Source organism: Microbacterium sp. NPDC090003, assembly GCF_044748385.1.
Taxonomy (GTDB): domain Bacteria; phylum Actinomycetota; class Actinomycetes; order Actinomycetales; family Microbacteriaceae; genus Microbacterium.
Genome location: NZ_JBIVFW010000001.1, coordinates 114140 through 338216 on the forward strand (window position 1 = coordinate 114140; position 224077 = coordinate 338216).

Here is a 224077-nt window from a genome sequence, read left to right on the forward strand (position 1 = left end):
TTTGGCCCGGATCGGTCGATCTCGTGTGCCGTCATCGGCGCTCCGCACAGTGGACACGCGCGCTCGGCGCGCTCCGCAGCGCTCGGCGGGGGAGTCTTCTCGTACGGGCCGACGGACGCCGGACCGGCGAAGCGGATGAGGTTGGTGTTCACCCAGGCGTACAGCCCTCCCGCCTCGCGAATGCGCGTGCGCAGGGGGGTCCGATCCGGATCATGTGCCATGTTGATTAGTGTACTAATGATTAGGGCAGTTGTATAGTTGGCCGGGTGAACGCATCCGACGAACTCCTCCGGCTCGACAACCAGCTCTGCTTCGCGCTGGTGACCGCGGCGCGCAACGTCGTCGCGATCTATCGACCCATCCTCGAGCCGCTGGGGCTGACCCACCCGCAGTACCTGGTGATGCTGGCGCTCTGGGAGCGATCGCCTCGCACCCTGAACGATCTCGCCGCCGATCTCGCGATGGAGCCGGCGACGGCATCGCCGCTGGTCAAGCGGCTGGAGGCCGACGGGCTCGTCGCGCGGGAGCGCAGTGCGGAGGATGAACGACGTCTCGATATCACCCTCACCGATGCGGGACGCGCTCTGCGCGAGCGGGCGCTGGAGGTGCCGGCGCAGGTGATGGGCGCAGTCGGGATGGACGTGCACGAAGTGTCGGCGCTCCGTGACGGGCTGGGGCCGTTCGCGGGGCGGCGCCTCGGAGGCGCCTGAGCATCCAGGCCCTGCGGAGCCAATGTCGGTGGCCCCTCGTAGACTTGTCCGGTGCCTATCGTCCCCGTCGCCACTCCCGGAAAACTCAGTGTTCGCGGTTCCCGCGTGCACAATCTCAAGAACGTCGACATCGACATTCCCCGCGACTCGCTCGTCGTGTTCACCGGCCTGTCGGGCTCCGGGAAGTCAAGTCTCGCGTTCGACACGATCTTCGCGGAGGGGCAGCGTCGTTACGTCGAGTCGCTGAGCGCCTACGCACGTCAGTTCCTCGGCCAGGTCGACAGGCCCGACGTCGATTTCATCGAGGGGCTGAGCCCGGCGGTGTCGATCGACCAGAAGTCGACCAACCGGAATCCGCGCTCGACGGTCGGCACGATCACCGAGATCTACGACTACATGCGACTGCTCTGGGCGCGCATCGGCATTCCTCACTGCCCCGAGTGCGGCGAGAAGATCCAACGGCAGACCGTGCAGCAGATCGCCGACCAACTGATGGAGCTGCCCGAGCGCACGCGTTACCAGATCGTCGCTCCGATCGTGTCGCAGAAGAAGGGCGAATTCGTCGACCTCTTCCGCGAGCTCGGAGCCAAGGGATACTCCCGTGCGATCGTCGACGGCGATCTCATCCAGCTGGCCGAGCCGCCCACCCTCAAGAAGAGCTACAAGCACGACATCGCCGTGGTCGTCGACCGCCTGGTCGCGTCGGACGACATCCTCGGACGCGTGACGGATTCCGTCGAGACGGCTCTGGGTCTCGCCGGAGGCGTCGTCCAGGTCAACTTCGTCGACGAAGAGGGCGACGACGCGTGGCAGTCCTTCTCCGAGAAACTCGCCTGCCCGAACGGGCACCCGCTCAGCCTGACCGAGATCGAGCCCCGCACCTTCTCGTTCAACGCACCGTTCGGGGCATGCCCCGCATGCTCCGGTCTGGGCACGCGCATGTCCGTCGATGTCGACCTGATGCTCGGCGACGAGGACCTCTCGATCCGCGAGGGAGTCATCATCCCCTGGACGACACAGGGTAAGGGTCTCTTCCAGTACTACGAGCGCCTGCTCGAGGGCCTGTCCCGCGATCTCGACTTCTCGCTCGACACGCCCTGGCGTGAGCTCCACTCCGACATCCAGGACGCCGTGCTGCGCGGCGAGAACTACAAGGTCACCGTCAAGTGGAAGAACCGGTACGGGCGGGAGATGCGGTACGCCTCCGGATTCGAGGGAGTAGTCCCTTACATCGAGCGGCAGTATCTGCAGGCCGAGTCCGACACGCAGCGCGGTCGCTGGGGCGAGTACCTCCGCGAGGTGCCGTGCCCCGTCTGCGACGGCGATCGTCTGAAGCCCGAGGTTCTCGCGGTTCAGGTGCAGGGACACTCCATCGCAGAGGTCTCGCATCTCAGCCTGAGCGATGCGCAGGCCTTCATGCAGACGCTGACCCTGACAGAGCGAGAGGCGAAGATCGCCGCTCAGGTCCTGCGCGAGATCCGTCTGCGTCTCGACTTCCTGCTGCAGGTGGGCCTCTCGTACCTCAACCTGAGCAGATCCGCCGGCTCTCTCTCCGGCGGTGAGGCGCAGCGCATCCGACTCGCGACGCAGATCGGATCAGGCCTGACCGGTGTGCTCTACGTCCTCGACGAGCCGTCCATCGGTCTCCACCAGCGCGACAACCGACGTCTGATCAACACGCTGCTGAAGCTGCGCGACCTGGGCAACACGCTCATCGTGGTGGAGCACGATGAAGAGACGATCGAGGCGGCCGACTGGGTGGTCGACATCGGCCCCGGCGCCGGAGTCAACGGCGGCGAGGTCGTGCACTCGGGCCCCTATGAGTCTCTGCTCGACGACCGAACGTCGATGACGGGGGAGTACCTCTCCGGCCGTCGTGAGATCCCGACACCGACCAAGCGCCGCAAGCTCGACCGCAAGCGCATGCTCAACGTGATCGGCGCCCGCGAGAACAACCTCAAGAACGTGGATGCAGGCTTCCCGCTCGGCGTGCTCACGGCCGTCACCGGCGTCAGCGGCTCGGGCAAGTCGTCCCTCGTCAACGACATCCTCTACCAGGTGCTCGCGTCCCGTCTGAACGGTGCCCGCACCGTCCCCGGCAAGCACACCCGCGTGACCGGTCTCGACAATCTCGACAAGGTGGTGCACGTCGACCAGGCGCCGATCGGCCGCACGCCGCGCTCGAACCCCGCGACCTACACCGGTGTCTTCGACCGTATCCGTTCACTCTTCAGCGAGACCCCCGAGGCCAAGGTGCGCGGCTATCAGCCGGGTCGCTTCAGCTTCAATGTCAAGGGCGGTCGCTGCGAGGCGTGCTCGGGCGACGGCACGATCAAGATCGAGATGAACTTCCTCCCCGACGTCTACGTCGACTGCGAGGTCTGCCACGGTAAGCGGTACAACCGCGACACCCTCGCGGTGCATTACAAGGGGAAGAACATCGCCGAGGTCCTCGAGATGCCGATCGAAGAGGCCGCCGAGTTCTTCGAACCCATCCAGGCGATTCACCGCTACATGAAGACCTTGGTCGACGTCGGGCTCGGGTACGTGCGCCTCGGTCAGTCCGCGACGACGCTCTCGGGCGGCGAGGCGCAGCGCGTGAAACTCGCCACCGAGCTCCAGCGCCGCAGCAACGGTCGAAGCATCTATGTGCTCGACGAGCCGACCACCGGTCTGCACTTCGAAGACGTGCGCAAGCTCCTCGAAGTACTGAACGGACTCGTCGACAAGGGCAACACCGTGATCGTCATCGAGCACAACCTCGACGTCATCAAGTCCGCCGACTGGGTCATCGACCTCGGTCCCGAGGGCGGTTCCGGCGGTGGTGAGATCCTCGCGACGGGCACCCCGGAGCAGATCGCCCGGGTCGAGGAGAGCCACACGGGGCAGTTCCTCGCCGAGATCCTCGGGGAAGGGCGCGCCGCGCGCAAGGCCAGCTGATGGCCGACGTGCTTCCGTACAAGCCGCGGCCGGGAGAGATCCCGACCGATCCCGGTGTGTACCGTTTCCGTGACGCCGATGGGCGGGTGCTCTACGTCGGGAAGGCGAAGAACCTCCGCCAGCGGCTGTCGAACTACTTCGCCCCGTTGCGCACGCTCCACGAGCGCACGCGGCGCATGGTCACGACCGCTTCCTCTGTCGAATGGACCGTCGTCTCGACCGACGTCGACTCACTGCAACTCGAGTACATGTGGATCAAGGAGTTCGATCCGCCCTTCAACGTCAGGTACAAGGACGACAAGTCCTACCCGTTCATGGCGGTGACGCTCGGCGACGAGGCGCCTCGTGTGCTGGTCACCCGCAACCGCAGGATTCCGGGTGCGAGGTACTTCGGCCCGTATCCCAAGGTCTGGGCGGTGCACGAGACCATCGACCTGATGATCAAAGCGTTCCCGATCCGCACCTGCAGCGACGCGAGTTACAAACGAGCCATGCAGACGGGACGCCCCTGTTTCCCCGGACAGATCGGCAAGTGCGGCGGGCCGTGCTCGATGACGGTGACCATCGAGGAGCACCGCGCGATGGTGAACGACTTCGTGGCGTTCATGGCCGGAGGTGACGAGCGATTCACTCGTGACCTCCGCAAGCGGATGCTCGATGCATCCGCGGCCATGGACTACGAGGCGGCGGCCAAGTATCGCGACAAGCTTTCCGCGATCGAGGCCGTGCTCGGGAAGAGCGCCCTCGTGCTGGCGTCCGACGAGGACGCCGACCTCTTCGGCATCGCCGAGGACGAGCTCGCCGCGGCGGTTCAGCACTTCGTCATCCGAGGAGGTCGTGTGCGCGGTGTCCGGGCGATGACGATCGAGAAGGAGATCGACATCTCGGGGGCCGAGTTGGTGGATCAGGTGCTCCAGCGTGCGTACGGCGATGCCGCCGACGTGCCGCGCCGGATTCTGGTGCCCTCGCTGCCGGACGACGCTCCCGAGATGGAGGAATGGCTCCGCGAGCGTCGCGGCAAGAAGGTCGAGATCGCCGTCGCTCAGCGTGGCCAGCGCGCGGATCTCATGCGCACCGCCACCCTGAACGCGCAGCAGGCCCTCATCCGTTACAAGACGCGGCGCACCAGCGACTACGTGGCCCGAACGCAGGCGCTCACCGACCTGCAGGAAGCGCTCGGAATGGACGAGGCTCCGTTGCGCATCGAGTGCTTCGACATTTCACATCTCGGCGGCACGAACGTGGTCGCCTCGATGGTGGTCTTCGAAGACGGCCTCCCGCGCAAGGACCAGTACCGCTCCTTCGGTATCGCCGAGACCACCGACGACACCGATTCGATGTACCAGGTCCTGCGCCGTCGGCTCGCGTATCTGGACCGCCCGGAACCGGTCGTCGTCAGCGACCCGCTGCTCGACGGGGTCGAGGGAGAGGTCGAGGGCGAGACCGGCCGCAAGAAGCCGCGCTTCGCGTATCGACCCCAGCTACTCCTCGTCGACGGCGGCAAGCCTCAGGTCGAAGCGGCCGCGCGTGCCCTGCGTGACGCGGGGCACCCTGAGATCAGCGTGTGCGGCATCGCGAAGCGTCTCGAGGAGGTCTGGCTTCCCGGCGAGGATTTCCCGGTGATCCTCCCACGCACGAGCGAAGCGCTCTACCTGCTCCAGCGCCTGCGCGACGAGGCGCATCGCTTCGCGATCGTCCATCAGCGCAAGAAGCGCCGCAACGACATCACCACCGTGCTCGCCGAGGTCCCCGGCCTCGGCGCAGCTCGCATCAAAGTGCTGCTCAAGCACTTCGGATCCGTGACGGCCCTGCGGGCGGCCGAGCCGGGGCAGATCGAAGAGGTGCAGGGCATCGGGCCCGTGCTGGCGCAGAACATCCACACGCACCTCGCCACTCGATAGGCTGGTGTCCCAGGCGAAAGGGATGAGCGAGAGATGACCGAGTCCGAGAAGGGCGAGTTCCTCATCGTCACAGGTATGTCCGGCGCAGGCCGGACGACGGTGGCGAACGCCCTCGAAGACCTCGGCTGGTATGTGGTCGACAACCTCCCGCCGCAGATCCTCCGACCGCTGATCGACCTCACCGACATGGGTGGGGATGCCCTGCCCAAGGTCGCAGCCGTCGTGGACGTACGCGGACGCAGCCTCTTCGACGACTTCCCGGAGGTCGCGCGTCTGCTCCGCTCGCGCGGCTCCGTACGGGTGCTTTTCCTCGAAGCGTCCGACGACGTGCTCGTCCGGCGATTCGAAGCCGTCCGCCGACCGCACCCGCTCCAGGACGACGGCACGCTCCTCGACGGCATCCGGCGCGAACGCGCCCGACTTGCGCCGATCCACGAGTCCGCCGACATGGTGATCGATACCTCGACGCTGAACATCCACCAGCTGGCGACACAGGTCTCCGAGTTGTTCTCCGAAGAGGGGCAGGCGCGCCATCGCGTGACGCTGCTCAGCTTCGGGTTCAAGTACGGTCTGCCGACCGATGTCGATCTCGTGGCCGACATGCGATTCCTGCCGAACCCGTTCTGGAACGAGGAGTTGCGCGGTCTCACCGGGCAGGACGAACCCGTGCGCGAGTACGTGTTGTCCCGTGAGGGGGCGGGCGAGTTCCTCGAGGCCTACGCCGCGGCCCTCACTCCGGTGCTCGAGGGGTATCAGCGCGAGAACAAGAGCCACTCCACCGTCGCGATCGGCTGCACCGGAGGCAAGCACCGCTCCGTCGCCATGTCGGAGGAGCTCGCTCGGCGTCTCGCAGCGATCCCCGGAGTGGCCGTCAACGTCCGTCATCGCGACCTCGGGCGCGAGTAGGGGAGCGCCCAGCCGGTAAGCTGGACGTTTGCGTCGCGACCCGGCGCGTGAACGTAGAAGGAGTCCCGTGGCACTCACCACCGACGTCAAGGCCGAGCTGGTCAGCATCCGAAATGCACCCCCGACGGTGCGAGTCGCGGAGGTGACCGCCATCCTGCGGTTCGCCGGTGGCTTGCACTCGATCGCCGGCCGGGTGGCCGTCGAAGCGGAAGTGGATGCCGAGACCCTCGCGCGTCGCGTGGCCCGGGATCTCGCCGAGATCTACGGTGTTCGTCCCGAGATCGCCCAGGTGCAGTCCAGCACCGCCAATGAAGGTGCGCGATGGGCCGTGCGCGTCATCGACTCGGGGGAGACCCTCGCCCGACAGACCGGTCTCCTGGATCAGCGTCGTCGTCCGGTACGCGGACTCCCGAACCGGCTGACCACCGGTTCGCGCTCCGAGCTCGCCGGTCTCTGGCGCGGTGCGTTCCTCGCCGCCGGCTCGCTCAGCGAACCCGGTCGCTCCGCCATGCTCGAAGTCGTCTGCCCGTCGTCGGAGGCCGCGATGGCGCTCGTCGGTGCCGCACACCGCCTGGGGGTCGCCGCGAAGGCGCGTGAAGTCCGCGGCATGCCGCGCGTGGTCGTGCGCGAGGGCGAGGCGATCCGCGCCATCCTCAGCGAGATGGGTGCCCACCGCACCGCCGTGGCCTGGGAGGAACTGCGCCAGCGCCGCGAGGTGCGCGCCGGCGTCAACCGACTCGTCAACTTCGACGACGCGAACCTGCGTCGTTCGGCGCAGGCAGCTGTCGCCGCCTGCGCACGCGTCGAGCGCGCGCTCCAGATCCTCGCCGACGAGGTTCCCGACCACCTGCGCGTGGCGGGGGAGCTGCGTCTCGCGCACCGCGACGCGAGTCTCGACGAACTCGGACACCACGCCGATCCGCCGCTCACGAAGGATGCCGTCGCCGGTCGCATCCGTCGTCTCCTGGCGATGGCCGACAAGAAAGCGCAGCACGACGGCATCCCCGGGACCGAGGCGGCGGTGCCCGCGGGGCTGGACGTCTGATCGCCACCCTTCGCGCAGAGGAGAGCCGGCCCTGTCAAGGGTCGGCTCTCTTCGTCATTCAACGGAAGGATCCGGTGCCGTGGGGCGTTGGCGTCAGTAGGATGAGTTACGTCCGCTCCTCGCCGCATCTCGGCGGCGCGGAGGATCGGCAAGCGCCGCGGCGCGGCGCGGATTGGATGAAAGCGATATGGCGACCTACACGCTCCCCGACCTCCCCTACGACTTCGCAGCTCTCGAGCCGCACATCAGCGGAAAGATCATGGAGCTGCACCATGACAAGCACCACCAGGCGTATGTGACCGGTGCGAACACCGCTCTCGAGCAGCTCGCGGAGGCCCGCGACAGCGGAAATCTCGCGAACGTCAACAAGCTCGAGAAGGACCTCGCGTTCAACCTCGGTGGACACGTCAACCACTCGATCTTCTGGACCAACCTCTCGCCGAACGGCGGCGGCCAGCCCGAGGGCGAGCTGAAGGCGGCCATCGACGAGTACTTCGGTTCCTTCGAGAAGTTCCAGGCGCACTTCACGGCGGCGGCCACCGGAATCCAGGGTTCCGGATGGGCCGTGCTGAGCTGGGACCCGATCGGCGCCCGCCTGATCATCCAGCAGATGTTCGACCAGCAGGCGAACACCGCGCAGGGCACTGTGCCGCTGTTCCAGCTCGACATGTGGGAGCACGCCTTCTACCTCGACTACCTCAACGTGAAGGCCGACTACGTCAAGGCTGCGTGGAACATCGCCAACTGGGAGAACGTCGCCCAGCGCTTCGAGGTGGCCCGCGAGAAGACCGCTGGCCTGCTGGTACTGTCGTAAACAAGACGGGCGTCCCGACGGACGATTCGCCCGTCGGGACGCCGTTGTCCACGCTTCTCTAGTAGAAACCGCGCGCAAGCGCACGAGAAATCAGGAGACCTGAGTGTCTGTCAAGATCGGTATCAACGGCTTCGGCCGTATCGGACGCAACTACTTCCGCGCGGCTCTCGCGCAGGGAGCAGACATCGAAATCGTCGCGGTCAACGACCTCACCGACAACAAGACCCTGGCGCACCTGCTGAAGTACGACTCGATCACCGGTCGCCTCGACGCCGAGGTGAGCTACGACGAGAACAGCATCACCGTCAACGGCAACGTCATCAAGGCATTCGCCGAGCGCGACCCCGCCAACCTCCCGTGGGGCGAGCTGGGTGTCGACATCGTCATCGAGTCGACCGGCTTCTTCACGAAGGCGGAGCTGGCCAAGAAGCACATCGACGCCGGTGCCAAGAAGGTTCTCATCTCGGCTCCCGCCACGGGTGACGACGCGACCATCGTGATGGGCGTGAACGAGGACACCTACAACCCGGCGACCGACCACATCATCTCGAACGCCTCCTGCACCACGAACTGCCTCGCGCCGCTCGCCAAGGTGTTCAACGATGCGTTCGGCATCGAGACCGGCCTGATGACGACGGTCCACGCCTACACGGCCGACCAGAACCTGCAGGACGGCCCGCACAGCGACCTGCGTCGTGCTCGGGCCGCAGCGATCAACATCGTCCCGACCTCCACGGGTGCGGCGAAGGCCATCGGCCTGGTCCTCCCGGAGCTCAAGGGCAAGCTCGACGGCTTCGCGCTGCGCGTGCCGGTGCCCACCGGCTCGATCACCGACCTCACGATCACGACCAAGACCCCGGTCACGGTCGATGAGATCAAGGCCGCGTACAAGGCTGCCGCCGAGGGCCCCCTCAAGGGCATCCTCAAGTACACCGAGGACGAGATCGTCTCGAGCGACATCGTCACCGACCCGCACTCGTCGATCTTCGACGCCGGTCTGCTCCGCGTCATCGGCAACCAGGTCAAGCTCTCCAGCTGGTACGACAACGAGTGGGGCTACTCCAACCGTCTCGTCGACCTGACCGAGTACGTGGCAGAGCGTCTCTGAGCACCCCCTCATGACTCTGCGCACCCTGGACTCACTGGGTTCGCTCGAGGGCAAGCGTGTCATCGTCCGTTGTGACCTGAACGTCCCCCTGCGGGACGGGGTCATAACGGACGATGGTCGTGTACGCGCCTCGTTGCCGACCCTCAACGCACTCATCAACGCGGGCGCCCGCGTCGTCGTGTGCTCGCACCTCGGACGCCCCGACGGCGCGCCCGACCCCCAGTACAGCCTCGAGCCGGTCGCCCAGCGCCTGTCCGAGCTGCTCGGCAAGCCCGTCGCGTTCGCGCGCGACACGGTCGGCGAGTCGGCGAAGGATGCCGTGGAGTCGCTCGGGAACGGCGACGTCGTCGTGATCGAGAACCTGCGCTTCAACCCGGGGGAGACCTCGAAGGACGACGCGACCCGTGCGGCATTCGCGGCCGAGCTGGCGGAGCTGGGCGACGTCCTCGTCTCAGACGGCTTCGGTGTTGTGCACCGCAAGCAGGCGAGCGTCTACGACCTCGCCGAGATCCTGCCCTCGGCAGCCGGTCTGCTGATCGCGGCCGAGCTCGACGTCCTCGATCGCCTCACCGAGAACCCCGAGCGCCCGTACGCGGTCGTGCTCGGCGGCTCGAAGGTCAGCGACAAGCTGGGCGTCATCTCCCACCTGCTGCCGCGCGTCGATCGGATCCTCGTCGGCGGCGGCATGCTGTTCACCTTCCTGAAGGCTCAGGGGCACGACGTGGCTTCGAGCCTCCTGGAAGAGGATCAGCTCGACACCGTGCGGGGGTACATCGCCGAGGCCGAGAAGCGCGGGGTGGAACTCGTGCTGCCGACCGACGTGGTCGTCGCCGCCTCGTTCTCCGCCGATGCGGCGCACGAGGTCACCGCGGCCGATGCGATCGAGTCGACGGCGTTCGGCTCGTCGGGTATCGGTCTCGACATCGGCCCCGAGACGGCTGCGCGATTCGCCGAGGTCATCCGGGGATCGAAGACGGTGTTCTGGAACGGTCCGATGGGCGTGTTCGAGTTCCCCGCCTTCGCGAACGGCACGAAGACCGTCGCGCAGGCGTTGACCGAGGTCGACGGACTCAGCGTGGTCGGCGGAGGAGACTCCGCCGCCGCCGTTCGTCAGCTGGGATTCGCCGATGACCGCTTCGGCCACATCTCGACCGGCGGCGGCGCCAGCCTCGAGTTCCTCGAGGGAAAGAAACTACCCGGCCTGGAGGTGCTCGGATGGGCCTGAACGCCCGTACCCCGCTGATCGCGGGAAACTGGAAGATGAACCTCGACCACCTGCAGGCGGTCGCGTTCGTGCAGAAGCTGCACTGGACGCTGAAGGATGCCAAGCACGAGGACGGCTCCGTGGAGGTCGCGGTGTTCCCGCCCTTCACCGACATCCGCAGCGTGCAGACGCTGATCGACGCCGACAAGATCCCGTTCGCCCTGGGTGCGCAGGACGTCTCGGCGCACGACTCGGGTGCGTACACCGGGGAGATCTCCGGTGCGTTCCTCGCCAAGCTGGATGCGAAGTACGTCATCCTCGGGCACTCGGAGCGTCGCGAATACCACGCCGAGTCCGACGAGGTCGTCGCCGCCAAGGTGCAGGCGACGATCAAGCACGGTCTCGTGCCGGTGATCTGCGTCGGCGAAACCGCGGAGGATCTCGAGAAGTTCGGGGCCAGCGCGGTCCCGGCCGGTCAGCTCGAGGTCGCGTTGCAGAACGTGCCGGCATCCGCCGACATCGTCGTGGCATACGAGCCCGTCTGGGCCATCGGTTCGGGACAGGCGGCGACACCGCAGCAGGCGCAGGATGTCTGTGCCGCGCTGCGCGGTGTCGTCGCGAAGGTCCTCGGCGAGGATGCGGCCGCCCGCACCCGCATCCTCTACGGCGGTTCGGTGAAGTCCGCGAACATCGCGAGCTTCATGCGCGAGCCCGACGTCGATGGTGCACTGGTGGGCGGCGCGAGCCTCGTCGTGGACGAGTTCGCTGCGATCATCCGCTTCGAGAAGCACGTCGGCGTGTGAGTGCAGCGGGGCTTCGGCCCCGCTGCACCGTATACTTGACCGTTACGGGGGCACTCCTGCCCCAGCGAAAGGCTCTTCCTCGTGGCAATTCTCGAGTTCGTCCTGCAGGTCGTGCTGGGCATCACCAGCGTTCTGCTGACCCTTCTCATCCTTCTTCACAAGGGTCGCGGTGGCGGCCTCTCCGACATGTTCGGTGGAGGAATGTCGTCGGCGGTCGGTTCGTCCGGTCTCGCCGAGCGCAACCTGAACCGCTTCACCGTCGTTCTGGCACTGGCCTGGTTCGTGGCGATCGTCGCGCTGGGACTCATCACGAAGTTCGAGGTGATCTGATGGCTACCGGTGGCAACGCCATCCGCGGTACCCGTGTCGGCTCCGGCCCCATGGGGGAGCAGGACCACGGTTACCACGCCGACCGCATCGCGGTCTCGTACTGGGACGGTCTCGGCAACGAGACGGTCCGCTACTTCGCGGCCGGCCTGCCTGAAGAGGAGATCCCCGACACGATCGATCACCCGCAGTCCGGTCTTCCGGCCGGTCGCGATCGGGAGAACCCGCCTGCGCTGGCGAAGACCGAGCCGTACAAGACGCACCTCGCCTACGTGAAGGAGCGGCGCACCGATGAGGAGGCCGTCCAGCTCCTCGACGATGCGCTCACCCAGTTGCGCGAGCGTCGCGGGCAGTAGTCCCGCAGACAGACATCACGAAGCCCTCGCGATCGAATCGCGGGGGCTTCGTCGTGTCCCGGCCCGGACCGGAGCGTCAGCGGCAACCGGCGGCCGCGGCGATGTAGCTCTCCGGCGGGTAGCCGTAGGCCCAGACGCCGTTCGCATCATCGGAGAAGCCCATACTGATCGCCCACGCGGTCGCCCACTTCTCGATGCTGTCCTGGGTGGAGGAGTCGTACATGTCTTCGCACTTCACGCTGATCGCGTGGCCGACCTCATGGGCGACGAGCGCCTTGCTCCGGTCGGCGGGCCACTGCTCGGCGACGGAGTTCGACAGCAGGATCACGGATCGGTCGGGCTCGTCCCACCACCAGGTCGTGTAGCCGCCCATGCTTCCGTTGTCGCCCGCCCCGTTGACGATCGGGGCCCAGTCGAACTCGAGCAGGACGCCCGGGGCGAGCGAACGGGCGAACGCCTCGATCTCCAGCCGGGCGCCGAGCAGCGGGCCGGCCTTCTCCGCCATCTCCGCATCCTGAGAGACGACGACCTGGGCGGCGGATGCCTGGAGGGCGGTGAAGCGAGCCACGGCGTCCTCGTCGAGCACCGTGAGGGGAGCGACGTCTTCCGCGGCCGTGCGCATGGCGATGATGTCGAGGTTCTTGGCCGAGAGGTGCGCTGTCTCGAATGCGGGAACCGCGGCGGCGGCACCGGTCACGATCGTGCTGGCGGCGTCGATCACCACGGCGTCGGCCTGCTCGACCACGGGGAGCTGCGTGTCGAGGTCAGCTCGGAGCGCGTCGGCGTCGTCGGCCTGCGTATCGAGACGATCGGCGGCGCCGAACAGTTCCCAGAACCAGCCCGGCTTCTCACCGGGTCGCGGCGGATCCTGGGCCGTCAACTCCTGTGCGCTCGCGGCCGCCTCCTTCGCGTCGGCGACCGCCGTGGTGAGATCGTCGAGCGGGATGCCGTCCATCAGCAGTCCGGTGTCGGCGGCGAGCAGGTGATCGGCGGAGCTGGTGGTCGCGGTGAGCGTCTCGACACCCGTGTCGAGCGCCGTGCGGGCGGAGACCGTGTCGGTGCGAATCTCCTGGTAGGCATCGGCCGCATCATCGAACCGGAGGTTGGCGCCGATGTGCACGGCCGTGAACGCTCCGACCACGAGCACCGCTCCGAGGAGCCCGAAGACGAGGCCCTTCGGCGCGGAGCGACGGCGGGGGACGACCGCCCTCGTTCCGCCGGAGAACCGGGGCGGCAGATGGTGGTGGCCGCTCAGGGGGACGAGCCCGTTCGGCGGTCGATTCCCGTCGCTCACCGCATCCCCCTCGTCGTGGCACCACGTGGATATGCCCTCGAGTCTAGGAGATGCCTCGGACGACGAAGGCCCTCGTCTCGTGACGAGGGCCTTCGTGATGTGGAGGGGCTGACGGGAATCGAACCCGCATCATTAGTTTGGAAGACTAAGGCTTTACCACTAAGCTACAGCCCCGGAAAACGAGCCCGGAAGCTCGGTTGCCGACTCATCGACTATACCGGACTCTGAGGCATGCTCCTGTCCGTTAGACTCGGTGGGGCTGAATCTGCGTGCGGATTCCCCGGGGCGTAGCTCAGTTTGGTAGAGCGCCCGCTTTGGGAGCGGGAGGTCGCAGGTTCAACTCCTGTCGCCCCGACACGGCCCCCAAGGCTCACGGCCGCGGTGCACCGCGGAAATCACAAGGAGACACACAAGCATGGCGAACAGCACCGTCGAGAAGCTGACCCCGACCCGGGTCAAGCTCACCATCACGGTCACCCCGGACGACCTCAAGCCGAGCATCGCTCACGCCTACGAGCACATCGCTCAGGACGTCCAGATCCCCGGCTTCCGCAAGGGCAAGGTCCCTGCTCCCATCATCGACCAGCGCGTCGGCCGCGGTGCCGTCATCGAGCACGCGGTCAACGAGGGCCTCGACAAGTTCTTCCGCGAGGCGAGCGCCGAGCACAAGCTGCGCATCGTCGGTCGTCCGTCGGCCGACATCACCCAGTGGCCGAGCGAGAAGGATTTCTCCGGCGACCTGCTCGTCGACGTCGAGGTCGACGTGCGCCCCGAGATCGAGCTCCCGTCCTACGAGGGCATCACCCTGACGGTCGACGCGGTCGAGGCGGATGACGCCGCCCTCGACGCCGAGCTCGAGAACATGCGCGCTCGCTTCGGCACGCTGGTCCCCGTGGACCGTCCCGCAGCGAAGGGCGACTTCGTCGAGCTCGACCTGGTCGCGACCATCGATGGCGCCGAGATCGACCGCGCCGAGGGCGTGTCCTACGAGGTCGGCTCGGGCGAACTGCTCGAGGGCATCGACGACGCGATCGAATCGCTCACCGCCGGTGAGGACACCACCTTCCGTTCGGCCCTCGTGGGCGGCGACCACGCCGGTTCCGAGGCAGAGGTCGCCGTGACCGTCAAGGCCGTCAAGGAGCGCGAGCTCCCCGAAGCCGACGACGACTTCGCGCAGATCGCGAGCGAGTTCGACACGATCGCCGAGCTGCGTGCCAGCCTCGCCGAGCGCGTGTCGCAGCAGGGCGTCTTCACGCAGGGCTCTGCCGCGCGCGACAAGCTCGTCGAGACGCTGCTCGAGCAGATCGAGATCCCGGTTCCGCCGCAGCTCATCGAGGACGAGGTGCACAACCACCTCGAGGGCGAGAACCGCCTCGAGGACGACGTCCACCGCGCCGAGGTCACCGAGGCGAGCGAGAAGCAGTTCCGCACCCAGGTGCTGCTCGACACGATCGCCGAGCAGGCCGACGTGCAGGTCTCGCAGGAGGAGCTCAGCCAGTACCTCGTGCAGTCCGCTGCGCAGTACGGCATGGCGCCGCAGGAGTTCGTCGAGGCTCTGCAGTCGTCGAACCAGCTCCCCGCCCTCGTCGGAGAGGTCGCGCGCAACAAGGCGCTGGCCGTCGCCCTGGGCAAGGTCAAGGTCGTCGACACCAACGGCAAGCCGGTCGATCTGTCCGATTTCATCGTGACCGACGACGAGGCCGAGGCAGCGGAGGCCGAGGAGGCTCCCGCCGAGAAGAAGGCTCCCGCCAAGAAGGCTCCGGCGAAGAAGGCTCCCGCCAAGAAGGCGGCGGACGCCGACGCCGACGAGAAGCCGGCTGCGAAGAAGCCCGCCGCCAAGAAGGCTCCGGCCAAGAAGGCGGCCGACAAGGCCGAGTGATCTCACGATCACGACGAAAGGGGCGGATGCTGCGGCATCCGCCCCTTTCTCATCAGCGAAGGAGTATCCGATGGATGACTGGGACGCGCGGATCGGCGCCGTGTGGGCGGACGACGCTCTGGCCGATACGGAGCGCATCGTGCGCATCGACGCCCTCGCGGCGGAGCGGGGCGACGACGATGCCCGCGCGCTGTTCGAGCGGGCCGGGGCTCGAGACTCGGCCGGTATCGAGGTGGAGGCCGAGGGGCTCTACCGTCGTGCTCTCGACGAAGGGCTCGACGAGGAGCATCGGCCGCAGGCCGTGATCCAACTGGCGAGCACTCTGCGGAACCTCGGCCGCACCGACGAGGCGCTGGAGATGCTCCGAGTCGAGCGGGAGCGCGGCGGCGCTTTCGGCGACGCGGCGTCGGCCTTCTACGCCCTCGCACTGGTGTCGAGCGGCGATCCCGTGCGCGGCGCCGCGATCGCGCTGGAGGCGCTCGCACCGCACCTGCCGCGGTACACGCGCTCGGTCACCGGATACGCCCGAGAACTGGTCGATCCGCCACGCTGATATGCCGACGGCGAACAACGGCCTGGGGGCCGCGCGGTCGCCGGTAGATTCGAAGCACGAACACGGAAACAGGAGCTGAAATGGCTGCAGAACCCCTTGTCGCGACGAGCGTCTTCGACAGGCTGCTGAAGGATCGCATCATCTGGCTGGGCTCAGAGGTGCGTGACCAGAACGCCAACGAGATCTGCGCGAAGATCCTTCTTCTCGCCGCAGAGGACTCGGAAAAGGACATCTACCTCTACATCAACTCGCCCGGTGGTTCGATCACCGCGGGAATGGCGATCTACGACACGATGCAGTTCGTGCCGAACGACATCGTCACCGTCGGCATCGGAATGGCCGCTTCGATGGGACAGCTGCTGCTCACCAGCGGCACCAAGGGCAAGCGCTACATCACCCCGAACGCGCGTGTGCTGCTGCACCAGCCGCACGGCGGCTTCGGTGGAACGTCGAGCGACATCCAGACCCAGGCGCAGCTCATCCTCTCGATGAAGAAGCGTCTCGCCGAGATCACCGCCGGCCAGACGGGCAAGTCCGTCGAGCAGATCAACGCCGATGGCGACCGCGACCGCTGGTTCACGGCCGAGGAGGCGCTCGAGTACGGCTTCGTCGACCACATCCGCGAGCACGCCAGCGACGTCACCGGTGGCGGCGGCACGGCCGACGACGCCGCGTAATCCGGATTCGAAAGGACACCATGTACACGCCCACTTTCCAATCCGCAGGCAACCTGCCCTCCAGCCGTTACGTGCTCCCGCAGTTCGAGGAGCGCACGGCCTACGGCTTCAAGCGCCAGGACCCGTACAACAAGCTGTTCGAGGATCGTGTGATCTTCCTCGGCGTGCAGGTCGACGACGCCTCCGCCGATGATGTGATGGCCCAGCTCCTCGTGCTCGAGAGCCAGGACTCCGAGCGCGACATCACGATGTACATCAACTCGCCCGGTGGCTCGTTCACCGCGATGACGGCGATCTACGACACGATGCAGTACGTCGCGCCGCAGATCCAGACCGTCGTCCTGGGCCAGGCGGCTTCCGCGGCATCCGTGCTGCTCGCCGCCGGCGCGCCGGGCAAGCGTCTCGCGCTGCCGAACGCTCGCGTTCTGATCCACCAGCCCGCCATGGGCGAGGCCGGCCAGGGGCAGGCATCCGACATCGAGATCCAGGCGGCGGAGATCCTCCGCATGCGCACCTGGCTCGAAGAGACCATGGCGAAGCACACCGGCAAGCCGGTCGAGCAGATCAACCGCGACATCGATCGCGACAACATCCTCTCGGCCGAGCAGGCTCGCGAGTACGGGATCGTCGATCAGGTACTCACCTCGCGCAAGCGCGCCTGAGTCGCTCTCTTCGAAGGGGCGCCGGTCATCTGACCGGCACCCCTTCGTCGTGCCCGGCAGATGTGCGAACGGATGTCGATCGTTGCTCATATGAGCATCAGCGTGCACCAACGCGGGAAGCGTCGTACGCTGGACGACGGAAGGAGGATGCCGTGGAAGACGAACTGCTCATGGTCCGGGTCGCCGAGTTGTACTACGACGAGGACAAGACGCAAGACGAGATCGGCGGACTCCTCAAGATCTCGCGCTGGAAGGTCGGCCGTCTGCTGACCCAGGCGCGTGAGCGCGGCATCGTCCGCATCGAGATCATCCACCCGCGCGCCCGCCGCCTCGGTCTGGAGCGCGAGCTGGTCGAGCGCTTCGGATTGAGCGACGCGGTCGTGGTGCCCGCCCCCGACGGCGACGACGGCACGCTGGAACGCGTCGCCCAGGCCGCGGCGGACTTCCTCACCGCGCTCCGTCCCGTGCCCCGCACGCTCGGGGTGAGCTGGGGGCGCACACTCCGCGCGGTGGCCGAGGCCCTTCCCGACGGGTGGGCGAACGGCGTCACCGTCGTCCAGCTCAACGGGGGAGTGAGCCTGAACCGCCGCTCGGGCGGTGCCGCAGGGCTCGCCGTGACGATCGCGCAACGCGCGAACGGGCAGGTGTCATTGTTGCCCAGCCCGGCGATCCTCGAGCGCGTCGAGACCAAGCAGGCGATCGAATCCGATCGCACCGTCGCCGGCATCCTCGAGGAGGCCGCCGACGCGCAGGCCTTCCTGTTCACGGCCGGTCCGTGCGACGCCTCGTCGGCGCATGTCGAGAACGGCTACCTCAGTGCCGAGGATGTCGATGAGCTCGCCCGACGTGGCGCCGTCGGAGACGTGCTCGGCCGCTACGTCGACGCCGAGGGCAACATCGTCGACGCGCAGCTCGATGCCCGCACGGTCGGCGTGAGCCTCGACCGCCTCCGCGGTGCGAAGAAGGCGATTTTCGTCACTGCCGGCACAGCGAAGCATGACATCGCCCGCACCGTGGTCACCAGCGGACTGTGCGGGGTACTGGTGACAGATGAGACCACAGCACGAGCATTGTTGGAGGAACGATGACGACCAATGAACTTACCCGCAGAACGGCGGTGGACGTGCTCGGCGGAGATCCCGACGACGCGACGCTCCGCCGCTTCCTGCACGGCCTCCCCGGCGTCGACGCCGTCGGCCTCGAGCAGCGCGCCGCGGGCCTGGGCACGCGATCGATCAAGACGACGTCGAAGGCCTGGGCTCTCGACACCATCATCACGCTGATCGACCTCACCACGCTCGAGGGGGCCGACACTCCCGGCAAGGTGCGGTCGCTGGTCGCCAAGGCCAAGAACCCGGATGCGTCGGACCCCACGAGTCCGAAGGTCGCCGCCGTGTGCGTGTACGGCGACATGGTCGGTGACGCGGTGGCCGCACTCGGTGCGATGCACGGCGATCCCGACGAGGGGCTGATCTCGGTCGCCGCCGTCGCGACGGCGTTCCCTAGCGGCCGTTCGTCGCTCGAGATCAAGCTCGCCGACACGGCCGAGGCCGTCGCGGCCGGAGCCGACGAGATCGACATGGTCATCGACCGCGGCGCGTTCCTCTCCGGGCGCTACGGGCTCGTGTTCGACCAGATCGCTCGCGTCAAGGAAGCCTGCCGCCGTGAGGACGGCAGTTACGCCTCGCTCAAGGTGATCCTCGAGACGGGTGAGCTGAACACCTACGACAACATCAAGCGGGCGTCGTGGCTCGGCATCCTCGCCGGAGGAGACTTCATCAAGACGTCGACCGGAAAGGTGCAGCCCGCGGCGACTCTGCCGACGACGCTCCTCATGCTCGAGACCGTGCGCGACTGGCACCGCGCGACCGGCGAGAAGATCGGGGTGAAACCGGCCGGCGGCATCCGTTCGTCCAAGGACGCGATCAAGTATCTCGTCACCGTCGCCGAGACCGTGGGCGAGGAGTGGCTCCAGCCGCACCTGTTCCGCTTCGGCGCCTCGAGCCTGCTCAACGACGTGCTCCTGCAGCGTCAGAAGCTCACCACCGGCCACTACTCCGGCCCCGACTACGTCACGATCGACTGACTGGGATACGCAAAATGTCATTTCTGGAATACGCCCCCGCGCCGGAATCCACGGCGCTGCTGAACCTCAAGGACAGCTACGGCCTCTTCATCGACGGCGAGTTCGTCGATGGGTCCGGCGACGGCTTCACCACCATCTCGCCCGCGACCGAGCAGCGCATCGCCGAGATCGCGACCGCGAGCGACGACGACGTCGACCGTGCCGTCGCCGCTGCGCGCCGTGCCTACGAGAAGACGTGGTCGCGGATGAGCGGTCGCGACCGCGGCAAGTACCTCTTCCGAATCGCCCGCCTCGTGCAGGAGCGCGCCCGTGAGCTCGCCGTGGCCGAGAGCCTCGACAACGGCAAGCCGATCAAGGAGAGCCGCGACGTCGACGTGCCTCTGGTCGCCGCCTGGTTCTTCTACTACGCCGGGTGGGCCGACAAGCTCGATCACGCCGGACTCGGTGCGAACCCGCGTGCGCTCGGCGTGGCCGGACAGGTCATCCCGTGGAACTTCCCGCTGCTGATGCTCGCGTGGAAGCTCGCCCCTGCGCTTGCAGCCGGCAACACGGTCGTGCTGAAGCCCGCCGAGACGACGCCGCTCACCGCGCTGATCTTCGCGGAGATCCTGCAGCAGGCGGATCTGCCCGCCGGTGTCGTCAACATCATCACGGGAGCAGGGTCCACGGGCGCGGCTCTCGTGCGTCACCCCGACGTCGACAAGGTCGCCTTCACCGGTTCGACCGGCGTCGGCCGCGACATCGCGAAGGCTGTGGCCGGCACGAACAAGAAGCTCACGCTCGAGCTCGGCGGCAAGGCCGCGAACATCGTGTTCGACGATGCGCCGATCGACCAGGCGGTCGAGGGGATCGTCAACGGCATCTTCTTCAACCAGGGGCACGTGTGCTGCGCCGGGAGCCGGCTGCTCGTGCAGGAGTCGATCCACGACGAGGTCATCGATCGGCTCAAGACGCGCCTGTCGACGCTGCGTCTGGGGGACCCGCTCGACAAGAACACCGACATCGGCGCCATCAACTCCGCAGCCCAGCTGGCACGCATCCGAGAGCTCAGCGACATCGGCGAGGCGGAGGGCGCTGAGCGTTGGACCGCGGACTGCGCGATCCCCGAGAAGGGCTTCTGGTTCGCCCCGACGATCTTCACCGGCGTCGAGGCCTCGCACCGCATCGCCCGTGACGAGGTGTTCGGACCGGTGCTCTCGGTGCTGACCTTCCGCACGCCGGCCGAGGCCATCGCCAAGGCCAACAACACCCCCTACGGCCTCTCCGCGGGCATCTGGTCGGACAAGGGGTCGCGCATCCTCGCCGTCGCCGACCGTTTGCGCGCGGGCGTGGTGTGGGCGAACACCTTCAACCGTTTCGACCCGTCGAGCCCGTTCGGCGGATACAAGGAGTCCGGTTACGGCCGCGAGGGCGGCCGCCAGGGTCTCACCGCCTACCTGAAGGGATCGGCAGCATGAGCAAGCGACTGACCGTGCCGAAGACGTACAAGCTCGCGATCGGCGGAGCGTTCCCGCGCAGCGAGTCGGGCCGGACCTATGAGGTCGTCTCGCCCAAGGGCGCCTTCCTCGCGAACGCGGCGCAGGGTTCGCGCAAGGATGCCAGGGATGCCGTCGTCGCGGCGCGCTCGGCGGTGAAGGGCTGGTCGGGCGCCACCGCGTACAACCGCGGCCAGGTGCTTTACCGCGTCGCCGAGGTGCTCGAGGGTCGCCGCGCGCAGTTCATCGACGAGATCGTCGCTCAGGAGGGGGCGTCGGCATCGGCCGCGGCCTCGCAGGTCGACGAAGCGATCGACCTCTGGGTCTGGTACGCGGGATGGTGCGACAAGTACGCGCAGGTCGCCGGCAATGCGAACCCCGTGGCGGGTCCGTACTTCAACATCACGGTTCCCGAGCCCACCGGCGTCGTCGCGATCGTCGCGCCGCAGGACTCGGCTCTGATCGGTCTCGTCTCGGTCGTGGCACCCGCGCTCGTCGCGGGCAACACGGTCGTCGTGATCGCGAGTGAGCGGCATCCGCTGTCGGCCATCAGCCTCGCCGAGGTGCTCGCGACCAGCGACGTGCCCGGGGGCGTGGTCAACGTGCTGACCGGATCGCCGGCCGAGATCGCACCGTGGCTCGCCTCGCATCAGGACGTGAACGCGCTCGATCTCGCCGGTGCCGGTGCGCTCGAGTGGGTCGATCTTCAGATCGCCGCGGCCGACACGCTCAAGCGTGTGATCGCACCGGGTGAGGTCGTCGCCTCTCCCGAGCGCATCGCGGCGTTCACCGAGGTCAAGACGGTGTGGCACACCAAGAGCATGATCTGATCCGATGGCTCATCGAAGGGCCGGTTCGCAGGATGCTGCGGGCCGGCCCTTCGTCGTGTCGATCGCTCCGAACCGAGGCTCTCTGACACGGACCCGCGCCAATGCGTCCCGGTGTCCGATGCAGAGGTTAGGCTCGGATGACGATCTCTGGATCCCCCATAGGAGGACGCGCATGGCCCGTATCGGTGAAAGCGCTGACCTGTTCAAGTGCTCGTTCTGCGGAAAGAGCCAGAAGCAGGTGCAGCAGCTCATCGCTGGCCCCGGTGTGTACATCTGCGACGAGTGCGTCGAGCTGTGCAACGAGATCATCGAGGAGCGGATGGCGGAGTCCTCCGCCGAGGGCGTGACGGACTTCGATCTGCCCAAGCCCCGCGAGATCTTCTCGTTCCTCGAGGAGTACGTCGTCGGCCAGGAGCCCGCCAAGAAGGCGCTCGCGGTCGCCGTGTACAACCACTACAAGCGCACGCGCGCGCACAGCACCCTGCAGCCTGCCGAGCAGAAGGCCGACGAGGTCGAGATCGCGAAGAGCAACATCATGCTCATCGGACCGACCGGTTGCGGCAAGACATATCTCGCGCAGACCCTCGCCAAACGACTCAACGTGCCGTTCGCCGTCGCGGACGCGACCGCGCTCACCGAGGCAGGTTACGTCGGTGAGGACGTCGAGAACATCCTGCTCAAGCTGATCCAGGCCGCCGATTACGACGTCAAGCGCGCCGAGCAGGGCATCATCTACATCGACGAGATCGACAAGGTCGCTCGCAAGGCCGAGAACCCGTCCATCACCCGCGACGTCTCGGGCGAGGGCGTGCAGCAGGCGCTGCTCAAGATCCTCGAGGGCACGGTCGCCTCGGTACCGCCGCAGGGCGGGCGTAAGCATCCGCATCAGGAGTTCCTGCAGATCGACACCACCAACGTGCTGTTCATCGTGGCGGGGGCGTTCGCGGGCCTCGAAGACATCGTCTCGGCGCGCGTCGGCAAGCACGGCATCGGCTTCGGCGCCCCGCTCCATGACAAGGGCAAGGAACTCGACCTCTTCAGCGAGGTGCTGCCTGACGACCTGCACAAGTTCGGCCTGATCCCCGAGTTCATCGGGCGCCTGCCCGTGATCGCCTCCGTGTCTCCGCTCGACCAGGACGCACTGATCGACATCCTCACCGGCCCGCGCAACGCGCTCGTCAAGCAGTACCAGCGCATGTTCGAGCTCGACGGCGTGCAGCTCGAGTTCGAAGACGACGCGCTCCGCTCGATCGCCGACCTCGCCGTCGAGCGCAAGACCGGCGCCCGAGGCCTGCGCGCGATCCTCGAAGACGTGCTGGGGCCGATCATGTTCGAGATCCCCTCGGCCGAAGATGTTGCCAAGGTGATCGTGACCCGCGCCGCCGTCGACGAAGGTGCGCCTCCCACGATCGTGATGGAGCGCAAGCGCAAGAGCGCGTGACCTCGGAGTTCGTCACGCGACCGGCGGGATGACATCTGTGCGCGGATGCCTGCACCGAGGCGCCGGTGGTGGTGATCAGCGGATCGGTCGACGCCGTGGCGACGGGGAAACCGAGTTCCAGATCGAACCCGCGGGCACGAGCGTCCCGTGGTGGAAGCACGCGGCGATCGCGCCGTAGCCGGTGCCGACGCCGTCGCGCAGATCTGCGATGGCGAAATCGCAAGAGGTCCCTCCGCCCGTAAGTGGAGGGACCTCTCACGATGACGGCGGAGCGTCAGTCCTCGAACGGGCGCGCGATGATCTCACCCGTCGCGGACTGCAGAACCTCCCAGCCGGCGTCGAGTTCGGCGATCGCGCGCCCCTCGAGCCAGGTGAGGGTCCAATGACCGCTGAGGCCGCGGGATTCGACCTCGGCGATCGCGGGACGCAGAGCGGCGGGAACCGATGCGGGAGCCTCGGATCCGCTCGCCCAGCGCGTGCCCAGCTGCATCAGGAGGCCTCGGTCGGTGCGAGCTCGATAGCGGTGACGGCGAAAGCATCCGCCTCCACGAACTCCAGCTCGGCGATCCGGCCCACGGCCCGCAGGTCGTCGGCGGCGGCTTCGAGAGCGACGAGCTTCGCGGCGGGTGCGGCGATCACCGCCCGTGACACCGGAGTCTTCTGCGAGGCCTTGGCCTCGGTCTTCGCGCGGCGGATACCGATCAGCGCCTCACTCGCCGCCGACAGCACGGCGGTGTCGCCCTCGATGCCGAGTGCCTCCGGCCAGGCGGCGGTGTGCACCGAGCCCTCCTCGAACCACGACCACGCCTCTTCGGTCGCGAACGACAGCACGGGGGCGAGCAGGCGCAGCAGTGTCGACAGCGCGAGGCGCAGCGCCAGGGCAGCGGATGCCTGACCCACATCGTTCTGGTTGTAGGCGCGCTCCTTCACCAGCTCGAGGTAGTCATCGCAGAACGTCCAGAAGAACGCTTCGGTGATCTCGAGCGCGCGGGCCTGGTCGTAGTTCTCGAACGCGGCGGTGGCCTCGGCGATCACTCCGTCGAGCGCGCTGAGCATCGAGGCGTCGAGGGCGTGCGTGACCTGGGCGCCCTCGGGAACCGGGAACGACAGCACGAACTTCGCCGCGTTCAGCACCTTGATCGCGAGACGACGGCCGATCTTCACCTGCGTCGGGCTCTGGGGATCGAAGGCGGCATCGGCGCCGAGGCGGCTCGACGCGGCCCAGTAGCGGACGGCATCCGAGCCGTGCGTCTCGAGGATGTCGGCGGGAGTGACCACATTGCCCTTGGACTTCGACATCTTCTTGCGGTCGGGGTCGACGATGAAACCGCTGATGGCGGCGTTGCGCCACGGCGAGCGGCCGTCTTCGAGGACGGATCGCAGCATGGTCGAGAAGAGCCAGGTGCGGATGATGTCCTGACCCTGCGGGCGCAGATCGAACGGGGCCGTGAGGTTCCACAGCTCCTCGTCGCGCTGCCAGCCTCCGGCGAGCTGCGGGGTGAGCGAGGAGGTCGCCCAGGTGTCGAAGATGTCGGCCTCGGCGTCGAAGCCGCCCGCGACGCCGCGCTGGTCCTCGGTGTATCCGTCGGGCACGTCGGTTGTTGGGTCGATCGGAAGCGACGCGGCATCCGGCACGATCACGCGGTCGTAGTCGCGTTCGCCGTTCTCGTCGAGTCCGTACCAGAGCGGGATCGGCACGCCGAAGAAGCGCTGACGCGACACGAGCCAGTCGCCGGTGAGCCCGCCGACCCAGTTCTCGTACCGCACGCGCATGAAGTCCGGGTACCAGTTCAGTTCGGTGCCGTGCGAGAGCAGCTGCTCGCGCAGGTCGCCGTCGCGGGCACCGTTGCGGATGTACCACTGGCGCGTCGACACGATCTCGAGCGGGCGGTCGCCCTTCTCGAAGAACTTCACCGCGTGACTGAACGGCTTGCCGACCGCGGTCATGTCGCCGGTCTCCTGCAGCTTCTCGACGATCGCCTTGCGGGCGCTGAACACCGTCTTGCCCGCGACCTCTTCGGCGTACCAGGCGCGTGCGTCGGCGTCGGCGACGGTCGTCGGCGCATCCGGCAGGAAGCGGCCGTCCAGACCGATGGTCGTCATGTTCGGCAGCGACTCACCGGCGGCGGTGCGCAGTTCGCGCCACCAGATGATGTCGGTCACGTCGCCGAAGGTGCAGACCATCGCCGCTCCGGTGCCCTTGTCGGGCTGGGCGAGGTGGTGACCGTGGATCTCGATCTCGGCGCCGAAGAAGGGCGTGCGCACCTTCGTGCCGATCAGATGCTTGTGCGGCCCCTCGGGGTGCGTCACGAGCGCGATGCACGCGGGGAGCAGTTCCGGGCGGGTGGTGTCGATCGCGATCGACCCCGAGCCGTCCGCGAAGGGGAACTCGATCGTGTGATAGGCGGCCTGCTGCTCGCGGTCCTCGAGCTCGGCCTGCGCGATCGCGGATCGGAAGTCGATGTCCCAGAGCGTCGGGGCGAGGGCCTGGTATGCCTCGCCGCGCTCGATGTTGCGCAGGAAGGCGAGCTGGCTCTGGCGGATCGTGTCGTCGGAGATCGTGCGATACGTCTGCGTCCAGTCCACGCTCAGGCCGAGCTGACGGAACAGCGCCTCGAACTGCTTCTCGTCCTCGAGGGTGAGGCGTTCGCACAGCTCGATGAAGTTGCGGCGGCTGATCGGCAGCTGGTCGGCGGCGCGGCTGGACTTGTTGTCGCCGCCCTCGAACGGGGGAGTGAAGTCAGGGGTGTAGGGCAGCGACGGGTCGCAGCGCACTCCGTAGTAGTTCTGCACGCGGCGCTCGGTCGGGAGGCCGTTGTCATCCCAGCCCATCGGGTAGAACACGGTCTTGCCGCGCATGCGCTCGAAGCGTGCCTTCACGTCTGTGTGGGTGTAGGAGAACACGTGACCGATGTGCAGGCTGCCGGATGCCGTCGGCGGCGGGGTGTCGATCGAGTACACGCCTTCGCGACCGGACTGCGCGGCGCGCAGGCGATCGAAGAGGTAGGTGCCCTGCTCCGCCCAGGCGGTGTCCCACTTCGCTTCGAGACCTTCGAGTGCGGGCTTGTCGGGAATCTGGTTCTGCACGATTTCGGAAGCAGGCATGACGGGTCTCCTCGAGCGATGTATGCGGCACTGTGTGAGCGTGCCTGAGTGTGGGTGTGCCCACCAGTCTAGCGAGGGCGCGGAGGAGCGGATGCCGTCGCAGATCGACCCAGTCCAAGAATCGGTCCTAGACTGATATCACCCCCGTTTTCGTTCTGAGGAATCGTCATGCCCGCAGCATCCGTGCGCCGTCTTCTCCCTGTCGCGGCGATCGTCGCCGTGACCGCCCTCGCGCTCAGCGCCTGCGCCGCCCCCGGTGGGCAGGACGGAGACGGCGAGGTGGTGTGGTCGATCGAGGGCGCGAACCTCTCCGCCGGTCACATGGACCCACAGGTCAGCCAGCTCGACGTGTCGGGCACGGTGCAGCGCGCGGTGCTCGACTCGCTCGTCTTCCAGGAGGAGGACGGCACGTTCTCGCCGTGGCTCGCGACCGACTGGACCGTGTCGGACGACAGCACGGAGTACACCTTCACGCTGCGCGACGACGTCACCTTCACCGACGGCGAGCCCTTCGACGCGGCCGCGGTCAAGGCGAACTTCGACCGCATCGTCGACCCGGAGACCGCATCCGCGCAGGCGGCGAGCATGCTCGGTGCCGACTTCTACGCGGGCACCGAGGTCGTCGACGACCACACGGTCACGGTGAGCTTCACCCAGCCCTACGCCCCGTTCCTGCAGGCGGCCAGCACGCCTCAGCTCGGGTTCTACTCGCCGGCGGTCCTCGCCGACTCCGCCGATCAGCTCAAGGCCGGCGGCCCGGGGATCACGGTCGGCACCGGGCCGTTCGAGCTCACCGAGTACACGCCCGACCAGGAGCTCGTGTACACCCGCAACGACGACTACGCCTGGGGTCCGCACGGCGAGGGAGCCCCGAAGTTCGAGACCCTGCGCGTCGAGATCCAGCCCGAGGCATCCGTCCGTGCGGGCGTCGTGACCAGTGGCGAGGCCGACCTCGCCAGCAACATCCCGCCGAATCTCGCCGGGGATCTCGGTGACGGTGTACGCGTCGACTCGATCGAGTACCCCGGTCTGCCGTACTCGCTCTACCTCAACGAGAAGTACGGTGTGTTCGCCGATGAGAAGGTGCGCCAGGCCTTCGCCCGCGGCATCGACATCGACCCCGCGGTCGAGGAGATCTTCTTCGGCCAGTTCCCCCGCGCCTGGAGCGTGCTGAGCTCGACGACGCCGGGCTACGACGCCGCACTCGAGGGCACATGGGCATTCGACCCCGACGAGGCGAACCGACTCCTCGACGAAGCCGGTTGGACCGAGCGCGACACCGACGGCATCCGCATGAAGGACGGCGCGCGCCTCTCCGCACGCTGGATCGCCTGGACGCCGGTGCCCGACGACCGTGCGGCCCTTGCGAACGCGATCCAGTCCGATCTGAAGAAGATCGGCTTCGAGGTCGAGCGCGAGGTCCTCGAGCCGGGCGCCTACAACGAGCAGTACGGACCCAAGACCTTCGACCTCACCGACTGGGGCTTCTCGGGCGTCGACCCCGACTTCCTGCGCTCGCATCTGCACACCGACGGATTCCAGAACGCCTCGCAGGTCACCGACGCCGAGGTCGACGGGCTTCTCGAGCAGGCCGTGGCCACCAGCGACCAGACCCAGCGCAATGCGATCTACACGCAGCTGCAGGAATGGAACGCGACCTACACGGCGATCGTGCCGCTCTACAGCCCCTCGGCGATCACCGCGGTCGGCGAACGCGTCGACGGACTCGCCTACGACCTCTACGGCCGGCCGCTGTTCTACGATGTGACGGTCGGCTGACCCGGGTCGACGCACGGCGCTGAGAGGAGAGCGGTGAAGGCTGCGCTCGCGAAGATCGCCGGTCTCGTCGCATCCGTGGTCGTCGTTCTGTGGGGCGCCGCCACGGTGGCGTTCCTGGCCTTCCGCGTGATCCCCGGTGATCCGGTCTCGGTGATGCTCGGCCCTCAGGCGCAGGTCAGCGAGGCGGTCAAGGACGGCATCCGAGAAGACCTCGGGCTGAACCGCCCACCCGTCGAGCAGTACGTCGACTATCTCGCTCGGCTGGTGCGCGGAGACCTGGGCGAGTCGTATCAGTTGCGGATGCCGGTGGCGGAGGTCATCGGCAGGCAGCTCGGCGCGACCCTGCAGCTCTCGGCGCTCGCGTTGCTCATCGCCGTCGTGCTCGCCCTCTCCGTCGCGCTTCTCGTGCGCGGCGAGACTGCGCGCGCCGTCGCGACGGGCATCGAGCTGGTCGTGCTCTCGTCGCCGGTGTTCTGGATCGGGCTGGTGCTGTTGAGCGTGTTCGCGTTCGGGCTGGGCTGGTTCCCCGTCTCGGGCGCGCGCAACCCCGCCACCATCGTGCTTCCGGCGATCACACTCGCCCTGCCCGTCGCCGCCCTGCTCGGCCAGGTGCTGCGTGATGGCCTCGTGCAGGCCGAGCGGATGCCGTTCGCCGAGACCGTGCGCGCGCGGGGCGCGAGCGCGGGATGGTTCACGCTGCGGCACGGTCTGCGTCACGGTGCGGCGGGCGCCGTGACGCTCACCGCCTATCTCGCCGGATCCGTGCTCGGCGGGGCGGTGCTGGTCGAGACCGTCTTCGCGCGGCCGGGACTCGGCCGGGTGACACTCGCCGCGATCAGCGACCGCGATCTCCCCGTGATCTCGGGCATCATCCTGCTCAGCGCGCTCGTGTTCGTGATCGTGAACGTCATCGTGGAGCTCGTGCACCCGCTCATCGACCCGCGCGTGCGCGCGGTCGGACGCGAGGCGAGCCGATGAGCCGCGCGCAGCGGGTGCTGCTGTGGGCAGGCGTCGGGGTGCTGTGCGTCATCGCATTCGCCGCCGCCTTCCCGGGAGTCCTCGCGACGCACGACCCCGTACTGACCGATGTGAGGGGAGCCTTGCTCCCGCCGAGTGCCGACCACCTCTTCGGCACGGACCAGAGCGGCCGCGACGTGTACTCCCGGGTCGTGTACGGCGCCGCGCGTTCGGTCGGTATCGGGCTCCTCGCCACGGCGATCGCGCTCGTCACCGGCCTCGCGATCGGAGCGATCGCGGGTTTCGCACCTCGGTGGGTCGACGTGTCGCTCATGCGCGTGAACGACGTGCTCATGGCATTCCCGGAGTTCCTCGTCGCCCTCGTCGTGATCGCCGTGCTCGGGCCCGGGCCGGTGAACGTGGCGATCGCCGTGACACTCGCCGCTGTCCCCGTGTACATCCGGCTCGCCCGCGTGCAGACGCGGACGCTTCGCGTCGCCGAGCACGTGGAGGCCGCGCGCATCCTGGGGGTGCCGCGTCTGCTGGCGTTCTGGCGCCATGTCCTCCCCGGGGTACTGGGATCGTTGAGCGTGCTGGCGACGATCGGCATCGGCTCGAGCATCCTCGCCGCTTCCGGACTCAGCTTCCTCGGATTGGGGCCGGCGGAGCCGACACCGGAGTGGGGTCTCATGCTCGCGGGAGGACGGAACGTGCTCGGCCAGGCCTGGTGGATCTCGGTGTTCCCCGGTATCGCCATCACCGTCACGGTGATCGCGGCGACGATCGTCGGACGCGTGCTGCGGACGCGTGCGGAGGGGAGCGGGCGATGAGCGAGAACATCGTGCCGGTGGTCGAGGTGCAGGGCCTGCACATCACGATCGAGGGCGTCCCCGTCGTGGACGGAGTATCGCTCACCGTGGCACCCGGCGAGTGCGTCGCGATCGTGGGGGAATCCGGAGCGGGGAAGTCCCTCACCGCCCGGGCGCTCCTCGGTCTCGCTCCCCGCCGGGCCACCGTCGCCTCCGGCGCGATGCGCATCGACGGCACCGACGTGCGGGGCCTCGACGAGCGCGCGTGGCGACGCATACGCGGGGCGCGCGTGGCGCTGGTGGCGCAGGACGCTCTCGTGGCTCTCGACCCGCTGCAGCGGATCGGATCGGAGATCGCCGAGCCGCTGCGCCTGCATGCGCGGGCCGGAGGCGCGCTGAGGGAGCGGGTGCTCGCGCTGCTGCGCCGGGTCTGGATGCCGGAGCCCGAGCGTCGCATGCGCCAGTATCCGCACGAGCTCTCGGGTGGCCTGCGGCAGAGGGCGCTCATCGCCTCGGCGCTCGCTGCCGGACCCGCCGCACTCATCGCCGATGAGCCGACCACAGCACTCGATGCCACCGTGCAGGCGAAGATCCTCGATCTGCTGAGGGAGATCACGGATGCCGGCACCGCCGTCCTCTTCATCAGCCACGACTTCGCCGCCGTGCGACTGCTCGCCGACCGGGTGCTGGTGATGCGCGACGGAGCGATCGTGGAGGAGGGCGCCGTCGCCGAGGTGCTCGAAGCTCCGCAGCATCCGTACACGCGGCAACTCATCGCCGCGACACTGCACGAGCCCCGTGAGGCGGCAGACGCCGGCGGTGAACCGGTGGCCTCGGTCGAGCGGGTCTCGGTAGCGTTCGCGGGAGTTCCCGCCGTCGTCGATGCCTCGTTCGACGTGTGCCAGGGCACGACGCTCGGGATCGTGGGGGAATCCGGATCGGGCAAGACCACGCTCGCACGGGTGCTGCTGGGAGTGCAGGCGCCGGATACCGGGAGCATCCGCTGGAACGGGGCGCACCGGGTGCAGTTCGTGCACCAGAATCCGCTCGGCGCCTTCGACCCGCGGTGGAGCGTCGGACGTTCACTGCACGAGGCGCTCGCCGCCGGTGGTGTTCCGCGTGCCGAACGTCGTAAGCGCGTGTCGGCTCTTCTCGCCGAGGTCGATCTCGATCCGTCCCTCGCTCGGCGTCGGCCGTCGGAACTCTCCGGCGGGCAGCGGCAGCGCGCGGCGATCGCCCGCGCGCTCGCCGCGGACCCGGACGTGCTCGTGCTCGACGAGCCGGTCTCGGCACTCGATCCCTCGGTGCGGGAGCGCGTGCTGCGTCTGCTCGACCGCCTGCAGCGCGAAAGGCGGTTGACGATGGTCTTCGTCTCCCACGACCTCGACGTCGTGGGCGCGATCGCCGACGACGTGCTGGTGATGCAGGGGGGTCGGATCGTGGAGCGGGGAGCGGTCGCCGAGGTGTTCGCCGCGCCGCAGCATCCGTTCACTCGGGAGCTGCTCGCTGCGAGCGGCGTCCGCCGGCCCTGATCGGGTCGGTCAGCCGGTGACGTGGATGCCGAGTCCCGCCGCGAACACCGGAGCGAGTTGCTGCACCTGGAACGACGTGAGCGTCGTGCCTCGCAGGCTGTTCGCATCGAGGAAGGCGAGCGCGTCGAGTCCGCGCAGATCCACATCGCTCGCCCGCATGCCCCGGGTGTCGACCTCGTCGCTCGCCGAATCGGTGAAACGTACGCGCGTGAGCTCGGCCTGGGGCATGTCCAGAGCGCGGATGCGGCATCCGATCACGTCGACGTCTTCGACGCGGGCCGCTCCCAGGTTCAGGTAGTCGATGCGGAGGTCGCGGAGTTCGAGTTCGGAGACCCGAGTGGTGCTGAGGTCGAGCGTGCCGATGCGGCCGCCGGTCACCCGCAGGCGGCGGATGCCGGCACCGCGGAGCTTGACCGAGGAGGCCCGTATGCCGGTGAGATCGACATCGAGCAGGGTCGCCCCGGTGAGGTCGACCGTGTCGGCATCCACAGTCACGACGCACTGCTCGAGCGACGCGTAGGCGAGGTCGGCGTCGCCCGCGAGCTCGACACGCGCGGCGATGAGGTCGGCGTTGCGCGCGGCGACCGCGGCGTCGAGGTGGTCGGGAAGGTCGGGAGGCGAGACGCGAGGTGCGACGGGAGTCTCGGGGGAGCGGGCCATTCCTTGAGCGTAGGGCGGGCCGCCGACACCCGCGCGGCTGTCCTTGCTACCTCGCAGATCTGCACGACCTCGCAGACATTCAGCCGTTTGAGTGCGAGATCCTGCAGAACTGCGACGTTTCACTGATTCTGCACACTCGCTCCCGGGGCGGACTTGCGCCCAATTGCAGCGAAATGAGTCAGCACGCGGCGTCCGCGCTCGCATAGTCGACGGATGACCCGACCTGCGCGCCCTGTGACCGAACACCTCTCCCGCCTCGGCGGCGTCGGACGGACCGCCACCCTGCAGGCGCGGGGAGTCAGCCGATACCGAATCGATCGTGCGATCAGGAGTGGGGCGGTTCTTCGCGTCAGGCAGGGGTGGGTCGCCCTCCCTGGAGCGGCCCCGGAACTGATCGCGGCGGCCGAGCAGGGCGTGGTGATCAGCTGCGTGACCGAGGCGCGCAGGCTCGGGCTCTGGGTTCACGAACGATCTCGATCCGTCCACGTCGGTGCCAGTCCCGGCAGCGCTGCTCGAAAGCGAAGGGGAGTTCATCTGCACTGGGCGAAGCCGCTCGTGCCGCGGCATCCGGATGCGCTCGCCGATCCCATCGAGAACGTGCTCGCCCTCGTCGCAGACTGCGAGCCCTACGAACAGGCTCTCGCTACCTGGGACTCTGCGCTCAACCGTGGACTCGTCGAGCGCGCGGCGCTGGAGAGATTGCCGTTGAAGGCGGTTGCCCGGCGGCTGCTGGAAGACGCCTGGCCGTTCGCCGACGCGGGGCTCGAGACGTATCTCCGCCCTCGGCTGCGGTGGTTGCGACTGCCGTTGTACTTCCAGATATGGCTGGCAGGGCACCGGGTCGACGCGCTCATCGGACAGCGTCTCGTTCTGCAGATCGACGGCGCCACCCACGTTGGAGCGCAAAGAGATGAAGACATCCGTCACGATGCGGTGTTGAAGCTGCTCGGGTACCACGTCATCCGCGTGGGGTACCGGCAGATCATGGATCACTGGCACGTCGTACAGGACCAGATCATGCGAGCCGTCGCTCAAGGTCTGCATCGAGATGCGCAGTAAAACGCAGATCTGCACTATCTCGCAGGCTTCGCGCGGGAGGGGTGCGAGATCGTGCAGATCTGCGAGATCCTGCAGGCCTGCGGGGCGCGTACACTGGAGATACGAGCATCGATCCGGCATCACCGGGGAGCTCTCGGAAGAACGGCCCGGAGACGGGCTCACTAGAACCGAGCGGGGCAGGCCCGTCACAGCCGCAGTGAGAGTGGCGCGAACGCACCGACAGGGGTGGGAGCGCACGCGAGGTGGTACCGCGGCCCGGCAGGGTCGTCCTCGCAGGAGCATCCGCCACGACGACCACTGCGAGACACGATGACCTACCCGCGTTCCTCCTTCGGCCCCGCCGCCGACGCTTCGACGAGCTCAGCGACCCAGGGTGCTGTCGCGCCCAGCCCCCGCTTCCCGCAGATCGAGGAGGAGGTGCTCGAGTTCTGGAAGACCGACGACACCTTCCGGGCCTCGATCGAGCAGCGCGAGGGCTCGCCCGAGTGGGTGTTCTACGACGGCCCTCCGTTCGCCAACGGACTGCCGCACTACGGCCACCTGCTCACCGGCTACGCCAAGGACGTGTTCCCGCGCTTCCAGACGATGACCGGGCACAAGGTCGACCGGGTGTTCGGCTGGGACACGCACGGCCTCCCGGCCGAACTCGAGGCGATGAAGCAGCTCGGGATCACCGAGAAGAGCGAGATCGAGTCCATGGGCATCGACGTCTTCAACGACAAGGCGAAGAACTCGGTGCTCGTCTACACCCGCGAGTGGCAGGACTACGTCACCCGTCAGGCGCGGTGGGTCGACTTCGACCGCGGATACAAGACGCTCGACCTCGGCTACATGGAGAGTGTGCTGTGGGCGTTCAAGACCCTGTACGACAAGGGCCTCGCCTATGAGGGCTACCGCGTGCTGCCGTACTGCTGGCGCGATGAGACCCCGCTCAGCGCCCACGAGCTGCGCATGGACGACGACGTGTACCAGATGCGTCAGGACCCCTCGGTGACCGTCACGTTCCCGCTCACGGGCGCGAAAGCCGAGGCACTCGGCCTCACCGCCGTGCGCGCCCTCGCCTGGACGACCACGCCCTGGACCCTCCCGACCAACCTCGCGCTCGCCGTGGGCCCCGACATCGAGTACGTCGTCGTGCCCGCCGGACCGAACGGTGCGGCCGACGTGCACCAGGCCGCGGGCTCCGAGGATGCCGCGGTCGAAGCCTCCGCCCACCGCTACCTTCTCGCCCGCGAGCTGCTCGGCGGCTACGCGAAGGACCTCGGCTACGAGAGCGCCGAGGAGGCGCTCGCCGCGGTCGAGGCATCCGTCCGCGGATCCGAGCTGCAGGACGTCACGTACGACCGGCTCTTCGACTACTACGCGGACGCCGAGGTCTGGGGCACAGAGAACTGCTGGCGCATCCTCGTCGACGACTACGTGACGATCAGCGACGGCACCGGCATCGTCCACCAGGCTCCGGCCTACGGTGAGGACGACCAGCGGGTCGCCGGTGCCGCCGGCATCCCCACGATCCTGTCGCTCACCGACGGCGGGCGCTTCCTCCCCAACGTGACCGATGTCGCCGGTGAACTCTGGATGGACGCGAACACCCCGCTCGTGCGTCTGATCCGCGAGAACGGCCGCCTCGTGCGCCTGCAGAGCTACGAGCACTCGTACCCGCACTGCTGGCGCTGCCGCAATCCCCTCATCTACAAGGCCGTGTCGAGCTGGTTCATCCGCGTGACGGATATCAAGGACGACATGCTCGCGAACAACGAGCAGATCACCTGGGTGCCCGAGAACGTCAAGCACGGCCAGTTCGGCAAGTGGCTCGAGGGAGCGCGCGACTGGTCGATCAGCCGCAACCGCTACTGGGGGTCGCCGATCCCGATCTGGAAGAGCGACGACCCCGAGTACCCGCGCGTCGATGCCTACGGTTCGCTCGAGGATCTCGAGCGCGATTTCGGTACGCTGCCGCGCAACCCCGAGGGCGAGATCGACCTGCACCGCCCGTACATCGACGACCTGACGCGCCCGAACCCGGACGACCCCACCGGCAAGAGCACGATGCGCCGCATCGAGGATGTGTTCGACGTGTGGTTCGACTCGGGCTCGATGCCGTACGCCCAGGTGCACTACCCGTTCGAGAACCAGGAGTGGTTCGACTCGCACGCGCCCGCCGACTTCATCGTCGAGTACATCGGGCAGACCCGCGGGTGGTTCTACGTGATGCACGTGCTGTCGACCGCCCTGTTCGACCGCCCGGCCTTCACGGGCGTCAGCTGCCACGGCATCGTGCTCGGCAGCGACGGCTACAAGATGTCGAAGTCGCTGCGCAACTACCCCGACGTGTCGGAGGTGCTCGACCGCGACGGCTCCGACGCGATGCGCTGGTTCCTCATGTCGAGCTCGGTGCTGCGCGGTGGCAACCTCGCGGTGACGGAGGAGGGCATCCGCTCGGGCGTGCGGGAGTTCCTGCTGCCGCTGTGGAACTCCTGGTATTTCTTCGCCACCTACGCGAATGCGTCGGGCGACGGATACGAGGCATCGTGGCGCACCGATTCGACCGACGTGCTCGACCGGTACATCCTCGCGCGCCTCGGAGACCTGGTGCGCGAGGTGCGCGCCGACCTCGAAGGACTCGACTCGACCACCGCCGCCGGTCGCCTGCGCGACTTCGCCGAGGTGCTGACGAACTGGTACATCCGCCGCTCGCGCGTCCGCTTCTGGGTGGGGGTGAGCGAGGACCCGAAGAGCCGCGAGGCCTTCGACACGCTCTATACCGTGCTCGAGACGCTCACCCGCGTCGCCGCACCCCTCGTGCCGCTCATCAGCGAGCGTGTATGGCAGGGGCTCACCGGCGGGCGCAGCGTGCATCTGCAGGACTGGCCGGACTCCGCGACGTTCCCCGCCGCCGATGAGATCCGGGACGCGATGGACGCCGTGCGCGAGCTCTCGAGCGTCGGCAATGCTCTGCGCAAGAAGGAGAAGCTGCGCGTGCGTCTTCCGCTCGCGCGCCTCACCGTGGTGTCGCCGCTCGCCTCGACGCTGGGGCAGTTCGAGGACATCCTGCGCGAGGAGCTGAATGTGAAGTCGGTCGAGCTGGTGCCGCTCGCCGACACCACAGCGCACGACTACGGAATCGACCACCGCCTCAGCGTGAACGCGCGGGCGGCCGGACCGCGCCTCGGCAAAGAGGTGCAGAAGGCCATCCAGGCCGCGAGATCCGGCGACTGGTCGGAGGTCGACGGTGTGGTCACGGCCGGAGGCATCGCCCTGGAACCGGCGGAGTACGAGCTGGTGCTCGAGACGACGGGTCGCCCCGATGGCGAGGCCCTCGCGATCGTTCCCACCGGGGGCTTCGTGCTGCTCGACACGCAGACGACCCCGGAGCTCGAGGCCGAGGGGCTGGCGCGCGACGTGATCCGTGCCGTGCAGGAGACGCGCAAGAACGCCGGCTTCGACGTGAGCGACCGCATCCGTCTGGATCTGCGGTTCGCGAGCGAGGAGGACGCGGATGCCGTCGCCTCCGCGTTCGAGATCGCCGATGTGGCGGGGGAGACCCTGGCCGTCGAGCACTCGCTGCACCGCGAGGATCGCCCCGTGACGGGAGCGGAGTTCATCGCCGACATCGCGAAGGGCACATACGCGAACCGCGCGGCCTTCACGATCGCCGTCTCGCGGATCGGAGGTGTCGCGTGAGCGCGCGCGAACGGGCGGATGCCGTCTACGAGACCCTTCTGGGGCGGGCGGGGGAGCGTTGGGTGCAGCCGCGCAAGGAGCGCACCGCGCGCATCCTCGCCTTCCTCGACGACCCGCAGCGCACGTACCGCGTGGTGCACATCACCGGGACGAACGGCAAGACGTCGACCGCGCGGATGATCGAGAGTCTGCTGCGTGCGCACGGTCTGCGCACGGGACTCTTCACGAGTCCGCATCTGGAGCGGTTCACCGAGCGCATCATGATCGACGGCGAGCCGATCGACGACGCGGCCGTGGCCGACGCCTGGGACGAGATCGCCCCGTTCGTCGAGATCGTCGACGCCGAACTCGACGCCGCGGGTGACGCGCCGTTGACGTTCTTCGAGCTGCTCACCGTGCTCGCCTTCGTCGCCGTGGCGGATGCTCCGGTCGACGTGCTCGTGCTCGAGGTGGGCATGGGCGGCGAGTGGGACTCGACCAACACGGCCGATGGCGACGTCGCCGTGTTCTCGCCCATCGACATCGATCACGCCGACCGCCTCGGCGACACGATCGCCAAGATCGCCGAGGTCAAGGCCGGCATCATCAAGGACGGCGCGGCCGTCGTCTCGGCGCAGCAGCCCGCCGAGGCGGCCGAAGTGCTGCGCCGCGTCGCCGCCGAGCGGGGAGCGACGATCGCGTTCGACGGTGACGACTTCGGTCTCGCCGAGCAGAAGCTGGCGGTCGGTGGGCAGCTGCTCACGATCCGCGGCCTGGCCGGCGACTACGTCGAGGAGTACCTGCCGATCTACGGCGCGCATCAGGGGCACAACGCCGCCCTCGCCGTCGCGGCGGTGGAGTCGCTCATCGGCGGAGCGGCGCAGCGCATCGCCGACGACATCATGTCGGAAGGTCTGCAGGGCGCGACGTCGCCCGGCCGACTGCAGTTGCTGGGCGTGGCCCCGACCGTCGTCGTCGACGCCGCCCACAACCCGCACGGTGCGAAGGCACTCGTGCAGGCGCTGGACGACAGCTTCGATTTCGACGAGTGGGGCGTGGTGCTCGGGGTGCTGGCCGACAAGGATGCCGCGGGCATCGTCGCGCAGCTCGCTCCCGCGGCGGCGCACGTCTTCGCCACGGCACCCGACTCCGACCGCGCATCGGACGCCGATGCGGTCGCCGACCTCGTCGAGCAGACCGGACAGCGCGCCACCGTGCATCCGACCCTCGCCGATGCGGCCGACGCCGCGCGCGAGTGGGCCGCGTCCGACGACCGTCGCGCGGTCGTGATCGCCGGATCGGTCGTGCTCGCGGGCGAGGCGATCGCCCTCGCCGAGGATGAGGACTGGAAGTCCGGGTGGCGCGCATGAGTGCGGACGCCGCCGGCGCGCACACCCCGCGTCAGCCGCGCACGCTGGTGCAGAAGCTCGCATCGGTCGTGCTCGGCTTCGAGTCGATCGTCGTGTTCCTCGTCGGACTCACGATCTTCGGCCTGCGGTCGCTCCCGCCGGTCATCCCTCAGTGGTGGGGGATCGTGGGTGGCGTCGTGATGGCGCTGGTCTGCATCGCCATCGCCGGAATGATCACCCGGCCCTGGGCCATCACCGCCGGCTGGATCGTGCAGGTCATCATCGCCCTGTCCGCGATCCTGGTTCCGGCCATCCTGTTCGTCGTCCTGATTTTCGGCGGCATGTGGGCGTATGCGACCATCAAGGGGGCGCGGGTGGATGCACAACGCCCGACCGAGCCCTCGACCGAGACTCAGACAGAGAGTGAATGACATGGCCACCGAAGAAACCCTCGTCCTCGTCAAGCCCGACGGCGTCGCGCGCGGCCTCACCGGCGCGATCCTCGCCCGCATCGAGGCGAAGGGCTACGCGCTCGTCGACATCCGTCTCGTCGAGCCCGACCGCGACCTGCTCGCCGCGCACTACGCCGAGCACGAGGGAAAGCCGTTCTACGAGCCGCTCCTCGAGTTCATGCTGTCGGGGCCGTCGGTCGCGATCCGCCTCGCCGGCAACCGCGTGATCGAGGGATTCCGCTCGCTCGCCGGGACGACCGACCCGACGACCGCCGCGCCGGGCACGATCCGCGGCGACTTCGGTCGTGACTGGGGCCTCAAGGTCCAGCAGAACCTCGTGCACGGCTCGGACAGCCCCGAGAGCGCCGCACGCGAGCTCGGTATCTGGTTCGACTGAGTCGCACTCAAGAGAAAGGCCCGTCCGCTCGAAAGCGGACGGGCCTTTCTCGTGCTCGGATCAGCCTCCGGTGATGATGCGCACCATCTCGCCGAGGAAGTCGATGCCCTTGGTCTGGGCCATCAGCACGATGATCGCGTAGGCGACGACCGTGGCCAGCGGAACCCACGCCATGAGCTTGTCGGCCCGCTGCTGCACGCCCTCGTGGCGGGTGAAGGTGCCGTTGCGGGTGAGATGCAGCATGGTGGCGAAGAACGTCGGGATCGTCACGGCCCATGTGACCATGCACCACGGGCACAGGACGATGAGGTCGTAGATGCTCTGCGAGATGAGCCAGCACACGAAGCCGAAGGCGAAGGTGATACCGACGCCGAAGAGCGCCCAGAACCAGCGCGGGAAGCGAGCACCGGCGAGGATCGCGACGCCGATGACGAGCGGGGCGATCCAGCCGCTGAGACCGAGGATGGGGTTCGGGAAGCCGAACACCGAGCCCTGCCAGGACTCGAGGTTCTTGCCGCACTGGATGAAGGCACTCAGATCGCACGACAGCGCGGCGTCCGGATCGGCGAGGAGGGTGAACTTCTCGACCGTGAGCTGGAAGGCGGCGAACCAGCCGATCACGCTCGCGATGATCAGCCAGACGGCGAAGATGACGGGGCGGGTGCGCTGCTCGCTCATCTGAGGATTATCTCAGCGACGGCTATGGATGGGGCGAGAACGGGGCCGGAGAAAATCTCCGGACGTGCACGGATGCCGCATTCTGCGGAACTTGGTGCGATAATGGCCTGTGACGCGATGAGCGGCCCAGCCGTGACACGTGTCGACGCAGACTTCGGGGCCCATGCCCCACGCGACCAGAGCTACGAGCCGGTCGCAGATCGAGTGAGTTCGCGGCACCCGCGGGTGCTGCATGAGTTTCGCGGAACACTCCGGTGATCCGCGCAGGGAGTAAGCCAGAGATGGCCGATGAGAACAATGACAACAACGCCCCTACCCTCGATGTCCCGGCTGACGCCGCGGAAGAGCTGACGGAGTCCCCGACTCCCGAGGGCGAGACCCCGGAAGACGCGGTTGCAGCCGAGTCGGATGCTCCCGCAGATGTCGCTGTTCCCGCAGAGGTCGCGCAGGTCGAGGAGACCGTCGCGGCCGAGGAAGAGCCTGCGGTAGGGGAGCCCGTCGCCGAGGCTCCCTCGGCCGAGGTGCCCTCCAGCGAGGTGCCCTCCGGCGAGGACAAGCAGGTCGCCGAGGAGCCTGCTGCTCCCGAGGAGCCTGCTGCGGTCACCGCCGTGTCGCTGGGGCTGCTGCCCGAGGTGTTCGTCTCGCAGGTCTCCACCCAGCTTCACTTCTACGCCCCGGAGATCGTGCCGCTGCCGGCCCGTCCGGGGCGCGGACCCGCCCCCGAGCGCGAGCTCGACGACACCGACGGCGGTCGTCGCGGACGCCGCCGTCGTGGCGGATCCGAGGGCGACGACCAGCGCGACGCTCCGCGTCAGCGCCAGCGCGTCGTCGAGTACATCACCGAGCCGAAGGCGATCAAGGGCTCCACTCGTCTCGAGGCGAAGAAGCAGCGCCGCCGTGACGGACGTGACGCCGGTCGTCGTCGTCCGGTCGTCACCGAGGCCGAGTTCCTCGCGCGCCGCGAGTCCGTCGATCGCAAGATGGTCGTCCGCTCCAAGAACGGCCGCACGCAGATCGGCGTTCTCGAGGACGGCGTTCTCGTCGAGCACTACGTCGCTCGCAACCAGGACGCGTCCCTCATCGGCAACGTCTACCTCGGTCGTGTGCAGAACGTGCTCCCGAGCATGGAGGCCGCCTTCGTCGACATCGGTCGAGGCCGCAACGCGGTGCTCTACTCCGGCGAGGTCGACTGGGACGGTGTCGAGACCGGCAACCAGCCGCGCCGCATCGAGCTCGCACTCAAGCCGGGCGACCGCGTGCTCGTCCAGGTCACGAAGGACCCGGTCGGCCACAAGGGCGCCCGCCTGACCAGCCAGATCTCGCTCCCCGGCCGCTACCTCGTGTACGTCCCCGGCGGCTCGATGAACGGCATCAGCCGCAAGCTGCCCGACAACGAGCGCGCGCGCCTCAAGCGCATCCTCAAGGAGGTGCTGCCGGAGTCGTCCGGCGTCATCGTGCGCACGGCGGCGGAGGGCGCGACGGAGGACCAGCTCACGCGCGATGTGCAGCGTCTGACCTCGCAGTGGGAGCACATCCAGAAGCAGGTCGAGAGCCAGCAGGCTCCCGCGCTGCTGCACGCCGAGCCCGACCTGCTCGTCAAGATCGTCCGTGACGTCTTCAACGAGGACTTCACGAAGATGCTCATCCAGGGCGAGGAGTCGCAGCGCACGATCCGCTCCTACCTCGAGAGCGTCGCCCCCGACCTCCTCGAGCGTGTGGAGTCGTACGAAGATGCTGCCGACCCCTTCGATGCGTTCCGGATCACGGAGCAGATCGAGAAGGCGCTCGACCGCAAGGTCTGGCTGCCGTCGGGCGGTTCGCTCGTGATCGACCGCACCGAGGCCATGACCGTGGTCGACGTCAACACCGGGAAGTTCGTCGGCTCCGGCGGCAACCTCGAGGAGACGGTCACCAAGAACAACCTCGAGGCCGCCGAGGAGATCGTTCGCCAGTTGCGCCTGCGCGACATCGGCGGCATCATCGTGGTCGACTTCATCGACATGGTGCTCGAGTCCAACCGCGACCTCGTGCTGCGCCGCCTCATCGAGTGCCTCAGCCGCGACCGCACCAAGCACCAGGTCGCCGAGGTCACCTCGCTCGGGCTCGTGCAGATGACCCGTAAGAAACTCGGCCTCGGCCTCCTCGAGACCTTCAGCGAGGCGTGCGAGGTCTGCGCCGGCCGCGGTGTGATCGTGCACCACGACCCCGTCGTCAAGCACCGCTCCAACGGAAACGGTGGGAACGGCAACGGGGGCAACGGCAACAATCAGAGCGGCCGCCGTCAGCGCGGTGGCAACGGTGGCGGACAGAGCCAGAGCGCTCCGCCCGCTGCGAACGTGACGCACAGCATCCCCGAGGGCGCGAAGTCGGCCCTCGCGCAGATCGCGGCATCCACGAAGGCTCCCGCCGAGGGCGCCGTCGACGCGGTCGTCGTCGACGAGGCGTCGGTCGAGGCGCCGGAGCGCGCGAAGAAGGCCCGCAAGAAGCGTGGGGTGGACCGCAAGCCCGCGCCGCGCAGCCAGGCCGAGCAGCTGCTCGACTCGGTGCTCGACGCCCTCCCGGAGCCGAAGGCGCCGGGGCAGGGTCGGGGACGCCGTCGTGTCAGCACCGCGGCGCTCACCGGCACCCCGGTATCGGTGAACGGCGAGGCGTCAGTGCCGGTCGCGAGCGGGGATCCGGAGGCCTGAGGCGATCAGTCGTCGGACGAGCTCCTTGCCGCCGACGCGCTGGGCGCCGCCGGCGACGAGCCGGGGGATGCTGTCCTCCGGCACGTCGTAGTGGTCCAGGTCGAAGGCGCGCGGGGGGAGATCATGGCGGCGCGCGAACGCGTGCAGCTCTGCGAGGCTCTCGTCGCTGACGAGGTGCGCCCACAGGCGTCCGTGCGCGGGCCAGAGCGGGTCGTCGACGAGAACGGTCATCCCGCAAGCCTATGACCGGACACACCCCTCGGCTCACTTTGCGAGTGGCTCCGGCATCCGGTAAAGTAGTCCCTTGGTGCGTATGCCGCGTCTTCCTCGTCGGTCGAAGCGGAGAGTCTTGCATTCGCACCCGCCGCCCCGCGGCGCATGCAAGCAACAGTCTTCCCGTGAGATTCTCGGAGCCCCGAGCTCCCCAACGAAACAGGTATGAAGTGGTTTACGCAGTAGTGCGCGCCGGTGGGCGGCAGGAGAAGGTCGAGGTCGGCACGATCGTTCAGCTCGACCGTGTGCAGGCTGCCCAGGGCGAGAAGATCGAGCTTGCCGCTGTGCTGCTCGTCGACGGCGCTACGGTGACCACCGACGCCGACAAGCTGGCGAAGGTCAAGGTCACCGCCGAGGTCATCGGCAACCTCCGCGGCCCGAAGATCATCATCCAGAAGTACAAGAACAAGACCGGCTACAAGAAGCGTCAGGGCCACCGCCAGGAGCTCACGCGCGTCAAGATCACCGGCATCAAGTAAGACCGAGGAGACCAGGACATGGCACACAAAAAGGGCGCAAGCTCCACCCGTAACGGTCGTGATTCCAACGCTCAGCGCCTCGGCGTCAAGCGCTTCGGCGGCCAGCAGGTCAACGCCGGCGAGATCATCGTCCGTCAGCGCGGCACCCACTTCCACCCCGGCGTGAACGTCGGCCGTGGCGGCGACGACACGCTGTTCGCGCTGTCCGCCGGTGCGGTGCAGTTCGGCGCGAAGGGCGGCCGCAAGGTCGTCAACATCGTCGCTGCAGGCGAGTAATCGCCGCACAGCAACAGACATCCGGTTCGGGGCGGGCTTCGGCTCGCCCCGTCCGTGTATCTGCCCATCGATTCCGGTGGGCAACAGCTACCACCTGAGGAGACCGACACATGGTCACGTTCGTCGATACCGTGACGCTGCACCTGCGCGCGGGTAAGGGCGGCAACGGCTGTGTCTCGGTGCACCGCGAGAAGTTCAAGCCGCTCGGCGGCCCGGACGGCGGCAACGGCGGAGACGGCGGCGACATCGTGCTCGTCGCCGACCCGCAGACCGGCACGCTGCTCTCGTACCATCACTCCCCGCACCGCTCATCGCCCAACGGCGGGTTCGGCATGGGCGATCACCGCGCCGGGTTCATGGGCGAGGATCTCGAGCTCCCGGTGCCCGTCGGAACCGTCGTGAAGAACACCGACGGCGACGTGCTGATCGACATGATCATCCCGGGCGAGCGGTTCGTCGTGGCGAAGGGCGGCCTGGGCGGCCTGGGCAACGCTGCTCTGTCGTCGCCCAAGCGCAAAGCCCCGGGCTTCGCGCTGCTCGGCACACCGGGGTACGAGGGCGATGTCGTCCTCGAACTCAAGACCGTCGCCGACGTGGCGCTCGTGGGATACCCCTCGGCCGGCAAATCGAGCCTGATCGGCGCGATCTCGGCCGCACGACCGAAGATCGCCGACTACCCGTTCACGACGCTGCACCCGAATCTCGGTGTCGTGCAGGCCGGCGACGCGCGCTACACCGTAGCCGATGTGCCTGGGCTGATCGAGGGTGCCAGCGAGGGGCGCGGTCTCGGGCTGGAGTTCCTGCGCCACGTCGAGCGATGCTCCGCTCTGCTGCACGTGCTCGATTGCGCCACGCTCGAGCCGGGACGCGACCCGCTCTCGGACCTCGACGTCATCCTCGCCGAGCTGGCCGCGTACGAGGTGCCCGAGGGGCAGACCCCTCTGCTGGAGCGCCCGCAGTTCGTCGCCCTGAACAAGATCGACGTGCCCGAGGCTCGTGATCTCGCCGAGCTCGTTCGCCCCGATCTCGAGGAGCGCGGATTCCGTGTCTTCGAGATCTCGACCGTCTCGCACGAGGGTCTGCGTCCGCTGACCTTCGCACTCGGTGAGCTCGTCGAGAAGGTGCGCGCCGAGCAGGCCGCCGTCGAGGTGCCCCGTGAGCGCGTCGTCATCCGTCCGCGCGGCTCCAAGAAGGAATTCACGATCCGGGTCGAGGGCGGCACCTACGGCAACGTCTACCGCATCATCGGCGAGAAGCCCGTGCGGTGGGTGCAGCAGACCGACTTCCAGAACGAAGAGGCCGTCGGCTATCTCGCGGACCGGCTCGAGAAGCTGGGCGTCGAGGACGAGCTCTTCCGCCTCGGCGCGGTGCAGGGATCGACCGTCGTCATCGGTGAGGGCGACAGCATCGTCTTCGACTGGGAGCCGACGATGACCTCGGCTGCAGAACTGATGACCGCCCCGCGAGGGACCGACCCGCGTCTCGCGCCGAACGCCCGACGGACCACGTCGGAGCGTCGCGAGAACTACTACGAGCGAATGGATGCCAAGGCCGCGGCGCGCGCGGAGGTCGAGGCCCAGCGCCTCGCCGCCTATCGCGAAGAGGGCGAGTGACCGCACGCTCGCGTGCAGACCTCGCCACGGCTGCGCGCATCGTCGTCAAGGTCGGATCGTCGTCGATCAGCGGTGAGGCGTCCTGGCGCATCCCGGTGCTCGTCGAGGCCCTCGCGGCCGCGCACGGGCGGGGCACCGAGGTCGTGCTCGTGTCGTCCGGCGCGATCGCGTCCGGCATCCCGTTCCTGCGTCTCGACGCACGGCCCACAGATCTCGCGACCCAGCAGGCGGCCGCGGCCGTCGGCCAGAACATCCTCGTCTACCGCTACCAGGAGGCGCTGCGCCCGTTCGACATCGTCGCTGGCCAGGTGCTCCTGACGACCGGTGATCTCGAGAACCCGACGTCGCGCTCCAACGCCCGTCGGGCGATGGAGCGCCTTCTCGGGCTGCGCGTGCTCCCGATCGTCAACGAGAACGACACGGTGGCGACCCAGGAGATCCGCTTCGGTGACAACGACCGCCTGGGCGCCCTCGTCGCCCAGTTGGTCGAAGCGGACGCCCTCGTGCTGCTCAGCGACATCGAGTCGCTCTACACGCGCCCGCCCTCCGATCCCGGCGCCGAGCCGATCGACGTGATCGCTGCGGATGCCGACCTGAGCGGACTCGAGTTCGGGGCGACCGTCGTGAACAGCGTCGGCACCGGGGGAGCGGCCACCAAGGTCTCCGCCGCCCGCCTCGCGGCCGCCTCGGGGATCGGCGTGCTCGTGACGAGTGCCGATCTGGTGGATCGGGCACTCTCGGGCGCCGAGGTCGGCACCTGGTTCGAGCCCGCCGTCTGAGCGGGATCGGAGCGCCCTAGACTGGGCGGATGACCGATCAGACCCCGCAGGTGCGCCTCGAGCGCGCGAAGGAGGCGTCGCGCGCGACGGCCGCTCTGACCAGTGGCGACAAAGAGCGCGTTCTCGAGGAGATCGCCCTCGGACTCGAGCGCGATGCCGAGCGCATCATCGCCGCCAACGGGCTCGACATCGCGCGCGGACTCGAGAACGGGATCGGAGACTCGCTGATCGACCGTCTGCGCCTCGACGAGAAGCGCGTCGCGGCTCTCGCCGCCGCCGTTCGCCAGGTCGCCGCGCTCCCGGACCCGGTGGGTCGCGTGGTGGGCGGGCATCGGATGCCGAACGGTGTGGCCCTCGAGCAGGTCCGAGTGCCCTTCGGCGTGGTCGGCGCGATCTACGAAGCGCGGCCGAACGTCACGGTCGACATCGCCGCGCTCGCGCTGCGTTCGGGAAACGCGGCCGTTCTCCGTGGCGGTAGCGCCGCGCGCGAGTCGAACACCGTTCTCGTCGAGGTGATGCGGGAGGCGCTGGTGCGGTCCGGGGTCACCGCCGAGGCGATCCAGACCGTCGACGACTTCGGGCGGGACGGAGCCGCGGCGCTCATGCACGGACGCGGCTACGTCGACGTGCTCGTTCCGCGCGGGAGTGCAGGACTCATCGAGACCGTGGTCACGGAATCGACCGTGCCCGTCATCGAGACGGGGGCCGGGAACGTGCACATCGTTCTCGACGAATCGGCTCCGGACGACTGGGCGCGCGACATCGTGGTCAATGCGAAGGTGCAGCGGCCGAGCGTCTGCAACGCGGTGGAGACCGTTCTCGTGCATCGTCAGGCCGCGCCGCGTCTCGTGCCCCTCGTGGCCAGCGCGCTGCAGAGCGAGGGGGTGGCGATCCACGGCGACGACATCGTCGCCGGCCTCGTGTCGGGCGTGATCCCGGCGACGGAGGAGGACTGGGCGACCGAGTACCTCAGCCTCGACATCGCGATCAAGGTGGTCGACGACCTCGATGAGGCCCTCGCGCACATCCGCCGCTACAGCACCGGGCATACCGAGTCGATCATCACGACCGACACCCGCAACGCCGAGCGTTTCCTCGCCGAGGTCGACTCCGCGGTCGTGATGGTCAACACGTCGACGCGCTTCACCGACGGCGGCGAGTTCGGTTTCGGCGCCGAGGTGGGCATCTCGACCCAGAAACTGCATGCCCGGGGGCCGATGGGCCTCGCCGAGCTCACGAGCACCAAATGGCTGGCGCGTGGGGCGGGGCAGACGCGCGGCTGAGGGCTAGACTGGATGGCGCTGCACTGACTCAGGTCACGAAACGGAGAAACGATGAACCTCATCGCACAGGTCGCGATGGCCGCTGCGGAAACCGAGCACCACGGCAACGTTGCTCTCGAGACCGTGATCTTCGGTGTGATCGCCGCGATCGTCTTCGCCTTCCTCGGTCTCGTGACGCTGTCGTACCGCAATGTCGCCAACCGACACTCGGCCAAGGCCGAGGCCTGGGCGGCGAAGCACGGCAAGGACGGCCACGGGGCAGGGCACGGCCACTAAGGCACTATGAAGACCGTGACCTCGCGCGCTCCGCGCATCGGTGTGATGGGTGGAACGTTCGACCCGATCCACCACGGTCACCTCGTCGCCGCCAGTGAGGTCGCGCACTCCTTCGATCTCGATGAAGTGGTCTTCGTCCCGACCGGGCGCCCCTGGCAGAAGTCGGATGTCACCCCGAGCGAGCACCGATACCTGATGACCGTGATCGCGACGGCATCCAACCCGCAGTTCACCGTCAGCCGCGTCGACGTCGATCGCGAGGGGCCGACGTACACGATCGACACCCTGCGGGATTTGAAGCGCGACCGACCGGATGCCGAGCTGTTCTTCATCTCGGGTGCGGATGCCGTGGCGCAAATTCTCAGTTGGAGGGACCATGATGAGTTGTGGGAGTTGGCCCACTTCGTCGCGGTCTCCCGGCCAGGACACGTCCTGAGCACGGATGGCCTCCCGAGCGACAACGTCAGTCAGCTGGAGGTGCCGGCCCTGTCGATCTCGTCGACCGCCTGCCGAGAGCGGGTCCGGGATGACCAGCCGGTCTGGTATCTCGTTCCCGACGGGGTCGTCCAGTACATCGCGAAGCATCATCTGTATCGGAGCAAGTCATGACTACATCGGATCAGCACGGCCAGGGTCCGCTGACACGAAAGCAGTTGCGTGAGATCCGACTGACCGGATCGACGCCCGTCATCACCGACGAGGAGGCGGCCGCCGCGTCCGCGCCGGCCCCGGAACCCGCCGCCGCCGTCGAGGAGCCTGCTGCACAGGAGCCTGCCGCACAGGAGCCCGCTGCACAGGAGCCCGCCGTCGAGGAGCCTGCTGCACAGGAGCCCGCGCGGGCGCCGGAGGCTCCCGTTGGTGCCGAACCCGCTCCCGTCGCCGAAGAGGCAGTCGCTCCCGCGTCCACGGCGGCCCCGCTCACTCGCCGCCAGGCGCGTGACCAGGAGCGTGTGCGCACGGCATCCGTCCCCGTGGTCGAGCCGCAGGACGCCGCACCCCTCGCGCCGGTGGAGCCGCCGACGCCGGCCGCGCAGGCGCCGGCACCGGTCGAGCAGGCACCGGTCGACCAGGCCCCGGTGGAGCAGGCGCCGATCGTCTCCGCCGTGCCGGACCTCTCGGCACCGGCCGCCCCGTCCGTCGACGACATCGACGACGACATCGACGACGACGATGCAGAGGTCGCCATCGCGCCCGTGAGCGCCGCCGGAGCGAGCGCATCCGTGGGCGAGGTGCCGATCGACACGGCAGCCGAAGGGCCGCGGGCGGACGTCGACGATGTCGATGTCGTTCTGGGCCTCGACCAGGAACCCGCTCCCTCGGAAACGGATGACGTGCTCGCCGATGTCGGAGACGACGACGACGAGGTCATCGCCGCCGATGAGCGCCCCACGGTGAACCCGGCCTTCGGGGCGTCCGTGATCGACAAGGCGCAGAAGCCGTTCGCGCCGTCGTTCGACGAGCTGCTCTCGGTCGGCGATTCGAGCGGCTCTCAGCACACGTCTCCCAGCGCTCTGATCTTCACCCCCTCGCCGGGCGAGGGGTCGCTCTCCGGGCCGGTCGCATCGACCGGCGAGATCCTCGTCACCGGCTCCTACGAGCTCCCGCGCGGCATCGGCTCCCAGGGCCACGCCCACGGCGTCGCCGACGGTAAGGACGTCGATGCCGTCCTCATCGACGGCGAACTGCCGCCCGCCTCTTCTCCCACGCCGATCGCCGCCAGCTCGGCTGTCAGCACCATCAAGCCCGCCGGCGAGGTCATCCGACCGCCCGCCCCCGAAAAGGGCAACAAACTCATGCTCATCCTTGCGATCGTTGCGGGTGGTCTCGCCCTCGCACTGGGCGTGGTCCTCGTCGTCGCCTTCACCACGAATGTGTTCTGATGCAATCACCTGAAACCGCTGAAGCCATGCTGCAGATCGCTGCGGCAGCCGCCGTCTCGAAGGGCGGTGAAGACCTCGTCGCGCTCAACGTCTCGGAGCCGCTCCCGCTCGTCGACATCTTCCTGCTCGTCACGGGAAACAGTGAGCGCAACGTCGCCGCGATCGCCGACGAGATCGAGGATCGTCTCATCGCGGAGGGGCACAAGCGTGTCCGCCGCGAGGGTCGCGCCGAGTCGCGCTGGGTCCTCATGGACTTCGGCGACCTGATCGTCCACGTCTTCCACCAGGAGGAGCGCGTGTACTACGGGCTCGAGCGCCTGTGGAAGGACTGCCCCGTCGTGCCGATCGACCTTCCGGAGCCCGTCGCGGGGGAGTGACCCCTCGCGCCCGAGAGAGCCGGGCGCGGCATCCTGCATGGATTCTGTCAAGGGTCTTCCCCGGCGGTATACCGGCGCGCACACTCTTTTCCAAGGGGAGAGAGTCTTGGAGGGCCGACATGACAGAGGATCCGGAACCGCGCTACGTGCTGAGACGGATCACCCCGACGGAATGGGTGATCAACGACCAGCGCTTCCCTGCGAACGACCCGCGACACATCGTCGCATGCGTCTACGAGTACGCCGAGACCGAGGTCGAGGTGGTGTGGGTGCGTGATCTCCCTCTCGCTATGCGCTACTCGAACGCCTTCGAGGTGCTCGCCGATGTGGAGCGCATGCACGGATCGAGCCGAGCCACCCGCCCGGTGCAGATTCCTCATCTCCCGCCGTTACTGGCCAACTGAGCCGGCACAGCGAAACGGGCGGACGCGATCGCTCGCGCCCGCCCGTCGGAGGTCTCGTTCACTCGCCTTCTGCGGCGATCCGATCGGCCTCGGCGCTGTCGACCTGCGCGCCGTCGATATCGGGATCGACCTCTTCCGTACCGTCGACCTCGTGCGTGGGCACTCCGTCGCGATCATCGTCCGACTCGTCTCCGAGCGACGGGATCGGGGGGATCGGTGGGGGATTGGACATCGCATGCTCCTCTCGTCGGTGAGGTGATCCAGCCTAGGATTCGGCGGTCGCAGAGAAGAGGCGGTTGACGGGTACGGCATCGGGCGGTAGGCGGCATCGATCCCGATCGCGGAGGAATTCTCGCGTGTCGGCGTAATGAACCGGTACTCGCGGCGTCTTCCTAGTGGGTCCGGAGAGTGTGCATTCCTCCGGCTCGCACGATCACGAAGGAGTTCCATGTCCCCCGCTGGAGTCGTCCCCCTGCCATCCGCCGCACCTGCTCGCACCGGCATGGTCCGCGTCTCGCTCGTCGTCCGCGACGAGCGAGGGTTCACCCACTATTACGAAGAGGTCGAGACCACGGCCGACGCCGTGCGCGATGCCTACGATCTCATGGCGCGCCGGTCGCCCGCCGTCCCCGGCTGACCGACTCGATCCGCAGCGTCAGGCGGTCTCACGTTCCTCGGTCGCGCTCGCGTACCAGAGGCGCAGTGCGCTGCGGGAGTTGACGCCCGTCTTCGCGTAGAGGTGGCGGATGTGCGAGACCACGGTGTGCGGCGACATGAACAGCGCGTCGGCGATCTGCTGCGTCGTGGCCCCGAGCGCAACGCGTTCGATGACCTGGCGTTCGCGTGTCGAGAGCAGTTCGGGCGCTCCACGCCGGGCCGGCCGGCGGCGGACACCCAGCGTGCGCAGCGCACGCAGCACACGACTCGCGTCGCGCACGGCTCCGAGGGACTCGTAGATCTCCAACGCTTCGTCGAGAGCTCGTCGTGCCTGCTGTTCGTCACCGCCCACGAGGGGGCGCAGCTCCAGCACGCGGGCCAGCACCAGCGGACGCGACAGTCCGCGCAGGGCGGATGCTGCGGCGTCGAGTGCGGCGGCATCCGCGCGAGTGCGGCCCACGACGGCATCGTGCACAGCGCGGGAGAAGACGCTCTCGGGGTTGAGCACGCAGCGGCGACTCGTGCGCTTCAGCACCGCAGCGATGGTCTCGTCGTCGTTCGTGCGCACGGCGAGGTCGGCGAGCACGATGTCGTCGGAGAAGTCCGACGGGGTCGTCATGGGAGGCACGGGAGCATCGAGCCCCGCCCGAGCGAGATCGCTCGCGGAGACCGCATCGTCGAGTCGCCCCTCGTCGATGGCCTCGACGGCGAGGAGCCAGCGGCCCGCCTTCGTCACAGCCGTGCTCGTGGCGAGCCCCTCGACGATCGGCTTGGCCTGCGCGCGGATCTGCGCATCGCCGGTGTGGAGGGAGATTCGGAAGAGTACGACCCCGGCCGTGGCGTTCGCGAAGTCTCCCAGCCCGAGCTCGGCCGACAGGGCGAGCACGGCCTCGGCCAGTACCCGGGCCTCGTCGATCCGGCCGCCGTCGTAGAGCACCCGGGTGCGCACCATCATCCAGAACGCCTCGGCCACCGCGCTGCCCGCTGCGCGTGCCTCGGACAGTCCGAGGTCGGCCAGTCGCAGGGCGTGGTCGGGGTCGCCCATCGAGTTGTGCAGGAACGCGGGCCAGAGCCCTTCGGGTAGCCAGCGGGACGTGACGAGACCGGCCTCCTCGGCGCGACGGAGTGCGGTCTCGATGAGCTCCACCGCTCGATCGTGATGGCCGCTGTTGAACTGATACACCGAATCGGTCGCATCGATGGTCGCCAGGGCGAGATGATCGGTCTCCGGATCGGCGACCTCCCGCGCGAGAGCGAGCGTCTGCTCCAGGCCGGCGAAGTCGGCGCGGTTCGCAGTATTGAGCGCGCGGACGGCGAGGAGCTCGGCCCGTGTGCTGCGTGCGATCCCGCGGATGCCGAGGGCCTCGTCGCAGGTCGCGATCGCTCGATCGAACGAGAACTCGGTCTGGCGTCGGGCGACGGCCAGCAGAGCGCGGGCGCGAAGATCGGCGGAGAGGTAGGGGGTGAGGGCGGTCGTGACCGCCTGGGCCTCGTCGTGGCGGCCATCGGTCCACACCAGCGGGAGGAGTTCGGCGGCGCGAATGACAAGTCGCGGAACGTGCAGTGCGAGGCGGATCGCCGCGGCGGCCAGATCGGCGGCGAACGCGGAGTCGGTCGCCGAGATATCCCGAGCCGCCTCGGCGACCAGGAGGAAGGAGTCCTCGTCGCCGGGCTCCGCCGCCTCGATCAGGGCGGGAGCGACAGCCGATGCCGGTTCGCCCGACGACAGGCGCACCCGGACGACCTCTCGGAGCAGCGCGGGGCGGATGGGCGGCGCGATCGAGGCGTCGGCTGCTTCCCGCAGCGTGTCGTGGGTGAACGCGAGAGCCGCGCCGTCTCCGACGAGGATCGACTCCGCGAGGAGCTCGTCGACCGATGGCGCGACGGCCGCGGCCGACAGGTCCAGCACGCGGAGCGCGTCGCGGAGGCGAAATCTGCGCCCGAACAGACTCGCCACCTGTGCGAACCGCCGCGCTTCCGGGGAGATCGAGGAGAGTCGTTCTCGTGCGGCGGTACCGAACCTCGCCGGCACGGCGGCATCCACCGCGTCGACGGACCCCGCGTGTCGGGCCAGGAGGTGTTCCTCGCGGAGCCCCCGCACGAGTTCGACGACGAGGAGGGGAACGTTGGCCGTCTGGTCGAGTGCCGCGCGCAGGACAGGGCCGGGCGTGCCACCGGCGATGTCGGCGGCGATCTCCACCGAGGCGGAGGAGTCGAGCGGTGCGAGGTCGATGACGAGACCCTCCGCGGCGATGAGCGCCGCGGCACGAGCGTGCGCGGCGCGGAGGATGCCGTCGCGTGCGGCGACGAGCCAGGCGACCGGCTGGTCGGCGAGTCCGCGCACGAGCGCGATGAGCGTGGTCACGGATGCGGTGTCGAGCCACTGCAGGTCGTCGATGACGATCAGGAGGGGGTGTACGGCCGCGGCCTGCTCGAGACGGTCGAGGAGCAGGCGGGTGATCCAGTACTGGTGTTCACCGCCCGAGAGCACCGGTTGCAGATCGGCGGGTGTCAGCAGCGGGGAGGTTCCGCGCAGTGACGCCTCGAGGAGGGCGGCGAGAGGCACGGTCGATTCGTCGACGTCCGGCGCGATGACCAGCGTGCGCCAATCGGCCGTCGAGGCGCGGGAGAGGACCTCGGCGAGCAATCGGGTCTTGCCGATCCCCGGCATGCCGCGCACCAGGATCGGACCACCGGCGCCGTCGCGCACCGAGGCGACCATGTCGAGGATGCCCGCCAAGGCATCGTCGCGACCGCGGAGGGGAGCCGCGTGCGCCGCAGGGGAGCCGGCGAGGAGAGCGCGGTCGGATCCGACGGCTCCGCCATCGGATGTATCGTGCATGATCCGATTATCGCGGATGCATCGGGCAAAGCTGAGCACCCCTGTGGAACGGGGGTGGAGTCGTTCTCCGAGTGACGGTCAGTCGTCCCCGAGAGCGGCGAGAACCTCCGGCCGCGGGGCGAAGAACACGGAGCCGGTGACGGCGGTGGAGAAATCGAGGAGGCGGTCGTGCAGTCCGGGCGGATCGCCGAGGAACATGCGCTCGAGCATCCGTTGGATGACGCTCAGATCGCGGGAGCATCCGAGGAAGTACGTGCCGAACTCATCATGGCCCGGGCGGCCGAAGGGCATGTTGTCGCGCTGGATGTCGTGCTCGACGCCCTGTTCGTCGACGATGGTGGCGAGAGACTTGTGCGACTGCTGACCCGACGGCGCATCGTCGAGCTCGACGTTCTCGAGCTTCGTGCGCCCGATGATCGCCTCCTGGGTCTCGGTCGGCAGGGCGCGCCAGGCGGCGAGCGGGTGCAGGTACTTCTGCGTGACGATGTACGAACCACCGCGGTGCGCGGGGTCCTCGTCTCCGATCAGCACCGCTGCGTCGAGTTCGGCACCGATCGGATTCGCCGTCCCGTCGACGAATCCCAGGAGGTCGCGCCGGTCGAAGGAGCGGAACCCCACGGTCTCGTCGACGACGCGGACCGCGTCGCCGAGCGACTCGAGCAGACGGCGTTCGAACTCGAAGCAGACATCGGCACGCTCGGCCCGGATGTGGAAGAGCAGGTCACCGGGGGTCGACGGCGCGGTGTGGTGCGCCCCGAGCACGGGCGTGAACGCTCGCAACTGAGCCGGACGGGGGAGTGCCGTGAGCTCGTCCCAGATCGCACTTCCGATCCCGACCGTGCAGGTGAGCGCGGAATCGGAGTAGGGGAAGGCGAGGGACTTGATCGATCCGGCGAGATCGGCGAGGAGGCCGCGCACCCGATCGGCCGCGCCGGGCGCGACGTCGACGACGAGGAAGACGGCGTTCGCCGTGAGAGGAGACCCGACGGCCTGCACCGCCGCCCGGGGGTCCTGGTCCGTCATTCGCGCCGATCCTTCCCTCGTGGACTCTGGGAGTGTCAGTTTCGCGGAACTCGGTGTGCGGTGCATCCGACAGATGACGAGGGACCGCGCGACAGCAGGGAGGGGATGTGCGCCCGCGGGGCAGGTGATGTGCGCCCCGTCTCGCCCGCGTAGCGTCGCAGACGCCCCCACACGCCCTCGACGAGCGGAGCCCGCCCTGTGGACGATTCATCGACCTCTCTCGGAGAGTACCTCCGCGCCCGCCGCGCCGTCACCCAGCCCGAGGACGTGGGGATCGTTCCCACCCCCGGACGGCGGGTCACGGGGCTCCGGCGCGACGAGGTCGCCGCCCTGGCGGGGATCAGCAGGGAGTACTACCTGCGCTTGGAGCAGGGCCGCGGGGCCCGACCCTCCGACCAGGTGCTCCTGTCCCTCTGCCGGGTGCTCAGGCTCGACCATGAGGCGACCGCCTACGCCTTCCGCCTCGTCTCCGGGCGGCTGCAGACCCCCGCCCCCGTTCCCCGGGACTCGGCAGATCGCATCGTGCGCGCACTGTCCGCCTGGACGCACACCCCGGCGTACGTCACCGATCCTCACCGCGACATCGTCGCCGCGAACCCTCTCGCGACCGTGTTCGGGCACGGCGGTCTGTCTGCAGGCGGGAACCAGCTGCGTCATCTGTTCGTGCCCCGCATGAAGGAGACGCTCGTGGAATGGGAGGCGATGAGCCGTGCAGCCGTCGCCACGCTGAGACGCGATGCCGCCCCGCACTCGCCCCGGCTGCGGGAGATCGTGGCCGAGCTGTCGTCGGATCCCGACTTCGTGCGCATGTGGGCGCGGCACGATGTGTCCGGTCCCGAGGATGCCACGTTCCACATCCTCGTCGAGGGGGCGGGGGAGATCCCGGTGGACGCCCAGAACTTCGCGGTGCGCAGCATGCCCGGGCATCAGCTCACCGTGCTCTCGGCACCCCCGGGTGCCGTCACCGCCGCCGTGTTCGCACGGCTCGCCGATCAACTGCCCGGCGGTATCGGAGCCGATGCGGTGGAGGCGGCGCGATGACCGTGAGCGGTGGGTGGGACAACGCGGGCCTCCCCGCGCTCGCCCTCGCTCCCGTAGCGTCGGGCGCGAGGCCCGACGACGAGGGCCGGGAGGAGCAGCATGACCATCACCCCGCGGCATCCGGAGGCGACCTCCTCACCGTGCGCGGGCGCGTGGCGGGCATGAACCTGCAGGACCTCGTCGACGAGCTCGCCGAGACACTCGACCGTTCCATCGTCATCAACGACCCCGCATTCCGACCCATCGTCGCCAGCGCGCAGGGCGACGAGATCGACGAGCTCCGCGCACGTGCACTCCTGCGTCGGGTCACGCCACCGCGGGAACGGGCGTATGTCGAGAGCCTGCAGCTGACGCAGTCCCGGAGGCCGCGGACCGTGGATCTCGCGGAGTTCGGCGCCCACGAGCGACTCGCGATTCCGATCTGGTCGGACGACACACTCCTGGGAATCCTGTGGCTCATCACCGGTGGACTGCCTCCGCTGCGCGAGGAGCAGTTCCGCGCCCTGGACGCCGCCGTCGACGTCGTGCGCACCGTCCTCGCCGCCCAGACCGAGAGCACCGCGCTCACCGCCCGTGACGGAGTGATGCGCTCGCTGCTGGCGGCCGACCCCGTCGCCCGTCGTGATGCTCTGAGCATGGCGGTGCGCGCGCATGGCGTCACCCGCGACGCCGACACCCTCGTGCGGGCCGTCGCGATCGGCCACGACACCGGCGTCGTCCAGCGCGCCGCACTCGGTCGCGCCGTCGAGAGCGCCACTCGGTCGGCGCTCGTGCTGATCGGCGAGATCGGCGCGGCTCTGCTGTTCCTCGGCCGTCGCGGCGAGACCGACCGCCTCGACGCCGCCGTCATCGCCGAAGCGGAACGCGCAGGGGTGCTGCTGCGCGCCATCGGCGCCGCCGGGCTCTCAGACGCCGACAACGACCTGCATCCCGTCGCCGAGCGGGCGATCGCCACCGCCACCGTCGCAGAGCTCCTTCCCGAACTCGGCAGGAGCCTGCACGCCGACGACGTCGGGCCCTGGTTGCTGATCTCCGACGTGCTCACCGACCCCCGCCGGCTCTCGTGGTATTCGCCCGCCGCTTTCGCCCTCGTGCACGACGCCGACCCGCTGCGCCGGCAGACCGTCGAGGCGCTCCTCGACAACGCCGGGCACGTACGACAGGTGTGCGAGGTGCTCCACATCCACCGCACGACGCTGTACTACCGGCTCGAGAACATGCCCCAGGTGGTGCGCGACGCCCTCGACGACGGCATGCAGCGCAGTGCCCTGCACCTCGGGCTCAAGCTCGCCGCTTACTGGGAGAACGCGGGTCACATCCGATGAGCGCTCGCCGCGTCGAGGTGACCACGAGCGACGGGGTCGTGCTCCGCGCCAGGGACACCGGAGGAGACGGTGTCCCACTGCTGCTCCTGCACGGCTGGTCGCAATCGCAGGAGATGTTCCGTCACCAGCTCACCGGCTTCGGCGCTCGCCGCGTGATCAGTTTCGACATGCGCGGGCACGGAGCTTCCGAGGCGCCGACCCACGGCTACCGCATCGCCCGCCTCGCCGCCGACCTGCGCGATGTGCTGACGACGCTCGCCGTCGATCGCGTCGATCTGCTCGGGTGGTCGATGGGGGCATCCGTCGCCTGGTCGCACCTCGAACTCTTCGGCGACGCGCGCGTGCGATCCCTCGTCGTCGTCGACCAGCCCGCGGCGGTCATCGCGCAGTCCTGGATGAGCGAGGAGGAACGGGTGCGGGCGGGGAGCATCCTTCCCGTCGACGGCCTCGTGGCTCTGGCCGATGCGGTCGCCGGTCCGGAGGGCGAGAGCGCAGTGCGCGCGTTCGTGCGCGGCATGTTCTCCGGCTCCGTGGACGAGGAGCTCTGGTCGTTCGTCATGAGTGAGGTCGCCCGCACACCGCCGCATGCCGCGGTGCCGCTGCTCATCGATCACGGCACCCAGGACTGGCGCGACGTGGTGCGCGGCATCCGCGTGCCCACGCTCGTGATCGGATGCGAGGGCAGCCACGTGCCGCCGGAGTCCCAGCGATGGTTGGCGGAGCGCATCCCCGGCGCTCGCGTGCATGTCTTCCCGCGCGACATCGCCTCCTCGCACTTCCCGTTCCTCGAGAATCCCGAGGCGTTCAACACGGTCGTCGGTGCGTTCCTTCGCGATATCGAGCACGGCGCACTCGACAGTCGTCCAATGCACTGACGACAAGCGGTCGGAAAGGCCCGCCCCTCCTCTGCCGTAGCGTCAAGGGCGAGAGCCGGGGACCCGGCGCAAGGGAGTGTGAGATGGCCATCAAGCCCACGGTCGTGCTGGTGCACGGAGCGTTCTCCGACGGGGCGAGCTGGTCGCCGGTTGCGATGCGGCTCCTCGGCGAGGGCCTCGAGGTCCGGGTGCCGGCGATCTCGAATCGGAGCCTCGCTGCGGATGCCGCGTACGTGCGCTCCTTCGTCGAACGGATCGACGGCCCGGTGCTGCTGGTCGGGCACTCGTACGGTGCCACGGTCGCGGGTGTCGCCGGCGATGCGGCGAACGTCCGCGGCATCGTCTTCATCGAGGGGTACGTGCTCGAGGTGGGGGAGAGTGCGCAGGACGTGCACCGCCGCTTCCCGGACCCGGAGGCGATGCCCTACTTCGACGAGGCGGCCTATCCCGTGCGGGGACAGGCGGATGCCGCGGAGATCTCGGTGCGGATCGAGGAGTTCCCCTTCCTCACGGCCCTCGGCATACCCGCCGATGAGGCCGCCGTGCTCGCCGTCACCCAGCGCCCGCTCGACGCGGAGGTACTGGCGGAGCCAGCCACGGTCGCCGCCTGGCATGAACGACCGTCGTGGGGCATCGTGGCGACCGCCGACCGCCTCATCAACCCCGATGCGGTGCGCTTCGGGCTCGAAAGGGCGGGGGTGCGCGACCTGAGGGAACTGCCCGGTCCGCATCTCGTGCTGCACACGCACCCCGGCGACGTCGCCCGGCTGATCGTCGACGCCGCCTATGCCGTGCGCTGACAGAATGAATGCACTGTGAGACATATCGAAACCCCCACCGGGCGCGCGACCGGGTTCTGGGTCGTCGCCCTCGCCTTCCTCCTGGTGATGGCCTACTCGACGGTGCCCACGCCGCTGTACCCGCTGTATCAGCAGCTCGACGGGTTCCCGGTGTCGGTGGTCACGGTCGTCTTCGCCGCCTACGCGGTCGGAGTGGTAGCGAGCCTGTTCCTGCTCGGCCACGTGAGCGACTGGATGGGGCGCCGGCGGATGCTGGTGATCGCGATCCTCGTCTCGGCGCTCTCCGCGGTGCTGTTCATGGTCTTCACCGATGTCGCCGGTCTCCTCGTCGCCCGCGTCGTGAACGGCGTGAGCATCGGCATCCTCACGGCGACCGCCACCGCGCACCTCGGCGAGCTGCGCGCTCGGGCCCGACCCGACGAGAACGCGATCGTCGCGGCGTCGGTGGCCGGCGGGGCCAATCTCGGGGGACTCGCGCTGGGACCGCTCATCGGAGGTGTGTTCGCGGACTACCTCCCCGATCCGCTGCATCTGCCGCACACCGTGTTCGCGATCGTGCTGATCTGTCTGGCCATCGCCGTGGCGCTCGTGCCCGAGACGGTCGCGCCGCAGCACCGGCAGTACCGGCCGCAGCGGATCGCGGTTCCCGCGTCGTCGCGCGGAGCATTCGTGGCGGCGGGGTTCGCGGCCTTCGCCGGGTTCGCCCTCTTCGGCCTGTTCACCTCGCTCGCCCCGACACTGCTCGTCGGCACCTTCGGCGAGACCCGTCACCTCGTCGCCGGTGTCACGGTCTTCCTCGTCTTCGGCTCCGCGGCCGCCGCCCAGGTGCTCCTCGCCCGGGTGTCACGGCGCTCGCAACTGCTCTTCGCCGCACTCGCCTGCGGGATCGGTCTCGCGGCGATCGCGCTCGGCGCCGTGCTGCCGTCGTTCGCCCTGTTCCTGGTCGGCGGCGTGGTCGCCGGTGCGGGCGTGGGGGCGCTGTTCAAGTGCGCCCTGGCCACGGCATCCGAGGTTGCCGAGCCGGGTCACCGGGGCGAGACGCTCGCCGCGATCTTCCTGGTCGCCTACTGCGGACTCGCCGTCCCGGTGCTGGCTATCGGCGCCGCCCTCACGGTGGTGCCGCAACTCGTCGTGCTGTTGGTCTTCGTCGTGCTCGTGGCGGTCGTCACGGTGGTGGCGGCGCTGCGGATGCGACGCATCGCGCGCTGAGCGCACTGCGCGGTGCGCGCCGCGCGTGTCGCGACACCACGAACGCCTCGAGACGTCACGTGTGCCGTGGCGTCTCGAGGCGGAGATGGTGTCTCGACGCTCAGGACGCGCGCTGCACCGCCGTGCGCAGGGCGTCCGGCAGCTCGGCCGTGCCGCCGTCGAGCCGCTCGCCGTTCAGGAAGAACGTGGGCGTGCCGTTTACGCCGCTGCGGATGCCGCCCTCCTCGTCCGCGCGGATGCGCGCCAGGTAACGCTGCTCCTGTACCGCCGCGCGCAGATCGGCGACGGGGAGGGCGAGCTTCGCGCAGATCTCGGCGTAGAGCGGCGATCCGAGTCGGGACTGGTTCTCGTACAGCAGGTCGTGAACCTCCCAGAAGGCGCCGTGCGATGCGGCGAACTCCGCCACGAATGCCGCATCGACCGCTTCGGGATGCATCTCGGCGAGCGGGAAGTTGCGGAACACGAAGCGCACGCGGTCGCCCAGTTCGGCGAGGAGCTTCTTGACGACCGGGTACGCCTCGCCGCAGTAGGGGCACTGGTAGTCGCCGTATTCGACGAGCACGACGGAGGCGTCGTCCGGTCCGGTGCTGTGGTCGTCGGTCGAGACGGGAATGCGGAGCGAGGACATCATCCTCTCCTTTCATCGGGGGTGAGAGCGTCGAGCGCGTCCAGCACGCCGTCGACGCCGGGGTTGAGGGCGACGGGGGAGAGATAGCTCCAGGCGATCACGCCCGCCGCGTCGATCACGAAGAGGGCCCGACGGCTCTCACCGGTGCTGTCGTCGTAGGCGCCGTAGAGGCGGGAGACCGCGCCCTTCGGTTCGAAGTCGCTGAGGAGCGGGAAGTGCAGCCCGTGCGCGGAGGAGAACGCCTCGTGCGACCACACATTGTCGACCGATACGGCGACGACCTGTGCGTGGCGCTCGTGGAGCATCGGCAGCGCGGCGTTGATGACGGAGAGTTCATCCCCGCACACCGGACTCCAGTCGGCGGGGTAGAAGGCGAGGACCACTGGCGCACCGCGCAGTTCGCCGAGTCGCAGCGACTGATCGGCGGTGACGCGCAGCGTGAAGTCCGGCGCTATGGTCCCGGCGGTGAGGAGCCGTCCGCGGCCCGCGGTCTCAGGGGTGTCTGTCATGGCTCCACTCTCCCTGCCGCCGCTGGCCGCCGGTTAGGGCGTGCGTCCGGACTCGTCCAGACAGGTGTCGAGGAGGGGATGTCCCCATGCGAGCGCCGCGCCGGGTCGGCCCCGTCCGACGAGAGTCGAAACCCGATTCGTCACGGGGGTGTGTACCGGCGGCGGACGAGCGAGCAGAGTCCTCGGTATCGTCCGGAACCATCATGAAGGAGCACCGCATGGACACGTCCGCGAACGCCGAGCTGGGGCATGAGGTCCCGACACTCGGGAACCCCGACCTGCCGCAGGAGGGCGAGGCGAACATCACCGACCGTCCGCAGAGCAACACCATGGGCGGGCCGCAGAACGAGGTCGTCGAGTCGCAGTTCCCGAATCAGATGCACGCGCCGGCGACCGACATCAGCACGCAACCGTTCTTCTGGTCGTCGTTCAACATCTCCCCGCGGCGTGTGCAGCGCGGCGGGTGGGCGCGGGAGCTCACGAAGCAGGACTTCCACATCTCCGACGAGATCGCCGGGGTGAACATGTACCTGGAGCCCGGCGGCATCCGCGAGCTGCACTGGCACCAGACCGCGGAGTGGGCCGTGATGACGCGGGGTAAGGCGCGTGTCACGACGCTGAGCCGTTCGGGGCTTCCCGCCGTCGAGGACGTGGAGGAGGGCGACCTGTGGTTCTTCCCGGCCGGCACCCCGCACTCCCTGCAGGGACTCGGCCCGCACGGCGCGGAGTTCGTGCTCGCCTTCGACGACGGCGACCAGTCCGAGTCGAACACGCTGCTGCTGACCGACTGGTTCGCGCACACCCCGCCCGAGGTGCTCGCCAAGAACTTCGGTGTCGCGCAGGAGGTGTTCTCCGACATCCCACTGCACAACCTCTGGATCTTCCCCGGTGACGAGCCGCCGGCGCTCGAGGTCGATCAGGCCGCCGCGGGCGTCGAGTGGGGGATGGAGCCGGTGATCTTCCGGCTTTCGCGGTCGAAGCCGCTCTACGAGAACTCGGGCGGGTCGATCCGGATCGCGGACTCCACCAACTACCGCTACTCGTCGACGGTCGCCGCGGCGCTCGTGACGGTCGAACCCGGTTCGATGCGTGAACTGCACTGGCATCCGAACGCAGACGAATGGCAGTACTACCTCCGCGGTTCCGCCCGCATGACCGTGTTCAACACGGGGCCGCACGCGAACACGAGCGACTTCCGCGCGGGCGATGTGGGCGTCGTGCGCAAGAACTTCGGTCACTACATCGAGAACACCGGTGATGACGTGCTGCAGTTCCTCGAGGTTTTCCGCACCGACAAGTACGAGGAGATCTCGCTCGCGAACTGGCTCTCGCACGTTCCGCCGCAGCTCGTCTCGGCGCATCTCAACATCGACCCGGCGGTCCTCGCGACGTTCCCGCGCGGAGCGCAGGGAATCACTCCGCTGCGCTGAGCGGGACGGAACGGGGCGGTGCGACCGACGGGTCACGCCGCCCCCGTTCGTACCGATTCCAGCAGGCGGTCGCGGTCGCCGCCCGTGATCGTGCCGCGGTGGACGTCGGCATCCTTCTGGAGGATGCCGAGCACCGCGAGCAGCACCCAGGCCGCGTGGTGCAGCCCGAGCGTTGCGCTGATCAGCAGGGCGAGCAGGATCCCGATCGTGAGCCGTACGAGGACGCGCGCTGACTCCGGCGTGAACGCGAACGCCCAGCGGTGATCCCCCCGAACGAGGGCATCGCGTCGCCGCACCGCCGCGGGGACGAGCAGCGCAACGACGACCGTGGTCTAACCGGTGAGCTCACGGAGCGTCCGGGAAGCTCCGCTCACGAGGAGGCGGAGTGCGGCGGTGACTGGTGCGCAGCGCCCGCACGGTGTGCGCTGCGGGAAGCACCGGCATCCGCCGTCTCGACCAGATGCTCGACCTCCACCGAGTTCGCCAGCGCGCCCGCCGTCTCGATCACCGTCTGGTCGTAGCGGGTGAGTCGCGCCCGGTGCTGCTGCAGGTGCTCGTCCCAGCTGCCGACGCCGAAGGCCTCGACCCAGCCGCCGTCCTCGCGGCTCTGGTAGAGCGCCCAGGTGCGGGCCCCCGTGCGCCGACGGCTGTGCTCGACGAGGCGCATCTGCGCACGGAAGGCGTCGACGTTCTCGAGTGCGACGTCGTAGCGCACGAGAACGAGGGTGGGGCTCGCGCCGTCGACGTCCACGGACGCTTCGGCGAGAGGGAGGGCGAACGTCTCGCGCTTCTTGTCGGCGGTCTCGAGGAGCGGCCAGAAGAGCTGCGTCGCCGCGACGAGGAGCGTGGCAACGCCCGCGGCGGAGGTCACCGCTGTAGCGCCGACCCAGCCTGCGACGACGCCGCTGAGAAGCCCACCCGCTGCCATCGAGCCGTAGAGCACCATCTGGTACACCGAGAGCCCTCGCGCCCGCACCCAGACCGGCAGGAACGACTGTACCGCTCCGTTCAGCGTGGCGACGACGCCGATCCACGCGGCACCGGCGAGGGCGAGAAGGGGCAGAGCGAGCACGAGTGTCGGCGAGAGGGCGACGCCGACCGTTGCCGCACCGAACAGGACGGATGCTGCGAGCACCGTGCGGTTGGCTCCCCACGAACGGAACACGGGCATGAGGAAGGCGGCGCCGATCGAACCGACGCCGATCCCCGCCAGCAGAAGGCCGTAGCCTGCGGAGTCGAGCCCTAGCCGCTCGGTCGCGATGAGGGGCAGGAGGGCGTAGAGAACGCTGCCGGGCACGACGAAGGCGCCGAGCCGCACGTACATGCGCCGCACGACGGCGGCGCGGGTGACGTAGCGGACTCCCGCCCGTGCCGCGTCGACGAAACGCTCGGCCTGTCGCGCATCCGGACGGTAGGTGCGCCAGGTGACGAGCACGACGAGGAACGCGGCGAACGAGAGGAGGTTCATTCCGAACACGAAGGCGACGCCGAAACCCGACAGCAGCACTCCGGCGATCGCGGGGCCGATCGCGCGGGCGATGTTGACCGAGACGGCGCTCAGCGACGCCGCCATCGGCACCAACCTCACCGGCACGATCTCGGTCGCAAGAGCCTGATATGCCGGCAACTGCACCGCGGTCGCCGCGCCGAGGAGCAGGGTGATGATCAGCAGGAGGTATGGCGTCATCTCGCCGGTCGCGGTGAGCATCACCAGAGCGGCGCTCAGAAGGACCTGCAGGGTCTGCATCCAGATGAGCAGCGATCGGCGGTTCAGGAACTCCCCGAGCACCCCCGCGGGGATGCCGAGCAGCAGCACGGGCGCGGCGGATGCCGTCTGAATGAGGGCGATGAGCAGCGGATGCGTGTGCTGCTCGACCATGAACCACTGCGCGCCGACGGTCTGCATCCAGGTGCCGATGTTGCTGACGAGCGCGGTGATCCAGAGTGCGCGGAAGATCGGGACGGCGAGCGGCGCCCAGATGCGCTCGCGGGCGGAGGAATCCGATGCGGCGTGGTCTCCCGTTGCGGGCTTCGGTTCGGTCGGGCGGTCCATGCGCGTGCCGTCAGAGTCGCTCGGCGGTCGCGTCCAGCACGACCTTGCCGACGGTCGTCCCGCTCTCCAGCAGCGCATGAGCACGGCCGGCCTCGGCGAGCGGGAAGACGGCATCCACGGCGCCGCGGATCGCACCACTGTCGACGAGCGGGAGGACGTCGCGGATGACGCCGGCGACGATCGCGGCCTTCTGCGCCGCCGGCCGCGCACGCAGGAGCGTGGCCGAGACGCTCGCCCGGCGCGACATCAGTTCCCACAGGTCGAGCGTCGTCGGCCCGGTCGTCCCGCCGATGATCACGAGGTGTCCGTCGAGGGCGAGGCTCTCGATGTTGCGCTCGAGGTACGGGGCACCGACGATGTCGAGGATGGCGTCGGCGCCGCGCCCGTCCGTGGCGGCCAGGGTGGCTGCGGCGAAGTCCTCATCGCGGTAGTTGATGGCCACGTCTGCGCCGAAGGCGCGGGCCGCTGCCGCCTTCGCGTCGCTACCCGCCGTCGCGATGACCCGTGCGCCGATCGCCCTCGCCCACTGCACCGCGAACGAGCCGATGCCTCCCGCCCCGCCGTGCACGAGCACCGTCTGCCCAGCGGTGAGACCTGCGATCATGCCGAGGTTGGAATACACCGTGCAGGCGACCTCGGGCAGACCCGCTGCCTCGACCATCGTGAGGGAGCGGGGCTTCGGCATGACCTGCGTCGCCGGCACGACGACCGCCTCGGCGTAGCCGCCCCCGGCGAGCAGGGCGCACACCTCGTCGCCGATGCTCCAGCCGTCGACTTCCGAACCCACCGCATCGATCACGCCGGCGCACTCGAGGCCGGGGCCTTCCGGCGCCCCTGGAGGCACCGGATAGTGGCCCCGACGCTCGAGCAGGTCGGCGTTGTTGATCCCCGCCGCATGCACGCGGATGCGTACCTCGTGGGCGTCGGGTTCGGGTCGCGCGACCGGGACCAGACGCAACACATCGGGCGGGCCCGGGTGCGTGAAACGGACGGCAGAGATCATGGGATGCCTTCTCTCGGATCGGGTGCGAGCGGGGAACGCTCAGGCGGCGGCCGTGGCCGGGTTGCTCTTCGCGTACGCGATGATGCTCTGCGCATAGTGCGGGGTCTCGAGCTCGCAGTGCTGGCCGGAGGCCTTCTGGCGTGCGGCCGCGGCCTCTTCGAACGTCGCACCGCTGGCCGTGATGAATTCGAGGAACTCCTCGGTCGGGTGCGAGGTGACGGTGTTGACGTAGCGCAGCTGGTCTCCGTCGAGCTGCTCCATGCCCAGCTCCCAGATCACCTGCGTGGTGGTCCATCCGGTCGGGGTGAGGATGTCGGAGATCGAGACCATCTTGCAATAGTGCTTGCTCGCGACCTCGTAGCGGTACTGCTGGATCACGAGGCCGGTGCCGATGACCTCGACGTTGATCGACATGGGCGTGCCGTCGTCGTCGACCGTGTAGCCGGCCGCCTTGTGGTCGCCGGGTGCGCAGCGCTGGTACTCGTGGGTGGGCAGGTTCTTGAGCCAGGACTCGATGTCGACGTCGTCGAAGTTGCCGGTCACATCGGAGGTGACGACGGCGTGGGAGAGCACCAGGTCGGAGCGGACGGTGACAGCCATGAGGGGATCCTTCGTTCGTGCCGGGTGGAGGGGAGAGCCACGCAGGATTCCCGGTGTCGTCCTCGCGTTCCTCCATCTCCCCATATCGCCCGGCACGGGGCATCCGACGAAGGACGGGGAGTGCTTCGTCGGCTGTCGAGGCCCGGCGTCAGACGGTCTCGGACCGTTTCTTGCGGAAGGGGCGAGCCGGGGTGTGCGGTCCGTCCCACACGGTGATGATTCCCCAGGCCACCGCGGCGAGCGGTACCGAGAGCACGGCGCCGACGATGCCGCCGAGGATCGTGCCCGCGGTCAGTGCGAGCAGGATGACGAGGGCATGCAGCTTGAGCGACCGCGCCATGACGACCGGCTGCAGGAAGTTGCCTTCGAGCTGGTTGACGAGCACCACGATGCCGACCACGATCAGCGCCGCCACCGGACCGTGCGTCACGAGGGCCACGAGCGCGGCGAGGATGCCGGCGGCCGTCGCGCCGACGAGGGGGATGAAGGCGGTGAGGAAGACGATCACGGCGAGCGGGACCGCGAGCGGGATCTGCAGGATCGCGAGACCGATGCCGATCCCCAGCGCGTCGGCCGCGGCGACGATCGACGTGCCACGGATATAGCCGCCGAAGACGTCGACGGTCTTGTCGCCGATCCGGCGCGCACGCTCGTAGCTCTCGCCGGTGAAGGGGCGCAGCAGGAACTCCCAGATGCGGGGGCCGTCCTTGAGGAAGAAGAACAGCACGACGATCATCAGTGCGAGTCCGGTGAAGAAGCTCGCGGTGGCCGAGACGCCGGCCAGAGCACCCTGACCGAACGAGGCGCTCGTGAGGAAGTCCTGCGCGCTCGCCCAGACGTCGTCGAGGTCGATGGCCCCGACGTCGAACGGCAGGGTGCCGAGCCAGTCGGTGACCTGCGCGATGCCGTCGGTGGCGGAGTCGACGAGGTCGTCCCACTGCGAGCGCACGGTGAGCACGATGATCCAGACGACACCGCCGAGCACCGCGAGGATGCCGATCAGCGCGATCCAGGTGGCGAGGATCGACGGCATCCCGCGTCGGCGCATCAGGGCGACGAGCGGATGGATCGCGCTCGCGAGGATGAGTGCGATCGTCACGGGGATGAAGACGAGGGAGAGCTGCGTGATCACGAACACGCCGACGGCGACGAGCGCGAGCACGATCAGGGTCTGCAGGCTGCGAGTCGCGACGAATCCGAACCCTCGCGACCAGAGCCCCGGTTCTGCGGGCGTCGGCATCTCCGGTCGTCGGAACAGTCCCATCGGGTTCCTCCCCATTCTGCGGCGCGTTCACGCCGTGAGTGACCAACCTAGCAACCGTCCCTGACGGGTGTGGCAGGTTGGGGGGATGGACACGTTCTCCGCTCACGAGACGAGGCCGGTTCGACGCACCCTGCTCGTCGGATTCGGCAAGCTCGGCGCTCGTCTGGCCCCCTCGTTGATCGCGACCGGGAGCGAGGTGTTCGCGCTTCGTCGCTCGGCATCCGACCTGCCCGCCGACGTGATCGGGCTCGAGGCAGACGTCGCGTCGCCGTTGCCCGTCGCGCTCCCGTCGGTCGATTCGCTGGTCATCACCCTTCCCCCGGGAGAGGGAGTCGACGCGTACCGCGTGGCGCTCGGCCACCTCGCCCGTGCCCTGCCGGCGATCCCGGAGCGCACGGTGTTCGTGTCCTCGACGGGCGTCTTCGCGGGGGAGGGTCCTGACCGAGTCCTGACGGAGCGCACGGCGCCGCACCCGCAGACCGAGCGCGCGCAGGCGATCCGCGATGGCGAACTCGCCGCACAGGAGCTGTTGTCCGCCGTCGTGCTCCGCCCTGCGGGTATCTACGCCCCGGGCAGGGACTTTCTGATCCGCCGCGTGCGCGAGCATGCCGAAGTGGACTACCGGCGCTGGACCAACCGCATCCACGAGAGCGACCTGGTGCGCACGATCGAGACGCTTCTGCGCATGGCATCTCCGCCTGCGCTTGTGCACGCCGTCGATGAAGAGCCGGTCAGGCTCGGCGAGGTCGTGACCTACATCGCCGAACTGCTGGGTGTGGAGCCGCCGCCGGATGCCGGGGCTGAACGCGATTCCGGCCATGTGCTGGACGGCGCACTTCTGCGCAGGCTCGTCGGGCCGCTCGAGTTCCCGTCGTTCCGATCCGGCTACGACGCTATGCCCCGGTGACGGAGGGGACTGACCGCACGCGGAACCACAGCGTCAGCTCGGCCAGGGCACGCCGAGCGGTCTCGGCGTCCGCACCCTCGTCGAGGTCGTCGAAAGAGTCCCGATAGCCCGCGGGGACGCCGTCCGAGAAATCGCGGAGCGGGCGGTACCCCATGGTCCAGTCGCTGAAGCGGCGCTCCGCGATACCGTCGCGCAAGAGGACCCGGAGGTCGTGGTGGCGGCGGTCGCCACGGATCGTCTCGACGAGTCGATCGACCACGTCAGGCGCCCCCTCGAGGATCTGGATGAACCGCCCGTCGCGGTACAGGAGCATGCCGGTGACACTTCTCTGCGCGTTCAACCGCCGGCACGTCGCGAGAAGGTCTTCGAGAGCGGAGCCGCGGAACGGCTGCGACGCGGTGCTCGTATATACGACGGAGATCAGGTCAGCGCTCATCGGTCACCTCCGACGAGTTCGTCGCCCGCGGTCGACAGCGGTGCGCTGGGCGTCGACGAGGCGGTGACGGCATCGGTCGCCTCGTGGAGCGACGCGAAGGTGCCGATCTCCCGCGATCGCGCATCGAAGGCGGCGTACAGCCCTCCCGCGCGCCGGTCCACGTAACCGAGGAAGTCCCCACCGCGACTGCCGACATGGAATCCGTCTTCGACGCACGCCCAGAGGACGTCGTCGGGGTGCTGATCAGGATCGTTCACAGCGTGAACGTTAGGGGGTGCCGCCGACATCGTCTTCCCCCTTGCGCTCAGCCCGCCCTGTGCGGCAGGGAAGCGGATGCTCTCCTACGCGTTGTCGTCGGCGTCCGTCTCCTCGTCCGAGGCGGTGATTCCGGCAGAGTCGGTGAGGAAGTCCGCGTCGGTGATGTTCCCTGCGGCGATGTCGGAATCCGGCCCGTCGTAGGTGTGCGGGTCGTTCGTCTCCGAGGAATCGGGGGTGCTCATCTGATCTCCTGTCTCGAGTGCGAGAGAACATCGTCCCGCCCGGCGGCGCGGCCGTCGAGGTCGTTGACTTCGAGTCGTCGTCCGTGCTCGCGGTGCGCGGCATCGCGAGCACGGAAGAGCAGCGTCAGCGCTCGAACGACCCGGTGGATGCCTGCAGATCGGCGACGGTCGTCGCACTCATCCGTCGCCCGCGGGTCTCGCCGCCGACGAAGACCGCGACCGCGCCGACGACGCACGCCGCGACGATGAAGAGCGAGACCGCCCACGTCGCGCCGCCGGTCGCCGCGACGAGGGCCACGGCGATCAGCGGGGTCGTTCCCGCGCTGACCGCACCGGCGAGCTCGCGCGAGAACGCGAGACCCGTGAATCGTGCGCCCCCGGTGAAGAGCTCGGCGAAGTAGGCCGCTTGGGGACCGAACATCGCGCCCACCCCGAGGCCCAGGCTCAGCACGATCGCCACGACGACGAGTGCCGGTGCCTCACCGCCGCCGATGAGCCAGAAGTACGGGAATGCGAAGACCCCCGAGAAGACGATGCCGAACAGGATCACCGGGCGTCGCCCGATCCGGTCGGAGAGCGCTCCGAATACGGGCAGCAGCACCATCGTCACGGCCGTGCCGATGGTGGTGGCGACGGGGCCGACGGATGCCGACAGCTGAAGATTGCCGACCAGATACGCGGTGATGAAGGCGAGATTGATCGACGACACGACGTTCTGGGGCAGCTGAGCGAGGAAGAGGGTGAGCATGCCCGTCTTCTCCAACGCGAAGACCGTCTTCACAGGGGAGACGGGAGCGTGCTCCTCGGACTGCATGGCGACGAATGCCGGGCTCTCGGCGAGGCGGAGACGGATGATCAGCGCCACGATCACGACGACGGCGCTGAGAAGGAACGGGATGCGCCAACCCCAGGCGAGGAACTGCTCGTCGGGCAGCTGGGTGACGACGGCGAACACGCCCGAGGCCATCAGGAGCCCGAGGTAGACGCCGGCCGACGGCCAGGCGCCGTGCAGGCCGCGGCGTCGCGGGTCGGCGTGCTCGACCGAGAAGATGGCCGCCCCGCCGAACTCCGCTCCGGCACCGATGCCCTGCACGAGGCGGAGGACGATCAGCATGATCGGTGCCCAGATGCCGATCTGCTCGTAGGAGGGGGTGAGCCCCATCAGGAACGTCGCGACGCCCATGATCAGAAGGGTCAGCACGAGCACGCGCTTACGGCCGAGGGTGTCGCCCATGCGACCGAAGATGAGCCCGCCCAGGGGGCGGATCAGGTAACCGACGGCGAAGGTCGCGAAGGCGGCGAGCGTGGCCACGACGGGGTCGGAGTTGACGAAGATGATCCGGTTGAAGACCAGCGCTGCGGCCGTGCCGTACAGGTAGAAGTCGTACCACTCGAGGGCCGAGCCGACGAGGGCTGCGGCACCGACGCCGAGCATCGAGTTCTTCTTCGTGGGGGTGGTGGGGGCGGTGTTCATGAGGGCTCCTGCGTCGTTGCGAGGGTCATGGTCGCAAGAATCCTACAGGAAACAGGATAGACGGAGGCCTATTTGCGTACGCAACATTCTCGACTTTGACTGACCCATTCCATACGCCGGATGGCACCGACAAACGCCAGCTCGTGATCCCTTCTGTCGGCTGGCGGTGCCTCGATTCGGTACGTCGTCGCGGCGGCGATCAGGTTGAGCTCTTGCCGAGCGCCGTCTGCGCGAGCAACGCCACGCCATAGGCTGCGCTGGCATATCCGTTGAGCCAGTCCATGGCGTACTTCTCGTACAAGGCTGCCCCTACCTCGTCCTTCGTCTGCATCGCCATCCGCGCTGTCGCCGAGTCGTGCAACGCCCCGGAGTACGCGAGGTCTTCGTAGACGGAGTAGATGCCCTTTGGGTGATGCCTGGTTTCCGGGGCCTGCATCCCAAGGAGGGCACGCGTCATCACATCCGGATGTGTATTCTTCAGCCGAAGGCATGCCGCCCGCCAGCGGCGCAGCTCCTCGACTGCCCGCAGGTCCCCGTCCTGCTGCGCGGCAGTGTCGGCGAGAGCGAGGAGCGTTCCTAGGGCGTTCAAGGCTGAGTATGGAGCCTCGCGACGTTGGAGTATTGCACGAAGGGAAGCCAAGTACGCTGTTCGTTGCTCCGGCGTGAGTTCTACGATCTCCCACCTTGCATCCTCCCCGGCCTTCTGGGAGAAGCTGATCCGGGCGCCGCTGGAACGCGCGCTATACGCATGGAGTTGGGTGGCCTTCTCAACGAAAACCCTGAGCCCCGCGACCTGGTCCTCGGTGGCCACTGACGCCAACTCCCGAAGCTGACCGCGAGGGTCGCTAAGCGGGAGTGGGATTCCGTAGAGGGATGCAGTCGCGACTTTCTGCCAGTGGAAGCGGTCGGCTTTCGAGAGCGTCTGAATGAACTCGGGCAACGGCGAACTGTACACCGTGTCTTCGTGGAGCAGGCGTCCGAGAGCGTTCTCGTCAGGGAATTTCATCATCGAGTATGACTGTGCCACACATCGCGGGCCGCTAAGCCACGTATGTGGCAGGTGCGATTCGAAGCACTTCCCGGCGCTAATCCGTTCCGGACTGAGCGGCGGAATCGGGCTGAACCGCTCGAGTCTGTCGAGTTGAAAGTCGAGCCATGAGCGAACCAACAACGTGAATGGTCAACCACGTATACAACTTAGTAGCGATTCCGGCGCTTATGTGGTGAGCGTTGCCCGGTGTGGAGCGGTCAGCGTTGACCTAGTCGACCAGGGGCTTGAGTAATCCGCGGTCTACCTAGCCTGGGCCGAAGCTGTCGAACGTCAGTTGAAGTCTCACCTCTCATCTCGTCGAGTCGACGTGCATCCGAATCGCTAAGTGAGAGGCGCCTCGGTCGCTGCGCCGGGGGGCAGATCCAGAAGCCGGGACAGCAGGGGTGCGCACCCCGCATCGCTGTCTTCAGCTGACCGCAAGGCACTTACAGCGCTTTTGCGCAAGCGCCCGGCGGCGCTGGCGGCGGCTTCTACGTGCGTCTTCAGACCCGCTACTTCGGCTCCGTTCCGCTCGAGAGCCCTTTGCACGGCAAGAAGCTCCTTTGTCAATGTGCTGGCCCTCGCGACGAGCTCCTCAAGGTTCATTCGTTTGATCACTTCGGTGAGCCGGTTAATCTCGGCAGCTTCAAACTCGCTGGGTTCAGTCATATCAGTTCCTTGCTCGTGCCTGGACGAGCAATTCTCGCCTCCACATTTCTATACGCCTCAGCAAGGCCATGGATCAATCATCCGACGAGATTTCTGGAAGAGCGCAAGCGCATTCGTGGTCCTGAGAGCACGGCTCGGCGCGTTCCAGGCGGCTGACAGCAGCTTTTCGATCGCTGGTGGATGCTGACGCTGACGTGGCGAACCTGGCAATAGCTGCTCAGGCAAACAGAGATGTTCTCCGAGACTGGACATCATTGTCGCGGACTCGACGTGTCTTGGTGGGTAAGAACTTTGTTTCGAACGCGCACAAGCCCCGCGGCCCAAGTGGGGCAGTTGATGCAGAGGATTGTGGGTGGTCGCCAGCCCTCCGAGTGGTAGCGGCGTTAATGTCATGAGCCGGTTCGGGTCAAACGCGGGGGAGCATGAGGAGGCTCAGTCGAAACTCCTCCCGCGGCGGGGGCTGCATATTCGTCGCGAGGGAGGATGGTAAATCCCGTGCGGGCACCATGTATGCGGTGCGTTCGGGCATCTCCCGCATTTGGCGACAAAGAGCACTTGAATCTACTTCAAGGAAGTGCGACAGGATGTCGATCTCGTCGTGAGCAAATCCACTTCCGCGGGCGAAAAGGAGTTCCCTGTACTCCAGGTATTCGAAGAGTTCTGCGTCGTCGCGCATAGTCGAAGTCACCACGGCTAAGTCGGCGATTGTCATTAGGTTGGCACCACGCTGCTCGCCGAGCACCTCTGGTCGCCAGATTAGCCCCGCGTAGTCGTGTAGCGTCACCCCGAGCCCAACGAAAGAAGCGTCTGGCGAAAGTGCTACTCGCTCGCCGCGACCGGTGACATGCGCCCCGCCAAGGAAGAGTCGTCGACGTTCGGCGAGTTGAGAAAGGGAGCCTCGAAATCCAGCCTTGTAGAGCTTCGGGGTGGTCGGAATGTTGCGATCTTCGTAGTGAGCCTTGACTTCCGCGTCTAGAAAGTGGCGCTGCTGCCGGCCTGCGGCGAAGACATCCACCTCGGCAGTCTCGTCGGTGGTGTTCGAATGAAGGTAGACCTCACCCACTTTGGTGTTCAGTCCCGGGCACTGCGACAGCACGCGAGCGCACACTTGTTCCATCAACCTTGCTGACTCGTTTGACGAGCGTCTCGAGCGCGCAACATCAAGAATGGCCACGTGGATGTCTGATGTTGCTCCTTCGAGGTTCGCCGGTACAACAACCCCGTCGAAACGCACGAAAGGCTTCAGCGATGCAGTGCGCGCTGCGTTAAGCGCGCTGAACTGAGCAGACGCGAGCGAGCCGGCGTCGACCGACATCTGTTCTGCGAGAGATCGCGCCGCCTCCGGCATGTACTCAAGATTGCCGTTCATCCAACCGGGGTCTGATGACACACGGTCGACGTAGCCGAGGAGCTCTCGCAGGCTCCGAGGCGGAACTGTTCCCTCCGACAGTTCAGCGATGTGCGTGGCGACCTGCGCAGCTCCCCAACCAATATGTGTACGAGCGCCGAGCAAGAGTCCTTGGTCCATTGCCGTGAGGTCTTCCACGCCCCACACGTCGCTGGGCGAGAGGAAGCTTTGTACAAGCGATAGGTTACGCCAGTCCAGTGCAGCCTGGATGAACTGGTGCAACCCGCTGCCAGGGCGGCCTCCTCCTCCGCCAGCCGCACCGACAATCCATATCCATCGCCTCATCGTCACGTCGTGAGGCGCCGGTGTGCCCCGTAAGCGAGAGAGTGCCGCCGCGAAGAAGGCTAGATTCAGGGCGCTCCGAGGGCTTACAGATTTCAATGCTGCGGTCGCCTGCGCGTCATATTTTGCGGTCCAACGTGCGAGTTGCTCACCAAGGGGTGCGAGCCGCTCGCTACTGAGTTCGATAGGCAGCGGGCGTCGGTGCGCCGTCGGGTCTGAGGCAACGGCGCTCTTGATTTGTATCGCGCTCAGGGCCTCACGAGCTTCCGCGCTGGTGATGAAACTCGGTGACAAATCCCCAACTACCCCCGCAGCCTGCCATCCATACTCAGCAGCGGACCCGTCGAGACTGTGACGAACAGTGCTCACGGGTCAACGCGCGCAGTGTTGGGCGCGTGACTGTAACTGTTCATGTGTCGGCACTACCGTCGACGTCGAATGATTGGTGGGAGGAAAGCACCATTTCATCGTGAGTTCTGCGGGGGCCCCTCTGACCTCATCAGTAAGCGCTACTGAGCTTCCGGCGTGCTCCTCGGAGCCCGTTGCGCCGATGGTCCCGAAAGCAAGCGCTGCCTCGGCCGGTGCCTCGTCGACGAACTGTGGCCAACGCAACTTTGCATCGTCGACACGTCGCGCAGGTGCTGCGTTCAGTTCACGATGTTCGTCGGGCGAAAGGCGGTCGTGCGAGCCATCGTCATTCATGGCGTCTCCGGTGGGGTAGTGGGTAGTGCGGCGCGTGTCTCTGCGAACGGCATTCTGCGAGGCTCCACTCTAGCCACCCGTTCATGTTCACGCGGTTGGACGTGACGATCGGTGGAAATCCTGCCGACAGAACCGGCCGGAAGAGTGGCTTACTCGCGAATGGGGAGACCTAAGCGGCTCGTGCGGGTTGCGCTTCAAGATCCTGCGCTTCTGGGCCCGGCGGACATCGAAGTCTGCCGCATTCTGGTCGTTATCGCGGCGAACGATGCGGTGACCACCGCGATTGGTGTCGGTGACTGGTGATTGGCCGTTTTCACCACCACATCGAGAGTTCTACCACGTAAGCTCTGGAGACCTTGGGTGACTGCATACGAAAAAGCCCCGCGATCTCTCGCGGGGCTTTTCATCTTCGGTGGACCTGAGGGGACTCGAACCCCTGACCCCCTGCATGCCATGCAGGTGCGCTACCAGCTGCGCCACAGGCCCAGAATCGCTCCGGATCAACCGGGGCAACTCGAAAAGCGTACTACAGGTCGCGAGGTCAACACCAATCGGCGCGAGCCGCCCGGGCGCGTCGTGATGCCGAATCGTGGGCGAGCCCTGAGGGAACAACGGCGGGTGCGAGCCTGTTCATGTCAGCGTGAGCATCCTCGACAGCATCGTGATCGGTGCGGGCCAGGCCGGGCTGTCGGCCTCGTATCATCTGACACGGCTCGGTGTCTCGCACGTGGTGCTCGACTCCGATGCAGCGCCTGGCGGCGCCTGGCAGCACCGGTGGGATGCCCTGACGATGCGAGATGTGCACGGCGTCGCAGAACTCCCGGGAGATACGCCGCCGCCGCGCGACGGCCAGCGCGCGAACGTCGTCGTGCCCGCCTATTTCGCCTCCTACGAGCGCACCCACGTGCTTCCGGTGATCCGTCCCGTCACGGTCGACCGCGTGGTCGACGAGGACGGCATCCTGGTGACGCGTGCAGGGGAGCGGGAGTGGCGCTCGCGCACCCTCGTGAACGCGACGGGCACGTGGACGCATCCGTTCCTGCCCCATTACCCGGGAATGGAGACGTTCCTCGGCGAGCAGCTGCACACGATCGATTACCCCGGTCCCGAGCACTTCCGGGGCAAGCGCGTTCTCGTGGTCGGCGGCGGGGCATCCGCCGTGCAGTTCCTCGGTGCGCTCGCCCCGATCACCGATACCCTCTGGGTGACGCGGCGCGAGCCGGTGTGGCGCACCGACGACTTCACGCCCGAGGCAGGCGCCGCGGCGGTCGCTCTCGTCGAGCAGCGCGTCGCGCAGGGGCTGCCGCCGCAGAGCGTCGTGAGCGTCACCGGGCTCATGCTCCGCGAGCAGGAGCGTGAGGCCGAGCGCCGGGGGGTGTACGCGGCGCGACGGCCGATGTTCGCGCGCATCGAGCCGGACGGCGTGCGCTGGGCCGACGGATCTTTCGAGCGCGTCGACGTGATCCTGTGGGCGACGGGCTTCCGGCCCGCGATCGGTCACCTCGCTCCGCTGCACCTGCGCAGCGCCGCCGGGGGCATCCAGCTCGATCGCGGTGGACGCGGCACCACGGCCGTCGCCGACCCCCGTATCCAGCTCGTCGGCTACGGGCCTTCGGCGAGCACGATCGGGGCGAACCGTGCAGGGCGCTCTGCCGCGACCGGAGTGCGGCGGGCGCTGGCGAACATTCCCTCGATACGCTGAAGGGATGCTGCGCGTCGCTCTCCTGATCGTCTGGTTGCTGCTCACCGCCTGGCTCATCGTCTGGACGGGAGAGGGGCTCTTCGGGATCGATCAGCGACAGTCGGTGCTGCCGTTCGGTGGCGATGGCCTCAGTGCCCCGATCATGATCGGCGTGGCCTGGGGGCTTCTCCTGACCTTCGGGGGAGTGATGCTCGGCCCGCCTCGTCGGCGGCTCGCACGCACGGGTGACGCCCGGATCGGCATCGGACGCATCGTCGAGGTCGAGACCACCGGAACCACCGTCAACGACGTGCCCCAGTACGACATCTTCCTCCGCGTCACCCCGACCGACGGCGACGACTTCGTGGCGCAGGTGCGCACCCTCGTGCCGCTCGCCGACGTGGCGGCGCTGCAGGTCGGCCAACCGCTCGCCGTGCGGTACCGGCCCGGAGACCCCGATGCCCTCGAACTCGTGGATCCGTCCGATCCTGCGGTGAGCGAGGCGCTGCTGCAGTGGCGCATCGACCGCGGACTGATCGACCCGAGTCAGGTGCGGGCGCGCACGACCGGTACGCAGGTTCCGGCATCCGTCCTCGAGATCCGGCCCACGGGTCGGCGTCGCGAAGGTCAGTCCGAGCTCGCGCTGCGGGTGTTGCTCGCGCCCGAGGGCGGGGAGACCTGGGAGGCCGACACCACGGTGTTCGTCTACCCGCAGGCGATCCCGCATCTGCAGGTCGGCGCCCCGATCTGGGCGTTCTACCGCCGGGAGGATCCGCAGACCGTGGCCGTGACGATCGAGAAGGAGGTCGGACGATGAACCCCCTCGACACGCTGTTCTGGCTCCTGAACTTCCCCGCCTCCCACGCCTACGCGATGGTCTTCATCGCCGGCTTCTCGATCCTCGGCCTGTTCGCGGTCTCGGCGAAGCGCGGCAGTCCGGGGGCGGCGCTGCGTCGAGTGCGCGAGCGCGAAGGTCTCCTCCCCGAGGGCCGCGCGCCGCGTCGCGACATCGGCGGAACGATCATGCGCGTGCTCTTCCGCGTCCTCGCCTTCGTGATGCTCGCGAACCTCGTCATCGGCATCCTGAGTCTGACCGGTGTCCCGGTCACCCGTGCCTACATCTACGACAACGGTCGCCCGACCACGGCGACGCTCGACGGCGACTGGGTCACCTTCACCACGGGCGACGGGGTGGAGTACACGCTCGAGAGCAACTTCTTCAGCCCGGCCGTCTTCCCCGACCGTGACGCGTACATACCGGGCGGTCAGGGTGTGGTCGTACGCTACCTTCCGAGCCATCCGCAAGCTTTCGTGATCGACAGCTCTCAGCTGCCGGAGTGAGGAGAATCGCAATGTCCCGCATCATCGTCTTCGGAGGGCACGGCCGTATCGCCCTGCTGCTCGCCCCGCTTCTGGTCGCCCGCGGCGACGAGGTGACCGCCGTCATCCGCAACCCCCAGCACATCGCCGATGTCGAGGCCACGGGTGCGCGTCCGCTCGTCGCCGACATCGAGTCGCTCGACGTCGCGGGTATCGCCGATCTGGTCCGCGATCACGACGCGGTCGTCTGGTCGGCCGGCGCCGGTGGGGGAGACGCGCAGCGCACCTACGCGGTCGATCGCGATGCCGCGATCCGCTCGATGGACGCGGCCGAGGCCGCGGGAGTCCGCCGCTACGTGATGGTCTCGTGGATCGGTTCGACCGCCGACCACGGCGTGCCCGAGAGCGACGGCTTCTTCGCCTACGCCGATGCGAAGTGGGCGGCCGACGAGCACCTGCGCTCCACCGATCTCGACGGCACGATCCTCGGCCCCGGCACCCTCACGTTCGACGACCCGACCGGCCGCATCGTCGTCGACCCCGAGGGCAAGGGAGAGGTGTCGCGTGCGGATGTCGCCGCGGTCATCGCGGCCACCCTCGTCGAGCCGTCGACGTTCGGGCGCACGATCCGGTTCGGCAACGGGCCGGCCGACTCCGCGGTGCCCATCGCCGAGGCGCTGAGCTGATCGGATGAGAACGCTGCGCCGTCGGATGCTCGCGACCGTCGCCGCCCTCGCGGTGGCGGCGGTCGCGGCACCCGCGGCGGCGCAGACGCCGTCGGAGAAACCGAGGACGACCGCCCTTCGGGTGCAGACGGACGCCGCGATCCCGAGCGTCTCGGGTCCCGGTGCGCGCGCGGAGGCGGAGGTGCGCGGCATGAGCGTCGCGGAGCAGGCGGCGAGCGTCGTGATGGGACATGTCCCGGTGACGGATGCCGCGGCGCTCCGCGCCTACATGCAGCAGGGACTCGGCGGCTTCATCCTGATGGGGTCGAACATCCCCGCCACCGAATCGGAGCTGCAGGCGCTCACCTCGGCGTTGACGGTCGATGAGTCGCTCCCTCCGCTGATCGCGATCGACCAGGAGGGCGGGATCGTCTCGCGTCTGCCGTCCGACACGTTCGCGGCATCGACGAGCCTGAAGTCCGCGCCGGTGGCCGAGACGACGGATGCCTTCACGGCACGCGCGTCACTGGTCGCCCGCGCCGGGGTCAATGTCAACTTCGGCACGGTCGCCGACGTCACCTCCGACTCCGCGTCCTTCATCTACGGGCGGGCTCTCGGCACCGACCCGTCGTCGGCCTCGGAGCGCGTCGCGGCGGCGACGACGGCGCAGGAGGAACTCCTCGCTTCGACCCTCAAGCACTTCCCGGGACACGGGGCGGCGGCGGGGGATTCGCATCACGCGATTCCGACGACGCCGATGTCGAAGGAGGAGTGGCGCACGGCCGACGCGCCCCCGTTCGACGCCGGGATCGATGCCGGTGCCTCACTGTTGATGTTCGGACACCTCGCGTACACCGCCGTCGATCCCGCTCCCGCGTCGATGTCGGCGGAGTGGCATCGGATCGCCCGCGAGGAGCTCGGTTTCGAGGGCGTCATGGTGACCGACGATCTGGGCATGCTGCTCTCGTCGGGCGACCCCGCCTTTGCGGATCCGGTGGCGAACGGCGTCGCCGCAATCGCGGCGGGCAACGACCTCGTGCTCATGATCGCGGGTTCGAGTCCCGAGACCGCAGGTCAGATGGTCGCGGGACTGGTCGCCGCGGTGGAGTCCGGCGACCTGCCGGCCGAGCGACTCGCAGACGCGGCGACCCGCGTCAGGGAACTGCGTCTCGAGCTGGCCGCCGACACCGCCGACTGGTCGGTGTGCGAGAGCTGCACCCCCGCCCGCTGATCGGGCGTCAGGCGGCGACGGTCGCAGATTCTCCCCGCCAGGCGTCGAGCAGCGCGGCACGCAACACCGCACCGCGGTCGGCGAAGACGCGCTGGCGGCGAACGTACTCCGCCTTGCCTTCGCTCGTCTCGATCGGCACGGGCTCGACGCTCCAGGCCGAGAGGTCGTAGGGGGCGGCCTGCATGTCGAGCAGGCGGATGTCACGCGCGAGCTCGAACGCGTCGAGCAGCAGCTCGCCGGGCACGAGTGGCCCCAGCTTCGTCGCCCACTTATAGAGGTCCATGCCCGCGTGCAGGCAGCCCGGCTGCTCGAACAGGGGCTGCTCCTCGCGCGAGAGCGGGGAGCGGTTGCGGGGCACGGCCTCGGGGGTGAAGAAGCGGAACGCATCGAAGTGCGTGCAGCGCAGATCGTGCGCCTCGACCACGGCGTCGGTGCCCTCTCGCCCGAGGCGCAGCGGCACGGGATGGCGGTGCTCGTCCGCCTGGTAGACCATGGCCCACTCGTGCAGACCGAAGCAGCCGAACTGTCCGGGCCGCGAGGCGGTGCGGCGCAGCATCCGTTCGACGAGTCCCGCGAGTTCGGGCTTCTCGTGGTCGAATGCCGGAGCATCGGGCACGACGCCGCCGGGAGTCGTTCCCGCGGCGTACCAACGCCAGGCCGCGCGCTCCGGTGCGTCGGTGAGCTCGACGCCCGCGCCCGGATGCCAGCGGCGCAACTGCGCGGGCTTGTACGAGTAGTAGGTGAAGAGGAAATCCCACACGGGGTGCTTCTCCCCGGCGGCGGCGCGGGATCGGTGCTCGGCGGTCAGGGCGTCGGCGCGCTCCTGGTGGGCCTGCTCCCGCGCGCGCCAGTCGACCGCTTCGAGGGGGAGGCGCATGTCAGTCCAGGATGCCGGCGTCGCCGAGCCGGTCGCGGAGCCCGGCGCCGTCCTCGGCGCTGACCCAGGGCACGTCCTCGTCGCCGTGCGGCTCGGCATCCGTGCGCCCACCGGCGAGAACGGCCTCGGCAGGGAGCAGACGACGGATCGCCACACCGGCGACGGACTCGGGGTGCTCCTCGAGGAAGGTCGAGTAGATGGCTTCGTCGTGCTGCCCGTCGTCGCCGATCAGGAGCCAGCGCACGTGCGGGAACTCGGCGGCGAGGCGGCGCAGGTTGGTGAGTTTGTGCTCGCGACCGCTGCGGAACCAGCGGTCGTGGGTGGGTCCCCAGTCGGTGAGGAGCATGGATCCCGCGGGGAAGAGGTGGCGGCTCAGGAAGCGACGGAGCGTCGGTGCGATGTTCCACGCGCCGGTGGACAGGTACACCATCGGCGCGCCGGGATGCTGGCGCAGCAGCTGGTCGAGGAGCACGCTCATGCCGGGCACGGGGATGCGGGCGTGCTCGTCGAGCACGAAGGAGTTCCAGAACGCGATGAACGGACGCGGGAGAGCGGTCACCATGACCGTGTCGTCGACATCGGACACGATCCCGAACGTCGTGGACGCGCCGACGACGAAGGCGGTCGCCTCGACCGGCTCCTGCTCTTCCGTCGACACGCGGAACGTCTGCCACCCGGCATCGAGATCCGCGTGGATCACGGCATCCACGACCCCGCCGCGGTCGGCGACGACCTGGTGCACCGTGTCGCCGACGTGCACCGAGACCTTCGCGAAGCTCACCGGGATCCCGACGAAGCTGCGCCAGCCACGGATGCTCGCGAGCTCCCCGTCCTTGCCGCGTCGCTGGGGCGGCACGATCAGCACGCGCCCGACGACGCGCACCCAGCCGGGTCCGCCATAGCCCGGGAACGGCACGACCGTCGCGGTGCGTCCCCGCTTGCGCGCACGGACTTCACGCCACACGTGGAAGCGGTGTTCGAGTCGGGCGAACCAGTGGATCCGGGGCGCCGGGGGTGCGGAAGCCATTGGCTCAGTCTTTCACGTCCGCCTCGGGTTCCGCGTCGTGGGCTTCGAGGTGACGACGCTCCGAGCGCTCGAGGAGTTTCTTGCCGAGGTAGACGACGACGAGGAAGACGACGATGATCCCGACGAAGACGTATCCGGCGTAGTGCACGCGATCGACCATCTCGTCGAAGGTCAGCGCGGCGAGCGAGGTGACGCTGACGTACGCGACCGCCCAGATCACGCAGGCGGGTGCCGTCCACGCCAGGAAGCGACGGTAGGAGTAGGCGCTCATTCCGACCGTGAGGGGCACGAGGGAGTGCAGCACGGGCAGGAAGCGCGAGAGGAAGATCGCGATCCCGCCGCGTCGTTGCAGATAGCGCTCGGCCCGCACCCAGTTCTTCTCGCCGATGCGGCGACCGAGCCACGACGTGCGGATGCGGGGGCCGAGCCAACGCCCCAGGGCGAAGCCGATGCTCTCGCCGATCAGCGCTCCGACGACGACGGCGATCACCATCGCGGTCGCCTCGACCGGTCCGCGGACGCCGATCGAGGCCATGATCACGACGGTGTCGCCGGGCACGATGAGTCCGATGAGAACGCTCGTCTCGAGCATGACGGCGATGCCGGCGATGAGAGTGCGGGTGACGGGGTCGATCGAACGGATGAATTCGAACAGCCAGGTCAAGAGGTCATCCACAGCACGAGAATACGGGAGCGGCCAGGTTCTAGGCTGACAAGGTGCCCCATCGTCCGACCGCTCGTCCCGTTTCCGTCTGGGTCGAGCCCGTCGACGTCTTCCGTGTCATCGAAGCCTCGTCCCCGGAGGTGTTCTGGCTCGACGCGGGTCCCGATACCGCGAACGGGTGGAGCTTCGTCGGCGTCGGCGAGCCGTCGGCGCTGCCCGGTGACGTGGCGCTCGGCGAGGACAGCGGGGTTCCCGCCGACGGGGGAGCGGTGGAGGACGCACGGCCGCCGTTCCGCGGCGGATGGGTCGGCTGGCACGACTACGAGACAGGGGCGGCCGCGGCCGGTGCTCCGACCGACGGCACCGGTGCGGATGACCGGACGTCGTGGATGCGCGTGCAGCGTTTCGCGGCTTTCGACCACGCGCGTCGGCGGGTATGGGTGCAGGCCGACGACGACCTCGGGGAGTGGGAGTCCGTCATCGAGCGGGCAGCGGTCGCGGCATCCGCTCTCCCCGACCTGCCGAACGCGCCGGTCGCCGGTGTCGTGGCCGAGGCCCGCCACGAACCGGCGGAGTACGCGGCCCTCATCGAGCGCTGCCGCGACCTGATCCGGCGGGGGATCGCGTATCAGCTCTGCCTCACCACGCGCTTCTCGGCTTCCGGTGTGGGCGACCCGGTCGCCGTCTACGCCCGTCTGCGCGCCGCGACGCCCGCGCACCACGGAGGTTTCGTGCGGATCCAGGGGCGCACGCTGCTGAGCGCGAGCCCCGAGCAGTTCCTCCTCGCCTCGGACGGCGTCATCCGCACCCGGCCCATCAAGGGCACGCGACCGCGATCACTGGACCCTATCGACGACGCCGCTCTCGCGGCCGAGCTCGCCGTCGACCCCAAAGAGCGTGCCGAGAACGTCATGATCGTCGATCTCATGCGCAACGATCTCTCCCGCGTCTGCGTCGCCGGGTCGATCCGGGTGGAGGGACTGTGGGTCGTCGAGAGCTATCCCGCGGTGCACCAGCTGGTGAGCACGGTCAGCGGCACGGCCGAGCCCGGAGCGACCGTCGGCGATCTCTTCGACGCCGCGTTCCCGGCGGGAAGCATGACCGGGGCTCCGAAGCTGTCGGCCATGACGCACCTGCACGCGCTCGAGGGCGGTCCGCGGGGGATCTACGCCGGATGCTTCGGCTACATCGGAGTCGACGGCGCCGTCGACCTCGCGATGGTCATCCGCAGCATCGTGTTCGACGGCGACAAGGCGACCGTCGGTGCCGGCGGCGGGATCACCTGGGGATCGGATGCCTCGGCCGAGGTCGCCGAGGTCGCGACCAAAGCACGCGCGCCGTTGGCAGCACTGGGCGCTGTCCTGCCCGGGGCCTGGGGTTCCGATATCCTGAACTGATCCCGATTTTCCTTCCAGATTGGTCGTGCGTTCGTTGTCTGAGAACCTGTCCACCGCTCCCGTTGAGGACGAGACGTCGTCGGCTCATGCCATCCAGGCCAAGTGGCAGAAGTACTGGGCGGAGAACGAGACGTTCCTCACGGGCGGCGATGACGACACGCGCCCCCGGCGCTACGTGCTCGCGATGTTCCCGTACCCGTCCGGCGACCTGCACATGGGGCACGCCGAGAACTACCTGTACTCCGACATCGTGGCGCGCTTCTGGCGTCACCGCGGGCACAACGTCCTGAACCCGATCGGGTGGGACTCCTTCGGGCTGCCCGCCGAGAACGCGGCGATCCGTCAGGGCGCCGACCCGCGCGAGTGGACCTACCAGAACATCGCGCAGCAGAAGGTCGGATTCCAGGCGTACGGTGTCTCGTTCGACTGGTCGCGCGTGCTGCACACGTCCGACCCCGAGTACTACCGCTGGAACCAGTGGCTGTTCCTGAAGATGCACGAGCGCGGTCTCGCCTACCGCAAGAAGAGTGCCGTCAACTGGTGCCCCAACGACCAGACGGTGCTGGCGAACGAGCAGGTCGTCGACGGTCGCTGCGACCGCTGCGGCTACGAGGTCGTCAAGAAGAAGCTGACGCAGTGGTACTTCCGCATCACCGACTACGCGGACCGGCTGCTCGACGACCTCAACCAGCTCGAGGGATTCTGGCCGCACAAGGTGCTGCAGATGCAGCGCAACTGGATCGGCCGCTCGGTCGGCGCCGACGTCGACTTCCGCATCGAGGGCCGCGACGAGCCGGTCACCGTGTTCTCGACGCGCCCGGACACGCTGCACGGTGCCACCTTCTTCGTCGTCGCGCCCGATTCCGACCTGGCCGCGGAGCTCGCGGCGGATGCTCCGGCCGAGGTGCGCGAGCGCTTCGAGACCTACCTCGAGGGGGTGCAGAAGGAGACCGACATCGCCCGCCAGGCGACGGATCGCCCCAAGACCGGTGTCTTCCTCGAGCGCTACGCGATCAACCCGGTCAACGGCGAGAAGCTGCCGATCTGGGCTGCCGACTACGTGCTGGCCGACTACGGTCACGGCGCCGTCATGGCGGTTCCCGCGCACGACCAGCGCGACCTCGACTTCGCCCGCGCGTTCGATCTGCCGGTCAAGGTCGTCGTCGACACGACGGCGCCCATCACGGGAGCGATGCCGGTCATCGAGGTCGACGACGAGGGCGTGCCGATCGACACCGGCGCACTCGACGACCAGAACCCCGCGTCCACGGGCGTCGCGCTGACCGGTGAGGGGCGTCTGATCAACTCGGGCGACCTGAACGGTCTGTCGAAGCGCAACGCGATCGCCCGCGCGATCGAGCACCTCGAGGCATCGGGCACCGGTCGTGCCGCGAAGAACTACCGCCTGCGCGACTGGCTGATCTCGCGCCAGCGTTTCTGGGGCACGCCGATCCCGATGCTGCACGCCGAGGACGGCAGCATCATCCCGGTCGCGGAAGACAAGCTGCCCGTACGTCTGCCGAGCATCGAAGGCCTCGATCTCAAGCCGAAGGGCACCTCGCCCCTGGGCGGTGCCGAGGGCTGGGTACGCACGGTCGACCCGGCCACCGGCGAGCCCGTGCTGCGCGACCCCGACACGATGGACACCTTCGTCGACAGCTCGTGGTACTTCCTGCGCTTCCTGTCGCCGAACAGCGATCAGGTGGCCTTCGACCCGGCCCAGGCCGCACGATGGGCTCCGGTCGACTCCTACATCGGGGGTGTCGAGCACGCGATCCTGCACCTCCTGTACGCGCGCTTCATCACGAAGGTGCTGTTCGACATGGGGCTGATCGACTTCACCGAGCCGTTCTCGAACCTGATCAACCAGGGCATGGTGCTGCTGGACGGCCAGAAGATGTCGAAGAGCAAGGGCAATCTCGTGCTCTTCCAGGAGGAGCTCGACGCGCACGGCGCCGACGCGCTGCGCGTGGGTCTGGCGTTCGCGGGGCCCGTGGAGGACGACAAGGACTGGGCCGACGTCTCGACGACGGGTGCTCAGAAGTTCCTGTCGCGCGCACTGCGGATCGCGCGCGAGGTCTCGAGCCCGGTCGACGTCGTCTTCGACGGAGGGGATGCAACGCTGCGTCGCACGACGCACAAGCTGCTCTCCGAGGCGCCGGCGCTCGTCGAGCAGACCAAGTTCAATGTGCTCGTCGCCCGTCTGATGGAGCTGGTGAACACCATCCGCAAGACGATCGACAACGGTACGAACGGCGCCGCCGATCCGGCCGTGCGCGAGGCCACCGAGACCGTCGCCGTGATGCTCGACCTCATCGCCCCGCACACGGCGGAGGAGATGTGGGAGATCCTCGGTCACGAGCCCTCCGTGGGTCTCGTGACGTGGCGTTCGGCGAACCCGGCGCTGCTGGTCGAAGACACCATCACCGCCGTCGCGCAGGTCAACGGCAAGGTGCGTGCTCAGCTCGAGGTCTCCGCACGCATCGGCGAGACCGAGCTCGAGGCTCTCGCTCGCGGCGACGAGCGCGTGATCCGGGCGATCGGTGACAAGGAGATCGTCAAGGTCATCGTGCGCGCGCCCAAGATCGTGAGCTTCGTCGTCAAGGGCTGATCTGCTCTCTCGATCGAGACCGCCGTCCGGATGCCGGGCGGCGGTCTCGGCGTTCCGGCGGGTGTGGTTCTGCACGGCGCGTGATCGCCGGGAGTTGTCCACTGCGCTCGGCACGCGGGTCGGGGCAACGGAATCGGGAAGTCTAGCGTGGGCGGATGCCGTCGACCGATGACCTCTCCCTTGACCGTTCGCCCGTCGAGGTTCCGTCGGCGGATCCTCCTTCTCCGCCCCGGCGCCTGCGCCTGAGCATCGGAGCGGCGGTCGTTCTCGCTCTCGTCGTGCTTTCGGCCGCGGTCGGGCTCGGGATCCTCCGCGGACAGGCCGCGCCCGTCGAGACGGTCTCGATCGGTGACACGCCGACCGGGGCGACGGATGCCGGAGGCACCACCGCTCCGGGCGGCGAGCTCTACGTGCACGTGCTCGGCGCCGTCGAGAGGCCCGGACTCTACGTGCTCGCGATCAATGCGCGGATCGTCGACGCCCTCGCCGCGGCCGGCGGCACGACGGAGGAGGCCGACCTCGCCGCGATCAACCTCGCCCGCATCGTGACGGATGGTGAGCAGGTGGTCGTGCCCATCGTCGGCGCGACCGTGCTCGGACCGGGTTCCGGGGCGACTCCCGGCGCGGGGACGGCAGCACCCGGCGACGATCGGATCGACCTCAACTCGGCAGATCAGGCGGCGCTCGAGACCCTACCTCGTATCGGCCCTGCGCTGGCTGAGCGGATCATCTCGTGGCGCGACGAGAACGGGCGGTTTCAGACCGTCGACGACCTTCTTGCCGTGCCGGGCATCGGTGAGAAGCTGCTCGAGGGTCTGCGTGACGGCGTGCGCGTGTGAGGCGACGCGATCTCCGGCTGTTGCCGATCGCCGCGGGTGCGTGGGCCACGGGGCTGCTGTGCGTGTTCCTCCCGCAGATCGCGGGCGCAGCGGCTGCGGCGTGCGTGGTCGCGGCCATCGTCGCCGGGATGGTCGTGCGGCGTTCCCGTGCGCATGGTGCGGAGTGCGGGGGACTCGTGATCGTGGTGTTCGCGGCGGCGGCAGCGGTGGCGACGACGGCCTGTCTCGCGATGCCGGCGCGCGAGGCGCTCCGTGAGCGCGAGGCGTATGCGGTCGATCTGGTCGCGGATGTCTCGTCATCGGCATCGGTCGGGAAGGACGGGCGTCTCTGGTTCGAGGCGCAGTCGACCTCCGTCGGGTCGTCGGCGGGGAAGGTGGCGGTCTCGGCGCCGGCACGCGTCGGCATCGAGCCGGCCGAGGGGTTCGATCTCGGCGCGACCATCCGGGTGAGGGGGCAGATGGAGGCGACGGATCCGGGGGAGCGAGCAGCGGTCGTCGTGTTCGCGACCGAGGCGGAGATCGTGCGCCCGGCGGCGGGGGTGTTCGCGGTCGCGGCCGGTGCGCGGAGCGCGTTCATCGAGCGAGCGACCCGCCTGCCCGAGCCGGGCGCCGGCCTCCTGCCCGGACTCGCCGTCGGTGACACCCGCGCGGTCTCCGACGCCCTCAACGACGACATGCGCGCGAGCGGCCTCAGCCACCTCACGGCCGTGAGCGGCGCCAACTGCGCGATCGTGGTCGCCGCGGCGTTCTGGCTCATCGCCCTGTGCGGAGGCGGGCGTCGCCTGCGCGTGGTCGTCGCCGCTCTCGCATTAGCCGGTTTCGTGGTGCTGGTGACCCCCGAACCCAGCGTGATCCGCGCGGCGGTGATGGCCGGGGTCGCGATGCTCACGGTGCTCCTCGGACGTCCGAGCGCGGGAGCGGGAATGCTCGCCCTGTGCGCGACCGGAATCCTCATCGCCGATCCCTGGCTGGCCGCGACGGCCGGGTTCGCGCTGTCGGTCGCGGCGTCGGGGGCGCTCATCCTGCTGGCGCCTCCGCTCGCGCGCGGACTCGTGCGGTGGATGCCGCAGCCGCTCGCTCTTGCGATCTCGGTGCCCCTCGCCGCTCAGCTGGCGTGCGGTCCGATCATCGCGCTGTTCGCCGAGCAGCAGTCCCTGGTGGGTATCGCCGCGAACCTGCTCGCCGCTCCCGCGGCGCCGATCGCAACCGTGATCGGTCTTCTCGCCTGCCTCGCCGCACCGATCCCGATGCTCGCCGATGTTCTCGCGGCGTCCGCCTGGTTGCCGGCCGCATGGATCTCGGCGACCGCGACGGTGAGCGCGCGATTGCCGCTCGCGCAGGCATCCCTGGTTCCAGGCATCGGCAGCGCCGTGCTCGTGGCGGTGCTCAGCGCTGCCCTGGCGGTCATCGTGCGCGGACGGCGAGAAGCAAGCGGCGTCGGTGGCCGTCCGGTTCGGTGGTTCTCCTGGACGCACCGCCTCGCGGCGGTGGTGCTCATCGTGGCGCTCTCCCTCGGCGGGGCGCATGTCGCTCTGCAGGGGCCGCTCGCGGCGATGTCGGCGCCGTCCGGCTGGTCGATCGCCGCCTGCGACGTGGGGCAGGGAGACGCAGTTCTCGTGCGCTCGGAGGACCGGGTCGCGCTGATCGACACCGGTCCGGAACCGGGCCCGCTCGATGACTGCCTGCGGTCGCTCGGCATCGACCACATCGACCTCCTCGTGCTGACGCACTTCGACCTCGACCATGTCGGGGGAGTGGACACCGTGCGCGGGCGGGTCGGCACGGTGCTCCACGGGCCGGTCGTCGAGGCTGAGGAACAGCGGCTCCTCGACGGGCTGGGTGCCGGTGGCGCGACCGTGACCGAGGCGACGACGGGGCTGCGCGGCACGCTCGGCGCATCGACCTGGCGGGTGCTCTGGCCGCTCCGCGAGTCGGCGGTGTTTCCCTCCGGCAACGATGCGAGTGTCGTGATCGAGGTCTCCGGCGGTGGGGTACCGCGCTCGCTCTACCTCGGCGATCTGTCGGCCGAGGCGCAACGGATGCTCGCGCGCAACACCCGTCTGACCGGACCGTACGACGTGGTCAAGGTGGCCCATCACGGCAGCGCCGATCAGGATCCCGCGATCTACGAGACGATCCGCCCGGCGATCGCGATCTTCAGCGCGGGTATCGACAACGACTACGGTCACCCGCGAGAGGAGACGCTCGACCTGCTCACGTCGGTCGGGGCGCACGTCCTGCGCACCGATCGGCAGGGACGCATCCTGCTGGGGATCGACGACGGCCGGATCGCGGTCTGGACGGAGTCCGACGTCGGCGCCCCCGAGTAGGCTGGATCCATGGCAGCTCCGCGATCCTCGTCCCGCAGCGCCGCCAAGCCGTCGAAGATCCCCCAGGTCTCCTGGCGCGAACCGCGTCCCGCCGCGCTCGTGCTGGTCGCAGGTCCCGAGGAGATCTGCGCCGAGCGTGCGATCGCCGGCATCCGCGACTACCTGCGTGCCGAGGATCCGGCCCTCGAGGTCAGCGACATCAGGGCCGACGACTATGCGCCGGGCACCCTGCTCTCCCTGACGTCGCCGTCGCTCTTCGGTGAGCCGCGGCTCGTGCGGGTCTCGGGCGTCGAGCGCTGCTCCGACGCCTTCCTGCAGGAGGCCGTGTCGTACCTCGACCAGCCGCAGGACGGCGCCACCGTGATCCTCCGGCACACCGGAGCTAGCGTCCGCGGCAAGAAGCTTCTCGATGCACTGCGCGCCGGAACGGGTGAGGGCATCGAGATCGCCTGCCCCGCCATCAAGCGCGACGGCGACCGCGTCGATTTCGCCGCCGGTGAGTTCAAGGCCGCGAAGAAGCGCATCCAACCCTCGGCGCTGCGAGCGCTCGTGTCGGCCTTCGCCGACGACCTCACCGAGCTCGCCGCCGCCTGCCAGCAGCTCATCGGCGATGTCGAGGGCGACGTGACCGACGACATCGTCACCAAGTACTACGGCGGCCGCGTCGAGGTCTCCGCCTTCGTCGTCGCCGACACCGCGATCGCCGGTCGTTACGGCGAGGCGCTCGTCTCGCTGCGGCATGCGCTGTCGTCGGGTGCCGATCCGGTGCCGATGGTCGCCGCCTTCGCGATGAAGCTGCGCACCATGGCACGTGTCGCGGGCAACCGCGAACCGAGCCGTCAGCTCGCCCAGCGCCTCGGCATGAAGGACTGGCAGGTCGATCGTGCACGCCGCGATCTCGCGGGGTGGAACGAGCGCTCGCTGGGGCTCGCGATCCAGGCGACGGCGCGGGCGGATGCCGAGGTGAAGGGCGCATCACGCGACCCGATCTTCGCGCTCGAGCGCATGGTGACGGTCATCGCCACCCGTCGCCCGTTCGGCGAGGAGTAGTCCGCCGCTCCGTCGCGGCAGCGGAGAAGATCGCATGCACCACGGACACGAAGAAGGCCCGCCCCGCGAACGGGACGGGCCTTTCTCAGCGGTGCTCTGCTCAGAGAGCGGCGACCGACTTGGCGATGGCCGACTTGCGGTTCGACGCCTGGTTCTTGTGCAGGACACCCTTGCTGACGGCCTTGTCGAGCTTGACGGCGGCCTTCTTGAGGGTGGCCTCGGCGGCTGCCTTGTCGCCCGCGGCGACGGCTGCCTTGGTCTGACGAACGAGGGTCTTGAGCTCGCTCTTCACGGCCTTGTTGCGCTCGTGAGCCTTCTCGTTGGTCTTGTTGCGCTTGATCTGCGACTTGATGTTTGCCACGTGTGGACGCTTTCTGTACAGGAGTGATTCGGAGTGCCGGCAGCAGAAGAGGGCTGCTGCACGACGGTCGTGAGGGAAGAACCCACACGCAAGCCAAGAAGCAACTCTACCAGCAGTCGGGCGGATCACGCGAAACGACGCCTCTCGGTTGCCGTCGGGTGCTCGACGCGACGAACCGATCGCGGTACTCGGTCGCGCTAACGCGGTACCGGGTGCAGAATCGGGATCACCCGACTCAGACGTCAAGGAGCGACATGCGTTCTGCCTCCCACGATACCGTTCTGCCCCCAGGTCTCCGCTGGTCAGCGGCGACGTCCGCCATCCAGATCGAGGGCTCGCCCTCCGACGACGGGGGAGGGCGGTCGATCTGGGACGACTTCGTCGACGTGCCGGGTGCGGTGAGAGACCACTCGACGCCGCACCGCGCCTGCGACAGCTATCGGCATCCGGACGCTGACGTCGCCCTGGTGGCGGACCTCGGGATCGATCGCTATCGCTTCTCGATCCCCTGGGCACGCGTGCAGCCGGATGGACGCGGCCCGGGCAGCACCGCCGCGCTCGACCACTACTCCCGCTTCATCGACGCGCTGCTCGAGGTCGGCGTGACCCCGTTCCCCACGCTGTACCACTGGGAGATGCCGAGTGCCGTGGAGGCCGAGGGCGGTTGGCTCGTGCGCGAGACCGCCGCACGCTTCGCGGATTACGCCGCGATCGTGGCGGATCGGCTCGGCGATCGGGTGACCCGGTGGTACACGCTCAACGAACCGGCGATGACCACGCTGCAGGGATACGGCAGCGGAGCGCTGGCCCCCGCACGACCGCTGCTCTTCCAGGCCCTGCCAACCGTCCACTTTCAGCTCTTGGCGCATGCGTCCGCCGCCGAGGCGCTGCGGTCGCGCGGCGCGACCGCCGTCGGACTCGTCAACAACCACACCCGGGTGCTGCCGCTCACCGCATCGAGCGACGACCTCGTGGCCGCGACCGCCTACGACACGCTCCACAACCGGCTCTTCAGCGAGCCCCTGCTCGCCGGGGCATACCCGGACCTCGACGTGTTCGGCCTCCCGCCGATGCCCGTGCTCGACGGCGAACTCGCACGCATCGCGGGGTCGATCGACTTCTACGGCATCAACTTCTACAGCCCCACGACGATCACGGCCGCCGATCCGGAGGGGCCACTGCCGTTCACGATCGTGCCGACGCCCGGGGCACCCGTCACCGGTTTCGGCGAGGAATGGCCCATCGTGCCCGGGGCGCTCCGCGATCTGCTCGTCGACCTTCATCACCGGCATCCGCACATGCCGCCGGTGATCGTCGGAGAGAACGGCGCGTCGTTCCCCGAGCCCGATGACGCGGTCCGCGTCGACGATGCCGAACGCATCGACTACCTCGCCGACCACATCACGGCGGTCAGCGAGGCGATGGCGGCGGGCGTGCCCGTCGAGGAGTACACGGTCTGGTCGCTCCTGGACAACTGGGAATGGGCCGACGGCTTCACCCAGCGATTCGGCCTCGTGCACGTCGACTTCGCCACGGGGGAGCGCACGCCCAAGGCCTCGTACGTCTGGTACCGCGACGCCATCGCCCGCACCCGCACCGCGGCGGCGATCGAGCGGACCGTCCGATGACCGCGGCGACGAGGATCGGCGCGCGGTGGATGTCGCTGTTCACCCTCGCCTGGCTCGCCATCTGGACCGTGCAGCTCACGCCCGTGCAACTGCTCCTGCCGCTGCAACTCGATACCCCCGAAGACGATTGGATTCGGGGAGTGGTCTCCTCCGGCCTCGTTCTCGGGATCGGCGGACTCGCGGGCATCGTCGCCGGACCGCTCGCCGGAGCGCTGTCGGATCGTGCTCGACCGGGACGCCCGCGCCGACGTCCGTGGGCGCTCGCGGGCGTGTGGACGACCGCGGCCTTCCTGGTGCTCACCGGTTTCTCCGAGGGGCCATGGGCGGTCGGCGGGGCGTGGGTCGGTGTCTCGATCGGTGTCGCGGTGTCGTCGGCGGCCTTCACCGCGATGATCGCGGATCAGCTGCCCACGACACAGCGGGGCGCGGCATCCGCGGCGGTCGGGTCGAGTCAGGCCGTCGGGATCGTGCTGGGCGTCGGTCTCGTCGTCCTCCTCGGGCTGGACATCGTCTCGGGGTATCTGCTGCTCGCCGCCGTGATCGCGGCGGTCGGAAGCGCGGTGGCCCTGCTTCTTCCCGATCCCCCCGCGTCGGATGCCGTGCGGCCGACGACCCGCGACCGTCGGCCCCTCGCCTCGCTGCGCGACCGCGACTTCGCGTGGATGCTCGCCGGGCGCCTGGTGACCAACGTCGGCAACGCCCTGGGGACCGCGCTCTTCCTCTTCTTCCTGCTGCACGGGCTCGGTCAGTCGTCGTCGACGGCGCAGGACAACCTGCTGCTGCTCATCGTCGTCTACACGCTGTTCGTGGTCGCGGCGTCCGTTCTCACCGGGATCCTGTCGGACCGCACGGGCGACCGGCGCCGGCTCGCCGTGATCGCCACGGTCGTGCAGGCGGCATCCGGTGTGGCGATCGCGCTCGTTCCGACCTTCGAGATGACGATGGTCGCCGCCGCGCTCATGGGCCTCGGCTATGGCGCGTTCTCGACCGTCGGCCTCGCGTTCGCCGCCGATCTGCTGCCCGATGAGAAGGACCACGCCCGCGATCTCGGCATCGTGAACGTGACGGCCGCCCTCGGACAGCTGATCGGCCCGGTCCTCGGGGCGGGGCTCGTGGCGCTGGTGGGCGGCTTCTGGCTCGTCTTCGTCGCCGCCGCGGTGCTGTCGCTCGGTGGCGGAGTGCTCACCGGCTTCGCGAGGCAGCCGCAGAGATCATGAGCTCTCGCTCTCGAGGGTGGCGATCGCAAGCTGCAGCACAGCGTTGAAGACGCGGGGTCGCATCGCGGTGACGAGGTGGGTGGTGCGCGGCACCACGACGAGCTCGGCATGCGGCGCCAGCGAGCAGAAGAGAGTCTCATGGCGGCGCAGCTGGTCGTACTGGCCGTTGACGAACCAGAGCGGCAGCCGGATACGGGCGACCGCCGCGGCGAGGTCGAGCGCCGAAAGACTGCCCAGGGCGATGTCCTGCGCGTCGAGCGCATAGCCGCCCGCGCCGAAGTCCCCGCGCGTCTCCGGGGGGATCGTGGCGTCGAGCACACGATCCGAGAGCCAGCGTCCGCGATCGGGCAGCGAATTCATCGCCCGCGCGAGCCAGCGGTAAGCCGCGAGGCCCGCACCGACGGGCAACGCGGTGCACGACGCGGCGACGAGACCCGCGACGGGTGTCGTCTCGCCACCTCCGGTGTAGGCGAGCGAGAGGATTCCGCCCATGGAGTGTCCGACCAGCAGCACCGGTCCGCGCGTCGCCGCCTCGCGAACGGCGGCATCGATCGTGTGCAGGGCCTCGTGGAGCGTGAAATCCTCGCCGATGCGCGTGCCGTGCCCCGGCAGGTCGACCGCGGTGTGCGCGTAACCGCGCGCGTCGAGGAACGCCTGCTGCGAGCGCCACATCGTGGCCGATGTGCGGATGCCGTGCACGAAGACGATCTGAACGCTCACGGTCTCAGCCTAGGCGGCCGGTTCCTCGCGTCACACGAGAAAGCGGGGCCGGTGGAAGACCACCGACCCCACCTCTCATGAGGGGATTACTTCTCCCAGCCCACGTTCTCGACGGGCGAGACGCCGAAGAGATCGAGACCCACGTAGGGCTCGGGGGTCAGGTTGGCGAGGCCCTCCTTGACCGTGTAGATCGACGGACCGTTGTAGAGCGGGATGACGCCCCACGTCTCCGCGATGATCTCCGGCTCGAGCTTCATCGTGGCGGCGGTCCAGTCTTCGGCCGTCGTCTGCGACTCGACCTCGGACTTGATCTTCTCGTCGATCTCGGCGGTGCCCGCACCGGAGAGGTTCAGGCTGCTGTCGGAGCAGTACAGCTGGCAGAAGTACAGCGGTCCGAACGGGTCGGAATCGGTGAAGCGCAGCGAGAATGCGTCCCAGTTCTTCGTGCTGAAGTCGGTCGAGAAGTCCGCAGGGGAGCGCTTCTCGATCTGCAGGTCGATGCCGACAGCCTTCTCCTGCTGCTGCAGTGCCTTGGCCAGCGCCTCGATCGTCGGGTCGTCGCTGTGGATCGGGTAGACGATCTCGAGCTTCACGCCGTCCTTCTCACGGATGCCGTCTTCGCCCTCGACCCAACCGGCGTCGTCGAGCAGCTTCTTGGCTCCATCGACGTCGAACTTCAGACCGGCCTCGGCGAACGAATCCTTGTAGCCGTCCTGGAAGTCGTACATGTTGAGCGATCCCGCGGGAGCCTCCTCATAGTCGAGGCCGTTCCACGCGATCTGCTTCTGCTGGTCGATGTCGATGGCCATGAAGAAGGCCTCGCGAACGTCGAGGTCCTTCAGCTGAGGCTTCTCCGCGTCCAGGATGACGATCGTCTTCGCGGTCTGCTGCGACCGGTAGGTGACGACGTCCTCCATGTCGGCCACCTGAGCGAGGCGGTCCTTCGTGTTGGTGCCGACCATGTCGATCTCGCCGTTCTTGAAGGCGTTGATCGATGCGGCGGCGTCGAGGCCGGTGTAAGTGACCTTGTCGAGCAGAGGCTTGTCGCCCCACCACTTCTCGTTCGGTTCGAAGGTGACCGTCTGACCGTTCACGTCGTACTCGGTGAGCTTGTAGGGGCCGGCGCCCCACTCCGGGTGCGCGTTCTCGATGTACGCGGTGTTGAACACCTCGGCAGAGTTGACGGCCGGGTTCAGGATGCCGTTGAGGAACGGCATCTTCGGCCAGGCGAACTCGCCCTTGAAGGTCACGATGACGTCCTTATCGGTCTCGCCCTTCGTGACCGACTCGATCTCCTTGTATCCGTCGGTCGAGCTCGTCTCGTAGGCCTCGTCCTCGCCGCTGTTGGCCTTCCAGGTGGTCTCGAACGCGGTGTAGTCGATCGGCGTGCCGTCGTTCCAGACCGCCTTCTCGTTGACCTTCATCGTGATCGTCGTCTTGCCGTCCTCGGTGGTGATGTCCCACGCGTCGAGGTAGGCCGGGTTGGCGGAAACGTCGCCTTCGGGTGTCATCAGGAACACCTGAGGGTTGTACCACTGGGCGAGGCGCGTCGTGTCGGCGCTGGCGTTGCCGTTGAACGGGTTCATCTGCGGCGTGATCTCGTTGATGCCGAAGTGGACCTCGCCGCCCTCCTGCAGGTTCTCGCGGGGCTGCGGGTTGTAATCCGCCTGCTTGGTCTCCTGGGGCGTGTTGCTGCCATCGGCGCCGCCGTTGTCTCCGCCCGCCGCACATCCGCTGATCACGAGTGCGAGAGCGCCGCCGAGGGCGATGAGGCCCGTCAGCTTCGTGGTGGTTTTCATGGTGCTCCTTTCGCCTTTCGGCGTGTCATAAAGGGGAGGTTAGTTCGCTTCCGCCCGAATGGGTCCGGTCGGTCGGTGAATATGGCTTAACCGTTATCGGACGGTGGCGGAGCCGCTCAGGACACGAGCGGCTCCGTGGTCATGGTCGTCGCATCGAAAACGACACGCTGTCGCGTCCGCTCGATATCCGGGTCGGGTACGGGGATCGCTGACAGCAGCGCCTGGGTATACGGGTGCTGGGGATGATCGAACACGTCATCGACGTCGCCGTGCTCGACGAATTCGCCGAGATACATCACCGCGACCCGATCGGCGATATGCCTGACCACCGACAGATCGTGCGCCACGAAGAGGTATGACAATCCCAGCTTGACCTTGAGCTCGTCGAGCAGATTGATCACGCCGGCTTGGATCGAGACGTCCAGTGCGGAGACCGGCTCGTCGAGAACGACGATCTTGGGGTTGGTCGACAGCGCCCGGGCGATGCCGATTCGCTGCCGCTGGCCGCCCGAGAATGCGCTGGGGAAACGGTCGAGGTGCGCGGGGTCGAGGCCGACGAGCGCCATCAGCTCCTGCACGCGGTCGTATGCGTCGGCGCGGGACATCCCGATCGCCGTCATCGGTTCGGCGATGATGGCGGCCACCGTCATGCGAGGGTCGAGCGCGGCCATCGGATCTTGGAAGACGATCTGGATATCGCGACGGAGCGCGCGCTCCTGACGGCCGCTGGTGATGTCGTCGACGCTCGTGCCGGCGATCACGATGTCGCCATCGTGCTGTTTCTCGAAGTCCATGATCTGCAGCAGTGTCGTCGTCTTGCCGGACCCGGACTCGCCGACGATGGCCATCGTCTCGCCCTCGCGCACGTCGAAGCTGATGCCCTTGACCGCATGCACATCGCCGACCTTGCGCTTGAACACGGCTCCCTTCATGAGAGGGAAGGTCTTGGTCATGTTCCGGACCTCGAGCGTGATCGGGCGCTCCTCACGTGGCGTGCGCGTGAGGTCGCTCTCGGGGATCACGGGGACCGGGTAGACGGGGAGCCCGCCGATGAGGTTGCCGTCCTCGATCTCCTGCGCACGGATGCAGGCCGCGCTGTGCGTCGCAGTGGTAGCGGTCTGTACCGGGAGCAGATCGGGCTCCTTCGTCAGGCAGGCATCCATCACGATCGGGCACCTGTCGGCGAACGGGCAGGCGTCGGGCAGGCCGATCAGCAGAGGAGGGTTGCCCTTGATGGGGACCAGGGGCTGCTTCTCCGACTTGTCGACGCGCGGAATCGCGCCCAGGAGTCCGATGGAGTACGGCATGCGTGTGTGGTGGAAGAGTTCACGGACTTCGGCGTGCTCGACGGGCTTGCCCGCGTACATCACGATCACGTCGTCCGCGGTGCGGGCGACCACCCCCATGTCGTGCGTGATCATGATGACCGCGGCGCCGGTCTCGCTCTGTGCCTTCTCGATCAGTTCGAGGATCTGCGCCTGGATGGTGACGTCGAGTGCGGTGGTCGGCTCGTCGCAGATGATGAGTTTCGGGTCGTTCGCCATCGCTATGGCGATGACCACGCGCTGACGCATGCCGCCGGAGAACTCGTGAGGAAACGCCTTCATCCGTTTCTCCGGCTCGGGGATGCCGACCAGGGACAGCAGCTCGACCGAACGCTGCCAGGCATCCCTCTTGGAGAGCTTCCGGTGCACCGTCAGCGCTTCGATCAACTGGTCGCCGATCGTGAAGACCGGGGTCAGCGACGTGAGAGGGTCCTGGAACACCATCGTCATGCCGTTGCCGCGGATCATCGACATCTGCTTGTCGGTCTTACCCAGGAGCTCCTGACCATCGAAGACGACCGACCCGGTGATCTTCGCGTTGTCATCGAGCAGACCCATGATGGCGAGTGAGGTCACGGACTTCCCCGAGCCGGACTCGCCGACGATTCCGAGGGTCTTGCCCGCTTCGAGATCGAACGACACGCCTCGGACGGCATCGACGCGGCCTGCCTCGGACGGGAAGCTGACGCGGAGGTCGCGGACGGACAGAACGGGGGATGCGGTGGTGGTGCTCATGCGCGGCCTCCCGCCGCCGAGGTGGGATCGAGGGCATCTCTCAGGCCGTCGGCGACGAGCGCCATCGACACCGTGAGCATGGTCAGGGCGGCAGCAGGGAAGTAGAACACCCAGGGGCTGCTGGTGATGGTGTTGGCGCCGCTGCCGATCAGTGATCCGAGCGAGACATCCGGAATCTTGACACCGAAGCCGATGAAGGAGAGACCTGTCTCGGTCATGACGGCGGCCACGACGCCGAGGGTGAAGTTGATCACGAGCAGGGAGCCGATGTTCGGCAACAGATGACGCATCACGATCTTCATCCCGCGCACTCCCATGTAGCGCGCGGCGTGAACGTACTCGCGCTCGCGCAGCGAGAGAGCCATGGTCCAGATGACTCTCGCCTGGAAGAACCAGCCGACGAAGATCAGAGCGAGCGCGATGACGCGCCAATCGCCACCCGCGTTGTTGGAGACGAGCGCGAGGATGAGGAAGGTCGGAATCACCATCAGGAAATGGATGACCAGGAGAGTCGAACGCTCGAGGAATCCTCCGAAGTACGCGGCGGCGGTTCCGACGATCGCCGAGATCACCGTCGTTCCGATGGACACGGTCAGCGCGATCATGAGCGAGCGCTGCAGACCGATCGAGACCTGCGCGAACAGGTCGTTCCCGGCAGGAGTGGTGCCGAACCAGTGTTCGGCCGAGGGCCCCGTGCCGAGGTTCAGAAAGTCGAGGACGATGTGGTCGTACCTCGCTACCAGCGGGCCGATGATCGCGAACAGGACCAAGGCGAGGAAGATGAACACTCCGAAGACCGCGGGGCGGTTGCGCACGAATCGACGGTAGTAAAGCGCGAACACCGAGGTTCGCTTGCGCTCCGCGATGGCGGGCGCGGAGACTTCGGCCTGGGGATGCAACGTCGGGTCGATCATTTCGGTGCTCATCTCAACTCACTCTCACTCGAGGATCGAGGACGACGACGGCGATATCGGCCAGCACCGCGCCGATGGCGGTGAGGACGGCACCGAAGGCCGCGATCGCCACGACTCCGTGAACGTCGTTCTTGCCGATCGTGTCCACGAAGTACTTGCCCATACCGTTCCAGCCGAAGATCGTCTCGGTGAGGATGGCGCCGGTGAAGACCGTCGGAATCGTGAAGGCCAACTGGGTGGCCACCGGGATCAGCGAAGGACGCAGCGCATGCTTGCGGATGGCCTGCTGCTTGGTGAGGCCCTTGGCGCGGGCCGTGCGCACGTAGTCCGCCTTGATGTTGTCGAGCAGCAGCGACCGCTGCAGCAGGTGATAACTCGCGTACCCGGTGAATACGAGCGCGATCGTCGGGAGTGTGAGGTGTTGGAATTTGTCAACGATGAAGGGGAGGAATCCGTCGACGTCCTTGCCGCCGGCCCCCGTCACGTAGAAGACGCGCACTCCGACCCACTCGTTGAACGCGATCGCCAGGAGAACGATTCCGAGCGCAGCGACGACGATCGGGACGTTCATCGTGATGATCGACGTTGCCTGCCCGATGCGGTCACCCAGCTTGTACTGGCGCGACGCGGTGTAGACGCCGAGGCCGATTCCGAGGACCGCGCCCAGGATCGTCGCGCCGATGACCAGTTCGCCCGAGATCAGGGCCCGGTAGGCGATCTGGTCGTTCACCGACTGGCCGACGGGGCTCTGCCCCCAGTCCCACCGGAGCAGGATCCCGCTGAACCATACCCACCACCGCTCGATGAGAGGGACAGTGTCGCTGAGATTCAACGGCTCGAGCATCTTCGTGACTTCGTCCGGCGAGAGCGGCGGCCGACGACCCACGTAGTTACTGCGCGGATCCAAGAAGCTCCAGGCGAGGAAATAAGTGACGTTCGTGGCTACGACGATCAGGAGCAGCCAGCCCAGTGCTCGACGCAGCAGGTACTTGATCAAGGTCGGTATCTCTCTCTTCACCAGAGCCGAACGGGATCACCGTTGCGGATCCGATCAATGTGCTTCACTCCGGACGTGCCTCTTCGCTCGTTCCGGTATACCAAAAAGATGTTACGGGGTCGTTTCCTTCGTGGAACTCGGTTCCACGTCGAAGACCTGGGCGACGTTACCACCGGATCGGCGGAATCGGGCATTAGGCCTCCCTCACCGTAGAATCGACGCAACATGTCCCCACGCGCTCTCACCCCGCTTCAGCCTGCCGCGACGCCCGCGACGCAGATCCGCAATTTCTGCATCATCGCGCACATCGATCACGGCAAGTCGACCCTCGCCGATCGCATGCTGCAGATCACCGGTGTGGTCGCCGACCGCGACATGCGAGCGCAGTATCTCGACCGGATGGACATCGAGCGCGAGCGCGGCATCACGATCAAGAGCCAGGCCGTGCGCATGCCGTGGGAGATCGAGGGGCAGACCTTCGCGCTCAACATGATCGACACCCCCGGCCACGTCGACTTCACGTACGAGGTCTCCCGCTCGCTCGCCGCGTGCGAGGGCGCGATCCTGCTGGTCGATGCGGCGCAGGGCATCGAGGCGCAGACCCTCGCGAACCTCTACCTCGCGCTCGAGAACGATCTGCACATCATCCCGGTGCTGAACAAGATCGACCTGCCCGCGGCAGACCCCGACAAGTACGCCAAGGAGCTCGCGTCGCTCATCGGGGGCAAGCCGGAAGACGTCCTCCGCGTCTCGGGTAAGACGGGCGCCGGCGTCGAAGCCCTGCTCGACCGACTCGTGAACGAGATCCCCGCCCCGGTCGGCGACGCAGATGCCCCGGCGCGCGCGATGATCTTCGACTCGGTCTACGACGCCTATCGCGGCGTCGTCACCTATGTCCGCATGGTCGACGGCAGTCTGTCGCCGCGCGAGCGCATTCAGATGATGTCCACCGGCGCGAACCACGAGGCGCTCGAAGTCGGTGTGTCGAGCCCCGAGCCGATCCCGACCAAGGGACTCGGCGTCGGCGAGGTGGGATACCTCATCACGGGTGTGAAGGACGTGCGTCTGTCGAAGGTCGGCGACACCGTCACCTCCGCGCGCAAGCCGGCGACCGACGCCCTGGCCGGATACACCGACCCGAAGCCCATGGTCTTCTCGGGCATCTATCCCATCGACGGCAGCGATTACGCCGAGCTCCGCGAAGCGCTCGACAAGCTCAAGCTCTCGGATGCCTCCCTCCAGTACGAGCCGGAGACGTCGGTGGCCCTCGGTTTCGGTTTCCGCTGCGGCTTCCTCGGTCTGCTGCACCTCGAGATCATCACCGAGCGCCTCTCGCGCGAGTTCGGACTCGACCTCATCACGACGGCGCCGAGCGTGATCTACGAGGTGCTGACCTCCGACACCGGCGAGACGGTGACGGTCACGAACCCGAGCGAATACCCCGACGGCCGCATCGGCTCCGTGTCGGAACCGATCGTCAAGACCGCGATCCTCCTCCCGAAGGACTATGTCGGCACGGTCATGGAGCTCTGCCAGTCGCGTCGCGGCTCGCTGCTCGGCATGGAGTACTTCTCGGAGGAGCGCGTCGAGCTGCGCTACATGATGCCGCTCGGCGAGATCGTCTTCGACTTCTTCGACCAGCTCAAGTCCAAGACGCAGGGGTACGCGTCGCTCGACTACGAGCCCGCCGGTCAGCAGGAGGCCGACCTCGTGAAGGTCGACATCCTGCTCCAGGGCGAGAAGGTCGACGCGTTCAGCTCGATCGTCCACCGCGACAAGGCCTACGCCTACGGCACGATGATGGCCGAGCGTCTGCGCAAGCTCATCCCTCGCCAGCAGTTCGAGGTGCCGATCCAGGCGGCGATCGGTGCACGCATCATCGCTCGCGAGACCATCCGCGCCATCCGCAAGGACGTGCTGGCTAAGTGCTACGGCGGTGACATCACCCGTAAGCGCAAGCTCCTCGAGAAGCAGAAGGAGGGCAAGAAGCGGATGAAGATGGTCGGCCGCGTCGAGGTCCCCCAGGAGGCGTTCATCGCCGCGCTCTCGGGCGACGTCGAGGGCAAGGACAAGAAGTAGCGATGTCACTCCCGCCGTACATGCGCGGGATGACGCGCCACCCGATCGTCGACGTCCCGGCGGGGATGCGACTTTCCGAGCGCAGCATCCGGGTCGCACCGGAGGCGCAGGATGCCGTCCGCGGTCTGATCCGCTCCTGGGAGTTCAAGCGACGCGCCGGCTTCGACGGTCCTCGCGAGGCACCGTCCACCGGGCAGGAGGGCGTGCTGGCGAAGCGTGTGCTCGGCATCCGATTCTCCGAACCGATCCGGGTCGTGTGGGCGGATGAGCGGGGTTTCGGGTACGAGACGCGCCCGGGGCATCCGATCTACGGGGAGGAGTCGTTCGTGCTCGATGGCGGCGTGTTCACCGCTCGTTCGATCTCGCGCCCGTCGACCGTCGTGTGGTGGCTGCTGTCGCCCGCCCTGAGACTGATCCAGCGCCGCACCCACGCGCGTTACACCCGCATCGTCGCCGCAGCGGCGCGCGAGTGGGGTGTTCGTCCAGGCAACCGCCAGTAGGCTGGATCTCATGCGGCGCGGGAACTTCCGAGACGACACGGTGGACTATGCGGCCGTGGGTGCCACCCACGCGCCCGATCTGATGCAGTACCCGCCGGAGCGCAGCTTCCCGGCGGAGGAGTCCTGGCGCATCGGATCCGGAGCGGAGCGGTTCCAGACCGCCGGCGAAGCTCTGCTGTCGTGGACGGCGCAGCGGGCGGCCGGACTCGCGATCGAAGACGTGCGTCCCGCGCCCGGACCGGCATACGCCGGCGTGAGCTTCGACGCCGAGGGCAACCCGATCGCCCCGAGCAAGCGCGACGTCGAGCCCCGCTACGACGCCGAAGGGACTCCCTTCGTGGGCCCGGGCATGACGCTGCGCGTGCGCGGTCGTCTGTCGGGCATGCGGGCGGATGCCGAACTGCGCGTGATCTCGGTGACCGAGGAGGCTCGTCGTATCGGTTTCGTCCTCGGTACGGTCGGCGGCTCGGTCGTCAGCGGCGAGGAATCCTTCGACGTCGACTGGCGCGAGGACAACGACGAGGTCTGGTTCACGGTACGCGCGTTCGACGCCCCCAACTCCCTGCTTTACCGCACGGTGCCGCCGCTCGTGAAGCGTCGCCGTCGGGAGCTCTTCGCCCGCTATCTCCGGGCGATCTCCCCGCTCTACGCGACCCCCGTCTGATGGCGGGGCCCCTCCCTCTCGGCGATCCCGCACCGTCCGACGGCCGCCTGCCGGCCGATCTGCCGATCGATCCCTCGGTGCCCTTCTCGGCGTACCTCCACATACCGTTCTGTCGCGTGCGCTGCGGATACTGCGACTTCAACACCTACACCTCGAGCGAATTGCGCGGCGCCCGTCAGGAGGACTACGCCTCCACGCTCCTCGCCGAGATCGATCTCGCGCGACGCGTACTGGATGAGGCGGGTGCGCTGCGCCCGATGGACACGGTCTTCTTCGGCGGGGGAACGCCCACGCTGCTCCCGGCCGGCGACCTCGCGCTGATGCTCGGCGCCGCGGTCTCGGCCTTCGGGCTGGCCGAGGGCGCCGAGGTCACGGTCGAGGCCAACCCCGACACCGTCACCCCGGAGGTCGCCCGCACGCTCGCGGATGCCGGGGTGACGCGTCTCTCCATCGGCATGCAGTCGGCCGTGCCGCACGTGCTCGCCGCGCTCGACCGCACGCACGACCCCGAGAACGTGCGCACCGCCGTCGCCGCGGCGAAGGACGCGGGACTCGCGGTCAGCGTCGATCTGATCTACGGCGCGCCGGGCGAGTCGCTCGCCGACTGGGAGGCGTCTCTGGACGCGGCCCTCGACCTCGAATCCGACCACGTCTCGGCCTACGCACTCATCATCGAGGACGGCACGAAGCTCGCGCGCCAGATCCGCCGCGGCGAGGTGCCGATGCCAGATGACGATCTGCAGGCCGACATGTACGAGACGGCCGACCGCCGCCTCGCTGCGGCCGGCTTCGAGTGGTACGAGGTGAGCAACTGGGCTCGCAACGACGAACAGCGCTCGCGTCACAACCTCGCCTACTGGCGGGGGAGCGACTGGTGGGGCTTCGGGCCGGGTGCGCACAGCCACGTGGCCGGACTCCGCTGGTGGAACGTGAAGCATCCGGCGGCTTATGCGCAGCGGCTTTCGGCGTCCGATTCTCCGGCCGCCGGCACCGAACGCCCGGACGAGGGCGCGCGGATGCTCGAACGAGTGCTGCTGCAGAGCCGTCTCGTCGAGGGCATCGCCGTCTCCGACCTGCCGGCGGGCAATCGCGCCAACGTCGCGGGTCTCATCGCCGACGGGCTCGTCGACGCCCGCGCCGCCGTGCAGGGACGGGTGCAGCTGACATTGCGCGGACGGCTCCTGGCCGATGCGGTCGTGCGCGCACTCACCGACTGACGCGCGGCATCGCCGTCATCTCCGAATCGGGAGCAGGTCCAGTCCGGCGGTGCGCCGCTGGGGGAGAGTGCCGCTCGTCGTGTCGAACACCCGAGTCGTGCGGTCGGCGCCGTACGCCGGCCATCCGGGCGCACCGGTGGTGACGAAAGAGACCCAGGCGGAGTGCATCTCATCGGCGAGAGCCTGGGGCGCGTCAGCGCCCGCGAGGCGCTGCGCCTCGGCATCCGCCAGACGATCGAAGACGAATCCGAGCTCCAGGGCGTGCGCGGCGCGCAGGTCGCGCACCGGACTCGGCCACGCGAACTCGTAGACGAAGGTGAGCGCGGGGCGGGCGCGGGCGGCGCGGGAGAGCGGTGCGCGCAGCAGGAGATCGGTCGCCAGCTGTCCGAAGATCTCGCCCGTGGGGGCCTCGGGGAAGGCCTTCCGGTACGCCGATACCGCTCTGCGCGGGATTCCCAGGGCCAGACGAGCGATGAAGAGCCTGAGCGGGCGGATCTCGCCGAGGGCCTCGGGCGTGAACCAGAGCCGGTACTCGTCGGTGTTGCTGCCGATGAGCAGCGGCGTGTCGATCGTCGGCAGAACCTCGTGAGGCGAGCGGGGGAGGCTGTCGGGATCGATCGCGAACTGGAACGCCGGCGCTCCGCCCAACGGCGACGAACCCGCCGACTGCGCGCGGCGCGCCTCGAGCAGCGCTTCGGGAGGGACCGAGGCGAACGACGCACGGTCGGTGCGGATGCCGAGCCGCTTCGCGAGAGCAGCGGTCACCCGTCCGGCCTTCTGCGGCGGCTGCGCCTCCAGCGGACCGGACTCGATGATCGCACGCGCAATGAGGGCGCGGGAGTCGTCACGCGCGAGGAGTCCCGCGACGATGGCGCCTCCGGCCGATTCACCCATGACGGTGATGCGTGCGGGATCGCCGCCGAACGCACCGATCTCGCGATGCACCCATTCGAGAGCCGCGGCCGCGTCCCGCAGGCCGAGATTGCGAGGGGCATCGTCGAGTACCGAGAAGCCCTCCGATCCGAGGCGGTAGTTGATCGAGACGAAGACGATTCCTGCGGCGGCGAAGCCGGCCCCGTCGTAGAGCGGAAGGGCGGCGGTGCCTCGCTCGAGCGCGCCGCCGTGGATCCACAGCAGCACCGGGGCGCCCTCGGCATCCGCCGGAGCCCAGACGTTGGCGGTGAGGATGTCGTCGCCGTCGATACTGACCGAACCGAGCAGCTCGCCGATCGACCCCGCATACGGAAGCTGCGGCGCCGTGGGTCCGAACGCGAGGGCCGGGCGCACGCCCTCCCACGCCGTCACCGGCTGCGGCGCCCGGAACCGGTTCACGCCGAAGGGAGGGGCGGCGTACGGGATGCCGAGGAAGCGGAAGAGTCCGCCCTCGCTCGATCCCTCGACGACTCCGGTGGACAGCTCGACGGCGGGGGCGGTCATGGTCGTCATCCTAGGGCGGAGCCGCGGCGTCCGACGAGAGGAGCCGCCGGCGGGGTAGGATTGGCACTCTGAACGTCCGAGTGCCAACGGAAGGGAAGGGTGATGGTCACCGAGCGAGGACTCCAGGTTCTCCGCGCGATCGTGCAGGACTACGTCGAGACCCACGAACCCGTCGGCAGCCGCTCCATCGTGGACCGCCACTCCTTCGGAGTCTCGGCGGCGACCATCCGCAACGACATGGCGCTGCTCGAGGATGAGGAGCTCATCACCGCTCCGCACACGTCGTCCGGCCGCGTGCCCACCGACAAGGGGTATCGCGTCTTCGTCAATCATCTCGCCCAGCTGCGCCCCCTCTCGACCGCGCAGCGGACGGCGATCGAATCGTTCCTGGCGGCGCCGAGCGATCTCGACGATCTGATGGTGCGCACCGTGCGGGTGCTCACACAGCTGACGGGCCAGGTCGCGCTCGCGCAGTACCCCTCGTTCGCCCGTGCGCACCTCACCCACATCGAACTCGTGCCGCTCGCCCCGAGCCGCATGCTCGTCGTGCTCGTCACCGACGCCGGCGGCGTCTCGCAGCGGATGGCCCCGCTGCCGATCGAGATCGACGAGGGCGACACGATCATGCTCCGCGCGCGGCTCTCCGCACTGCTCACAGGGCAGGCCGTCAGCGACGCGGCCGAGCGTCTGCAGACGCTGCTGGCGACGCCCGAGGCCGCACCCGGCGATGCCGCGCTGCGGGCTCTCGCCACGGTGATCGTCGACGAACTGGGCACGTTCCGTCAGGAGCGTCTGGTGATGGCCGGAGCCGCGACGCTCGCGCGTCGTGAGCAGGACTTCCGCGGAAGCATCCATCCGCTGCTCGAGGCGATCGAGGAGCAGGTGACGCTCCTGCGGCTCATGAGCGAGATGGTCACAGACGAGCACGGCCTCGCGGCCAGCATCGGCACCGAGAACGCGCCGTTCGGTCTGGGCGAGGCGTCGATCGTCGCGAGCAACTACGCCGCCCCCAGCGGCACGGCGCGGGTCGGCGTGATGGGGCCGACGCGCATGGACTACCCGAGCAATCTCGCGGCGGCGCGGGCCGTCGCCCGCTACCTGACGCGGATGCTCGACGAAGACGAGACGAGCCGCTGAGCGGCCGTCGACGAGGAACAACCCAGAAAGGCGATCGTGGCGGACCACTATGAGGTTCTCGGGGTGTCCCGGGACGCTTCCACCGACGAGATCAAGAAGGCGTACCGTCGTCTCGCGCGTCAGCTGCACCCGGACGTGAATCCGGGTGAGGACGCGGCGGAGAAGTTCAAGCTGGTCACGCACGCGTACGACGTGCTCAGCGACGACGATTCCCGCCGCCGCTACGACATGGGCGGCGGAGACGGCGCCGCCGGGAACTTCGGCGGAGGGTTCGGCGGATTCGGCGACATCTTCGAGACGTTCTTCGGCGCGGGACAGGGCGGAGGGCGTGCGCGCCCTCGTTCCCGCCGTGAGCGGGGTCAGGATGCGCTCGTGCGGGTCACGCTCGATCTCGGCGACGTCGTCTTCGGCGCGCATCGCGACATCGAGGTCGATACGGCGGTGCTCTGCGAGACGTGTCAGGGCTCCTGCTGCCAGGAGGGCACGTCGCCCGTCACCTGCGACATCTGCGGCGGTTCGGGACACGTCCAGCGCACGGTGCGCAGCCTGCTCGGCAACGTCGTCACCTCGCAGCCCTGCGGCACGTGCGAAGGCTACGGCACGACCATCCCGTACCCGTGCGGAACGTGCGGCGGTCAGGGGCGCGTGCGTTCGCGTCGTACCGTCTCGCTCGACATCCCCGCCGGTGTCGAGACCGGTCTGCGTCTGCAGCTGCCCGGATCCGGAGAGGTCGGCAAGGCCGGCGGCCCGAACGGCGACCTGTACGTCGAGGTCACGGTCAACCCGCACGCGGCGTTCAGCCGTGACGGGGACGACCTGCTCGCGACGCTCGAGGTGTCGATGACCGATGCGATCCTCGGTACGGAGACCTCGATTCAGGGTCTCGACGGCGCCGTCGATCTCGAGGTGCGCGCCGGCGTGCAGTCCGGAGACGTGCTCACGATCAAGGGACGCGGCATCACGCCGCTGCGTGGTTCGCAGCGGGGCGACCTGCGCGTCGGCGTGCAGGTGGTGACTCCGACCAAGCTCGACTCCGCGCAGCGGGCGCTCATCGAGGACTTCGCGAAGAAGGCGAAGGCTCCGGGGCCGCAGCTGGCGCAGTTCCAGCAGGGTCTCTTCTCCAAGCTCCGCGACCGCTTCCGCACGCACTGAGCCATGGCGCTGCACTTCCTCGTCGAAACGTCGTCGGATGCCGGAACCGGCGACCTCGTATCGCTGACCGGCGCCGAGGCGAAGCATGCGGCGGTCGTCCGTCGGCTCCGCGTGGGGGAGCAGGTCACGATCGGCGACGGTCGGGGCGTCTGGCTCCACGGTGTCGCCGAGGAGGTCGCCCCTGCGCGAGTGGACGTGCGGATCGCCGACCGGTCCGTGCACCCGTCGCCGACCCCGCGCATCGTCCTCGCACAGGCACTCGCGAAGGGTGACCGCGACGAACTCGCGGTGCAGGCGGCCTGCGAGCTGGGTGTCGACGAGATCGTGCCCTGGCAGGCGAGCCGGAGCGTCTCCCGGTGGGAGGGCCCCAAGGCCGTCAAGGGGCGGGAGCGCTGGGCGAGCATCGTGCGCGAGGCAGCCAAACAGGCTCATCGTCCGTGGGTCCCCGAGGTCGCGGCCCCGGCGAGCACGGGGGAGCTGGCGGCACGAGCGAGCGCGGAGCGCGTGCTGATCCTCGACCCGTCGGCGACGACGCGGCTGTCGGAGATCACCGCGGACGACCGCGACATCGTGCTGGTCGTCGGTCCCGAAGGCGGCGTCTCGGACGACGAGATCGCCCGGCTGACCGCGGCGGGCGCCGAGCGGGTGCTGCTGGGAGACACGGTCCTGCGCACCTCGACGGCCGGCCCCGCGGCGATCGCGGTGCTCTCCGTCGCCCTCCGGCGCTGGTGAGCGCACCGCCGCGCCGTCGGACCCCGCCGCTAGACTGGAAACATGAGCGAACCCTCGATCTTCACGCGCATCCTGAACGGTGAGATCCCCGCAGAGGTCCTCGGTGAGACCGAACGCGTGTTCGCCATCCGTGACATCGCCCCCCAGGCGCCGGTCCACCTCCTGGTGATCCCGAAGACCGCGGAGTACCGCGACGTCGCCGAGGTCGCGTCGGGCGATCCCACGCTGCTCGCCGAGATGGTCTCCTTCGCGAAGGAGCTCGCCGCGCAGCACACCGACGACGGCGACTACCGCCTCGTCTTCAACTCCGGCCCGAATGCCGGACAGACCGTGTTCCACGTCCACGCCCACGTGCTGGGTGGGGGACTGACCGAGAAGAGTGTCGGTGCCTGAAAACCACGACCAGAGCCCTGAGATCCCGGAGCGCCGCAGCGGAGCACCTGCTCCGGAGTCCGTGGAGAAGATCTACGCCGACGGTGTCGCGATGGTGCAACTGCTCGGTCCGCAGGACCGACTGCTGCGGATGCTCGAGAAGGAGCACCGCGATGTGCAGGTACTCGTGCGGGGCAACGAGATCACGCTGAGCGGTGCGGCATCGGCGGTCGCCGCGGCCAAGACGCTCGTCGAGGAGCTGCTCCAGATGACCCGGGGCGGCACCGACCTCGCGCCCAGCGACGTCAGCAGCTCCGCCCGGATGCTGCGCGACGGCGGCCCGCGTCCGAGCGAGGTTCTCGGAGAGGCGATCCTGTCGACACGTGGCAAGGTCATCCGCCCGAAAACCCTCGGACAGAAGGAGTACGTCGACGCGATCGAGGAGAACACGATCGTCTTCGGCATCGGTCCCGCCGGAACGGGCAAGACCTACCTGGCGATGGCCAAAGCGGTGCAGGCGCTGCAGCGCAAGGAGGTCACCCGGATCATCCTCACCCGTCCCGCCGTCGAGGCGGGCGAGCGCCTGGGCTTCCTGCCCGGCACCCTGACCGACAAGATCGACCCCTATCTGCGACCGCTCTACGACGCGCTCAACGAGATGATGGACCCCGAGATCGTGCCGCGCCTCATGGCGACGGGAACGATCGAGGTCGCGCCGCTCGCCTACATGCGCGGTCGCACGCTCAACGACTCGTTCGTGGTGCTCGACGAGGCGCAGAACACCACCCCCGAGCAGATGAAGATGTTCCTGACGCGACTCGGCTTCGGCACGAAGATGGTCGTCACCGGCGACATCACCCAGGTCGACCTCCCGCAGGGCTCGTCCGGCCTGCGCACGGTGACGCGCGTGCTCGGCGACATCGATGACATCCACTTCTCCCGACTGACCAGCGACGACGTGGTGCGCCATTCGCTCGTCGGCCGCATCGTCGACGCGTACAGCGAGTACGACGAGAAGCGCACGGCGCAGCGGTTCGAGCGCGAGCAGGCCGCCGAGTTCGCGAACCGCGCCGACCGCCGCGGCGCGCAACGACCCGGTCCCCGTGACCGCATGCCGAAACGAGGCCTCTCATGATCGAGATCAACAACGAGTCGGCGATCGACGTCGACGAGACCGTGCTGCAGCGGTTGACCGACCACAATCTCGCTCAGCTGCACGTGAGTGCGGATGCCGAGGTGGCGATCGTCCTCGTCGACGAGGGTGCCATGGAGGCGCTGCACGTGCAGTGGATGGATGAGCCCGGCCCCACCGATGTGCTCAGCTTCCCGATGGACGAGCTGCGCCCGGGCACCGAGGACCGCCCGACCGCTCCCGGGCTGCTCGGAGACATCGTGCTCTGCCCGCAGGTCGCCGAGGCGCAGGCCCAGGCCGCCGGCCACACCCTGATGGACGAGCTCATCCTGCTCACCACGCACGGTCTGCTCCATCTGCTCGGCTTCGACCATGCCGAGCCCGACGAGGAGCGTGAGATGTTCGGCCTGCAGAAAGAGCTCATCCAGAGCTTCGCCGCGGCCGAGCGTCGGCGATGACGCTCGTCGCCATCTCCCTCCTCGCCGCCGCCGTCCTCCTCGTCGCCTTCGGCGGCCTGATGTCGGCGATCGACGCCGCTTTCGGCGTGCGGTCGCGCGCAGACCTCGAGGAGATGGGCGCCGAGGGGCGCAACGCCGCTCAGCTCGCCCGGATCGCCGCCGATCCCGACGCGCACGTCAACTCCGTCGCCTTCATCCGCGTGCTCGCCGAGGTGACGGCGGCCGTGCTCGTCACGGTCGCGTTCACCTCGCTGTTCGACAACATCTGGTGGGCGATGCTCGCCGCCGCGGTGCTCATGACCGGTATCACCTTCGTGCTGGTCGGTGCGAGCCCGCGCACGGTCGGGCGCCACCGTGCCGACGGACTGCTGCGTACGAATGCCCCGATCGTCCGCGGCCTGCGCATCATCCTGGGACCGATCGCGCAGGGGCTCGTACTCCTCGGCAACCGCGTGACGCCGGGCACCGGACGCAGCTCCTTCTCGTCCGAGGAGCAGTTGCTCAGCATGGTCGACGAGGCCGCGTCGAACGACCTCATCGAGGCCGACGACCGCGACCTCATCCACTCCGTCTTCGATTTCACCGACCAGTTCGTGCGAGCGGTCATGGTGCCGCGCACCGAGATGGTCACGGTCGATGCCACGGCGTCGACCAGCGAGGCGATGGAACTTTTCCTCAACCGGGGGGTGTCGCGCATGCCCGTGGTCGACGACGAGGCGGACGACGTGGTGGGTGTGCTCTACCTCAAGGATCTCGTGCAGTTCGCCTATCGCGACGAGGGCGCCTGGCGCGGAGCGTCCATCCGCCCGATCTCGCGCCCCGCGACGTTCGTGCCCGAGTCGATGCGCGCCGAGACGCTCCTGCAGCAGATGAAGCGCGATGCGGTGCACGTGTGTCTGGTGATCGACGAGCACGGCGGGATCTCGGGACTCGTGACGCTCGAAGACCTCATCGAGGAGCTCGTCGGTGAGATCTCGGACGAGTACGATCGGGTATCCGCCGAATTCTTCGACCTGGGCGACGGGCGCTACCGCGTGAGCTCCCGCCTCTCGCTCGAAGACGTCGGCGACCTGTTCGGGCTCGAGCTGGAAGACGACGACGTCGACTCGATCGGCGGTCTCCTCGGCAAGGCGCTCGGGCAGGTCCCGCAGCCCGGCGCGACGGCCGTCGTCGATGGGCTGGTCCTGACGGGCGGAGCGTCCCGGGGACGCGGTAGAGGGATCGCCACGGTGTTCGTGGAGAGAGCAGCGCGTGGCGAGGATGCTGCGGACGATGAAGGAGAACGACACGATGACTGAGCAGAACCGAAGCGGGTTCGTGACCTTCGTCGGCCGGCCGAACGTCGGGAAGTCGACTCTCACGAACGCCCTGGTCGGCGAGAAGATCGCGATCACCAGCGAGAAGCCGCAGACGACCCGGCGTGCGATCCGTGGCATCCTCAACCGTCCCGACGGCCAGCTCGTGATCGTCGACACCCCGGGAATCCACAAGCCGCGGACGCTCCTCGGCGAACGTCTGAACGATCTCGTCGAGCAGGTGCTCGGCGACGTCGACGTGATCGGCTTCTGCGTTCCGGCCACCGAGAGGATCGGCCCGGGCGATCGGCGGATCGCCGCCTCGCTCGACGGGTATCCGCGGGCGAAGAAGGTCGCGATCGTGACGAAGACGGATGCCGCGGGACGCGACGAGATCACCGAGCGGCTTCTCGAGGTCGATGCGCTGCGCGAGGACTGGGCCGCCGTGGTTCCCCTCTCTGCGCTCACGCGCGATCAGCTCGACGTGCTCTCGGATCAGATCCTCGCCCTCATGCCCACGGGCCCGGCGCTGTACCCCGAGGGCATCACGACCGACGAGTCGCAGGACGACCGGATCGCGGAGTACATCCGCGAGGCCGCGCTCGAGGGCGTGCGCGACGAACTGCCCCACTCGATCGCCGTGGTGGTCGACGAGGTGGCCCCGCGCGAGGGCAGTGACCTCACCGACGTGCACGCATCGATCATCGTCGAGCGTGACAGCCAGAAGGCGATCATCATCGGTCACAAGGGCAAGCGCCTCCGCGACGTCGGTGCGCGCGCACGCGCACAGGTCGAGGAACTCCTCGGCACCCGAGTGTTCCTCGCCCTCCACGTGAAGGTCGCGAAGGAGTGGCAGCGCGACCCGAAGCAGCTGGGCCGGCTCGGGTTCTGACATGACTTCCCGAGGGACCCGGGCGGCGTACGCGGGACCGCCGCCGCCGAGCGCATGATAGCCGGCGGCGACGACCCGAAATCGCTGCGGGACGAAGTCTTCTCCACGGTCTTCGACGCCCACTGGGCGGCGGTGCGTCACCACATCGAAGGCGTCGTCGTCGATGACGCCGAGGTGACCCAGATCGTCTCGGAGGTGTTCGTGACGGCCTGGGCGCGGCTGAATCCACGAAAGCCGATGGGGCGCGTGTGGCTCCTGCGCGCCGCCGATCGTGCGCTGCGGGCGCGATCGCACGGCGCGAGCACCCGGTCGAGTGCGGCGGCGGCGGTGCACGAGGGGATACGTGGTGCGCGGGACGAGGGGGATGCGACCGAGCAGGCGGCCGTCCTGCGTGCTCTCTCTGTACTCCCGGCCCGCGAGAGGCGTATCATCGTGCTCACGTACTGGGACGGGTTGTCGGTGGGGGAGATCGCCGAAATCGCGCGGATCTCCGTGGCCCGTGTGCGCAAGACGCTGCTCCGCGCGCAGGCACACGTGCGCGAAGCGCTGAGATCGGAGGGGGTGATCGTCGATGACTGACAGTGCTCTGCTCGAGCGCGTGCTCACCGACGCCGACCCGGCGCGCACACCGCGGGAGTCCCCGCCCGACCGGCGAGCCATCGCGATGCGGGATCGGATCCTGCGTGATTCGCGAGCCCCGCGCCAGCGCCGCGCGGTCGTCGCCGGATGGGCGTCGGGTCTCACCGTCGCCGCGGCATCCGCCGTCGTCGCGGTCGCCGTCATGGTTCCGCAGAACGCAGCCGTCGCCGGCACGCCCCTCCCGCTCGAGTTCGATGCCGGCGGGACGGCCCCTCAGATCCTCGACGACGCGCAGGCCGCACTCGCGACGAGTGCCGGACCCGCCGAGGCCGAACGCGTCGTCCGGACCGCATCGTGGTCGTTCGCCGTCGACATGGGCACCCGTGAGACCGAGGTCGTGCCCCAGCTCGTGACGACGACCTGGAATCCGGATCTGTCCGGCCGAACGGTCGCGATCGAGGGCGTGCCCTACGATCCCGCGGATGCCGCCGCGAACGTCGGCTCCGAGATCTCGAGCAGCGGCGAGGTCGCGTGGGAGCTCGACATGGCACCCGGGGAGTTCGCCGCGCCCGTCGTCGACATGCCCGCGGCGACGCCGGAGAACATGCGGGCAGTGCTCGAGGCCTACTGGCTGCCGAGCGATCCGACCGGCTTCGACGTCGTCGCCGCCATCAGTTCGGCCAAGGGTCAGTGGACGCTCACGAACGCCCAGGAGTCCGAGATGCTCGGCATCCTGGAGCAGGTGCCGGGGGTCGAGGCGCTGGGTACCTCGACCGATCGACTGGAGCGACCCGTGACCGCGCTGCGTGTGCCGTCACCGGACGGCACCTCGAGCGATGTCGTCCTGCTCTCCGCAGACACCGGGCGCATCGTCGGCGTCGAACGCACGAACCTCCGCGACAACGAGGCGTTCGCCGCGGGTGCCATCATCTCCTACCAGGTCTGGGACATCGAAGGGATTCTGTGATGAGATCTCCCCGCGCCGTGCTCTCGGCCCTGATCGTCGCGGGTCTGTTCGTGGTCGCCGCCCCTGCTGCGGCTTCCGCTGCGACCGGCGGAGACGATGTCGATCCTCAGATCGCGCAGATGCTCGACGAGATTCCCGGCGGTGTGCTGATCGACGCGAATCGCGCGGTCTGGCCGGCGCTCGACATGGAGGTCACGGTCCCGTCGGTCACGGCCGGGTTCTCCGCCCGAGCAGCCGTGGGAAACTGCGCGACCGGACGGATCTGCGCCTTCAGTGCCGGCTCGCTGTCAGGCACGAGCGTGTCCTGGGGAACGTGCGGAACGCTCACGGTGCCGAGCGGTTTCGTGCCCCGATCGCTCGCCAATGCCCGGAGCTCCGGCTTCGCCCAGGCGCGCAACAGTGCGGGCGGCGTGCTCGCGACGGCCAACGCGGGTGGATGGGTGAACGTCGGCGGCACGGCGAAGACGGTTCGCTGCGTGCTCTGAGCTAAGAAGCGTCGTATTCGGTGAGCGCGGGCAGGACGATGACCGTGCCGTCGCCGTACTCCGCGTCGACCGCCCGCTGGAGCTGCCCGTCGTCCCAGACGACCTGCACCCAGAGGTAGCCGCGTTCGGTCCAGAGGGCCAGTGCTTCGGTCCCGAGCCGCGCGCTCAGATCGTCCTGGATCTCCGTCAGCTCGGCGGCGGTCGCATCTCCCTCGACGCCTCCGGTCGGATCGTCGGGCCGCACCGGGTCGTGCAGCGCCAGTAGCGCAGGCGGATCGGTCAGCGAGATGCTCTCGCCGTCGTACAGTCCGGTGACGGCGTAGGAACCCCAGATCGTTCCTCCGCTGGTCTCGCTTCCGTCGACGCCCTCCCAGCTCCATCCGACGACCGGCACGCCGGTGCACTGCGGAGGATACGACTCGGCGACCGCGCCCAGACACAGCTGGACGTCGCCGTCGACGTCGAGCACCGTGCCCGTGCCGAGCACGCGCCCCTTCGGTGGCTCGGTGACGATGCCCGAGAAGTCGTGCATCTGTGGCTCGGCGCTGCTCGTCGGTGTCTCGCCGGCGCCGGGACCCGTCGCGCATGCAACCAGGGTCGACGCCAGCGCCGTCGCGACGGCAGCGGACCAGAAGCGACGGTGACGCAGAGGTGTGCTCATACCCACCAGTGTCGCGGAGGCGGCGTTCGTCTCACGTGCACAGCCGACGGGGCATCCTGCTAGCATGACCACATGCCTTTCGGCGGTCTGCTTCTTCTTAGCTGCCGCGACGAGTCCTGAGAGCTAGGGCCTTCCTCGTCGCGGCGCTTGTGTTGGCCCGTACATTCTGACGAAGAGAAGAAGCCCATCATGCAGAACACGCAGCGTCCCTCCGGGATGCCGATCCACAAGTATCGGCCGTTCCACGAGCAGATCACCGTCGACCTCCCGGACCGCACCTGGCCCGATGCCCGCATCACGACCGCACCGCGCTGGTGCGCCGTCGATCTCCGTGACGGCAACCAGGCCCTCATCGACCCGATGTCGCCCGAGCGCAAGCGCGTGATGTTCGAGCTCCTGGTGAACATGGGGTACAAGGAGATCGAGGTCGGATTCCCGTCGGCCAGCCAGACCGACTTCGATTTCGTGCGCCAGCTGATCGAAGAGGATCTGATCCCCGATGACGTCACGATCCAGGTGCTGACCCAGGCGCGCGAGCACCTGATCGAGCGCACCTACGAGTCGATCGCCGGTGCCAAGCAGGCCATCGTCCACCTCTACAACTCGACGAGCGTGCTCCAGCGCGAGGTCGTCTTCCGCACCGACAAGCAGGGCATCATCGACATCGCCCTCGAGGGTGCGCGACTCTGCCGTGAGTTCGAGAAGCGCATCCCCGAGACGACGGTCTACTACGAGTACTCGCCCGAGAGCTACACCGGCACCGAACTCGAGTTCGCCGCCGACATCTGCAATCAGGTGATCGAGGTCTTCGAGCCGACCCCCGACCGCAAGGTCATCATCAACCTGCCTGCCACGGTCGAGATGGCGTCGCCGAACGTCTACGCCGATTCGATCGAGTGGATGAGCCGGAACCTGAACCACCGCGAGAACGTGATCCTCTCGCTTCACCCGCACAACGACCGCGGAACCGCCATCGCCGCGGCTGAGCTCGGCTACATGGCCGGCGCCGATCGTATCGAGGGATGCCTGTTCGGCAACGGGGAGCGCACGGGGAACGTCGACATCGTTGCGCTCGGCATCAACCTGTTCACGCAGGGCATCGACCCGCAGATCGATTTCAGCGACATCGATCAGGTCAAGCGCACGGTCGAGTACTGCAACCAGCTGCCGGTGCCCGAGCGCAGCCCCTGGGCCGGGGACCTGGTCTTCACCGCGTTCAGCGGGTCGCACCAGGACGCGATCAAGAAGGGTTTCGAGGCGATGGCCGTGCGGGCCGACGCCGAGGGCGTCACGGTCGACGACATCGAATGGGCCGTGCCCTACCTGCCGATCGATCCGAAGGATCTCGGCCGCTCCTACGAGGCCGTGATCCGCGTCAACTCGCAGTCCGGCAAGGGCGGCGTCGCATACCTGCTGAAGGCCGACCACGCGATCGACCTGCCGCGCAAGCTGCAGATCGAGTTTTCGGGCGTCGTCCAGACGAAGACGGATGCCGAGGGCGGCGAGGTCACGAGCGATCAGATCTGGTCGATCTTCAACGACGAGTACCTCCCGGCGAACGATGCCGAGGCCAAGTGGGGCCGATTCGAGCTCCTCTCGACGCAGACCAGGAGCGACATGTCGGGTGACGTGGTGCTCGACGTCACCCTCCGCGACGACGACCGCCAGGTGGCCGTCGCGGGGAACGGCAACGGACCGATCGCCGCCTTCATCGAGGTGCTGCGGGCGCAGGGCTTCGACATCACGCTCTACGACTACGTCGAGCACGCTCTCAGCGCCGGCGGCGACGCGCAGGCCGCGGCCTACGTCGAACTGCAGATCGGCGATCAGCGGCTGTGGGGCGTCGGCATCGACGGCGACATCTCGACCGCGTCGCTCAAGGCGATCGTCTCGGGTGTGAACCGCTCGATCCGCGCTCGGCAGGCTGAGCTCGCCGCCGTCTGATCGGCAGCTCGTTCGCTGAGCAGAGTCGGTCGCTGACCACCACTGGGTCGCTCACCCGCACGGGGCCGCTGAGCCTGTCGAAGCGTCGAAAAGGCCCTTCGACAGGCTCAGGAGCCCATTCTCGTTCAGCCGCTGCGTCGCCTCAGGGCTTGACGATCGGGATCGCCCCGGTCTCGGCGGCGACCTTGCGGCGGTAGAGGCGCCGCTGCTCGGGCAGCGAGACGTCGAAGCTCACCGCGAGCACGCGGATCACCGCGGTGACGGCGATGCCGATGACCGCCGCGAGGGGGATCGACATGCCGAGGGCGTGCGCGATGACGATGAACGCGCATCCTCCGCCTGCGGCCACGGCGTACAGCGAGCCGACGTGCATGATCGCGGTCGGCAGGCCCATGAGCATGTCGCGCAGCACGCTGCCGCCGACCGCTGCGCAGACGCCGATGAAGACGGCGGGAACCTCGGGGATGCCGAGGGCGAGGGCCTTGCTCGTGCCGAAGGCGCCGAACATGCCGATCACGATCGCGTCGAGCCCGACGATCACTTTGTTCAGACGCGTGAAGAGCCCGGCGAGCAGCATCCCGAAGAGCGCGGCGCCCGTCGCCGTCACGAGATACCACTGGTTCTGCAGCGTCGCGGGGGTCTGCCCGAGCAGGATGTCGCGGATGAGACCGCCGCCCATCCCGATCATGATCCCGATGATCGCGACGCCGAGCCAGTCGAGGCGTCGCTGACCCTGGAAACCGGAGGCGAAGAGGGCTCCCTGGACGCCGCCGAGCCCGACGCCCAGCAGATCCGCCCAGAACGGGATGATGAAGAGCGGTTCGGTCACCCGTCCATTGTCCCGCACGGAGGATAATCGAGGGATGCCCACCTATCGAGACGAAGCGGTGATCCTGCGCACCCACAAGCTGGGGGAGGCGGATCGCATCGTCACGATGCTCTCGCGGCAGCACGGCAAGATCCGCGCGGTCGCGAAAGGCGTGCGGCGCACGTCGTCGAAGTTCGGCTCGCGGCTCGAGCCGTTCATGGTCGCCGACGTGCAGCTCTACCAGGGGCGATCGCTCGACATCGTGCAGCAGGCGGAGTCGCTCGGCTCCTACGGCGCCGACATCGTCGCTCACTACGAGCGCTTCACCACCGCCAACGCGATGGTCGAGACCGCCGATCGGTTGAGCGATGCCGAGGCGACTCCCGACCAGTACCTCCTGCTCGTCGGCGGTCTGCGGGCGCTGTCGCGTGGCGAGCACGCCCCCCGCAGCATCCTCGACTCCTACCTTCTGCGCGTCATGGCGCTGTCGGGGTGGGCGCCCTCGTTCGGCGAGTGCGCCAGATGCGGCACTCCCGGCCCGCACTCGACGTTCGTCGTGCAACTGGGCGGTCTGGTGTGCACGTCGTGCGCGCCGGCGGGCAGCCCGCGCATCGGCGAGAAGGCGCTGGGTCTGCTGCGCTCCCTGATGGCGGGGGAGTGGGATGCCGTGGATGCGGCATCCGCTGCCGATACCGCGAGCGCTTCCGGCCTCATCAGCGCCTACGCCCAATGGCACCTCGAGCGCGGCATCCGCTCGCTCGCGCACGTATCCGACATTCCCGGAGGAGCACGGTGACCCCGAAGCCCTACACGCACAAGGACGCCGTCGCATACCGTCCCCTCGACTGGACCGGCGTGCACCCGCCGGCGTTCCGCGCGGTCCCCCAGCACGTGGCGATCGTCATGGACGGCAACGGGCGCTGGGCGAATCGCCGAGGGCTGAGCCGCGTGGAGGGTCACAAGGCCGGTGAGGAGGTGCTGCTCGACGTCGTCGCCGGTGCCATCCAGGCGGGGGTCACGCACCTCTCGGTCTACGCGTTCTCGACCGAGAACTGGGCACGCTCGCCCGAGGAGGTGCGCTTCCTCATGGGGTACAACCGCGACGTGCTGCACCGGCGCCGTGATCAGCTCAACGAGTGGGGTGTGCGCGTGCGCTGGGCGGGGCGCAAGCCCCGGCTGTGGGGCAGCGTGATCAAGGAGCTGCAGTATGCCGAGCAGCTCACGAAGGACAACGACGTGCTCACGCTCACCATGTGCGTGAACTACGGCGGACGCGTGGAACTCGTCGACGCGATGCGCTCGATCGCGGCGGACGTCGCGGCCGGCCGGGTGAAGCCGAATGCGATCACCGAGAAGATGATCCGTCGCAACCTCTACGTGCCGGACATGCCGGACGTCGACCTCTTCCTCCGCAGCTCGGGCGAGCAGCGCACGTCGAACTTCCTGCTCTGGGAGTCGGCATACGCCGAGATGGTCTTCCTCGACACGCTGTGGCCGGATTTCTCACGCGAGGAACTCTGGCGGGCGATCGGCATCTACCTCTCCCGTGATCGTCGCTTCGGCGGGGCCATCGACACGCCCGACGCCTCGGCCTGAGCGCGCAGCCACCGCTCCGCCTCGCGCGGATGCCGCAGGCGCACGATCGTGAGGTGCGGGAACTCCGCGGCGGCCACCGGCATCCGCTCCGCCCACTTGCCGAGCGTCGCCGTCTGCCAGGCGAGGAGGTTCTCCTCGGGTGAGCGGCGGAACATCTTCCAGATCGGCTTCTCGACGTTGCCGTTCCAGAGGCGCGTGCGCAGGATGCTGCGGCCGATCGTGCGGCGCAGTAGACGCGACCTCACCACGTGGTACGGGTAGTCCAGCCAGATGGCGAGATCAGCGCGGGGCGTCAGGATGTCGTCGGTGCCCTTGCTCGTGTACTGCCATTCGGTGACCCACCGATCCTCGGACGCGAAGGCGCGGACGTCGTCGAGGAACTCCGGCCGCGGAGTCCACTCCGGACCGTGGAAGAGCGCGTCGATCTCGACGTGGCGCAGCCCCCAGAGTCGGGCGACGCGCCCGGCGAGGGTGGTCTTTCCGGAGCCCGTGACCCCCGCGACCAGCACGCGCCGCGGCACGCGAGGGAGCGGATCGTCGGCGGAGAGCATCCGTCGATCCTAGCGGCGCCGGAATACGGGGTCGGGCGATGGGGTTGGATGAGGATGTGAGCGAACCCATCTCCATCGACATCTGGTCCGACATCGCCTGCCCGTGGTGCTACATCGGTAAGCGCAATCTCGAGAAGGGGCTCGAAGCCGTCGCCGGTGACGAAGACGCCCCGCAGGTGAACGTCACCTTCCATTCGTTCGAACTCTCGCCCGACACCCCCGTCGACTTCGACGGCGACGAGATCGACTTCCTCGCAGGCCACAAGGGCATGCCGCGCGACCAGGTCGAGCAGATGCTCTCCAACGTCACCGGCGTCGCCGAGAAAGCGGGCCTCCAGTACCGTTTCGACCTGCTGCAGCACACCAACACCGTCAAGGCGCACGAGCTGCTGCACTTCGCCAAGGCGCAGGGCCTCCAGCACGAGTTGGAGGAGCGCCTGATGTCGGCGTACTTCACCGAGGGCAAGCACGTGGGGCGCATCGACGACCTGGTCGAGCTGGCCGTCGAGGTGGGTCTCGAGGCGGATGCCGCACGGGCGGCGCTCGAGAGCGAGCAGTACCTGCCCGCCGTCCGCCAGGACCAGGCGCAGGCGCGTGCCTACGGCATCCAGGGCGTTCCGTTCTTCGTGATCGACGGGCAGTACGGCATCAGCGGTGCCCAGCCGCCGGCCGCGTTCGAGAACGTGCTGCGCGACCTCTGGTCGCAGCGCGGCGAGTCCGCACCCGGGGACGACGCGGAGGCCGAAACCGCCGCCGTCTAGCGCGTGAGTGCGCCCTCGATGGCGCTCACGATCGCGGGGTCGTCCGGCTTCTGCTTCGGCCGGAACCGGAGGACCTCGCCATCGGGCAACACCAGGAACTTCTCGAAGTTCCACTCCACACGCCCGGCCTTGCCGTTCGCGTCGGGCGTCTCCTTCAGAGCCTTGAAGAGCTCGGCCGCATTGCGCCCGTTGACCTTGACCTTGTCGTTCACCGGGAAGGTGACGCCGTAGGTGGTCGAGCAGAACTCCGTGATCTGCTCCACCGAGCCGGGCTCCTGCAGGAACTGGTTGCTCGGGAAGCCCACCACGCTGAAGCCGCGGTCGCCGTACAGGCGCTGCAACTCCTCGAGCTGCTCGTACTGCGGGGTAAGTCCGCACTTCGACGCGACGTTCACCACCAGCAGCACATCGGCGCCGAGGTCATCGAGGGTCTTCTCGTTGCCCTGCGCATCGGTGAAGGGGATCGAACGGAGCGCGGAATCGGTCATACCCCACAGCTTAGGTCGATGGGGCACCACGGGCTCCGCGTCTGGGAGAATGGTCAGGACATGACTCTCGCCACCGCATCCGCGCGCACGCTTCGCATCGGTCCCATCGACCTCGACGTGCCGGTGGTCCTCGCGCCCATGGCCGGGATCACGAACACCGCCTTCCGTCGCCTGTGCCGTGAGTACGGTGCCGGCCTCTATGTCAGCGAGATGATCACCTCGCGCGCGCTCGTCGAGCGCAACGAGACGACGATGCGCCTGATCCGCCATCACGAGAGCGAGACGCCCCGGTCGATCCAGCTCTACGGCGTCGATCCGAAGACGATCTCCGAAGCCGTGCGCATCATCGTCGCCGAGGACCACGCCGATCACATCGACCTGAACTTCGGATGCCCCGTACCCAAGGTGACGCGCAAGGGCGGGGGAGCAGCACTGCCCTGGAAGAGCTCGCTCTTCGCCGACATCGTCACGCAGGCCGTGAAGGCCGCGGGAGACGTGCCGCTCACGGTGAAGATGCGCAAGGGGATCGATCCCGAACATCTCACCTTCCTCGACGCCGGGCGCGCGGCAGAAGACGCGGGGGTCGCCGCAGTCGCCCTGCACGCCCGCACCGCGAGCGAGTTCTACTCGGGCAACGCCGATTGGAACGCGATCGGCGAACTCAAGCACGCGGTCACCAGCATCCCGGTGCTCGGCAACGGCGACATCTGGTCGGCCGACGACGCCGTGCGCATGATGGCGCAGACCGACTGCGACGGTGTGGTCGTCGGGCGCGGGTGCCTCGGGCGCCCCTGGCTCTTCGGCGAACTGGCCGCCGCCTTCGGCGCCGAGAGCCACCCCGTCGACGCGACCCTCGGATTCGTGGCCGATGCATTCCGTCGGCACGCCGAACTGCTCGTCGAGTTCTTCGAGGACGAGGACCGCGGATGCCGCGACGTGCGCAAACACGTGGCCTGGTACTTCAAGGGGTACCCGGTGGGAGGCGACATCCGCACCGGACTCGCGACGGCGTCGAGCCTGGCCGAGATCGACGACCTGCTCGGCCGTCTCGACCACACCGCGCCGTATCCCGGCGCGGATGCCGAGGGGCAGCGCGGCCGCGCCGGCCGCCCCAAGCGCCCGGCGCTTCCGGACAAGTGGCTCGAATCGCGCGAGATCGCGGCATCGGCATCGGAGATGATGCGCGGAGCAGAGATCGAGAACAGCGGTGGGTGACGCCGTCACGCCGGCGCGTGCACCCCGAGGCGACGGGTACGACCCGCGCGATGCCGAGCGCTTCTTCGCCGAGACGCATCGTTCGGAGCGCGACGATTTCGCCCGTGACCGGGCGCGGGTGCTGCACTCGGCGGCACTGCGTCGACTCGCCGCCAAGACCCAGGTGCTGAGCCCCGCGAGTACGGCCGACTTCGCCCGTAACCGGCTCACCCACTCTCTCGAGGTGGCGCAGGTGGGGCGCGAACTCGCGACCGCCCTGGGGGTCTCGGCCGACGTCGTCGACACTGCCTGCCTCAGTCATGATCTCGGGCATCCGCCCTTCGGGCACAACGGTGAGCGTGCGCTCAACGAATGGGCGGCCGACATCGGCGGCTTCGAGGGCAACGCGCAGTCGCTGCGCATCCTCACCCGCCTCGAGGCGAAGGTGCTCGACGACGACGAGCGCTCCGTCGGACTCAACCTCACGCGTGCGAGTCTCGATGCCACGTGCAAGTACCCCTGGACGGTCGACAGCCCGGTGCCCGATCCCGGCGGCCGACTGAAGTTCGGTGTGTACCCCGAGGACGAAGCCGTCTTCCGCTGGATGCGCGAGGGAGCGCCGGGGCGGCTGCGCTGCATCGAGGCCGAGATCATGGATCTCTCCGACGACATCGGGTACTCGGTGCACGACTTCGAGGATGCGATCGTCAACGGCTACCTCGACGTCGCCCAGCTCTCGGATCCGACGCAGCACGACGCACTGCTCGGGCGGATCCAGCAGTGGGTGGGATACGACTTCACGCGCGAGGAGCTGGCAGACGCGCTCTACCGGCTCTCGTCGCAGTCGATGTGGCTCTCGTCGTTCGACCGCAGCCGCCAGTCGCTCGCGCGTCTGAAGAACCTGACGAGCGACCTGATCGGGCGCTTCGCCCGCGCGGCCGTGTCGGCGACACGCGAGGCGTACGGCAGCAAGGCTCTGGTGCGCTACAACGCGCACGTCGTCGTGCCGCGTGTCGTGGAGGCCGAGATCGCCGTGCTCAAGGGCATCATGGGCCAGGCCATCGTGACGATCGAGGCTCGCAAGGGCGTCTACAAAGAGCAGCGTCGGGTGCTCACCCGTCTCGCCGACGCGCTCTGGCAGACCGACACGCTGTGGTCGTCGGGCGCCGATGTGCTCGAGCCGGCGTTCGCGGCGGACTTCCGTGACGCCGACACCGACGATCAGCGCGCCCGCGTCATCGTCGACCAGATCGCGAGCCTGACCGACCAGAGCGCCATCGATTGGCACAACCGCCTCGTGGGCGAGATCGACCCCGCCGAGGTCGGCATCTGGACCCCCCGTCACGCACGCCCCGGGGCGCGCGCGCACGCCGAGAGGTCGACCGTCGTCGAAGGAGCCCGCTGATGCCCCGCATCCGCCAGGCCGACGTCGACGAGGTCAAGTCGCGCACGAACATCGCCGACATCGTGGGGGAGCGCGTCGCTCTGAAGTCCGCCGGTGTGGGATCGCTCAAAGGGCTCTGCCCGTTCCACGACGAGAAGAGCCCGAGCTTCCACGTACGCCCGCAGGTGGGGTACTACCACTGCTTCGGGTGCGGTGAGTCCGGAGACGTGTACTCCTTCCTGCGCGAGATGGATCACGTGAGCTTCACCGAAGCGGTGGAGCGGCTCGCGGGTCGCATCGGCTACACCCTCCACTACGAAGACGGCGGCGCGGCCCCCGAGACCAGCGGTCGGAGTCGGCTCTACGCCGCGAACACCGCTGCGGCCGAGTTCTTCCGCGCGCAGTTGCTGTCGGCCGACGCCGAGGCGGGCCGGCGGTTCCTGGGCGAGCGCGGGTTCGACGCGGGCGCTGCCGCGCACTTCGGCGTGGGCTTCGCGCCGCGCGGATGGGACGGGATGCTCAAGGCGCTGACGGCACAGGGCTTCACGCGCGAGGAGCTCAGTACCGCGGGTCTGGTCTCCACCGGGCAGCGCGGCGTCTACGACAGGTTCCGTGGGCGTCTGGTCTGGCCGATCCGCGACGTGTCCGGTCAGACGATCGGGTTCGGCGCGCGCAAGCTCTTCGACGACGACCAGGGGCCGAAATACCTCAACACCCCCGAGACGCCGATCTACAAGAAGGCGCAGGTGCTCTACGGTCTCGATCTCGCCAAGCGCGACATCTCCCGCGGCGATCCGCGGCGCGTCGTCGTCGTCGAGGGGTACACCGACGTCATGGCGTGCCATCTCGCCGGCCTGACGACGGCGGTGGCGACCTGCGGAACGGCCTTCGGCGCCGAACACATCAAGGTATTGCGCCGGGTGATGGGCGACGACAATGCCTCGGGCGAAGTGGTGTTCACGTTCGACGGCGACGAGGCGGGGCAGAAGGCGGCGTTGCGCGCGTTCACCGAGGACGACCGCTTCAACGCGCAGACCTTCGTGGCAGTGGCGCCCGACAGCCTCGATCCCTGCGATCTCCGACTGCAGCGCGGAGACGCCGCCGTGCGCGGCCTGATGGACGCCAAGGTTCCGATGTTCGAGTTCGCGATCGATCGCAAACTCGCCGGCTTCGACCTGGCGACCGTGGAGGGGCGCGTCGGCGCCCTGCGTGCGGCCGCTCCGATCGTGGCCGAGATCCGTGATCGTCTGCTGCGCCCGGGGTACGAGCGGGTGCTCGCCCGCCGTCTGGGTATGGATCCGACCGAGGTGCACACCGAGGTGGAGCGCTCGGCGCGCGGCGCGTCGCAGGCGGCTCCGTCGCGGCGTGAGGCGGTGACGTCGGGCGCGGGGGAGGGCGCGGCATCCGCAATGGCACCGGTGACGCTTGCGAGCCTGCCGCGCTCGGCCGATGTCGCGGTGGAGCGCGATGCGCTGATGGGCGCGCTGCAGTACGGTCACCAGATCGACCAGACGCTTCTCTCGCGGGCGCTCGGTGCCCCCCTGCGCACTCCGGCCCTCGATGCCGTGCGCGAGGCCGTGGCCGCCGCTGCCGACCGTACGCGGGCGGGGTGGGCCACGGATGCCGTCAACAGCGTGCGCGAGCCGTACCGTTCGCTCGCGGGGGAGCTGCTGATGATGCCGTTCCCCGCGCGCAACGAGGAAGGCGCCGTGGCCAGCACGACCGATCTCGCGCGACGCCTCATCATGCGGCAGCTCGAGAGTGAGAAGCAAGAGCTTCTGGGCGCGGTCCAGCGGGTGCCCGCCGACTCCGATGGAGGTCGAGCGCTCCGCATGCGATTGCGCGACATCGACATCGAGCGTCAGCGGTTCGTCGAGTCGTAACGCCCCACCGCCGCCGGGGGAGGGCAGGATGGAATGCATGTCCCGCCGGCACGCCTCCCCCCACGCCATCGACTGCTCCGATCTGGTCATCGACCGGATCGGGCACGGCTCTCCGACGCGTGCGGTCGACGGTGTGTCCTTTTCGCTCGCCCCGGGTGCGCTCCTGTGCATCGCCGGCCCCACGGGATCGGGAAAGTCGAGCCTCGTGGCGGCGCTGGCCGGATCCACCGATCCCTCGGTGAAGGTCGTCGGCGGGCGCGCGGAGGTCTGCGGCGTCGACGCGCGGCGTCCCGGTCGCAAGCATCGCGTGCTCACCTATCGCACGGGTTTCGTGCCGCAGGGCGCCGGAGCCGACCTTCCGCCCCGGCTCACCGTCAACGAGGTGATCGCCGAACCCATCCTGATGCGCGAGAAGCGTGTGAACACCCAGGCGCTCTCGATCCGCGTCGCCACGCTGCTCGACGAACTGCACCTGCCGCTCGGCACGGCCGCGAAGTTCCCCTACGAGCTGAGCGCGGGAATGCGCCAGCGCGTGGCGATCGCCCGTTCCTTCGTGCTCGAGCCGCGGGTGCTCATCGCCGACGAGATCCTCGCGAACCTCGATCTCGAGGTGCGTCCGGTGGTCTTCGACGCGATCACGCGGCGGAGGAAGGAGCAGTCGATGGCGGCTCTGCTCGTCACGAACGACGCCGACTTCATCCGCGAGCTCAACGCCGAGACGCTCATGCTGCGCGCCGGTCACGTGGTCGCACGGGGGGTCGGAAAGGACCTGCTCTGGGTGCCGAACGCGGAGGCGGATTCGCGACGTTGAGCGCGACACGCCCGAGAGCGCGATAACCGCCTCCGGTGTCACGTGCATCGCTCGGAGTTTGCTAAGCTTGTCGAGTTGCCCGCGCAGCGGAGCACATTCCTCGGTAGCTCAATTGGCAGAGCAGCCGGCTGTTAACCGGCAGGTTCTTGGTTCGAGTCCAAGCCGGGGAGCCAATGAGAAGCCCCTCTTCGGAGGGGCTTTTCCCTTTCCCGGAGACGTCGCGTCCACGACTCGTCGTCGCCCCCTCGTCCATCGATCGGGCGGATCCGGGTGCGCGGGGGGAATATCCGGAGTATCGTGGCGTTGCAGGTAATACCCCTGGGGGGTATTAGACAACGGCGAAGGAGTTCCCATGAGCGACACCACCATCGATTACCGGGTGACCGGGATGACCTGCGGCCACTGCGAGATGTCGGTCCGCGAGGAGGTCGAGCAGATCGCCGGCGTCGAGATCGTCGATGTCAGTGCGCAGAGCGGGATGCTGCGCATCACCGCTGCGGACGTCGACGACGCTCGGATCCTCTCGGCCGTGTCCGAGGCCGGGTACTCGGCCGTCCGCGTCTGATGACCGCCGGGGCGATCGGCGTCGACCTCGAGATCGGCGGGATGACGTGCGCGTCGTGCGCGACGCGGATCGAGAAGAAGCTGAACCGGCTCGATGGGGTGACCGCGACGGTCAACTACGCGACCGAGAAGGCGTCCGTCGAGGCGCCGGAGGGCTACGACCCGGCCGTCCTGATCGCCGAGATCGAGAAGGCCGGGTACACAGCGGCGCTGCCTGTCCGCACACAGGATGCCGACCCCGATGCCGCGGGCGACCCGGAGCTCGACGGCCTGCGCACCCGACTGTGGGTCTCGGTCGTTCTGACCGTCCCCGTCATCGCGATGGCGATGATCCCGGCGCTGCAGTTCCCTTCCTGGCAGTGGGCATCGTTGACGCTCGCGGCTCCCGTCGTGGTGTGGGGCGGGTGGCCGTTCCACCGAGCGGCCTGGGTGAACCTCCGTCACGGTGCGGCGACCATGGACACGCTCGTGTCGATGGGCACGATCGCGGCGTTCCTCTGGTCGCTGTACGCGCTGTTCTTCGGCACGGCGGGCATGCCGGGAATGACCCACACGTTCGAGTTCGTGCTCACGCCGTCCGACGGTGCCGATGCGATCTACCTCGAGGTCGCGGCGGGTGTGACGGTGTTCATCCTCGCCGGTCGGTACTTCGAGAAGCGATCGAAGCGACGAGCGGGGGCGGCGCTTCGCGCTCTGCTGGAGCTCGGTGCGAAGGACGTCGCCGTCCTCCGGGACGGCGTCGAGCGGCGCATCCCGGCAGAGGGCCTACGGATCGGCGACGAGTTCGTGGTGCGCCCCGGCGAGAAGATTGCGACCGACGGTGTCGTCGTCTCAGGCACGTCCGCCGTCGACGCCTCGATGATGACGGGCGAATCGGTGCCCGTCGAGGTCGCTGCGGGAGACTCGGTCACCGGTGCGACCGTGAACGCCAGCGGTCGCCTCGTCGTGCGGGCGACGCGGATCGGGGTCGACACCCAGCTCGCGCAGATGGCGCGACTGGTGGAGGAGGCGCAGACCGGGAAGGCCGAGGTGCAGCGCCTGGCCGATCGGATCTCGGGTGTCTTCGTGCCGATCGTTCTGGTGATCGCACTCGGCACCCTCGTCGCCTGGTTCGCCGTCGGTGGGTCTACCACGATGGCGTTCACTGCCGCTGTCGCCGTCCTGGTCATCGCATGCCCCTGCGCCCTGGGCCTCGCGACCCCCACCGCACTGCTGGTGGGCACCGGCCGCGGAGCCCAGCTGGGTGTCCTCATCAAGGGTCCCGAGGTGCTCGAATCCACGCGCGCCGTCGACACGGTCGTGCTCGACAAGACGGGCACGATCACCAGGGGTGCGATGAGCCTCGTGGGCGCGATCGTCGAGCCGGGAACGGACCGCGCGGAGCTGCTCCGCCTCGCCGGTGCTCTCGAGGGCGCATCCGAGCATCCGATCGGCCGGGCGATCGCGCAGGCGGCGGCGGAGGCGGGAACGCTTCCGGTGGTCGACGGCTTCGTCAACCATCCGGGTATCGGCGTGGAAGGCGTCGTGGACGGGCATCGGGTGCTCGTCGGACGCACGGCGCTGTTCGCCGAAGCGACGAGCACGCGCGACCGCTCCCTTCTCACCTCCCCGGGTTTCCACGAGGAGGCGGGGCGCACGGTCGTGACGGTCGGCTGGGACGGAACGGTCCGCGGAGCGCTCGTCGTGGCGGATGCCGTCCGGCCGACGAGTGCTGAAGCGGTCGTGCAGATGAAGGCGCTCGGGCTCACCCCGGTGCTGTTGACGGGCGATGACACGGCCGTCGCGCGTCATGTCGCCCGAGAGGTCGGCATCGACGAGGTCATCGCCGAGGTTCTCCCCGCGCAGAAGGCCGAGATCATCGCACGGCTGCAGGCCGAGGGGCGAACGGTCGCGATGGTCGGCGACGGGGTCAACGATGCGCCCGCGCTCGCGCGCGCCGACCTCGGCATCGCGATGGGGACGGGAACGGATGCCGCGATCGAGGCATCCGACATCACGCTCGTCCGCGGGGATCTGCGCAGCGCCGTCGACGCGATCCGCCTATCGCGCCGCACGCTGCGCACGATCAAGACGAACCTCTTCTGGGCCTTCGCGTACAACGTGGCGGCGATCCCGGTCGCCGCCCTCGGACTGCTGAACCCGATGCTGGCCGGCGCCGCGATGGCGTTGTCGAGCGTGTTCGTGGTCGGCAACAGCCTGCGCCTGCGCGGATTCCGCAGCATCGCGCGAGAGTGAGAGGACGGATCGATGAGCGAGACGCACATGTCGGCGCACCACGAGCACGACGCATCGGCCCCCGTGGGACGCGCGGCCACCGATGCGCACTCCGGGCACACGGGACATGCCGGTCACGGTGATCATGTGGGCCAGTTCCGGCGACTCTTCTGGATCAACCTGGTGCTCGCTGTTCCCGTCGTCCTGCTCTCGCCGATGTTCGCGATGATCATCGGCTACGACATCCCCGAGGGCGGCGTGCGCATCGTCGCTCCGGTCATCGGCTCGGTGATGTACGTCTGGGGCGGTAGACCGTTCCTCCAGGGTGCCGTCGGCGAACTGCGCGCTCGACGCCCCGGCATGATGCTGCTGATCGCCCTCGCGATCACGGTCGCGTTCTTCGCATCGTGGGGAGCGACGCTCGGAGTGCTGCATCGCGAGCTGGAATTCTGGTGGGAGCTCGCCCTCCTCATCGTCATCATGCTGCTCGGCCACTGGATCGAGATGCGCTCGCTCGCGCAGACGACCTCGGCACTCGACTCACTCGCCGCGCTTCTGCCCGATGAGGCCGAACGCATCGAGGGAGATCGCTCCGTGCGCGTGTCGCCGGACGAACTCCGCGTGGGCGATCTCGTCGTCGTGCGCCCCGGCGCGCGGATCCCCGCCGACGGGCGGATCGTCGACGGCAGCGCGGCGATGGACGAGTCGATGATCACGGGAGAGTCGCGTGCCGTGACCCGCGCACCCGGCGATATCGTCACGGCGGGTACGGTGGCGACCGACTCGGGCCTCCGTGTGGAGATCACGGCGGTCGGTGACGACACGGCGCTGGCCGGCATCCGTCGCCTCGTCGAGGATGCGCAGAACTCGACCTCGCACGCTCAGCGGCTCGCCGATCGGGCGGCGGCGCTGCTCTTCTGGTTCGCCCTGATCTCCGCGGCGGTGACCGCCGTGGTGTGGTCGGCCGTCGGCGACGTCGATGCCGCCGTCGTGCGCTCGATCACGGTCCTCGTGATCGCCTGCCCGCACGCCCTGGGTCTGGCGATCCCGCTCGTGGTCTCGATCGCGACCGAACGGGCCGCTCGCGCCGGCATCCTGGTGAAGGATCGGTTGGCGCTCGAGCGCATGCGCACCGTCGATACGGTGCTGTTCGACAAGACCGGAACGCTGACGCGGGGTGAGCCGGTCGTCACCGATATCGCGGCAGCAGACGGCATCGATCCGAATCGCGTGCTCGCCTTGGCGGCATCGGCGGAGGGCGACAGCGAACACCCCCTGGCCCGAGCGATCGTCCGTGCGGCCGAGGAACGCGCAATCGACATCCCGCCGGCGAACGGCTTCTCGTCGTCGCCGGCGGTCGGGGTCCGTGCGGTCGTGGACGGCGCCGACGTGCGCGTGGGCGGCCCGAAGCTGCTCGACGAGATCGGAGCGGACGAGCTGCCCGTCGCCGAGACGTGGCGGGCGTCGGGCGCGATCATCCTGCACGCGGTGGTGGACGGCACGGTGATCGGCGCGTTCGCGCTGGCCGATGAGGTGCGCGCCGAATCCCGCGCGGCGATCGACGACCTGCGTCGACGCGGCGTGGAGGTCGTCATGATCACCGGCGATGCGCAAGCGGTCGCGGATGCCGTGGCCGCGGACCTCGGCATCCGACGGGTGTTCGCGGGGGTGCGTCCGGAGGACAAGTCGTCGAAGGTCGCGGAGCTGCAGCGGGAGGGACGGACCGTCGCGATGGTGGGGGACGGCGTCAACGACGCCCCCGCACTGGCGCAGGCCGACGTGGGCATCGCGATCGGCGCGGGTACCGACGTGGCGATCGCCTCGGCCGGAGTGATCCTGGCGCGCTCCGATCCCCGTTCCGTCGTCTCCGTCATCGAGCTGTCGCGTGCGACCTATCGCAAGATGTCGCAGAACCTGTGGTGGGCGGCCGGATACAACCTGCTCTCCGTGCCTCTGGCCGCAGGAGTCCTGGCGCCGATCGGTTTCGTGCTGCCGATGTCGGTCGGTGCCGTGCTGATGTCGCTGTCGACCGTGGTCGTGGCGCTCAATGCGCAGCTGCTGCGGCGGATCGACCTCCGACCGCGATGACGGCGAGGAGCTAGCGGGAGGCTCCCGCGAGCGTGCCGGTCACGGGTCCTGCGGGGTCGAAGACGACGCACTGGATGGTCCGGTCGTCGTGCTCGTCCCACGAGGTCTCGCTCGGGACGAGGGGGAACACCTCGAACACCGACTCGGCCTTCTCGATACCGACGAAAGCCGTGTAGGGATCGCCGATGCACTCCATGCTCGCCGCATCGATGTCGGTCTCCGAGAAGTCGCCGTCCGGCATGATGATCTCGTGGAAGACCTCTTGGTCGTGGGACGCCGTGCAGGGCACCACGTCGATGTCTTCGCGCAACCCGCTGGGGGCGTCCATGATGCAGTCGCCGACCTCGAGAGCGACGATGTCGATAGTCGCCTCCTCGGTCACCTGTCCGGTGCCGGCATCCCGGTCGGGTCCGTCGTCGGCGGTGCTGCAACCGAGCAGCGCGATCGATACAGTCGCGGTGAGTGCGAGCGCGGCGAGGCCGCGGCGTGTGCGCCGGATCATCTGCGTGCTCAGCCTTCCAGGTCGTCGACGCCGGGCATCCAGCTCGCCCCGGGCCGGCCCCAGCCGCGCTTTCGGGCGATCTTCTGCGCGGTCTTCCAGTCGCCGTCCGACAGGCGGTCCACGTAGAGGATGCCGTCGAGGTGGTCGAACTCGTGCTGCATGATGCGTGCGCGCCATCCATCGACCGCGATCGAGACCGGGGCGCCGTCGAGGTCGATTCCCGTGACCCGGACGTGCTCGGACCGGCGCAGGGGGAAGCGCTCGCCCGGGAACGACAGGCAGCCCTCGGACTCGAGGTCGGGGTCGGGGGCACCGGGCTCGAGCGGGGTGATCCACAGTTCGGGGTTGATGATGACGCCGCGCCAGGGCTGATCGTCGTCGTCGACGTACGAGTACGTGTAGATGCGCAGACCGACGCCGACCTGCGGTGCGGCCAGGCCGACACCCGGGGCGATGTCCATCGTCTCGAACATGTCGGCGACGAGCCTACGGATCTCATCGGTGATCTCGTCGACGGGAGAAGCGGGGGAGTGCAGAACGGGGTCGCCCATGATGCGAATCGGAAGTACAGCCACGTCACAACCCTACTGGGCGCACTGCGACAGGTAGGGTCGTAGGGTGAGCGCAGGGGTGTGGAAGTGAACTCGGTAGAAGACGTCGGCGAGCAGCTCGTCGGTGTCTTCCAGAACCCCGGTCTGCTCCTCGGCATCCCGCTGGCCCTGGCCGGTGCGGTGTTCATGTCGCTCGGCGCGCAGTACCAGCACCGCGGCGTCGAGAAGGTCGAACGCCTCAGCGGCTCGCAGGGGACGTCGGGCCTCAGCTTCGACCAGCTCCGCAGGCTGCTCACGCGCCCCTCGTGGATCATCGGCACGCTGATGCTGGGCCTGGCGATCGTGTGCCAGCTCGCCGCGCTCGTACGCGCTCCCCTGATGGTCGTGCAGCCGCTCGGTGCCATCGCGTTGGTGATCACGACGCTGCTCAACGCCCGCATCTCCGGCCACTCGCCCACGAAGAAGTCCATCACCGCGATCATCTGCTGCGTCGGCGGCATCTTCCTCTTCGTCTTCTTCGCCGCGCTGTTCGCCACCGAGCGCGAGGTGCAGGACCGCGAGTTGTTCGTGATCCTCGCCATCCTCCTCGTCGTGATCATCGTTCTCGGGGCTTGCTGGCTCGTGCTGCGGCACCGCATGCGCGCCCTGTTCTATGTGATCGGCGCCGGCATCCTCTATGGGTTCGTCGCCACCCTGGCGAAGGTCGTCATCAAGCGCATCGAGGCCGGGCAGTTCGAGTGGATCACCGCGATTTGCGTGATCGCGCTCGTCGCCGCGGCCGCGGTCGGAGCGTACTTCGTGCAGACCGCGTACAGCTCCGGCCCGCCCGACCTCGTCATCGCGGGCCTCACGGTGGTCGACCCGCTCATCGCCGTGCTCATCGGAATGGTGATCCTCGGCGAGGCAGCCGCTGCGCCGCCCTGGGCGCTCGTGATCTACGGGGTCGCCGGGGCCATCGCGGTGTACGGCGTGGTCAACCTCGCCCGGTACCACCCGCAGGTGCTCAGCGAGAGCCAGGAGATCGGCATCACGCGCGGAAGCGACGGCGGCCCCGCAACGTCGGACCCCGGCGCCGCGCAGGCACCGGGGTCCGACGAGACCGATCGTCCGTAGGGCGGTACTCGGTCCGCCCGATCAGTACGCCTGATCGATGAGATCCGGCGAGACTTCGGAGGCAGCGGCCTCGTCGACGAAGAACACCGTGCGCTTACGACCGCGGGCACCGGCGACCGGCACACTCGTGTAACTCGCGCCGGCGAGGGCGAGGCCCAGCGCCGACGCCTTGTCGGCACCCGTGAGCACCAGCCAGACGCGCTTCGAGGTGTTGATCACCGGCCGCGTCAGCGTGACGCGCTCGGGAGGAGGCTTCGGCGAGTTGCGCACGGGGAGCGCGGCGGCATCCGTCACGGTGACCTCCTCGCGATCGGGGAACAGCGAGGCGATATGCCCATCGGGACCCACGCCGAGGAAGCACACGGCGAACGCGGGCCACGGGTTCTCATCCGTCCCGAATCGCGCGAGCTCGGCGGAGTACGCCGCCGCGGCCTCGTCGAGGGTGAGGCCGTCGTCGGAGCCGGCGACCTCGTGGATGTTCTCGGGCGGCACCGGGATGTGGTCGAGCAGCGCCTTCCGCGATTGGAGTGCGTTGCGGTCGGCGTCATCACGCGGCACGAAGCGCTCGTCGCCCCACCAGAAGTGCACGAGCGACCAGTCGATCGACTCCGCTCGCGGGTCCTCACGCGTCGCGGTCAGCACAGCGCCGCCCATCGAACCACCCGTGAGGGCGACGTGGGCGATGCGACCGTTGACGGTACGGGCGCGCAGACGCGTGAGGAAACGATCGGCGACCCGCGCGGCCACGTCGGCGGGGGTCGCCTCGATCACGACCCGCTTCTCTGCGGACGATGCGTCACTCACGTGGTCACTCTCCCGTCTCGGGCGGGCCCAGCTTCTCCCAGCCCTCGGTGATCACTCGACCGTACAGAAGATCGGGATCCAACCGGCGCAGTTCCTCGGCGAGGCACTCGCGAAGGGTACGACGGGGGAGGTGGAGATCGTGGTTCGGCTGATCGGGCTGCGTGAGCTGAGCGACGCCCGGCGACGGACGCTCGAGCAGGATGTCGCCCGACGCGCGGGTCAGCCGCACCGAGCGGATGCCGTCGTGCCAGACCTCCGGCTGCTCGGAGAACCAGCGGACCGGAACCTCGAGAGCGAGCTGCAGCCAGGCGGCGAGAAGCGCGGTCGACGGGGAGGCAGCGGCGCCGCGGACCTCGATCGCGGTGATCGGCTCGAACGGCGGCTGATCGAGCACGGCGGCGAGCTGCTCGCGCCAGTGCGTCAGACGGGTCCACGCGAGGTCGGTGTCACCCGGGGCGTGGGTCTTGCCGAGCAGCGCGAGGCGGTCGCGCACGTCGTGCGCCGTCGCGGCATCCGTGATCCGGCGCTGGGCGATGCGGCCCAGCGGCGAAGACGACGGAGAGGTCGGTGCCTCTTCCGGCCACCAGGCCACGACCGGAGCATCCGGCAGCAGCAGGCCCGTGATGAGGCTCTCTTCGTTGCTCGCGGCGTCGCCGTACGCGTGAAGCACCACGACCTCGCTCGCTCCGGCGTCCCCTCCGACGCGGATCTGGGCGTCGAGACGGGACTCGCCCTCACCCGTGGTGAGCACGATGACGCGCATCGGGTGCTCGCGCGATGCATCGTTGGCCGCGTCGATGGCTGCCTCTGCGACGCCGTTGCGGGCCGAGATCACGAGGGTCAGCACACGGCCGAGGGCGACGGCGCCGCCTTCTTCGCGCACCTTGACGAGCTGTTTGGCGACCTGGCTGACGGTCGTGTCGGGAAGGTCGATGATCACGGTCGTCTCCAGACTCGTCCGTCGCGGGCCAACAGGGCATCGGCGGAAGCCGGACCCCACGAACCGGGTGCGTATTGCTCGACCGGGCCGCCCTCGGACGCCCAGAACTTCTCGACCGGGTCGAGGATCTTCCACGAGAGCTCGACTTCCTCGTGCCGCGGGAACAGCGGCGGATCGCCCAGGAGGACGTCGAGGATGAGACGCTCGTAGGCCTCGGGGCTGGCTTCGGTGAAGGCGTGGCCGTATCCGAAGTCCATCGTCACATCGCGCACGTTCGACCCGCTGCCCGGCACCTTCGACCCGAAGCGGATCGTGACGCCCTCGTCGGGCTGCACGCGGATGACCAGCGCGTTCTGTCCCAGCTCAGAGGCGTTGCCGCGCCCGAACAGGTGCTGCGGAGCGCGGTTGAAGACGACGGCGATCTCGGTGACGCGACGGCCCAGACGCTTGCCGGTGCGCAGGTAGAACGGCACGCCCGACCAGCGGCGCGTGTCGATCTCGAGCTTGATCGCGGCGTACGTCTCGGTGGTCGACTCGGGGTTCATGCCCTCCTCGTCGAGGAAGCCGGTGACCTTCTCGCCACCCTGCCATCCACCCGCGTACTGGCCCCGCGCGGTCGCTTGCGAGAGGTCGTCCGGCACGTGCACCGCCGCGAGCACCTTCTCCTTCTCGGCCCGCAGATGCTCGGCCGAGAGGCTGATGGGCTCCTCCATCGCGGTGAGTGCGAGCAGCTGGAGCAGGTGGTTCTGAATGACGTCGCGCGCGGCGCCGATCCCGTCGTAGTAGCCCGCGCGTCCGCCGACGCCGATGTCCTCGGCCATCGTGATCTGCACGTGGTCGACGTAGTTGCGGTTCCAGATCGGCTCGTAGAGCTCGTTGGCGAAGCGCAGAGCGAGGATGTTCTGCACCGTCTCCTTGCCCAGGTAGTGATCGATGCGGAAGATCGAGTCGGCCGGGAACGCGACCTCGAGCGCGGCATTGAGCGCACGCGCGGAATCCAAGTCGTGTCCGAACGGCTTCTCGATCACCACGCGACGCCAGCGCGAATCCTCGTCGGCGTCCTCCCCGACCAGTCCCGAGTCCTTGAGCTGCTTCGCGACGAGCGGGAAGTCCTTCGGAGGGATCGACAGGTAGTACGCGTGGTTGCCCATGGTGCCGCGTTCGACGTCGAGTTGGTCGACGGTGTCCTTCAGCTTCTGGAACGACTCGGGGTTGTCGAACTCTCCCGAGACGAAGCGGATGCCCTGCAGCAGCTGCGCCCACGTCTCCTCGCGGAACGGCGTGCGTGCGTGCTGCTTGACGGCCTCGTAGACGACCTGCGCGAAGTCCTGGTCCTCCCAGTCTCGTCGGGCGAACCCGACGAGAGCGAAGCCGGGCGGGAGGAGGCCGCGGTTGGCGAGGTCGTAGACCGCCGGCATGAGCTTCTTGCGAGACAGATCTCCGGTGACGCCGAAGATCACCAGGGCGCTGGGCCCGGCGATCCTGTTGAGACGGCGGTCATCGGGATCGCGCAGCGGGTTGTGCCCGCGCGAGAGAGGAACAGACATCGGTGAGGGATTCTCCTGCTGACTACTTCTGTGCGGCTTCGAAGAGGGTGAGCACGTCGGCCGACGAGTCGGTGATCGTCAGGGAGACGACGGGACGACCGTGCTCGGCCAGGACTGCGGCGTCGCCGGCAGCCTGAGCCTCGATGAGCTGGCCGAACGTGAACGGTCGCTCCGGGATCTCGAGATCGACGTCGGTGCGCTCGAGGATCTGCAGGAAGACGCCCTGGGCGGGGCCTCCCTTGTGGTACTGACCCGTGGAGTGCAGGAAACGCGGTCCCCAGCCGAACGTCGTCGGGCGACCGGAGTCGGCGGCGACGAGCTCGCGAAGGCCCTGCAGCTGGGGGACCTCGAGGCGGTTGACGTAGGCCTGGATCGAGACGTACCCGTCCTCGGCGAGCTGCGCCCACAGGGCGTCCAGGACGCCTTCGACGGTGCCCGAGACGGCGAGGGCCGGGTCGGACACGCGCACCTCGACACCGTTCTCGGTGAACGCCGGAGCCGTCGGCTCCGGGCGCGCGTCGAGAAGACCGCGGGCCGCGACCTTCGCCGACTCGACGTCGGGCTGGTCGAACGGGTTGATCCGCAGCAGGTGGCCGGCGATCGCGGTGGCGTACTCCCAGACGATGAGCTGCGCACCGAGCGAGCCGCTGACGAGGATCTCGCCCTCGTGGCGCTCGTGCAGGTGGAACTCGTTGGCGTCGTCGACGAGACGGACGATCTGCAGATCGGCGGGCTTCGCATCGAGCTCGGGGGAGACCGGCAACAGGACCACGGGGAGGATTCCCGTACCCTCCTTGCCCGTGGACTCGGCGATCAACTGCTCGATCCAGTCCGGCAGGCCCTTGATGTGAGTGCCGTCGGTGATGAGGCCCAGCTTGTCGCGACGGGGGTTCGTGGCGGCGATGGCCGCGCCGAGGCGCAGCGCGGGGTTCTCGGCGGAGTCGACCGCGACCTCGAGCAGAGACGCCTCGGCCTCGTTCAGGAGCTCGTCGATGTCGACGCCGGCGAGGCCCGAGGGCACGAGGCCGAACGCCGTCAATGCGGAATAGCGTCCGCCCACGTGGGGGTCGGCGTTGAACACGCGGTAGCCGGTCTCGCGCGCCGAGACGTCGAGCGGGGAGCCCGGGTCGGTGACGACGACGATGCGCTCCAGCGGGTCGATGCCGAGGTCGCGGAAGGCGGCCTCGAACGTACGGCGCTGGGAGTCGGTCTCGACGGTCGATCCCGACTTCGAGGAGACGACGAGCACGGTGTCGGCGAGTCCTTCGTCGAGGGCCGCGAGCACCTGGCCCGGGGCAGTCGAGTCGAGGATCGTGAGCGGCTTGCCCGCGGTCTGGGCGATCACCTCGGGGGCGAGCGACGATCCGCCCATGCCCGCGAGGACGACGCGGTTGACGCCCTTCGACGCGAGCTGTTCGCGGAGTGCGACGATCTCGTCGACGAGCGGACGCGAGACCGAGACGGCCTCGACCCAGCCCAGACGGATGGAGGCCTCTGCCTCGGCGGCCGGGCCCCAGAGGGTCGGATCGCCGCCGGTGATCCGCGAGGCTACCAGGTCGCGTACGAGCGCAGGGACGACCTCGTCGATCGCGACCCGAGCGTCGCCGGAGGCGTGGATGCCGAAGGTCATCGCTGTGCCTCCAGGGTCTCGGTGACCTGCGCGAGCAGGTCGTGCCAGGAGTCGATGAACTTCGCGACGCCTTCATCCTCCAGCACCTGGGTGACGTCGACCAGGTCGATTCCGACCTCCGCCAGCGCGTCGAAGACCGCGTGCGCCTCGGCGTACCCGCCCGTGATGGTGTCGCCGGTGACGACGGCGTGGTCGAACGTCGCCTCGAGCGTCTTCTCGGGCATCGTGTTCACGACTCCGGCTGCGACGAGCTCGGTCACATAGAGCGTGTCGGGCAGCGAGGGGTCCTTGACCCCGGTGGAGGCCCAGAGCGGGCGCTGCAGGTTCGCGCCGGCGGCGAGGAGGTCCTGCGCGCGCTTCTCCGCGAACTTCTTCTCGAACAGCTCGTAGGCCAGACGCGCGTTGGCGAGGCCGGCCTTGCTCTTGAGGGCCTTGGCCTGGTCGGTGCCGATCGCGTCGAGGCGCTTGTCGGTCTCGGTGTCGACGCGCGACACGAAGAACGAGGCGACCGAGTGGATGCCGGCGAGGTCGATGTCCGCCGCCTGCGCGCGCTCGAGACCCGCGAGGTAGGCGTCGATGACCTCTTCGTAGCGCTCGAGGCTGAAGATCAGAGTGACGTTGACGCTGATGCCTGCGGCGATCGCCTCGGTGATCGCGGGGAGACCCGCCTTCGTCGCGGGGATCTTGACGAGGAGGTTGGGGCGGTCGATCTTGCTCCACAGCTCCTTGGCCGATGCGACGGTGCCGTCGGTGTCGTGCGCGAGGTCGGGCGAGACCTCGATCGACACGCGGCCGTCGACGTGGTTCGAGGCCTCCCACACCGGACGGAACACGTCGAGTGCGGCGGCGACGTCCTGCGTGGTGGCCGCGAACACGGCATCCTCGGCGGAGGCGCCGGCGGCGGCGAGCTCGGTGACCTGGGCGTCGTACGACGTGTTGCTCTTGTCGGTGAGCGCGTTGGCGAAGATCGTCGGGTTCGTGGTGACACCGACGACGTTGCGCGTCTCGATCAGCTCGGCGAGGTTGCCGGAGGAGATGCGGGTGCGCGAGAGGTCGTCGAGCCAGATGCTGACGCCGGCGGCGGCGAGCTGTGCGGTGGGGGTGCTCATGCGTTCTCCTTGGTGCTGTGTGCGGCGATGGTCTCGCGAGCGGCCGCGATCACGGCCTCCGTGGTGATACCGAACTTCTGGAACAGGGTCTTGTAGTCGGCGGATGCGCCGAAGTGGTCGATGCCGACCGAGCGTCCGCGGTCGCCGACGATGCCGCGCCACGTGAGCACGGAGCCGGCCTCGACCGAGACGCGCGCGGTGACGGCGGCGGGGAGCACGCTCTCGCGGTACTCGTCGTCCTGCTCGTCGAACCACTCGAGCGAGGGCGCCGACACGACGCGCACACCGATTCCCTCGGAGGCGAGTGCGGCGCGGGCCTCGACGGCGAGCTGCACCTCGGAGCCGGTGGCGATGATGATGACGTCCGGCGTGCCGTTCGCGGCCTCGGCCAGCACGTAGGCACCGCGGGCGGTGCGGTCGGCCGAGGCGAAGACATCGCCGTCCGCGTCGCCGTCGCCGCGCTCGAACACCGGGATGTTCTGACGGGTGAGGGCGATACCGGCCGGACCCGCCTGGCGACGCAGTATCTCGAGCCACGCGGCCGAGGTCTCGTTCGCATCGGCGGGGCGCACGACGGCGAGGTTCGGGATGGCGCGCAGGGTCGCGAGCTGCTCGATCGGCTGGTGCGTCGGGCCGTCCTCGCCGAGCGCGACGGAGTCGTGGGTCCAGACGAAGACGCTGGGCACGTTCATGAGCGCGGCCAGACGCACGGCGGGACGCATGTAGTCGCTGAAGATGAGGAAGGTGCCGCCGAAGGCGCGGGTCTTCCCGTGCAGCACGATTCCGTTGACGATCGCGCCCATGGCGTGCTCGCGGATGCCGAAGTGCAGTACGCGGCCGTAGGGCGCGCCCGACCACTCGTGCGTCGACCATTCCTCCGGGATGAAGGACGGGGCGCCCTTGATCGTGGTGAGGTTCGACTCGGCGAGGTCGGCCGATCCGCCCCAGAGCTCGGGGAGCTCGGCGGCGAGGGCGTTGATGACCTGGCCCGAGGCCGCGCGGGTCGAGACATCCTTGCCGGCTTCGAAGACCGGGAGGGCGTTCTGGATGTCGGAGGGCAGCTCGCCCGCCTCGAGACGGTCGAGGAGCTGCTTGCGCTCGGGGTTCGCCGCGGCCCAGGCGTCGAAGGACTCCTGCCATTCTGCGCGGATGCCGGCGGCGCGGTCGGCGAGACCGCGGGTGTGGGCGATGACGTCATCGGCGACCACGAACGTCTCCTCGGCGTCGAAGCCGAGGACCTTCTTCGTGGCGGCGAGCTCGTCGGCGCCCAGAGCCGAACCGTGGATCTTGCCGGAGTTCTGCTTGCCGGGCGACGGCCAGCCGATGATCGTCTTGAGGATGATGAGCGAGGGCTTGGAGGTCTCGCCCTTCGCGGCGTCGATGGCCGCGTTCAGCTCGGCGACGTCCTCGACGTACTCGCCGGTCTTCTTCCAGTCCACCGTCTGCACCTGCCAGCCGTAGGCCTCGTAGCGCTTTGCCACGTCTTCGGTGAAGGCGACGTTGGTGTCGTCCTCGATGGAGATCTGGTTCGAGTCGTAGATGGCGATGAGGTTGCCGAGCTGCTGGTGGCCCGCGAGCGAGGACGCCTCGCTCGTCACGCCTTCCTGCAGGTCGCCGTCGCCGGCGATCACGTAGACGAAATGGTCGAACGGGCTGGTGCCCGCTGCAGCCTCGGGGTCGAACAGGCCGCGCTCGTAGCGGGCGGCGTAGGCGAAGCCCACGGCTGAGGCGAGGCCCTGGCCCAGCGGACCCGTGGTGATCTCGACGCCCTTGGTGTGGCCGTACTCGGGGTGACCGGGGGTGAGCGAGCCCCACGTGCGCAGCGCCTTGAGGTCGTCGAGCTCGAGGCCGAAGCCGCCGAGGTAGAGCTGCACGTACTGCGTGAGCGAGGAGTGTCCGACCGAGAGGATGAAGCGGTCGCGCCCGAGCCAGTCGGTGTCGGCCGGGTCGTGCCGCAGCACGCGCTGGTAGAGGAGGTAGGCGGCGGGGGCGAGGCTCATGGCCGTGCCGGGATGTCCGTTTCCGACCTTCTCCACGGCGTCCGCCGCCAGGAGGCGTGCGGTGTCCACCGCGCGCCGATCGATCTCATCCCACTGCAATTCCGACACGTTCATGCCCTTTCCGACAGTTTCGAGGGCGCCCGTATTCCCTGCGCCTCCGCATCGTCACGGAGAGTGTGCACAGCGCCGGGCGCGAGTGTTTTCAGCATAGCGGGGTGGGTCAGACCCCAGACCCCGTCTTACGCTCCGAGTCCGCTCTGCGCAGTGCCCTAGACTGGAAGGGCTGTCATGACGTATGCGGAGGAGGCGATCGAGATCTCGACGATGTCTGATCAGACCGTGGGGAAGCAGTCCATCGGTCGCACGGTGAAGGCGTACGTCGCCCTCACGAAGCCGCGCGTCCTCGAGTTGCTGCTCGTGTCGACCGTCCCGGTCATGTTCCTGGCCTACGGCGGCATGCCGGATCTCTGGCTGGTGCTGGCGACCGTCATCGGCGGCGCGATGAGCGCCGGTTCCGCTGCGGCCTTCAACATGTATCTCGACCGCGACATCGACGCGCACATGCACCGCACCGAGAACCGCCCGCTCGTGACGGGCGAGGTCACTCCGCGCGGCGCCGTGGTGTTCTCCTGGACCCTCGCGGTGCTCTCGACGGTCTGGCTGCTGGTCACGACGAACTGGCTCGCCGCCGCGCTCTCGGCTTTCGCGATCTTCTTCTACGTCGTGATCTACACGATGCTGCTCAAACGCCGCACCGAGCAGAACATCGTCTGGGGCGGGATCGCCGGGTGCTTCCCGGTGCTGATCGGCTGGGCGGCCGTCACCGGATCGCTCGACTGGCCCGCGTTCATCCTGTTCCTGCTGATCTTCCTGTGGACGCCGCCGCACTACTGGCCGCTGTCGATGAAGTACCGCGACGACTACGACGACGTCGACGTGCCCATGCTCGGAGTCACGCGCAACGCCTCGCAGGTCGGCCTCCAGGTCATCCTCTACGCGTGGGCGACCCTGGCGTGCTCGCTGCTGCTGGTGCCGATCGCCGGGATGGGCCTGGTCTACACGGTCTCGGCCCTGGTCTTCGGCGGATGGTTCGTCTACGAATCGCACCGCCTGTACAACCGTGCGGTGCGGGGGACCGAGGCGCGGCCGATGCGAGTCTTCCACGCCTCGATCACCTACTTGACGTTGATCTTCGTCGCGGTCGCGGTCGACCCGCTGCTGCCCTTCTGATCGTCGGTCTCGGCATCCGTCTCGTTCTGCTCGCCGGCGGGAGCGTCGGAGGACTCGTCCGCTGAGGGCGCCTCGGTGGCGGCCGTGGCCGTCGCGTCGTCGACAGGAGCGGTCGGATCGTCGGTGCCGGCCGACCAATCGATGGGCTCGACGACGACGGGCGTCGCCCGGGGGATCAGCGACTGCACGGCGACGAGGGCGACGGCGAGGAGAATGCCGAGCACGCCCGCACCGAGCAGGGCCGCTCCGACGACGACCAGCGACTGACCGACGTACACCTCGATCCCCGTGGCCGTTCCGTCGAGGAGCGTCGTGGTCATCGTCCCGATCTGGCCGGAGACGAGCCATCCGCCCACCGCGGTCGAGGCGAGTGCGAGCACGAGGAGCAGCCAGAATCCGATGCTGCGTGTCAATGACTTGTTCATGCCGACCACGATCACGGACGCGCTGATGACTCCGGTATGCGCAGCCTACGGATCGGCTGTCCCCGCACGTCGAGACGTGCGATCAGTCGGCCGACGAAGTGCTCTCGTCGACCGGGCGCTTCAGCTTCAGCACGACGACCGTGTAGGTCGCGGCCGACAGTGAGGCGAGCACCATGTGGATGCCGACCAGCAGCGGCGGCAGTCCCGCGCGCGCCTGCCAGACGCCGACGCCGACCTGGACCGCGATGGCCAGGACCAGCACGACGAGCCACTTCCGCGGCGGGACGCGCAGCGCCCACGCGGCGACGGTCAGGGCGAGCACCAGCGCGGCGAGGATGTAGCCGGGCCACGAGTGCACGTGTGCGAGCACCGTCGCGTCGAATCCGTGCCGCAGCACGTCCTGATCGCCGGAGTGCGGGCCGGAACCGGTCGTCAGCACGCCGAAGAGGATGGTGATCGCGAGCGCCAGCCCGGTGAGGTGGCTGAGGATCATGAACCAGGTCGGGACCGCGCGCTCTCGCGGTCCCGGAACGGCATACACCCGCACGAGGAATGCGGCCGTGACGCACACCAGGAGCAGGGAGGAGGTGTAGTGGAATCCGACGATGAACGGGTTCAGGCCGGTGAGCACCGTGATGCCGCCGACGAGCGCCTGCGCCATGACACCGGCGAACACGACCCAGGCCAGGACGACGAGATCGCGGCGGGTCGAGGTGCGTCGCGCCGTGTGGATCGCGGCGGAGATCACCGCGAGGAGCAGGACGGCGGATGCCACGGGGAACGCGGGAACCGGAAGACCGGTGAGCGTGACGAGCGCATATGCCGCGGCGGCCGCCACGATGCCTCCCGCCGCATAGCGGAGCGCGCGGAAGACCGAGCGGGATCCGTCGGTCAGGTGCAGCACGAGCAGCACGACCACCAGCGCGATGACGCCCACGACGCCGGTCATCAGCCGGTTGCCGAACTCGATCGCGCCATGGATGCCCTGGTCCGCCAGGATCGGGACGAGGGACTCCGGTGTGCAGAGGGGCCATTCCGAGCATCCGAGCCCGGAGCCCGTCAGGCGCACGGCCCCGCCGGTTCCGATGATGATCGTCTCGGTGAGGAACGACAGCCACGCGAACACGCGGAGGACGCGCCCCCACGGCGAGGTGAGTGCTGCGGGTCGCAGATCGAGCTCCGCGGGGGCGGTGCGGGCGAGCGTGGCGGTGTCGGGCATGGGGCCTCCGGCGCGCTTCGCGCGGGACGGGCGGCCCGTCCGCGAAGCGGAGCCTGTAGAATCGGATTGTTGCGATGCGCGCTCGAGGGCGCGGATGCATCGATAACAGTTTAGGCGCGAAGGATGCGCCGGTGATGAGGGCCCACCAGCGGCACCCGCTCCCCGCAGACTCGACGGGGATCAGGTGTGTCGGGGCGGATGACACCGTTGAGGCCCAATGAGGAGAGTGTGATGTCGGATGTGCTGATCGACCGCCCGGAGCTCGATGGGCTGGGGGTGTACGAGTTCGGCTGGCACGACGCTGACGCCGCCGGCGCCGTCGCGAAACGCGGGATCTCCGAAGAGGTCGTCCGTGGTATCTCGGCGCTCAAGAGTGAACCCGAATGGATGCTGAAAACCCGTCTGAAGGGCTATCAGCTGTTCGGCCGCAAGCCGATGCCGACCTGGGGCGCCGACCTCAGCGACATCGACTTCGACAACATCAAGTACTTCGTTCGCTCGACCGAGAAGCAGGCGCAGTCGTGGGAGGACCTCCCCGCGGAGATCCGCGAGACGTACGAGCGCCTCGGCATCCCGGAGGCCGAGCGCCAGCGCCTCGTCGCCGGTGTGGCCGCGCAGTACGAGTCCGAGGTCGTCTACCACCAGATCCGCGAGGACCTGGAGCAGCAGGGTGTCATCTTCATGGACACCGACACCGCGCTCCGCGAGCACCCCGAGTTCTTCGAGGAGTACTTCGGCACGGTCATCCCTGCCGGCGACAACAAGTTCGCCGCCCTCAACACCGCGGTCTGGTCGGGCGGTTCCTTCGTGTACGTCCCCAAGGGCGTGCACGTCGAGATCCCGCTCCAGGCGTACTTCCGCATCAACACCGAGAACATGGGGCAGTTCGAGCGCACCCTGATCATCGCGGACGAAGACAGCTACGTGCACTACATCGAGGGCTGCACGGCCCCGATCTACAAGTCCGACTCCCTGCACTCGGCCGTCGTCGAGATCATCGTGAAGAAGAACGCGCGCGTGCGCTACACGACGATCCAGAACTGGTCGAACAACGTCTACAACCTCGTCACGAAGCGCGCGGTCGCGCACGAGGGAGCGACGATGGAGTGGGTCGACGGCAACATCGGCTCGAAGGTGACGATGAAGTACCCGTCGATCTACCTCATGGGCGAGCACGCCAAGGGCGAGACGCTCTCGGTCGCCTTCGCCGGCCCCGGCCAGCACCAGGACGCCGGCGCGAAGATGATCCACATGGCTCCGTACACGCAGTCGTCGATCGTCTCGAAGTCGATCGCCCGTGGCGGCGGTCGTGCGGGATATCGCGGCGAGGTCCGCGTCGATGCGAACGCCCACCACTCGGCGAACACGGTGCGCTGCGACGCGCTGCTCGTCGACACCAAGTCGCGCTCCGACACCTACCCGGCGATCGACATCCGCGTCGACGACGTGCAGCTCGGTCACGAGGCCACGGTCTCCAAGGTCAGCGAGGAGCAGCTCTTCTACCTGCAGTCGCGCGGCATGCCCGAGGACGAGGCCATGGCAATGATCGTGCGCGGCTTCATCGAGCCGATCGCGCGCGAGCTGCCGATGGAGTACGCGATGGAGTTGAACAAGCTCATCGAGATGGGCATGGAAGGATCGGTCGGCTGAGATGACCTCCCAGACGACGACGCCCACGGCGTCGCACCATTCGAGCGCGCACGTCGACCCGGCGGCGCAGGTGGCGGACGCCGGCTTCGTGCCGGTGCAAACCCGCTCCGAGCGCCCGCACTCCTTCGAGCCCGCCGACTTCGGCGTGCCGACGGGGCGCGAGGTGAACTGGAAGCACACCCCCGTCGCGAAGCTGACGGCGCTCTTCGAGACCGCCGCGCAGAACGACGGGGTCGCCTACGCGTTCTCCGCCGGCGAGCAGTACCTCGCGGCACCGCTCGCGATCGGCACCGCCCCTCGCGGTGAGTTCTTCCGCGGCGAGGACATCACCGGCGCGGTTGCCTGGCAGGGCGCGACGGAGGCGATGCACATCCGCATCCCGCGTGAGGAAGAGGTCGCCGAGCCCATCCTCCTCACCATCGAGGGTCGGGGTGCCGACCAGCGCGCCGACGCCCACATCGTCATCGAGGCTCTCGAGCACAGCTCGGCGACCGTCGTGCTGAACCACGTCGGTGCCGCGCAGTACGCGCAGAACGTCGAGATCATCGCCCGCGCCGGGTCGCGTCTCACCGTGGTGACCCTCCAGCAGTGGCAGGATGCCGCGGTGCACACCTCTGCGCACCAGGCGCGTGTCGACGCGGATGCGGTGCTCAAGCACTTCGTCATCAGCTTCGGCGGCGGCGTGGTGCGCGTGAACCCCAACGTGGAGCTCGCGGGTGCGGGCTCGGAGGGCTACCTCTACGGTCTGTCGTACGCCGACGCCGGGCAGCACCTCGAGAGCCAGGTCTACCTGCACCACAAGGGCCCGCACACCAAGGGCGATGTCCTGTACAAGGGTGCTCTGCAGGGCGAGAGCGCCCACAGCGTCTGGATCGGCGACGTGCTGATCGGCCCCGATGCCACCGGCACCGACTCCTACGAGGCGAACCGCAACCTCGTGCTCACCGAGGGCGCCCGCGCCGACTCGATCCCGAACCTCGAGATCGAGACGGGCGACATCCTCGGCGCCGGACACGCCAGCGCGACGGGTCGTTTCGACGACGAGCAGCTGTTCTACCTGCAGGCTCGTGGCATCACCGAGGAAGAGGCGCGTCGTCTCGTCGTACTCGGTTTCCTCACCGACATCGTCCAGCGCCTCGGCATCCCGACGCTCGAGTCCGAACTCCTCGCTGCGATCGAGGCGGAGCTCGCGGCGGTCTCGGCATGAGCGCCCAGCGCGTGTGCGGTGTCGCGGAGCTCGAGCAGGACACACCGATCCGCGTCGAGCCCGACGGCGTCCCGATCACCGTGATCAAGGACGGCGAGGGCGTGATCCACGCGATCGGCGACACCTGCACCCACGGCGACATCTCGCTCTCCGAGGGCTTCGTCGAAGGTGAAACGGTCGAGTGCTGGGCCCACGGCTCGGCGTTCTCCCTGCTCACCGGCAAGCCCCAGAACCTCCCTGCTTACGAGCCCGTCCCCGTCTACGTCGTCGAGATCGACGGCGACGACGTGCTCATCGACCCGACTGTGACGAAGGAAATCTGAATGTCTGTTCTCGAGATCCGCGACCTCCACGTGACGGTCGAGACCGAGGCGGGGGCCACCCCGATCCTCAACGGAATCACCCTGACCATGAACACGGGTGAGACCCACGCCATCATGGGCCCCAACGGCTCGGGCAAGTCCACGCTGGCCTACACGATCGCCGGCCACCCCAAGTACACCGTCACCGGTGGGTCGATCACCTTCGACGGTGAGGACGTGCTCGCGATGAGCGTCGACGAGCGCGCACGCGCCGGTCTGTTCCTCGCGATGCAGTACCCCGTCGAGATCCCCGGTGTGACGGTCACCAACTTCCTGCGCACGGCCAAGACCGCGCTCGACGGCGAGGCCCCCGCGATCCGCGCGTGGACCAAGGACGTCAAGGCGGCCATGGCGAACCTGCGCATGGACCCGAAGTTCGCTCAGCGCAACGTCAACGAGGGCTTCTCCGGCGGCGAGAAGAAGCGTCACGAGATCCTCCAGCTCGAGGTCCTGCAGCCGAAGTTCGCGATCCTCGACGAGACCGACTCCGGCCTCGACGTCGACGCGCTGAAGATCGTCTCCGAAGGCGTCAACCGGGCCAAGGAGGCCACCGGCCTCGGCGTGCTACTCATCACGCACTACACGCGCATCCTCCGCTACATCCGCCCCGACTTCGTGCACGTGGTCGTCGCCGGCAAGATCGTGGAAGAGGGCGGCCCCGAGCTCGCCGACCGGCTGGAAGACGAGGGATACGACCGTTTCCTCGACCCCGCCGCTCCCATCGAGGCGTAGGCTGACCGCATGACCGCGACCGCGACGCTGACCGACGAGAAGTACGACGAGGTCACCGAGGCTCTGAAGGACGTCATGGATCCCGAGCTCGGGATCAACGTCGTCGACCTCGGACTCATCTACGACCTGGCGTGGGATGACGAGAACGATGCTCTCGTTATCCACATGACGCTGACGAGCGCCGGATGCCCGCTGACGGACGTGCTCGAAGAGCAGACCGCGCAGGCCCTGGACAAGGTCGTCGACCGCTTCCGCATCAACTGGGTGTGGATGCCGCCGTGGGGTCCCGAGCGGATCACCGACGACGGCCGCGACATGATGCGAGCACTCGGCTTCGCCATCTGATGCTCGAGGTGAAGGCGCTGCCTCTCGCCGAGCTGCGCCGACGCACGAGCGAGAAGTGGCGCGAGTACCCCGAAGACGTCCTGCCGCTGTTCGTGGCGGAGACGGACTTCCCGCTGGCACCGGAGATCACGGCGTCGCTCCAGCGTGCGCTCGATCTCGGTGACACGGGGTATATCGCGTCGCGGACACTGCTGAACGAGACTTACGCGGCCTTCGCGCGGCGACGGTTCGGCTGGGATCCCGATCCGGCACGGATGCGCAGCACGGCGGACGTGAGCATGGGGATCGTCGAGATCCTCCGCCGGGTGACCCAGCCGGGGGAGCGCGTCGTCGTGACCCCTCCGGTGTATCCGCCCTTCTACGACCTCGTCGCCGAGGCCGGAGCCGAGGTCGAGCGTGTGCCCTTGATCGACACCGGCTCGCGCTGGGAGCTCGATCTCGACGGCATCCGCGTGGCGTTCCAGGACGGGGCGACCGCGATCCTGCTCTGCAATCCGCACAACCCGACGGGCACCGTGCACGATCGCACAGCGCTGGCCGCCCTCGCGGATCTCGCCGCCGAGTTCGGCGTGGCGGTGGTCTCCGACGAGATCCATGCGCCGCTCGCGCAGCCCGGCACGGGGTTCACCCCGTTCCTCGCCGTGAACGACGTCGCCCGTCGGGTCGGCTATGCGGTGGTCAGCGCCAGTAAGGCGTTCAACCTCGCGGGCCTCAAGTGCGCGCTGATGGTGACGGCCGATGACGCAACCTACGCCGTGGTGCGCGACCTGCCCATCGAGGTGGTCTGGCGCACGGGGCAGTTCGGTCTGATCGCCGCCGAGGCGGCGTTCTCGGAGAAGAGCGACCCCTGGCTCGACGGGCTTCTCCGCACTCTCGACGAGAACCGCGTACTGCTCGAGGATCTCCTCGTGCGGCACCTCCCGGGGGCGCGGTACCGCCTGCCGGATGCCGGATATCTCGCCTGGATCGACCTGCGACCCCTGGGGTGGGGAGACAACCCCTCCCGTCGTATCCTCCGCGAGGCCAAGGTCGCCCTCCACAACGGCGCGGCGTTCGGCGACGAGGGCGCGGGGTTCGCCCGACTGAACTTCGGCACGAGTCCCGAGATCCTCACCGAGGCCATCGAGCGCATCGCGGCGCTCGTCGGTCGATGACGGCCCCGCAGCCCGTCGCGTCGATCTGGGACCGGAGCCGCATCTGGGTCACGACCGGCGCGATCGCGCTGATCTTCCTCGCCGCGATCGAGGCTCTCGCGGTGACGACGGTGATGCCGATCGTCAGCGCGGCCCTCGACGGGGGAGCGCTGTACGCGGTCGCCTTCTCGGGCACTCTCGCGACCGGCGTCATCGGCATGGTGGCGGCGGGCGCCTGGTCGGACGCCCGCGGGCCGCGGGGTGCGCTCTACGTCGCGGTCACGCTGTTCCTGGTGGGCCTCCTCGTCTCGGGCTTCGCCGTCACCATGCACCAGTTCCTCGTCGGGCGACTCGTACAGGGGCTCGGCGCCGGCGGCCAGACCGTCGCGCTGTACGTCGTCGTCGCGAGGCTGTATCCGCCGCACCTGCACGGACGGATCTTCGCCGCGTTCGCTGCGGCCTGGGTCGTGCCGTCGATGATCGGGCCCTTCCTCGCCGGAGCCGTGGCCGAGCACATCGACTGGCGTTGGACGTTCCTGGGGGTCGCCGTGCTCACCGGTGTCGCGTTCGCGGTGATCGCGGTGCGCCTGCGCGGGGTCGATCTCGGGCACGGAGAGCCGCAGGACCGGCGGTTGATCGTGACCCGCCTGCTGCTCGCGGTCGTCGTGGCCGTTCTCGCCGTCGTGATCGGCTTCACCGCCGACATGGTGCCGCAGGTGCGCTGGCCGGTCGCGATCGGCGCGCTGGTGGTCATCGGTATCGCCATCCTGCCGCTGCTGCCACGGGGCGCTCTCCGGGCCAGACGTGGGCTGCCGAGCGTCGTGCTCATGCGCGGCATCGTCGCCGGGGCCTTCTTCGCCGCCGAGGCGTACATCCCGTACCTGCTCATGGAACGCTTCGAGTTCACGGCGACCTGGGCCGGCATCGCCCTCATGTTCGCCGCGCTCGCGTGGGCCGGGGCATCCGCACTGCAGGGGAAGTACGGCGAACGGCTCGGAAACCACCGCATCACCACGATCAGCCTCGCGCTGCTGCTGGTCGCCCTGTTGTGCGTGCTCCTCGCCGCCCTGTACGGGGTCTCGCCTCTCGTGGTCGTGATCGGATGGGGCCTCGCCGGCGGCGGAATGGGCCTTCTGTACCCACGGCTGACCGTGCTCACCCTCGCCTACTCCGACGAGAGCAACCAGGGATTCAACTCCTCGGCGCTCTCGATCTCGGACTCGACGGGCTCGGCGGTCACGATCGCCTTCGCCGGTCTCGCCGTCGCGACGCTCGGCGGCGGAGCGAGCACGTTCTGGGTCGTGTTCGTGTTCTGCCTGGCGCTCGTCGGCGTGGCGGCGATCCCCGGACTCAGGCTCGGACACGCGGCCGAGCGTTCCTGAGAGTGGAGCGGGGACTCCCTCGACCTCGCATCGGCGCAGCCGCGAGGCGGAGGGCGACGAGGAGCAGGCCGACCGCGATCACGGCTGTGACGGGTGTCGTGCCGAGCACGAGCAGCAGCACCACGCCGATCAGCCCGCTCAGAACCGCGAACACGATTCGCCGGGTCGCGGCGGTCGGCATCGGCGGGCGACGCGTCTCGATGCGCGTGAACGGGATCGCGACGAGGGCGGTGAGCGTCAGCGCCGTCGCGAGCCAGAGCGGGCGATCCGCCCACCACGCGGCGCTTCCCACTGCCGGGAGCGTGCTGCCGTCGCCGATCGCGACGAGCGCCGTCACGCCCGCCAGGGCGAGCAGCACCGGCATGTGCCAGAGGTACACCGTCATCGTCCGTCGGCCGATGAAGCCGCTCACGGCTGCCGCGAAGGGGCGAGCGCTGAGGGCGGACAGACGGGTGCGGTTCAGCGACAGGGCGCAGGTGTGCGCGATACCGACGAGGATCAGCGCGGACGTCGGCGGGTTGATGTGCGCGATGAGGTCGGGGGAGCAGAGGCCCGTGGCGAAGGCGAGGAGAAGCGCGAGCGCCGCGCCCGCGCCGATGCGCACCCGGGTGCGACGAGGCAGCGCGTCGATGCTGCCGTCGGCGAGGAAGAACCCGATCTGCTGGAGCGCGAGCCAGACGAACGCCAGGTTGAGGAACCCGAGGGCGTCGACGCCGCTGACCGCCCTCACGACGTCGACGGCGGCTGCGGCGGAGACCAGCACGGCGAGGGTCAGGAGCGGCCGGGTCCGGTGCACGTGCGCGAGCGCGGGGAGGAGCGCCTGGCACAGGAGGAAGACCGCGAGGAACCACAGCGGCTGCCCGTAGCGGTAGCCCGCGACGGCGACGAGGTCCACCGGCACGCCGAGGACCGTCAACGCCCACAGAGCGACACCGATGACGGCGATCGTGACCACGGCGGGCCGCAGCAGTCGGTGCACCCTCCCCGCGATGAAGCTCCGCGCATCGCCCCCGCGGGCGAGCACCGAACGGTAGGCGAGCAGTCCGGAGAACCCGCCGATGACGAAGAACAGGGGCATGACCTGCAGCGCCCAGCTGACGGGCACGATCCACCACGTGCCGGTGCTGGCGTTGTCGAAGACGGGTCGTCCGTCGACGACGGAGACGCCGACCATGATCGCGTGCAGCAGCACCACGCCGATCACGCAGAGCGAGCGGACGAGGTCGATGCCGGTGTCACGGGTGCCACGAGCCTCGACGCTCGTGATGTCTCGGACGGGGGGTGCCTGCACGATGGCCATGAATCCTCCTGGGGAACGGTCTTCCCGGAGGTTATGTACGCGGTGCGGCGGAGGACATCACCCCGCGGTGCCGTTCGACCCCGTACCGAGGGGTGAGGCGTGGACGGCGCGGTCGGGGGCGTCAGGACGGTTCGACGAGTCCGGCGTCGTACGCCAGGATCACCGCGTGCACACGGTCGCGGAGTCCGAGCTTCGCGAGCACCTTGCCGACGTGCGTCTTCACCGTCTGCTCGGCGATGAAGAGGTCGGCGGCGATCTCGCCGTTGGAGCGCCCACGGCCGATCAGCACGAGCACCTCGCGTTCGCGATCGGTGAGTTCCGCGAGGGCGGACGCCGCGCGAGGCGCGCGCGGGCGGCGTCCGGCGAACTGTGCGATCACCCGGCGGGTCACGCTCGGGGCGAGCAGCGCGTCGCCCCCGGCGACGACGCGCACCGCGTGCACCAGCTCCTCCGGGAGCGCATCCTTGAGCAGGAACCCGCTCGCCCCCGCCTCGAGAGCGTCGTAGACGTAGTCGTCGATGTCGAAGGTGGTGAGCATGAGGATGCGGGGCACATGCGCCGCGGGATACGAGGAGCCGAGGATGCGCCGGGTCGCCTCGATCCCGTCGAGGTCGGGCATCCGCACATCCATGAGGATGACGTCGGGGTCGAGCCGTGCGGCGAGCGACACGGCTTCGCTTCCCGTGGAAGCCTGACCAGTGACACGGATGCCGTCGTGCGCGTCGAGCAGCGCGGCGAAGCCTGCGCGCACCATGGCCTGGTCGTCGGCGATGAGGACGCTGATGGTCACGGGTTCTCCTTCGGAGGGGCGGATGCCGGGGACGGCGAATCGTCGCGCCCTCCGGTCAGGGGGAGTGCGGCGTCGACGACCCAGGCGCCGTCGGGAGCGGGGCCCGCCGAGAGACTGCCGCCGAGCACCTCGGCGCGCTCGCGCATTCCGCGCAGGCCGTGTCCGGCGCCGCGATCCTGCGCCTCCGCGGCGGCGGCGTTGCGCACGCGGATGCGGAGGGCGACGGCATCCGCCTGCAGCTGAACGGTCACCCCGTTGCCGGACGCATGCCGCACCGCATTGCTGAGGCTCTCCTGCACGATCCGGTAGGCCGCGATCTGGACGGCCGTGGGAGCGGATGTCGCGGAATCCATGCCCACGAGCGAGAGACCCGCGTCGACCCCGGCGCGGCGGATGGTCTCGACCAGCGAGGGGATGTCGTCGATGCCGTTCTGCGGGGCGAGTTCGACGGCCTGATCCTCGGTGCGCAGGACCCCGAGCATCCGTCGCATCTCGCTCAACGACGTGCGCGCGGTCGCGGCGATGTCATCGAACTCGGCCGCGGCGGTGTCGTCGATCGACGGCAGGCGGTATCGCGCCGTCGACGCCTGCACCTGGATGACCGACATGCTGTGTGCGATGACGTCGTGGAGTTCGCGGGCGATCCGGGTGCGTTCCTCGATCAGGGCGCGGCGCGACTCCTCGAGGGCGGAGTGCTCGCGCTCGCGCGTGAGCTCGACGCCGATGCGCAGGCGGCTGGCAATCAGCAGCGCGAGGAGGAAAGCGGCCACGGCGACGGACGCGGTGACGATGAGATCGGCCGTCGCGGTCGCCGCGACGTTCTCCGTCTCGATGATGTCGGGGCGCAGCAGCGGAGCGGTGAGCGAGGCGACGAGCGCGAGCACCAGGAGGAGGAGTCCCGGCCGTGCCCCGCGGATTCCGGTGACGAGGCCGACGAGGCCGACGAACGCGAGCGTGGCGGGAACGGACCACGGCCAGGGGGCGGTCGCAGCGAGGGCGGTGTCGGTGACGAGCGGGACGATGAGCACCGCCGCGCAGAACACGACGATCGCCGTGCGTGGGCGGGCGATCGAGAGGGGGAGGGCGCCGCACACCCCGGCGCCGAGCAGGAAGGCCAGTGCGGGCGGGGTTCCGTACAGGGCGGCGTGGACAGGGACGAACACCGAGTACAGGCCGACGGTCACCGTCCAGAGCCCGACGAGCGCGATCGTCCGCCGGGAGTGACGGGGAGCACGCCGGGCACGGGTCATGATCTTCATCCTGCCAGGTGGGCGGGCGCGCGCCGGCGGCGTCGGACCGCGGATACGCGGTCGAGCACGATACCGATCAGCAGGGCGATGACGATGCCGACGCCGGCGCTCAGGAGGGGCTGATCCTTGATCCAGCTGCCGGCGAGCAGACCGATCGCGAGGCTGAGCGCACTCCAGCTCGCCCCCGCGACGAGGCTGAGCGGCAGGAACCGCCGCCAGGGGAAGCGCAGGGCCCCGGCCGTCATGTTGACGGCCACACGTCCGACCGGGATGTAGCGCGCGCCGAGGATCAGAGCGGCGCTGCGGGTCTCGAGCGCGCGCTCGGCATGGTCGAACGCTGTGCGGACGCGCGGCCGCTGCATCCAGCCCGCGCGGGCGGTGCCGAGACGCCGACCGATGAGGAACGCGATGTTGTCGCCCAGTGTGGCGCCGATCGCAGCCACGACGCCGAGGAGGAGCAGGTTCGGCCCTCCACCCGAGACAGACGCAGCCGCGGCGGCGACGAGGACCGTCTCACTCGGTACGGGTGGGAAGAAGCCGTCGATCACCGTGACGGCGAAGAGCACGAGCACGAGCCACGGCGACGCCACGGCCTGGAGAATGAGGTCATTGATCACGTCCACTCTCGAACATTACGAATCGGGTGGGGGGACGGTCATCCCTCTGCGGTATCGACCGCGTCACACCGGGGAGTGATCTTCCTGGGCTGGCCGTACCGTCCGGGCGTTTATACTGGGAGGCTGGCCGCTCGGCCACCTTCCTCCCGAACGAACGGACATCCCGCTGTGCTTGCCGTGCACGAACTCGAGATCCGCGTGGGCGCTCGCCTCCTGATGGAGAACGTGTCGTTCCGCGTGGGCGACGGTGACAAGATCGGCCTCGTCGGCCGCAACGGAGCCGGTAAGACCACCCTCACCAAGGTGCTCGCCGGCGACGTTCTGCCCTCCGGCGGCAGCGTGACGCGTTCGGGGGAGCTCGGCTATCTGCCGCAGGACCCGCGCTCGGGCAACCCCGAGGACCTGGCGCGCACGCGCATCCTCGACGCCCGTGGTCTCGGCCAGCTCAATCTCGGAATGACCGAGGCGTCGCTCGCGATGGGATCGGACGACCCCGCCGTCGCCGCGAAGGCCATGAAGCGATACGCGGCGCTGACCGAGCAGTTCGAGGCGCAGGGCGGCTATGCCGCCGAGGCGCAGGCGGCATCCATCGCCCACAACCTCTCGCTTCCCGACCGCATCCTCGACCAGCCGCTGTCGACGCTGTCGGGTGGTCAGCGTCGTCGCATCGAACTCGCCCGCATCCTCTTCTCGGACGCCGAGACGATGATCCTCGACGAGCCGACCAACCACCTCGACGCCGACAGCGTGGTGTGGCTGCGCGAGTTCCTCAAGACCTACAAGGGCGGGCTGATCGTGATCAGCCACGACGTCGAACTGGTCGGTGAGACCGTCAACCGCGTGTTCTACCTCGATGCCAACCGCCAGGTCATCGACACGTACAACATGAACTGGAAGAACTACCTGCGCCAGCGCGTGGCCGACGAGGAGCGCCGCAAGAAGGAGCGCGCCAACGCCGAGAAGAAGGCGACGACGCTGCAGCTGCAGGCCGCTCGCTTCGGGGCGAAGGCGTCGAAGGCCGCCGCCGCGCACCAGATGGTCGCGCGCGCCGAGAAGCTCCTCGCCGGACTCGACGACGTGCGGCAGCAGGACAGGGTCGCGAAGCTGCGCTTCCCGAAGCCCGCGCCCTGCGGCAAGACACCCCTCATGGCGTCGGGGCTGTCGAAGTCGTACGGTTCGCTCGAGATCTTCACCGATGTCGACCTGGCGATCGATCGCGGTTCGAAGGTCGTCGTGCTCGGTCTCAACGGTGCCGGCAAGACGACGCTCCTGCGCATGCTCGCGGGCGTCGATCAGCCCGACACGGGACAGCTCGAGCCCGGCCACGGCCTCAAGGTCGGCTATTACGCGCAGGAGCACGAGAATCTCGATGTGAACCGCTCGGTGCTCGAGAACATGGTCTCGGCGGCGCCGCACATCACCGAGACGGAAGCACGCCGTGTGCTCGGTTCCTTCCTGTTCACCGGTGACGACGTGCTGAAGCCCGCGGGCGTGCTGTCCGGCGGCGAGAAGACCCGTCTCTCGCTCGCGACCCTCGTCGTGTCGTCGGCGAACCTGTTGCTCCTCGACGAGCCCACCAACAACCTCGACCCCGCCTCGCGAGAGGAGATCCTCGATGCCCTCGCGCACTACGAGGGTGCCGTCGTGCTGGTCTCGCACGACCCGGGGGCCGTGCAGTCGCTCAACCCCGAGCGCGTGCTCATCCTCCCGGACGGCGTGGAGGACATCTGGAACCAGGAGTACCAGGATCTGATCGAGCTCGCCTGACCCGAGAGCCAGGCATCGGTGGCATAGTCGAGAGCATGTCGACCCCGCCGAGCACGATGTCCTCCTGGTTGCGGGCGCAACCCTCCCTGATCGGCGTGGCGCCGGTGTGGGACGCGTCGCTGCTGCCGGATTCTCCGCTCGAGCTGTTCCGCGACTGGATCGGTGCGGCCGTGGATGCCGGGGTTTCCGAGCCCCACGTGGCGACACTGGCGACGCTCGACGCCGACGGCATCCCGGATGCGCGGGCGCTGATCCTCAAGGACGTCGACGAGCGGGGATGGGCATTCGCCGGTCCTCGAGCGTCACGCAAAGGAGATCAGCTGTCGGCGCATCCTGCCGCCGCTCTGAGCATCTGGTGGCAGCCCCTCGTGCGCGCGGTGCGCGTGCGCGGGCGGGTCGTCGAAGCCACGATGGAGGAGAGCGCCGCAGATCTCGCCGCGCGCTCGGCTGCGGCACGCGCGGGGCTCGAGCCCGGCGATTGGGTGCTGTGGCGCCTCGTGCCCGAGCGGATCGAGTTCTGGCAGGGCTCGTCGGATCGTCGGCACATCCGCGTCGTCTACGAGCGCGACGGCGGTGCGTGGATGCGCACGGATGCCGGGGCGGCGGGGAGTTGACCCTCAGCGAGCGTCGAGCAGTTCGTCCTCGACGTCGGCGTCCTTGTCGCGGCGACGTTTCTCCTTGACGGGGGTCGGTCGCCCCTCGACCTCCTCGCGGTGCTTCACGATCTCGGTGCGGATGATGTAGCCGATGAAGATGAAGCCCATGATCGCGAAGAGGATCCACTGGATCGCGTACGACAGATGCGGGCCGGGGTCGTCGGTGGGCGAGGTGAAGCCGCCGAGCGGGGCGCCCGCGGGGTCTTCGCCGATCAGCTGTCCGTACGCCGAGGTGATGACGTCGCCGTCGACGAGCCCCGCGATCGTCGGCAGGTTGATGGTCGCCACCTGCCCGTCGGGGGCACCGCGCCCGGAAGCCGGGACCTGCTCGCTCGGGCGGAGTCGCGCGACGACCTCGACGGTGCCGCGCGGGGCTTCGGGCACCGCATCCGGGGTGTCGCCGTCTCCCGGGGGGACCCAGCCGCGGTCGACGATGAACACGCGACCGTCGACGTCACGGAACGGCACGAGGACCTCGAAGGCACTGGTGCCGCCGTGCGGCCGATTGCGCACGAGCAGCTGTTGGTCGGAGAGATACTCGCCCCGGAGCAGGACCGGATGCCACTCGTCGCCGGGGTGGAGCACGTCGTCGTCGCCGATCAGGTCACCGAGCGGCACCGCGTAGGCATCGTAGTTCTGCTCGACCAGCTCGATCTGCTCGGCGCGGGACTCGTTCCTCTCGAACTGCCAGTTCGAGAGGAACGCGCAGGCGACCGCGAAGCCGATCGCGATGAGGACGTAGACCATCCAACGGGTCAGGCGCTTACTCACGCGGGTACTCCGTTTCGGACGGTCACCGGGAAGTCGCGGGCCGCCAGGTAGTCGTGCAGGTAGTCCACGTGCTCGTCGCACGCCAGCCAGACCTTCTCGCGGTCAGCGGCGTGGATGCGGGGATTGCGCCAGACGACCTGCTTCGTCGCCGCGCTCCGGCAGCCGGCGCGCGAGCAGAGGAGATCGCTCACGTGCGGTCCTGCGGCTTCTCGTGGATCGTGATGATGCCGGGAGCTTCCTCGATCGGTTCCGGGACGACGGCCGGGGACGCCTCGATCTCCTGCCGCGGGGATTCCGCCCCTGATTCGGTGCTGTCGCTCCCGGCATTCGCGAAGACCACGGCGATGTACGGGAGAACCGCGGCGGCCGCGGCGAAGATCCAGGTGTACCAGCCGTAGGGCTGCACGAAGACCATGAGGCCGAAGCACACGATGCGGATCGTCATCGTGATCGCATAGCGGCGCACGCGGTGATCGGACTCGGCTGCCGGCGACTGCGGCAGAGAGGTCACGGCGGGGACGGTGCGCTTGCGGTTCACGATGCCTCCAGCCTACGCCGGTGGGCGGGGGCGGGAGTGCTTTCGTGGGGGCGATCAGCTGTTGTAGAGGAAGGGGAGGGTGAACGCTCCGAACGCGAGGAGGCTGATGATCGAGACCGCGATCGTGAGCAGGCCGACGCCGAGCACGACGTACCCCAGGATGAGCCCGGCGAAGGCCATTCCGCGACCGCCGACGGTCGGGTCGTTCTTCGTCTTCTTCAGCGCCATGTGGCCGGTGATCACCGCGGCGATCGAGGCGAGCGCCGGGAGGAAGAGCCAACTGAACAGAAGGCTCACGATCCCGCAGACGAGCGAGGTGATCGCGAGTCCGCTGGTCGGACGCGGTGCCGGATAGACGGGATACGGGTTCTGCGCGTATCCGTACGGCTGGTGGGGGGCGCCGTAACCGGGTTGGACCGGCGGTTGCGGCTGTCCGTAGCCGGGGGCAGCCGGCGAACCGTAGACGGGAGCGGCTCCCGGGTACGCCTGGGTGAGCTGTACAGGAGAGGCGGGCGGCGGGGTGTACGGCGTTCCGCCGGCAGGAGGGGGAGTGGTGTTGTCGCTCACGCGGAGACCCTTTCGTCGAGATCAGGCTCCCAGTCCGCTGCGCGGGTGTCAAACGTCGCGCGCCCGATCCGGGGGAGCATCCTCGGTAGGATCGGTGTCGGTTCGGATGCCCGGATCGTCGTGAACAGCGGGAGTGAATGAACATGAGTGAGCAGCGCGTCGTCCTCGTCACCGGAGGCAACCGGGGCATCGGCCGATCGATCGCCGAGCGATTCGTGCGCGAGGGGTATCGAGTCGCCGTCACCGCGCGCAGCGGCGAGGGCCCCGATGGCACGCTCACGGTGCGCGCCGATGTGACGGATGCCGCCGCGATCGATGCCGCGTTCACCGAGGTCGAGGAGAAGCTCGGCCCGATCGAGATCGTCGTCGCGAACGCCGGCATCACCAAGGACACGCTGCTTCTGCGCATGAGCGAGGACGACTTCGACAGCGTCATCGCCACCAATCTGGGAGGCACGTTCCGCGTGGTCAAGCGCGCGTCGAAGGGGATGCTTCGCGCCCGTTTCGGCCGCGTCATCCTGATCTCGAGCGTCGTCGGGCTGTACGGCTCGGCCGGCCAGATCAACTACTCGGCCTCGAAGAGCGCCCTCGTCGGATTCGCACGATCGCTCACGCGCGAGCTCGGCGGACGCGGCATCACGGCCAACGTCGTCGCCCCCGGTTTCATCGAGACCGACATGACCGCCGAGCTGCCCGAAGACACGCAGAAGCAGTACAAGGCCAGCATCCCCGCGGGGCGGTTCGCGAGCCCCGATGAGGTGGCGGGCGTCGTGACGTGGCTCGCGGGTGACGATGCGGCGTACATCTCGGGCGCCGTCATCCCGGTCGACGGCGGCCTCGGGATGGGTCACTGACGCGCCTCTCGCGGACCTCACCTCGATTCTGAGCGGCCGTCACCCGCTGACCGCGCCTTGAGGGCGGTCAGCGGGTGACGGCCGCGAGGATCAGTTCGCCGAGACGCTGCGGTACCGAGAACTGCGGCCAGTGGCCGGAGCCGATTCGCACGACCTCGACGTCGTCGATCGCGCGGTATTCCTCGCCGTAGGGACCCCAGTCCGAGATCTCCGACTCGAGCGTCTCCTGGTCGATTCCGCCCATCAGCATCGTCACCGGTACCCGGAATCGCGCATCGCCCTCGAAGGCGATCTCATCGGTCGGCACGCGCGCGGGGACGCTCTTCGCCGTCGGAGCGGTGCGCGCACGCGTGTCGCCGTCGAGATCGAACACGTCCTCGTCGGGGAAGAAGTCCCACCCCGGGAACGGCACGACGCCGTCGATGACCTCGAACTCGCTGATGCCGTGCCCGGGCGGCGGCGGAACGGTGTCGACGAAGACCACACGGGAGAGGCGGTCGGCGCGGGCGTTCGCCGCGCCCCAGGCCACGTTCCCTCCGCCGCTGTGCCCGACGACGACCACCCGATCTCCGGGGAGCTCGTCGATCTTCTGCGACACGGCGTCGACCCAGTCGGCGATGCCGATGCCGACGGATTCGACGGCGGGTGCGCCGACGCCCGGCAGGGTCAGAGGGTGCACGCGATGACCCGCGCGCGCCAGCACGGGTGTCACGTCGTTCCAGCTCTCGGCATCGAGCCACAGGCCCGGGATGAGGATGATGTCCATGGGGCGACGTTAGCGCCGGCCTCCGACATCCGCGAGGGGTGGGGGGACCTCTCGGAACCGATCAGGGGAGAAGGGCGATGACCTCGGCGAGATCCTGAGGCCCGACCACCAGGCTCGCCGCGTCGCGCACCGCGGGCTTGGCGTTGAACGCGAGTCCGAGGCCGGCCACTGCCATCATCTTCAGGTCGTTCGCCCCGTCGCCGATCGCGATCGTCGCGTGCGGCACGACACCCAGCTCGGCGGCCCACGCCAGGAGCGACTCGGCCTTGGCCGCGGCGTCGACGATCGCACCGTCGACCTCTCCGGTCAGCGCCCCGTCGGCCACGCCGAGCCGATTGGCCCGCCAGCGATCGACGCCGAGCTTCGGAGCCACGTCGTCGAGGATCTCGTGGAATCCGCCGGACACGACGCCCACGACTCCACCGCGTGCGTGCACCGCGGCGGTCAACTCGCGGACGCCCGGTGTCGGCTCGATGCGCGCGAGGACGCGCGGGAAGGCGTCGACCGACACGCCGCGGAGCGCGGCGACACGGGTCCGCAGGCTCTCGGCGAAATCGACCTCGCCGCGCATCGCGGCCTCGGTCGCGGCCTGCACCTCGTCGCGGCGTCCCGCTTCATCGGCGAGCAACTCGATCACCTCGTTGCGGATGAGTGTGGAATCGGCATCGAGGACGACGAGGAAGCGTGCAGGGGTCACGACGTCGAGCCTACCGAGCGCGGCCGATCCCTCCGGACGGATGACGCTCAGCGCTCGATGTACAGCCCTTTTCCGACCACGGTGATGCCCGTCTCGGTGACCGTGAACCCGCGGGCGAGATCGCGCTCCCGATCGACGCCGACGGTCGCACCGTCGGCGAGGACCACGTTCTTGTCGAGGATCGCCCGATGGACGCGCGATCCCGCCCCGACGTGCACGTGGTCGAAGACGACGGAATCGGTGATCGTCGATCCGCCCCCGGCAAGAGTCCACGGGCCCACCACGCTGCGTTCGAGGTGCGTCCCCGACAGCACGGACCCGAGCGAGACGATCGAGTCGATCGCGTTGCCGATGCGGCCGACCGAGTCGCGCACGAACTTCGCGGGCGGCGAGTTCACCGTCTGCGAGTGGATCGGCCAGTCGGTGTTGTACAGGTTGAACACGGGCAGGGTCGAGATCAGGTCCATGTGCGCGTCGAAGAACGACTCGATCGTTCCGACGTCGCGCCAGTACGCGCGGTCGCGTGGCGAGGAACCGGGCACCTCGTTGCGCTTCATGTCGTAGACGCCGGCCTCGCCGCGTCCGACGAAGTAGGGGATGATGTCGCCGCCCATGTCGTGCCCGGAGGTCGGCGACTCGCCGTCGGTCTCGACGGCCGCTATCAGCGCGTCGGCGTCGAAGACGTAGTTGCCCATCGATGCGAGCACCTCATGCGGCGCGTCCGGGAGACCGGTCGCATCGGTGGGCTTCTCGAGGAACGCGCGGATGCGACCCTGATCCTCGGGTTCGGTGTCGATGACTCCGAACTGCGACGCGAGAGCGAGCGGCTGGCGGATGCCGGCGACGGTGGCCTTCGCGCCCGATGCGATGTGGGCGTCGATCATCTGCCGGAAGTCCATCCGGTAGACGTGGTCGGCGCCGATCACGACGACGATGTCGGGCTTCTCGTCGTTGAGGAGGTTCATGCTCTGCAGGATCGCGTCGGCGGAACCCGAGAACCACCGCTTCCCCAGTCGCTGCTGCGCCGGGACCGAGGTGACGTACGAGTCGAGGAGCGCCGACATGCGCCACGTCTGCGAGATGTGGCGGTCGAGGCTGTGCGACTTGTACTGCGTGAGCACGACGACCTGTCGCAGGCCCGAGTTGATGAGGTTCGAGATCGCGAAGTCGATCAATCGGTACTGTCCGCCGAAGGGCACCGCGGGTTTCGCGCGATCGGCCGTGAGCGGCATGAGTCGCTTGCCCTCGCCGCCGGCGAGGATGATGCCGAAGATCTTCTTAGGAGCGGACATGGCTCCACCTTAGGTGCGATCCGGCCCGCTGTACTAGCGTTCAGACATGCGAGTCGAAATGATCACGAAGGAGTATCCGCCGGAGATCTACGGCGGTGCCGGGGTGCATGTGGCCGAGCTGGTGGCCGCTCTTCGCGAGAGCATCGACGTCAGCGTCCGTGCCTTCGGCGCGCCGCGAGACGAGCGGGGGACTGCCGCGTACTCGACACCCCTCGAACTCGCCTCCGCGAACGCCGCGCTGCAGACCCTCGGAACGGATCTCGAGATCGTCGCTGCGATCGAGCGCGCCGACGTCGTGCACAGCCACACCTGGTACGCGAATTTCGCGGGACACCTCGCCGCCCAGCTGCACGGGATCCCGCACGTGCTCACCGCGCACAGCCTCGAGCCGCTGCGCCCGTGGAAGGCGGAGCAGCTCGGTGGCGGCTACGCCGTGTCGAGCGGCATCGAGAAGCTCGCCTACGAGAACGCCGCGGCTGTGATCGCCGTGAGCGCGGGAATGCGCGCGGACATCCTGCGCAGTTACCCCCAGGTCGACCCCGCGAAGGTCCGCGTGATCCACAACGGGATCGACGTCGAGCGCTGGCGCCCCGTGCAGAACCCGGAGTTCCTCGCATCGGTGGGTATGGACCCGGACCGACCCTCCGTGGTCTTCGTCGGACGCATCACCCGCCAGAAGGGACTTCCGTATCTGCTCCAGGCCGCGCGGCTGCTGCCGCCCGAGGTGCAGCTGATCCTCTGCGCCGGAGCGCCCGACACCCCCGAGATCATGGCCGAGGTGCAGGAGGGCGTGCGGCTGCTCCAGCAGACGCGTGACGGCGTGATCTGGATCGAGCGGATGCTGCCGCGCGACGAGCTCTCGGCGATCCTCACCGCGGCCACGACGTTCGTCTGCCCCTCGGTGTACGAACCGCTCGGCATCGTCAACCTCGAGGCCATGGCCTGCGGTGCGGCAGTGGTGGGCACCGCGACCGGAGGTATCCCCGAAGTGGTCGCCGACCGCGTGACGGGTCGCCTCGTGCCGATCGAGCAGGTGCAGGACGGAACCGGCACCCCGGTCGACCCCGATCGGTACGTCGCCGACCTCGCGGCCGTACTGACCGAGGTGGCCATGGATCCGGCGCAGGCCCGGGTCTACGGTGATGCCGGACGAGAGCGGGCCACCCGCGAGTTCAGCTGGTCGTCGATCGCCGACGCGACCCGCGCGCTCTACGCGGAGCTCACCGCCTGAGCCGATAGGCTGGTCGCATGCCGATCGCTCTGGATTTGACCGATGTCGTCGTGCGCCGCGACGGGCGAAACATCATCGACCACGTGACCTGGCAGGTCGCGCACGACCAGCGCTGGGTGGTCCTCGGGCCCAACGGCGCGGGCAAGACCACTCTGCTGCAGCTCGCCGACACGCTGATGCACCCGACCTCGGGAACCGTGACCGTGTTGGGTGAGACCCTCGGTCGCACCGACGTGTTCGAGGTGCGTCCGCGCATCGGTTTCGCCTCGTCGGCGATGGCCAAGCGCGTCCCGCGCGACGAGACCGTGCTCAACACCGTGCTGACCGCCGCCTACTCCGTACTCGGACGCTGGAACGAGGACTACGAGGACATCGACGAGCGCCGCGCGCTGCGCGTGCTGGGGGAGTGGAAGCTCGACCACCTCGCCGATCGCACCTTCGGCACGCTGAGCGACGGCGAGCAGAAACGTGTGCAGATCGCCCGCGCCGTGATGACCGACCCCGAGCTGCTCCTCCTCGACGAGCCGACGGCCTCGCTCGATCTCGGTTCGCGCGAGGAGCTCCTCGCCCTCCTCAGCGGTTACGCCTCCTCGCCGACGACTCCGGCCATGCTCATGGTCACGCACCACGTCGAGGAGATCCCGGTGGGCTTCACGCACGTCATGCTGCTTCGCGAGGGGCGGGTGGTCTCGGCCGGTCCGATCCGCGAGACTCTCACGGCCGAATCGCTCACCGAGGCGTTCGGCATGCCGATCACGCTCAGCAGCGAGGACGGACGCTACGCGGCTCGCGCGGCATCCTGATCCGTCATCTGATAAGATCGACCCTTGGTGCACTCTGCACCGCAGACTTCCCTCGTCCCTGGCACAATCCAGGGCAGCAACTAAGGAATCCCATGAAGACTGACATCCACCCCGAGTACAAGGCAGTCGTGTTCCGCGACCTCGGTTCGGGCGAGACCTTCCTCACCCGCTCCACCGTCTCGAGCGACAAGACCATCGAGCTGGACGGCGTGGAGTACCCCGTCATCGACGTCGAGATCTCCTCGGCCTCGCACCCGTTCTACACGGGTAAGCAGCGCATCATGGACTCGGCCGGCCGCGTCGAGAAGTTCAACCAGCGCTTCAAGGGCTTCGGCGGATCGTCCAAGTAAGGATCACCGCCTCGGAAGGCCCCGTTCTCCTCGGAGAGCGGGGCCTTCGTCGTTCTCCGAGGGTGTTCCTGCGGCCCTTCGACAGGCTCAGGGACCCAGAAGCACAAGCTCAGGGAGCCAGGAGCAGAGGCTCAGGGGCCAGGGGAGTGACGCGCTCAGATATCGATGCGGATGCGTCCGTCGCCGAGCGCGTCGGGCGGATCACCGGGCGAGGGAGCCGGCGCCGTGCGTTGAGTCTGACGATCGCGCTCCATGCCGGCCTCGTGCGCGGTCGGCGACCAGACAGCGTCGAACGCCCCGCCGAGTCCCGCCCCGGCGCTCTCGTACTTGGTGTCGATCGGCATCCGTGAGAACGCGAAGGCGACGAGCACGATGACGGCCGTACCGGCGAGCAGGAGCACGCCGACGAGCATGATCACCCCGATCGCCTCATCCATCTGTCCAGCCTAGGCGGGGCACCGCCGGTCGGCATCCGCCGAGCGACCGATATGCTCAGCGGATTCGTCGACCGTGCGCGAGGTCGATGAGACGGCTCAGCACGGGACCGGATCGCAGCCCGTTGTGCTCGTGCTCGCTGGTCTGCCACAGGTGCACGCCGGGCAGCAGCTTCGCGGTTTCGAGCGAGAACTCGTAGGGCACGTAGACGTCGTTCACGTAGACGGCGGCGGCGCCGGTCGCCTCGGACGCGGCGATCGCCGAGGCGTCGTACACCGAGGGCCACTCGAACTCGGCGAGCTCGAGGGCGACGTCCCGCCAGGGCTGGAAGGCCGGCACCGTCTCGGTCCACTCGCGGCGGATGTGCTCACCGGTGAACAGCGTCGGATCGTCGCGGAAGTCCGCGGGCTCGGTGCGCTCGGCGGACCATCGCGTGGCATGGCCGTCGGCGTAGCTGGACTCGTGGAACGCGAAGTAGAGCGGGTTGCGTCCGCCGTAGGGCATCGCATTCATGAGGTCGTATCGGAACGCGTTCTTCGTCGGATCCAGTTCGAGGAGAGACCACACCGTCTGCCATCCGGCATCCGTTCCGAGGGCAGAGCCGAAGGAACGCAGGCGCGAGACCGACACGATCTCGCCGTCGGGGAGCACGATGTCGCCGGCGGCCGCGCGATCGACCAGGCGCCGCATCGCGTCGCGGTGCTCGGGGAAGCGCCGATAATAGCGCTCCGAGGCATCGCGCATCTTGTCGTAGCAGAGGGCGTAGACGTCGTCGGGGTGGCGTCCGATCGCGCTCAACCCTCCCGTGATGAACACGTCGGTCAGCGAGTCGGCGTCGGTGGAGAGGTAGGCGAGGGTGGTGAAGCCGCCGAAGGACTGGCCGAGCACGCTCCACCGCTCGGCGCCGAGGTGCTGGCGCATCGCCTCGCAGTCGCGCACGATCGCGTCTGCCCGCAGGTGGGTGAGGTGTTCGGCGACGACCGAGGAACCGAGTGCGAGGTCGGCATCGGAGACGGGCGTCGAGCGCCCTGTGCCGCGCTGGTCGAGGAGCACGACCTGATAGTGCGCGAGTGCCTCGTCGAGCCAGGCCGGCGCGGTGGCCGCGTGGAACGGCCGGGGCGCCTCGCTGCCCGGGCCGCCCTGGAGGAACACCAGATAGGGGAGCGTCTCGCCGCCGGGACGTGAGACGACGGCGGCGAAGACGTCGATGGTGCGGCTGTCGGCGGGATCCCCCCAGACGAGGGGGACGGTGAGCGTGTGCTCTTCGACGGTCAGATCCAGCAGGCGGCGCACGACGGTAGTCACGTCTTCGATCCTATCGAGCAGAGGCCTGCGGCGAAGGTGCCGCCGGAACTACATCACGTTGCCGATGTAGGAGTACTTGACGAACACCTCGGCGGCGATTCCGGCCTCCTCGAGCACCCCCTGCACGGCGCTCATCATGTAGTTCGAGTCCCAGCCCATGTAGAGGTGGTGGCCGTCGGTGAGTTCGTCCCACTGGCCCTTCCAGGCCATGCCGTCGTAGATGGGCCCGCCGTGCGCCGCCGAGTACGAGAGGGCGGCGGCGCGGGTGTCGGTCCACGCGCGGCGCAGGACGCGGTTGAAGAGATGCTTGACGTCGTACACCTCCCACCGCTCGCCGCGGTACTCGACGTAGTCGAACTCGCGCTCCCATCCGGCGGGCCAGCCGCGACGCCGGACCGCGTCGAGGATCGGAGTCAGTCCGTCGTCGTCGATCTCGGGCAGGGCCGGCCGCGCCCAGATCTTCAGCAGATCGGCGGTGAGCCGTACGGTGCGGGCCGTGATCGCCGCAGTGTTCCACTGGTCGACGGCATCCAGTTCCCGAGTCGCGGCGACGGCGCTCCGGGCGTAGGCCTCGACGCGCTTCACCGGGAACGAGGCGCCGAAGACGCTCTCGGTGAGGTGCTGTTCGAGCAGCGTCAGGTTGCCCAGCGTGGGGGCGAGCGCGCGGTGGCTGTTCTGCTCGTCCTCGCTGTACTCGCTCCACGTGCGCGCGCCGTCTCCCGACCACGCGTCGCCGGGCACGGTGGGCACGACGTGCTCGACGTCGAATTCGAGGGGGTCCTCGACGCCCTCGAGCCGGCCCAGCACGTAGGCGGCGTAGGGGAGTTCGCTGTACTTCAGCACCGCGCTGACCCGCTCATCGGAGGGCGTGATGCGGGCGAATGCGCGGGCGAGAGCCTCCCGCCCTTGCGCGCGGGCGCGGCAGAGCCGGGCGACCAGACGCTCGTTGGGCAGGTTCACGAGGGTGCGGCGCAGGTAGAGCGCCTGGACCCATTCGAGCGTCTCGATGAGCTCGTCTCGAGCGATGACCCCGCGGGAGTGGTCGCTGTAGGCGCTGAGCACCAGGGGGTAGGCGGCTCGACCGAAGGTGTTCACGAACCGCAGCTGTCGGGCGATCTCCGGATCGCTCTCGAGCGAGGGGTCGAGGAGGATGCCGTAGATCTCGGCGTAGTGGCGCCAGACCTCGGCATCCGCCTGCAGCCGCTCCGCATCGACCCGGGGGAACGAGTGGCGGAAGGCGCTGTAGACACCGTGCTCCCCGTTCGCCGCGAGTTCGCGCCCGGTCGTCATCACGAGGTAGTGCCGCCAGAAGGCGCCGATCGTCTCACCCGTGTGGCGTTCGATCGGCAGCCAGAAGCGCGCCTCCACATCGAGCTGTTCGGCGTGGGTGAGTCCCATGAGGATGTAGTTGTGGATGAGCTCGTGGTCGCGCAGGGGCTCACCCGTCGAGTTGAGACTCTCGAAGATCTGCTGCGCGTTCGCCTGGGCGCCGAGCGTGATCGACACGTGCTCGAGCCGCTGCAGCCCCCGCCAGATGCGTGCGACCTCGTCGGCGTGCACCTGGCTGCGGAAGAACGCGTAATTGTCGTCGAAGCGGGATTCCCGGTCGGCGTCGTCGCGTCGATCGAGCACCACCGATTCGTACAACCCGGCCCAGGCGTCGTGCGGGCGGAGTTTGGTGCGGGAAGGATCGTCGGCGCGCACGAGAACCCTCTCGAGCTCGGCGGCGAGTTGCGGGTCGGTTCCCCGCACGCTGTGGTGCAGGGCGGCGATGAGGAGGGTCAGCGTCGTGATGCGCTGCTGCCCGTCGATGAGGATCAGGTCGTCGTCCGTCGCGCCGTCCTGCGCGGAGAGGATCGAGCCGATGAAGTGACGGTGGGATTCGTCGGCGTCTGCGACGGAGCGGATGTCGGAGAGCAGTCTCTCGCACCCGCCGATGTCCCAGCGGTACTGCCGCTGATAGACGGGGACGACGATGGTGGTCGACCCCGCCGCGAGCCACTCGATCGTGTTGACTGCTGTCGCCTCGACGTTGGTGGCGGTGCTCATTCTGGTGTCTCGTCCTCCCGTAGCGCGCGATGTCGAGGGTGAACCCGGCACCGTTTTCAGTCTATTCGGTTATTCACGGCCGCCTCCGAAGCGCACGCGGGCCTCGCTGTTAGGCTTGCCTTATCAGGGCCTGTTAAAACGTGCTGGCCCCCGATGAAAGGAACATGACTCGATCATGGGATACATCAAGTCCAAAGCGCTGGAGGAGAAGGGCTTCGTCGTCCTCGACAGCTACAACCAGGAGCTCGACCCCAAAGAGTGGCTGGACATCGAGTACAACGACTGGAAGTCCTCGGGTGACACGCGATTCGCGCCGCTCGCCAGCGCCTTCGGAGACATCGAGTGCAACGGCTTCTGGAACCACAAGCCGCCGCGCACCGACAAGGACGGCGTCTGGATCGATTCGCAGACCGCCAAGGCCCCGAACCTCACGCGCCGCGCGCAGGAGCCCGGTGCCAACGTCGGTCGCTGCCGGGTCATCGAATTGCAGCCGACCCCGTACGGCGACTGCCTCTACAACCTGCACCAGGATGACAACAACCGTCTGAACCCGGACGGCACGGGATGGGTGGTTCGCGGCTTCTTCAACCTCACCGACGACAAGGACAGCTACTTCGTCCTGCGCGAGAACCGCACCGATCCGAGCATCGAGTACCGCATCGCGCTTCCGGCCGGTGCTCAGCTCATCGTCGACACGCAGCGCCTGTGGCACGCGGCGACGCACAACGGCACCGAGCCGCGTTACTGCCTCATCACCTCGTGGACCTCGGGTCCCGAGCTCGACGCGTACATCGAGAAGTATCACGGCACCGATGACGTGCCCAACGTCGAGGTTCCCCAGGAGGTCCTCGAGCACGGCTACGCCGAGCAGGCCCGCAAGGACGCCGCGCGGGCCGCGTACTACGCCGCGAAGGGCCAGCAGGTCAAGCAGGCGATGAGCGAGGCCTGATCCTCTGCACCTCGGAGATGCGTCTCCACGAAAGGCCCCGGTCGTCGCGACCGGGGCCTTTCCCGTGGAATCACATGCTTGTGATTTCCAGGATCGTGGGCGAGAATGGGCGCATAACCGCATATCGTCGCTGATTTCAGTTCAGGTCGTTGGGGAAGACGCACCTGATGAAACGGAGAGATCATGGCGACGGCTTACGCACGCGGAGTGGTGTACATCCACTCGGCGCCTCGCGCGCTCTGCCCGCACCTCGAATGGGCGGTGGGTCGCGCTATCGGGCGTGCGGTGAACTTCGACTGGGCAGACCAGCCCGTGCTCGACGGCGCGCGCCGCGCCGAGTTCTACTGGGACGGTCCGGTGGGTACCGGTGCCGCTCTCGCGACCGCGATCCGCGGCTGGGAGCACCTGCGTTTCGAGGTGACCGAGGACCCGACTCCCCGCAGCGACGGCGGACGCTGGCTGCACACCCCGGACCTCGGCATCCACTACGCGCAGACGGATGCCGCCGGCAACATCGTCATCGGCGAGGATCGTATCCGGTACGCGATGGAGATCGCCGCCGGCAGCGCGCTCGAGCTCCAGCGCGAGCTCGATGTCGCTCTCGGCTCCGCGTGGGACGACGAGCTCGAGCCGTTCCGGCACGCGAGTGACGATGCCCGCGTCGTGTGGCTGCACAAGGTCGGCTGACGTGCCCGCCGACCGAGAGACCTGGAGCGCGGGAGGCGTGAGTATCGGATGCCGGTGACTCGTCCCGGACGCTGAGAAGACGTTCCCCGCTCCATAGACGAAGACCCCGCCCCTGTTCGCAGAGGCGGGGTCTTCGTCGTCGGGAGCGAGCGGTGCGGTCAGATCACCGCGGCGTGGCGGAGGTCGTCGCCGGGGGAGGCCGCCCCGCCCTGCACATGAGCCCAGGAATCGGCGACGCGCGACATCGCCTCGGCCGTTCGCTCCGGGGGCAGCGTGATGGGGATGCGCAGTCGGCGCTCGAGCACGCCTCCGGTGGTGAACCGGGGGCCGGGTGGCAGGATGAGCCGTCGCTCGCGCGCCGCGAGCGACAGCGCCGTCGAGACCGGCGCTTCGAGGTCGACCCAGGCCGAGAGACCGCCGGGCGTCGACGGCATCCGGATGCCGGGGAGCGCGGCGAGCCCGGCTTCGACCGCCGCGCGTCCTGCGCGCAAGCGCGTCCGTACGTGGGCGGAGAGCGCCGGCATGTCGGCGAGCAACTCGACGGCGATGCACTGCTCGAGCAGGGCGGTACCGAGCTCGAACGAAGGGCGCACCGCGAGCAGCCGCGAGATGACCGACCGTTCGGCGCGGATCCAGCCGATGCGCATGCCACCCCACGCGATCTTCGACATCGAGCCGACGGTCACGACGCGAGGGTCGTAGGCCGCCATCGGTGTGGGCGCCCACCCGCGGTCGATGTCGAGTTCCGTGGTCGTCTCGTCGACGATCAGCGTGGTCCCGGCGCTGCGCGCGGTGGCGACGAGTCGCGAGCGCTCGTCATCCGGCAGGGTCGCGCCCGTCGGGTTGTGGAAGTCGGGGATCAGGTAGGCGAGATGCGGACGCACGCTCAAGAGGGTCTCGGCGAGGTGCCGCGCGTCCCAGCCCTCGACGTCGACGGGCGTCGGCACCAGGCGGTAGCCGTGACGATGAAGTGCCTCGAGCGCGTGCGGGAACGTCGGTTGCTCGACGAGGGCACGTTCCCCGCGTCGTCCGACCGTCGCGAGAACCAGGTTGAGGGCGTTCAGAGCGCCGGAGGTGATCATGATCTCGTCGGGCGCCGTCTCGACGCCGCGTTCGGAGAAGCGAGCGGCGACGGCTTCGCGGAGCTCGGGGAGGCCGCGCAGCGAGTACCCGCTCGTGCCGCGCATCGCGGCGAGGCGCGGAAGGGAGCGCACGGTGGCGTCGTACAGGCCGGGGGTGGAATCCATCGAGGCGATCGACAGATCGATGGCCGAGTCGTCGTCGCTCGGGATCGTGACGATATCCGCGTGCGGAAGCGTGATGCGAGTGCTTCCGCCGTGCAGCCGGGCGACATAGCCCTCGCTCTCGAGGAGCCCGTACGCGCGGGTGATCGTCGATCGCGACCGTCGAAGTTCCAGCGCGAGTGCACGTTCGCTCGGTAGCCGCTCCCCGACGGTCAGGCGGCCGTCGAGCACGAGCGCGCGAATCTGGTCGGCGAGGGACGATGCCGTGGCGCCGGCGGCATTCTGCGCTCCGAGCTGTTCGACGAGTCGTGATCCCATGCTTCCAGCATGGCGCAGAAGTGGTCTGCTTTCTGCAGGCCACTTCCGGGGGAGTGGACTCGGGTTCCGAGCGTCATCGGCATCCACCATGGAGAGATGCACCTGCGCGCGATCTTCCTACCCATCACCGCCACGAGTCGGCGCGACCTCGTCGAACGCCTCGGGCAGCTCGTGCTCGGCCTCTTCCTCTACGGCGTGGCGCTCGGGTTCATGGTGCGTGGCGGGATCGGCGTCGCCCCCTGGGACGTCCTCGCCCTCGGCGTCGCGGGAAGTTCGGGCATCGGCTACGGCACCGTGACCGTGTTCGTCTCGATCGTCGTGCTGCTGCTGTGGATCCCTCTGCGGCAGCGGGTCGGCCTCGGCACGCTGCTGAACGCACTGATGGTCGGTCCCGCCGCAGACCTGACGCTGCTCGTGCTGCCTGCTCCTCCTCACGTCTGGATCGGGGCGCCGATGTTCGTCTTCGGTCTGTTGCTGCTCGCCTTCGCGACCGGGCTCTACATCGCCGCCGACTTCGGCCCGGGGCCGCGCGACGGACTCATGACCGGACTCGTGCGCCGAACCGGCGGGAAGGTGTGGATCGTGCGGACGCTGATCGAAGGGAGCGTCCTGCTGGTCGGGTTCCTGCTCGGCGGGCCGGTCGGCGTGGGCACGGTGCTCTTCGCCTTCGGCGTGGGTCCGCTGATCGGCTGGTTCCTGCCGCGGATCACCCGGATGCGCCTGGCACGGTCCCAGCAGCTCGCCGCCCCCGCGGCATCCGTGCCGAGCTGACATACGACAGTCGTAGACGAGAACGGCCCCCGGAGATCACTCCGGGGGCCGTTCTCGTGTCTGGGACTCAGTCGTTGTCGGCCCCTGCGAACACCGCAACAGCGTTGTGGCCGCCGAAGCCGAAGGAGTTGCTGATCGCGTACTGCGGACCGTCGCCGAGCGGCTGGGCCTCGCCGGAGAGGCGGAACGGCACGGCGGGGTCGGGCTCGGTCATGTTGATCGTGGGCGGCGCGACGCGGTCGCGGAGCGCGAGCAGTGCGAAGATCGCTTCGAGCGCGCCGGTGCCGCCGAGCAGGTGGCCGGTCGATGCCTTGGTCGCCGAGACGGGGATCTCGTCGATGCGATCGCCGAAGACCTTCTTGAGCGCGACGTACTCGTTCGGGTCGCCGACCGGGGTCGACGTCGCATGCGCGTTGATGTGCGTGACCTGATCGGCGGTGATGCCCGCCTCCTCGAGCGCCTGGGTGACGGCACGCGCCGCCCCCGTGCCCTCGGGGTCGTTGCCGGTGATGTGGTAGGCATCCGCCGTCACGCCGCCGCCGAGCACGTAGCCGTAGATCTTCGCCCCACGGGCTTTCGCGTGCTCCTCGGTCTCGAGGATGAGCGCGGCAGCGCCCTCGCCCATGACGAAACCGTCGCGGTCGATCGCGCCGGGTCGGGAGGCCGTGGCCGGGTCGTCATTGCGACGCGACAGAGCCTGTGCCGAGGCGAAGGAGGCCATCGTGATCGGGTGGATCGCCGACTCGGTGCCGCCGGCGATGACGACGTCGGCGAGCCCCTCCTGCAGGTGGTGGAAGGCGTGGATGATCGACTCGGTGCTCGAGGCGCAGGCGCTCACGACTGTCTGTGCGTAAGCGCGGGCGCCGAACTGGAGCGAGAGGTTGCCGGCCGCAGCGTTGGGCATGAGCATGGGGACCGTGAGCGGCATGACGCGGCGTGGTCCCTTCTCGCGGAGGGTGTCCCACGCGTCGAGAAGGGTCCAGAGCCCTCCGATGCCGGTGGCGAAGTCGATGCCGAGGCGCTCGGGGGCGACCTCGGGCGAGCCCGCGTCGGCCCAGGCCTCGCGGGCCGCGATCAGGGCGAACTGGGATGAGGGGTCGAGACGCTTGGCCTCGTGGCGAGGGAGGACTTCCTCGGGCCGCACGATCGCCTCGGCGGCGAAGGTGACGGGCAGCTCGTACTGGGCGACCCAGTCGTGCTCGAGTGCGCGGGTGCCGGAGGCCCCTGCGAGGAGGTTGGTCCAGTTGTCCGGGGCGGTCCCGCCGATGGCGGACGTGGCGCCGATGCCGGTGACGACGATGCGCTTGGTCATGGTGTGGTTCCTTGTCGGGCGGGATTCAGAGCGAGATGGGGGCAGGACGGAGGATGCCACGCCCCGATCGTGCGGGGGTGGCATCCCTCGTGGATTACTCCTGGCCCGCGACGATGAAGCTGACGGCGTCGCCGACGGTCTTCAGGTTCTTGACCTCGTCGTCGGGGATGGTGACGCCGAACTTCTCCTCGGCGTTGACGACGATCGTCATCATCGAGATCGAGTCGATGTCGAGGTCGTCGGTGAACGACTTCTCGAGAGCGACCTCGGAGGCGTTGATGCCGGTCTCGTCGGTGATGAGCTCTGCGAGGCCGGCGAGGACCTCATCGTTGGTGAAAGCCATGTGGTCTTCCTCTTTCTTGCGGGTTGTTTTCGGAACCGTGGAACAGTCTAGGGAACGACGGGCCCCGGTCAGGGAAGCACGACGACCTGAGCCGCGAACACGAGGCCCGCGCCGAAGCCGATCTGCAGGGCGAGTCCGCCCGAGAGCTCGGGATGCTCGGCCATCAGACGGTGGCTGGCCAGCGGGATCGACGCGGCCGAGGTGTTGCCCGTCGTCTCGATGTCGCGGGCGATCACCGTGGTCTCCGGGAGCTTCAACTGCTTGGCGAACTCGTCGATGATGCGCATGTTCGCCTGGTGCGGGATGAAGGCGGCGATGTCGGATGCGTCGACTCCGGCGCGGTCCAGTGCCTCGCGGGCGACCTTCGCCATCTCCCAGACCGCCCAGCGGAACACCGTCTGACCCTCCTGGCGGAGGGTCGGCCACGGCACCTCGCCGTCGCGGAACTCGGTCAGCGTGCCGTTCATGCCGACGGCATCGGCCTTGGAGCCGTCCGACCCCCAGACCGCCGGGGCGATGCCGGGGGTGTCGCTGGGGCCCACGACGGCGGCGCCGGCGCCGTCGCCGAGCAGGAAGGAGATGCTCCGGTCGGCGGGATCGACGATGTCGGAGAGCTTCTCGGTGCCGATCACGAGGGCGTATCGGGCGGCGCCCGCCTTGATGAGCGCATCGGCCTGGGTGATCGCGTACGCGTAGCCGGCGCAGGCCGCATTCACGTCGTAGGCGGCCGCCGGGTTGGCGCCGACCCGATCGGCGACGATCGCGGAGACCGAGGGACTCTGCTTCGGGTTGCTGATGGTGGCGACGATGACCAGATCGATGTCGCTCGCCGGGATCCCGGCCTTCTCGATCGCCTCCGTCGCAGCCTGCGCTGCGAGGTCGATCGCGTCGGTGCCCTTGTCGGCACGCACCCGGGTGATGATGCCCGTGCGCTGACGGATCCACTCGTCACTCGAGTCGATCGGACCGATCAGGTCGTCGTTGGGCACGGCGTTCTCGCCGCGCGCGGCACCGTACGAGTAGATGCGGGTGAAAGCGGGGCCCGTGGCCTGCGTCAGGGTGGCGCTCATGCGGCTTCTCCGTTCAGCAGCGCGACGGCCGCGTCGAGGTCTTCGGGGGTCTTGACGGCGACGCTCGGAACGCCGCGCAGACCGCGCTTGGCGAGCCCGGTGAGCGCACCGGCGGGGGCGAGCTCGATCAGGCCGGTGATGCCCCGCTCGGCGAACGACGCCATGCAGAGGTCCCAGCGCACCGGCGACGAGACCTGGTCGACCAGGTAGTCGAGCGCCTGTGCGCCGCGGGTGACGATCGATCCGTCGCGGTTCGTCCAGAGGGTCAGGGTGGGGTCGGCCGGGGTGACCTCGGCGACGGCGTCGCGCAGGACGTCGACGGCCGGAGCCATGAAGGCGGTGTGGAAGGCGCCCGCGACCTGCAGCGGGATCACGCGCGTTCCCTTGACGGGCTCGGCTGCGAGCGCCTCGAGGCCGGCGAGCTCACCGGCGACGACGATCTGCCCGCCACCGTTGTAGTTCGCAGGCGACAGCCCGAGGTCGTCGAGTCGAGCGAGGACAGCCGTCTCATCGCCGCCGAGGACCGCGCTCATGCCCGTGGGGGTCTGCGCCGCGGCATCCGCCATCGCCCGTCCGCGGATGCCGACCAGACGCATGCCGGTCTCGGCATCGATCACGTCGCTGCCCACCAGGGCGGCGATCTCGCCGACCGAGTGGCCGGCGATGCCGTCGGCGCGGCGCCCGGCGCGCGTGTTCAGGGCGTTGGCCGCGATGAGCGACGCCGCCACGATCAGCGGCTGCGCGATGCGCGTGTCGCGGATGGTGTCGGCATCGGATTCGGTGCCGTGGAGGCGGAGATCGACCTCCGCCGCGTCGGAGTACGACGCGAGGCGCTCGGCCACCCCGTCGAGCTCGAGCCAAGGGGCGAGGAAACCGGGGGTCTGCGAGCCCTGACCAGGGCATACGACGACAATCACATCCCCAGTCTGCCAATGATCGGAGGCAAGCGGTGGATGATTCATCACAAGATTCCGAAGAACGCTTGTGTGTGGCGCACAGCGCCCCGGGAATTGCGGGTCAGCGCGGTACGCGACGCTGCGACGGGCGGCGGCGGGACTGGTCGGCGGCGCCGATCGAACCGAGGATCAACGCCGTCTGCAGGATCAGCGCCTCGCGCGGGCCCGTGGCATCCCAGCCGATCACCTCGCTGACGCGCTTGAGGCGGTACCGCACGGTGTTCGGGTGCACGAAGAGCTCGCGGGCCGTCGCCTCGAGCGAGCGGCCGTTGTCGAGATAGCTCCAGAGCGTCGTGACCAGGTCGGTCGAATGCGCCTGGAGGGGGCGGTAGATCCGCTCGATGAGCGTCTGCTTGGCCAGCGGATCACCGGCGAGAGCCCGTTCGGGCAGCAGATCGTCGGCCTCGACCGGGCGTGGTGCGCTGCGCCAGGCGCGGGCGACCGCGAAACCGGCGAGTGCTGCTCGGGCGCTCTGGCTGGCATCGACGAGCGCGACGACCGCAGGGCCGAGCACGACGTAGCCCGGGCCGAACGAGGGCTCCAGTCGAGACGCGATCTCGAGGAAGGTGAGCTCGTCGTCCTCGGTCTCCTGCTCGTCGTCACGGGCGCGGCCGAGCACGAGGACGAGCCGCGATCCCTGCACGCCGATCAGCACGTCGACCGCCAGCTTGCGGGCGGTGCGTCGCACCTGATCGACGTCGAACTGCGGGGGAGTCGTGCCCACCAGTACCGCGACCTCACCGTGACCGTGCCACCCGAGAGCGGCGATCCGGCTGGGGAGCTCCTCGTCGGCCTCGCCCGTGAGGATCGAGTCGACCACGAGCGCCTCGAGTCGGGCATCCCACAGTCCGCGGGCTTCGGCTGCGCGAGCATAGACGTCGGCGGCTGCGAACGCGACATCGCGCGAGTACAGCAGGATCGCCTCACGGATGTTCTCACCCTTGCCGGCCACGCGCTCCTCGGTGACCTCGACGGTCACGCGGATCAGCTGCAGGGTCTGCTGCAGACTCACGCTGCGGAGCAGCTCGCGCGGGGCGGCGGCGAAGATGTCGGCCGCGATCCACGGCGTCGAGGTGGGGTCGTCGTACCACTGGATGAACGACGTGATGCCCGCCTGCGCCACCAGCCCGACCGCGGAGCGGCGGGCTGGTGGCATGTCGGCGTACCAGGGCAGCGTGTCTTCCAGGCGCTTGATCGTCACCGAGGCGATGTCACCGGAGATCCGGCGCAGCCAGGCGAGGGTCGCGGCCTTGTCCATGCCGGCGGGAGACGAACCTGTCACCGATGACTCAGCTTTCGCCGCCCGCGTTGCCGCTGGTGCCTGCGTTGACATCGTGAAGGCTGTACTTCGCGATGGCCTGCGCGGCCAGCGAGCGGTCGACGACGCCGTCCTCGGCGAGCGACTGCAGCGTGCGCACCACGATCGACGGGCCGTCGATCTTGAAGAAGCGACGTGCCGCGGCGCGGGTGTCGGAGAAACCGAAGCCATCGGCGCCGAGCGTCGCGAATCGCTGCGGGACCCACGGGCGGATCTGGTCCTGGACGGCGTGCATGAAGTCGCTCACCGCGATGACCGGGCCCTCGGCGCCCTGCAGCTTCTGGGTGAGGTAGGCCGTGCGGGGCTCCTCCTCCGGGTGAAGGAAGTTGTGCTCGTCGGCGGCGAGGCCGTCGCGGCGCAGCTCGGTCCAGGAGGTGACCGACCAGACATCGGCGATCACGCCCCAGTCGTTCTTCAGCAGCTCCTGCGCCTCGAGGGCCCAGGGGAGTCCGACGCCCGAGGCGAACAGCTGGGCGCGGTGGCCCTCGCCCTCGCCGACGGAGACGCGGTGGATGCCGCGCACGATGCCGTCGACGTCCACGTTCTCCGGCTCGGCGGGCTGCACGAGCGGCTCGTTGTAGACGGTGATGTAGTACATCACGTTCGGGTCCTCGTGCTCGCCGCCGTACATGCGCTCGAGACCCGAGCGCATGATGTGCGCGATCTCGTAGCCGTAGGCCGGGTCGTACGAGACCGTGGCGGGGTTGGTCGCCGCGAGCAGGTGCGAGTGACCGTCGGCGTGCTGCAGACCCTCACCCGTCAGGGTCGTGCGGCCGGCGGTGGCGCCGATGATGAAGCCGCGCGCCATCTGGTCGCCCGCCGCCCACTGGGCGTCGCCGGTGCGCTGGAAGCCGAACATCGAGTAGAAGAGGTAGATCGGGATCAGCGGTTCGCCGTGCGTGGCGTACGACGTGCCGGCAGCGGTGAACGCCGCGAGCGCTCCCGCCTCGTTGATGCCGACGTGCACGATCTGACCCTGCGGGCTCTCCTTGTAGGCGAGGAGGAGTTCGCGGTCGACAGAGGTGTAGTGCTGGCCGTTCGGGTTGTAGATCTTCGCCGTCGGGAAGTACGCGTCCATACCGAAGGTGCGTGCCTCGTCGGGGATGATCGGCACGATGCGGTGGCCGAAGTCCTTCGAGCGCAGCAGGTCCTTCAGCAGGCGGACGAACGCCATCGTCGTGGCGATCTCCTGCGTGCCGGAGCCCTTCTTGGGGAGCGCGTAGGCGGAGTCGTCCGGCAGCGAGAGACCGACGTGCGTCGAGCGGCGTTCGGGCAGGAAGCCGCCGAGGTTCTGGCGGCGCTCCAGCATGTACTGGATCGTCTCGTCCTGGGGTCCCGGGTTGTAGTACGGGGGCAGGTACGGGTTCTCCTCGAGCTGCGCATCCGTGATCGGGATGTGCATGGCGTCGCGGAACGTCTTGAGGTTGTCCAGCGTCATCTTCTTCATCTGGTGGGTCGCGTTACGGCCCTCGAAGTGCGGACCGAGGCCGTAGCCCTTGACGGTCTTCGCGAGGATGACGGTGGGCTTGCCCTTGTGCTCGGTCGCGGCCTTGAACGCGGCGTAGACCTTGCGGTAGTCGTGGCCACCGCGCTTGAGGTTCCAGATGTCGTCGTCGGAGTAGTTCTCGACGAGGGCGGCGGCACGCTCGTCGCGTCCGAAGAAGTGCTCGCGGATGTATCCCCCGGACTCGGCCTTGAACGTCTGGAAGTCGCCGTCGGGCGTGACGTTCATGAGGTTGAGCAGCGCGCCCTCGGTGTCGCGGGCGAGGAGGTCGTCCCACTCGCGGCCCCAGACGACCTTGATGACGTTCCAGCCGGCGCCGCGGAAGAACGACTCGAGCTCCTGCACGATCTTTCCGTTGCCGCGGACCGGGCCGTCGAGACGCTGCAGGTTGCAGTTGACGATGAAGGTCAGGTTGTCGAGCCCCTCGTTCGCCGCGACCTGGAGCTGTCCGCGGCTCTCGACCTCGTCCATCTCGCCGTCGCCGAGGAAGGCCCAGACGTGCGACTGCGAGGTGTCTTTGATGCCGCGGTTCTCGAGGTACTTGTTCGACATCGCCTGGTAGATCGCGTTGATCGGGCCGAGGCCCATCGACACGGTCGGGAACTGCCAGTACTCCGGCATCAGGCGCGGGTGCGGGTAGGAGGGCAGGCCGTGCGGGGCGTGCGACTTCTCCTGGCGGAAGCCGTCGAGCTGGTCCTCGCTCAGTCGGCCTTCGAGGAAGGAGCGGGCGTAGGTACCGGGGGAGGCGTGGCCCTGGATGAAGATCTGGTCAGCGCCGCCGGGGTTGTCGGCACCCTTGAAGAAGTGGTTGAAGCCCACCTCGTAGAGAGCGGCCGACGACGCGTAGGTCGAGATGTGACCGCCGACGCTGATACCGGGACGCTGGGCGCGGTGCACCGTGATGGCGGCGTTCCAGCGGATCCACGCGCGGTAGCGGCGCTCGACCTCTTCGTCGCCGGGGAACTCGGGTTCGTTCTCCGGGGCGATCGTGTTGATGTAGTCGGTGGTCGGAACCATCGGCACGCCGAGGTGCAGTTCCTTCGAGCGCTTCAGCAGGCTGAGCATGATCTCGCGCCCACGGCCGTGGCCCTTGGCATCGACGAGCTCATCGAGCGACTGCTGCCACTCACCCGTCTCTTCCGGGTCGCTGTCGAGAGAGTCCTGAGAGTACGGATCCTGGTCGTGGACGGTCACGGGGAGCCTTTCGTCAAGCTGGCAGGTCATGCCAAGGAAACGGGAAGCGACGCGGGCAGCCTTGTCGGCTGTGCACAACGCGCGCCGTCCTCAGCCTAGCCCTCTTCCACCATGCGGGTGCGCATCCGCATACGGATACACTGGACGCACCAGGGCCTTTAGCTCAGCTGGTAGAGCGCCACGTTTACACCGTGGATGTCGTCGGTTCGATCCCGGCAGGGCCCACCTCTTCGCCGTCCGCCCATTCGATGGTCGTCAGACCGTCGATGCGGAGCGTCTTCCGCCCCTCGCGATGCAGGTACGTCAGCAGAGTGCGGCGGCATCCGCGGCAGATCAGGATGACGCCGGCCCCATCGATCTCGGCGACGGCGTCGGCGATGACGGCCGCTCGCGCGCAGTGCCCGCAGGTGGCACGCGCGCCCGTCATGTCCCGGCCGAACAGTTCGAGCAGATATCCGCCTGCGGCGTTGCCGTCGACGCGCCGGACGGGCGGGGGTACGGGCATGCGTTCCATCAGGCTCCTCCGAAGCGCTCGGTGCGGATGCGGTCGGGGGCGTGTCCCGCCAGGACGAGGAGATCGGCGACGGCCTCGACGAAGCCGGTCGGACCGCACACGTAGACCGACGGTTCGAGCGATGAGGCGAACGTCGATGCGACGAGGGTCGCGGCATCGACCCGACCGGCCGGACGTGCGAAGCCGGGCGGAGCGACGCGCGAGTAGGCCCAGTCGACGACGAGGCCGTTGCGGGCGAGGCGGTCGATGTCGTCGACGAAGAAGGCATCCTGAGCCGAGCGCACGGCGTAGAGCAACCGCATGGGCGCGCTGCTGCCGGAGTGCTCGTGCGCACGAGCTATCGCCATGAGCGGAACGATGCCCGATCCGCCGGCGATGAGCTGAACGGGCTCGGGGCGATCGGGGGTCCAGACGAAGTAGCCGCCGATCGGGCCGCGGATCTCCAACTCGTCGCCGGGCCGCACGTCCTGGACCAGGTACGGGGAGACCTCGCCGTCGGGCACCTCGTCGACCGCGAGTTCGAGTACCTCACCCGGGCCGGACGAGGCGAGCGAGTAGGACCGCACGGCCTGGTAGCCGTCCTCGGCCGTGAGACGCACATCCACGTGCTGCCCCGCGAGATTGCCGGGCCAGCCGTCGACCCGCAGACCGAGGACACGCCCGTGACTCGCGGCGCTGCGCGTCGTGAGAACGCTCGCCGGGCGCCACAGCGTTGCCGTCGTCACCAGTACCGCTCCTCTTTCCACGGGTCGCCGTGCATGTTGTAGCCGTTCTGCTCCCAGAAACCCGGTGCGTCGTGCTCGCGCAGGTTCACCCCGTGCACCCACTTCGCCGACTTCCAGAAGTAGAGGTGAGGGATCAGGAGTCGAGCCGGGCCCCCGTGTTCGGGAGCGAGCGGCTCGCCGTCGAACTCCAGGGCGATCCAGGCGCGACCGGGGGCGAGGTCGGCGCGGGAGACGTTGGTCGTGTAGCCGCCGTACGAGAAGACCTCGGCGAAGGCCGCGTCGTCGTCGATCTGCTCGAGCAACCGTTCGACCGCGACGCCGCGCCACTGCGTTCCGAGCTTGGACCAGCGGGTCACGCAGTGGATGTCGGTGGTGATCGTCTCGATCGGGAGCGCATGCAGCTCGTCCCACGTCCAGGTGTGCCGAATACCGTCGCGGCCGACGACGACGAACTCCCAGGACTCGGTCGGGATCCGGGGCGTCGGCCCGGCCGACAGCACGGGGAAGTCCTGGGTCAGGTACTGACCGGGAGGGAGCCGCTCATCGGACTCTCGTCTGCGCGCTCCGAATCCGCGGGAGATCACACTCATGTTCGCCTGCCTTCGCTCGTGTGGGGTCATTCAAGCGGATGGGCGGCGGCCGCGCTACGACATCTGTCGAACGTGCGCGCTTCGCCCTGCGTGCGAGGTCGAGCCGACACCCCCACGAAATCAATTATTTACTTGTCTACGTGCAAAACCTGCTAGCTTCACACGTAAATCAGTTGATAACTCAAGGAGCCACGTTGCTGCAGGATTCTGCCTCCTCTGCTGTCTCCGGATCGCGCGCAACCGCCTCGGCCACGGCCGAGCGGCTCGCGCGCGACAACATGGCGTTGGCCACGTTCCTCGCGCTGGAGAAGGCCCGAACGGCCGAGCACGTCGACCTCGATGACCTCATGTCGGCCGCCCGGCTCGGACTCGCCCGTGCGGCGATGACCTACGAGCCCGAACGCGGCATCCCCTTCGGCGCCTTCGCCCGCACCCAGATCACCTGGGCGATGCTCTCGGAGATGCGTCGCGCCGATCCCGCCGGGGAGCGCGGGCGCGACAAGATCGAGCTCATCCGAGCCGCCGGCGACGCCGTGCTCGCCCGCACCGGTCGCGCCGGCACCCCGGCCGAGGTCGCCGAAGAGGCGGGTCTCGACATCGCCGCGGTCAGCGAGATGCTCCACCTGGATGCGATGGTGCGCACGGCCACGAGCTTCGAGGAGCACTTCGATCCCGAATCGGGTCGGCAGGCGGTCGACCTCACCGACAGCATCGTGCTGCCCGAATTCGCCGCGGAGCAGAACGAGACGCGGGACATGGTCGTGCGCGTGCTCGATGCGCTGCCCACTGCGATGCGACGGGTGATCCGGGGGATCTACCTCGAAGACCGCATGGTCAAGGACCTCGCCGACGAGATGGAGGTGAGCCACGCGTACGTCTCCAAGTTGCGTTCGCGCGGCCTCGCCCTCATGCGGGAAGCGATGGAAGCCTGGGAGCAGGGGAGCGCCGGCGACCGGACCAGCCCGGCGAAGGCCGAGTTCTTCGGCGCGCTCTTCGGGCCGGAGAAGCCCGCGAGCCCGCACCGCTCGGAAGACCTCATGCCCGCGATCTGACTTTCCGTAGATCGCCGGTTACGGGACGCGCGAGCTGTCGCGAATGTGGGAGGTGCAGGTCCACGGATGGACCCGCTTCCAGTCCCATAACCACGGAGGATACTCATGGGTCTTCAGATCGCAACCAACGTCAGCGCGCTCAACTCGTACCGCAACCTGTCGAGCAACCAGAACGACGTCTCGAAGTCGCTCGAGAAGCTCTCGAGCGGCCTGCGCATCAACCGCGCAGCCGATGACGCCGCCGGCCTCGCCATCTCCGAGGGCCTGCGCTCGCAGGTCAACGGCCTGAACGTCGCAGCCCGCAACGCTCAGGACGGCATCTCGGTCATCCAGACCGCAGAAGGCCAGCTCACCGAGGTCCACTCCATCCTGCAGCGTGTGCGCGACCTCGCGGTGCAGGCCGGTAACGACTCGAACAACGCGGACTCGCGCAAGGCGATCACCACCGAGGTGACGCAGCTCGTCGACGAACTCGACCGCATCGCCGAGAGCGCCAACTTCAACGGCATCCAGCTGCTCGACGGCACCGCCGGCGCGGCGGGCAACGGTGTGCTGAGCTTCCAGGTCGGCGCCGACGGTTCCGCCTCGAGCCAGATCACCGTCAACCTCGGCACGGCGAACATCGCCACGCTCGCGGCCGACCTGCGCGACGACATCCTCACCACGGCGGATGGCTTCGCCAACCCGACCGTCGCCGCGGCGACGATCGACACGGTCGACGCCGCGATCAAGAGCGTCTCGTCGGCTCGCGCCGACCTCGGCGCGGTGCAGAACCGCTTCGAGTCGACGATCAACTCGCTGCAGGTCTCGGCCGAGAACCTCTCGGCGGCCAAGAGCCGCATCGCCGACACCGACATGGCGGCCGAGATGGTCAAGTACACGGCTGCGAACATCCTGCAGCAGGCGGGCACCGCGATGCTCGCGCAGGCGAACCAGTCCGGCCAGGGCGTTCTCCAGCTGCTCCGTTGAGCCGCCGCGCCTGAGGCGCACCGGGCGCCCGGGCGGGGGACACTCCGCCCGGGCGCCTTCCCCTAAGACCTGCGACACGCCCCGAGGGAAGGCATCCGAGGATGAAACTGGACGGATTGGTCTCCGGACTGAAGACCGGCGAGCTCATCGACGCGCTCATGGACGTGTCGGCGATCCCGAAGAAGCTGATCACCACCAAGATCACCGACCGCACCTCGATCATCACGAACCTGCAGTCGTTGAACACCTCGCTGCAGGCGCTGGTCGAGAAGGCCAAGACCGCGGCGTCCGCCACCTCGCTGGCCGCCTTCACCGCCACGTCGTCGTCCGAGAGCGTCACCGTGAACGCGGGGCCGAAGGCGAGCGCATTCTCGACGAGCATCGTCGTCGACGCCGTCGCCACCGCGCACTCGGTCGTCACCGCGGCTGCGGGCGCGGATTCCTGGGGAGGAGCGTTCACGCTGGTGGCCGCCGACGGCACCCGCACCGAGATCGCGCCCGCCGGTGCATCGCCCCACGATCTTGCCAAAGCCATCAACGCCGCGAAGGCGGGGGTGACGGCGACCGTCGTGCCCGCCGGGACGGATGCCGACGGCGCCCCGCTCTCGCGCATTCAACTGAACGCCGCAGAGACCGGTGCCGAGAACACCTTCACGCTGCACCGCGGTAACGGCGACGATCTCGACGCGGGCACCGCGATCGACCTCGGCACGGAGCCGGGAGCCGCCGTGCTGACGGCCGGTGCCGACGCCCGCATCCGTCTCTTCGCGGGGACCTCGGCCGAGCAGGTGCTGACGAGCGCGAGCAACACGATCACCGTCGGCGACGACGTCACCGTCACGGTCACGAGGCCCAGCGCCGACCCGGTCACGGTCACCGTCGCCCTCGATGCGAAGGCGCAGACGGCCACGGCCGAGGCGTTCATCAAGGAGATCGCCGGTCTCCTCACCCGCATCGACAACGGTTCGAAGGCCACGGTCGGCGCGGTGGGGGAGAAGACCACCCTCGGCGTGTTCACCGGCGACAGCACCGTGCGCAACCTCCGCACAGCCCTGGCCAACGCCGTGCAGCACCCGATCGACGGGGTCTCGCCCTCGAGCATCGGCATCTCGATCAACGAGAAGGGCGTGCTCTCGTTCGACGCCGAGAAGTTCGCCCAGGCACTCGCCGACGATCCCGAGAAGACCCAGGAGCTGTTCTCGGGCGTCGCCGGTCGCCTCGAGGGCGTGGCCGACACCTACTCCGACAAGTACGACGGTCTGCTCACGCAGCGCATCACCGGGCAGGAATCCGAGGTCAAGACCCTCAAGACGCAGGTCGAGCGGTGGGACGTCCGTCTCGAACAGCGTCGGGCGACCCTGGAGCGCACGTACTCGCAACTCGAGGTGCAGCTGTCGAAGCTCGAATCCCAGTCGTCGTGGCTCACCGGGCAGCTCGCCGCCCTCACCGCCACCAAGTCCTGATCGCCGAGGAGAGACAAGCGATGCCCCTGACATCCCTGGAACGCGCCAAGCAGCAGTACCTCGAGCAGCAGGTCGCCTCGGCCTCGCCCGAGCGTCTGCTCACCCTGCTGTACGACCGCCTGCTCGTCGACATCGATCGAGCCGGGGCCGCGCAGGATGCCGAGGACTGGGCGGCCGCGGGCACCCACCTCACCCACGCCCAGCAGATCGTCGCCGAGCTGAGCGGGTCGCTCACCGACGCCTGGGACGGCGCGGCCGACCTGCGCGCGGTGTACACCTACGTCACCGGTCGCCTGATCACCGCGAACATCGGCCGCGATCGGCTGGCCACCGCCGAGTGCCGCGAACTCGTCGCGCCGCTTCGCGAAGCGTGGCACCAGGCCGCAGCGGTGACCTCGGCCGCGGCTCCCGCCCCGGCATCCGCGCTGGGCTGAGTCGCATGACCGACAACCTCGCGTCGTGGCTGGCCGTGCTCGATACGTTCGAGCGTGCGCTCGACGCCGCCGACGACCAGCTCGACCCGACCTTCGAGCCGCCTCCCGGACCCGTGCCCGAAGAGCTGCGTGAACGCGCGGAGGCGGTGCTGGCGCGTCAGCAGATGATGATCCGCGGTCTCACCGCCTCGCGGGCGAACGTCGCGCGTGAACTCGCCGCGCTCCGTCGGGTGCCGACGGGGTCGCCCGACGCTCCCGCGTACCTCGACGTCGAAGGATGAGCGGCGGCGGTTACGCCGACGCCGCACTGTCGCGATAGTCGGCCACGAGCACGGATCGCTCGACGCAGGCCACGGATCGGCTTCTCCACCACACATCCGGGGTGCCGCCGTGCTCGAATCCGTAACCTCCTCCGCGCTGATCAGCGCGCTCGACGGTCTGGCGCTGCGCCAGCGTTCCATCGCCGAGAACATCGCGAACGTCAACACGCCCGGCTACCAGGCGAAGCGGGTGCAGTTCGAGGACGAGCTGCGTCGCGCGGTCGACGGCGGATCGGGGTCGGTCGCCGCGACCGTCGAGCGCTCGCTCGAGCCCACCCGCCTGAACGGCAACAACGTGAACCTCGACACCGAGACGCTGTCGAACATCGACACCGTGCTCCGGTTCCAGTTCGCCAGCCAGGCGATCGGCGGCCAGGCGGCCTCGATCACCAAGGCGATCGGCCAGGCATCCGCATGACCTTCGACGCGATCGGCATCGCCGGCACCGGACTGAACGTGCACCGCAAGTGGCTCGACGCGCTCAGCGACAACATTGCGAACGTCAACACCGCCACACCGGCCGGTGAAGAGGCGTTCCGAGAGAAGTTCGTCACGGTGCAGGCGGGTACCGAGAGTCCGGGCGTCTTCGTCGCCGGGGTCGTCGAATCGGAGGCCGAGGCGAAGCTCGTCTACGACCCCGAGCATCCGTACGCGAACGAGGACGGGTACGTCCAGTACCCGAACGTCGAACTCGGCGACCAGATGAGCATGCTGATCCTCGCCCAGCGCGGCTACGAGGCGAACGCCGCCGTCGTCGACCGCGCCAAGACCACCTACGAGGCCGCCCTGCAGATCGGACGCAACTGATGTCGACCCCCATCGACGCGATCTCCGCCACCGGCGTCAGTCCGATGTCGGCCCTCAGCTTCGAATCCGGTGCCGACGGCACGGGATCCTCTGCCTCGGCGGGCGCCTTCGCGACGTCGATGTCCGGCGCGATCGAGAACCTGCAGCAGTTGCAGTCGACCTCGAACGAGCTCGCCGTGCAGGCCGTCACCGGTGACCTGCAGGACATCCACCAGGCCATGATCGCCTCCGCCCGCGCCGGCGTGACCCTCGACCTCGTGGTCGCGATCCGTGACCGCAGCGTCTCGGCGTTCAACGAGATCATGCGGATGCAGGCCTGATCATGCCGAAGGTGATCACGAACTCCTTCGAACGCGTGAAGCTGATCGTCTCGGGCTTCAGCGTCGCTCAGCGCACGATCGCGATTATCGGCGTCGCTCTGCTGGTGATGGGGGCCGTCGCACTCGGCGCCTGGCTCACCAAGCCGCAGATGAGCCCGCTCTTCACCGGACTCAGCGCCGGCGACGCCTCGGCGGTCGTCGACCAGCTCAAGTCGGCGGGCGTCGGCTACGAGCTCGCCGAGGGCGGCGCCACGATCCTCGTGCCCGACGATCAGGTCTACGCGCAGCGGCTGGCGGCAGCATCCGCCGGGCTCCCCGGTGACACGAGCGAGGGCTACACCCTGCTCGACAAGATGGGCGTCACCGCGAGCGAGTTCCAGCAGTCGGTGACCTACAAGCGCGCGATCGAGGGTGAGCTCGCGAGCACGATCGGCGCGATGGACGGCATCAGCACGGCGTCGGTGCAGCTGGCGATCCCCGAGGAGAGCGTGTTCGTCTCGGAGCAGCAGACGCCCACCGCATCGGTGTTCGTGAAGACCCGCAACGGGTCGACGCTCAGCGACGAGAAGATCGAGGCGATCATCCATCTCACGAGCGCGTCCGTTCCGGGCATGACGCCGGAGGACGTCGCGGTCACCGACCAGAACGGCACGGTGCTCTCGGCCGTCGGCTCGGGTGTGGCCGGGAACTCGTCGAAACAGGCGACCGAGCACGAGGCCCGAGTGGCAGCGTCGGTGAATCGGATGCTGGAGACGATCGTCGGACCGGGGAATGCGACAGTGACGGTGTCGGCGGATGTGGCGAACTCGACCTCCGAGCGCATGGACGAGACCTATTCCGCCCCTGAGGGCGACCTGAGCGCATCGGAGCAGACGAAGACCGAGACCTACACCGGCGGTCAGGGCGGGGGCACGGGCGTGCTCGGCCCCGACAACATCGCAGTTCCGAACGGTGCGGACGGCGACGGAGCGTACGAGTTCGAGGAGACCTCGCGGAACAACGCGGTCAACAAATCGACCGAGAAGACGATCACTCCCGCCGGAGAGGTGACCCGGCAGACCGTGAGCATCGCGCTCAACCGCGGCACCGTGAGCGGCGTCACGGCGGCGCAGATCGAGACCCTCGTCGCCTCGGCGGCCGGCATCGACCTCGAGCGCGGCGACACGATCGCCGTCGAGTTCGTGGAGTTCGCCGGCGCCGGCGCGAACGCTGCGCAGACCGCGCTGGCAGCAGCCGAGGCGGAGCAGGCCGCGCAGTTCCAGCAGGAGCTCGTGCGGTCCGCGATCATCGGCGGGTCGATCCTGCTCGCCGTGATCATCCTCGTCGTCTTCCTGTCGATCCGGCTGCGCATGAAGCGTCGCATCGCCTACACCGACGAGGGTCCGATCGAGTATCTCGCGACCCTCACCGAGACCGAGGAGCAGAAGCTCAAGTCGCTCAAGGGCCTGCAGGACCGCGAGGCGCTCACCGCACCGTTGCTGCCGCAGGTCTCGCCGACCCTGCTCGACGTCGAGGAGGAGCCCGAGCGGGAGCACATCCTCGTCGAGCGTCGTCGACGCGAGATCGACGACATCGCCCGCCGCGAACCCCAGACCACCGCCACAGCGCTGGCGAGCCTGATGGACGAGTCGACCGTATGAGCATGCAGATCGAATCAGCGGATGCCCCCACCGAGCAGATCTCGGAGGCCGTCGCCGTCGCGTCCGGACAGGCGATCGCCCCGATGAGCGGTCTGCGCCAAGCGGCCATCGTGCTCCTCAACATGGACCGGGAGGCGAGCGCCGAGGTGCTCCGTCTGCTCGGAGAGGACAGGTCCGAGTTGCTCGCCGCGGAGCTCACGCAGCTGGGCGGCGTCGACGTCGCGGCGACCGCCCGTGCTCTCGCCGCCTTCACGCGCATCGCCACGGGTGGTTCGGTGCCCTCCCGCGGAGGACAGGAGCTCGCGACCGGGCTCTTGGAGACCGCCTTCGGCCGGGAGAAGGCCGTGGGCATGGTCGGCAGGGTGATGTCGCAGGGGGCGGTGTCGTTCGACTTCCTGAACGCCGCCGATCCCGCCCAACTCGCGACGATCCTCGAGGGAGAGCTCCCCACGACGGTCGCGGTCGTGCTGGCGAACCTCCGGGCCGATCGCGCTGCGGCGGTGCTCGCCGCCCTGCAGGATCCGTTGCGCACGGATGTCGCTCAGGCGATCGCGACGATGGGGACCGCCACTCAGGAGGCCATCTCGATCGTCGCGGACTCCCTGCGCTCGCGTACCGGCGTTTTCGCCATGCGCGACAACCACGAGTCCATCGGCGGGGTGCAGCCGCTGGTCGAGATCATCAGCCGCTCCGACACCGCGCTCGAGAAATCGCTGCTGGCGAGTCTCGAGGGACGCGACCTCGCCCTGGCCGAGGACATCCGGAGCCGCATGGTGACGTTCGCCGACTTCACGCGTCTCGAGGATCGCGATGCGCAGCGCGTCCTGCGCGGTATCGATCTGCGGGTCCTGGCTCTCGCGCTCAAGGGGGCGGACGAGCAGATCGCGCTCAAGGTCACGAGCAACATGACCGAGCGGAACAAGGAGAACCTCGCAGAGGAGGCACGGGTGCTCGGATCGGTGCGCGTGCGTCAGGTCGATGAGGCGCGGGCCGAGGTCGTGCGCATCATCCGCGAGCTCGAGGCGGCGGAGGAGATCACGATCTCCCGCGAGGACGAGGACGAGCTGATCGAATGACGCTCCCCGACACCGCCTTCACCCCGCTCGTCGTGCCGCGCGTGGGGGAGACCCCGACCGACGTGCGCGACGAGGCGGCTCGGGCGCGCACGCGCGGCTACGCCGAGGGATTCGCGGAGGGGCGCCGGATCGCCCTCGACGAGGCACGGGTGCAGCGCGCCGCCGAGGCCGAGCGGCTCCAGCAGGAGCGCGACGCGCACGCGGTGCGGTATTCGAGCGCCCTCGCCGCGTTCGACGATGCTCGATCGGCCCTGGCGGATCGCGTTGCGACGACGAGTGCTCTCTCCGCGGATCGGATCGAGGAGCTCGCGGTGGAGCTCGCGGCCACGATCCTCGGCGCGGAGCTGTCGGACCCGGCGCGCTCGGCGGCGCACGCGCTCCGCAGAGCCCTCGCCGAGATGCCCGTGGACAGGTGGACGCGCATCGCCGTGCATCCGCAGGACGGCGAGATCCTGCGCGCAGATGCGGATGCCGTCGACGCGTTGCACGGCGTTGAGATGGTCGACGATGCCTCCGTTTCGCCGGGCGGTGCCATCGTGCAGATCGCCGACGGCGCGGTGGACGTGCGCATCGCGGAGGCACTGCGCCGGGCCGGTGCGGCCGTGCACGGCGGAGATGAGGGCGATGACGACGACGCCGAGACGCTCGTCGCCGCCGCCGGTGGGGCCCGCGCATGAGTGCCCGCACGTCGTCGTGGGATCGCGTGCTGCGGGCTGCCCGCCCCGAGCGGTCGGGCAGGGTGAAGTCCGTCCTCGGCCTCGGAGCGGAGATCGTGGGCATCGATGCAGCGGTCGGTGATCGCGTGCGGATCGACGTGGCGGACGGGCGTCGGGTCGATGCCGAGATCGTGGCCGTCGACGGCGGGTCGGCGCGATGCATGCCGCTCGGACCGTTGGACGGGATCACCGCGCGAGCCCGCGTGCTGCACACCGGCGAGCGCCTGCGCGTGCCGACCGGTCACTCGCTGCTCGGGCGCGTGCTCGACGGGCTGGGCCGCCCGATCGACGGGAAGGGGCCGCTCGAACGCGGCACCGTGTTCGTGCCGCTCGATCACGAGGCCCCGAGCATCCTGAACCGTCAGCGGATCGACCGCCAACTCGGACTGGGCGTCCGCGTGCTCGACACGTTGACCCCGGTCGGCACGGGACAGCGCCTCGGCCTGTTCGCGGGGTCGGGTGTGGGCAAGTCGTCGCTGATGTCGATGATCGCCCGCGGCTCGACGGCCGACGTCACGGTGATCGCTCTGGTGGGCGAGCGCGGTCGAGAGGTGCGGGAGTTCCTCGAGGACGACCTCGGGCCGGAGGGGCTGGCGCGCTCGGTGGTCGTCGTCGCGACATCCGACCAGCCCGCGATGGTGCGCATGCGCTCGGCGTTCGTCGCCACCCGCATCGCCGAGGGGTTCCGGGCGGAGGGGAACGACGTCGTGCTCATGATGGACTCCCTCACCCGTGTCGCGATGGCTCAGCGAGAGATCGGGCTGAGCGCGGGCGAGCCACCGGCGACCCGCGGATATCCGCCGTCGACCTTCTCCGTTCTCGCTCGCCTGCTGGAGCGGGCCGGCACGGGGCCGGTCGGATCGGTCACCGGTCTGTACACCGTGCTCGTCGACGGAGACGACCACAACGAGCCGATCGCCGATGCGGCCCGCGGCATCCTCGACGGGCATGTCGTGCTCGACCGTGCGCTCGCGGTGCGCGGCCACTTCCCGGCCGTCGACGTGCTGGGATCGATCTCACGCGTCGTCTCGAAGATCACCACGGTCGAGCAGCGAGCGCACGCGGTGGCGCTGCGCAGCGTGCTCGCGGCGCGTCGCAGCGCGAACGACCTCATCGACATCGGTGCGTACCGGCCAGGGGCGAACCCGCTGGTCGATGCCGCCCTCGCGAACGAGGAGGCCATCGCCGGGTTCCTCACGCAGCGCATGGACGATCTGACCACAGCCGAGGATTCCTGGCGGCGCCTCACCGCCCTCACCACCGAGTTCGGAGGACTGACGCCATGACGTTCCCCCTCGCCGGCCTCCTGCGCGTGCGCGACGCCCAGGAGCGCGTAGCCGCGGAGCAGCTGTCCCGTACTTCATCCGCCCGCCTGCAGGCCGAGACCGCCGAACAGGGTGCGGTCGTGAGCCTCGCCGAGATCAGCGCGCAGGTCGATGACGCCCCGACTCTGCTCGCGATGGCCGCGGCTCGCGCCGCCGGCCGCAGCGCCCTGAGCGACGTGCAGGCGCTCACCGAGATGCGCCGTGCCGAGGAGGCGGAGGCGAAGGCGGCCCATGTCGAGGCCCGCCGGGAGCTGCGCGGCCTCGAGCGCCTCGAGGACGCCCACCGGGTCGAGAGCGCGCGGATCGCGCAGCACGCCGAGCAGACCGCTCTCGACGAGATCGCCGTCGTGCGCAGCCTGCGCGAGGAGCGCACGGTATGAGGGCGGGGATCGCCCCGGGCACGGTGCCGTCCGATCCGTTCGCCGCGCTCGTCGCCGGCGGTGCGGCCCCGACCGGGCGCGGGACGCCCGCCGAATCGACGTCGTTCGGGGCCGTGCTGGAAGTCGCACAACGGATGCTCGATGCCCCGATCAGCGTGGACGGATCGGTGCTCCCCGCGCCGACCGCGACGACGGAGCTCGCGGCCGCTCCGAGCCCCGGAGAGCCCGGCACGGATGAGACGCAGACCGCACCCGGCGAGACATCGGTGAGCGCGGTCCCCGTCGACGCCGTCACGATGAACGGCGCGCTGTCCGTCGCGTCCGCGCCGACGCCGGCGCCGACCGCGGTTCCCGCCGATGCGTCGATCGTCTCGACATCCGCCGCCGATGGATTCGCGCCCGGGGGAACGGAGAGTGCATCCGCCTCCTGCTCCGACCCGACAGCGGATGACGGTACCGGTTCCGTGCGCGTCGCGCCGTCGCCGTCGGCGACCGGGCGAGCGGATGCCGATGCCCCGCTCGTCCCCGCCGCCGCTCCCGCTCGTTCATCCGCAGCCCCGGTCCCCGCAGGTTCCGTGTCATCGATCGGTCCGGCGTCCGACGCTGCGTCGGTGAATGCCTCCCCGTCGACCCCGCTCGCACCGACCGGCCTCACGCCCGTGCCCGGAGCGATGCGGGGCGAAGCATCCGTTCCTCCCGTCGCCGCGCCTGCGCCACCGACGTCGGGGGGCACCACGATCACCGCAGCATCCTCCGCATCGTCGGCCGGTGCGCTCGCCGACCGATCGGATCAGCCCGCAGGCCCGCCGGCGGGGACGCCGTCCGCCCCGGCCGTCGCTCCCGCGGCGAGTGCACCGGCACCCGGTGCTCCGATCCTCTCGCAGCCGGAGCCCCCGGCATCCGCCCGATCCGTCGCTACCCAGGTCTCTCCTCTCGTCGTCAGCATCGCCCAGCGCCCGGCCGGCAGCCACCAACTCACGATGACGGTGAGCCCCGACACACTCGGCCCCGTGACCGTGCGCGCGCACATCGGCCAGAACGGGGAGGTGCGCGTCGAGCTCGTCGGAGCGACCGACGCCGGGCGCGAAGCCCTGCGCGCGATCGTCTCCGATCTGCGTCGCGACCTCGCCGCCGTCCTCCCGCACGCGAACCTCTCGCTCACCTCGTCATCCGCATCGTCGACGAATGCCGGGGGCTCCGACCGGTTCGCGCAGCCCGGAGCCGACCCCGGCGCCGGAGGACAGACGGGCGACCGGCGCGCATCCGGCCCCGAGGTCGCCCAGGTGCTCCGTGTCGACGCGTCCGATCGACGTTCCCTCCCGACTCCCGCCCTCGCCGTCGCCGGCGCGGGTCTCGACACCTTCGCCTGAGAGGACAACCCCGTGACCGTCGACGCCGTGAGCGCACCCACCGCGATCCACACCGGAAGCACCACCGATCCCGCCGCCCGAAAGCAGGTGCTCGACGGCGAGGTCTTCCTCAAGCTGCTCGTCACCCAGCTCACCCACCAGGACCCCTCGAGTCCGATGGACACCAACGAGATGATCTCGCAGACCACGCAACTCGCCATGATGGAGCAGCTCACGGCCCTCGCCGACAACGGCGCCGAGGCGTTCGCGCTCGACATGCGCCAGGCCGCGGCCGCCCTCATCGGGCAGGAGGCGAGCTACGAGGACGCCGACGGCAAGGCCATCACCGGCGTCGTCACGAAGGTCTCGTTCGACGGCCCCGTGCCGCAGGTGACCATCGGCGACAAGACCATCGCGCTCGACGCCATCACGGGCGTCGCCACCCCGACCGCACCGACCACCTGACACACAGGAAGAGAGAACACCATGCTCCGCTCGCTCTACTCCGGCATCTCCGGACTCCGCTCGCACCAGACCATGCTCGACGTGACCGGAAACAACATCGCCAACGTCAACACCGCGGGCTTCAAGGGATCGTCCGTGGTCTTCCAGGACTCCCTCTCGCAGCTCATCGGCAACGCCGGCATCCCCGACGATCAGGTCGGCGGGCGCAACCCCGCGCAGGTCGGGCTCGGTGTGCAGGTCGCGGGTGTGCGCACGAACTTCGCCCAGGGTTCCGCGCAGGCCACCGGACGCGGCGGCGACCTCATGATCTCGGGTGACGGCTTCTTCGCCGTGCGCGCGGGCGGCGAGACGCTGTACACCCGCGCGGGAGGATTCTCCTTCGACCCGACGGGCAAGATGGTCACCGCCGACGGGGCGATCGTGCAGGGCTGGTCGGCGCAGGACGGCGTCGTCAATACCGGTCAGGCCGTCGGCAACATCGTGCTGCCCCTCGACGCCGTCTCGCCGGCTCGGGCGACGACCGGAGCGACGGTCACCGGCAACCTGCCCTCCACCGCCGCCGCCGGGGACGAGGTCGTGCGCGACGTCACGGTCTTCGACGCCCAGGGCACGCCGACCACGCTGAGCCTCACTTTCACGCGAACCGCCACGGGCTGGGACGTCTCGGAGCCCGTGAGCGGTGCGACGGGCGCCCTCGCTTTCACGGACGGCAAGCAGACGGGCCCGGGGCTCACCCTCACGGCCGGCGCCGTGACCGTGGATCTCACCGCGGTCACCGGGTACGCGAGCCTGTCGACGGTCGCCGTCACCGATCAGAACGGAGCAGCGGCCGGAACGCTCAAGTCGTACAGCATCACGGGCGACGGATCCATCGTCGGCACGTTCAGCAACGGCGCGACCCAGACCCTCGGCAAGATCGCGATGGCGACCTTCGCCAACCCCGAAGGGCTCGAGAAGGCCGGCGGGTCGTCGTACCGCCTGTCGGTCAACTCGGGCCCCGCGCAGATCGGCGAGGCGGGCCAGGCCGGATTCGGCAGCCTCGTCTCCGGCGCGCTCGAGATGAGCAACGTCGACCTGTCGCAGGAGTTCACGAACCTGATCGTCGCGCAGCGCGGCTTCCAGGCGAACGCCCGCATCATCACCACGAGCGACGAGGTGCTGCAGGAACTCACCCAGCTCAAGCGCTGATCCCGTATCGCGCGCGGCCCGCCCTGGTTACCCGGGGCGGGCCGCGTCGCGATAGTCGGGGCTGAACCGCCTCTCACCCGACGCCCTCGCCCGGAGACTCCCCGATGATCATCGTCACCCGCCTCGACCGCACACGGTTCGCGGTGAACCCCGATCTCATCGAGCGGGTGTATTCCTCGCCCGATACCACGCTGCACATGATCGACGGCGGGGTGTACGTGGTCGAGGAGAGCCTCGATACGGTCGTCGAACTGATCGTCTCGTACCGTGCCCGCGTACTCGACGCCGCACAGGCGCTCGGCCGGACCTCGGGGGACTGACGATGGATCCCGCATTCCTCATCGGCGTCGTCCTCGCGTTCGGCGCTCTCGTCGCGATGATCACCATGGAGGGCGCGAGTTTCGAGGCGCTGCTCATCCCGGCACCGATGATCCTCGTGCTGGGCTCGACGATCGGCGTAGGCATCGCCAGCCACACGCTGCGCGACACGCGCCTGGCCGTGTCGAGCCTGGGTCGGATGGTGCGCGGGCCCCGCTCGACGCCCGAGGCGGTGATCCCGTTCCTCGTCGGCTACGCCGAGAAGGCCCGTGGTGACGGTCTGCTGGCCCTCGAACAGGAGCTCGACTCGGCTCCCGACCCGTTCACGCGGCAGGCACTCCAGGCACTCGCCGACGGGACGGATGCCGACGATCTGCGTCTCATGATGGACGACGAGATCACGGCGGCCTCATCGCGGACGCGGATCGCCGCGAAGTTCTTCTCCTCGCTCGGCGGCTACGCGCCCACGATCGGCATCGTCGGCACGGTGGTGTCGCTGACCCACGTGCTCGAGAAGCTCGACGAACCCGATCACCTGGGTCCGATGATCGCTGCGGCGTTCGTCGCGACGCTGTGGGGGCTCCTCTCGGCCAACTTCATCTGGAACCCGATCGCCGGGCGCCTGAACCGCATCGGGGCGGTCGAGCTCGAGCGCATGATGATCGTCAGCGAGGGGATGCTCGCCATCCAGGCCGGCAGCGCGCCGCATCTGCTGCAGGAGCGTCTCGAGGCGCTGTCGACCGTCAAGCCGAAGCGACGGTCGTCGAAGGAGACGAAGGGCGCGGAGGCGCAGGGCTCGGAGGAGGTCCTGTGAGCACGGCCCGCCGCGCGGGCGGGCGCGGCCACGAGGACGAATCGCACGACGAGCCGGACGAGCGCTGGGCCGTGTCGTACGCCGACATGGTCACCGTGCTGATGTGCCTGTTCATCGTGCTGTTCGCCGTGTCGAACGTCGACAAGACCAAGTTCGAGCTGCTGGCGAACAGCCTCGCGACCGGCTTCGGGCAGGAGGAGACGACCACCGGCGGTGCCGACATCTCCGAGGGGCTGGTGATCCCGCCGGAGATGCTCGACGAGGAGGGCGAACCGGACCTCACGCAGCGCGCGGCCGCGGAGTACGAGTCGCTCGAAGAACTGCGGGAGCGCATGCGCGCCTCGCTCGCCGCCCAGGGGCTGCAGGACACGGTCGAGTTCGTGATCGACGACCGCGGACTCAAGGTCGGTCTGGTCGGCGCGGAGACGTTCTTCGGCGACAACAGCACGGATCTCTCGGCCAAGGCCGACGCCGTGCTCGACGCGATCGGCGACGTGCTGACGACGGTCGGCAATCAGGTGAGCGTCGAGGGGCATGCCGACCGGCGTCTCTCGGCCGCGCCCTACCCGACGAACTGGGAGCTGTCGGGGGGTCGCGCCACGCAGGTGGCGCGCTTCCTGGTCGAGCACGAACTCGTCGGCGGTGCGCGGGTGAAGGCGACCGCGTTCTCCGACACGCGTCCGCTCGTCGAGGGCGACAGCCCGGAGGCGCTCGCGAGCAACCGACGGGTCGACATCGTCGTCGAGTCCACCGAGGAAGACCAGGTGCGGGCGCTGCTTCCCGCACTCGCCGACGCGGCCGGGAAGGGCTGAGACGTGTCCATCATCTCCGAGGAGACCGCCATGACCGCGCACGTTGTGCCGGACGACCCCGCCGAGAACTACCCGGCGTACGACTTCGGTCGCCCCGCGCAGCTCGGGCGCGACAGCATCCGCCGGCTGGAGGCGTCGTTCGAGTCGTTCGCCCGTCTGTGGTCGTCGCAGCTGACCGCGAAGATCCGCGTACGCACGCACCTCACCCTCGACAATGTCGAACTCGTGTCGTACGAGGAGTATGCGCAGACGCTGCCGAGCACCACGGCGATGGTCGCCGGCGCCTTCGCCGATCGCGACGAACCGTGCGTCGTGCAGTTCGGGCTCGACGGCGCGCTGCTCTGGGTGGTGCAGATGATGGGAGGGCGCAGCACCTCCCTGCCCGATGCGCGCACCTTCACGCCGATCGAGCTCGCCCTGGTGCGCAACCTCATGGAGGGCACCTTCGAGCACCTGTCGGCGAGCCTCGGCCCACTGCTCCCCGGCGAGCCCGTCTTCGGCGGCGTGCACTACAACCCGCAGTACCTGCAGGTCATCTCAGCGTCGGCCGCGGTGATCGTCGCCAGATACACGATGCGCTTGGGTGACACCCGCACGGTCGCCTCGATCATGCTGCCGGCCTCCGCGGTCGTCGACCACCTCGCCGAGGCGGGGGTGGATGCCGCGGCGACGCGCGGCGCGGGCCATACGCGCGACCAGGTGCACAGCACTCCGCTCGAGATCACGCTGCGTCTCGCTCCGATCACGATCGGTGCGGGGGAGGTGCTCGACCTCGCACCCGGCGATCTGCTGCGCCTGCCCCACCCCGAGACGATGCCCTACGAACTGATGGCGGGCGACACGCCCATCGCACGCGCGACACCGGGCAGCCGCGGATCGCGCCTCGCCTGCACGATCACGACCACCCATGAGGAGAACCACTGATGAGCACCTTCCACGAGACCGCCATCGCCGCGGCGATCGCAGGCAAGCTGCCGTTCGGCTTCCCCGTCATCCCGACGCCGTCGACCGATCCCGGTGCGGTGGGAGACGCGATCGCGGTGACCTTCACCGGCACGCCGGGAGCGCGGCTCGCCATCCAGGTCATCGATCCCGCGCAGCTCGAGGACGGGTCGAAGAAGGCCGATCTCGCCGACCGGCTGCACCCGATCTTCGAGGCGGCGTCGATCGTGCTCGGGCCCGGGGCTCTCGGCTCCGGCGAGACCGTCGCGGCGGCCGAGGTCTTCGCGGCCCCGGGCACGCAGGTGTTCGATCTCGTCGATTCCACCGGGGCCATCGCGGCGCGCGCGTCGGTGCGCATCGACGGCGATCGTGCCGGTTCGGGCACCTCAGCGCCGCAGCGCATCAACCGCATCGCCGGCGTCGAGATGGAGCTCGTGGTCGAGATCGGTCGCACGCGGATGCCGGTGCGCGACGTCCTCGCGCTCGAGCCGGGCAACGTCGTCGAGCTCGACCGTGCGGCAGGGTCTCCCGCCGACATCAAGCTCAATGGGCGTCTGATCGGTCATGGCACCGTGGTCGTGGCCGACGGCGACTTCGCGATCCGCGTCGAACGCATCCTCGACGGCGCCGAGGGCGTCTGAGTATGGACGACGTCCTCGTCGCGCTGCGGATGATCGTGGCCCTCGCCGCGGTGCTGGGATTGCTGCTGTTCCTCAGCCGTCGTCTGCAGAAGGCCGGTGCGAAGGGGGGGAGCCCGCTGGACGGGCTCCTGCCGAAGAAACTCGGGCGGCTGTCGGTGCTCCGTCCGCCGCGATCCTCGGCGTCGAAGTCCGCTCGGCCGCGCCCCGAGAAGATCACCGTCGTCGCCCGCACCGGGATCGGTGCCAAGGCGCAGCTCGTCGTCGCGGAGTTCGGTGGCATCCGCTACGTCCTCGGCGTCACCGAGGGCGGCGTCAGCGTCGTCGACACGCAGGAGGCTCCGGCGGAGATCGACGAGGCGATCGTCGACGAGGCGATCGACGACGAGCGCGACGACGACGCGGAGCGCCCGCCGCTCACCTCCGTCGCCTGATCGGCGTCCTCGCCCGTCCGCACGGTTACGGGGGAGCGCCCCTGTCGCGATAGTCGCGTCTGAGCACGGATAGCTCGTCCCCCTGGCTACGGATCGGCCACGACACCCATCTTCGGAGTGCCGCCGTGCCCGCATCAGCCCTCGCCGCCGCGCCGATGGCGCACGCGCGGCGAGCCCGCTGTCGGATCGGGATCCTCTCCGCCGTCGTGCTCGTGCTCGTCGCGGTGTTCGTGCTCTGGGGTGCCGCGGGCGCCCACGCCGCGGCATCCGTCGTCCCCGCGCAGTCGGGAGACGGCGAGGGCGTGACGATCAACGGCATCAACGGCACGCCGTCCGACAGCATCGTGACGCTGCTCGGCATCACCGTGCTCAGCGTGGCACCCGCTCTGCTGCTGATGATGTCGAGTTTCACGAAGATCTTCGTGGTGCTCGCCCTGACCCGCAACGCCCTGTCGCTGCCGTCGATCCCGCCGAACCAGGTGCTCGCCGGCTTGAGCCTCTTCCTGACCCTGTTCATCATGTGGCCGGTGCTCACCGACATCAACACGGTCGCCGTCGCCCCGTTCACCGATGGGCAGATCGACTTCGGCCGGGCCTTCGAGCTCGCCCAGGAACCCCTGCGGCAGTGGATGCTCGCGTACACGCGCGAAGAAGACATCGCGCTGATGCACCGCGCCGCGCAGATGGACAACCCCAGCGACCCCTCCAGCATCCCTCTGCAGACGCTCGTGCCCTCCTTCATGCTCAGCGAACTGCGCGCTGCGTTCCTCATCGGCTTCATCATCTTCGTGCCGTTCCTCGTCATCGACCTCGTCGTCGCGAGCGCCCTGATGTCGATGGGCATGATGATGCTCCCGCCGGTGATGATCTCGCTGCCGTTCAAGATCCTGCTGTTCCTGCTCATCGACGGGTGGGGGATGGTCATCACCGCTCTCGTGCAGTCCTACGCCGGAGGTGGGGGATGAATCCCGAAGCGGTCATCGACATCGGCCAGGCGGCGCTCATCCTCGCGGCGAAACTGTGCGCCCCGCTCCTGATCACGGCACTCGTGGTCGGCTTCGCGATCTCGCTGCTGCAGTCCATCACCCAGGTGCAGGAGATGACGATCTCCTTCGTGCCCAAGCTCGTGGCGGTCGGCATCGCGCTCCTGGTGAGCGGACACTGGATGATCTCCGAGATGATCGCGTTCTCGAACGAACTGTTCGCACGCATACCGTCGTTGCTGAACGGCGGCTGATGCACATCCCGATCGATTTCACCTGGCTCGAGGCCACGGCTCTGGCCTGCGTGCGGATCACGGCTTTCCTCGTGATCGCGCCGCCGTTCAGCCACGGCACGGTGCCGATGCGCATCCGTGCCATGCTCGGCGTCGGGCTCGCGCTGGCGGTGTCGCCGGTCGTGACCGCGGGCTACGAGCGTCTCGACACCGGGGGCTTCCTGCTCGCGCTGGTCGGGCAGGCCCTCACGGGCGCGCTTCTCGGATTCCTCGTGATGGTTCTCTTCAGCGCGATCCAGAGCTCCGGTTACCTCGTCGACACGTTCGGCGGCTTCCAGCTCGCGCAGGCCTTCGACCCCGGCATGGCGGTCAACGGCGCCCAGTTCACCCGCCTGTTCCAGATGACCGCGATCGTGCTGCTGTTCGCTTCCGACGGCTACCAGCTCGTGCTCGGCGGCCTCTTCCGCTCCTTCGACGCGGTACCCGTCACGGGCATGATCGATCTCGCCCGTCCGGCCGAGGCACTCGTGGGAGCGGCGGGGCAGATGATGCTCAGCGCGGTGCAGATCGCGGGCCCCCTGCTGATCGTGCTCTTCCTCGCCGACGTCGGATTGGGCCTCGTGACCCGCGTCGCCCCGGCCCTCAACGCCTTCGCGATGGGCTTCCCGATCAAGATCGGCCTCACCCTCCTGCTCGTGGGCTTCGTCTACGCGGCGCTCCCCGGCGTGGTCGCGGCGATCGCCGACGACGCCGCCCGGCTGCTCCTGGAGGTGACCCGATGAGCGAGACCGACACCGGAGAACGCACCGAGAAGGCGACCGATCGTCGCCTGAAGGAGGCGCGGAAGAAGGGCCAGATCGGTCGCAGCCAGGACTTCACTGCCTGGGTCTGCATCGCGGCGGCCGCGATCATGTCGCTCCCGGCGATCGCCTCGGCGACCCAGGTGCTCACCGAGCTCTTCCTGCGGGTGGCGTCGGTGGCGGATCATCCGACCGCCGACACCGCGGTCGAGGTGCTGGGGTCGGCGTTGACGTCGATGGGCGGCATCCTGCTGCCGATGCTGGTCGTCGTGCTCCTCGCGACGACCGCGACCGCCGTCGCGCAGGGCGGTATCCACCTGCGCGGTGTGACGATGCGCACCGAGCAGTTCAACCTCGTCACCGGGCTGAAGCGGGTCGTCGGACGGCAGGCGCTCTGGGAGGGCGTGAAGGCGTTGCTGAAGACGACGGCCATCGGTCTCGCGCTCTGGATCGTGGTGTCCGGTCTCGTCCCCGTGCTCATGGCCAGCGGCAGCCACAACATCACGTGGCTCCTCGAGCAGGCGGCCGGGGGAGTGATGGCGCTTCTGCAGGTCGCCGTCGTCGTCGGCATCCTGCTCGCCGCCGTCGACGTGGCCGTCGTGCTGCGTCGCAACCGCAAGCACACGCACATGACGAAGAAGGAGGCGAAGGACGAGCACAAGAAGAGCGAGGGCGACCCGCTCGTGCGTTCGCAGCGACGATCCCGCCAGATCGCCCTCAGCCGCAACCGCATGATCGCGGCGGTCGGCGACAGCGATGTCGTGCTCGTCAACCCCACCCACGTCGCCGTCGCGCTGCGCTACGAGCCCGGAAAGTCCGCCCCGCGCGTCGTCGCGAAGGGAGCCGGCATCGTGGCGCAGAAGATCCGCGAGCGCGCCGAGGAATCGGGGGTCCCGCTGGTGCGGGACATCGCGCTCGCCCGCGCCCTCCATGCGGCCTGCGACATCGGCCGCGAGATCCCCGAGGATCTCTACACCGCGGTGGCGCAGGTGCTGGCGTTCATCGAGCATCTCAAGCGGCGCGGCTCGGCGCGCGGCACACACACGATGCCGTTCGCGAGCACCCGCGACCGCGGGCTCTGACCCGCACCCCGCACACGGAAACGAGAAGGTAGGACGCATGATCGGTCAGTTGCTGTCGAAGGGAGCCGTCCCCGTCGGTGTGGTCGGGATCATCCTGCTGCTCATCGTGCCGATCCCGACGCCGCTGCTCGACGTGCTGATCGTCGTGAACATCTCGTTCGCGCTCCTGATCCTGCTCACGGCGATGTTCGTGAAGAAGCCGCTGGACTTCTCGGTGTTCCCGAGCCTGCTGCTGGTCGCGACGCTGTTCCGCCTCGGACTCAACGTGGCGTCCACGCGCCTGGTGCTCAGCGAGGCGCACGCGGGCCAGGTCATCCAGGCGTTCGGCCAGATCACGATCAGCGGGTCGCTCGTGATCGGTGCCGTGATCTTCCTGATCCTCACCGTCATCCAGTTCGTGGTGGTCACCAAGGGCGCGGAACGCGTCGCGGAGGTCGGTGCGCGCTTCACCCTCGATGCGATGCCCGGCAAGCAGATGGCGATCGACGCCGACCTCAACGCCGGTCTCATCACCGATGCCGAGGCGCGCAGGCGTCGGGCCGAGGTGGCTGCCGAGGCCGACTTCTACGGGGCGATGGACGGTGCGTCGAAGTTCGTCAAGGGCGATGCGATCGCCGGCATCGTGATCGTCGTCATCAACTTCGTCGGCGGCATCATCATCGGCATGGCGCAGCGCGGCATGGAGATGGGTGAGGCGCTCGAGACCTACAGCATCCTGACCATCGGCGACGGGCTCGTGACGCAGATCCCTGCGCTGCTGATGGCGGTGTCGACGGGCATGATCGTCACGCGTGAGAACGTCGAGGCCGAGATGGGGCAGGCCGCGGCACGACAGCTGCTGCAGTCGCGCAATGCGCTGGTCATCACGGGGCTGGCGGCGATCGCGATGGGCTTCATCCCCGGGATGCCGCTCCTCGTGTTCGCGAGCATCGGCGCCGTGCTGCTCTTCGCCGCCTCGCGCGTGAAGGCGAGCGAGGATCGCGATGCCGCGCGCGAGGCCGACGCGCTGGAGCAGGAAGCCGCTGAGGCCGGAGCCGAGGGACCGGAAGACCTCATGGACCGGATGCGGGTGCATGCGCTCGAGATCTCGCTCTCGACCGATATCGTCGACCTCGCCGCCGGTGGCTCGGGGGATCTGCTCACCCGGGTCAAGTCCCTCCGTCGCAAACTCGCCCTCGACATCGGCATCCTCATGCCCCCTGTGCGCACCCGCGACAACATCGATCTGCCGGCGCAGACCTACGCGATCCTCATCGCCGGTGTCGAGGTCGGTCGCGGAGCCGTGCCCCGCGGTCATGTGCTGGCGATCGGCACGGGGCTCGAGCAGCTCCCCGGCGAGGCCGTGGTCGACCCGGTGTTCGGGCTCGAGGGCAAATGGGTGCCGGCCGAGATGTCGCACGCGGCAGACATGGCGGGGGCGACGGTGATCGATCGCGCGAGCGTCATCATCACGCACCTGTCCGACATCGTGCAGAGTCAGGCGCACCGCCTCCTCTCGCTCGAAGACGTGCGCCAGCTGACCGAGCATCTGAAACAGACGAGCCCCACGACGGTCGAGGAGCTCACTCCCGCCGTGCTCTCCCTGGCAGCGATCCAGCGGGTGCTCGCCGGACTGCTGGCGGAGCGCGTGCCGATCAACGACCTCGCGCGCATCTACGAGGCGCTCGTGCTGCGAGGCAAGACCTCGACCGAGATCCCCGGGCTCATCGATGCCGCACGTGCGGCGCTCGGACCCGCGATCGCCGCGCGTTTCGCCGAGGACGGCCGCATCCGGGTCGTCATGTTCGATCCCATGCTCGAGCAGCAGATGCTCGAGGGCATGCGCATCGTCGACGGCGCCCCCCAGATCGTTCTCACGCCGGAGGCGACGCTGCAGGTGCTCGAGAGGGTGCGGCGCACGGTGTCGGAGCTGACGCAGGCGGGGCCCGAACCGGTGCTCGTCTGCGCTCCGTCGCTGCGTCAGGCGGTACGACGGATGCTCGCGCCGCAGGTCGAGTCGCTCCCCGTGCTGTCGTATGACGAGGCCGGGGCGGCGGGTCACGCGACCGACGTCGTCGGAGTCGTGCGCATCGCCCCGTCGGCCCTTCCCAGCGCGGCGGGCTGACCTGCAGATTCCGCTCGTTTACGAGGGCATGCACTACCTTGGTGAAGAGGATGGCGCGACTGCGCCGCAGCCAGGGAAGGCGGACGGACATGCTGGTTCTGACGAGGCGGGCGAACGAGAGCATCGTGATCGGCGACGACATCACGGTGACGATCCTGGCGGTCACCCCGAGCGGCGTTCGGGTCGGAATCGACGCCCCTCGCGACACCCGCATCAACCGTGCGGAGATCGTGCTCGCGGTCGGTGACGCCAACCAGCAGGCGGTGCAGACCGCGGACGACGAGTCCGCGGAGAGCGCTCTCCTGGGTGCCCTCCGACGCCTGAGTGGAGCGTCCTGACCGGTGTCAATGGGGAGTTCTCCCCATCCGTGTCGAGTTACTCGCCTCCGCGATGTCGCGATAGTCGTAGATGTGACGGGGATTCCCGTCATCGACGACCCGACCCGACGAGGTGACGCCCTGTGGCCGCTCACGACCTGAGCATGCACCTGCTGCGCGAGCGCGAGCTGCTCGAGACGCTGCTGTTCAAACTGGATGAGCAGCAGATGCTGCTCGCGACCGGCCGCAACCGGTGGATCCGTCACGCGTCGACCGAGATCGAGCGCGTGCTCGCCGCCATGCCGACGGTCGCCCTCTCGCGCGACGCACTCGTCGTGGCCGTGGCCGACGAGTGGGGCGCGCCCGAGGCGACGACCCTGCGGCAGCTGATCGCCGCGGCGCCCTCCGACGGATGGCGAGAGGTGCTCGAGGGGCATTTCACCGCGATGACCGCGTTGGCCGACGAGATCGAGCAGATGAAGCAGGTCAACGAGCAGCGTCTGCGCACGGCGATCCGCGTGACCCAGGAGACCATCGCCGGCCTCGGTGAGCCGACCGGCGAGTACACGCCCAGCGGCGATGTCGTCCGCGGCGGCGACGCCCGACTTCTCGACACCCGGATGTGAGGTGACCATGTCTTCGTTCGCAGGTCTTCGTCTGGCGGAATCCGCCCTCTCCGCCGCCCGTGCGGGGATGACCGTCACGGGTCAGAACATCGCCAATCAGACGACCACGGGCTACACCCGGCAGCGGGTCGACCAGGCTCCGCTCTCCGGCGTCGGTCAGACCGGGCTGTGGAAGAGCGGCCTCGGCATCGGCGGAGGCGTCTCCGTCACCGGTGTCGCACGCCTGGGGGATGCGGTCCTCGACGCACGCGTGCGCGATGCCCTCTCGACTTCCGGATTCTGGAGCGCACGGGCGACCGCGGCCGCCCGTGCCGAGAGCGCGATGGCGGAACCGACCAAGGACGGCCTCGCCGCGAACCTCGACCGCTTCTGGTCCGGATGGTCGGATCTCGCGAACACCCCGGAACCGGCTGCGGCGCAGGTCGTGCTCACCAACGCTCAGGTGCTCGTCGGTCAGATCGCGGCGGGCTATCAGGCCGTCGCGGGGCAATGGAGCGATCTGCGCGGGCAGGTCGATCGCGACATCGCCGATGTCAACGCGGTGGCGGGGCAGGTCGCGGCGCTGAACGGTCAGATCCGCGACGCGCTGCATGCCGGACGCAACGCCAACGAGTTGATCGACCAGCGCAACGTTCTCGCCCAGCAGCTGTCCTCGGCGGTCGGGGCGACGGGCGTGGTCGAGTCGGATGGCACTCTCACCCTTCGCGTCGACGGGAACGCGCTGGTCTCGGGCGACAGCAGTCGATCGCTCCAGGTGACCGGTCCGCGCGAGATATCGGAGGCCGGTCGCATCGTCGTGTCGTGGGCCGACCGGCCGGACGTGCCGGTCGTCGTCGGCGGCGGCGTGGTCGGCGGCACCATCAGCGCCCTCGCCCCGGCATCGGACGGCGGTACGCTCGCCGCTGTCGCCGCCGCGTACAACGAGACCGCGACGGCCCTCGCCGCGGCGGTCAACGATGTGCACCGCACCGGGGTGACCGCCGGTGGCGCGGCCGGGGGCGACTTCTTCTCCCTCGACACCACGGGACCCGCGGCGCTCGGACTGAGCATCGTCCCCACCGGGCTCGATCAGCTCGCGCTGGCGGCGCCGGGAGCCGGTGCCAAAGACACGACGATCGCCGACCGCATCAGCGCCCTCGGCGCCTCCGCCACGGGGCCGAGCAAGACCTGGGCGACGTTCGTCACCGGGTTCGCGGTCTCGGTCGCCGGCGATCTGCAGCGTGCCGACATCGCCGACATGGGCGCCGTGGCCGCGGTCACCGCGCAGCAGTCGAACGCCTCGGTCGACGGCGACGAGGAGACCATCAACCTGCTGACCTACCAGACCGCCTACCAGGCCGCCGCCCGCGTGCTGACGGCGATGGACGAGGCGCTCGACCTGCTCATCAACCGCACCGGCCTGGTCGGCCGCTGACCCGGGAGTCGACCATGATCGGACGCATCACGAGCAGCACCATGACGCAGCAGTCGCTGCGGACGCTGCAGACCAATCTCGCCGACCGCGAGCGCCTGCAGAACCAGGCCGCCTCGCAGCGCGCGTTCCGCTCGCCGAGCGAGGATCCCGCCGCCGCGGCGACGACGCTCGGCGTGCACGGCGAGCAGGCGCGGGTCGCGCAGTTCGCGCGCAACCTGAGCGACGGCATGGCGTGGGTCACCACGGTCGACACCGCGCTCGGAGCGAGCACCGACCTGCTCAACCGGGCCCGCGACCTGACGGCGCAGGGCGCGAACTCCGGGGCGCTCAGCCCGACCGCGCGGGAATCCATCGCGCAGGAGCTCGAGACGATCAGCGCCGAACTGCTCGCTCAGGCGAACACGACGGTGCTGGGTCGCAGCGTCTTCGCCGGAACCGGTGACTCCGGCGCCGCCTTCGACCCCGACACCTTCACGTTCCACGGCAGCCCGGGAGACGGCGTGCAGCGACGTATCAGCGACAACGAGACGGTTCGCGTCGACTTCGACGGCTCGCAGGCATTCGGCGAGGGGGCGAACAGCGCCTTCGCGCTCCTGCGCGACATCGCGGCCGAACTGCGCAGCGGGGCGAACGTCGGCCCCCGCCTCGACGACATCGACGCGCGCCTGAAAAACGTCGTCGCCGCGCGCGGCACGACGGGTGCCCGGCAGGTGCAGATCGAGCGCGCGGCCTCGCAGAACCTCGCCACCTCCACCGACCTCGAGGCGCGTCGTGCCGAGGTCGAGAACGTCGACAGCCTCGAAGTGCTCGTGCGCCTGCAGTCCGCCGAGCTCGTCTTCCAATCCGCCCTGCAGGTGACCGCCAAGTCGCTGCAGACCAACCTCCTGGAGTTCTTGCGATGACCGCGACGACCGCCCGAGCGGGCATCGAGCCGGCAGCCCGCATGGTCGAGTTCACCTCGCCGATGCACGGCCTCGCCCCGCACACGACCTTCACGCTCGAGCACATCGCGGGTGCCGACGGTCTGTACGCGCTCCGGGCGACGGATGCCGACGTGCGCCTGTTCGTCGTGGAGGCGCCGTTCGTGGACCGCTCGTACGCGCCACAGGTTCCGGCGTCCGTCCGCGCCGAGATCGGGGCCTCTGCCGGTGATGCGCTCCAGGTCCTGGTCGTGGCGAATCCCGGAGACGACGGCGTGCACGTGAATCTGCGTGCGCCGATCGTCGTCCATCCCGCGAATGGACGCGCAGTGCAGGTGATTCTCGAAGATCAGAGGTACCCGATCCGTTCCCTCCTCGGCGGACGGTGACGGATGGTCGATCTGCGCTCCCGCACGCACGGTCCTGGCGCGACGAAGGGGGTCAACCTCGTGGTTCTCGCCTACGACGACCGCCTCGTCGTCGGCGACGATGCTGACGGCGCCGTCCACCATCTCGATGCACGGGTGCACCCCGGCGACCGTCGAGCACCGGGCGAGACCGAACTCGCACTCGTCCCGGCGAGGGAGGAGCCGTCCGACGGCGAGTTCGAGAACTCGGCGCGGTACACCGCGACGCAGCTCGTCGCGATCGCCGAGGCGGCGGGCGACAACACGGCCCCACTGCTCGATGCGAGCGGGGTGGTCGTCGGCCGCGCCTACGGCGTGAGGGCGGATCTGCTGATCAACGACGGCGATGTGGTGCTGAACACCAAGACCCTCGAGCCGACCGAGCTCTCCGTGCGCGCCGATGAGCGCGGTCTCGGCATCCGGGCGCAGATCGACGTGTCGACCGCCGCCGCACGCGCAGCGCGAGAGATCGCGAAATCACGGAAGAATCAGGTGAAACCGGAGTTCACCGCATATACCAAGGAAGAGGCGCTAGCCTCTGAGGGGTAAGGGCTGGGGCCTCGCTGATCCCGGTTCGTCGCAGGGGGGCCTTCGACGAATCACCGGTGCAGCTGTCAGGGGCGCAGCGCAAGACGCTCGGCGACGGGCGAACACACCAGGGGACGGTACAGAGCATGAGCACATCCAGGACGCTCGAGGCCAATCGCGTGAGCAAGCGCGAGTTCGTACAGCGATTCGCGCGACGCGGCGGAATCTCGGTCTTCGCCGCTCAGACGGCGTACAACGCGATGATCGACGAACTCCTCGACCTCGTCAGTCAGGGCAACACCGTCACCCTCACCAACTTCGGCAAGTTCTACCCGCAGACCCACAAGGGCCACCGCGTGCAGTTCGGCAAGGACGAGGGCGCCGGCGAGGTCACCGACTACACGGTGCTGAAGTTCTCCGCGACCCGCGAGGTGAATCGCCGCGTCAAGGTCACCGACTGAAAGACGCGAGCTCGGACGTCACAGGCCGAACCCGTAGGTCGCCTGCGCGACGAGCGCGAGGCTGACGGTCGTCGGGTAGACCTCCGGCTCCTCGTCGTCGTCACCGAGCAGATCGAGTCGATCGATCGGCACGAAGATGCCGCCGTCGGGCTCGAAGATCAGGTCGCGGGGCACGAACGATGCGAAGAGTGAACGGGTACCGTTGCGCAGCTCGAACGTACGCCCGACGTCTCCGCGCTCGAACAGGTTCATCTCGACCTCGTCGAACCAGACCTTGCCGTCGGGGAAGCGTGCCTCGATGCGATACGTGCCCGGCTCGACCGCTTTGATGTTGAGATCGTCGACGATCTCGGCGAACAGCGTGTCGGGCTGCTGAAGCTCGAAGGCGATCGCACGCAGATGGTCGTAGTTCAGTCGGGCGCGTCGCGAGAACAACGCCACGTTCTCGATCTCGTCGGGGTGCGCGTTCGGTGCCTGATCGAGGAGGTACTGCCGCACCTCGTCGGGGCCCGGGTAGTCGAAGCGCAGGTGGTAGTGGAAACGGCCGGGCCGGTTGACCAGGTACGTGCTCACGTCGGCGATCGCGTTCACCGAGAGGCAGTAGACCCGCTTCACCGAGGAGAGCCCGTCGAACAGCGACAGGAACTGGTTCTGCCGATTCAACCCGTCGGTGATGCCGCGGCGTCCGGCCGGGAAGATCTTCTCGAACTCGTCGAAGACGATGAGGCACTCGTCGAGGCTGTCGAGGAACTCCACGATGCCGTCGTGGTCCTCGGAGACGACGACCACCGGAAGACCGTGCTCGCGCGCGGCCTCGGCGACCATGCGCAGGAACAGCGACTTGCCGATCCCCTTGTCGCCCGAGAGCATGACCCCGAGGCTGCGGTCGGAGAGGGCGTACGAGCGGAAGATCTTGGCGACCTTGCGATCGCGGCCGCCGTAGATGCGCTCCGCTCCGACGGTCAGATCATCGATGCGCACGAGGCTGAAGCCCTCTTTCGAGGTGAAGCAGACCCGATAGGTCCCCAGGGGGAAGGCCTGGTGGGTGCGCACGGCGTCGTCGTACACCCGCACGTGACCGCCGGTCTCGATGTAAGTGCTGGCCACACCCTCCTCCTTCGCTCCCCGATGGTCGATCGGTGGGGTTTCGACGCTCGTTCGATGGCGCATCCTGCCCTCGGCGGGCGGAGCGACACGGTGGAGCACGAGGTGCCGGCGAGTAGGGGAGTCACGCAGGAACCGGAGGAGAGCGGTGGGGGATCCGCCCGGGATACCATTTCACGTCGGAGGCCCGGACGACAAGCGAGAAACGGCGTGTCGGGGCCGAAATCTCTTCGTTTACGTGCACACGGACCGCTCGGCCGGTGCTCGCGATCGATTCAGCCCGCGATACGCGGCACCCAGCAGGTGACGCGTCGGCGGTAATCGGCATAGTCCTCGCCGAACCGCTCCGCGAGGTCGGCCTCCTCGATCGGCCGCACGACGGTGTTCCACACCAGGGAGCCGCACAGCGCGTAGACGACGACGAGCCAGGATCCGAGCACCATCCCGACCGCGACGCCCTGTGCGATACCGGCGACCGCCATCGGGTTGCGCACGAAGCGGTAAGGGCCGGCGATCACGAGATGGCGGGCCATCTCGGAGGGGAGCGGCGTTCCCTCGCCCAGCATCGACATCGTGATCGCCGACCAGAGGCCCAGGGCGGTCGCGGCGAGGAACAGGGCGATACCGATCAGACGGATGGCGGGCGCCATCTCGAGATGCAGACCCCATCGCGCCTCGATGGCGGCGATGACCACCGGCAGGAGGCCGAGGAACACGCCCCAGAAGAACAGCGTCTGAAGTCCGGTGCGCGCCATCACCCGCGCGCGCCCCTGGGAGCGGGACGCACGGAAGGCGAACGGACCGCGGGCGATCCACTCGAACGGCGCGCGGCCGAGGACGATCACGGTGCAGGCTGCCAGACTCCCCGCCGCGGCGGCCACCATGAGCAGCGCGCCCCACCCGGCCAGACCGGTGAGGGTCGCGTGCACGGTCATACCGGCCGCTACGAGCACGGTCCACGATGTGGCGACCCAGACCGCCGCGCGCACACCGCACGCGGCGAGCGCCGACCCTCCGACGAAGAGCGGGATATCGGCGATCGCGATCGGCAGGACGGGAAGTCCGTCGAGGGTCGCCGCGCGGATCGCGGGCACGAGGAACACTCCGAGCCACCAGCATCCGCCGGCCATGGCCTGCAGAGCGAAGTACGCGCGCGCCGCCGGGGGAGCGATGCGGATGCCGGCGAACACCGCCCCATGCTATCGACCCGGCCACCTGCCACACTGGGCGCATGGAGATCATCGAGAACTCGAAGCTCACGGTCGTCGGCGCGGGAAGCGTCGGGTCCAGCGTGGCGTATGCGGCGCTGATCCGGGGGTCCGCCCGGCACATCGCCCTGTACGACATCGCGACCGAGAAGGTCGAGGCCGAAGTGCTCGATCTCGCGCACGGCACGCAGTTCACGGGCACGAGCGACATCATCGGCGGCAGCGATGTGTCCGTGGCCGCGGGCTCTCACGTGGTCGTCATCACCGCCGGGGCGAAGCAGAAGCCCGGCCAGACGCGCATCGAGCTCGCCGACGTGAACGCGGGGATCATCCGGCGCATGATGCCGCAACTGCTCGAGGTGGCCCCGAACGCCGTGTACGTGATCGTCACCAACCCCTGCGACGTGCTCACCGTCATCGCTCAAGAGGAGACGGGCCTGCCGCCTGAGCGGATCTTCGCCTCCGGCACCGTGCTCGACACCTCGCGGCTGCGGTGGAAGCTGGCGCAGCGAGCCGGTGTCTCGACGGCGAGCGTGCACGCGCACATCGTGGGGGAGCACGGAGATACCGAGTTCCCCCTGTGGTCGCGGGCCACGATCGGAACGGTGCCGATCCTCGAGTGGGAGACACCCGATCATCCGCGTTTCACGCTCGCCGAGCTCGACGAGGTCGCGGTCGACGTCCGCGATGCGGCCTACAAGGTCATCCGCGGCAAAGGGGCGACGAACTATGCGATCGGTCTCTCGAGCGCCCGGATCGTCGAAGCGATCCTGCACGACGAGCACGCCGTGATGCCCGTGAGCACGGTGCTCGACGATTTCCACGGGATCGACGGCGTCGCGCTCTCGGTGCCGTCGATCGTCAGCGCCTCGGGTGCGGTGCCGATCCGGAACACGTCGTTCTCCGACGCCGAGCTGGCGCTGCTGCAGGGATCCGCCGATGCGCTTCGCTCGGCCGCGGCGACTCTCCGCTCCTGACGGGTATTCGACGCCGAGACACGACCGGGGCACCGCGGTGGCCCGGCGCCCCGGCCGCTCTCACTTCCCGTGCGGGTCCGTGCGGTTGAGTGCGGCGACGACCTGCGCGTAGTCCCCGCGTGCTTCGCCGTAGCGGAGGAACTTCACCCGCTCGACCTGCACCTCCGAGGCGTCGGGACGCGTCTCGAGCAGTGTCATGACCTCCGCGATGAACTCGTCGAGAGGCATTGCCGCGTCATTCTCTGCGTGACCGGGCATGAGATCGGTGCGCACGGCCGGGGGCTCGAGCTCGACGACCGAGACGCTCGATCCCTCGAACTGGAGACGCAGCGATTCGCTGAGCATGTGGATCGCCGCTTTGCTCGCGTTGTAGGTCGGGGTGACCCGCAGCGGAGCGAAGGCGAGTCCGGAGGACACCGTCATGATCGTGGCGTCGGGCAGACGGCGCAGATGTTCGACGAACGCGGCGATGAGGCGGATCGGTCCCAGGACGTTCGTGGTGACGATCTCCTCGGCCGTGGTGAGGAACCCGTCGGGGCTGCGCCAGTCCTCCGCGCGCATGATGCCCGCCATCGTCACGAGCACGTTGAGTGCGGGATGCTCGGCGAGGACGGTGCGTGCGGCGTCCTCGATGCTCGCGGCATCCGCGGTGTCGATCCGAACGGTGCCGAGATCCGGGTGCTCGGTGGCGATCGCCTCCAGACGGTCGGTGCGGCGGCCGCCGACGATCACGGTGTTGCCGCGATCACGCAGGGCGAGGGCGAGCGCAAGACCGATGCCGCTCGTCGCGCCGGGGATGAAGATGGTGTTTCCGCTGATGTTCATGCGTCCAGCCTCCGTCGGCCGCGCGGACCGCTCCAGAGACGGATGATCCAGGGAGCGCCGATCCCTGGATCGGGTACCCGACTCGCGGGATACTCGGGGAGTGGATCGTGATGCGCTGGCCGACTTCCTCCTCCGACGCCGGGAGGCGTTGACCCCCGACGACGTGGGGCTGTCGCCGGGACCGCGCCGGCGCACGGCCGGGCTGCGCCGCGAGGAGGTCGCCCAGCTCGCGACGATGTCGACGGACTACTACACGCGCCTCGAGCAGCGCCGCGGCCCGCAGCCCAGCACGCAGATCCTCTCATCGCTGGCTCGTGCGCTCCGGCTCAGCGAAGACGAGCGCGACTACCTCTACCGGTTGTGCGGCTACAGCGCCCCCGATCGGGCGCATGTCACGGAGTACGTGCGCCCCGGCATCCTGCGCGTGCTCGACCGCCTGCACGACACTCCGGCGTTCGTCGTCTCGGTCCTCGACGAGGTGCTCGTGCAGAACGATGCTGCTCGTGCGCTCCTCGGTGACGCCAGCGCGCTGACGGGACTCGAACGCAGCGGCATCTACCGGTGGTTCGCGATGCCCGAGACCGAGCGGCGGCGCTATCCCGAGGTCGACCACGCCCGCCAGAGCCGCGCTCTGGTGGCGTCCTTGCGTGCCGCGCACGGCGTGATGGGCGCCCGATCGCGCGCCGGAGAGATCGCGAGAGAACTCTCCACCCGCAGCGACGAGTTCACCGGCCTCTGGGAGAACCACGAGGTGAGCCGTCGCTTCGAGCAGCACAAGACGATGATCCATCCCGAGCTCGGCCGGATCGAGGTCGACTGTCAGGCGCTGTTCACCGAGGACGAGTCCCAGGCGCTCATCGTGCTCACCGCGGCGCCGGGTAGCGAGGCGGCGAGCAAGCTCGAGTTCCTGCGCGTGCTCGGGACGCAGAAGGTCTGACCCTCGGTCAGGACTCCTCGTGATGCGCGGGGTCGGCGTCGAAGAGGCGCCCGTCCGCACGCCCGAGGCCGGTGATCGCCCGCACCTCCGCCTCGTCGAGTGCGACCTCGGCGGCGGCGAGGTTCGCGACCTGGTGCTCGAGCGAGGAGGCCTTCGGGATCGAGACCGTGCCGCGGGCGACGTGCCAGGCGAGCACCGTCTGTGCCGGAGTGATGCCGTGCGAGGCGGCGACTTCGCGGATCACGTCTTCGTCGAGCAGTTCCTTCGCGCGGCCGAGCGGGCTCCACGCCTCGGTGAGGATGCCGTGCTCCCGGTGGTACGCGAGCTGCTCGTTCTGCGGGAAGTAGGGGTGCACCTCGATCTGGTTCACGACGGGACGCACCCCGGTCTCGCGTTCGATGCGCTCGAGGTGCTCGGGCAGGAAGTTCGAGACGCCGATCTGGCGCACGATGCCGCGCTGCTGCGCGTCGACGAGCGCCGCCCACGCCTGCACGTACTCGTCCTGGCTCGGATTCGGCCAGTGGATGAGGTGCAGGTCGGTGATGTCGAGGCCGAGACGCGACCGGCTCTCCTCGATGCTCGTCCGGGCCTTCTCGGCGGGGTGGTGGCGACCGGGGAGTTTCGTGGTCACGATGATCTCGTCGCGATCGACGTCGGATGCCGCGACCCCGCGCCCGACGGAGCCCTCGTTCTCGTAGTTGAAGGCGGAGTCGATGAGACGGTATCCGGCACCTATGGCGCCGGTCACGGCATCCGCCCCGGCATCGCCGTCGAGCGCGTACGTCCCCAAGCCGATCGCCGGCAGGGCGAATCCGTTGTGTGCGGTGAACGTGGGGATGGCGGGCTGAGTGCTCACGGTGCTCCTTCTCGGTCGGTGTCTCGAGCGTACGCTGGAGGGATGACACCCGAGGCGGAGATGGCGCCGCATGACGCCGCGATCGCGGACTCCGCCCGTTGCCCCTGTGGATCCGGCGACCTCTTCGGCGGATGCTGCGGTCCGATCCTCCGAGGCGAGACGATCGCCCCGACGGCCGAGCGACTGATGCGCTCGCGCTACTCGGCGTTCGTGGCCGGTGATGTCGCCCACCTGAGCGCGACCTGGCACGCCTCCACGCGACCGGAATCGATCGAGACGGAGCCGGACCTGCGCTGGCGTCGGTTGGTCGTCCTCGATCGGGAGGCGGGCGGCCCGTTCGATCGTGAGGGGGTCGTCGAGTTCGTGGCGCACTGGATGCAGGACGGTGCCCGCGGGATGCTGCACGAACGCAGCAGGTTCGTGCGCGAGGAGCGCCGGTGGCTGTACGTCGACGGAGACCTCCTGTGATGGCGCCTCCCGCCAGACGATAGATTGGAGAGCGTGAACGCCAGCCCCGAACATCAGCGCATCCTGCTCGACATCGCCGACCTCGACCGGCGCATCGCGCAGGCGGATCGTGCCCGCACCCATCCCTCGCAGGCCGCGCGCATCAACGAACTGGTGGCGATCCGCCAGGAGCAGCTGCGCGAGCTCACCGCGCTCACCGGCACCCGTGACGACGCACGCACCGAATTGACCCGTCTCGAGTCCGACGTGAAGCTCGTCGAGCAGCGCCGGGCACGTGACGCCGAGCGCCTCGCGGTCGCGACCGATCCCAAGCAGGCGCAGGCCCTCGAGCACGAGATCGCGAGTCTCACCCGCCGCCAGAGCGATCTCGAAGACGCCGAGCTCGACGTGATGGGGCGAGTCGAAGAGGCCGAGTCCGCCGTCGCCGCTCAGCAGGCGCTCATCGACATCACGACCGCCGAGGGGTCGACGCTCAGCGCGCAGGGCAAGGCCGATGTCGCCGCCGCCGCCGAGCTCGGCGTCCAGCTCGCCCGCGATCGTGCGGCCGTGGCCGAGAGCATCCCCGCGCCGCTGCTGGCCGAGTACACGCGTCGCGCAGCGAACAGTGCCGGTGCGGCGCTGCTGACCCGCGGCACGTGCGAGGGGTGCCGCATGATGCTCCCCAGCACCGACATCGCCGAGATCCGTCGCGCCGCCGAGGACGCGGTCGTCTCCTGCCCCGAGTGCGGCTGCATCCTCGTGCGCACGGAGGAATCGGGGCTGTGATGTACGCGGCGCTCTCGTCGTGAGCGCGTCGCCCACATCGTCCGAGCGACGCATTCTGCTGGTGGCCGACGGCAGCGGCGCACACATCGCCGTCGATCTCGATGCGGCAGACGTCGAGATCCGCCGGGAGAGCCTGAGCGAGCGCGATCTGCCGGGTTGGGTCGCCGCGTCCGAGCAGCGCGACGCCCCGCGGTGGGTGATCCGCAGCGCGCGCGAGACCTATGCGCCGCTGCTCGCCGAGGGCGTGCGTATCGGGCGCACCCACGATCTGGTCCTGTGCCACGCGATCCTTCGTGACACGGCATCCGTCCCCCATCCGCTGAAGCCGTCGGAGGACTGGGTGCGCCGCGAGGCGCCCGATGCCGAACCCGGGCTGTTCGACCTCTTCGACACGGATTCGATGCACGTGGATCCCGTCACCGAGGCTCTGGAGCAGTACCGCGCGCAGCGTCGTGTGATCGCCGCGGCAGCCGACGGCCGACTCGCCCTGCTCTGTGCCGCGGAGTCCGCCGGCGGCCTCGTGGCCGAGGAGATGCGCGCGGCGGGGGTGCCCTGGGATGAAAGAGTGCACGACGAGATCCTCACCAAGGCTCTCGGCGCTCGATCGCTCGCCGGCGGACTCCCGGCGAAGATGGTCGCGCTCGGTGAACGGGTGCGCGCGATCCTCGGCGATGCCACGCTCCATCTCGACAGCCAACCCAAGCTCCTGCGGGCGTTGCATCGCTCCGGGGTGCCCGTCGAGTCGACGAGCAAATGGGAGCTCGCGCAGTACGAGCATCCGGTCGTCGAACCGCTGCTGGAGTACAAGAAGATGTCGCGTCTGCTCAGCGCCAACGGGTGGGTCTGGCTCGCGGACTGGGTGCACCGCGGGCGGTTCCGCCCGGTGTACATCCCCGGCGGCGTCGTGACCGGTCGATGGGCGTCGGCCGGCGGGGGAGCGCTGCAGCTGCCGCGCAGTCTGCGCCCCGCCGTGCGGGCGGATCCGGGGTGGACGCTCGTGGTCGCCGATGTCGCGCAGCTCGAGCCCCGCATGCTCGCGGCGATGGCCTCGGACGCCGCGATGGCGCGTGCGGCGCAGGGCGCCGATCTGTACGCCGGCGTGGTCGACTCCGGCGCGGTGGCGACGCGCGAAGAGGCCAAGTACGCCGTGCTCGGTGCCATGTACGGCGCGACGACCGGCGACAGCGGCCGGCTCGTTCCGCGACTGCGCAAGGTGTACCCGCGAGCGATGGCGCTCGTCGACGCCGCCGCTCGTACGGGGGAGGACGGCGGGGTCGTCTCGACCTGGCTCGGGCGCTCGTCGCCGAAACCCTCCGCCGAGTGGTCGGCTCTCCAGTCCGCGGCCACCGGCGCGGACGTCGACCCGGTAGTGGTGGCACAGGCGCGACGCAGCGCGCGCGACTGGGGCCGTTTCACCCGCAACTTCGTCGTGCAGGGCACCGCTGCGGAATGGTCGCTGATCTGGCTCGCCGAGATCAGGCATCGCTTGCGCGCCCTGCCGCCCGGCGCGACGCCGGCCGCGGCATCCGGACCTTTCGCGGAAGCCGCGCACCTCGCGTTCTTCCTGCACGACGAGGTGATCCTGCACGTCCCCGTCGAGCTCGCGGATGCCGCGGCCGATGCCGTGCGCGAGGCGGCGGCCGTCGCGACCACGCGCCTGTTCGGCACCTTTCCGATCGACGTGCCGCTGGATCTGCGTATCGCCGAGTCCGCCGAGAAATGACCCGCGGCCGGGCGTCGTAGACTGGCAGATGCGAATGGGTCGACTGGACGGTCGCGTGGCGGGCAACCGCACCGAGGAACGTCCGGGCTCCACAGGGCAGGGCGGTGGGTAACACCCACCCGGAGTGATCCGCGAGACAGTGCCACAGAGAGCAGACCGCCCCCGGTTCGCCGGGGGTAAGGGTGAAAGGGTGGTGTAAGAGACCACCGGGGGACATGGTGACATGTCCCGCCAGGTAAACCTCGCCCGGAGCAAGGTCAGACAGAGGATGTTGACGCGGCTCGCCGAGTCCTCGGGTAGACCGCTGGAGCGGCACGGCAACGTGTCGCCGAGAAAGATGGCCGTCGAAGGGGCGAAGAACCCCGGAACAGAACCCGGCGTACAGGTCGGCCCATTCGCCTCGACGTGAAAGGCCCGGTGACCGTCAGGTCACCGGGCCTTTTCATGGTGTCGAGGACGTCAGTCGCCGGCGAGCGAGGCCGCGCCGATGATCCCGGAGTTGTTTCGGTGGATCGCCGGGACGATCGGGGTCTTCAAGTCGAGGAGCGGAAGGAAGTCGCCCGCGTTCTTCGACACGCCGCCGCCGACGACGAACAGGTCGGGGCTGAAGAGGAACTCGATGTGCGAGTAGAACGCCTGCAGGCGCTCGGCCCATTCGGCCCAGGTGAGACCCTCGCGCTCGCGCGCGGAGGTCGCGGCCCACTGCTCGACGGACTCGTACTCGCCGAAGTGGAGGTGTCCGAGCTCGGTGTTGGGCAGCAGCACGCCGTCGTTGATGAAAGCCGAGCCGATGCCGGTGCCGAGCGTCGTGAGCAGGGTGAATCCGCGCACGTCGCGCGCGGCGCCGTGACGTGCCTCGGCGACGCCCGCGGCATCCGCATCGTTCACGAACACGATGTTGCGGCCGAGGCCGTCGCGGAAGAAGCGCTCGGCGTCGAAGTCGACCCATTCCTTCGAGACGTTGGCGGCCGACAGCGTCTTACCGCGCTTCACGATGGCCGGGAAGGCCACCCCGAGGGGGAGCGTCGAGTCGTGCACGTCGAGGGTCTTGAGCACCGTCTGCACGGCGAGCAGCACGTCGGCGGGGGCAGCCCCGACGGGCGTGGGCACCCGCACCCGATCGGATGCCATCGTGCCGTGCTCGAGGTCGACGATTCCTGCCTTGATTCCGGTACCGCCGATGTCGACGCCGATCGCTTTTGCCATGACCCTCAGCATAGCGACAGGCGCTCGCGCCAGTAGGATCGATGACATCAGACGACGAAGGGACGGGCCATGTCCGACGGCGAACACAAGTACTGGTACAACCTCGAGACCAAGCAGGTCGAATTCGGGATGATCTCGCAGTCGATCGACCGCGTGGGCCCGTTCGACACCGAGGCCGAGGCCGCGAACGCACCCGAGACGATGAAGGCGCGCTCCCGCGCCTGGGCCGATGAAGAAGCGGCCGAATCCGGCTGGGACGAAGGAAAGGGCTGAGGCTCCGCACGATATGGACAAGCAGAGAGACTTCGTCCTCCGGACGATCGAGGAGCGCGGCGTCAAGTTCGTCCGCCTGTGGTTCACCGACGTCATCGGCACGCTCAAGTCGGTCGCCATCGCGCCGGCCGAGGTCGAGGGCGCGTTCGCCGAGGGCATCGGCTTCGACGGCTCGGCCATCGAGGGACTCACCCGCAGTCATGAGTCGGATCTGCTCGCGCAGCCCGACCCGACGACGTTCCAGACTCTGCCCTGGCGCGGCGAGATCGACCCGACCGCGCGCATGTTCTGCGACCTCACGACCCCCGACGGCCAGCCGGCCGTCGCCGACCCGCGCCACGTGCTCAAGCGCACGCTCGCGAAGGCCGCCGATGCCGGGTTCACGTTCTACACGCACCCCGAGATCGAGTTCTACCTGCTCAAGTCGTCGCAGTACGGTCCGGAGGGACCGGTGCCGGTCGACTCCGCCGGATACTTCGACAACGTGCCCGGCGGCACGGCGCACGACTTCCGTCGCCGTTCGGTGCGGATGCTCGAAGACCTCGGCATCTCGGTCGAGTTCAGTCATCACGAGGGCGGACCCGGACAGAACGAGATCGACCTGCGCTATGCGGATGCCCTCACCACGGCCGACAACGTGATGACGTTCCGCACCGTGATCAAGGAGGTGGCGATCGAGCAGGGCGTGTACGCGACCTTCATGCCGAAGCCCCTCAGCGGGCACCCGGGCAGTGGAATGCACACGCACATGTCGCTGTTCGAGGGCGACCAGAACGCGTTCTACGAGGAGGGCGCGAAGTACCAGCTCTCGAAGACGGGGCGCCACTTCATCGCCGGCCTCCTGCGGCACGCGAACGAGATCTCCGCCGTCACGAACCAGTTCGTCAACTCGTACAAGCGCCTGTGGGGCGGCGACGAGGCTCCGAGCTTCGTCACGTGGGGGCATGCCAACCGGTCGGCGCTCGTGCGCGTGCCGATGTACAAGCCCAACAAGGGCCAGTCCTCGCGCGTCGAATACCGCGCGCTGGACTCCGCCGCGAACCCCTACCTCGCCTACGCGCTCATGCTGGCCGCGGGCCTCAAGGGCATCGAAGAGGAGTACGAGCTCCCGCCCGAGGCCGAGGACAACGTGTGGTCGCTCAGCGACGCCGAGCGCCGTGCTCTGGGGTACGCGTCGCTGCCGGCGAGCCTCGACCACGCCCTCGAGTACATGGAGGACTCCGAGCTGGTCGCCGAGACGCTGGGCGAGCAGGTCTTCAACTATGTGCTGCTCAACAAGCGCAAGGAGTGGGAGGCGTACCGCGGCCAGGTGACGCCGCTCGAGCTGAAGAACAACCTCGAGCTGCTCTGAGCCGTGCGCATGGCCCGTCCGGACGATTCCTTCTCGCTGTCCGCGCTGGCTCGACTCGGATTCGATGAGCTCGGCGAGGCCGCAGAGGCCCTCGCCGAGCTCGCCGAACTGCTCGGTCGTTCGCGCGCCGAACTGCTGACGGGGGCGGATGCCGCCGACCCCGACGCGGCCGTGCGCGGGATGCTGCGTGTGGCGCGGCGCGATCCCGCGCCGCTGGCGGCTCTGCTCGACCGCGCAGACACGCAGCGCCGCACCTGGCGGGTGTTCGGGGCATCCGAGGGGCTGGCGGACTTCTTCCTCCGCAACCCCGCGGAGCTCGCCGTGCTCGCCGACGACATCGATGCGCTGCCGACCTCCGACGACCTCACCCGTGCGATGCTCGCCGGTGTCGGCGCCGTCGATGGATTCGCACGGTCCGGTGGTGACGACGAGGTCGTGGCCCTCCGGGTCGCCTATCGCCGCAGCCTCGCGGCCATCGCGGCCTACGATCTGACCCGCACCGCACCGGTCGAGGCTCTCGCCGATGTCGCGGCGGCGCTGGCCGACGCGGCAGGAGCGGCGCTCGAGGCGTCACTGGCCGTGGCGCGCAGCCGACTGCGCGAGACCGTCGATCCGCGCGAGGTCGCGGCCGTCCGTCTCTCGATCATCGGCATGGGCAAGGCCGGTGCGCGGGAACTCAACTACGTCAGCGACGTCGACGTGATCTTCGTGGGCGGCACGGCCGACGAGGAGATCGTCTCCGAGTCGCGTGCGATCGACCTGGCGACGAAGCTCGCCCGCGAGACCATGCGCGGCCTGAGCGGCATCGAGAAGGAACCGCCCCTCTGGGAGGTCGACGCGAACCTGCGCCCGGAGGGAAAGCAGGGTGCTCTGGTCCGTTCGCTCGGCTCCCATCTGGCGTACTACGACCGCTGGGCGAAGAGCTGGGAGTTCCAGGCGTTGCTGAAAGCGCGTCCGCTCGCGGGCGACGCCGAGCTGGGAGCGGAGTACATCGGCGCCGTGCAGCCGAAGATCTGGTCGAGCGCGGCACGCGAGGACTTCGTCGACAGCGTCCAGCGGATGCGCGAGCGCGTCAAGGAGCACATCGACCCGGAGGACGCCCCGTACCAGCTCAAGCTCGGCGAGGGCGGACTGCGCGACATCGAGTTCACCGTGCAGCTGCTGCAGCTCGTGCACGGACTCACGGACGCCACCCTGCGTACCCGCGGCACTCTCGAGAGCCTGGAGGCCCTCGTTGAAGGTGGATACATCGGGCGGGTCGAGGCGACGACCTTCGCCGACGACTACCGGGTCCTCCGGCTGATGGAGCACCGACTCCAGCTCAGGGAGCTCAGCCGCACCCATCTCCTGCCGCGGACGCCCGCGGGGCTCCGGGTCCTCGCGCGCAGCACGACGCTGGCCGACAGCGGCGACGGCATCTGGGCGCGCTGGGAGAGCGTGCGGCGCGAAGTGCGCGAGATCCATACGCGACTCTTCTACCGGCCCCTCCTCAGCGCGGTCGCCGCTCTGCCTGAGGGCGAGCGCTCCCTGTCGACTGCGCAGGCGCACGATCGTCTCGCGGCGATCGGATTCCGCGACCCGGCGGGCGCGCTGCGCCACATCGGCGCGCTCACGAGCGGTCTCAGCCGCAAGGCCACGATCCAGCGTCACCTCATGCCGGTGATGGTGCGATGGTTCGCCGACGGCACCGATCCCGACTACGGTCTGATCGCATTCCGCAGAATCAGCGAGCGCCTGGGCAACACGCACTGGTTC

The 224077-nt window shown here is 68.8% G+C and carries 223 protein-coding genes, 5 tRNA genes and 1 other RNA gene (2 of these 229 cut by a window edge); 150 read left to right on the plus strand and 79 right to left on the minus strand.

What is annotated here, in order from left to right:
* On the minus strand, positions 1-221 hold the 5' portion of the coding sequence (locus tag ACIPVN_RS00540) for a hypothetical protein (protein ID WP_400438151.1). 22 nt of this gene lie to the left of the window's left edge; the window shows 221 of its 243 coding nt (coding positions 1-221); it begins with the start codon at positions 219-221; its stop codon lies off the left edge, out of view.
* 45 nt (positions 222-266) lie between these two features.
* On the opposite strand from ACIPVN_RS00540, the gene ACIPVN_RS00545 reads away from it, so the two are divergent.
* The 11 genes from ACIPVN_RS00545 (at position 267) to ACIPVN_RS00595 (ending at position 12114) form a co-directional block, all read left to right on the plus strand.
* A complete protein-coding gene (locus ACIPVN_RS00545; protein WP_400438153.1) occupies positions 267-710 on the plus strand; it encodes a MarR family winged helix-turn-helix transcriptional regulator in 444 nt (147 codons plus the stop codon).
* 51 nt (positions 711-761) lie between these two features.
* Positions 762-3650 carry an excinuclease ABC subunit UvrA gene (gene uvrA, locus ACIPVN_RS00550; protein ID WP_400438155.1) on the plus strand — a complete coding sequence of 963 codons (2889 nt, stop codon included), beginning with the start codon at positions 762-764 and terminating at the stop codon, positions 3648-3650.
* Entirely contained in the window at positions 3650-5551 is a 1902-nt protein-coding gene (gene uvrC, locus ACIPVN_RS00555) for an excinuclease ABC subunit UvrC (RefSeq protein ID WP_400438157.1), read from the plus strand. Before uvrA ends, uvrC begins: the two co-directional genes overlap by 1 nt.
* Positions 5552-5584: 33 nt before the next feature.
* The gene (gene rapZ, locus ACIPVN_RS00560) at positions 5585-6457 is read left to right on the plus strand and encodes an RNase adapter RapZ (RefSeq protein WP_400438159.1); all 873 of its coding nucleotides are present in this window, start codon (positions 5585-5587) and stop codon (positions 6455-6457) included.
* A 67-nt stretch (positions 6458-6524) separates the two neighbouring features.
* A complete protein-coding gene (gene whiA, locus ACIPVN_RS00565; protein ID WP_247622127.1) occupies positions 6525-7502 on the plus strand; it encodes a DNA-binding protein WhiA in 978 nt (325 codons plus the stop codon).
* A gap of 187 nt (positions 7503-7689) precedes the next feature.
* Positions 7690-8316, plus strand: a complete 627-nt coding sequence (locus ACIPVN_RS00570) for a superoxide dismutase (RefSeq protein ID WP_400438162.1) — start codon at positions 7690-7692, stop codon at positions 8314-8316.
* A gap of 103 nt (positions 8317-8419) precedes the next feature.
* Positions 8420-9424 carry a type I glyceraldehyde-3-phosphate dehydrogenase gene (gap, locus tag ACIPVN_RS00575; protein WP_247622129.1) on the plus strand — a complete coding sequence of 335 codons (1005 nt, stop codon included), beginning with the start codon at positions 8420-8422 and terminating at the stop codon, positions 9422-9424.
* Positions 9425-9434: 10 nt separating this feature from the next.
* On the plus strand, positions 9435-10649 hold the full coding sequence (locus tag ACIPVN_RS00580) for a phosphoglycerate kinase (protein ID WP_400438165.1): 1215 nt from the start codon (positions 9435-9437) through the stop codon (positions 10647-10649).
* A complete protein-coding gene (gene tpiA, locus ACIPVN_RS00585; protein ID WP_400438167.1) occupies positions 10640-11431 on the plus strand; it encodes a triose-phosphate isomerase in 792 nt (263 codons plus the stop codon). Before ACIPVN_RS00580 ends, tpiA begins: the two co-directional genes overlap by 10 nt.
* Before the next feature lie 81 nt (positions 11432-11512).
* Entirely contained in the window at positions 11513-11761 is a 249-nt protein-coding gene (gene secG / locus ACIPVN_RS00590) for a preprotein translocase subunit SecG (protein WP_247622132.1), read from the plus strand.
* Positions 11761-12114 carry an RNA polymerase-binding protein RbpA gene (locus ACIPVN_RS00595; protein WP_247622133.1) on the plus strand — a complete coding sequence of 118 codons (354 nt, stop codon included), beginning with the start codon at positions 11761-11763 and terminating at the stop codon, positions 12112-12114. Before secG ends, ACIPVN_RS00595 begins: the two co-directional genes overlap by 1 nt.
* Before the next feature lie 76 nt (positions 12115-12190).
* Here the strand turns inward: ACIPVN_RS00595 and ACIPVN_RS00600 are convergent, their stop codons facing one another.
* Positions 12191-13408: a hypothetical protein gene (locus tag ACIPVN_RS00600; protein ID WP_400438169.1), complete on the minus strand. Its 1218-nt coding sequence runs from the start codon at positions 13406-13408 to the stop codon at positions 12191-12193.
* Positions 13409-13508: 100 nt separating this feature from the next.
* Positions 13509-13582: transfer RNA gene (locus ACIPVN_RS00605), tRNA-Gly, on the minus strand.
* Positions 13583-13689: 107 nt separating this feature from the next.
* Between ACIPVN_RS00605 and ACIPVN_RS00610 the strand changes: the two genes are divergently transcribed.
* The 10 genes from ACIPVN_RS00610 to clpX all read left to right on the plus strand — a co-directional run bounded on the left by ACIPVN_RS00610 (position 13690) and on the right by clpX (position 23011).
* Positions 13690-13763: transfer RNA gene (locus ACIPVN_RS00610), tRNA-Pro, on the plus strand.
* A gap of 60 nt (positions 13764-13823) precedes the next feature.
* The gene (tig, locus tag ACIPVN_RS00615; RefSeq protein ID WP_247622135.1) at positions 13824-15287 is read left to right on the plus strand and encodes a trigger factor; all 1464 of its coding nucleotides are present in this window, start codon (positions 13824-13826) and stop codon (positions 15285-15287) included.
* A 70-nt stretch (positions 15288-15357) separates the two neighbouring features.
* A complete protein-coding gene (locus ACIPVN_RS00620) occupies positions 15358-15840 on the plus strand; it encodes a tetratricopeptide repeat protein (RefSeq protein WP_400438172.1) in 483 nt (160 codons plus the stop codon).
* Positions 15841-15920: 80 nt separating this feature from the next.
* Positions 15921-16517: an ATP-dependent Clp protease proteolytic subunit gene (locus ACIPVN_RS00625; protein ID WP_247622137.1), complete on the plus strand. Its 597-nt coding sequence runs from the start codon at positions 15921-15923 to the stop codon at positions 16515-16517.
* 20 nt (positions 16518-16537) lie between these two features.
* A complete protein-coding gene (locus ACIPVN_RS00630; protein ID WP_247622138.1) occupies positions 16538-17179 on the plus strand; it encodes an ATP-dependent Clp protease proteolytic subunit in 642 nt (213 codons plus the stop codon).
* A gap of 152 nt (positions 17180-17331) precedes the next feature.
* Positions 17332-18267, plus strand: coding sequence for a sugar-binding transcriptional regulator (locus ACIPVN_RS00635; RefSeq protein WP_400438175.1), 936 nt, complete (start codon positions 17332-17334; stop codon positions 18265-18267).
* Positions 18264-19265: a deoxyribose-phosphate aldolase gene (deoC, locus tag ACIPVN_RS00640; protein ID WP_400438177.1), complete on the plus strand. Its 1002-nt coding sequence runs from the start codon at positions 18264-18266 to the stop codon at positions 19263-19265. Before ACIPVN_RS00635 ends, deoC begins: the two co-directional genes overlap by 4 nt.
* Before the next feature lie 14 nt (positions 19266-19279).
* Positions 19280-20722: an aldehyde dehydrogenase family protein gene (locus ACIPVN_RS00645; protein ID WP_400438179.1), complete on the plus strand. Its 1443-nt coding sequence runs from the start codon at positions 19280-19282 to the stop codon at positions 20720-20722.
* On the plus strand, positions 20719-21570 hold the full coding sequence (locus tag ACIPVN_RS00650; RefSeq protein ID WP_400438181.1) for an aldehyde dehydrogenase family protein: 852 nt from the start codon (positions 20719-20721) through the stop codon (positions 21568-21570). The genes ACIPVN_RS00645 and ACIPVN_RS00650 overlap by 4 nt, the downstream gene beginning before the upstream one ends.
* A gap of 172 nt (positions 21571-21742) precedes the next feature.
* Positions 21743-23011 carry an ATP-dependent Clp protease ATP-binding subunit ClpX gene (clpX, locus tag ACIPVN_RS00655; protein WP_400438183.1) on the plus strand — a complete coding sequence of 423 codons (1269 nt, stop codon included), beginning with the start codon at positions 21743-21745 and terminating at the stop codon, positions 23009-23011.
* Positions 23012-23285: 274 nt separating this feature from the next.
* Here clpX and ACIPVN_RS00660 read toward each other — a convergent pair whose 3' ends face one another.
* Together ACIPVN_RS00660 and valS are read right to left on the minus strand one after the other, a co-directional pair.
* A complete protein-coding gene (locus ACIPVN_RS00660) occupies positions 23286-23501 on the minus strand; it encodes a hypothetical protein (protein WP_400438185.1) in 216 nt (71 codons plus the stop codon).
* Complete coding sequence (gene valS, locus ACIPVN_RS00665) at positions 23501-26116, minus strand: valine--tRNA ligase (protein ID WP_400438187.1); 2616 nt, start codon at positions 26114-26116, stop codon at positions 23501-23503. The genes ACIPVN_RS00660 and valS overlap by 1 nt, the downstream gene beginning before the upstream one ends.
* Before the next feature lie 168 nt (positions 26117-26284).
* Between valS and ACIPVN_RS00670 the strand changes: the two genes are divergently transcribed.
* From ACIPVN_RS00670 to ACIPVN_RS00685, 4 genes are read left to right on the plus strand one after another with little or no spacing between them, the layout of a single operon-like run.
* Complete coding sequence (locus tag ACIPVN_RS00670) at positions 26285-27895, plus strand: ABC transporter substrate-binding protein (RefSeq protein ID WP_400438189.1); 1611 nt, start codon at positions 26285-26287, stop codon at positions 27893-27895.
* Positions 27896-27928: 33 nt separating this feature from the next.
* A complete protein-coding gene (locus ACIPVN_RS00675) occupies positions 27929-28873 on the plus strand; it encodes an ABC transporter permease (protein WP_400438191.1) in 945 nt (314 codons plus the stop codon).
* Positions 28870-29682: an ABC transporter permease gene (locus ACIPVN_RS00680; RefSeq protein ID WP_400438193.1), complete on the plus strand. Its 813-nt coding sequence runs from the start codon at positions 28870-28872 to the stop codon at positions 29680-29682. The genes ACIPVN_RS00675 and ACIPVN_RS00680 overlap by 4 nt, the downstream gene beginning before the upstream one ends.
* Complete coding sequence (locus ACIPVN_RS00685) at positions 29679-31193, plus strand: ATP-binding cassette domain-containing protein (protein WP_400438195.1); 1515 nt, start codon at positions 29679-29681, stop codon at positions 31191-31193. Before ACIPVN_RS00680 ends, ACIPVN_RS00685 begins: the two co-directional genes overlap by 4 nt.
* A 9-nt stretch (positions 31194-31202) precedes the next feature.
* On the opposite strand, the gene ACIPVN_RS00690 is transcribed toward ACIPVN_RS00685, so the two are convergent.
* On the minus strand, positions 31203-31853 hold the full coding sequence (locus ACIPVN_RS00690) for a pentapeptide repeat-containing protein (protein ID WP_400438197.1): 651 nt from the start codon (positions 31851-31853) through the stop codon (positions 31203-31205).
* A gap of 555 nt (positions 31854-32408) precedes the next feature.
* Here ACIPVN_RS00690 and ACIPVN_RS00695 point away from each other — a divergent pair.
* From ACIPVN_RS00695 to ndk, 5 genes are all read left to right on the plus strand, one after another.
* Positions 32409-32912, plus strand: coding sequence for an endonuclease domain-containing protein (locus tag ACIPVN_RS00695; protein WP_400438200.1), 504 nt, complete (start codon positions 32409-32411; stop codon positions 32910-32912).
* 309 nt (positions 32913-33221) lie between these two features.
* On the plus strand, positions 33222-36596 hold the full coding sequence (gene ileS, locus ACIPVN_RS00700; RefSeq protein WP_400438202.1) for an isoleucine--tRNA ligase: 3375 nt from the start codon (positions 33222-33224) through the stop codon (positions 36594-36596).
* On the plus strand, positions 36593-37945 hold the full coding sequence (locus ACIPVN_RS00705; RefSeq protein ID WP_400438204.1) for a bifunctional folylpolyglutamate synthase/dihydrofolate synthase: 1353 nt from the start codon (positions 36593-36595) through the stop codon (positions 37943-37945). The genes ileS and ACIPVN_RS00705 overlap by 4 nt, the downstream gene beginning before the upstream one ends.
* Positions 37942-38355: a DUF4233 domain-containing protein gene (locus tag ACIPVN_RS00710; protein ID WP_400438206.1), complete on the plus strand. Its 414-nt coding sequence runs from the start codon at positions 37942-37944 to the stop codon at positions 38353-38355. The genes ACIPVN_RS00705 and ACIPVN_RS00710 overlap by 4 nt, the downstream gene beginning before the upstream one ends.
* A 1-nt stretch (position 38356) precedes the next feature.
* Positions 38357-38773 (plus strand): nucleoside-diphosphate kinase, encoded by a 417-nt coding sequence (gene ndk, locus ACIPVN_RS00715; protein WP_067120383.1) that lies wholly within the window; start codon positions 38357-38359, stop codon positions 38771-38773.
* 60 nt (positions 38774-38833) lie between these two features.
* On the opposite strand, the gene ACIPVN_RS00720 is transcribed toward ndk, so the two are convergent.
* Entirely contained in the window at positions 38834-39451 is a 618-nt protein-coding gene (locus ACIPVN_RS00720; protein ID WP_400438209.1) for a vitamin K epoxide reductase family protein, read from the minus strand.
* A 281-nt stretch (positions 39452-39732) separates the two neighbouring features.
* On the opposite strand from ACIPVN_RS00720, the gene ACIPVN_RS00725 reads away from it, so the two are divergent.
* Positions 39733-42138 carry an Rne/Rng family ribonuclease gene (locus tag ACIPVN_RS00725; protein ID WP_400438211.1) on the plus strand — a complete coding sequence of 802 codons (2406 nt, stop codon included), beginning with the start codon at positions 39733-39735 and terminating at the stop codon, positions 42136-42138.
* On the opposite strand, the gene ACIPVN_RS00730 is transcribed toward ACIPVN_RS00725, so the two are convergent.
* Complete coding sequence (locus tag ACIPVN_RS00730) at positions 42103-42369, minus strand: DUF4031 domain-containing protein (RefSeq protein WP_400438213.1); 267 nt, start codon at positions 42367-42369, stop codon at positions 42103-42105. The genes ACIPVN_RS00725 and ACIPVN_RS00730 overlap by 36 nt on opposite strands.
* A gap of 212 nt (positions 42370-42581) precedes the next feature.
* Here ACIPVN_RS00730 and rplU point away from each other — a divergent pair, with 212 nt between their 5' ends.
* The 10 genes from rplU to ACIPVN_RS00780 all read left to right on the plus strand — a co-directional run bounded on the left by rplU (position 42582) and on the right by ACIPVN_RS00780 (position 49778).
* On the plus strand, positions 42582-42890 hold the full coding sequence (rplU, locus tag ACIPVN_RS00735; protein ID WP_247622159.1) for a 50S ribosomal protein L21: 309 nt from the start codon (positions 42582-42584) through the stop codon (positions 42888-42890).
* A gap of 18 nt (positions 42891-42908) precedes the next feature.
* Positions 42909-43166: a 50S ribosomal protein L27 gene (rpmA, locus tag ACIPVN_RS00740; protein ID WP_247622160.1), complete on the plus strand. Its 258-nt coding sequence runs from the start codon at positions 42909-42911 to the stop codon at positions 43164-43166.
* Between the two features lie 110 nt (positions 43167-43276).
* A complete protein-coding gene (obgE, locus tag ACIPVN_RS00745; protein WP_247622161.1) occupies positions 43277-44779 on the plus strand; it encodes a GTPase ObgE in 1503 nt (500 codons plus the stop codon).
* Positions 44776-45558 (plus strand): glutamate 5-kinase, encoded by a 783-nt coding sequence (gene proB, locus ACIPVN_RS00750; protein WP_400438216.1) that lies wholly within the window; start codon positions 44776-44778, stop codon positions 45556-45558. Before obgE ends, proB begins: the two co-directional genes overlap by 4 nt.
* A gap of 29 nt (positions 45559-45587) precedes the next feature.
* Positions 45588-46841, plus strand: a complete 1254-nt coding sequence (locus ACIPVN_RS00755; protein ID WP_400438218.1) for a glutamate-5-semialdehyde dehydrogenase — start codon at positions 45588-45590, stop codon at positions 46839-46841.
* A gap of 51 nt (positions 46842-46892) precedes the next feature.
* Positions 46893-47117 (plus strand): hypothetical protein, encoded by a 225-nt coding sequence (locus ACIPVN_RS00760; RefSeq protein WP_400438220.1) that lies wholly within the window; start codon positions 46893-46895, stop codon positions 47115-47117.
* Between the two features lie 6 nt (positions 47118-47123).
* On the plus strand, positions 47124-47726 hold the full coding sequence (gene nadD / locus ACIPVN_RS00765) for a nicotinate-nucleotide adenylyltransferase (protein WP_247622165.1): 603 nt from the start codon (positions 47124-47126) through the stop codon (positions 47724-47726).
* A complete protein-coding gene (locus ACIPVN_RS00770; protein WP_400438222.1) occupies positions 47723-48997 on the plus strand; it encodes a hypothetical protein in 1275 nt (424 codons plus the stop codon). The genes nadD and ACIPVN_RS00770 overlap by 4 nt, the downstream gene beginning before the upstream one ends.
* Positions 48997-49374: a ribosome silencing factor gene (gene rsfS, locus ACIPVN_RS00775; RefSeq protein WP_336640150.1), complete on the plus strand. Its 378-nt coding sequence runs from the start codon at positions 48997-48999 to the stop codon at positions 49372-49374. The genes ACIPVN_RS00770 and rsfS overlap by 1 nt, the downstream gene beginning before the upstream one ends.
* A 119-nt stretch (positions 49375-49493) precedes the next feature.
* Positions 49494-49778: a hypothetical protein gene (locus tag ACIPVN_RS00780; protein ID WP_247622168.1), complete on the plus strand. Its 285-nt coding sequence runs from the start codon at positions 49494-49496 to the stop codon at positions 49776-49778.
* Positions 49779-49836: 58 nt separating this feature from the next.
* Here the strand turns inward: ACIPVN_RS00780 and ACIPVN_RS00785 are convergent, their stop codons facing one another.
* Positions 49837-50010, minus strand: coding sequence for a hypothetical protein (locus tag ACIPVN_RS00785; RefSeq protein WP_400438225.1), 174 nt, complete (start codon positions 50008-50010; stop codon positions 49837-49839).
* 216 nt (positions 50011-50226) lie between these two features.
* Here ACIPVN_RS00785 and ACIPVN_RS00790 point away from each other — a divergent pair, with 216 nt between their 5' ends.
* Positions 50227-50415, plus strand: a complete 189-nt coding sequence (locus ACIPVN_RS00790) for a hypothetical protein (RefSeq protein WP_400438227.1) — start codon at positions 50227-50229, stop codon at positions 50413-50415.
* A gap of 18 nt (positions 50416-50433) precedes the next feature.
* On the opposite strand, the gene ACIPVN_RS00795 is transcribed toward ACIPVN_RS00790, so the two are convergent.
* Positions 50434-53277, minus strand: coding sequence for an AAA family ATPase (locus ACIPVN_RS00795; RefSeq protein ID WP_400438229.1), 2844 nt, complete (start codon positions 53275-53277; stop codon positions 50434-50436).
* Positions 53278-53355: 78 nt separating this feature from the next.
* Positions 53356-54300, minus strand: a complete 945-nt coding sequence (locus ACIPVN_RS00800; protein ID WP_400438231.1) for a Dyp-type peroxidase — start codon at positions 54298-54300, stop codon at positions 53356-53358.
* A 198-nt stretch (positions 54301-54498) separates the two neighbouring features.
* On the opposite strand from ACIPVN_RS00800, the gene ACIPVN_RS00805 reads away from it, so the two are divergent.
* The 5 genes from ACIPVN_RS00805 to ACIPVN_RS00825 all read left to right on the plus strand — a co-directional run bounded on the left by ACIPVN_RS00805 (position 54499) and on the right by ACIPVN_RS00825 (position 59550).
* Complete coding sequence (locus ACIPVN_RS00805; protein WP_400438233.1) at positions 54499-55341, plus strand: helix-turn-helix domain-containing protein; 843 nt, start codon at positions 54499-54501, stop codon at positions 55339-55341.
* On the plus strand, positions 55338-56666 hold the full coding sequence (locus ACIPVN_RS00810) for a PucR family transcriptional regulator (protein WP_400438235.1): 1329 nt from the start codon (positions 55338-55340) through the stop codon (positions 56664-56666). Before ACIPVN_RS00805 ends, ACIPVN_RS00810 begins: the two co-directional genes overlap by 4 nt.
* On the plus strand, positions 56663-57541 hold the full coding sequence (locus tag ACIPVN_RS00815) for an alpha/beta fold hydrolase (protein WP_400438237.1): 879 nt from the start codon (positions 56663-56665) through the stop codon (positions 57539-57541). Before ACIPVN_RS00810 ends, ACIPVN_RS00815 begins: the two co-directional genes overlap by 4 nt.
* 83 nt (positions 57542-57624) lie before the next feature.
* On the plus strand, positions 57625-58341 hold the full coding sequence (locus ACIPVN_RS00820) for an esterase/lipase family protein (protein WP_400438239.1): 717 nt from the start codon (positions 57625-57627) through the stop codon (positions 58339-58341).
* A gap of 15 nt (positions 58342-58356) precedes the next feature.
* A complete protein-coding gene (locus ACIPVN_RS00825) occupies positions 58357-59550 on the plus strand; it encodes an MFS transporter (RefSeq protein ID WP_400438241.1) in 1194 nt (397 codons plus the stop codon).
* A 100-nt stretch (positions 59551-59650) separates the two neighbouring features.
* Here the strand turns inward: ACIPVN_RS00825 and ACIPVN_RS00830 are convergent, their stop codons facing one another.
* Positions 59651-60181, minus strand: coding sequence for a DsbA family protein (locus ACIPVN_RS00830; RefSeq protein ID WP_400438243.1), 531 nt, complete (start codon positions 60179-60181; stop codon positions 59651-59653).
* Positions 60178-60687, minus strand: a complete 510-nt coding sequence (locus ACIPVN_RS00835) for a redoxin domain-containing protein (protein ID WP_400438245.1) — start codon at positions 60685-60687, stop codon at positions 60178-60180. The genes ACIPVN_RS00830 and ACIPVN_RS00835 overlap by 4 nt, the downstream gene beginning before the upstream one ends.
* A gap of 218 nt (positions 60688-60905) precedes the next feature.
* Here ACIPVN_RS00835 and ACIPVN_RS00840 point away from each other — a divergent pair, with 218 nt between their 5' ends.
* On the plus strand, positions 60906-62117 hold the full coding sequence (locus ACIPVN_RS00840; protein ID WP_400438247.1) for a cupin domain-containing protein: 1212 nt from the start codon (positions 60906-60908) through the stop codon (positions 62115-62117).
* A 32-nt stretch (positions 62118-62149) separates the two neighbouring features.
* On the opposite strand, the gene ACIPVN_RS00845 is transcribed toward ACIPVN_RS00840, so the two are convergent.
* The 5 genes from ACIPVN_RS00845 to ACIPVN_RS00865 all read right to left on the minus strand — a co-directional run bounded on the left by ACIPVN_RS00845 (position 62150) and on the right by ACIPVN_RS00865 (position 67037).
* On the minus strand, positions 62150-62413 hold the full coding sequence (locus ACIPVN_RS00845) for a hypothetical protein (protein WP_400438249.1): 264 nt from the start codon (positions 62411-62413) through the stop codon (positions 62150-62152).
* Positions 62414-62487: 74 nt separating this feature from the next.
* Positions 62488-64170: an MFS transporter gene (locus tag ACIPVN_RS00850; protein ID WP_400438251.1), complete on the minus strand. Its 1683-nt coding sequence runs from the start codon at positions 64168-64170 to the stop codon at positions 62488-62490.
* 10 nt (positions 64171-64180) lie between these two features.
* Positions 64181-65170, minus strand: coding sequence for an NAD(P)H-quinone oxidoreductase (locus ACIPVN_RS00855; RefSeq protein WP_400443269.1), 990 nt, complete (start codon positions 65168-65170; stop codon positions 64181-64183).
* Between the two features lie 42 nt (positions 65171-65212).
* Positions 65213-65773: a hypothetical protein gene (locus tag ACIPVN_RS00860; protein ID WP_400438253.1), complete on the minus strand. Its 561-nt coding sequence runs from the start codon at positions 65771-65773 to the stop codon at positions 65213-65215.
* 148 nt (positions 65774-65921) lie between these two features.
* A complete protein-coding gene (locus tag ACIPVN_RS00865; RefSeq protein ID WP_400438255.1) occupies positions 65922-67037 on the minus strand; it encodes an AI-2E family transporter in 1116 nt (371 codons plus the stop codon).
* Between the two features lie 85 nt (positions 67038-67122).
* Here ACIPVN_RS00865 and ACIPVN_RS00870 point away from each other — a divergent pair, with 85 nt between their 5' ends.
* On the plus strand, positions 67123-67944 hold the full coding sequence (locus tag ACIPVN_RS00870) for a hypothetical protein (protein WP_400438257.1): 822 nt from the start codon (positions 67123-67125) through the stop codon (positions 67942-67944).
* Here the strand turns inward: ACIPVN_RS00870 and ACIPVN_RS00875 are convergent.
* The 8 genes from ACIPVN_RS00875 to ACIPVN_RS00910 all read right to left on the minus strand — a co-directional run bounded on the left by ACIPVN_RS00875 (position 67931) and on the right by ACIPVN_RS00910 (position 74931).
* Positions 67931-68380 (minus strand): BLUF domain-containing protein, encoded by a 450-nt coding sequence (locus ACIPVN_RS00875; protein ID WP_400438259.1) that lies wholly within the window; start codon positions 68378-68380, stop codon positions 67931-67933. The genes ACIPVN_RS00870 and ACIPVN_RS00875 overlap by 14 nt on opposite strands.
* Positions 68377-68637 carry a hypothetical protein gene (locus tag ACIPVN_RS00880; RefSeq protein WP_400438261.1) on the minus strand — a complete coding sequence of 87 codons (261 nt, stop codon included), beginning with the start codon at positions 68635-68637 and terminating at the stop codon, positions 68377-68379. Before ACIPVN_RS00880 ends, ACIPVN_RS00875 begins: the two co-directional genes overlap by 4 nt.
* 84 nt (positions 68638-68721) lie before the next feature.
* Positions 68722-68880 carry a hypothetical protein gene (locus ACIPVN_RS00885; RefSeq protein ID WP_400438263.1) on the minus strand — a complete coding sequence of 53 codons (159 nt, stop codon included), beginning with the start codon at positions 68878-68880 and terminating at the stop codon, positions 68722-68724.
* 124 nt (positions 68881-69004) lie between these two features.
* Positions 69005-70354: an MFS transporter gene (locus ACIPVN_RS00890; RefSeq protein WP_400438265.1), complete on the minus strand. Its 1350-nt coding sequence runs from the start codon at positions 70352-70354 to the stop codon at positions 69005-69007.
* Between the two features lie 199 nt (positions 70355-70553).
* The gene (locus tag ACIPVN_RS00895) at positions 70554-71363 is read right to left on the minus strand and encodes a hypothetical protein (protein WP_400438267.1); all 810 of its coding nucleotides are present in this window, start codon (positions 71361-71363) and stop codon (positions 70554-70556) included.
* 363 nt (positions 71364-71726) lie between these two features.
* A complete protein-coding gene (locus tag ACIPVN_RS00900; protein ID WP_400438270.1) occupies positions 71727-72053 on the minus strand; it encodes a hypothetical protein in 327 nt (108 codons plus the stop codon).
* Positions 72054-72459: 406 nt separating this feature from the next.
* A complete protein-coding gene (locus tag ACIPVN_RS00905) occupies positions 72460-73422 on the minus strand; it encodes a hypothetical protein (RefSeq protein ID WP_400438272.1) in 963 nt (320 codons plus the stop codon).
* A 1436-nt stretch (positions 73423-74858) separates the two neighbouring features.
* Positions 74859-74931: transfer RNA gene (locus ACIPVN_RS00910), tRNA-Ala, on the minus strand.
* A 154-nt stretch (positions 74932-75085) separates the two neighbouring features.
* On the opposite strand from ACIPVN_RS00910, the gene ACIPVN_RS00915 reads away from it, so the two are divergent.
* Genes ACIPVN_RS00915 through ACIPVN_RS00935 form a run of 5 tightly spaced genes read left to right on the plus strand, consistent with a single transcriptional unit; the run spans position 75086 to position 79342 of the window.
* Positions 75086-76147 (plus strand): NAD(P)-binding domain-containing protein, encoded by a 1062-nt coding sequence (locus ACIPVN_RS00915; RefSeq protein WP_400438274.1) that lies wholly within the window; start codon positions 75086-75088, stop codon positions 76145-76147.
* Positions 76148-76151: 4 nt separating this feature from the next.
* Positions 76152-76943: a hypothetical protein gene (locus tag ACIPVN_RS00920; RefSeq protein WP_400438276.1), complete on the plus strand. Its 792-nt coding sequence runs from the start codon at positions 76152-76154 to the stop codon at positions 76941-76943.
* Positions 76940-77467, plus strand: a complete 528-nt coding sequence (locus tag ACIPVN_RS00925; protein ID WP_400438278.1) for a hypothetical protein — start codon at positions 76940-76942, stop codon at positions 77465-77467. Before ACIPVN_RS00920 ends, ACIPVN_RS00925 begins: the two co-directional genes overlap by 4 nt.
* Positions 77468-77478: 11 nt before the next feature.
* The gene (locus tag ACIPVN_RS00930; RefSeq protein ID WP_400438280.1) at positions 77479-78132 is read left to right on the plus strand and encodes an SDR family oxidoreductase; all 654 of its coding nucleotides are present in this window, start codon (positions 77479-77481) and stop codon (positions 78130-78132) included.
* 4 nt (positions 78133-78136) lie between these two features.
* The gene (locus ACIPVN_RS00935) at positions 78137-79342 is read left to right on the plus strand and encodes a glycoside hydrolase family 3 N-terminal domain-containing protein (RefSeq protein WP_400438282.1); all 1206 of its coding nucleotides are present in this window, start codon (positions 78137-78139) and stop codon (positions 79340-79342) included.
* Positions 79343-79349: 7 nt separating this feature from the next.
* On the opposite strand, the gene ACIPVN_RS00940 is transcribed toward ACIPVN_RS00935, so the two are convergent.
* The 3 genes from ACIPVN_RS00940 to ACIPVN_RS00950 are packed head-to-tail and all read right to left on the minus strand — an operon-like array spanning position 79350 to position 81922.
* The gene (locus ACIPVN_RS00940; protein WP_400438284.1) at positions 79350-80219 is read right to left on the minus strand and encodes a 3-methyladenine DNA glycosylase; all 870 of its coding nucleotides are present in this window, start codon (positions 80217-80219) and stop codon (positions 79350-79352) included.
* A 1-nt stretch (position 80220) separates the two neighbouring features.
* On the minus strand, positions 80221-81246 hold the full coding sequence (locus ACIPVN_RS00945) for an App1 family protein (protein WP_400438286.1): 1026 nt from the start codon (positions 81244-81246) through the stop codon (positions 80221-80223).
* 4 nt (positions 81247-81250) lie between these two features.
* Positions 81251-81922 (minus strand): DedA family protein, encoded by a 672-nt coding sequence (locus tag ACIPVN_RS00950; protein WP_400438288.1) that lies wholly within the window; start codon positions 81920-81922, stop codon positions 81251-81253.
* 41 nt (positions 81923-81963) lie between these two features.
* Between ACIPVN_RS00950 and ACIPVN_RS00955 the strand changes: the two genes are divergently transcribed.
* The 5 genes from ACIPVN_RS00955 to holA all read left to right on the plus strand — a co-directional run bounded on the left by ACIPVN_RS00955 (position 81964) and on the right by holA (position 90137).
* Positions 81964-83307, plus strand: coding sequence for an anthranilate synthase component I family protein (locus ACIPVN_RS00955; protein ID WP_400438289.1), 1344 nt, complete (start codon positions 81964-81966; stop codon positions 83305-83307).
* A 34-nt stretch (positions 83308-83341) separates the two neighbouring features.
* Positions 83342-85918, plus strand: coding sequence for a leucine--tRNA ligase (gene leuS, locus ACIPVN_RS00960; protein ID WP_400438291.1), 2577 nt, complete (start codon positions 83342-83344; stop codon positions 85916-85918).
* Positions 85919-86073: 155 nt separating this feature from the next.
* Positions 86074-86757 (plus strand): helix-hairpin-helix domain-containing protein, encoded by a 684-nt coding sequence (locus ACIPVN_RS00965; protein ID WP_400438293.1) that lies wholly within the window; start codon positions 86074-86076, stop codon positions 86755-86757.
* Positions 86754-89087: a ComEC/Rec2 family competence protein gene (locus ACIPVN_RS00970; protein WP_400438295.1), complete on the plus strand. Its 2334-nt coding sequence runs from the start codon at positions 86754-86756 to the stop codon at positions 89085-89087. Before ACIPVN_RS00965 ends, ACIPVN_RS00970 begins: the two co-directional genes overlap by 4 nt.
* Before the next feature lie 9 nt (positions 89088-89096).
* Positions 89097-90137 (plus strand): DNA polymerase III subunit delta, encoded by a 1041-nt coding sequence (gene holA, locus ACIPVN_RS00975; protein WP_400438297.1) that lies wholly within the window; start codon positions 89097-89099, stop codon positions 90135-90137.
* 100 nt (positions 90138-90237) lie between these two features.
* Here the strand turns inward: holA and rpsT are convergent, their stop codons facing one another.
* On the minus strand, positions 90238-90498 hold the full coding sequence (rpsT, locus tag ACIPVN_RS00980; protein ID WP_247622209.1) for a 30S ribosomal protein S20: 261 nt from the start codon (positions 90496-90498) through the stop codon (positions 90238-90240).
* Between the two features lie 254 nt (positions 90499-90752).
* Here rpsT and ACIPVN_RS00985 point away from each other — a divergent pair, with 254 nt between their 5' ends.
* The gene (locus ACIPVN_RS00985) at positions 90753-92126 is read left to right on the plus strand and encodes a glycoside hydrolase family 1 protein (protein ID WP_400438300.1); all 1374 of its coding nucleotides are present in this window, start codon (positions 90753-90755) and stop codon (positions 92124-92126) included.
* A complete protein-coding gene (locus ACIPVN_RS00990) occupies positions 92123-93343 on the plus strand; it encodes an MFS transporter (RefSeq protein WP_400438302.1) in 1221 nt (406 codons plus the stop codon). Before ACIPVN_RS00985 ends, ACIPVN_RS00990 begins: the two co-directional genes overlap by 4 nt.
* Here the strand turns inward: ACIPVN_RS00990 and ACIPVN_RS00995 are convergent.
* From ACIPVN_RS00995 to ACIPVN_RS01015, 5 genes are all read right to left on the minus strand, one after another.
* A complete protein-coding gene (locus ACIPVN_RS00995; protein WP_400438304.1) occupies positions 93338-94063 on the minus strand; it encodes an alpha/beta fold hydrolase in 726 nt (241 codons plus the stop codon). The genes ACIPVN_RS00990 and ACIPVN_RS00995 overlap by 6 nt on opposite strands.
* Positions 94064-94149: 86 nt before the next feature.
* Positions 94150-95862: an ABC transporter family substrate-binding protein gene (locus ACIPVN_RS01000; protein ID WP_400438306.1), complete on the minus strand. Its 1713-nt coding sequence runs from the start codon at positions 95860-95862 to the stop codon at positions 94150-94152.
* A gap of 116 nt (positions 95863-95978) precedes the next feature.
* The gene (locus tag ACIPVN_RS01005; RefSeq protein WP_400438308.1) at positions 95979-97922 is read right to left on the minus strand and encodes a dipeptide ABC transporter ATP-binding protein; all 1944 of its coding nucleotides are present in this window, start codon (positions 97920-97922) and stop codon (positions 95979-95981) included.
* Positions 97919-98848, minus strand: a complete 930-nt coding sequence (locus ACIPVN_RS01010) for an ABC transporter permease (protein WP_400438310.1) — start codon at positions 98846-98848, stop codon at positions 97919-97921. The genes ACIPVN_RS01005 and ACIPVN_RS01010 overlap by 4 nt, the downstream gene beginning before the upstream one ends.
* Before the next feature lies 1 nt (position 98849).
* Positions 98850-99833 (minus strand): ABC transporter permease, encoded by a 984-nt coding sequence (locus ACIPVN_RS01015; RefSeq protein WP_400438312.1) that lies wholly within the window; start codon positions 99831-99833, stop codon positions 98850-98852.
* Positions 99834-100058: 225 nt separating this feature from the next.
* Between ACIPVN_RS01015 and lepA the strand changes: the two genes are divergently transcribed.
* The 4 genes from lepA to hemW are packed head-to-tail and all read left to right on the plus strand — an operon-like array spanning position 100059 to position 104293.
* Positions 100059-101912: a translation elongation factor 4 gene (lepA, locus tag ACIPVN_RS01020; protein WP_400438314.1), complete on the plus strand. Its 1854-nt coding sequence runs from the start codon at positions 100059-100061 to the stop codon at positions 101910-101912.
* Positions 101913-101914: 2 nt separating this feature from the next.
* Positions 101915-102412 carry a DUF1990 family protein gene (locus ACIPVN_RS01025; protein ID WP_400438316.1) on the plus strand — a complete coding sequence of 166 codons (498 nt, stop codon included), beginning with the start codon at positions 101915-101917 and terminating at the stop codon, positions 102410-102412.
* A gap of 10 nt (positions 102413-102422) precedes the next feature.
* Positions 102423-103076 carry a DUF1990 family protein gene (locus tag ACIPVN_RS01030; protein ID WP_400438318.1) on the plus strand — a complete coding sequence of 218 codons (654 nt, stop codon included), beginning with the start codon at positions 102423-102425 and terminating at the stop codon, positions 103074-103076.
* Positions 103076-104293 (plus strand): radical SAM family heme chaperone HemW, encoded by a 1218-nt coding sequence (gene hemW, locus ACIPVN_RS01035; RefSeq protein ID WP_400438321.1) that lies wholly within the window; start codon positions 103076-103078, stop codon positions 104291-104293. The genes ACIPVN_RS01030 and hemW overlap by 1 nt, the downstream gene beginning before the upstream one ends.
* Before the next feature lie 15 nt (positions 104294-104308).
* Here hemW and ACIPVN_RS01040 read toward each other — a convergent pair whose 3' ends face one another.
* Positions 104309-105730, minus strand: a complete 1422-nt coding sequence (locus ACIPVN_RS01040) for a carboxylesterase/lipase family protein (protein ID WP_400438323.1) — start codon at positions 105728-105730, stop codon at positions 104309-104311.
* Between the two features lie 102 nt (positions 105731-105832).
* Between ACIPVN_RS01040 and hrcA the strand changes: the two genes are divergently transcribed.
* From hrcA to ACIPVN_RS01095, 11 genes are all read left to right on the plus strand, one after another.
* Entirely contained in the window at positions 105833-106867 is a 1035-nt protein-coding gene (gene hrcA / locus ACIPVN_RS01045; RefSeq protein ID WP_400438325.1) for a heat-inducible transcriptional repressor HrcA, read from the plus strand.
* A gap of 36 nt (positions 106868-106903) precedes the next feature.
* On the plus strand, positions 106904-108019 hold the full coding sequence (dnaJ, locus tag ACIPVN_RS01050; protein WP_247956328.1) for a molecular chaperone DnaJ: 1116 nt from the start codon (positions 106904-106906) through the stop codon (positions 108017-108019).
* A 3-nt stretch (positions 108020-108022) separates the two neighbouring features.
* Positions 108023-108751, plus strand: a complete 729-nt coding sequence (locus tag ACIPVN_RS01055; RefSeq protein WP_400438328.1) for a 16S rRNA (uracil(1498)-N(3))-methyltransferase — start codon at positions 108023-108025, stop codon at positions 108749-108751.
* Between the two features lie 42 nt (positions 108752-108793).
* Positions 108794-109144: a histidine triad nucleotide-binding protein gene (locus tag ACIPVN_RS01060; protein WP_400438330.1), complete on the plus strand. Its 351-nt coding sequence runs from the start codon at positions 108794-108796 to the stop codon at positions 109142-109144.
* Between the two features lie 91 nt (positions 109145-109235).
* Positions 109236-110258: a PhoH family protein gene (locus ACIPVN_RS01065; RefSeq protein ID WP_400443271.1), complete on the plus strand. Its 1023-nt coding sequence runs from the start codon at positions 109236-109238 to the stop codon at positions 110256-110258.
* Complete coding sequence (gene ybeY, locus ACIPVN_RS01070; protein WP_400438332.1) at positions 110255-110713, plus strand: rRNA maturation RNase YbeY; 459 nt, start codon at positions 110255-110257, stop codon at positions 110711-110713. Before ACIPVN_RS01065 ends, ybeY begins: the two co-directional genes overlap by 4 nt.
* A complete protein-coding gene (locus ACIPVN_RS01075; protein ID WP_400438334.1) occupies positions 110710-112011 on the plus strand; it encodes a hemolysin family protein in 1302 nt (433 codons plus the stop codon). Before ybeY ends, ACIPVN_RS01075 begins: the two co-directional genes overlap by 4 nt.
* Positions 112004-112900, plus strand: a complete 897-nt coding sequence (era, locus tag ACIPVN_RS01080) for a GTPase Era (RefSeq protein ID WP_400438336.1) — start codon at positions 112004-112006, stop codon at positions 112898-112900. Before ACIPVN_RS01075 ends, era begins: the two co-directional genes overlap by 8 nt.
* 54 nt (positions 112901-112954) lie before the next feature.
* Positions 112955-113479: a sigma-70 family RNA polymerase sigma factor gene (locus ACIPVN_RS01085; protein ID WP_400438337.1), complete on the plus strand. Its 525-nt coding sequence runs from the start codon at positions 112955-112957 to the stop codon at positions 113477-113479.
* Positions 113472-114446 (plus strand): hypothetical protein, encoded by a 975-nt coding sequence (locus tag ACIPVN_RS01090; RefSeq protein ID WP_400438339.1) that lies wholly within the window; start codon positions 113472-113474, stop codon positions 114444-114446. Before ACIPVN_RS01085 ends, ACIPVN_RS01090 begins: the two co-directional genes overlap by 8 nt.
* Positions 114446-114931, plus strand: coding sequence for a hypothetical protein (locus ACIPVN_RS01095; protein WP_400438341.1), 486 nt, complete (start codon positions 114446-114448; stop codon positions 114929-114931). The genes ACIPVN_RS01090 and ACIPVN_RS01095 overlap by 1 nt, the downstream gene beginning before the upstream one ends.
* 1 nt (position 114932) lies before the next feature.
* Here the strand turns inward: ACIPVN_RS01095 and ACIPVN_RS01100 are convergent, their stop codons facing one another.
* Positions 114933-115592, minus strand: a complete 660-nt coding sequence (locus ACIPVN_RS01100; RefSeq protein WP_400438343.1) for a hypothetical protein — start codon at positions 115590-115592, stop codon at positions 114933-114935.
* 189 nt (positions 115593-115781) lie between these two features.
* Between ACIPVN_RS01100 and leuA the strand changes: the two genes are divergently transcribed.
* Positions 115782-117536, plus strand: a complete 1755-nt coding sequence (gene leuA, locus ACIPVN_RS01105; RefSeq protein WP_400438345.1) for a 2-isopropylmalate synthase — start codon at positions 115782-115784, stop codon at positions 117534-117536.
* Positions 117537-117678: 142 nt separating this feature from the next.
* Here leuA and ACIPVN_RS01110 read toward each other — a convergent pair whose 3' ends face one another.
* On the minus strand, positions 117679-118365 hold the full coding sequence (locus ACIPVN_RS01110; RefSeq protein WP_247622234.1) for a trimeric intracellular cation channel family protein: 687 nt from the start codon (positions 118363-118365) through the stop codon (positions 117679-117681).
* A gap of 34 nt (positions 118366-118399) precedes the next feature.
* On the opposite strand from ACIPVN_RS01110, the gene recO reads away from it, so the two are divergent.
* Both recO and ACIPVN_RS01120 read left to right on the plus strand, forming a co-directional pair.
* A complete protein-coding gene (gene recO / locus ACIPVN_RS01115; RefSeq protein ID WP_400438348.1) occupies positions 118400-119140 on the plus strand; it encodes a DNA repair protein RecO in 741 nt (246 codons plus the stop codon).
* Positions 119137-119940 carry an isoprenyl transferase gene (locus ACIPVN_RS01120; RefSeq protein WP_400438350.1) on the plus strand — a complete coding sequence of 268 codons (804 nt, stop codon included), beginning with the start codon at positions 119137-119139 and terminating at the stop codon, positions 119938-119940. The genes recO and ACIPVN_RS01120 overlap by 4 nt, the downstream gene beginning before the upstream one ends.
* Here the strand turns inward: ACIPVN_RS01120 and ACIPVN_RS01125 are convergent.
* Positions 119880-120491 carry an AAA family ATPase gene (locus ACIPVN_RS01125; protein WP_400438352.1) on the minus strand — a complete coding sequence of 204 codons (612 nt, stop codon included), beginning with the start codon at positions 120489-120491 and terminating at the stop codon, positions 119880-119882. The two genes, ACIPVN_RS01120 and ACIPVN_RS01125, sit on opposite strands and share 61 nt — an antisense overlap.
* Positions 120492-120547: 56 nt before the next feature.
* Here ACIPVN_RS01125 and ACIPVN_RS01130 point away from each other — a divergent pair, with 56 nt between their 5' ends.
* Positions 120548-121252 (plus strand): DsbA family protein, encoded by a 705-nt coding sequence (locus tag ACIPVN_RS01130; RefSeq protein WP_400438354.1) that lies wholly within the window; start codon positions 120548-120550, stop codon positions 121250-121252.
* On the opposite strand, the gene ACIPVN_RS01135 is transcribed toward ACIPVN_RS01130, so the two are convergent.
* Positions 121249-121740, minus strand: a complete 492-nt coding sequence (locus ACIPVN_RS01135; RefSeq protein ID WP_247622239.1) for a glutathione peroxidase — start codon at positions 121738-121740, stop codon at positions 121249-121251. The genes ACIPVN_RS01130 and ACIPVN_RS01135 overlap by 4 nt on opposite strands.
* Before the next feature lie 60 nt (positions 121741-121800).
* On the opposite strand from ACIPVN_RS01135, the gene dusB reads away from it, so the two are divergent.
* The 8 genes from dusB (at position 121801) to ACIPVN_RS01175 (ending at position 131878) form a co-directional block, all read left to right on the plus strand.
* Entirely contained in the window at positions 121801-122955 is a 1155-nt protein-coding gene (gene dusB, locus ACIPVN_RS01140) for a tRNA dihydrouridine synthase DusB (protein ID WP_400438356.1), read from the plus strand.
* Positions 122948-124339 (plus strand): deoxyguanosinetriphosphate triphosphohydrolase, encoded by a 1392-nt coding sequence (locus ACIPVN_RS01145; RefSeq protein WP_400438358.1) that lies wholly within the window; start codon positions 122948-122950, stop codon positions 124337-124339. Before dusB ends, ACIPVN_RS01145 begins: the two co-directional genes overlap by 8 nt.
* Complete coding sequence (gene dnaG / locus ACIPVN_RS01150) at positions 124339-126201, plus strand: DNA primase (protein WP_400438360.1); 1863 nt, start codon at positions 124339-124341, stop codon at positions 126199-126201. Before ACIPVN_RS01145 ends, dnaG begins: the two co-directional genes overlap by 1 nt.
* Before the next feature lie 37 nt (positions 126202-126238).
* The gene (locus ACIPVN_RS01155; protein ID WP_400438362.1) at positions 126239-127012 is read left to right on the plus strand and encodes an ATP-binding cassette domain-containing protein; all 774 of its coding nucleotides are present in this window, start codon (positions 126239-126241) and stop codon (positions 127010-127012) included.
* Between the two features lie 97 nt (positions 127013-127109).
* Positions 127110-127185: transfer RNA gene (locus tag ACIPVN_RS01160), tRNA-Asn, on the plus strand.
* A gap of 179 nt (positions 127186-127364) precedes the next feature.
* Positions 127365-127577, plus strand: a complete 213-nt coding sequence (locus ACIPVN_RS01165) for a heavy-metal-associated domain-containing protein (RefSeq protein WP_400438364.1) — start codon at positions 127365-127367, stop codon at positions 127575-127577.
* The gene (locus tag ACIPVN_RS01170; RefSeq protein ID WP_400438366.1) at positions 127577-129811 is read left to right on the plus strand and encodes a heavy metal translocating P-type ATPase; all 2235 of its coding nucleotides are present in this window, start codon (positions 127577-127579) and stop codon (positions 129809-129811) included. Before ACIPVN_RS01165 ends, ACIPVN_RS01170 begins: the two co-directional genes overlap by 1 nt.
* A gap of 12 nt (positions 129812-129823) precedes the next feature.
* Complete coding sequence (locus ACIPVN_RS01175; RefSeq protein WP_400438368.1) at positions 129824-131878, plus strand: heavy metal translocating P-type ATPase; 2055 nt, start codon at positions 129824-129826, stop codon at positions 131876-131878.
* Positions 131879-131888: 10 nt separating this feature from the next.
* On the opposite strand, the gene ACIPVN_RS01180 is transcribed toward ACIPVN_RS01175, so the two are convergent.
* Together ACIPVN_RS01180 and def are read right to left on the minus strand one after the other, a co-directional pair.
* On the minus strand, positions 131889-132380 hold the full coding sequence (locus tag ACIPVN_RS01180) for a hypothetical protein (RefSeq protein WP_400438370.1): 492 nt from the start codon (positions 132378-132380) through the stop codon (positions 131889-131891).
* Between the two features lie 8 nt (positions 132381-132388).
* Positions 132389-132955: a peptide deformylase gene (def, locus tag ACIPVN_RS01185; protein ID WP_400438372.1), complete on the minus strand. Its 567-nt coding sequence runs from the start codon at positions 132953-132955 to the stop codon at positions 132389-132391.
* Between the two features lie 57 nt (positions 132956-133012).
* Here def and ACIPVN_RS01190 point away from each other — a divergent pair, with 57 nt between their 5' ends.
* Positions 133013-134044 carry a DMT family transporter gene (locus ACIPVN_RS01190; protein WP_400438374.1) on the plus strand — a complete coding sequence of 344 codons (1032 nt, stop codon included), beginning with the start codon at positions 133013-133015 and terminating at the stop codon, positions 134042-134044.
* 21 nt (positions 134045-134065) lie between these two features.
* Here the strand turns inward: ACIPVN_RS01190 and pgl are convergent, their stop codons facing one another.
* From pgl to tkt, 6 genes are read right to left on the minus strand one after another with little or no spacing between them, the layout of a single operon-like run.
* The gene (gene pgl, locus ACIPVN_RS01195) at positions 134066-134848 is read right to left on the minus strand and encodes a 6-phosphogluconolactonase (protein ID WP_400438376.1); all 783 of its coding nucleotides are present in this window, start codon (positions 134846-134848) and stop codon (positions 134066-134068) included.
* Between the two features lie 4 nt (positions 134849-134852).
* Positions 134853-135788 carry a glucose-6-phosphate dehydrogenase assembly protein OpcA gene (locus tag ACIPVN_RS01200; protein ID WP_400438378.1) on the minus strand — a complete coding sequence of 312 codons (936 nt, stop codon included), beginning with the start codon at positions 135786-135788 and terminating at the stop codon, positions 134853-134855.
* Positions 135785-137335 (minus strand): glucose-6-phosphate dehydrogenase, encoded by a 1551-nt coding sequence (gene zwf / locus ACIPVN_RS01205; RefSeq protein WP_247622252.1) that lies wholly within the window; start codon positions 137333-137335, stop codon positions 135785-135787. Before zwf ends, ACIPVN_RS01200 begins: the two co-directional genes overlap by 4 nt.
* 22 nt (positions 137336-137357) lie before the next feature.
* Positions 137358-138965 (minus strand): glucose-6-phosphate isomerase, encoded by a 1608-nt coding sequence (locus ACIPVN_RS01210; RefSeq protein ID WP_400438380.1) that lies wholly within the window; start codon positions 138963-138965, stop codon positions 137358-137360.
* Positions 138962-140074, minus strand: a complete 1113-nt coding sequence (gene tal, locus ACIPVN_RS01215; protein WP_400438382.1) for a transaldolase — start codon at positions 140072-140074, stop codon at positions 138962-138964. The genes ACIPVN_RS01210 and tal overlap by 4 nt, the downstream gene beginning before the upstream one ends.
* A complete protein-coding gene (gene tkt / locus ACIPVN_RS01220; protein WP_400438384.1) occupies positions 140071-142182 on the minus strand; it encodes a transketolase in 2112 nt (703 codons plus the stop codon). Before tkt ends, tal begins: the two co-directional genes overlap by 4 nt.
* A 207-nt stretch (positions 142183-142389) precedes the next feature.
* Between tkt and ACIPVN_RS01225 the strand changes: the two genes are divergently transcribed.
* On the plus strand, positions 142390-143304 hold the full coding sequence (locus tag ACIPVN_RS01225) for a heme o synthase (protein WP_400443273.1): 915 nt from the start codon (positions 142390-142392) through the stop codon (positions 143302-143304).
* Here ACIPVN_RS01225 and ACIPVN_RS01230 read toward each other — a convergent pair.
* Both ACIPVN_RS01230 and ACIPVN_RS01235 read right to left on the minus strand, forming a co-directional pair.
* On the minus strand, positions 143250-143729 hold the full coding sequence (locus ACIPVN_RS01230; protein WP_400438386.1) for a hypothetical protein: 480 nt from the start codon (positions 143727-143729) through the stop codon (positions 143250-143252). The genes ACIPVN_RS01225 and ACIPVN_RS01230 overlap by 55 nt on opposite strands.
* Positions 143730-143811: 82 nt before the next feature.
* Positions 143812-144948 carry a heme A synthase gene (locus ACIPVN_RS01235; protein WP_400438388.1) on the minus strand — a complete coding sequence of 379 codons (1137 nt, stop codon included), beginning with the start codon at positions 144946-144948 and terminating at the stop codon, positions 143812-143814.
* A gap of 231 nt (positions 144949-145179) precedes the next feature.
* Here ACIPVN_RS01235 and sufB point away from each other — a divergent pair, with 231 nt between their 5' ends.
* From sufB to ACIPVN_RS01270, 7 genes are read left to right on the plus strand one after another with little or no spacing between them, the layout of a single operon-like run.
* Positions 145180-146598, plus strand: a complete 1419-nt coding sequence (sufB, locus tag ACIPVN_RS01240) for a Fe-S cluster assembly protein SufB (RefSeq protein WP_400438390.1) — start codon at positions 145180-145182, stop codon at positions 146596-146598.
* Position 146599: 1 nt separating this feature from the next.
* On the plus strand, positions 146600-147805 hold the full coding sequence (sufD, locus tag ACIPVN_RS01245) for a Fe-S cluster assembly protein SufD (RefSeq protein ID WP_400438392.1): 1206 nt from the start codon (positions 146600-146602) through the stop codon (positions 147803-147805).
* On the plus strand, positions 147802-148128 hold the full coding sequence (locus ACIPVN_RS01250) for a non-heme iron oxygenase ferredoxin subunit (protein WP_400438394.1): 327 nt from the start codon (positions 147802-147804) through the stop codon (positions 148126-148128). Before sufD ends, ACIPVN_RS01250 begins: the two co-directional genes overlap by 4 nt.
* The gene (gene sufC, locus ACIPVN_RS01255) at positions 148129-148899 is read left to right on the plus strand and encodes a Fe-S cluster assembly ATPase SufC (RefSeq protein ID WP_400438396.1); all 771 of its coding nucleotides are present in this window, start codon (positions 148129-148131) and stop codon (positions 148897-148899) included.
* 9 nt (positions 148900-148908) lie between these two features.
* Positions 148909-149244, plus strand: coding sequence for a metal-sulfur cluster assembly factor (locus ACIPVN_RS01260; protein WP_247622261.1), 336 nt, complete (start codon positions 148909-148911; stop codon positions 149242-149244).
* Positions 149244-150398: a MalY/PatB family protein gene (locus ACIPVN_RS01265; protein ID WP_400438399.1), complete on the plus strand. Its 1155-nt coding sequence runs from the start codon at positions 149244-149246 to the stop codon at positions 150396-150398. Before ACIPVN_RS01260 ends, ACIPVN_RS01265 begins: the two co-directional genes overlap by 1 nt.
* On the plus strand, positions 150395-151759 hold the full coding sequence (locus ACIPVN_RS01270; protein WP_400438401.1) for an MFS transporter: 1365 nt from the start codon (positions 150395-150397) through the stop codon (positions 151757-151759). The genes ACIPVN_RS01265 and ACIPVN_RS01270 overlap by 4 nt, the downstream gene beginning before the upstream one ends.
* Here the strand turns inward: ACIPVN_RS01270 and ACIPVN_RS01275 are convergent.
* The 4 genes from ACIPVN_RS01275 to ACIPVN_RS01290 all read right to left on the minus strand — a co-directional run bounded on the left by ACIPVN_RS01275 (position 151728) and on the right by ACIPVN_RS01290 (position 155722).
* Complete coding sequence (locus ACIPVN_RS01275) at positions 151728-153059, minus strand: acyltransferase (RefSeq protein ID WP_400438403.1); 1332 nt, start codon at positions 153057-153059, stop codon at positions 151728-151730. The genes ACIPVN_RS01270 and ACIPVN_RS01275 overlap by 32 nt on opposite strands.
* A 121-nt stretch (positions 153060-153180) precedes the next feature.
* Entirely contained in the window at positions 153181-153849 is a 669-nt protein-coding gene (locus ACIPVN_RS01280) for a response regulator (RefSeq protein ID WP_400438405.1), read from the minus strand.
* Complete coding sequence (locus ACIPVN_RS01285) at positions 153846-155099, minus strand: sensor histidine kinase (RefSeq protein ID WP_400438407.1); 1254 nt, start codon at positions 155097-155099, stop codon at positions 153846-153848. The genes ACIPVN_RS01280 and ACIPVN_RS01285 overlap by 4 nt, the downstream gene beginning before the upstream one ends.
* 5 nt (positions 155100-155104) lie before the next feature.
* Positions 155105-155722, minus strand: coding sequence for a DedA family protein (locus tag ACIPVN_RS01290; protein WP_400438409.1), 618 nt, complete (start codon positions 155720-155722; stop codon positions 155105-155107).
* A gap of 162 nt (positions 155723-155884) precedes the next feature.
* Between ACIPVN_RS01290 and ACIPVN_RS01295 the strand changes: the two genes are divergently transcribed.
* Both ACIPVN_RS01295 and ACIPVN_RS01300 read left to right on the plus strand, forming a co-directional pair.
* Positions 155885-157483 carry an ABC-F family ATP-binding cassette domain-containing protein gene (locus ACIPVN_RS01295; protein ID WP_247622268.1) on the plus strand — a complete coding sequence of 533 codons (1599 nt, stop codon included), beginning with the start codon at positions 155885-155887 and terminating at the stop codon, positions 157481-157483.
* 35 nt (positions 157484-157518) lie between these two features.
* Entirely contained in the window at positions 157519-158097 is a 579-nt protein-coding gene (locus ACIPVN_RS01300; RefSeq protein WP_400438412.1) for a pyridoxamine 5'-phosphate oxidase family protein, read from the plus strand.
* Between the two features lie 3 nt (positions 158098-158100).
* On the opposite strand, the gene ACIPVN_RS01305 is transcribed toward ACIPVN_RS01300, so the two are convergent.
* Genes ACIPVN_RS01305 through ACIPVN_RS01320 form a run of 4 tightly spaced genes read right to left on the minus strand, consistent with a single transcriptional unit; the run spans position 158101 to position 160015 of the window.
* On the minus strand, positions 158101-158910 hold the full coding sequence (locus ACIPVN_RS01305) for an SURF1 family protein (RefSeq protein ID WP_400438415.1): 810 nt from the start codon (positions 158908-158910) through the stop codon (positions 158101-158103).
* Complete coding sequence (locus ACIPVN_RS01310; RefSeq protein ID WP_400438417.1) at positions 158907-159101, minus strand: hypothetical protein; 195 nt, start codon at positions 159099-159101, stop codon at positions 158907-158909. The genes ACIPVN_RS01305 and ACIPVN_RS01310 overlap by 4 nt, the downstream gene beginning before the upstream one ends.
* Positions 159098-159448 (minus strand): DUF3099 domain-containing protein, encoded by a 351-nt coding sequence (locus tag ACIPVN_RS01315; protein ID WP_400438420.1) that lies wholly within the window; start codon positions 159446-159448, stop codon positions 159098-159100. Before ACIPVN_RS01315 ends, ACIPVN_RS01310 begins: the two co-directional genes overlap by 4 nt.
* A 54-nt stretch (positions 159449-159502) precedes the next feature.
* Complete coding sequence (locus tag ACIPVN_RS01320) at positions 159503-160015, minus strand: DUF4190 domain-containing protein (protein ID WP_400438422.1); 513 nt, start codon at positions 160013-160015, stop codon at positions 159503-159505.
* 143 nt (positions 160016-160158) lie between these two features.
* On the opposite strand from ACIPVN_RS01320, the gene ACIPVN_RS01325 reads away from it, so the two are divergent.
* Positions 160159-160869 (plus strand): beta-ketoacyl-ACP reductase, encoded by a 711-nt coding sequence (locus tag ACIPVN_RS01325; RefSeq protein ID WP_400438425.1) that lies wholly within the window; start codon positions 160159-160161, stop codon positions 160867-160869.
* 67 nt (positions 160870-160936) lie between these two features.
* On the opposite strand, the gene ACIPVN_RS01330 is transcribed toward ACIPVN_RS01325, so the two are convergent.
* The 3 genes from ACIPVN_RS01330 to glgC all read right to left on the minus strand — a co-directional run bounded on the left by ACIPVN_RS01330 (position 160937) and on the right by glgC (position 163624).
* Positions 160937-161635, minus strand: coding sequence for an alpha/beta fold hydrolase (locus ACIPVN_RS01330; protein ID WP_400438427.1), 699 nt, complete (start codon positions 161633-161635; stop codon positions 160937-160939).
* Positions 161636-161696: 61 nt separating this feature from the next.
* On the minus strand, positions 161697-162332 hold the full coding sequence (gene serB, locus ACIPVN_RS01335; RefSeq protein ID WP_400438430.1) for a phosphoserine phosphatase SerB: 636 nt from the start codon (positions 162330-162332) through the stop codon (positions 161697-161699).
* 47 nt (positions 162333-162379) lie between these two features.
* The gene (gene glgC / locus ACIPVN_RS01340) at positions 162380-163624 is read right to left on the minus strand and encodes a glucose-1-phosphate adenylyltransferase (RefSeq protein WP_400438433.1); all 1245 of its coding nucleotides are present in this window, start codon (positions 163622-163624) and stop codon (positions 162380-162382) included.
* A gap of 46 nt (positions 163625-163670) precedes the next feature.
* Here glgC and glgA point away from each other — a divergent pair, with 46 nt between their 5' ends.
* From glgA to ACIPVN_RS01355, 3 genes are all read left to right on the plus strand, one after another.
* Positions 163671-164855, plus strand: a complete 1185-nt coding sequence (glgA, locus tag ACIPVN_RS01345) for a glycogen synthase (protein WP_400438436.1) — start codon at positions 163671-163673, stop codon at positions 164853-164855.
* A 17-nt stretch (positions 164856-164872) separates the two neighbouring features.
* Entirely contained in the window at positions 164873-165658 is a 786-nt protein-coding gene (locus ACIPVN_RS01350) for an ABC transporter ATP-binding protein (RefSeq protein WP_400438439.1), read from the plus strand.
* A 92-nt stretch (positions 165659-165750) separates the two neighbouring features.
* Positions 165751-166008 (plus strand): type B 50S ribosomal protein L31, encoded by a 258-nt coding sequence (locus ACIPVN_RS01355; RefSeq protein WP_021200734.1) that lies wholly within the window; start codon positions 165751-165753, stop codon positions 166006-166008.
* Positions 166009-166163: 155 nt separating this feature from the next.
* On the opposite strand, the gene ACIPVN_RS01360 is transcribed toward ACIPVN_RS01355, so the two are convergent.
* Genes ACIPVN_RS01360 through ACIPVN_RS01370 form a run of 3 tightly spaced genes read right to left on the minus strand, consistent with a single transcriptional unit; the run spans position 166164 to position 169797 of the window.
* Complete coding sequence (locus tag ACIPVN_RS01360) at positions 166164-166445, minus strand: hypothetical protein (RefSeq protein WP_400438443.1); 282 nt, start codon at positions 166443-166445, stop codon at positions 166164-166166.
* A gap of 55 nt (positions 166446-166500) precedes the next feature.
* Positions 166501-167748: an alpha/beta fold hydrolase gene (locus tag ACIPVN_RS01365; RefSeq protein ID WP_400438446.1), complete on the minus strand. Its 1248-nt coding sequence runs from the start codon at positions 167746-167748 to the stop codon at positions 166501-166503.
* Positions 167749-167796: 48 nt separating this feature from the next.
* A complete protein-coding gene (locus ACIPVN_RS01370; protein WP_400438448.1) occupies positions 167797-169797 on the minus strand; it encodes a DUF262 domain-containing protein in 2001 nt (666 codons plus the stop codon).
* Between the two features lie 175 nt (positions 169798-169972).
* Between ACIPVN_RS01370 and ACIPVN_RS01375 the strand changes: the two genes are divergently transcribed.
* Positions 169973-170746, plus strand: coding sequence for a hypothetical protein (locus tag ACIPVN_RS01375; RefSeq protein ID WP_247622282.1), 774 nt, complete (start codon positions 169973-169975; stop codon positions 170744-170746).
* A 183-nt stretch (positions 170747-170929) separates the two neighbouring features.
* Entirely contained in the window at positions 170930-171433 is a 504-nt protein-coding gene (locus ACIPVN_RS01380; RefSeq protein ID WP_247622283.1) for a DUF3145 domain-containing protein, read from the plus strand.
* Between the two features lie 158 nt (positions 171434-171591).
* On the opposite strand, the gene ACIPVN_RS01385 is transcribed toward ACIPVN_RS01380, so the two are convergent.
* The gene (locus ACIPVN_RS01385) at positions 171592-172995 is read right to left on the minus strand and encodes a PLP-dependent aminotransferase family protein (protein WP_400438454.1); all 1404 of its coding nucleotides are present in this window, start codon (positions 172993-172995) and stop codon (positions 171592-171594) included.
* A gap of 96 nt (positions 172996-173091) precedes the next feature.
* Here ACIPVN_RS01385 and ACIPVN_RS01390 point away from each other — a divergent pair, with 96 nt between their 5' ends.
* A complete protein-coding gene (locus ACIPVN_RS01390) occupies positions 173092-173766 on the plus strand; it encodes a YitT family protein (RefSeq protein WP_400438457.1) in 675 nt (224 codons plus the stop codon).
* Between the two features lie 67 nt (positions 173767-173833).
* Here the strand turns inward: ACIPVN_RS01390 and ACIPVN_RS01395 are convergent, their stop codons facing one another.
* From ACIPVN_RS01395 to aceE, 6 genes are all read right to left on the minus strand, one after another.
* Positions 173834-175078, minus strand: coding sequence for a beta-ketoacyl-[acyl-carrier-protein] synthase family protein (locus ACIPVN_RS01395; RefSeq protein ID WP_400438460.1), 1245 nt, complete (start codon positions 175076-175078; stop codon positions 173834-173836).
* A 94-nt stretch (positions 175079-175172) separates the two neighbouring features.
* Positions 175173-175421: an acyl carrier protein gene (locus tag ACIPVN_RS01400; protein WP_017830435.1), complete on the minus strand. Its 249-nt coding sequence runs from the start codon at positions 175419-175421 to the stop codon at positions 175173-175175.
* Positions 175422-175489: 68 nt separating this feature from the next.
* Positions 175490-176491, minus strand: coding sequence for a beta-ketoacyl-ACP synthase III (locus ACIPVN_RS01405; RefSeq protein WP_400438465.1), 1002 nt, complete (start codon positions 176489-176491; stop codon positions 175490-175492).
* The gene (locus ACIPVN_RS01410) at positions 176488-177408 is read right to left on the minus strand and encodes an ACP S-malonyltransferase (RefSeq protein ID WP_400438468.1); all 921 of its coding nucleotides are present in this window, start codon (positions 177406-177408) and stop codon (positions 176488-176490) included. The genes ACIPVN_RS01405 and ACIPVN_RS01410 overlap by 4 nt, the downstream gene beginning before the upstream one ends.
* A 100-nt stretch (positions 177409-177508) precedes the next feature.
* The gene (locus tag ACIPVN_RS01415) at positions 177509-178705 is read right to left on the minus strand and encodes a PucR family transcriptional regulator (RefSeq protein WP_400443275.1); all 1197 of its coding nucleotides are present in this window, start codon (positions 178703-178705) and stop codon (positions 177509-177511) included.
* A 31-nt stretch (positions 178706-178736) separates the two neighbouring features.
* A complete protein-coding gene (aceE, locus tag ACIPVN_RS01420) occupies positions 178737-181463 on the minus strand; it encodes a pyruvate dehydrogenase (acetyl-transferring), homodimeric type (RefSeq protein ID WP_400438471.1) in 2727 nt (908 codons plus the stop codon).
* A gap of 152 nt (positions 181464-181615) precedes the next feature.
* Between aceE and ACIPVN_RS01425 the strand changes: the two genes are divergently transcribed.
* Positions 181616-181688 (plus strand) — tRNA-Val (locus tag ACIPVN_RS01425).
* On the opposite strand, the gene ACIPVN_RS01430 is transcribed toward ACIPVN_RS01425, so the two are convergent.
* The 3 genes from ACIPVN_RS01430 to ACIPVN_RS01440 are packed head-to-tail and all read right to left on the minus strand — an operon-like array spanning position 181648 to position 183292.
* On the minus strand, positions 181648-181977 hold the full coding sequence (locus ACIPVN_RS01430) for a DUF6510 family protein (protein WP_400443277.1): 330 nt from the start codon (positions 181975-181977) through the stop codon (positions 181648-181650). The genes ACIPVN_RS01425 and ACIPVN_RS01430 overlap by 41 nt on opposite strands.
* Entirely contained in the window at positions 181977-182702 is a 726-nt protein-coding gene (locus ACIPVN_RS01435) for an FAD-binding oxidoreductase (RefSeq protein ID WP_400438474.1), read from the minus strand. Before ACIPVN_RS01435 ends, ACIPVN_RS01430 begins: the two co-directional genes overlap by 1 nt.
* The gene (locus ACIPVN_RS01440) at positions 182699-183292 is read right to left on the minus strand and encodes a molybdopterin-dependent oxidoreductase (protein ID WP_400438477.1); all 594 of its coding nucleotides are present in this window, start codon (positions 183290-183292) and stop codon (positions 182699-182701) included. Before ACIPVN_RS01440 ends, ACIPVN_RS01435 begins: the two co-directional genes overlap by 4 nt.
* A gap of 194 nt (positions 183293-183486) precedes the next feature.
* Between ACIPVN_RS01440 and ACIPVN_RS01445 the strand changes: the two genes are divergently transcribed.
* The 34 genes from ACIPVN_RS01445 to ACIPVN_RS01610 all read left to right on the plus strand — a co-directional run bounded on the left by ACIPVN_RS01445 (position 183487) and on the right by ACIPVN_RS01610 (position 210629).
* Entirely contained in the window at positions 183487-184344 is an 858-nt protein-coding gene (locus tag ACIPVN_RS01445) for a sigma-70 family RNA polymerase sigma factor (RefSeq protein ID WP_400438480.1), read from the plus strand.
* Positions 184345-184449: 105 nt separating this feature from the next.
* A complete protein-coding gene (locus ACIPVN_RS01450; RefSeq protein WP_247622298.1) occupies positions 184450-185313 on the plus strand; it encodes a flagellin in 864 nt (287 codons plus the stop codon).
* A 101-nt stretch (positions 185314-185414) separates the two neighbouring features.
* Positions 185415-186776: a flagellar filament capping protein FliD gene (gene fliD, locus ACIPVN_RS01455; protein ID WP_400438484.1), complete on the plus strand. Its 1362-nt coding sequence runs from the start codon at positions 185415-185417 to the stop codon at positions 186774-186776.
* Between the two features lie 20 nt (positions 186777-186796).
* Positions 186797-187210, plus strand: coding sequence for a flagellar export chaperone FliS (fliS, locus tag ACIPVN_RS01460; RefSeq protein ID WP_400438487.1), 414 nt, complete (start codon positions 186797-186799; stop codon positions 187208-187210).
* A 5-nt stretch (positions 187211-187215) separates the two neighbouring features.
* Complete coding sequence (locus tag ACIPVN_RS01465; protein WP_247622300.1) at positions 187216-187491, plus strand: hypothetical protein; 276 nt, start codon at positions 187216-187218, stop codon at positions 187489-187491.
* A gap of 109 nt (positions 187492-187600) precedes the next feature.
* On the plus strand, positions 187601-187948 hold the full coding sequence (locus ACIPVN_RS01470) for a flagellar basal body protein (RefSeq protein ID WP_247622301.1): 348 nt from the start codon (positions 187601-187603) through the stop codon (positions 187946-187948).
* Positions 187945-188337, plus strand: a complete 393-nt coding sequence (locus ACIPVN_RS01475; RefSeq protein ID WP_247622302.1) for a flagellar basal body rod protein FlgC — start codon at positions 187945-187947, stop codon at positions 188335-188337. Before ACIPVN_RS01470 ends, ACIPVN_RS01475 begins: the two co-directional genes overlap by 4 nt.
* Positions 188337-188657 carry a flagellar hook-basal body complex protein FliE gene (fliE, locus tag ACIPVN_RS01480; RefSeq protein WP_372491548.1) on the plus strand — a complete coding sequence of 107 codons (321 nt, stop codon included), beginning with the start codon at positions 188337-188339 and terminating at the stop codon, positions 188655-188657. Before ACIPVN_RS01475 ends, fliE begins: the two co-directional genes overlap by 1 nt.
* 2 nt (positions 188658-188659) lie before the next feature.
* Positions 188660-190297, plus strand: a complete 1638-nt coding sequence (fliF, locus tag ACIPVN_RS01485; protein ID WP_400438492.1) for a flagellar basal-body MS-ring/collar protein FliF — start codon at positions 188660-188662, stop codon at positions 190295-190297.
* A complete protein-coding gene (locus tag ACIPVN_RS01490; RefSeq protein ID WP_400438495.1) occupies positions 190294-191373 on the plus strand; it encodes a flagellar motor switch protein FliG in 1080 nt (359 codons plus the stop codon). The genes fliF and ACIPVN_RS01490 overlap by 4 nt, the downstream gene beginning before the upstream one ends.
* Positions 191370-192050, plus strand: a complete 681-nt coding sequence (locus ACIPVN_RS01495) for a FliH/SctL family protein (protein WP_400438498.1) — start codon at positions 191370-191372, stop codon at positions 192048-192050. The genes ACIPVN_RS01490 and ACIPVN_RS01495 overlap by 4 nt, the downstream gene beginning before the upstream one ends.
* Positions 192047-193375, plus strand: a complete 1329-nt coding sequence (locus tag ACIPVN_RS01500) for a FliI/YscN family ATPase (RefSeq protein WP_400438502.1) — start codon at positions 192047-192049, stop codon at positions 193373-193375. Before ACIPVN_RS01495 ends, ACIPVN_RS01500 begins: the two co-directional genes overlap by 4 nt.
* The gene (locus ACIPVN_RS01505; protein WP_400438505.1) at positions 193372-193794 is read left to right on the plus strand and encodes a hypothetical protein; all 423 of its coding nucleotides are present in this window, start codon (positions 193372-193374) and stop codon (positions 193792-193794) included. The genes ACIPVN_RS01500 and ACIPVN_RS01505 overlap by 4 nt, the downstream gene beginning before the upstream one ends.
* Positions 193791-195164: a hypothetical protein gene (locus ACIPVN_RS01510; RefSeq protein ID WP_400438508.1), complete on the plus strand. Its 1374-nt coding sequence runs from the start codon at positions 193791-193793 to the stop codon at positions 195162-195164. Before ACIPVN_RS01505 ends, ACIPVN_RS01510 begins: the two co-directional genes overlap by 4 nt.
* 12 nt (positions 195165-195176) lie before the next feature.
* Entirely contained in the window at positions 195177-195608 is a 432-nt protein-coding gene (locus ACIPVN_RS01515; RefSeq protein WP_400438511.1) for a flagellar hook capping FlgD N-terminal domain-containing protein, read from the plus strand.
* Between the two features lie 21 nt (positions 195609-195629).
* Positions 195630-196796 carry a flagellar hook protein FlgE gene (locus ACIPVN_RS01520; RefSeq protein ID WP_400438514.1) on the plus strand — a complete coding sequence of 389 codons (1167 nt, stop codon included), beginning with the start codon at positions 195630-195632 and terminating at the stop codon, positions 196794-196796.
* A 104-nt stretch (positions 196797-196900) separates the two neighbouring features.
* Positions 196901-197116, plus strand: coding sequence for a flagellar FlbD family protein (locus ACIPVN_RS01525; protein WP_400438517.1), 216 nt, complete (start codon positions 196901-196903; stop codon positions 197114-197116).
* A gap of 2 nt (positions 197117-197118) precedes the next feature.
* On the plus strand, positions 197119-197928 hold the full coding sequence (locus ACIPVN_RS01530) for a motility protein A (RefSeq protein WP_400438520.1): 810 nt from the start codon (positions 197119-197121) through the stop codon (positions 197926-197928).
* A complete protein-coding gene (locus ACIPVN_RS01535) occupies positions 197925-198740 on the plus strand; it encodes a flagellar motor protein MotB (RefSeq protein ID WP_400438523.1) in 816 nt (271 codons plus the stop codon). The genes ACIPVN_RS01530 and ACIPVN_RS01535 overlap by 4 nt, the downstream gene beginning before the upstream one ends.
* 30 nt (positions 198741-198770) lie before the next feature.
* Positions 198771-199664 carry a flagellar motor switch protein FliM gene (locus tag ACIPVN_RS01540; RefSeq protein ID WP_400438526.1) on the plus strand — a complete coding sequence of 298 codons (894 nt, stop codon included), beginning with the start codon at positions 198771-198773 and terminating at the stop codon, positions 199662-199664.
* Positions 199664-200323 (plus strand): FliM/FliN family flagellar motor switch protein, encoded by a 660-nt coding sequence (locus tag ACIPVN_RS01545; RefSeq protein WP_400438529.1) that lies wholly within the window; start codon positions 199664-199666, stop codon positions 200321-200323. Before ACIPVN_RS01540 ends, ACIPVN_RS01545 begins: the two co-directional genes overlap by 1 nt.
* Before the next feature lie 2 nt (positions 200324-200325).
* Positions 200326-200754, plus strand: coding sequence for a flagellar biosynthetic protein FliO (locus ACIPVN_RS01550; RefSeq protein ID WP_400438532.1), 429 nt, complete (start codon positions 200326-200328; stop codon positions 200752-200754).
* 155 nt (positions 200755-200909) lie between these two features.
* Positions 200910-201719: a flagellar type III secretion system pore protein FliP gene (fliP, locus tag ACIPVN_RS01555; RefSeq protein ID WP_400443279.1), complete on the plus strand. Its 810-nt coding sequence runs from the start codon at positions 200910-200912 to the stop codon at positions 201717-201719.
* Positions 201716-201991: a flagellar biosynthesis protein FliQ gene (fliQ, locus tag ACIPVN_RS01560; protein WP_247622317.1), complete on the plus strand. Its 276-nt coding sequence runs from the start codon at positions 201716-201718 to the stop codon at positions 201989-201991. The genes fliP and fliQ overlap by 4 nt, the downstream gene beginning before the upstream one ends.
* On the plus strand, positions 201991-202752 hold the full coding sequence (locus tag ACIPVN_RS01565; protein ID WP_400438536.1) for a flagellar biosynthetic protein FliR: 762 nt from the start codon (positions 201991-201993) through the stop codon (positions 202750-202752). The genes fliQ and ACIPVN_RS01565 overlap by 1 nt, the downstream gene beginning before the upstream one ends.
* Positions 202749-203852, plus strand: coding sequence for a flagellar biosynthesis protein FlhB (locus ACIPVN_RS01570; protein ID WP_400438539.1), 1104 nt, complete (start codon positions 202749-202751; stop codon positions 203850-203852). The genes ACIPVN_RS01565 and ACIPVN_RS01570 overlap by 4 nt, the downstream gene beginning before the upstream one ends.
* A gap of 37 nt (positions 203853-203889) precedes the next feature.
* Entirely contained in the window at positions 203890-205956 is a 2067-nt protein-coding gene (locus ACIPVN_RS01575) for a flagellar biosynthesis protein FlhA (protein ID WP_400438542.1), read from the plus strand.
* An 89-nt stretch (positions 205957-206045) separates the two neighbouring features.
* A complete protein-coding gene (gene csrA / locus ACIPVN_RS01580; protein ID WP_400438545.1) occupies positions 206046-206294 on the plus strand; it encodes a carbon storage regulator CsrA in 249 nt (82 codons plus the stop codon).
* A gap of 122 nt (positions 206295-206416) precedes the next feature.
* Entirely contained in the window at positions 206417-206899 is a 483-nt protein-coding gene (locus tag ACIPVN_RS01585) for a flagellar protein FlgN (RefSeq protein ID WP_400438548.1), read from the plus strand.
* Between the two features lie 7 nt (positions 206900-206906).
* Positions 206907-208313: a flagellar hook-associated protein FlgK gene (flgK, locus tag ACIPVN_RS01590; protein ID WP_400438551.1), complete on the plus strand. Its 1407-nt coding sequence runs from the start codon at positions 206907-206909 to the stop codon at positions 208311-208313.
* Positions 208314-208327: 14 nt separating this feature from the next.
* Entirely contained in the window at positions 208328-209215 is an 888-nt protein-coding gene (flgL, locus tag ACIPVN_RS01595) for a flagellar hook-associated protein FlgL (protein WP_400438554.1), read from the plus strand.
* Positions 209212-209622 (plus strand): flagellar assembly protein FliW, encoded by a 411-nt coding sequence (locus ACIPVN_RS01600; protein WP_400438557.1) that lies wholly within the window; start codon positions 209212-209214, stop codon positions 209620-209622. Before flgL ends, ACIPVN_RS01600 begins: the two co-directional genes overlap by 4 nt.
* Positions 209623-209625: 3 nt before the next feature.
* A complete protein-coding gene (locus ACIPVN_RS01605; protein ID WP_400438560.1) occupies positions 209626-210189 on the plus strand; it encodes a hypothetical protein in 564 nt (187 codons plus the stop codon).
* Positions 210190-210314: 125 nt separating this feature from the next.
* Positions 210315-210629, plus strand: a complete 315-nt coding sequence (locus ACIPVN_RS01610) for an HU family DNA-binding protein (RefSeq protein WP_400438563.1) — start codon at positions 210315-210317, stop codon at positions 210627-210629.
* A gap of 18 nt (positions 210630-210647) precedes the next feature.
* Here ACIPVN_RS01610 and ACIPVN_RS01615 read toward each other — a convergent pair whose 3' ends face one another.
* The gene (locus ACIPVN_RS01615; protein ID WP_400438566.1) at positions 210648-211736 is read right to left on the minus strand and encodes an AAA family ATPase; all 1089 of its coding nucleotides are present in this window, start codon (positions 211734-211736) and stop codon (positions 210648-210650) included.
* Positions 211737-212008: 272 nt separating this feature from the next.
* A complete protein-coding gene (locus ACIPVN_RS01620) occupies positions 212009-212923 on the minus strand; it encodes a methyltransferase family protein (RefSeq protein ID WP_400438569.1) in 915 nt (304 codons plus the stop codon).
* Between the two features lie 41 nt (positions 212924-212964).
* Here ACIPVN_RS01620 and ACIPVN_RS01625 point away from each other — a divergent pair, with 41 nt between their 5' ends.
* Positions 212965-213918 carry an L-lactate dehydrogenase gene (locus ACIPVN_RS01625; RefSeq protein WP_400438571.1) on the plus strand — a complete coding sequence of 318 codons (954 nt, stop codon included), beginning with the start codon at positions 212965-212967 and terminating at the stop codon, positions 213916-213918.
* A 60-nt stretch (positions 213919-213978) separates the two neighbouring features.
* Here ACIPVN_RS01625 and ACIPVN_RS01630 read toward each other — a convergent pair whose 3' ends face one another.
* Positions 213979-214743 carry an SDR family oxidoreductase gene (locus ACIPVN_RS01630; protein WP_400438573.1) on the minus strand — a complete coding sequence of 255 codons (765 nt, stop codon included), beginning with the start codon at positions 214741-214743 and terminating at the stop codon, positions 213979-213981.
* Between the two features lie 100 nt (positions 214744-214843).
* Here ACIPVN_RS01630 and ACIPVN_RS01635 point away from each other — a divergent pair, with 100 nt between their 5' ends.
* Positions 214844-215680 (plus strand): helix-turn-helix transcriptional regulator, encoded by an 837-nt coding sequence (locus ACIPVN_RS01635; RefSeq protein ID WP_400438576.1) that lies wholly within the window; start codon positions 214844-214846, stop codon positions 215678-215680.
* Between the two features lie 7 nt (positions 215681-215687).
* On the opposite strand, the gene ACIPVN_RS01640 is transcribed toward ACIPVN_RS01635, so the two are convergent.
* Positions 215688-216536: an aldo/keto reductase gene (locus ACIPVN_RS01640; RefSeq protein WP_400438579.1), complete on the minus strand. Its 849-nt coding sequence runs from the start codon at positions 216534-216536 to the stop codon at positions 215688-215690.
* Positions 216537-216578: 42 nt separating this feature from the next.
* Here ACIPVN_RS01640 and ACIPVN_RS01645 point away from each other — a divergent pair, with 42 nt between their 5' ends.
* From ACIPVN_RS01645 to rnpB, 4 genes are all read left to right on the plus strand, one after another.
* Positions 216579-217004 (plus strand): YchJ family protein, encoded by a 426-nt coding sequence (locus tag ACIPVN_RS01645; RefSeq protein ID WP_400438581.1) that lies wholly within the window; start codon positions 216579-216581, stop codon positions 217002-217004.
* A gap of 33 nt (positions 217005-217037) precedes the next feature.
* Positions 217038-217769 carry a zinc ribbon domain-containing protein gene (locus tag ACIPVN_RS01650; RefSeq protein ID WP_400438584.1) on the plus strand — a complete coding sequence of 244 codons (732 nt, stop codon included), beginning with the start codon at positions 217038-217040 and terminating at the stop codon, positions 217767-217769.
* 19 nt (positions 217770-217788) lie between these two features.
* Positions 217789-219492: a bifunctional 3'-5' exonuclease/DNA polymerase gene (locus ACIPVN_RS01655; protein WP_400438587.1), complete on the plus strand. Its 1704-nt coding sequence runs from the start codon at positions 217789-217791 to the stop codon at positions 219490-219492.
* A 35-nt stretch (positions 219493-219527) separates the two neighbouring features.
* Positions 219528-219890, plus strand: an RNA gene (gene rnpB / locus ACIPVN_RS01660) — RNase P RNA component class A.
* Positions 219891-219951: 61 nt separating this feature from the next.
* Here rnpB and ppgK read toward each other — a convergent pair.
* On the minus strand, positions 219952-220698 hold the full coding sequence (ppgK, locus tag ACIPVN_RS01665) for a polyphosphate--glucose phosphotransferase (protein ID WP_400438590.1): 747 nt from the start codon (positions 220696-220698) through the stop codon (positions 219952-219954).
* A 69-nt stretch (positions 220699-220767) separates the two neighbouring features.
* On the opposite strand from ppgK, the gene ACIPVN_RS01670 reads away from it, so the two are divergent.
* The 3 genes in view from ACIPVN_RS01670 to ACIPVN_RS01680 are tightly spaced (at most 13 nt apart) and all read left to right on the plus strand, a layout consistent with a single transcriptional unit that may run on beyond the window.
* Positions 220768-220971 carry an SPOR domain-containing protein gene (locus ACIPVN_RS01670; RefSeq protein WP_400438593.1) on the plus strand — a complete coding sequence of 68 codons (204 nt, stop codon included), beginning with the start codon at positions 220768-220770 and terminating at the stop codon, positions 220969-220971.
* 13 nt (positions 220972-220984) lie between these two features.
* On the plus strand, positions 220985-222322 hold the full coding sequence (gene glnA, locus ACIPVN_RS01675; protein ID WP_400438596.1) for a type I glutamate--ammonia ligase: 1338 nt from the start codon (positions 220985-220987) through the stop codon (positions 222320-222322).
* A gap of 9 nt (positions 222323-222331) precedes the next feature.
* A protein-coding gene (locus tag ACIPVN_RS01680; protein WP_400438599.1) for a bifunctional [glutamine synthetase] adenylyltransferase/[glutamine synthetase]-adenylyl-L-tyrosine phosphorylase crosses the window boundary here: on the plus strand, positions 222332-224077 show its 5' portion. 1230 nt of this gene lie beyond the right edge of the window; only the first 1746 of its 2976 coding nucleotides appear in the window; its start codon is at positions 222332-222334; the stop codon falls past the right edge of the window.

Excerpts from the sequence above, each read along its gene's own strand:
- ileS (WP_400438202.1), top strand. The coding sequence starts at position 33,222 with ATGACCTACCCGCGTTCCTCCTTCGGCCCCGCCGCCGACGCTTCGACG.
- ACIPVN_RS00935 (WP_400438282.1), top strand. The coding sequence starts at position 78,137 with ATGAGAACGCTGCGCCGTCGGATGCTCGCGACCGTCGCCGCCCTCGCG.
- ACIPVN_RS00820 (WP_400438239.1), top strand. The coding sequence starts at position 57,625 with ATGGCCATCAAGCCCACGGTCGTGCTGGTGCACGGAGCGTTCTCCGAC.
- ACIPVN_RS01170 (WP_400438366.1), top strand. The coding sequence starts at position 127,577 with ATGACCGCCGGGGCGATCGGCGTCGACCTCGAGATCGGCGGGATGACG.
- ACIPVN_RS01440 (WP_400438477.1), bottom strand. The coding sequence starts at position 183,292 with ATGAGTGTGATCTCCCGCGGATTCGGAGCGCGCAGACGAGAGTCCGAT.
- csrA (WP_400438545.1), top strand. The coding sequence starts at position 206,046 with ATGCTGGTTCTGACGAGGCGGGCGAACGAGAGCATCGTGATCGGCGAC.
- ACIPVN_RS00720 (WP_400438209.1), bottom strand. The coding sequence starts at position 39,451 with ATGAGCGAGCAGCGCACCCGCCCCGTCATCTTCGCCGTCTGGCTGATC.
- ACIPVN_RS01670 (WP_400438593.1), top strand. The coding sequence starts at position 220,768 with ATGTCCGACGGCGAACACAAGTACTGGTACAACCTCGAGACCAAGCAG.
- ACIPVN_RS00905 (WP_400438272.1), bottom strand. The coding sequence starts at position 73,422 with ATGAACGGCAATCTTGAGTACATGCCGGAGGCGGCGCGATCTCTCGCA.
- ACIPVN_RS01400 (WP_017830435.1), bottom strand. The coding sequence starts at position 175,421 with ATGGCTTTCACCAACGATGAGGTCCTCGCCGGCCTCGCAGAGCTCATC.
- ACIPVN_RS01135 (WP_247622239.1), bottom strand. The coding sequence starts at position 121,740 with ATGACCGATTCCGCGCTCCGTTCGATCCCCTTCACCGATGCGCAGGGC.
- ACIPVN_RS01390 (WP_400438457.1), top strand. The coding sequence starts at position 173,092 with ATGCACCTGCGCGCGATCTTCCTACCCATCACCGCCACGAGTCGGCGC.
- recO (WP_400438348.1), top strand. The coding sequence starts at position 118,400 with ATGCCCACCTATCGAGACGAAGCGGTGATCCTGCGCACCCACAAGCTG.
- ACIPVN_RS00900 (WP_400438270.1), bottom strand. The coding sequence starts at position 72,053 with ATGACTGAACCCAGCGAGTTTGAAGCTGCCGAGATTAACCGGCTCACC.
- fliQ (WP_247622317.1), top strand. The coding sequence starts at position 201,716 with ATGAATCCCGAAGCGGTCATCGACATCGGCCAGGCGGCGCTCATCCTC.
- ACIPVN_RS01090 (WP_400438339.1), top strand. The coding sequence starts at position 113,472 with ATGACTGACAGTGCTCTGCTCGAGCGCGTGCTCACCGACGCCGACCCG.
- ACIPVN_RS00940 (WP_400438284.1), bottom strand. The coding sequence starts at position 80,219 with ATGCGCCTCCCCCTCGAAGCGGTCGACTGGCGCGCGCGGGAGCAGGCC.
- ACIPVN_RS00795 (WP_400438229.1), bottom strand. The coding sequence starts at position 53,277 with ATGCACGATACATCCGATGGCGGAGCCGTCGGATCCGACCGCGCTCTC.
- ACIPVN_RS00680 (WP_400438193.1), top strand. The coding sequence starts at position 28,870 with ATGAGCCGCGCGCAGCGGGTGCTGCTGTGGGCAGGCGTCGGGGTGCTG.
- ACIPVN_RS01285 (WP_400438407.1), bottom strand. The coding sequence starts at position 155,099 with ATGACCCGTGCCCGGCGTGCTCCCCGTCACTCCCGGCGGACGATCGCG.
- ACIPVN_RS00895 (WP_400438267.1), bottom strand. The coding sequence starts at position 71,363 with ATGATGAAATTCCCTGACGAGAACGCTCTCGGACGCCTGCTCCACGAA.
- ACIPVN_RS01545 (WP_400438529.1), top strand. The coding sequence starts at position 199,664 with ATGAGCACCTTCCACGAGACCGCCATCGCCGCGGCGATCGCAGGCAAG.
- fliD (WP_400438484.1), top strand. The coding sequence starts at position 185,415 with ATGAAACTGGACGGATTGGTCTCCGGACTGAAGACCGGCGAGCTCATC.
- ACIPVN_RS00730 (WP_400438213.1), bottom strand. The coding sequence starts at position 42,369 with ATGACCGTTCTCGTCGACGACCCGCTCTGGCCCGCGCACGGACGCCTG.
- ACIPVN_RS01025 (WP_400438316.1), top strand. The coding sequence starts at position 101,915 with ATGTCACTCCCGCCGTACATGCGCGGGATGACGCGCCACCCGATCGTC.
- ACIPVN_RS00645 (WP_400438179.1), top strand. The coding sequence starts at position 19,280 with ATGTCATTTCTGGAATACGCCCCCGCGCCGGAATCCACGGCGCTGCTG.
- ACIPVN_RS01605 (WP_400438560.1), top strand. The coding sequence starts at position 209,626 with ATGGTCGATCTGCGCTCCCGCACGCACGGTCCTGGCGCGACGAAGGGG.
- ACIPVN_RS01005 (WP_400438308.1), bottom strand. The coding sequence starts at position 97,922 with ATGAGCACCACCACCGCATCCCCCGTTCTGTCCGTCCGCGACCTCCGC.
- ndk (WP_067120383.1), top strand. The coding sequence starts at position 38,357 with ATGGCCACCGAAGAAACCCTCGTCCTCGTCAAGCCCGACGGCGTCGCG.
- tig (WP_247622135.1), top strand. The coding sequence starts at position 13,824 with ATGGCGAACAGCACCGTCGAGAAGCTGACCCCGACCCGGGTCAAGCTC.
- ACIPVN_RS00920 (WP_400438276.1), top strand. The coding sequence starts at position 76,152 with ATGCTGCGCGTCGCTCTCCTGATCGTCTGGTTGCTGCTCACCGCCTGG.
- ACIPVN_RS00965 (WP_400438293.1), top strand. The coding sequence starts at position 86,074 with ATGCCGTCGACCGATGACCTCTCCCTTGACCGTTCGCCCGTCGAGGTT.
- uvrC (WP_400438157.1), top strand. The coding sequence starts at position 3,650 with ATGGCCGACGTGCTTCCGTACAAGCCGCGGCCGGGAGAGATCCCGACC.
- ACIPVN_RS00815 (WP_400438237.1), top strand. The coding sequence starts at position 56,663 with ATGAGCGCTCGCCGCGTCGAGGTGACCACGAGCGACGGGGTCGTGCTC.
- ACIPVN_RS00595 (WP_247622133.1), top strand. The coding sequence starts at position 11,761 with ATGGCTACCGGTGGCAACGCCATCCGCGGTACCCGTGTCGGCTCCGGC.
- ACIPVN_RS01540 (WP_400438526.1), top strand. The coding sequence starts at position 198,771 with ATGACCGCGCACGTTGTGCCGGACGACCCCGCCGAGAACTACCCGGCG.
- ACIPVN_RS01430 (WP_400443277.1), bottom strand. The coding sequence starts at position 181,977 with ATGGAACGCATGCCCGTACCCCCGCCCGTCCGGCGCGTCGACGGCAAC.
- dusB (WP_400438356.1), top strand. The coding sequence starts at position 121,801 with ATGACTCTCGCCACCGCATCCGCGCGCACGCTTCGCATCGGTCCCATC.
- ACIPVN_RS00930 (WP_400438280.1), top strand. The coding sequence starts at position 77,479 with ATGTCCCGCATCATCGTCTTCGGAGGGCACGGCCGTATCGCCCTGCTG.
- rsfS (WP_336640150.1), top strand. The coding sequence starts at position 48,997 with ATGCAATCACCTGAAACCGCTGAAGCCATGCTGCAGATCGCTGCGGCA.
- ACIPVN_RS01415 (WP_400443275.1), bottom strand. The coding sequence starts at position 178,705 with ATGGACAAGGCCGCGACCCTCGCCTGGCTGCGCCGGATCTCCGGTGAC.
- ACIPVN_RS00710 (WP_400438206.1), top strand. The coding sequence starts at position 37,942 with ATGAGTGCGGACGCCGCCGGCGCGCACACCCCGCGTCAGCCGCGCACG.
- ACIPVN_RS00790 (WP_400438227.1), top strand. The coding sequence starts at position 50,227 with ATGTCCCCCGCTGGAGTCGTCCCCCTGCCATCCGCCGCACCTGCTCGC.
- rpmA (WP_247622160.1), top strand. The coding sequence starts at position 42,909 with ATGGCACACAAAAAGGGCGCAAGCTCCACCCGTAACGGTCGTGATTCC.
- ACIPVN_RS01030 (WP_400438318.1), top strand. The coding sequence starts at position 102,423 with ATGCGGCGCGGGAACTTCCGAGACGACACGGTGGACTATGCGGCCGTG.
- ACIPVN_RS01175 (WP_400438368.1), top strand. The coding sequence starts at position 129,824 with ATGAGCGAGACGCACATGTCGGCGCACCACGAGCACGACGCATCGGCC.
- ACIPVN_RS00840 (WP_400438247.1), top strand. The coding sequence starts at position 60,906 with ATGGACACGTCCGCGAACGCCGAGCTGGGGCATGAGGTCCCGACACTC.
- obgE (WP_247622161.1), top strand. The coding sequence starts at position 43,277 with ATGGTCACGTTCGTCGATACCGTGACGCTGCACCTGCGCGCGGGTAAG.
- ACIPVN_RS00865 (WP_400438255.1), bottom strand. The coding sequence starts at position 67,037 with ATGGGACTGTTCCGACGACCGGAGATGCCGACGCCCGCAGAACCGGGG.
- fliE (WP_372491548.1), top strand. The coding sequence starts at position 188,337 with ATGTCGACCCCCATCGACGCGATCTCCGCCACCGGCGTCAGTCCGATG.
- ACIPVN_RS00725 (WP_400438211.1), top strand. The coding sequence starts at position 39,733 with ATGGCCGATGAGAACAATGACAACAACGCCCCTACCCTCGATGTCCCG.
- glgA (WP_400438436.1), top strand. The coding sequence starts at position 163,671 with ATGCGAGTCGAAATGATCACGAAGGAGTATCCGCCGGAGATCTACGGC.
- flgK (WP_400438551.1), top strand. The coding sequence starts at position 206,907 with ATGTCTTCGTTCGCAGGTCTTCGTCTGGCGGAATCCGCCCTCTCCGCC.
- ACIPVN_RS01275 (WP_400438403.1), bottom strand. The coding sequence starts at position 153,059 with ATGGCCATCGTGCAGGCACCCCCCGTCCGAGACATCACGAGCGTCGAG.
- ACIPVN_RS01625 (WP_400438571.1), top strand. The coding sequence starts at position 212,965 with ATGGAGATCATCGAGAACTCGAAGCTCACGGTCGTCGGCGCGGGAAGC.
- ACIPVN_RS01530 (WP_400438520.1), top strand. The coding sequence starts at position 197,119 with ATGGATCCCGCATTCCTCATCGGCGTCGTCCTCGCGTTCGGCGCTCTC.
- ACIPVN_RS01040 (WP_400438323.1), bottom strand. The coding sequence starts at position 105,730 with ATGACCGCCCCCGCCGTCGAGCTGTCCACCGGAGTCGTCGAGGGATCG.
- ACIPVN_RS01475 (WP_247622302.1), top strand. The coding sequence starts at position 187,945 with ATGACCTTCGACGCGATCGGCATCGCCGGCACCGGACTGAACGTGCAC.
- ACIPVN_RS00885 (WP_400438263.1), bottom strand. The coding sequence starts at position 68,880 with ATGAGCACCCCCGATTCCTCGGAGACGAACGACCCGCACACCTACGAC.
- ACIPVN_RS01575 (WP_400438542.1), top strand. The coding sequence starts at position 203,890 with ATGATCGGTCAGTTGCTGTCGAAGGGAGCCGTCCCCGTCGGTGTGGTC.
- ACIPVN_RS00830 (WP_400438243.1), bottom strand. The coding sequence starts at position 60,181 with ATGATGTCCTCGCTCCGCATTCCCGTCTCGACCGACGACCACAGCACC.
- ACIPVN_RS01600 (WP_400438557.1), top strand. The coding sequence starts at position 209,212 with ATGACCGCGACGACCGCCCGAGCGGGCATCGAGCCGGCAGCCCGCATG.
- ACIPVN_RS00650 (WP_400438181.1), top strand. The coding sequence starts at position 20,719 with ATGAGCAAGCGACTGACCGTGCCGAAGACGTACAAGCTCGCGATCGGC.
- ACIPVN_RS00925 (WP_400438278.1), top strand. The coding sequence starts at position 76,940 with ATGAACCCCCTCGACACGCTGTTCTGGCTCCTGAACTTCCCCGCCTCC.
- ACIPVN_RS00785 (WP_400438225.1), bottom strand. The coding sequence starts at position 50,010 with ATGTCCAATCCCCCACCGATCCCCCCGATCCCGTCGCTCGGAGACGAG.
- ACIPVN_RS01395 (WP_400438460.1), bottom strand. The coding sequence starts at position 175,078 with ATGACCAAGCGCATCGTCGTCACCGGCATCGGCGCCACGTCCGCCATC.
- ACIPVN_RS00580 (WP_400438165.1), top strand. The coding sequence starts at position 9,435 with ATGACTCTGCGCACCCTGGACTCACTGGGTTCGCTCGAGGGCAAGCGT.
- sufC (WP_400438396.1), top strand. The coding sequence starts at position 148,129 with ATGTCTGTTCTCGAGATCCGCGACCTCCACGTGACGGTCGAGACCGAG.
- ACIPVN_RS00810 (WP_400438235.1), top strand. The coding sequence starts at position 55,338 with ATGACCGTGAGCGGTGGGTGGGACAACGCGGGCCTCCCCGCGCTCGCC.
- ybeY (WP_400438332.1), top strand. The coding sequence starts at position 110,255 with ATGATCGAGATCAACAACGAGTCGGCGATCGACGTCGACGAGACCGTG.
- ACIPVN_RS01300 (WP_400438412.1), top strand. The coding sequence starts at position 157,519 with ATGTCGACCCCGCCGAGCACGATGTCCTCCTGGTTGCGGGCGCAACCC.
- ACIPVN_RS01085 (WP_400438337.1), top strand. The coding sequence starts at position 112,955 with ATGATAGCCGGCGGCGACGACCCGAAATCGCTGCGGGACGAAGTCTTC.
- ACIPVN_RS01100 (WP_400438343.1), bottom strand. The coding sequence starts at position 115,592 with ATGAGCACACCTCTGCGTCACCGTCGCTTCTGGTCCGCTGCCGTCGCG.
- ACIPVN_RS01360 (WP_400438443.1), bottom strand. The coding sequence starts at position 166,445 with ATGGATGAGGCGATCGGGGTGATCATGCTCGTCGGCGTGCTCCTGCTC.
- hemW (WP_400438321.1), top strand. The coding sequence starts at position 103,076 with ATGGCGGGGCCCCTCCCTCTCGGCGATCCCGCACCGTCCGACGGCCGC.
- ACIPVN_RS00755 (WP_400438218.1), top strand. The coding sequence starts at position 45,588 with ATGACCGATCAGACCCCGCAGGTGCGCCTCGAGCGCGCGAAGGAGGCG.
- ACIPVN_RS00780 (WP_247622168.1), top strand. The coding sequence starts at position 49,494 with ATGACAGAGGATCCGGAACCGCGCTACGTGCTGAGACGGATCACCCCG.
- ACIPVN_RS01385 (WP_400438454.1), bottom strand. The coding sequence starts at position 172,995 with ATGGGATCACGACTCGTCGAACAGCTCGGAGCGCAGAATGCCGCCGGC.
- leuA (WP_400438345.1), top strand. The coding sequence starts at position 115,782 with ATGCAGAACACGCAGCGTCCCTCCGGGATGCCGATCCACAAGTATCGG.
- ACIPVN_RS01505 (WP_400438505.1), top strand. The coding sequence starts at position 193,372 with ATGACGTTCCCCCTCGCCGGCCTCCTGCGCGTGCGCGACGCCCAGGAG.
- ACIPVN_RS01370 (WP_400438448.1), bottom strand. The coding sequence starts at position 169,797 with ATGAGCACCGCCACCAACGTCGAGGCGACAGCAGTCAACACGATCGAG.
- glgC (WP_400438433.1), bottom strand. The coding sequence starts at position 163,624 with ATGTCCGCTCCTAAGAAGATCTTCGGCATCATCCTCGCCGGCGGCGAG.
- ACIPVN_RS00890 (WP_400438265.1), bottom strand. The coding sequence starts at position 70,354 with ATGAACACCGCCCCCACCACCCCCACGAAGAAGAACTCGATGCTCGGC.
- ACIPVN_RS00760 (WP_400438220.1), top strand. The coding sequence starts at position 46,893 with ATGAACCTCATCGCACAGGTCGCGATGGCCGCTGCGGAAACCGAGCAC.
- ACIPVN_RS01525 (WP_400438517.1), top strand. The coding sequence starts at position 196,901 with ATGATCATCGTCACCCGCCTCGACCGCACACGGTTCGCGGTGAACCCC.
- ACIPVN_RS01330 (WP_400438427.1), bottom strand. The coding sequence starts at position 161,635 with ATGGACATCATCCTCATCCCGGGCCTGTGGCTCGATGCCGAGAGCTGG.
- ACIPVN_RS01125 (WP_400438352.1), bottom strand. The coding sequence starts at position 120,491 with ATGCTCTCCGCCGACGATCCGCTCCCTCGCGTGCCGCGGCGCGTGCTG.
- ACIPVN_RS01630 (WP_400438573.1), bottom strand. The coding sequence starts at position 214,743 with ATGAACATCAGCGGAAACACCATCTTCATCCCCGGCGCGACGAGCGGC.
- sufB (WP_400438390.1), top strand. The coding sequence starts at position 145,180 with ATGTCGGATGTGCTGATCGACCGCCCGGAGCTCGATGGGCTGGGGGTG.
- ACIPVN_RS01645 (WP_400438581.1), top strand. The coding sequence starts at position 216,579 with ATGACACCCGAGGCGGAGATGGCGCCGCATGACGCCGCGATCGCGGAC.
- ACIPVN_RS01265 (WP_400438399.1), top strand. The coding sequence starts at position 149,244 with ATGCTCGAGGTGAAGGCGCTGCCTCTCGCCGAGCTGCGCCGACGCACG.
- ACIPVN_RS01495 (WP_400438498.1), top strand. The coding sequence starts at position 191,370 with ATGACGCTCCCCGACACCGCCTTCACCCCGCTCGTCGTGCCGCGCGTG.
- flgL (WP_400438554.1), top strand. The coding sequence starts at position 208,328 with ATGATCGGACGCATCACGAGCAGCACCATGACGCAGCAGTCGCTGCGG.
- glnA (WP_400438596.1), top strand. The coding sequence starts at position 220,985 with ATGGACAAGCAGAGAGACTTCGTCCTCCGGACGATCGAGGAGCGCGGC.
- ACIPVN_RS01350 (WP_400438439.1), top strand. The coding sequence starts at position 164,873 with ATGCCGATCGCTCTGGATTTGACCGATGTCGTCGTGCGCCGCGACGGG.
- ACIPVN_RS01235 (WP_400438388.1), bottom strand. The coding sequence starts at position 144,948 with ATGCCCGACACCGCCACGCTCGCCCGCACCGCCCCCGCGGAGCTCGAT.
- ACIPVN_RS00800 (WP_400438231.1), bottom strand. The coding sequence starts at position 54,300 with ATGACGGACCAGGACCCCCGGGCGGCGGTGCAGGCCGTCGGGTCTCCT.
- ACIPVN_RS01270 (WP_400438401.1), top strand. The coding sequence starts at position 150,395 with ATGACGGCCCCGCAGCCCGTCGCGTCGATCTGGGACCGGAGCCGCATC.
- ACIPVN_RS01325 (WP_400438425.1), top strand. The coding sequence starts at position 160,159 with ATGAGTGAGCAGCGCGTCGTCCTCGTCACCGGAGGCAACCGGGGCATC.
- ACIPVN_RS00770 (WP_400438222.1), top strand. The coding sequence starts at position 47,723 with ATGACTACATCGGATCAGCACGGCCAGGGTCCGCTGACACGAAAGCAG.
- fliP (WP_400443279.1), top strand. The coding sequence starts at position 200,910 with ATGGCGCACGCGCGGCGAGCCCGCTGTCGGATCGGGATCCTCTCCGCC.
- deoC (WP_400438177.1), top strand. The coding sequence starts at position 18,264 with ATGACGACCAATGAACTTACCCGCAGAACGGCGGTGGACGTGCTCGGC.
- ACIPVN_RS01510 (WP_400438508.1), top strand. The coding sequence starts at position 193,791 with ATGAGGGCGGGGATCGCCCCGGGCACGGTGCCGTCCGATCCGTTCGCC.
- tpiA (WP_400438167.1), top strand. The coding sequence starts at position 10,640 with ATGGGCCTGAACGCCCGTACCCCGCTGATCGCGGGAAACTGGAAGATG.
- ACIPVN_RS01155 (WP_400438362.1), top strand. The coding sequence starts at position 126,239 with ATGTCCCGCCGGCACGCCTCCCCCCACGCCATCGACTGCTCCGATCTG.
- hrcA (WP_400438325.1), top strand. The coding sequence starts at position 105,833 with ATGGTCACCGAGCGAGGACTCCAGGTTCTCCGCGCGATCGTGCAGGAC.
- ACIPVN_RS01405 (WP_400438465.1), bottom strand. The coding sequence starts at position 176,491 with ATGAGCGCCACCCTGACGCAGGCCACGGGCCCCGCTTTCACCCGCATC.
- ACIPVN_RS01250 (WP_400438394.1), top strand. The coding sequence starts at position 147,802 with ATGAGCGCCCAGCGCGTGTGCGGTGTCGCGGAGCTCGAGCAGGACACA.
- zwf (WP_247622252.1), bottom strand. The coding sequence starts at position 137,335 with ATGTCTGTTCCTCTCTCGCGCGGGCACAACCCGCTGCGCGATCCCGAT.
- tal (WP_400438382.1), bottom strand. The coding sequence starts at position 140,074 with ATGAGCACCCCCACCGCACAGCTCGCCGCCGCCGGCGTCAGCATCTGG.
- ppgK (WP_400438590.1), bottom strand. The coding sequence starts at position 220,698 with ATGGCAAAAGCGATCGGCGTCGACATCGGCGGTACCGGAATCAAGGCA.
- ACIPVN_RS01565 (WP_400438536.1), top strand. The coding sequence starts at position 201,991 with ATGCACATCCCGATCGATTTCACCTGGCTCGAGGCCACGGCTCTGGCC.
- ACIPVN_RS01375 (WP_247622282.1), top strand. The coding sequence starts at position 169,973 with ATGGGATACATCAAGTCCAAAGCGCTGGAGGAGAAGGGCTTCGTCGTC.
- ACIPVN_RS00620 (WP_400438172.1), top strand. The coding sequence starts at position 15,358 with ATGGATGACTGGGACGCGCGGATCGGCGCCGTGTGGGCGGACGACGCT.
- ACIPVN_RS00630 (WP_247622138.1), top strand. The coding sequence starts at position 16,538 with ATGTACACGCCCACTTTCCAATCCGCAGGCAACCTGCCCTCCAGCCGT.
- ACIPVN_RS01610 (WP_400438563.1), top strand. The coding sequence starts at position 210,315 with ATGAGCACATCCAGGACGCTCGAGGCCAATCGCGTGAGCAAGCGCGAG.
- sufD (WP_400438392.1), top strand. The coding sequence starts at position 146,600 with ATGACCTCCCAGACGACGACGCCCACGGCGTCGCACCATTCGAGCGCG.
- ACIPVN_RS01550 (WP_400438532.1), top strand. The coding sequence starts at position 200,326 with ATGGACGACGTCCTCGTCGCGCTGCGGATGATCGTGGCCCTCGCCGCG.
- ACIPVN_RS00850 (WP_400438251.1), bottom strand. The coding sequence starts at position 64,170 with ATGGACCGCCCGACCGAACCGAAGCCCGCAACGGGAGACCACGCCGCA.
- ACIPVN_RS01465 (WP_247622300.1), top strand. The coding sequence starts at position 187,216 with ATGACCGACAACCTCGCGTCGTGGCTGGCCGTGCTCGATACGTTCGAG.
- ACIPVN_RS01210 (WP_400438380.1), bottom strand. The coding sequence starts at position 138,965 with ATGACCTTCGGCATCCACGCCTCCGGCGACGCTCGGGTCGCGATCGAC.
- lepA (WP_400438314.1), top strand. The coding sequence starts at position 100,059 with ATGTCCCCACGCGCTCTCACCCCGCTTCAGCCTGCCGCGACGCCCGCG.
- fliF (WP_400438492.1), top strand. The coding sequence starts at position 188,660 with ATGCCGAAGGTGATCACGAACTCCTTCGAACGCGTGAAGCTGATCGTC.
- ACIPVN_RS01230 (WP_400438386.1), bottom strand. The coding sequence starts at position 143,729 with ATGAACAAGTCATTGACACGCAGCATCGGATTCTGGCTGCTCCTCGTG.
- era (WP_400438336.1), top strand. The coding sequence starts at position 112,004 with ATGACTGAGCAGAACCGAAGCGGGTTCGTGACCTTCGTCGGCCGGCCG.
- ACIPVN_RS01500 (WP_400438502.1), top strand. The coding sequence starts at position 192,047 with ATGAGTGCCCGCACGTCGTCGTGGGATCGCGTGCTGCGGGCTGCCCGC.
- ACIPVN_RS01450 (WP_247622298.1), top strand. The coding sequence starts at position 184,450 with ATGGGTCTTCAGATCGCAACCAACGTCAGCGCGCTCAACTCGTACCGC.
- ACIPVN_RS00690 (WP_400438197.1), bottom strand. The coding sequence starts at position 31,853 with ATGGCCCGCTCCCCCGAGACTCCCGTCGCACCTCGCGTCTCGCCTCCC.
- ACIPVN_RS01380 (WP_247622283.1), top strand. The coding sequence starts at position 170,930 with ATGGCGACGGCTTACGCACGCGGAGTGGTGTACATCCACTCGGCGCCT.
- ACIPVN_RS01010 (WP_400438310.1), bottom strand. The coding sequence starts at position 98,848 with ATGAGCACCGAAATGATCGACCCGACGTTGCATCCCCAGGCCGAAGTC.
- ACIPVN_RS01065 (WP_400443271.1), top strand. The coding sequence starts at position 109,236 with ATGGTGCAACTGCTCGGTCCGCAGGACCGACTGCTGCGGATGCTCGAG.
- ACIPVN_RS01055 (WP_400438328.1), top strand. The coding sequence starts at position 108,023 with ATGGCGCTGCACTTCCTCGTCGAAACGTCGTCGGATGCCGGAACCGGC.
- ACIPVN_RS01490 (WP_400438495.1), top strand. The coding sequence starts at position 190,294 with ATGAGCATGCAGATCGAATCAGCGGATGCCCCCACCGAGCAGATCTCG.
- ACIPVN_RS00875 (WP_400438259.1), bottom strand. The coding sequence starts at position 68,380 with ATGAGCGCTGACCTGATCTCCGTCGTATATACGAGCACCGCGTCGCAG.
- ACIPVN_RS00835 (WP_400438245.1), bottom strand. The coding sequence starts at position 60,687 with ATGACAGACACCCCTGAGACCGCGGGCCGCGGACGGCTCCTCACCGCC.
- ACIPVN_RS00945 (WP_400438286.1), bottom strand. The coding sequence starts at position 81,246 with ATGGCTTCCGCACCCCCGGCGCCCCGGATCCACTGGTTCGCCCGACTC.
- clpX (WP_400438183.1), top strand. The coding sequence starts at position 21,743 with ATGGCCCGTATCGGTGAAAGCGCTGACCTGTTCAAGTGCTCGTTCTGC.
- ACIPVN_RS01355 (WP_021200734.1), top strand. The coding sequence starts at position 165,751 with ATGAAGACTGACATCCACCCCGAGTACAAGGCAGTCGTGTTCCGCGAC.
- nadD (WP_247622165.1), top strand. The coding sequence starts at position 47,124 with ATGAAGACCGTGACCTCGCGCGCTCCGCGCATCGGTGTGATGGGTGGA.
- fliS (WP_400438487.1), top strand. The coding sequence starts at position 186,797 with ATGCCCCTGACATCCCTGGAACGCGCCAAGCAGCAGTACCTCGAGCAG.
- dnaG (WP_400438360.1), top strand. The coding sequence starts at position 124,339 with ATGCCCCGCATCCGCCAGGCCGACGTCGACGAGGTCAAGTCGCGCACG.
- ACIPVN_RS01260 (WP_247622261.1), top strand. The coding sequence starts at position 148,909 with ATGACCGCGACCGCGACGCTGACCGACGAGAAGTACGACGAGGTCACC.
- ACIPVN_RS01000 (WP_400438306.1), bottom strand. The coding sequence starts at position 95,862 with ATGAAAACCACCACGAAGCTGACGGGCCTCATCGCCCTCGGCGGCGCT.
- holA (WP_400438297.1), top strand. The coding sequence starts at position 89,097 with ATGGCAGCTCCGCGATCCTCGTCCCGCAGCGCCGCCAAGCCGTCGAAG.
- ACIPVN_RS00670 (WP_400438189.1), top strand. The coding sequence starts at position 26,285 with ATGCCCGCAGCATCCGTGCGCCGTCTTCTCCCTGTCGCGGCGATCGTC.
- ACIPVN_RS01060 (WP_400438330.1), top strand. The coding sequence starts at position 108,794 with ATGAGCGAACCCTCGATCTTCACGCGCATCCTGAACGGTGAGATCCCC.
- ACIPVN_RS01520 (WP_400438514.1), top strand. The coding sequence starts at position 195,630 with ATGCTCCGCTCGCTCTACTCCGGCATCTCCGGACTCCGCTCGCACCAG.
- ACIPVN_RS00685 (WP_400438195.1), top strand. The coding sequence starts at position 29,679 with ATGAGCGAGAACATCGTGCCGGTGGTCGAGGTGCAGGGCCTGCACATC.
- ACIPVN_RS00870 (WP_400438257.1), top strand. The coding sequence starts at position 67,123 with ATGGACACGTTCTCCGCTCACGAGACGAGGCCGGTTCGACGCACCCTG.
- ACIPVN_RS01165 (WP_400438364.1), top strand. The coding sequence starts at position 127,365 with ATGAGCGACACCACCATCGATTACCGGGTGACCGGGATGACCTGCGGC.
- ACIPVN_RS01075 (WP_400438334.1), top strand. The coding sequence starts at position 110,710 with ATGACGCTCGTCGCCATCTCCCTCCTCGCCGCCGCCGTCCTCCTCGTC.
- ACIPVN_RS01095 (WP_400438341.1), top strand. The coding sequence starts at position 114,446 with ATGAGATCTCCCCGCGCCGTGCTCTCGGCCCTGATCGTCGCGGGTCTG.
- valS (WP_400438187.1), bottom strand. The coding sequence starts at position 26,116 with ATGCCTGCTTCCGAAATCGTGCAGAACCAGATTCCCGACAAGCCCGCA.
- ACIPVN_RS01570 (WP_400438539.1), top strand. The coding sequence starts at position 202,749 with ATGAGCGAGACCGACACCGGAGAACGCACCGAGAAGGCGACCGATCGT.
- ACIPVN_RS00985 (WP_400438300.1), top strand. The coding sequence starts at position 90,753 with ATGCGTTCTGCCTCCCACGATACCGTTCTGCCCCCAGGTCTCCGCTGG.
- ACIPVN_RS00570 (WP_400438162.1), top strand. The coding sequence starts at position 7,690 with ATGGCGACCTACACGCTCCCCGACCTCCCCTACGACTTCGCAGCTCTC.
- ACIPVN_RS00860 (WP_400438253.1), bottom strand. The coding sequence starts at position 65,773 with ATGGCTGTCACCGTCCGCTCCGACCTGGTGCTCTCCCACGCCGTCGTC.
- ACIPVN_RS00625 (WP_247622137.1), top strand. The coding sequence starts at position 15,921 with ATGGCTGCAGAACCCCTTGTCGCGACGAGCGTCTTCGACAGGCTGCTG.
- rapZ (WP_400438159.1), top strand. The coding sequence starts at position 5,585 with ATGACCGAGTCCGAGAAGGGCGAGTTCCTCATCGTCACAGGTATGTCC.
- ACIPVN_RS01180 (WP_400438370.1), bottom strand. The coding sequence starts at position 132,380 with ATGATCCGGCGCACACGCCGCGGCCTCGCCGCGCTCGCACTCACCGCG.
- ACIPVN_RS00990 (WP_400438302.1), top strand. The coding sequence starts at position 92,123 with ATGACCGCGGCGACGAGGATCGGCGCGCGGTGGATGTCGCTGTTCACC.
- ACIPVN_RS00660 (WP_400438185.1), bottom strand. The coding sequence starts at position 23,501 with ATGCAGCTGGGCACGCGCTGGGCGAGCGGATCCGAGGCTCCCGCATCG.